The organism is Flavobacterium gelatinilyticum, from assembly GCF_027111295.1.
Classification (GTDB): Bacteria; Bacteroidota; Bacteroidia; order Flavobacteriales; family Flavobacteriaceae; genus Flavobacterium; species Flavobacterium gelatinilyticum.
On sequence record NZ_CP114287.1, the window covers coordinates 922,744 to 1,153,429 of the forward strand.

The window sequence follows — 230,686 nt, forward strand, 5'->3', positions numbered from 1 at the left end:
ATGTAAAAGGAAGTAACCTTATGGTTATTTCAAATAACGGAAGCAATAGTTTTGCCACTTTTACAGATCAAAACGGTGTCTATTTTACAGCAGCAAACGAAGGGGATTTTACCACAGCCATTACCTCAAAACTGCCGGACTATTTTGTTTCCAATCCAACATCGCATACATTTAGTTTGTCAGGAGCAAACAACAACTATTCAGCCGATTTTTGCATCGCTCCTATTGGCCAGATAAACGACCTTACTATTAGTTTGTATCCGGCCATTAATGAACCTCGTCCGGGCTTTGGCACTAAATACCGCATCGTATATCGAAATAATGGTACAACAACAACAAACGGTACTGTAAAATTTGAATACGATAAGGACAAACTAAGTTTCATAAATGCTACAGAAGATATTTCTGCACAGAATGCCGGTACATTGTCTTTTGATTTTAAAAATTTAAAACCTTTTGAAACCAAAACTATCGATGTAAACTTCACCGTTTTTGCACCGCCAGCAGTCAATATCAATGAACAGCTTGTTTCGACTGTAACTGTAATTCCTGATTCTGGAGAAGATCAGACAGAAAAAGATAATACGTTTACATTGAACCAAAAAGTAATAGGTTCGTATGATCCAAACGACATTAACTGTCTTGAAGGAAGTCAGGTATTACTGGAAAATTCCGGCGAATTTCTTCATTATATTATCCGTTTTCAAAATACAGGTACTGCAAGTGCTATAAATGTCAGAGTACAAAACATCCTGGACAATAAACTGGACTGGACTTCTATGCAGCTCGAAAGTATGAGTCACAGCGGTAAAGTTGAGATTAAAGATGGTAAAGAAATTAAATTTATTTTTGATAACATCCATCTTCCTGACAACAAAACAAATGAACCCGATTCACATGGTTTTATTACCTATAAAATTAAACCGTTAAAAAATGTCGCAGCTGGCGATATTGTAAAAAACACAGCAGATATTTATTTCGATTTCAATCCTAAAATTGTCACAAATACTGCTTCTACATTATTTACCAGCACATTATCTGTTTCTGAAAACCATGCAGATCAATATAAAGTTTACCCAAGCCCAACAGCTGGTCTGGTAAATATTCAGGCAAACACAAAAATTGAAAAAGTTTCGGTAATTGATGTTAACGGAAAATTAGTTAAAGAATTTGAAAATACTGTCCCTGCATTATCTTTTCAATTAGATTTGGCACATTTGGCAAAGGGTGTTTATTTCCTTAAAATCAAATCAGAAAAAGGAAGTATTAACAGAAAAATAATTAAAAAATAGTATCAAAAATCACACATCAAGAATGCTAAATCTTTCGGTTTAGCATTTTTTTTATTCATTTTTATTCATTCCTTTCTTCTGAAAAACAGGCGTCTTATTTGTCCGTGATTTATAAAAATGAGAGAGATGGCTTTCATCGAAAAAACCAAATTCTTCTGCTATTTCCTTTATGGTCTGACTGCCGGATTTCAGTCTTTTGTTAATCAAAGCTATTTTATATTCGCTTGTGTAATCCTGAAAACGCATTCCGAAATTACGTTTAAAGTACGTTCCAAAATAACTTTCGGCAATGTTAAACAAATCTGCGATTACTTTAATTCGCAGTTTTTCGGGAAAATAAATATTCTGGTGTATATACGAAACCAGTAATTTATCCTGCGACTGGCTGCTTTCAAACGGTATATCTTTTATAGGAAGGTTTTCTTCAATAAGTCCGAATAAGGAAAGGATCTGGTGAAAAACAAACAACGAACCCGAAGCTTTTTTTCTGGGATGAAAGCTTTGTATGTTTTTCATAGTAGTCCTGAATAACGCATTATTAGGTTCATCGATAAAAAGCCTCATTTCTTTTAAAAGTCTGTTTCTCATAATCCTTTCAGAAATCTGTTTGAAGCCCTGTATCTGGCTGCTTTCCCATTTGGCAAAATAGTCATCGGTAAATTTAATGGCCGTAAAAGACGTTTTCTCATGAATATCAAACCAGTGTTCGTCTTCGCTTGAAATCAGGAAAAAGCTCCCTGATTCGTATTCCAGACTATGCCCGTTAAGCCAGTGCAGCCCTTTTCCTGAGAAAATATACATTAACTCGTAATAATTTTGGCTGTGCATCGGAAACTCAAAAACTTCGGCCTCAAAATCCAAAATCTGCAAGTCTTCAAACTGCTTAAACTTTGCCATATTGAATTGTTTTAAAACTATAGTAATTCTACATAAAGATATAGGATTTCTACAGTAAAACTATCATTAACCGCCATTACTTTTGAAATAAAATAAAGATCGTTGATTTTAAACAATACCACAAAAAATGGCCAATATAGCCCTGATAGTATTCTGCACTCTAGCGGGTATTATCTTTAAAAAATACAAACTTGTTCCTTTTGATGCTCACAAGGGTATAAACACTTTTATTCTTTATCTTGCTCTTCCGGCAGTTTCGCTCAAATACATTCCGAAAATCGCAGTGAGCAAAGATTTAATTTTTCCTATTTTATCTTCTGTAATAATCTGCGCGGGAAGTTATATTTTAATGTATGCTTACTGCAGATATAAGAAATATTCGAAACGCTCAAGAAGCAGTCTTGAAATTTCGAGTGGTTACAGCAATACTTCTTTTATAGGTTTTCCGCTCATTATGGCGTATTATGGCGAGAAACAACTGGAAACCGCTATTATCTGCGATCAAAGCATGTTCATTATTTTATCTACAATTGGGATTATAGGTGCTATGAAAAGCGGAAAAACAACAGAAAAGTTATCGACTCTTTTAATAGTCAAACGTTTTATTACTTTTCCTCCTGTTATTGGCTGTATACTTGCTCTTGCACTCTCGCAATTTTCATGGCTACAATATGCCGATCCTTTTTTTGATAAATTAACGGCAACAATTGGTCCACTTGCATTGTTCTCACTGGGACTGCAGCTAAATATTAAAGGCTGGAAAAGAAAAGCACCGCAAATTTCTATGGCAGTATTTTATAAATTACTCATTGCTCCTTTGCTTGTTCTTGCTGCCGCATTGCTTTTGGGCATTAAAGGAGATACTGCCAAAATAAGTATATTCGAAGCTTCTATGCCAACGCTTATTACGGCTTCTATTATAGCAGAACAATTTCATTTAAACAGCAGGCTCGTTAACCTTACCATTGGCATCAGTATACTGCTGGGTTTTGCTACAACGGCAGTATGGGCAGTTGCTCTGAACTTTTTGTTTTAGAAGATTTATTATTTAGTACTATTGATCATCTCCCAAATATGATCCAGGGTCAATAAGGTTTTTAAACGAGTGCCGCAGCTTAGATAAATCCATGTGCCCAGGGATTCTTCGGCTGCAAACATACACGTAATTTGAGAAATGTTTATGGTGTACTGCGTAAGATCGTCGGTTCTAAATTGTATGGTTTTCATAATATTACAAGGTATTTCGGGCTTAAAAATGCAGATAAAAACAATAAAAACAGATTCTTTTACGGTTTATACTACAGCCAAAGTTAGGCAATGAGGCAGATTTGTCTTTTAAATCCTATTTAAAATAATATTATTATTACTATAGAAAACCATTTAGAATTATAAGAAAAAACTATACTATTTTTCAGAATCAACATCTCATTATTAAGAAGATGTAAAATTAATTCCTTTTTGAGACAAATATATTCTAAAAAAAATCTTATTTTTAGCTCCCTCTTTTTTCTCTTAATTTCATAATAATAAATCTTAAATTTTAAAGTATGAAATGGTTTGCCGAATTAGAAACAAAGTTTAAGGATGCTTTTTTTAAAACGCTTCCCCCACAGAATCTCGTTAACCTGCAAAAAGGAAAAGAGCTTTATCTTTCAAGCCGGTTTGATGAAGCTTTGCTCTATTTAGACAATGCTGTAAATTCTGAATACGATCCCGCAGCTTACGAATTAAGGGCAAAATGTTTTCAAAATTTAAATTACCATTCTAAAGCAATTGAAGATTTTGACAAAGTAATCGAAGAAAATCCGCTGGAATTCTCGTATTATTACAGCCGGGCGGTTTCAAAAAATGCCGTATCGGATCTTGACGGTCAGATTGAAGATCTTCAAAACTGTATTCATTATTACAAAAAGAGTAAAAACATAGAGAATGCCATATTAAAAAAACTGGAAACAGATTTAATTACGGCTGGAAAATATCTGGAAAATGTGAGATACAATATTAGTTTATCTCCCAAAACACCTTATTTAGAAATAAAAAAACTTATTCGCGACTGTCTCTCTCAAATACGACATATCAGAATTACCAAAAATCTTCAAAAATAAACCGGTCCGATTATTCATTCTGCCGGGCAATCCAATCATAAATTTCGGTCTGTGCACATCTTTCTTCGGTAAAACCTGATACATTTAATTGATTATTTCCTGCGCTGTTTATCACTCGCATCTTCGTGTTATCTTCCAGTTGGAGCCGGACAATTGTATTGATTTCTGCAATATGTTTTTCGTCATGTACAGGAAACGCAACTTCTATTCGTCTGTTTAAATTTCGGCTTAACATATCGGCAGAAGATAAATAGATTTTTTCTTTTCCGTTATTTCCAAACTTGTAAATTCTCGAATGTTCCAGAAACATCCCAACAAGACGGTAGATTTTGATGTTTTCTGATACATTTTTTATTCCCGGCAGCAAAGTGCAGATACCTCGTACAATTAAAGTTACGGTTACTCCTGCCTGGCTGGCTTCGATAAGTTTCCTGATAATATCCTTTTCATCTACTCCGTTTACTTTTAGCAATACCGAGGCTTCCCTGCCTTCTTTTTTATTTTGTATTTCGTTATCAATTAATCCCAGTAATTCCTCTTTCATATTAAAACCAGCGGCCAGAATTTCTTTTGGCATGCCTGTTTGTTTCTTGGTTTTTAAAAAAGTAAAGATTTTTTTAAGATCGTCTGCGTATTTTTTTTCTGAAGAGAAAAAACCAAAATCAGAGTATACACCTGCCGTATTTTCATTAAAATTTCCGGTCGATAAATAGCAGTAATTTTTCTTGTTTCCGTATTTATCTTTCATGGTAACCATTGCAGCTTTGGCATGAACTTTTAAATTCGGCATACTTTGAATGATTTTAATTCCGGCATTTTTCATTTCACGCGACCAGAATAAATTGTTGTACTCATCAAAACGTGCTTTTACCTCAACAAAAACTGTTACCTTTTTTCCGTTTTTAGCAGCGCTTATCAAAGCATTTGCAATTAAGGACTGCGACGAAATACGGTATAAAGTAATTTTTATTTCCAGAACGTTTCGGTTAATTGCTGCCTGATTAAAAAACTGAAGTACGTAATAGTACGACTGATACGGAAAATGAAGCAGCTGATTCTGTTTCTCTATAACTTCAAAAATAGATTTGCTGCATTCAAACGGCAGATGTTTGAGTCCCGGATAATGTGTTCCCTGAAGATACGGTTTCACCGGATTTGGAAACTGAAATAAATCATACAAATTATGATGACTCCCGCCTTTTATCATTTCGCTATTGCGCAGCCGGAATACATTTTTGCAAACTGAAAGGGTTTCAGAATCCATGTTGGAGTCATACAGAAACCGTGTCGATGAACCGCGTTTTCTTTCTTCTATTTTTGCTTCAATTTTAGCAATCAAATCTCCTGAGTTTTCATCATCTATTAAATAATTTTCATCGCGGTTTAATTTGATGGCGTAACATGAAACAACTTTTCCTTTTGGAAATATAAACGACAAACATTTCTTTATTATGGTATCGATCGAGATAATATAATGCATTTCGCCCTGACTTTGCAGCTGCTTGTATCTTTGTAGTTTATCTGACGGAATATTGAGATAGGCATAATTAAAATTTCCGGCTGAATCTTTTAATTTTACCAGTAAATACAAACTGCGATTGTGCAAAAAGTATGTTTTGGGCTGATTTACAGAAATGTAAATAACCTGAATATAAGACAGGATAATACTTTTAAAATAATATTCTATTTCGTGCAGATGTTCTTCGGTCAGTTCCTGATTTTCATAGTACACTATATTGTTTTCTTCCAATTCAGGCAGAATTGAACCGTTCCAGATGACTCCAAAACGATTTTGCTGGCGGTTTACTTCTTTCAAAATCTGATCCAGAAGTTCTTTATTCTTTTTCGAATTTTTAACCATCAGCTTTCTGATCTTCACTCTGAAAAATTCATCGAGATTCGAAGAATGTATCGCTAAAAATTTAATTCTTTCGTATAATGAATTACGGGCATCGTCTGCTTCATCCAAAATAGCTGCATTGAAAGAAAGCCATGAGATTTCTGAAGGGATAAGATAGTTTTGCACGTCAAATAAAAACGGTTAATAGAGAATAAATGGTTTACTGCATTTCTGATAAGCCTGTAAATGTCAACATTAATTATTTTAAAATGTAAACACAAGCAAGCAGTTAACTAAAATTTAATTTACAGGTAACATTTTTCTGACTAATACAAATGAGGCAAAATAAAAAACTCCTTAAGTTTTAAGGAGTTTTAGGATCTTGTTACGAATTAATCTTTAGAGAATTTATCAGCTTTTCATCAAATTCAAAATTATAATACAGCACCAGAGGACTTCCCGGAAAAGTTCCTGAAACTTCTGCCTGTAAAACACCTTGATTTTCATTTTCCTCATAGTGAAGCGGTTTCATTACTGCGTTATATTCCTTTCCCGCTTTTTCGATCCATGTTTTTATTTCATTTCTGCCTTTATAACTTCTGCCTTCGTCAAATACTGTTGAAGTTTCTGAAAAACAATTGGCAAATGCCGTGCTGTCGCACTGATTCTGTGCGTTTACTAAATCTTTAATTACAATTGGTAAGTCCATATTATTTGTTTTTACTGTTAGTAGTTCATCTCATTAAATCGTGGGGATTGTACCGCCGTCAATTACAAAATCTGTTCCTGTTAAATAACCGGCTCTTGGCGATACCAGAAATCCTGCAAGTTCGGCAACTTCTTCCGGCATCGCAGCTCTGCCAAAAGGTATGCCTCCCAATGCGGTCATGACACTCTCCTCTGCTTCTTTAAGAGATATTTTATTGCTGTTCGAAATGCGTTCCATCATTCTTTTAGATGCTTCGGTCATAATCCATCCCGGAGAAATGGTTAAAACACGTACGCCTTTAGACGAAACTTCTTTTGATAAACCTTTGCTGTAATTAACTAATCCTGCTTTTGCTGCCGCATACGGAAGTGTAGAATCGTACAGCGGTAATTTTGCCTGAATCGAAGCGATATGAATAATGATACCGCTTTTATTTGCAATCATTTTTGGCAGAAAAACTTTGTCTAAGCGTACAGGTGCGAGTAAATTCGTTTGTATGGTTTCTTCCCAGTGAGCATCTGTTAAAACACTAAAACCACCCGCAGGTGTTTCTGATCCTCCCATATTATTGATGAGAATATCAAGTTTTCCGTATTTTTCAAATACAATTGAAGCAATTTTCTCAGAACTGTCCTGTCTGCTTAAATCGGCCGGAATAAAATGCAAATCCGGATTGGGATTTTCCAGTTCTGTTCTTGCCGTAATAATCACTTTAGCTCCGGCATTTTGTAAACGCTCTGCAATTGCTCTTCCGGTTCCTTTTGTTCCTCCTGTTACCAGAGCAACTTTGCCTGATAATTCGTTTTGGTAATCTGTTATCTTTTCCATCTTAATTTGTTTTGTACAAATTTGGGAAGTATAGCATTTTCTTACAAGTACGGAAATACGATTCGCATAGGGATAAATTATTCCCTATTGTACAAATCAGAATATAGATTTATTTTTACAATATGTATGAAAGAAAAATAATACCAAACTTAAACTGCGGACTTGACCTGATAGGTGAAGTATTGTATGGAAAATGGAAAATACGCCTGCTTTGGTTTATCAATGAAGGCCATAAAAGACCAAGCGAATTGCAGCGTAAAATACCCGATGCTTCCAGAAGAGTTTTAAACATGCAATTAAACGAACTTGAAGAGCATGAACTTATTGTCAAGAAAATATATCCTGTTGTTCCTCCCAAGGTTGAGTACAGCCTGACCGAATTTGGCGAAAGTTTAATTCCCGTAATAGGACATTTAGGACGCTGGGGAGATGAAAATCAGGAACGGCTGAGAACTCTGATTGCCAAAAAATTTGTTCAGTTAAACAATTAATCCTTTCTAATACCATGTAAGCCTCTTTTTGTGTTCTAGTTTCTTTTCTTAATCTAGATTAATCGAAGTTCCTTTTTAGCCGTAATATATTTGCACTGTAAACATAAACAAACAGCATATTATTTATCTAATATGTTAAAAAGTAAAAAATAATTATCAAAAATTAAAGTTACTAATACAATACATTAATCTTAAAAATTAAAAGTTATGAGCACATTTACAGTAAAAGACGGAACACAAATTTATTACAAAGACTGGGGAAAAGGACAACCTGTAGTATTTCACCACGGATGGCCTTTATCCAGCGATGACTGGGATGCACAAATGATGTTTTTCCTGCAGCAAGGCTACCGCGTAATTGCTCACGACAGAAGAGGACACGGACGTTCAGGTCAGAGTTCTGAAGGAAATAACATGGAAACCTACGCTTCTGACATTGCTGAATTAACTGAATTTCTGGATTTGAAAGATGCAATTCACGTAGGGCATTCAACAGGAGGCGGCGAAGTAATACGTTACGCGGCAAAATACGGAAAAGGACGTATTGCAAAAGCAGTAATCATTAGCGCCGTAACCCCAATAATGATTCAAAGCGAATCGAATCCGGAAGGAGTTCCATTGTCAGTTTTTGACGAAATCAGAAAAGGAACCGGATTTAACCGAGCACAATATTTTCATGATTTTCCTATTGCTTTTTACGGCTGGAACCGTGAAGGACAAACGGTTCAGGAAGGTATAAAACAAAACTGGTGGCGTCAGGGAATGATGGGTTCTGTACTGGCTCATTATGAAGGTATCAAAGCGTTCTCTGAATCTGACTTTACAGAAGATCTTAAAAGTTTAGATATTCCGGTTCTGGTATTGCACGGAGAAGACGACCAGATTGTACCTTACGATCAGGCGCCGAGGGCTGCTAAACTTCTTAAAAACGGAAAATTAATCTCATACCCTGGATTTTCTCATGGTATGCCTACCACAGAAGCAGAAACTATCAACAATGATATTTTGGCTTTTATAAAGTAAATTTTAAGTAATTTAAAACTGCCTGTAAAACAAAATTTACAGGCAGTTTTTCTTTTTAATAACTTTAATAGACAATTTTGGGTTTGTTGAAACTGATGAAATTTCTTTTTATCTAATCAATAATTATCTAAGTTCTTCTTCGGTGTATTTCACATCCTTACCTGGTGCCAAAGGCAGTGGAAGCGGACTTTTAACGGTTTTGATTTTAAGTTCAAATTCATTTGAAATATAATCGTTAAAATCATAAGCAGATAATATGCTTTTAAGTCTGCTGTCTGAAAGAGCGGACTTTTTTAATCCTTCTTCAACCCTTTGACCATAGATTTTTAAACAAACTTTATAAGTTTTGGCGGGTAAAATGGTGTAAGTATTAAGATAAGTAGACTCTTTTTGTCTATATAAATTTATAATTACTGTTTTTTCTTCATGAGGCAGAAATGAAATAGTATTATTTTTTATTTCAGAAGCAAAATCTTCTTCCTTCATTTTACCTGAACTATAATTGTTTAAATTAGAAACTGGTACAATGGCTTCATCTTCATTTAAATCTAAAAAATCCACATAGATCTTAGAAGAATTACTATTTACAAAGGAAGTCTTATTGTTATATTCCACTCCAAGATTTTTTGAATCAAGGAAAAGTAATTTTTTCTCGGAGGTATTGTTGATAATTTTAACTGTCACTTCGGCTTCTGATAAAGAGGATGCAACAATTGATATGTCTCTCTTTTGAGAAAAACAATTGAAAAAAGAAATTATTAATATAAATGAAACTATTCTTTTCATCAGTTATAGGATTTTTAAAATCATAATTATACATCACCATCATAATAAAGATAAGGCTCAAACCATATTTGTTTCTTTACAACTTCTGTTAAATGTTTTAATGTACAAAAACAAAAAGCCTGAGATTTATTTCTCAGACTCTTTTTGTTACGTTAATATTGAACAAATTATATTTAGTTCTTAATCACTTTTCTAACTGAATTTCCTGTTTCATTTGAAAACTGGAACATATAAACTCCCTTAGGCAAATGTGAAATATTTAATTTGGCAGATGTTGTTTTTATTTCTTTTGAAAGTACATTGTGACTTGTTACATCATAAATATTCAGATTGATGCCGGCTGATGCATTCGTTTCGATTGTAATAAAATCATTAACCGGATTTGGGTATACTTTTAATGCATTCTGAAGATCAAAGTCTTTTGTTCCAAGCGTTGTAACTTCAAAACAAGTACTTGTTACCGTGCATCCGTTTTTGGTAACTTCAACAGCATAACTTCCCGATGTTTTTGGTGTAAAAACAGCATTAGTTTCGTTTGGAATAACGGTTGATTCTCCGTCCTTGCAGGTCAGCCATTTGTAGGTTCCTCCTGTTTCGGCAGCAGACAGTTTTCCTGCGGTGTAGGTAATTCCTGCATTCAGACCATTTACGGTTACAATCTGAGTCGCTATGGCTGTGTTATTGCTTCCGTCTTTTACTGTCCAGGTTACGGTTGTTTTTCCTATTGGAAAACTTGCCGGAGCGTCATTGGTTACTGAGGCTACTGAACAATTATCTGATGTTACAGGAATTCCCAGATCGACATTTACTGCTGTACAATCTGTATCTGTATTTACTGTAAGGGCTGTTGGAGCGGTTATTCTTGGTTTTTCAAAATCAGTATCGGCGATTATAATAAAATTCTTTGTTACGCTCGCTGCTGCAGCATCTGTAATAGTGCATGAATAATTTCCTTCGGCTAATCCTGTAATTGATGCCGTTTTTTCTCCATTTGACCAAAGATACGTATAAGGCTCCTGCCCGTTAAATACTGATACAATCGAAGCAGAACCGGATGAACTGCCTGGACAAGTTAAGTTGGTCTGGATTGTAACTGCATCTACAGAAGGTGTTACAGCAGTACCATTTAAACGAATTAAATACGATGAAGAAGCAACACCGCGATAACCCGAAAATGTTCCTCCTGCCAGTATTTTTCCATCAGGATATACAGATAGAGTCTGTACTGGCGCTCCAAATCCTGTTCCGGCATCAAAAGTACTGTCTACAGTTCCGTCAGGGTTTAAACGTGCTAAACGGTTTAATGCCGTTTCATTGAAAGTATCAAATTCACCTCCAACTATTATTTTCCCGTCTTTTTGCAGCTGAACGGCGTTAATGCTGATTCCATATCCGGTTCGGTTTTTGTCGTACCAGTTTCCGTCAGTAAAAGAAGCATCTTTAGTTCCGTCAGCATTTAATCGCATTAAGAAGCTTTCGTAATTTCCTGCTGCAGGAGAAAAAACACCTCCGACTATTATTTTTCCGTCCGGCTGTACTACAATATTCCCAACAACGATTGCCAATTCAGGTAAAGCTTCGGTACTAAACGAAGTATCTTTGCTTCCGTCTGCATTTAAACGAAGTAAATATTTTTGTGAAGCGCTGTTAAAAATCGTAAAATTACCGCCTACGAGTATTTTTCCGTCTGGCTGTACTGCTATATCTGTAACAACACCATTAAAATTCTCGTAATCTCCGGGTTTAAAAGAAGAATCCGCAAAACCATCAGAATCGAAACGCATAATTTTTCGTACATCTGCATTTGGAAAGCTTGAAAAAAAGCCTTCAACGATAATTTTGCCATCCGGCTGTATGGCTATTGCTTCTAAAGGAGATCCAAACCGTTTGCTAAAACCAGTATCAAGACTTCCGTCAGGATTCAAACGAACTAAATAACTCCTTCCCTGAGCTTCATAATCGGTAAATTTTCCTTTTACCAAAATTTTACCGTCGGGCTGAATAAGTATCGATTGCACCTCATCATTAAATTCTATATTCAGTTTAAATGAAGTGTCTCTTGTTCCATCAGCATTTAAACGAATCAATTTCTTTTGTATAACGCCCTGAAAGTTGTCAAAATAACCTCCTACAATCACTTTTCCATCCGGCTGCAAGGCCGAACAATACACCGCGGCATCAAAACCGGTGTCTTTGCTGAAAGCAGCATTTTTAGTTCCGTCTGGATTAAGACATATAATTCCCTTTTCAATTGTTCTTCGGCAGTAATTAAATGTACCTCCAATGAGCATTCTTCCGTCCTTTAATTCTACAATAGATAAAACATCTGCATTCATCTTTCCGGTAAGGAGATTGGCTCCGTCGTTAAAAAAAGTGCTTGGAAATGCAGTATCAAAACTTCCGTCAGGATTAAAACATCTTACTGAATCATCCCCGTACGAATCGCCGTTACTAATGTAGAAGCTTGCCAATAATCTCCCATCTGCAAGCAGACACATATTAGTGACTGTCTGATAAGTAAAATACTTAAAACCATCAGGAGTAATAAATGAAGTATCTTTACTTCCATCCGGATTTAAACGAATCAAATATCTCTGATCAGCATCCTGAAACTTTTTGAAGGCACCTCCTAATAGTATTTTGCCGTCATTTTGTATGACAATCGCGTCGACATCATTATTAAATCCGGTCCCGATATCAAATGAAGAATCTTTACTTCCGTCTGTATTTAAACGTACTACGTGATTTTGTTTGACACCATTAAAAGTAGTAAAATCACCTGTTACAATAATTTTCCCGTCAGCCTGTACTGCCACTTTTGTAACACCATAATCAAACCCGGTTCCTATATTAAAAGAACCATCAGAACTACCGTCAGCATTAAGACGATAGACGCTTTTATAAGGACCAAAAGATCGGAATCCTCCGTAGGAAATCATGATTTTCCCGTCAGACTGAACAGCCAGAGAATTTACAAAAATATTTGACAATCGCGAATTTCCCGAATCAAAAGCGGTGTCCCTGCTTCCGTCTTCGTTTAAACGAATTATTCGAATGGTCTCAGCAAGATTACTTCCGCCTATAAGCAGCTTTCCGTCCGGCTGTACAGCTAAACATTTTATATTGAAATCAGTTCCCGGATTGTAATTAAAAGAAGTATCTACACTGCCGTCAGGATTCAACCTGATTACCTCTTTAGTCACTGCGTTTTTATAAATTCTGGATCCCTGAACAATTATTTTGCCATCTGGCTGGACAACCATATTATAAACTTTGCCGCCAAATCCGGGTCCGGGACCAAAATTATGATCGACATCTGCTGCATTCTGAGAAAATATGAGCAAAGAGTGTAATAAACAAAAGAAGAGTAAAGTTTTTTTCATAGAGTGTTTTTTATATGTCAGCTGTTGCAAACATAGTAAAAAAACTCCTGCATTATCCTGTTATTAAATCGTTTATAAACAAAAAAATACGATCTTAAGAATCTGAAAAACTACTGCAATTCTTTAATCTTAATATTACGAAACCATACGGCACTGCCATGATCCTGTAAAGCAATTCTTCCTTTTTTAAAGGTACCGAAATCCGGCCAGGAAGCAAACTTACTTCCGGTTATGAGTTTTTTGAAATTTTCATCCCAAAGTACGGTTTCCACTACTACAACATTATTCATAATCAGCGTTAATTTCCCGTCTTTGCTGATAATTTCGGCTGTGTTCCATTCACCCACAGCTTTTACGGGTTCTGATTTACTCTGGATTAAATCGTATAAATCTCCCGCTCTGTGTTTGGTAATTCTGCCATCGTGATGACCGTCATTATCCAGAATCTGCATTTCTAATCCGGTACTGTACGTGCTTTTGTATTTCTGAGGATTTTCATTAATATAAAAAATAATCCCGCTGTTGGCATTGGGAGACACTTTCCAGTCTAGTTTTAAATGAAAATTTTCAAATTCGGCATTGGTTACCAAATCGCCTCCTTCTCCGTTTTTAGCGGTTTCCGGATCAAAATATAAGATGCCGTTTTCTGCTTTCCATGCAGTTCCTGCCGAATTTTTTCCATACGAATGCCAGCCTTTTGTTGTTTTTCCCTCAAAAAGCAGTTTAAAGCCCTTTTGCGCGTGTACCATTTGTGTGAAAGACAAAACCAAAATTGCTGCTATAATTTTTCTCATGTGTTTCTTTTAATTATGATAAAAACCAGTCTGATTCTTTGGCGTAAAGCTAAAAAAATCAGACTGGTTCTGGTAAATTTACATAAAAAAGAATCTAAATTCTAAATCTCGAATTCTAAAATCAAAAATTACAATTTAATACAGGTGATGGTAACATTTCCTATTGCACCGGAACTTTTGTTACCGCCTTCTTTGTCTGTTTTATAAGAAGTCTCAGAGGCGCTTTGTGTCCAGCTGATTTCATTTGAACTTTTCCAAAATGGACAGTCCCAATAAAACTTGCCTATTTTGGTATCGCCGTCATACAATTCAAAACTGCCTTCGGTACCGGTTGCTGCGCCGGATCTTCCGCAGGCACAAATTCTTTTGCTTGTACCCGACTCTATTTTTATACTATTGATAGCAGCAATACTTAATTCTTTATTTTTGTCTCCGTATTCATAAAACTTACCATAGTCACGTTTCGTATTTTTAACCTGTACAGTCATGTTTTCTGATACAATTTTAATTTCAATCCATTGTGCGTACCCCATGATTTCTAATATTTAGCTGCTGTTTCCCAGTAGATTTCGGACCGTTTTTTTTAGTGGGTTCTGCTCCACTTTATACAATTCTTAACCTATTAATTCTTTAACCGCAATAAAAGTAACGGGAATAAAATCTACAGGAAGAAAAATTGTAATGAATGGGATTTTTCAGGGCACGAGTTATTGATTTATTGTCATCAATGTTTCTATTTAAATTCTAAAAGAAGAAAATTACAAATTACATACTTAACGTTTAATTTTTCAAACGCAGAACACGTTTGACAAAAATCTAAAATCTAAAATCTGAAATCTGAAATCTAAAATCTAAAATCTAAAATCACTTAACAAGCCGTATTCCGGTAAACTGCCATTTGAGTGAGGCGTGGAAGAAATTACGGTAGGTGGCCCGGCTGTGTCCTTGTGGAGTTGCGACAGAAGCTCCTCTTAAAACCATTTGGTTGACCATAAACTTGCCATTGTATTCGCCAATTGCCCCTGCTTCTTTTTTAAATCCGGGATACGGAAGATAGGCACTCCCTGTCCATTCCCATCTTTCGCCCCAATGAAAATGTTCAGAAGCCGCTTCCCATTCTTCTTCTGTGGGCAGGCGCATTCCTTTCCAGGCAGCAAAGGCAGAAGCTTCATAAAAATTAATGTGGCACAAAGGCTCGGATAAATCAATTTCTTTAAGTCCGTTTAAGGTATAATGCATCCAGCGATCTTCTATAAAATGCCAGTACAACGGTGCTTTTGCGTTTTGTTGTTTTACCCAGTCCCAGCCTTCAGAATGCCAATGGGCAAAATTGACGTAACCGCCGTCTTCTATAAATTTCAGATAATCAGCATTGGTAACAAGAGAATCGGCAATTTCGTAGGCTTCTAAATATTTTTTATGGCGGTTGGATTCATTATCAAAACTAAATCCGGTCCCATTAAATCCTATTTCATAAATACCTTCAGGCATGCTTATAAATCCCGAACCTTCTTTTGATTTTTTAGAAAAGATTTCTTTATCGCTGTAAGCAGGAAAAAGCGGATTATGACCTAGAATATATTTGATATCTGTAAGTAACAATTCCTGGTGCTGCTGTTCGTGATTTAATCCCAGTTCTAAAATCGGCACAAGTTTATCTGAGAGCGCTGTGTTTTGCAAAAAAGCTTCCATTTGTTCATCAACATACGCTCTGTAGGCGTAAACATCAGAAACGGAAGGACGGCTTAGGTTTCCTCTGTCTGTACGGACAACTCTCGCTCCTATCGTTTCATAATAGCTGTTAAAAACAAAATTATACTGCGGATTGAATTCTATATATCCTTTAAAATTAGGCATCAGAATAAAAGTTTCAAAAAACCAGGTAGTGTGTCCTAAATGCCATTTGGGCGGACTGACATCAACAATGGGCTGTACTACGTAATCTTCTGTTTCGAGAGGACGGCAAATGGTTTCAGAATGACGGCGTATTTTTTTATACTGCTGCAAAAGAAGTCCGGCTGTGGTTATTTTTTCTGCTTGTTCCATAATTACTTCTTTTAATCGGCCAGCCAAAAAGCGTCAATAAACCATTCTTTACTGTCCATAATACTGCCTATAGGTTTAAATCCGGATTTACAGGCCATATTTTCGGTATCATCAATAGAAAATTTTTGAGAGACCTCCATATAAACCGCTTCGTCTTTTATAAAAAGAAAATCCTCAGAATCAATCGTTACTTTTTGATCTTCAAGACTAATGAGATAACTTTTGCAGGTTCCGGTAAGCGGATCGTAGGTTTGATAATGTTCAAATTGCTCAACAATAAAATTGGCTTTCAGTTCTTTATTAATTCGGTCCAGCAGATTCAGGTTAAACAAAGCCGTTATTCCTTTTGGATCGTTGTATGCGTTTAAGATAGTGTTAGGCTCTTTTTTCAAATCAAAACCAATTAAAACGACATCGCCTTTATTGAGTTTTTTTCTTAATTCGCGGCAGAAATCGTAAGCTTCTTCCAGTTCCATATTACCAATATTACTGCCTAGAAAAAGCACCACTTTTCGGCGCGAAGATAATTTTGCCGCTTTATCAAGCATTTCAAAATATTCGCCCTCGAGACACTTAATATCAAGATAAGGAATATTGTTTTTTAGTTTTTTTTCTAAAACAGATAATATATTTCCTGATATATCAATTGGCATATAAGTAAAATCAGTATTTTGTTTGTCCAGATATTGCAGTAAATGCAGAGATTTTGAAGCATCGCCGGCACCTAATTCGATCAGGTCAAAAGGAGTATCTTCGGACCTGATTACGGCTGCTATTTCGGCGGTCTTATTTTGAAAAATATCCATTTCGCAGCGGGTAAGGTAATATTCAGGCATGGCCATGATTTCCTGAAAAAGTTTGTCGCCCCGTTTATCATAAAAGTATTTGGACTGCAGGTGCTTTGGATTTTCATGAAGACCTTCAAGCACATCTTTTAGAAACTGCTGGTTTGTCTCTTCGTTTTTTATTTCTCTTTCGGGTATGATTATGTTGGTTTGTGATTTCATTATAAAGTGTTTTTACAGCTTAAAAAGAACAACAATTATGATGTTCGTAAATTTAATTTTCTCAAAATGAAGAGGTTTGAACCTCTCTTCTAATTTAAAGGTACGTTTTATTACTGAATTTAGAAATCGTTTTTCTTATAATATTGTATTAAAATCTCGTATCAGAAACTTCGTTTTTATACAAAAACAAGTATTTATACCCTGTTCAGTACTTCTGAAATGCATTAGATTTGACTGCTGTTTTTATATCAATAAAGCACACGTTTATGGAAGAAAAAACGAATAATCAACAGGAGAATATCACGAGCAATCATGGTAATACTATACTGTCATGGGTAAGTTTTGCAAAGGGAGAAATGACACCTGCACATAGCCTTAATGCTGCTCATCCTGTTTTGACATTTTCTGCACAAATGAAAGATGGCAAAATCGCACCCGAAGTGATTATTCGTATTCAGGGTAAAATAATTTAAATCAAAGAATGAAGAAATTAAAATTAGTACTGCTGTTCGTAATCATTATTATAACTGCACTTTTTCTAATCAGTTATCGCGGCAAAGTTTACGAAGCCGGTCAAAATGATTCTTTAAGGGTTAAAGCCGGCGAAGAATTCTCTATTAAACTCTACTATAATCCTTCAACAGGATATCGGTTATATCAGATAAATAAAAACCCTGCCGCGTGTGTAGAAAAAGTAAAAGAAGCATACGAAGCGGGATTGCAGGCCAGATTAGGTTATGTTGGTGCCGGCGGTATTCTAACACTGACTTTTAAAGCAAAAACTGCTGGAATTGATACTTTAAAACTTAAAAGCTATCCCGCTATTGAAGGGAAATTGCTTAAAAACGCTGCTATTCCTGATTCGGAAATCGATAATATTTTTTATATCACAGCAGAATAACAAAAAAATGCCAAATCCGAAAATTTGGCATTTCTTAATTTTGACCTATTTTAATTGGTCAGTTTAAATTTATTTGACAATCAGTTTTTTAGAAACCGAAAAATCATTTGTTGTAATGGTTACAATGTAAATTCCGGCTGCTAAATTATGACTGATTTTTGCTGATGAATGAATTTCTTTCACTAAAACCTTTCTTCCGTTTATATCGTTTACAGTTATTGCCGCAGTATCATCTGCTTTTAATTGCGGCAATGAAACGGTAAATTCGTTATGAAGCGCAGGATTCGGATAAATGGTTACTGCAGCATTCACATCTGCTGTTACTTCTGTCTGCAAAACATTTGTTCTTTTTGCCGTAACAGACTGAAACTGCCATTGTGCACTTTCCCAATTGTTTTGAGCCCCTATGTACTGAGCAGAACCTGTAAGGTTTTCGATATGAATCATGCTTCCGGTCTGCCATCTGTTTTTAATTCGCACCCAGGTTCCGTCTACATTTTCGCTTGACCATTGTGCACTCCACCAGTCAGATGATCCAGCCGTGCATTGTACTGCTCCGGTTAAGTTTTCGATATGCATTACATCGCCGGTTCCTGCATTTTTTATGATAAAATTGGTACCATCAACCATTACTTTTTCCCATTTATAATTGTTGTTGGCAACTGTTGGTCCGTAACCCACATTAGTACCGGCATCGTATAAGTAATTGTTGGTCCATCTATTTTTGATTGTCAAATAGTTTCCTGTAGCGGTGCTTACGGTAATAGCAGCTGTGCTTGTTTTATTACCACTCACAGTTGTAACTGTAATTGTGGCTGTTCCGTTTGAAACTGCTGTAACTAACCCCGAAGCATTTACTGTTGCTACAGCAGTATTGTTTGAAGAATAATTAACCGATTTGTTTGAGGCATTAGACGGAAGAACGGTTGGTGTTAATTGCTGCGTTCCTCCCACACTCAGCGATACTGATGATGGACTAAGGCTGACACTCGTTACCGCAATATTTGATGAACTCACTGTAACAGCAACAGAAGCCGTTTTAGCACCATCCTGCGTTGTTACCGTAATTGTGGCAGTCCCGGAAGCAACAGCAGTAACCAAGCCGGATGAATTTACAGTGGCAATACCAGCATTACTGGAACTATACGTTACATTTTTGTTTGATGCATTTGCCGGAGCAACAGCCGGTGTTAACTGCTGTGTACCGCCAACGTTTAAATTAACTGCTGCAGGGCTGATCGTTACCCCTGTTACAGAAACTGTCGTTGTTGAACAATTTGTACTTGGTGTCCACGAAAAAGTGCCAATTGCGCTTATTTCTTCGTTTGTTGCAGCATTTCCGCCTCTGTTCGAATAATTCATGCCACAATAGGTACCGTTTCCGGCCGGAGAACCTGCTATAAGAACAAAATAGCCTCTGCCCCAATTTCGGTTAAGAGCATTGTTATTTGGGAATTCTTTTCCTGTACCGTTAATCGTAACATTTTTAAAGCTGAGATTGTAAATCCCGTCTCCTGATCGTTTGCTTATTGAAATGGCATCATTTCTTGAATCTACAATATCCAGATTAGAAAGCTGTACATTTTTTACCTGAGTTCCTGCATTGCTGGCGCTGAAAATATCCACTGCCGCTACCGGATTATTGTAAGTATCATTAAAAGTACCACAGGCAGTTATGGTTATATCGTGTATTTCATGCAGTCCGTCATTATTAAATGGCGCTCCGTCAAAATTGTTACTCACACGAATTCCGGCTTCGAGATTGTCTTTGATAATTAAGTTGTACGCTTTATTGTTTTTTCCGCCATAAATAGCCAGACCACAGGCACGCCAGCAGTTTTCTGAAGTATTGTATCTAAAAGTATTATTGATGCACTCCTGTCCGTTAGCCGACCAGATAGCCTGATCGTCGTCGCCGTTATTTCTAAAATTACAATGTTCTACAATGGCATTGGCAGTTCCTTTGCAAAGGTTAATTCCATCGGCATAGTTATTTCTGAAACGACAGTGCGACAAAGTGAACCCATCAGCAATTGCCGGACCACCCACATTGTATTGTGCAATCCATGCGCCGCATTCGAAATGTTCTGCCCAGATATTCTTTATAGTTGAACCTGCTGTAAAAACGCCGTTTATGGCTTTATACGAATTACTTCTGGAAGTTGAATTGGTCGTTAAGAAAAGATCTGAAAACGAAATGTTACTCGCATTAGCACGAAGACCGCCGTTACCGCTGCTGGTATTGGTAAAATTAATCTGAGTATACCACATTCCGGCACCAATTAAAGACGTATTGGCCACGCCAAAATAAAGCTCTCTGTTTACATTAAATACGCCGCCTGGAACAAATATTTTTTTACCGCCGTTTGCATCAATAAACGTCTGAAGGTCGCTGCCGTTCCCTGTATAAGTTACGGAACCCGAAGGAGCGGTTAAAGCGGCCGGAACCGATTCCATTTCGGCAAAATCCAGATGAATATTACCTGATTCTCTTACCAGTCTTAAAGTGCCTGATACCGGAATCTTATTTGGTAATTTATAACGCACCTCGTCAAATCGCATTCTTGGGTTCTGATTTGTGATTCCGTTATTATTTGGGTTACCGTTGCTCCATAAATATTCCCACGACCAGGTTGAGGTTAAAGTCAGCGTTGTAATTTTTGTAGTGCCATTGTAGATTCCCAAAGTTCCTGACTGCCCATCCGGAACACTGTATCGAATAACAAGTCCGTCCGCTGCTTCAGTAAGCGTCCATAGAACTGTTGCATTTGCTGAAGACATATTCACACACTGCTGATCTGAAGCTTCTGACTGAAGATCAGCCTGCACATACGATTTTGGAGTAACTGAAGCACCATTCGATAACTGTCCCAGATTGGCTTCGTATCTTTTATACGGCGCATCATAATATCCTCGCTGGGCTTGCAGATTTGAGGTTAAAAGCAATAAAAAAATCCATATTACAAGACAATATTTGTCTCTTTTAAAAAAAGCATCAAGTAATTTGTTTTTCATAATTTGTGGTTTTTTAAATTAGATAGTTTCCCTCAATCAAGGGGTAAACGAAACTAGGATTTAAATAAAAATTATAAAAAAGATGACATAAAAATCAAGATTTCTACAACACTAAAACAAACATAATGTATTGATTTACAAAACAATAAAAAACAAACACAAATATAAAAATCAAGAGTTTGTATAGATTAAAACTTCTAAAAGCACAAAATCACCGGATTCATTTTTTGTAATCTAAACTCAAAATTTTACATTAAGGAAACAGGTTTTCTGCTCCGTCAACATTTGTAATTCATAAGATTAAACCTTAAATTTAATTCTACAAAAATTTTCTTCCGATAAAAAACAATAAGATGAACACCAATACTATAATTCCTGCGAAACTGCCTTTTTCTTATTACCAGAACAGCGATGTGCTTTTTCTTGCAAAAGACCTTATTGGTAAAGTTTTATGTACACAAATTGATGGCGAAATAAGCGGCGGTATTATCGTTGAAACCGAGGCGTATTATGGTACAATTGATAAAGCATCGCATGCCTACGGAGGCAGAAGAACCAACAGAACTGAAATCATGTACAGCGAAGGCGGTGTTTCGTATGTTTATTTGTGTTACGGAATCCATCATCTTTTTAATATTGTAACCTCACAGATTAATGAACCGCATGCCGTATTAATACGCGCTGTTGAGCCTTTTATTGGAACGGAAATTATCGAGAGAAGACGAAAAATGCCCATACAAAAAGCCGCTGTATCATCCGGTCCGGGTTCTGCCGCCAAAGCATTGGGAATCGACCTTACTTTTAATAAAAAAGACCTGAACTCTGAAGAAATATGGCTCGAAGATCATGGATTTAAATACAAAGACATTGTCAGTACTGCCCGTGTTGGTATTGCATATGCTCAAGAACACGCCCTGCTTCCGTGGCGTTTCTTTGTAAAAGGAAACAAATATGTCAGCAAACCCAATAAATAACCTCAAAAGTTAAATTTGTAAGACTTTCTATTAAAGTTTTGTATCTTTCAGTTACTGAGTGCTGTGAACTAAAAATCAACAGCTTAATAAATCTTAAATCGAAACAAAAATGATTATATCTTACTTTTTAACCGGATCTTACAATGATGCCGATAATGATTTTGAATTGACGATTCGTAAATCCCTTCATTCTGAAGATGTAAACGACATTCAATATTATGCAAAACTGGAAGATGTGAGCTCTTCGGATCATCTGATAAAAGAAACTGAGCAGCCTTCTTTCAATTTATGCCTGTCAGATATCGAAGATTTTATCCGTGACAACAGCATTCGCTTTTACGGCAAAAACCGTACATCATCAAATACAGATGAAAACATAGACCAGTTGCTGCAAAGTTTCATATTCAATTACAAACAAAAAGAAATGCTTTAAATGTAACTATCTAACACATAGAAACATAGTCAATGTAAATTACAGCAGGCGTTTTACTAATTTTTTAATGCAGAAAATAGTTTATTCTTCCTTTTTAAGCCTATGTTCTATGCGTTGAAATTTTAACTCTATTCTTCTTTATTCTCGGCTTTATATCGATATCAGACAAAAAACACCGAGACTGAGGTCTTACTAAATCAAAAAATTACTTTTGGATAGAGTCTGTTCTCACATTCGGATTTCCTTTTTGTGTAGAACCATCAGTCCCGGAACCCGTACTTCCCTCGCCGGTTGCGCCGGTTGTTCCGGTTTTACCATTCTGGCTGGAATCTAATACTGCCGAAGAATCGGCAGGGCGAATTGTGTCAGCAGACATATCAGTTGTATCTCTTGCAGCATCATATTCAGAATTGGCATCTGTACTCTTTTTGCAGGAAACGGTAAAGGCTGTTACTAAAAGCAGCATCGCCGTAGTTTTTAAGACTGTTTTCATGATTTGTGATTTTTCAGTTTATAAATTCAAAATTAAAACACTGAATTCCAAAGTACTTACACAATTTTCAAAGTCGTTTACAAAAATCATAGATATCACACATCCCAGGTTTTTAATCCTTACAAATACACTTATAATTGTATAATCTATCCCTGAAATCGTATAAGCCAAAATCGGGATAAAGAGCTTAATTTTAATCCTTTAGCAAACTAAACTAAAAATTAATACAGAGTTTTATTCATTTAAAATTAAAAGCTATGAACACAACAGCATTAACAAGACAAAATCAATCATCAAAGCCTTTATTGAAAACAAACGTTTCAACATTAGAAAGAATCCTGATGGTCACCAGCGGTGCTTATCTAATTTACAACGGACTTTCAAAAGAAAATAAAAGCATTGCCCAGGCGGGTGCCGGAGGCGCAATGTTATTACGAGGAATTTCAGGTTACTGTCCTGTTTATGATGCAGCAGGACATTTAATTAACGACAAGGCTTCAAATGTAAACATTAGAGTAAACAGTGTCATTAATAAACCCGTGAACGAAATATACGCTTTTTGGAGAAATCTGGAAAACCTTCCAAAATTCATGAATCACCTTGATTCTATAAGAACGATTAGTTCTACTATTTCAGAATGGACAGCAAAAGGTCCGGCAGGAATTGGAAGAATTTCCTGGAATGCAGAAATCATAAAAGATGAAAAAGACCAGCTGCTAAGCTGGAATTCTATAGAAGGCTCCAGTATTAAGAATGCCGGAAAAGTCGTTTTTAAACCAAAAGGAAATACCACAGAGCTTGATATTACCATCTCGTACCATGCCCCGCTTGGAGTGGCGGGAGAAAGTGCCGCTAAACTTTTAAATCCGTATTTTGAGAAACTGGTTAAAGACGATATTTCCAATCTAAAAGTATATCTTGAATCACATGAGGAATAAAATACTTTCCTGTTTCAGGTATTTATTTTTTGTTGAAGCGCCTCTGAATTAATTCAGGGGCGTTTTCATTTTTAAAATCAATCCAGTAACTGTAACTTATATTCCAAAAAAGAGCGGAAAAATTTTCCGCTCTTTTTTAGATTTTACTGTTTTCAGTTTCTTCATTACTGTGGTTTCCTGCATTTTCTTTACTCTGAAGTTCCTCCCATTCACTTTCGTCGCCCCAGTCGCCAGTATTCTGCTGAACAGGATTTTCTTCCGTTTCTTTTTCCCGGTCTTTGTTTTCAGAAAAATACATTTGGTATCCCAAAATTGGACTCCAAACAGGTTCCTGATTACGATCGTTACCCTGAAATAATGAATCGTTATTGGTGTTTCTTGTTTCCATTTTACTCGAACATTTTTTGCAGATCAGCTAAAAAAGCCGAAACACAAGATTAATTATTGTTTATCTAACTTCAAAATTCAGCATAATTCTCTTACTCCTGTTACAACATTCTGTTTCAGGTTTACAGTTTTCCTTTGTAAATCAAATCTATAAATCCAAGGAGTTAAACTGGCAATTAAAATTAAAAAATGCAAATTATATAACGCTCAAAGTTTTATTTGTAAGAAAGAACAGCAAAGTGCTGATAAATTTGCCTTATACATCCTAAAGTAAATTTTTTACTTGAAAATACCCCGCATACTAATCTTATTTACAACTACTTTACTTAACTCAACACTATGATCAATAATTTAAAAGAAACAAGTTTCAGCAGTACTACAGAAATACCGTTATCAGAACAGGCGCAATATTACGATATGATTGTGTTCAGTCATTTAAGATGGCAGCATGTATACCAGCGTCCGCAGCAAATCATCAGCCGAATGGCAGAAACCATGAAGGTTTTGGTTATTGAAGAACCAATTCGAAATCCTGAAAATGAAAACCCGGGCGATTTAATTATAATTAATGAAAAACTTCACATATTACAACCTAACACATTTAATATTGAATCAATTGCATCTATAATTCCATCTTTTGTAAAAAGTAAAAACATTCAGACAGGATGGTTTTGCTCGGCCGAATTTTGTTCGCTTCTGGATTATTTTCAGTTCGATACCACTGTGTACGACTGCATGGAAGAACTTTCGCCTTCAAACACAAGCGCGGCATTACTGGATCAGGAAAAATACCTTATTGCCAGTGCTGATATAATTTTTACTGAAACAAAAGCATTATTTCAGTCCAAAAAACAGCTTCACGACAATGTGCATTATTTTCCAGGCTCTGTAGATGAGGCACATTTCGCAAAAGCACTCAATAACATCTCGATTCCGGCCGATATTGGCGACTTACCATCTCCAGTAGTGGGCTACTACGGAATAATCGATCAGAGGCTTGATTTTGACCTTTTACAAAAAACAGCACAAAAACTTCCCGAAGTTTCATTTGTATTAATTGGTCCATCAGATAAAAAACTGGAGCTGCCGGAAGAATCCAACATACATTATCTGGGAATGAAATGTTACAACGAACTGCCCTATTACTTAAAATCATTTGATATAGCGATGATGCCGCTTAACAATCAAAAAAATACCGGTCCTGTAAACGTACTGGAATATATGGCTGCCAGAAAACCCATTATATCAACCAAAATTTCAGATGCGGTACATGACTGTATCACCTGCGTAAACGTAGTAGAAACTGCTGATCAATTTGCTGATACGATTTCTTTCTTAAATCAAAAAACAGACCGCCAGTCTCTTGAAATCGAATACCGCAGTGTTCTTAAAAAAACGTCTTGGGACGAAACGGTGCAGCAAATGAAATCGGTTATAAAATTTTTCGCGAAGTAATTACACACAACTAATTAACTAACAACACAATAACCAGAAAAAAAAAAAAAAAAAAAAAAAAAAAAAAAACATTTATTAAAACTGATTTATAATGGAAAAATTCAATACTTTTTTTATGGGCGGTTTCGAATGTGCCGATCACATTAACCGTTCCGGCGAAAGAATTAATCTCTTAAAAGAAACACAGCATGATGTTCGTTTTCATGACGACTATGAGGCTCTTGCAGGAATAGGCATAAAAACAGTACGTGAAGGAATCTGCTGGAGCGAAGTCGAAAAAACTCCCGGAGTTTTTGATTTTTCTGAAGTACTGAACCGTATGAAAGCAGCCGAAAAACTAGGAATCCAGCAAATCTGGGATCTGATTCATTTTGGTTATCCTGACGGGCTTTTTCCTACTCATCCTCAGTTTTGCAAACGTTTTGAACAGTTATGCGAGGCTTTTGCGCTTTTTTACAAAGCCAATTCCAAACAACCTTTATTTGTTGTTCCAATAAACGAAATCAGCTTTTTATCCTGGCATTCGGGAGATGTTCGCGGTACGGTTCCTTTTGCTGTAAACTCGGGCTGGGATATGAAATACCATTTATGCAAAGCGGCGATAATTGGCATCAAGAAACTTAAAAACATCGATCCTGACTGCACGATCATTCTCGTTGAACCTTTAGTAAAAATTCACGCCACCGAAACGCATCATCATGTATTGGACATGAACGAACATCAGTTTCAGGCCATGGATATTATTGCAGGATACATGTGTCCGGAACTGGGAGGTTCTGAGGATTTTTTAGAAATTCTGGGTTTCAATTACTACTGGGACTGTCAATGGGAAGTAAACAGCAAACCGCTGGAATGGCCGGATACCGAAGAAAAAAGAACGTCGCTTTCAGAGCTTCTTGAAACAGCTTATAAAAGATACAACAAACCTGTATTTATTTCAGAAACAGGGCATTTTGGTACAGAACGTGCAGAATGGCTTGAAGAGATTACAGCAGAATGTATAGACGCTAAAAACAACGGTGTAAACCTATTAGGTATCTGTATTTTTCCGGTAATCGACAGACCTGACTGGGATGATCTAAACAGTTATTGCGACTGCGGTATCTGGGATTTAGACGAAAATAAAAATCGTATACCCAATCAGCCTTATATTGATGCTATTGCAGAAGCACAGGAAAATGTAAAAACTTCAAAAAATGTAATGAATCATCTCGTAGATTTTTTCAAATAAAATAGAAAAAAAGCACATCAACATATAGAACCTGCGGTCAGTTAAGTCAGACTGCAGGTTTCTTTTTTTTGGGCTGAATTCGAAAAAAATCCATTTAATACAAAACTGCATCATTACTAGAACCAAACACTTATAACACATTGTTTTACAGATAGGTATTCTATAAAAACGATTTTATATTTTATAAAAATTCTTAAAAAACTGTGCTTAAATTTATATAAGGATTTAAAAATCAAAAAATTATACAGAACAAATAAAAACCATTAAAATATGAAGGCGGAAGGCAATAATAAAAAACTGATTAATGAACAAATGTCAAACGAAAGAACATTCCTGTCCTGGATTCGAACCGGAATTGGAATCATGGTTTTTGGGTTCGTTATCGTGAAATTTTCATTATTTGTCAATCAGCTTCCTTCTACGCTTTTTAAAGATTCTAATATTCCAAAAAACGGATTTACGATTATAATTGGTATTCTTCTCGTACTCTCCGGAGCCTTAATGATTGTTTGCTCGTACTGGAAATACAAACAGACTCATAAATTATTACAGCAGGGCGAATATTTATATTCCACTTTGCTTCTTACGGTACTTACGGTAATTATTTTTTTAATGAGCATTATAATCATCACCTATCTGGTAATTGCCGCCTATCCTTTTAATTTTTCGATATGAGCATCGCTGCCCGCATATTAGCTAATACTCAAAACAGACAATATCCGCTTCCTGAAAAGAACTGGAAATATTACCAGGAATGGCATAAAACCATATTTTTTCATTGGGAAGTTCCGGTTTATTTTTTAGAAGAATATATTCCCGATGGCCTTGAGCTTGATCTCTACCAAAACATGGCGTGGGTTTCGGTGGTTTCATTTGAGGTAAAAAACAGGACACTTCGCAATATGCCGGCTTTTCCGTATCTCTCAAATTTTGAAGAAATCAACGTGAGAACTTATGTTACCAAGAACGGAATTCGTGGAATTTACATGTTTTCAATCGAAACCAATAAACTGATCGAAGTATTATTATCAAAGTTATTTGCAGGACTTCCGTATCAAAAATCAGAAATTAAACGGTCCGGAGACGAACTCAGATCCTCCAATAAAAAACTCGAACATATACTGGACATTACCATTGGAGCCCATGCACCCATTCTGCATAAAACCGCGCTGGATTTGTGGCTGACCGAAAGATATGCTTTATACGAAGTCTGCGGTACTAAGTTATGCCGTTTTGATATTCATCACGCCGAATGGAACCTGAGCAATCTTGATGTCACTATACGCGACATATGCTACGATGCCGGAAAATACACCATCAACATCTATCCCGACACTATTCAGTACTCAGAAAAAATCGAAGTACTGTTTTGGGATAAAATTGAAGTTTAGCATACAAAACAGGACACAACAATAATAAGAACAAACAAACTTAAAAAAGCATCATTATGAATTTAGACGAAAAAGAAAACTACCGTCAGGACGACGTGTATTTTCACAGTGAAAATCCGGAAGACGACTTTGACAGAAAATTCAATGAAGAAGATCAGGATGAAGAAGATAATCTGGAAGATGAAGACACAGATTTCGATCAGGAAGATCTCGACGACGGAGACGGCGATCTGGATGAAGAATTAGATGAAGAATTAGATGAAGATCTCGATACCGACCCTAACCGAAACAATTTCTAAAAAACACAAAACCGTCTGGTACTTCATCAGGCGGTTTTTCTGCCTGAATTGTGAGTTGTTAATGTGAATTTATTTTCTAAAATAATTCCAGTTGATTCCCCGGAGGCAAGGGTTTCTTTTTAGGAGGTTTTGCATCGCCAAAAACTGTTTTGCCGCCGTATTTATAAGATTCGGTCCTTTCTCTTTGAATCAGGGCATCAAAATTAGAATTGGGCGTAAAACTTTCCTCTGCCCTTCTTGAAATTTCAGATAATTTCTGAATAGCACTTATTTTATCACTGTTTCCAATTTTTGCACGGTTAATCGCTCTTTGAAGCGTATCAATCGTTTCATCGTAGATATTTACCGGAACAGGAAACGGATGTCCGTCTTTACCACCGTGAGCAAATGAAAAACGTGCAGGGTCTTCAAAACGTGTCGGTGTTCCGTAAATAATTTCGCTTACCAATGCCAGCGACTGTAAGGCTCTTGGCCCCATTCCTTTTAAAAGCAATAATTCCTCGAAATCTTCCGGACGATTCTCGTGCGTTACCCAAAGCATCGCTCCCAGCCTTTTCATATTCACATCCTCCATTCTCACATCATGATGCGCAGGCATTATTAAGTGCTGCATTTCTTTGATGATCTTGGTTGGGGATTCTTTGGCGAGTTCCAAAATTCCATCTCTCGATTTTGAAGCGGCCTGAGCAGTAAGATTCAAAATACTTCCCTGGTTTTCGCCATAAATAAAAGTATGCGGTTCGTTTATAAACGACTGCAAATCCTGCGAATGCCAATGGTATCTTCTGGCCGTCTGCGAATTAGGGTTCATTCCCTGCTGAATCACCGCCCACTGCCCTTTGTTATCTACAATAAAATTATGCTGATACAGCTGAAAACCATCCTGAATAGCAGTATTATCTACTTTTGCGGCGAGTCTGCTGCAATTGGCCAGATTATGACCATCGAGTCCGGTTTTATCACCCACAAATAAAAGTTCCTGCGGGGTTAAGGTCGAATGTTTTCCTTTACCGCCGCAAATATAAATACCGAGTTCTTTTGAATGCGGATTAACGGATTTTTTTAATGCACCAAGAACAGAAGTGGTAATTCCGGATGAATGCCAGTCCATTCCCATAACCGCACCAAAACTCTGAAACCAAAACGGATTACTCAGTTTACTGATTACTTCTGAAGTCGAAAACTCCATAGCAATCGTTTCTACAATAGCCAGACCGAGTTTAGACATGCGTTCAGCAAGCCATAACGGAACATGTCCGTAATGCAAAGGAAGATCTGCTGTACCTGAACGCTTCATTTATTTAGATTTTAAATACAAAAATACTTCAAAATAACCCGGCAGCATTTTAATTAACACTAAATGCCCGGAAATGAAATTTATAGATTATTTTCGGCTTTTTTCCTTTTTCTCCAGTATAAAAGATATGCGATTCCCAATACAAGAACTACTATATCGATCTGTATAATCTGCGGTATACGCATAATCTGGTCTTTGTAATAACTGCCTCCCAAAAGCGCTCCCAGTCCTATCCCGAGTTCCATCGAAATATACATCGTCGCAACAGCTTTCCCCCTGTGTTCGGGATTACTCAAATCAATTGTCCAGGCACTCACGGCCGGCGATAATATTCCGGTTCCAACACCGTAAATTCCTGCCCCTATTAACAACATCTCAATATCCCTGCCCAGACTTATTACAAAAAGTGCAAAAGCAGTTATGATTAATCCGGCAAGAATTACACTCGTACGTCCGTGTCGGTCAGAAACTTTTCCGGCGCCAAAACGAACCAATACCGATGTAACGGTAAAAGCGGTAAAAAACAATCCTTTGTTATTTGTTCCCAAATGTTCGCTCCAATCCGGAATTAAAGTTAGTATAAGTCCGAATGCCGTATAGGAAAGAAAAGTAATTATTCCGGCAGGAAATACATTTTTGTCAATTATATCTTTTCTCCCGATTACAAACATCGATCTGCTCAGTTTTTCTTTTGCAGCCAGCGTTTCTTTCATATTCATTACGATAACAATAGATAAAAAAGCCAGAAATGACGAACAATAAAACATAACGTTTATTCCGTATAAATTCACAATCATACTTCCCAGAGCCGGTCCTAAAGCACCGCCAATGCTGAAACACAAACCATGCATGCCCAATGCCTCACCCCAGCGGTGCTGCGGAATAATATCGGCTACATAGGCTGATGTTGCCGTGGGTTTAAATCCGGTCGAAAAACCGTGAACCAGCCGAAGCAGTAAAAACCCTGAAACAGAACCCAAAACCGGGTAAAGAAACCCGCAGATTACACATACAGAAGATCCTACAGCCATAACAGGAACGCGTCCCCATTTATCGGTCAGTTTCCCGCTAAACGGACGTGATATTGCCGCTGTCAGAGTAAATAAGGAAATAATAAGGCCTTTATATTCGGCACCTCCCAGACTGCTTAGATAGTTAGGAAGTTCCGGTATCATCATATTAAAACTGGATGAAAACAGCAGCGAACTCATACACAGCAGAATAAACTGCAGGGTATAAATTGATTTTTGGTTGTGTGACATTATCGAATACTAAATAAACCGCCGCAAAAACAAACGGTAATTAAAAAGAAGAGTGCAAATTTAGTTCTTAAATTCTCTAAAATTTAAAATAATCATATAAAAAACAGCTTTAAAAAGAATTAAAATCCAAACTGCGGCTTTATTCTTTTTAAAGTGCATCAGGTTAAAATAAACGTGTTTTTAACACATAAAAAAGTATCACAATAAACACTTAAAGACGACTATAATTCGCCTGTTTTTTCATCATTTTTCTCTAACTTAGCGCACTGCATCTTAAACTATAAGAGTAAAACAAACATTGTTTTTCTGCAAAGAACTGAATGAAAACACATTACTGCATTTTTTCTTACATTCTTAAGGGAAAACTCTTTTCTAATAATTTTAGTTAATTGAAAAACTATGAACAAATTTGATTTTGGAATTGTAGGACTCGGTGTAATGGGCCGTAACTTACTTTTAAATATCGCGGACCATAACTTTTCGGCCGCAGGTTTAGACTTAGATACCGAAAAAGTCAGCTCACTTCAACAGGAAGCAGGTCCTGATCATACTATTGAAGCTACGACAGATGTAAAACATTTCGTTGAGCTTATTCAGCAGCCAAGAGCCATTATGCTTTTAGTTCCTGCCGGAAAACCAGTAGACAGTGCCATTGCCAGCTTACTTCCTCATTTAGATAAAGGAGATATTATTATCGACGGCGGAAACACCTATTTTACAGATACAGACAGAAGATTTCTTGAATTGTCTGAAAAAGGAATTCATTTCTTCGGAATGGGAATTTCAGGCGGTGAAAAAGGAGCTCGTTTTGGTCCTGCCATGATGCCGGGAGGTGATCAGAAAGCATACGAAAGACTTCGCCCTATTTTTGAGGCTATCGCAGCAAAAGTTGACGGGGAACCTTGTGTAGAATATTTAGGAAACGGTTCTGCCGGAAACTATGTAAAAATGGTGCACAACGGAATCGAATACGGAATTATGCAGCTGATTTCTGAGGTGTACGATCTTATGAAAAGAGGTTACAATCTGGACGATCAGACGATTCAGAAAACCTTTGAAGAATGGAACCAGACTCACGATCTTAAATCGTATTTAATAGAAATTACAGGAAATATCCTGAAACAAAACGACAAAGACGGATCTTTGTTAATCCATAAAATATCTGATTGGGCACGTTCTAAAGGAACAGGAAAATGGACTTCGCAAAACGCGATGGATTTACAGGTTCCGGTTCCTACTATCGATGCGGCGGTTGTAATGCGCGATATGTCGAAAACTAAACCGGAAAGAATCGAAGCAGCTAAAAAATTAGTATGGAATACTGCCGAAACAGACGTAAATACAACTGAAGCTATTGCTGCTTTAAAATCAGCTTTATACCTTTCTATCGTTGCAACTTATGCACAAGGGTTAGCGCAGCTTCATACGGCTTCTAAAGAATACAATTATGGATTAAATCTTGAAACTGTTGCCAAGATATGGCGCGGGGGCTGTATTATTCGTGCCAATATTTTAGAAGATTTCAGAAAAGCATATGTAACTAAAACTGATTTGCCAAACTTGCTTTTAGATAACGGAATTGCTTCAAAATTATCAGAAAACCAAGCCGGAATGCGATCTGTTATTCAGTTTGCGGTTCAAAAAGGAATTCCTGCTGCCGGACTTATGAATTCATTAGCGTATTTTGATGCTTACCGATCAGAGAATCTGCCAACAAATCTAATTCAGGCCCAGCGTGATTATTTTGGGGCGCATACCTACGAACGTATTGATGCCGAAGGTGTTTTTCACACACAATGGACTGAGTAAGAACTTAAAGCAACACAACTACACACAATGACTAAAAATAAACTTACCAATCCTACAATCATTGTTATTTTTGGAGGAACAGGCGATTTAGCAAAAAGAAAGCTATTTCCCGCATTTCAGAATCTGTACCTTGACGGGCGCATGTCTGAGAAGTTTCAAATTATCGCTTTGGGAAGAGCAGAAAAAACCAATGAAGATTTTCGCAGTTATGTTTTAGAAAATCTAAATACTTTTTCAAGAAAAAAAGGAATTTCTGATCCTAAAACACAAAAATTCCTTTCGCATATCACCTACCACAGTCTTGATATCGAAAATGAAGAATCATACAAAAGCCTGAATGCAAAAATCAACAAGTTTGATGAGTCCTTTGGCGAACGAGCGAATCGTCTTTTTTACCTTTCGATTACACCTTCATTTATATCGACTATTTCAAACAACATTAAAAATATCGGACTTGCCGCCAATCCAAAACAAGACCGTATTATTATTGAAAAACCGTTTGGATATGACAAAGCTTCGGCTATCGAACTGAATGCTATGCTTTCGCAGACTTTTAAAGAAGAGCAGATTTACAGAATCGATCATTATTTAGGTAAAGAAACCGTTCAGAATATTTTGGCTTTCCGTTTTGGAAATTCCATGTTCGAACCTTTATGGAGCCGTAACTTTATTGATTTTGTTCAGATTACAGTAGCAGAAGAAGTTGGAGTTGAAGAACGCGGCGGTTTCTACGAAGGTGTCGGCGCATTAAAAGATATGATCCAGAACCACCTGCTGCAGATTTTATGCATGACGGCTATGGAAGCACCTGCATCGCTTAGTGCCGATGATATTCGTAACCGTAAAGCCGATGTACTAAAATCAATCCGTCGTATCAAACCCGAAGAAGTAGACCATTATATCGTAAGAGGACAATATGATGCCGGTGCCATAAAAGGAACTCCGGTTCCGGGGTATCGCCAGGATAAAGGCATTGCACCGGATTCGAATACAGAAACTTATGTGGCAATGAAAATCTATCTGGACAACTGGAGATGGCAGGGAATTCCGTTCTACTTGCGTACCGGAAAAAGAATGGAAGAAAAACAATCTTCAATTATTATTCAGTTTAAACCGGTTCCGCATTCTACTTTCACCTATGGAAAAGAAGGCATGACACCAAACCGACTGATTATCAATATTCAGCCTGCAATGGATATCAAATTGCAGTTTATGACCAAAAAACCGGGATTGTCGCTTTCGTTACGTCCGGCAGAAATGATTTTTGATTATTTCTCCTGCTCAACCATGTCACCGGAAGCTTACGAAACGCTGATTGCCGATGCATTGGCAGGAGATCCGACCCTGTTTATGCGCTGGGATCAGGTAGAAGAAGCCTGGGATGCGATCGATACAATTCAGCAGGTTTGGAAAAGTACCGTTCCCATTAACTTCCCTAATTATAAAGCAGGAAGCTGGGGACCTGAAGAAGCCGATGAACTATTGGCACGTCAGGGACACAAATGGATTCCGAATACACAAACAAAAGAAGAACTTTTAGATGATACAGATTTACAATAATACAGACGAAATTAACAGCACTGCTGCCGATCTTTTTGTTTCTGCTGCCAAAAAGGCAATCGATGAAAAAGGAAAATTTACGGTGGTGCTGACAGGAGGTTCATCGCCTGCCGGAATTTACAAATTACTGGCTTCTGATGCTTATCAGGATAAAATAGACTGGAGCAAAGTGTATGTTTTCTGGGGAGACGAACGCTGGGTACCGCTAAATGATGATCTTAGTAATGCTAAAATGTCGTACAGCACATTGTTAAACCATGTTTCGGTTCCGCGTGAGAATATTTTTGAAATGTACAAAGATGGTGTTACACCGGAAGAATACGCTGTTACATACGAGCAGACCATTCGAAAGATTTTAGGCGAAGAAGGAAAATTTGACCTGATCCTTTTAGGAATGGGAGACGACGGACACACTGCTTCCCTATTCCCGGGTGAAGCGGTTTTGGATGAACAAAACAAATGGGTTGACGCGTACTATTTAGCGCCGCAGAAAATGTATCGTATTACACTTACTGCTCCATTAATCAATAAAGCAGAAAAAATTATCGTTGTAGCTTTTGGCGAGAAAAAAACACATGCTTTAAAAGAAGTAACAACCGGAGTTTACAATCCGGCACTTTATCCAATGCAGTTAATCAAACCAGTTTCGGGCGATTTACTGTTTTTGGTTGACAAGAGCGCTGCGGGTGTAAATTAAATTATACCCTCAAAAAGAAACTGCCTCCAGAAAGTTATATCTCTTTGGAGGCTTTTTTTTATTGCAAAATTTGTTTCAAGCAGATTTACTCTCATTTTTGTCATGTCGACGAAGGAAACATCTTCACAAGAAACCCGGCAAGATTGGCGATATAACTTTGTATTCTTATACTTTTGCAAGCAAAATACTCTTTCCTCTGCGTAAATCTTTACGAACTTTGCGGTAAAAATTCTAATAAATCTATTTGTAGAGCCACCAGAGTGAATCAGCTCAAATCATTAAAAATCTGCGTGAAACAAAATTTTGGCATAATGGCTTTGCAGCAAAAACTGACAGACGTTAATCCTCCGGAATAAGCTCGGGATTATAAACAATCTCCCAGGTATGTCCGTCAGGGTCCTGAAAATACCCTGCGTAACCTCCATAGAATGTATCAACTGCTTTTTTGATTATTTTGGCGCCTGCTTTTTCAGCAAGATCCATTATGGTATCGACTTCATCCTGGTTTTTAACATTATAGCCAATCGTAAAATTTACTTCTGAAGAACCTTCTGTCGAAATTCCGGTATCATTTGCAATACTTTTTTTTGGCCACAAAGCCAATTTCAATCCATTTTGCAAATCAAAAAAGGCAACGGCACCAAACTCAAATTCTTTCCCTACAATTCCTTCAGTTGGAAATCCAAGTCCGTTCTGATAAAATTCAACCGACTTTTCTAAGTCTGCTGTTCCAAGTGTCAATACTGAAATTCTGGCTTTCATAACTTATCTTTTTTAGTTGTAAATACCACATAAAATTAAACCGAAAACAATCATTTCGGTTTACATAATCATTTTAAGGATTTACAAAATAAGGCTCTGCTATTTCACATGCTTAAAAATAAAAAACCTCCAAAATCAAAAGACTTTGGAGGTTCTGTATTATAGTGTTATGCTAATTACATTTCGTTCAATTCGTTGAACTCGTGTAAAGATTTTAATGTGTTTTCGTAGAATAAAATCGCAGCAATAAGATTTCCTTTATCAGAGTAAGGCATCATTTTTCTTTGAAACTCTACAGTTGTGTCAAGGAAAGTAGATGTACCAACTGCTTGGTTATCTAGGATTTTCTTGTGATCAGTATCGTCCGGAATACCTAAATCTGCCATTGTAACACCTGGTTTAGTAACCAAAGCGATGTAAGGAAGAGTTTTAACCAATACTTTAATACGCTCAATGTACAATTCCAAAAGTTCTCCTTTTTGCATACCGCTTAATTCTTTTTGATCGTGGTATTTGCGGATTAGGGCTGTTGTACTAATAATACTTCTTGGGGCGTTTTTTGCCTGCGCTGAAGCAGCTGCAGTTGTCAAGAAGAAAAAGATACTTAGTAAAAATAATTTGCTATTCATTTTCTTAGTGTGATTTGTTTTTGATAAAAGCAAAAATATATAAATTAACTTAAATTACAACTTTATCGACTTATTTTTTTCTAAAATTTACAATATTTTCTATTCTTTTACGTTAGGCGCTGCAAATGAAATAGTGCAAAACTGTATTACAGAAGCTGTACAGCCGTTTTCGGGTTTTTAGAAAATTTTTTAAGTATGCGAAACTTATTACGTTCTAGGACTTTATTATTCTAAAACGACCCGGATATTTGATCCAAAGGCTCTTTTTATTGCCATAATAGTCCATAAATTCTTCGCAGACAAACACGGCATGCGCTTTTGACCATGCAACAACGCCGCAAAATTCACTTCCCGATTCTCTTTTCAGCTTTTGAACCTGTTTGTCTAATTTAAATCCTAAGTATTTGTAGATTGTTGGCGTGTAGACTTCACCGCTTTCCAGATCATCCAATGCTCTGTCAAAACTTTCTTCTTTGTCTATAATCTGTTTGTACTTTGCCATTACACCGTAAGTCAGTATGGCATATTCTGTAATCATTTCGCTGTCGCAGTTGTCTTTGATGAATACAAAACCGGCAGATATTCTGGCTCTGTTTAATTCGGCCTCACTAATTTTAAATGATGCGTTGTTTTTTAATGTTATGCTGTATGAATTATCTTCTAATTTTTCAGATACAAACAAATTATCTAATCCATATACATTTAAGGATGCCTTAATAAAAGCAATCGATGAGCAGTTTGTGCGTTCTCCTTGTTTAAAACTTTCGAATATTTTTTCTGAACTCAGCTGGGCATACGAATTAAAACAGGCAAATAATGAAAATAAAAATATTGAAGTAACAGATTTCATTGTAATATAATTTTATAATGTTTCCCGTTTTCTTTTGGGATTGAAATTGATTTTACAAATCTATAAAAATCAACTAATATTCTTTTTCACTTTTAAACAAAAATTATGAAGATTCCAGCTGTTAAAGGCCTCAAAGATGCAAACAAATGAAGCTGTAAAGTCAATAAACAAGTGCTTTCGTACTAAATAGCAAATTAAATCCCAATGTTGAAATTCCAAATTCTAAAAACTTTGATAAAATTCAATAAACAAAGCCCAAAATTCCAAATTTGAAATTTCCTTTATAATGGCAGTTTTAATTCAGAACATAAAAAAGCCTCAAATTACTTTGAGGCTTTTGTGTTTCTATTTTTTCTCTTCATTTTGCAGTTTATCATCAAAATCCGGTTCTTCACCTTTGAATTTTTTGGTATCAGCATCATAATTTTCATCGTTTGTTAAAACTTCTTCATGATCTTTGTACTGATGTTTTCTGGTATCACTGCGATGATCATCACCCTTGCTGGTGTTTTTCTGAGGTTGATTATTTACGGCCATAATTTCTAAATTTAAAATGTTTTTTAAAATTACCTGAAATAGGCTGAACCTCACTTATATAATCCTTCCTTAAAATTATAAAATCATACTGTTGGCTTTAGTTATATTTCAACTTTACAACCGTAACCGAATAAGCCGGCAGTTTTACCTGCTGTGCTCCTTTTGTTACTTTATATTCGCTTTCTTTCGGACTGATTTTCTTTGGATCCGTAAAAGTGTTTTCATCATTAAGATTCGCACTTGCCAATGTAATGATACTTCCTTTCGAAGCTGTTTTTGTTCCTTTCAAATCAAGATTTACTTCCTGCGGAGATTGTGACGTATTAACCACCTTTACTATAATTTCTTTGGTATTAATGTCTTTTACAGCCGATGCATACAAATTGTTTTCACCAATAAGCGGTTTTCCATCCTTTGTAATATTTAATAAATCAGTTCCTTTATTTGTCGAAAAGAGCTTCTGAACATAGTAATTGGCAGATCCGTACGATTCCAGATTATTAAACCAGATCATGTCCGGCGTCCACTGCCAGGCGTCCTCATGAGCCATCAATGGTGCATAAGACGTTAGCTGAACCACTTCGGCGTTTCGTTCCAGTCCGGTCATGAAAGCAGCCTCAGAAAAAGCACACTCCCAGTTGTTTCGGTTATTCGGGTTGGCACCGGAAACACTCTGTGCCGCATATTCTCCGGCAAATATTTTGGGCCCTTTTCGGTCATAATTATCATAACGTCCTGCGTTTTCCCTAAACCACTGCGGACTCTTATAATAATGTTCGTCTACCAGTTCTGCATTCAGTTTTTTAAGTTCAGCCATTGCGTAATCAAAATGTTCGCCGTCTGGAGAAGGGCCGCTTCCTGATACAATAATAATGTTAGGATATTTTGCTTTTATTGCTTTTTCAAAAACCTTAAATCTTTCGATATAATCCGGTCCCCACTGCTCGTTTCCAACGCCGATATATTTAAGGTTAAACGGTTTTGGATGTCCCATATCAGAACGGATTTTACCCCAGTTTGTAGTTACCGCTCCATTGGCAAATTCAATTAAATCCAAAGCATCCTGAATATACGGATCCAGTTCATCCATTGGTGCTAATTCGCCTGTGTTATATTGGCACGCCATACCGCAGCTAAGAATAGGCAGCGGTTCTGCCCCAATATCTTCTGAAAGCTGAAAATATTCAAAAAATCCCAACCCGAAACTCTGGAAATAATCAGGAGTTTGTTTGTGGTTGAATTCTACATTCCAGCGGTTCATCATGGTCTTTCTTTCTTCCACTTCTCCAATTGATTTTTTCCACTGATAACGGTCAGACAAGGTTCTGCCTTCTACAATACAGCCTCCCGGAAAACGTAAAAAGCCCGGTTTTACATCGTATAAAAGCTGTACAAGGTCTTTACGAAGCCCGTTTTTTCTGTTTTTCCAGGTATCTTCGGGGAAAAGCGAAATCATGTCCAGATCGATGGTTCCGTTTCCTTCAAACGTAATTTTGAATTTTGCTTTTGCTTCGGTCTGAGAAGCTTTAAACTGCGAAGTATATTGGGTCCATTGATCGGATTTTGGAATAATACTCGTTTCTCCAATCACTTTTTGATCTTTATCAATTAATTGAAAAATGATTTTTTTGACTCCACCGTTATGATTAGCCGCTTTAAGCGAAAGGTTGTATTGGGCATCTTTCTTCACTCCCATTCCCCTGAAACCTTCGTTAATCAGAGCATATCCTTTGTCATTGTTGATTTCGACCCTGCAAAAATTAGAGTTATTTTTTTCCTGCGAAAGTTTCACCGGCGATGCGCTCCCTGATTCTTTATTCATGGACGATCTTTTGGTATTGGGTTGTTCCCATCCCATTAAAGGTTTATCGAATTCGAAGGATCTGTTTTTGATCATTTCGGCATATAAACCGCCGTCTGCAGCAAAATTAATGTCTTCAAAAAACAAACCGAACATAGTGGGCTGAATTTTGGTAATCGATTTTGAAGCATCTACAACTAATGTTGTTTTTTGTGCATGGGTATACAAACCGCTGAAAAACAGCGAACAGATAATGGTTTTGGTTAGAAAGTTATTTTTCATAGTTTTTGAATAATAAGCTGATTATTTTTTTACGGCTTCCAGTTTTTCAGGAAAAGCCGATTGTCCGTCTAAATTAGTAATAATAAGATTATCTACATTTTTACTTTCGACTGCATATTTAAAATAATCCGGTTTGTTTTTCCCCCATTGCACCGTGCAATTCTGTACTTTAATGCGTTCGGCATTATCAAAATAAAATCCCGAAGTACTTCCTTTCACAAATCCTTCTAAGTTAGAAGGACGCCTGTCATATACTCCTCCGGGATAATTTGTTGTTTTATCTATAAATACACTCACATTATCAAAAACAATATTCTTGATTTTGTCTTTTGATTCGCCGCTTACATATACGCCGTTTTCTCCTGTACACTGGATATTAGAGAAATAGATATTTTTTATTTCACCAACTTTTCCTTCTGTCGCTCCTTTTGGAAAACGCCAGTTGGCATCTTTATGGTTTCCTTTTGCCCTGCTGTATGCCGTAACATAAATTGGTTCTGCTTTTCCCCACCAGGTATCAGTCGTTAAGCGGGCTTCAACAATGATATTCGAAAAAATAATATCGCTTACAGTTCCTTCATCACGATTCTGGATTCCTAGTGCTCGGTTGCTGTTTTTGATGATGCAGTTATCAAAAACCACTTGTCTGATGGCATCCATGTTTTCTGATCCAATTTTAATGGCACAGCTGCTGCTTGTCATGGTGCAGTTGGTTACGGTAATGTTCTCGCAGGCTCCGAATTCTTCAAATTCACGTCGGTTTTTCAAGCAGATACAGTCATCACCGCTTTCGATATAACAATCGCTGATTCGTACGTTTTTGCAATGGTCTAAGTCGATTCCGTCGCTGTTGCGTACTTTTAAGCTGTTCAGGAGCGTAATACCGCTTATTACAACATCGTTACAGCCCACTAAATGAACGGTCCAGTAAGCTGAGTTTCCGATATGCACATCTTTAATCCTGATATTTTTACCGCCGATAATTGTAAGCACGTGGGGTCTTGGATCAAGAACATCAAAAGGTTTTAAAACGTAGGCGTCTTCTTGTTCTTCCCCCATAAAAGAAATTCCGTTTCCGTCTATTTTTCCATTTCCGCTTATACTGAAATCTTCTACATTTTCGCCGCCAATCCATATTGTGCCTTCTCCCGGATTGGTTCTAAAAGCACTCTTGGTATAGAGTTTTTCATCCGGACTTGCCAGCAATTTTGCTCCGGCTTCGATATGAAGGTCGACTCTTGATTTTACATCAAAAGGCCCGGCCAGAAAAGTATAAGGTGCCGGAATTAAAACTCTTCCGCCTGTTTTGCTGCAGGCATCTATGGCTTTCTGAATCGCTGCGGCATCATTGGTCTTTCCGTCTCCTTTGGCTCCGTATTTCTTTATGTCATAGATTTTTTGTGCCGAAACTGTTAACGAAAGGCAGAAAAGCAACAGTGTGATGATAGATTTCTTTTTCATTTCTTATAGTTTTAATCTTTATTTTAAGTTGTTTCACGCAGATTTAAAAAGATGTAAGCAGATCTTGCAGATATTTTAGAAAAAAATCGATTGAAATCTGCTTAAATCTGAAAAATCAGCGTGAAACTAAATTCAATTGACCGGCAGTTCGAATTTATTCTGCTCGGGTTCGGTTTTTCTTTTTAAAGATTCGCTGTCCAGATTATCCGAAATAACATCTTTAAAAACAATCTGATTAATTTTATCCGATGGAACATTGATTTCCTTCATCGCAAGTTTTTTTACGTCATCAAAAACAAAGGCGGGACGAAAATCTTCTTTGTCCAGAATCAGTTTTATGTTTTTCATTTCGATTCCGTTTACATGGCGGACATAAAAGCCCCACGAAGGCAGTTCGCCAAACATGGTAAATTCAGGATAGCCTTTTATGTTTTCTTTTACATCTTTCAGCCGGCTTAAAGGATGATAGGCCATTCCTTTGGATGCTCTTCCCGGATAGATGATCTCGATGTTTTCCAGAATCACATTTTCAATCGAATGTCCCGGAATTCCTGCAATTGAAGCCGGAAAAGGATTATGGAAATAATCTACTTCGGGTCCGCGCAGATCGTAATCGATATCCGGACGGCCGAAAGGTATTTGCGCTTTTACATTTTTAATTGATACGTTTTTAATATATCCCGGTTTGTCTCCGTTGCGATGTCCTAACCTGATCAAAATTGCATTTCCGGTATTTACAGCAGTTACATTTGAAACTTTGATATTTTCTATTTCGGCACCGTCCACAGATTCAATGGCAATGGCAGATCTGAAAGTATCAAAAACGGTGATATTTTCTATGGTTACATTTTTAAAACTTCCGTAAGAACCTGTTCCAAATTTCACAGCATTGGCACTGGATCTTATGATACAATTGGCAATATAGATATTGTTATTTTCCAGTCCCGGCACTTCTGATTTTAAACAGATTCCGTCATCGGCAGTATTTACGTTACAGTTCGTTATTCGGACATTCTCACAGCCGTTAACGTCAATTCCGTCATTGTTCCAATAGGCTCTACTTTCTACTTTCATCGAGTCTACAACAATATTGCGGCAGTCTGTAAAACAGTTCACCCAGCCCGGACTGTTTTTAAGTGTAATATGGGTCATGACAATTGAATCGCATTTTACAAACGAAATCAGTTTTCCTCTTCCATCTTCCGGGCGCATTCTGCGGTAATTGTATTTGGGATCAATTCGCACTCCTGTATGGTGCAGACTGTCGATTGCCAGTGCGAGTTCCCTGCCCTGTCCGTCTATAATTCCTTTTCCGTTTACGGCAATATTTTTGGATTGATACGCTATAATCAATGCCCTGATTTCCTGATATTTTGGGTAATCATCCGGATTGATGCTTCCTAATAAAACAGCTCCTTCTTCCAGATACAATTCGACATTATCTTTCAAAATCAAACTTCCGGAAAGGTATTTTCCTTTTGAAAAGATTACTTTTCCTCCTTTATTTTTATAAGCTGCATCGATGGCTTTCTGAATCGCTTTTGTGTTTACTGTTTTACCATCGGCCACAGCGCCAAACGAAGTTACCAGGTACTCTTTCTTCTTTTGGGCATATATTTCCTGATTGATACTGAACTGAAGAAGAAAAAGCAAAATCAGACAGTTTCTAAAAATTATTTTACTGTTATTCATACTCTTAAGTATTAGATCTAAAGTTACCAAAAAACCGTGTATAAGGCCACTAATATGCCGCAGATGATGAAAGATCCGATAATAAATTCTGATGATACTTTAAACATAGAATTATCAACTTCGATACGGTGTGTTTCAGACTGCTGTTCCGGTTCCGGTTTAACAAGGCTGATGACAACCATAATTAATACGATAATGAAAAAAACAATCGTCATTCTGTCTAAGAAAGGATAATCAGGAAATGCACCGTTTGTCCACATAGGCAGAAATTTTAAAACTGCTGCAATTGGTACTGTCAGTAATGCCCCAATAAGTCCGGCTGAAGGCGTTGTTTTTTTCCAGAACATTCCCAGCAGGAAAACAGCTAAAACTCCAGGTGAAAAGAACCCTACATATTCCTGAATAAACTGGTATGCCTGATCTAATGATTTTAATGCCGGAGCTACAAATGCCGCGATAATCATGCAGACTACAACGCACCATCTTCCGGTACGAACAAGTTTTTTTTCTGATGCTCCGGAATTGAAGTATTTTTTATAAATATCTAAAGAAAATATGGTCGAAATACTATTGGCTTTTCCGGCCAGCGAAGCTACAATTGCCGCTGTTAAGGCCGCCAGAGCCACGCCTTTTAATCCGGCAGGAAGTAAATTCATCAACGTTGGGTAGGCATGATCCGGTTTTAAAACTCCCGAAGCATCTACCATTTCGTGCTGAAACATGCCGTTTTGATGCATTACAAACATGGCGATTCCGGGTAAAACGGCAATAATGGGCACTAATAATTTCAGGAAAGCAGCAAACAAAATTCCTTTACGGGCCGTTTTTAAATCGGCACCAAGGGCTCTCTGAACGATGTACTGGTTACAGCCCCAATAAGCCAGATTATTAATGAGCATACCGCCAACCAAAACCGACATTCCCGGAAGTTCATTGTAATGAGGATCTGATTTATCGAGAATCATATGCAGATGTCCCGGAGCTTCGTCTGCAATTACAGCAAGTCCTTTTAGAATATCTTTTCCAAAACCAAATTGTTCCGAGAGTAAAGTTAAGGCCAGATATGTCGTTACCAATCCGCCAAGAATTAATACAATTACCTGAAACATATCAGTATAACCTATTACTTTCATACCGCCTAAAGTAACGATAACAGAAAATAAACTAAGTCCTATGACACAAAACTGAAAGCTTACGGGTGCAATTGACGAGATTGCCAAAGCACCTAAATAAATAATCGAAGTCAGGTTAACAAATACATAAATCAAAAGCCAGATTACGGCCATAATCGTACTTACAGTCCCGCTGTATCTTTTGGCTAAAAACTGCGGCATGGTAAATATCTTATTTTTAAGATAAATAGGCAGAATAAACATGGCTACGATAATTAAGGTGGCAGCCGACATCCATTCGTAAGAAGCAATAGCCAGTCCAATAGCAAATCCCGAACCACTCATGCCGATAAAATGTTCTGCCGAAATATTAGACGCTATCAGCGAAGCTCCAATGGCCCACCAGGTTAAGGAACCTTCTGCCAGAAAATATTCGTTGGAGCTGGTCTGGGCATTTTTTCTGCTTCTGTAAATATACATTCCGTACGAGGTAACAATGACGAAATAAATAAAGAAGACAATGTAGTCTGCGGTTTGTAATACATTCATAAAGTGTGGTTATTTTGTGGTTAGTCAGTAAAATGTATTTTTATTTAACACATAGGAACATAGTTTTAATGTTTAATAAAAAGGTATTTCATTTGTTTAAATGCACATAGCTATGTGTAAAAAATTAGTTTTTTATTCAATCCTGTTTTTATTCTTTCACATAAAAAAAACTATGTTTCTATGTGTTTAAAATCTACAAGCAAAAGTTAAACACACAGCTATGTGTAAAAAAACTAATTTTCTATTTTCTCCTTCATTAACTCTCTGCATTGAAAAAAAACCTATGTTTCTATGTGTTTAAAATTATCCTTAACAGCTTTCTATATCTTTAAAAACCATTTTTTCTTATATAAAAAGTACAGTAAAATAAGCTGTACCATCGTAACAGATAATGCTGCAAAAACCGGCTGCCATATAAGAGGCAGAAACTCAATAAGACCGCCAAAAACATAATCTGCAGTATGTTTGAAATCAACAAGACCTTCGGCTGCGATGTAAATCAGAATCGAATTTGAACCAATTAAAATAAGTGGAAATGCCCATTTATGGAGACCCAAAAGGTCAATTATCACATAGAAAAAGATAAAGAACAAAATACTAAAGCCGCCTACAAAACAAACAAAAGAACTCGTCCATAAGTGTTTGTTGATTGGAAAATCAAAATCCCAAAGAATTCCAATGAGAATTAAAAGAATTGCAGACAGCGTCATCGTCAGCAGTTTTACATTTATCGAATAATAAATTCTGGCTCTCAAAAACGTTCCCGAAAAAACACCCAGCAACGCCGTAGAAACTGCCGGAATAGTCGACAAAATACCTTCCGGGTCATAAACCGTGCTGTGAAGCCTGCCGGGTAAAAGCAATCGGTCGATGTAAGCTTCCAGCGAACCTTCTTTGGTTAAAACACCGGCTCCAAAATCAGGAACCGGAACCCATTTCATCGCTGCATAATAACCTAATAAAATGCCAATACACCAGATTACCTGCTTTTTTAAATCAAAATTGAGATAAATAATTCCCGCCAGAAACCAGGCAATACCTATTCGGCCCAAAACACTGGCAAAACGGGTCTGATCGAAACCATCAAACTTTAGCAATCCGTTTACTACAAAGCCTAATACAATAAGTATACAGGTTCTCCTGAGCATGGAGAGGTATATTTTTTGTTTTTCTTCTGATGGCAGATCATTTGCCGTTTTTACTCCTGCTGACTGTATTTTTTTATCAAAAGAATATGGCATTGAAAATCCGGCTACAAATAAAAATACCGGAAATATCATGTCGTAAAAGGTTATTCCGTTCCATTCTGCGTGATGTAATTGCGACGACATCCAGACAAAAACCGGAATCGGTGCAGCTTTCGCCAAGGCATGTATGATATGTTCCCCGCTCATGATCCAGAACATAACGAAGCCTCTCAGGGCATCCAGGGAAAGTAATCTGTTGTTTGTCATTTTTTTGTGGTCGTTATTAGTAGTGGTCAGTTTTCAGTCGCAGTTTTCGGTTTTTTAATAATCAGTGTCAGTCGCAGTTTTTTGCCGCAGTGCTCACTGTAAACTGTAACTGCGACTGTAAACTAAGACTGAACACTAAAAAACAGGTTTTATAATAAATCCGTAGCTGTACTCGCTTTGTGTTAATGTATATTGTTCGTGCGGCGGAAGTCCCCAGCTGTTGTCACCTCCCAGTCCGCGCTGTGTCAGGTCTACACATACTACTACTTCGTCTCTTGGTGTGATGTCGCTGGAATGAATGTTCTTTTTAGAGATCCCTCCGTCGAAATCACTTGGATAATTGTTCAAAGTACTCATACCTAAAGGCTGCAGACCTTTTATTTCGATGCCGTTTCCTTTATTCGCTGCTAATTTAAACCAGCGAACATCTGTCTTATATCCATTTTCCTGCGGGCGTGTATAAGGCACGTATTGGTCTGCAACTTTACTGGTATAAATTCCTTTAAAAGATGATGTTTTTCTGTCCGGATAATTTTCCAAAGGTCCTCTTCCATAATAATCCAGATTTTCCAGTTTATTTTTTAAGGTGAAAATCATTCCGAAACGCGGTAATTCCGGTACCGGATTATTTCCTTTTTTATAAGAAGCCTGAATTTCCAGAGCACCATCATCTGCAAGAGAATATTTGATTGTGTAATCTGAAAAAACATCATTTAATTTTAGTTTTGCAATCACGTATTTCTTACCGTTTTCCTCTGTCTGCTGAATATTTTCGAGCGTGGTATTTTTGCCTGCTGTACGCCATACATTAGTTCTAATCTGCATTTTATTTCCTATATCATTATCCGTTGGCGCACGCCAGAAATTTGGTTCAGGATATTGTTTAAAATACTCCTCGCCTTTTAAATTGTAATACGAAATCAGCCCCGTTGTTTTGCTGATCTTCACTGTTACATTTTCGGTACTTAAAACAAACTGGTCTTTTTCATCCTGAATTTTAGAAGAAACAGATTGCTCTGTTTTTTCAAAATATTTGGAGTCTTCGATTACAAACTGTTCTTTGGCAATTTCAAAATCCTGAGGCAGTAATTCTGATCCTGTTTTGGTATTCGCAAAAATGTTCAGTAAATATTCTGTTCCCGGTTTTGATTGTAATTTTGGAAGCTCAATTTTAAATTGTTTTTTAGATTTCGGGGCTAAAGCCACATTCAGAGTTCCTTCTTTTATTACTTTTCCATTTTCTAAAACCTCGTATCTAAAATTGTATTTATTCAGGTTTGTAAATCCAAAATCGTTTATAATTTCGATTATGCCATTTTTAGTGTCAACGGCCTGAAATCGAATATCCTGATATACTTTTTTTACTTCAAAAGCGCCCGGATGCGGTGTTCTGTCGGCATAAACCAATCCGTTGTGACAGAAGTTTTCGTCATTCAGGTAATTCTGGCTTCCCATATCGCCTCCGTACGCCCAGTATTTTCGGCCTGCTTCATCGGTTCTTAAATAGCCCTGATCTACCCAGTCCCAGATAAAACCGCCCTGCATGTTTTTGCTGCCGCGAATGATATCCCAGTATTCCTGAAAATTTCCGCTGCTGTTGCCCATCGCATGCGAATACTCACACATGATGTACGGACGGCTGACTTCTTTTCTTGCAGCATATTCTTTCATGTAGTCAATCGTTGGGTACATTGGACAAACGATATCGGTATTTTCGTTTTCTTTTGCCTGCTCAAACTGAACTAATCTTGTATTGTCTCTCTTTTTAATCCATTTGTAAGCCTCATGAAAAACAGGTCCGTTGGCACTTTCATTACCTAATGACCAGATAATTACAGACGGCATATTTTTATCTCTTTCCACCAGACTATAAATTCGGTCCAGATGTGCTTCTCTCCATTCCGGAAGATGGCCCGGATTCGTTTTTGGATTCATCCAGATTAGAGGCTGTCCTTCTACTCCCATTCCATGACTTTCGATATTGGCTTCATCTACCAAAAACAAACCGTATTTGTTACATAATTTTACCCATAAAATATTGTTTGGATAATGACTGCAGCGAACAGAATTAATGTTGAGCTGTTTCATCATCTTAATATCTTTCATCATCGTTGCTTCATCCTGATAATGTCCGGTTTCCGGATTGTGTTCGTGAATGTTAACGCCGTGAACCATCAGCCTGACTCCGTTTACGAGTAACTGACCGCCTTTTAATTCTACTTTTCTAAATCCGATTTGTGTGCCAACTGTTTCTACAATTTCTCCCTTCGCATTTTTTAAAGTCAGCAGAAGCGTGTATAAATTTGGTGTTTCGCTGCTCCATAATTTAGGAGAAGATACGCTTTGCGAAAAATTCAAATTCTGAATTTTTGAGGCTTCAAAATTGACAGCAAGTTCTTTACTGAAAACATTTTTCCCTGAAGCATCAACTAGTTTTGCAGTTAATTTTTGATTGTTAACCGAAGTTGAAGTCAGGTTTTTTAAACTTACTTCTACATTTAAACTTCCGTTTTTGTAATTCGCATCCAAATCAGGCTTGGCAAAAAAATCGGCAATACGAACATCATTTGTACTGTACAAATACACATTTCTGTCAATTCCAGAAAGCCTCCACATGTCCTGATCTTCAAGATACGAACCATCGCTCCATCTGTAAACTTCAATCGCAAGGTCATTTTTTCCGGGTTTTAAATATTTCGAAATATCAAATTCTGCCGGACTTTTGGTGTTTTCGGTATAACCTACTTTTTGTCCGTTTACCCAAATGTACATGGCCGATGTTCCGGCTTCAAAATGAAGAAAAACGTGTCGGTTTTTCCAGTTTTCAGGCAGGACAAAATCTCTTTTATAAGAACCAACCGGATTGTCCGAATGGTTAATAAAAGGCGGATTTTTCTCGAACGGATATGTAATATTGGTGTAAATAGGCACACCATAACCGTTTAATTCCCAGTTTGAAGGCACTTGTAACTCCTTCCAGTGCAAAGTGCTGAAATCGGTTTTGTAAAAATCTTTCGGGCGCTGATCGGGCGTTGGCGACCAGGAAAATTTCCATTTTCCATTTAACGAAAAGTACCACGGCGAGTTTTCGTATTTATCCTGTATTGCCGAGGTTTCATCGGCATACGGAAGAAAAGCAGCCCGCGCCGGTTCTCTGTTAATCTGGAATACCTGAGGATTTTCCCAGTCTTTACGATCTTTTTCCTGAGCCGAAACTGCTGCAGCGCAAAGCTGCAATAGGCTTATAAAAAATATTTTGGTTTTGGTAGTATACATTATTTTTATTTTTAAGTCCTCATCCGAAAGAATTACAAAATCCAAAAGCTGCTAAAGTCTGGTTAGAACTTCAGTTTTTCAGGCAGGTATTTGGCTGCTAATTCTTTATAGTACGGAAGAAGTGCTTTTACATCCGGTTTTACAGGTGCTTTGGTATACAAATCATACGGATTGAACTTTCTAACCCAGTCAAACATTTCTATGTCTTTTTCGTTCATTAAATGAGCATAGGCATTTTCTTTATGCTGTGAATAAAACGAGTGGTAACGAATCATGTATAAAGCCGGATCAGGAAGATAATCTTTCATAATCTGATACAGATATTCGTCGTGGCCCCAGCTCATTTTTACATTGTCGAGTCCGCAGTTTTCTGTATACACACCAAATTTGGTATTGAATCTTTCGTCTGTATAATCCGGATTTTCTTTGAAGAATTCCGAATACACAATTTTATCTGAATACGCACAGCCAACCGGAAACGTATCGCCTACAACAGCCCATTGCGGTTCTCCAAACAAACATAAAATTTTACCCAGATCATGAATAAATCCCGTCAGTACGAACCAGTCCGGATGACCGTCTGCTCTAATGGCTTCTGATGTCTGTAAAAGATGTTGTGTCTGGTCTAAGTCAATATCCGGGTCGCTGTCGTCTACAAGTGTGTTCAAAAAATCGACAGCTTCCCAGATTGACATTTCTTTTTTATTAAACTGCAGAAATTCCTGTTCTTTACTGCATACAAAATCGTAAGTCTGGTAAGTATGATTTATTCTGTAAAACTCTTTAACGGTTTCTACTCTTTCAGAATCTACATAATTCCTGAATTCTTCTTTTTGCTTTTCGGGTGCGCTTTCAGAAGGATCAGGATATCGCAGTAACAAATCATCTTCCCATTCATCTAAATTATTCAGTGGATTGTCTGTGTCTATATGCTTTTTCATAATGCTAAAAGGTTAAAAGTTATAAGACAAAAATAGAATTACCTCCTGCTTTCAAAATGGATTAATACATCAAAAACATGGATAATTCTTATTTTTGTAGGAATTTACAATCAAAAAAAGACTTTTAAATCTGCTATATATTGTGTGGAGTGTTTTTTGCAGCAGATTACAAAAATTAAAAATGATTTTAGTTTTGCATGTAAACATTACCCAGGGCTGAAACCTTGAATTATGTTTTCCGAAAAATCTTTAAATCAACTGCCTCAGGCTAAAGCTGGAGGCAATTGATTTTTTCAGTTATTTATGAGAATAAAATTTGTGACAATCATTGTAGAGTTTCTTATGATTTCTTCCTATCGTTCGAATTGACAACATTATATGATGAAATTTATCAAAGATTCAAGACATCATCAGGGAATAAGTGCACAATACATTTGCGAAAATTCGTGAATTCGCGGCAAAAACTAATTAATCAGCTTGCTTGGCGGGAAACCGAATTGTTTTTTGAAACAGCGGCTGAAATACAAAGGATCATTAAAACCAACCAGATTCGTTACTTCTGAAACATTGTATTTCTTGGATTTCAACAATTCTGCTGATTTCTTTAAACGGATTGTTCTTATGAACTCGTTTGGCGCCAGATCTGTTAATTCTTTGATTTTTCGGTAGAGTTTAGAAGAACTTACGCCCAGTTTATCACACAGGAAATCTGTAGAAAGATCTACTTCACTTAAATTATCATTGATTAAACTGGTGATTTTTTCCATAAATTCTTCGTCTATAGGCGAATGTGTGAGCATACTGATTTTACTTTCTACCTCGCCCGAGAATTTTTGTTTCAGTTCCAGTCTCGATTTTACGATATTTTCTATAACAGTTTTAAGCAGTAAAGGTTCAAATGGTTTTACCAGATACCCATCGGCGCCCATATCGTAGCCTTTTACCTTGTCCATATTTTCTCCTAATGCGGTCAGCATGACAACCGGAATATGGCTTATGAATTCATCATTTTTTAGTTCTTTGCAAAATTCCAGCCCGTCCATAACAGGCATCATAACATCGGCAACACAAAGGATTGGTTTTACCTGTCGGCAGATTTTAAGACCTTCCTCCCCGTTTTCGGCGTCATAAACTTTGTAGTAATCGGACAAATAATCAACCAGATATTTTCTAAGTTCGTTGTTGTCTTCGATTACCAGAATTTTTTCTTTCAATTCTGTATTCTGAATAATCTTTTTGACTGCTTTTTCAGGAATCAGCATGCTCTGATTGTCATTTTTCAAAGCATATTCAAATACTTCCTTATGTTCATACAAAGTACGGTCAATTGGGATTTCAACCCTGAAAGTACTTCCTTTTCCCGGCGTGCTTTCCACCGTAATCAATCCTTTATGAATGGCAACCAGAGATTTAACCAGTGATAACCCAATTCCTGATCCGGTATTATTGTCTTTACTGTTTGAAGCCTGATAAAAACGTTTAAAGATTTTTTCCTGGCTTTTCAGCGGAATACCAATTCCGTCATCTGTAACTTCGATAATTAAAATATCTTCAACCGTATCTTTAAGCCTGATATACAAATCTACATTTCCGTGTTTATTGGTAAATTTTAAGGCATTCGACAAAAGGTTGTACAAAATTTTATCGTACTTGTCATTATCAATCCAGCCGTTGATGGCATCATCTTCTGAAATAAAACTAAGCTTAATCTTTTTGTTATAAGCCATTTCTTTAAAAGAATCGAAAATGTTTTTTGAATACGAAAGAATATCTGTTTTAGTAACCTTCAGTTTCAATTCACCCGACTGTGCTTTTCTAAAATCTAGAACCTGATTCACCAGATTGAGTAATCGGCTGGCATTTTGATAAATGAGATTATAACGGCTTCTTTCATAATCTGTCGCATTGCTGTTTTCGTCCAGTAACTGTTTGGCAGGGCCTAAAATAAGCGTTAAAGGTGTACGCAGTTCATGCGAAATATTGGTGAAGAAACGTAATTTTTCATTGTTTAATTTTACGTCATGTTCACGGTTTACTTTTTCGGTCAATAACTCCTGTTTCAGGCGGATTCGGTTTTTAATTTCTTTTCGGATGAAGTAAAAAACACCAAACAGAATAGCAAAAAATAATAAAAACGATGTCGGTGTAAGCCAGAAAGGCGGCAGGATTTTAATTTTATACGAAACCGTTTTACTCCAGTAACCATCGCTGTTGCAGGATCTTATTTTAAAAACATAATTTCCCGGATAAAGGTTGGTGTACTGCACAATTCTCGAAGTGCTGTTTACGGTAATCCAATGTTTGTCAAAACCTTCGAGCATGTACTGAAACTTATTCAGTTTTTCATTGGCAAACGATGGGGTCGAAAACTGGATCGAAAAGTTTCGGTTTTTATGATTGAGTTCGATTTCATTTCCATAATTCAAATCTTTTGAAAGCGGAATTTCTCCGTTGATTTCCATTTCCGGAAAAACCTCTTCGTTCTGAATTTTAAATTCTGATATAACCGGCAGCGGCGACCATTTATTTCTTTTCATATTGTGCGGCGAAAAAGAAATAATCCCGTTTTTTCCGCCCAGATAAATATTGGAATTATTAAAATTGAAGAAACCGCCGGAACTGAAAACATCCAGTCTGTTCCCGCTGTTTACGTGGTAAATATTAACATCGCTTAAATTCGATTTTACCCAGGCAATATTGTTATTATTAATGTTGAGCCACAAATCCCCGTTGTAATCTGAAAGTATATCTGTTACCCATTTTCCTGAAAGTTCTTTGAGATTTTTTACAGGTTCAAATTCGTTCTTTTTGGGATTGTACAGGCATAATCCAAAGCGTGTTGCGGCCCAGATTTTCCCTTTTTTATCTGCCAGAATATCGCTTACGTTATCGTCATGAGGCACGCCTTTTTCTTTGACAGAAAGTGACGAGTAGGTTTCTATTTTGGCTGAACCGATATTGTATTTTACAACTCCGGTTTCGGTGGCAAACCAGACGTTATTTTTTGCATCTCTTTCGATTGAATTGATCTGAAAACCCGGCAGCAATTTGCCTTTTGAAGTCTGGACCTGGAGCGTTTTGGTGTTCAGAATAACGGCTCCTTCCCCAAAAGATCCCACAATCATGGCATCATCACTGATTTTACTAAAAGCAAAAACAGGGGATTTTTCAAAACCGGCATTGATTTCCCTGCCTGAATTTGAGGCATAATTGTACACTAAAATATTCCCGTCCCAGAGACCGCAGTAAAACGTTTTCCCGTCATTAGAATAAATACTGGCAATGTCTTTTCCGTAATTATACAAAGGAGAAGATCCTTTTGGAGTCGAAATAAAAAGTCCGTTATGATAGGTCGCAACAATTACCTTTTCATCATACGTTTTAGCAAATCCTCTTATTCTGGGTGCCTGATTGCCTATGTATCGCGATATATCTTTATTGAGAATAAACTGGTTTTCATACGGATCGTATTTGTCCAGACCGTCTTCGGTACCAATCCATAATACGCCAGAAGTATCAAAATAAAGCGCTGATATTAAATTATCTACAAGCGAAGTATCGTCAGACAAAATAGAATAATACCATTTGTAACTTCCTTTCTGAATATCTTCTAATTCAGTACAGACCAATAAACCGCCCAGCGTTCCTACCCAGTATTTACCATCCGGAGCGCGTGCAACAGATAAAAAATACGGACCCAAAGCGCCTCTTATTTCTTTGTTTTCAATATATAAGTTTACAAACTGATTGTTTACTTTGTCGAGTTTGTACAAACCTTCGCGGGTTCCCACAAAAATATCCAATTTGGCATCTTCGTAAATAAAATTGATATACGGGTTTTTGATATTGGAATGCGGCACCGAAAGTGTGTAATTGGTCATTTGTACAATCGCACCTTTGGCATCGAGCGTTATTTTGGCAACAGATCCTTTTTCATAACTTCCTACCCAGATATTACCGCTTTTATCTTCAAAAATCTCCTTAACGTAATCGAAACCTTTAATTGGGATTTTCTCAAAGCGGTTTTCATTCTGATAGAACATATAAATTCCCTGAGTTTTGGTACCAACCCAGACTCTTTTAAATTTATCCACATATATAGATCTGATTTCTTCGTCTGGCAGACTATTGGGATCATTTTTTTGTTTTAGGAAAGTCACAAATTCATGTGTATCTACTTTAAAAAGGGTAAGTCCTTTTCGTGTTCCAATCCACAAATGATTAGAGGCTTCGTCAAGTTCCAATGCCGTAATATCGTCATTGTACAGTTTATTTTTCCCTAAAGCTGTGCTCATGTAATTTTTAAACTGATACCCATCAAAACGATTGAGTCCGGAAAAAGTACCAAACCATAAAAAGCCTTTTTTATCCTGAACAATATGGCGCACGGAATTATGAGACAATCCGTTATTATCATTATAATGCGAGAATTTTATATTCTGTGAATACGAATGATAAAAAAAAGCAGATAATAAGAATAATATAAAGGATTTTTGTCTCATTGAAATAAATTATAAATGCAATTTAATCTTTTTAATTTAATAAATATCAAAATTATTTAACAGATAAATTATCAATTTTGTTGTTTTTAAAATCAATCATAAAATGATCTGAAGGCTCGCCGTTTATGGTTTTCAGGAATATTCCGGCCCATAAAACCAATTTTGGATCCGTAGATTTTTTTAACTCGCTGCATATCAGTTTGTATTGTTTTAATCTCTCGTTTCCAATTTCCGAAACAGCCAGTTCATCGGCATTTTTTAGGCGGTAAAAATCGAAAATCATATCAAAACCCGTCCAGAATTCAAAATCGGATATGGTTAAATAATTTGATTTCAAGTCTTTATCCAGCTCTGAAATGTTTTTGTTGAGTTCTAATAATTCCCTGCCGGAACGTTTTTCGATTGATTGTAAAAAATCAGGCGGAAAATCGTCGGGCAGAAATCTCAAACGAACGAGTTCTTTTAAATGCCAAGTGGTAAAATCTTTATAATCCTGCGCTTTCAGAATTTCTTTATTCCAGATAGATGTGCTTTTTGTGTTCTGCAAATGCACATATTCCTGCTCATAAAAAGGAAATAAACTATTGAATTTCGGTACTTTATCTATCACAATAGTTTCGACTTCCATTTGATTTTTAGAATGAATCGTCAGAATTTTATAAGCGGGCATATACGCTGCCAGCGAAGGTGTCTGGATATTAAACAATGTATTTCCTTCTGCCGATTTCCGTACGCCTGTGTCGTTAATGTGCATGTGCCCGCCAAAATGAATCTGAATTCCGGCATCTGCAAAATGCGAGGCGACTTCCTCATTTGGAACTCTTTGCAGCTGCATTTTATTGGCACCAAAAAGCATTTTTAATTCTGCTGATGCATTGTTATTAAAATCAACCATTGGATAGTGACTGAAAGCTATCAGGATTTTTCCTTTTTGTCCGGCTTCCGCCGAAACTTTCTTAACCCAATCGATGAGATGATTTTTATAAATAAGAACGTTATTATATCCTGTATTGGCTCCTGAAAAATCATGCGGATTCTGGGACTGGCCTGATAATTTTTCGTTTGGAACATAAGCATTTGCATCTATCGCCAGAAGCCAGATTCCTTTTACAGGTTCAACCACATAACTGGCATCCGGCAGATACAAATTGGTATTTTTTATTAGATACGTTCTTTTCTCCAAAACAGATTGTTTCAGCGCTTCTTTATAGTTGTAATTTTCGTATTTGTAATTTGAAAAAGGGGTTTCCCAATACAAATCGTTTTTTTTAGGAAAGAAACCAAAAGTCGCCATTTCTTGTATGGTTTCCTTATAGCCCCAGTTTTTGATGCCGGTTGTAATAATGGGTTCTAATTCCGGTTTGGTTTTTCCTAAATTATTTTTTGAACTGCTGATAATCTGTTCTTTTCCGTCTTTTCCTAAAAAATCGGTTTTAAGGGCGTCTTGTGCAAAAGGACGTACCACATCGTGGTTTCCTGTGGTGACATAAAATGAAAGTCCGTACTTTTTAGAATATTCATTTAGAATTTTCTTTAAACCTTTTACATGAACGGGCTGTCCGTCATCGCTGAAATCGCCCGGAAGCACAACTTGTTTGATGCCTCTTTTTACAATATCGTTTAAGGCTTCTAAAAACGCAAAATAATTCTCATTGAAAATCCTTGTCGAATGCAATTGGGCATTCATGGTTCTGATATTGGCATATTCGCCTGTTACCGGATTTTTAATTCCCCGATAACTGTTGTCTTCAAATTTTGCAAAAATATCCTGCAGATGCGCATCGGCGATAAAAGCAATTTGTGTTTTTTTCTCAGGCAGATGCTGCTCTGTTTTGCAGGAAACCAGAACAGATAAAAGTAAAAAAGAAAGAGAAATAGTTTTGAGTAACATGAGCCTGATAATTTGCTGTTTTGCTTTTTTTGGACGGAATTGAATCTTCTAAACGGAACATTTCGCAGCTGTTATTTGTCAATTACCTGCACCATTGTAAAGTCTATTCCAAGCGGATTTTTAAGTACTTTGCAAATCAGCGGAAATTCTGGATTTTTTACAATCCACATTTCAGTTTTGTCTATCTGTGCCTTTACGTGTAAGGCTTCGACTGTTTTTCCCTGAATAATCACGCTTTCTTTGTTATTATTTTTTACAAGATCATAAATAGTATTGCTATAAATAAATTTATCAGAATGAGTCAATTCCTGATATGCCGACCTTGAAATCATAAAGAAAGTTTCATTGGGTTTCAGGTTTAGAACCGGTTCATATTCGCCCTGATTAAAACTTAAGGAATTTCCGTTTTTAACCGCCTCGGGAAGCATGACAATACTGCTTTTTACTCCTCGTGTTTCGAGTTTAAAAGTGAGTCCTTCGTTTTCGGGTTTGGCTGTCAGGGTCAGCGTTCTGGTCTGTCCATGAAGCCTGCATACATAATGAAATTCTGTATTGTTTTTAATTTCCGGGATAAAACTTTGTGATCTTGCATTTTGGAATATCACACATAAAAGAATGGCTAAAATTGTATTTTTCATCTTGATGCTGTTTTTATTTCAATGGAGGAAGCAGTGCTGTTCCCCATTTAGATGGTTTTGAATCCATTTCTAATATCAGTTCTCCTCCGTTGTTAAGATCTTCATGCGAAATCCAGGCTTTGTCGTACGGTTTTCCATTTAACAGGGCTGTTTTGATGTATTTGTTTTTATCACTCATTTTCTTTGTGGTGATTTTAAAACTTTTGCCGTTTTCCAATTGTATTGCCGTTTCTTTTATCAGCGGGGTATTGATCAGGTAATACGGCTGTCCGGCATTTGGGTACAGTCCCATCATGTGGAAAGCCAGCCACGAAGACATCGCTCCGGAATCGTCATTGCCGGGAAGTCCTTCTGATGAGCTGTTAAAACTGTTTTTTATGATGGTTCTGATCCTGTCACTGCTCAGGTACGGTTTCCCGATCCAGTGGTACAAACAAGGTGTCAGGAAAGAGGGTTCATTGGCCACATTATACAAATCTGAATTAAAAAAGGTGTTTAGTCGGTTTTCGAAGGCTTTTTCGCCTCCTGATTTTTTTATCAGTTCCGGCACATCATGCGGAATGCTCAGTGAATATTCCCATGAATTGCCTTCGTAGAAAAACACGCACCAATGGCAGACATACCAGGGAGATTCGATAATAACGGGCGTATATTTAAAAGTGGGTTTCTGGATTTTTGATTCACCGAAAACAATATCATCAAGCCAGTTTCCGTCTTTGTCTTTGGGCATAATGAATCCTTTTGATCCCTGGTTTTCATAATCATCGCGCCATAAATTCTGCCAGCTGTCGGCTTGTTTCATGTACTGGCTGTACAGGTCTGTTCTGCCCAGTCCTTTGGCTACTGTGGCAATGTTGTAATCGTTGTATGAATAATCGATGGTTCTGTTTCCTGCGCGGTCTGTGCCGTAAGGAACGTAGCCGAGTTTCAGGTAATCAATAAGTCCGCCTCGTCCTTCTTTTTCTTCGTTTCCGCCGGGAGGGACTGTGGCGTCTTTCAGCATGGCCTGAAGTGCCAGTTCGTAATCGATGCCTTTTAGGTTCTTCACAAAAGCATCGGCCAGAACAACCTCAGCGTTTGAACCTCCCTGGGTTCGTCCGTTGTCGTTGCCGCTTCTGCCTTCGGGTAGGTAGCCTTCGCGTTTGTAGATGTTAATCATGGCGTTTACAATTTCTACCTGGCGTTTGGAGTCTATTAAAGTAATTAAAGGGCTTGAGGTTCTGAATGTGTCCCAAATGGCATAAAAGTCATCGTAATAGGGTTCGTTGTCTGTCCATAACGGGTTTTCTCCTGTCCGGTCAACGGGCATAATCATGGTGTGGTATAAACCGGTGTAGAACATTTTTTTATATTCTTCGGAGGTATCTTTTGAAAGCTGGATCCGGCTTAAAAGGTTTTCCCATTTATTTTCTAATGACGCTAAAACGGTATTAAAATCCCAATGCGGGATTTCAACCTGAATATTATTTTTGGCTTTAAGTTCGCTTAAAAACGAGATTCCGATTTTAACGTTCAGTTCTTCTTTTCCAGTGTTTCCAAAGGAAAGAAGCGCCGCGGTTTTCTTCCCTGAATCAAACTGTGTTTTTTCATCGGCATAAAATTTTCCGTCTTTCCAGGTTACAGATCCGGCAATCGGCTGATCGAATACGGCCCAGAAATAGACGGTGTATGCTCTTCCGTTGTTCCATCCTCCCCTGATACGGCTGTAGCCTCTTACTTCGGTATTAGAAACAATTTCAATCTGGGAACCTACAAACTGCTGGGCTTCCCTGCCGTCGGGTTCAGGCTGTTCGCCAAGGAAAAATCCCGGATCGATTTTGAGTTCTTTTGAAGTGTTTTTTGGGTAGGTGAACCGGTAAAAAGAGACTTTTTCGCCTGTGGTGATTTCGGTTTTGATTCCGTTTTCTTTAAAAACCGACTGGTAATATCCGAGTTTTACATTTTCTTCGGATCTGTGTGCGGTCTGGTCCAGTTTATCCAACGCACCGGAAAAAGGCATGATCTGGATGTTTCCGTATTTGGGGCCGCCTCCGGTTCCGCTTACATGAACCTGGCTGAATCCTGTTACTTCTTTTGGCACAGGAAGCCACCCGCTGTTGGGACTCACCGTGCAGTCAGGACTTGGTTTTACCATTCCGTAAGGGCACGAAGGGCCTGTAAAAACACGGCCGATGCCTTCTGAGCCGATCATGGGATCTACGTAGGTGTGGACTTTTTGAGCCGTGTTTTTTGTAATAAACAGAAAGGTTATTGCTAAAAAAATGATCGATTTTGTGTTTTTCATTTCGTATTATTTCTTTAGTATTTTTTGGTTTTTATTTGGTTTGATAGTTTTTATAAAATACTACGGTTTACTGGACATTTCCAAAACTAATTCGCCTCCGTTTGTAATATTCTGATGCGAAAGTGTGAAATCTTTTACTGCGGTATTATTGTATTTTATGTCTTTTATATAGACATTTTCATCGTTGTTATTCATGGCTTTAATAGCAAAGCTTTTTCCTGAATAATATTTCGGGTTTAACTGAATTTCAATTTTACTAAATATTGGGCTTCCTATCTGATAAACGGCTTCTTTATCTGTACCGCCATTCATCTGAAACAGTCCTAACTTCAGCAGTACATTCAAACTTCCCATTAATCCCTGATCTTCATCGCCGTTGTAGCCCGTTGTCGGAGACAAGCCGCTAAAGGTTTCTTTTACGACATTTCGTGTCCAATATTGAGTCAAATCCGGTCTTTGCAGCAATGTAAATATATTCGAGGTCTGCATTGATGGCTGGTTGCCAAAGTTTACCGGAATTCTGCTGAATTCAGGATGCAATTCGGCATCATGTGAGGTACCGGATGTATATTTTAGTTTCCTGGCGGTTTCGAACTGCGAGTTTAGTTGGGTTACGGCTTTTTCTTTTCCTCCCATTAAATTGGCCAGACCATCAAGATCATGCGGTACAAACCATGTAGATTGTGCACCGTTTGATTCTATAAATCCGTTTTCATATTGATAGGGATCGTAATTTTCACGCCATTTTCCGTTCACGTTTTTCGGGCGCATCCATCCAACGGACTGATCGAATACATTTTTATAGTTTTCAGATCTCTTCATGAAATACTTGTAATCGTCTTCATGATTTAGTTTTTTAGCAAGCTGCGCCAAAGTCCAGTCCTGATAGGCATATTCGAGAGTCTGGCTCGCCCCGTCTTCATGGCTTCCGAAATTTCCCTCAGGAAGCGGATACGGTACATATCCTTTTTCGAGATAATATTTTAGTCCGCCGCCAATATCGGTTTTATGTTCGTATCCGGCTTTTCCCATAAGGCCGCCGAGCATATGGTTTTTTTTGAGTGCGATGTAAATAGATTCTAAATCATCTTTTATAATTCCTTTTTGAATAGCGCTGACAATAAACGGCGTAGTTGAAGCGCCTGTCATTACATAGGTATCATTTCCTCCTGAAGGACCGCGCGGAATAATGCCTCCGTCTTTGTAATACTGCATTAATGAGTGTACAAATTCTTCCATGATTTCAGGATAAACGAGTCCCCAGAGGTTGTTTATTGTCCATTGTGCACCCCAAAAAGCATCTGAATTATAGTGGTTGAATTTGGGCTTTCCATCTGCATTAAGAGGCAAATGTCCTATCCTGAATTTTTCTCCAGTATTATCAGGATAGGCTCCATTTGCATCACTAATCATTTTTCTCCCCTGAAGGGCGTGCCAAAGATCGGTGTAAAATCGTCTTTGATCGGTTTCTGTACCACCTTGAATTTTAATTCTTCCCAGTAAATTGTTCCATTCGTCTGCGGAATCTGAAACTGTTTTATTAAAGTTCCAGTGTGGTAATTCGGTTTCTATATTGGTATTGGCATTCTCAATTGAGGTGTAGGAAATTCCTACTTTCATCAGTATTTTTTCGGTTGTTTTTCCAAAATGAACCAGATAGTTTCCAGTTGCCGGATCCCGGTCTATCGAAGTAACAGGTTCGTTGGTTTTGATTTTAAAAAATACGGTTAAGGGTTTCGGACGTCTAAAATTGGTGCTTAAGACCAATGATCCTGACAGTTCGTAATCGTTGTGTTTTTCTAATGTGCCGTTTGTGTTTTCGCAGGGTCCCAGAATCGTGTTCAGATTAAAAAGGATTGCTTTTTGTGCCTGAACAGGAAAGGTGTATTTATGAAAACCTACTCGTTTTGTACTGGTTAATTCGGCTGTAATTTGGTATTTGTCTAGTTTTAGATAATGGTATCCGGGTTTTATTTTTTCGGTTTGATGGCTGAATTTGGAATAGAAGTTTTTAAATAGGGTCTGTTTATTTTCCTCTGAAATAGTAACGGGCATCACAGATACACCGGATAACTGCCATTCGTGAATATGACTGAATCCTTTTACGGTATCGGTAGTGTATTTATAGCCGCCTCCCCAGTCACCATTGATTTCGGTGTCGGGATTTAAATTTACCATTCCAAAAGGACGGCTTGCCGAAGAAAAGAAAAACCATCTGGAATTTTCTGTATCGAGCTGTGGATATACCAAATCTGATAGCTGCCTCTTTTTTACGGAAACATTTTTTTCGGCATTACATGACACTAAAAAAATAAGAATTAAACTTATTCCGATGTGTCCAATTTTATATTTTTTAGTTTTTTTCATCTATGTTTTTAAATTCCAAGTCTAAGAGTAAATTCCAATATTTTAAATTGCTTCGCCTGTTTGCTGCCACATGGTGTCCAAATTCCAATCTTTGCCTATATAATCGTGTGATTTCTCCCTTACGGTCGAAATGACAAAACAATGTCTGGATAAAAATGTCAAATTTTTGAAATCACAAATTCCAAAAAATCCAAAATTTAAAAAAAGGAGAAGAACTTTTACTCTCCTCTCCTTTTTACAATTAAAATCTGCGTACTAATTCTTTTAGTTAATAACCATCGGTTTGTGTTAAAGCCGGGTTTAAGACCATCGCGTTTGTTGGTATTGGGAAAACGCGGCGGTAAGTATCGGTATTGGTTTTGAATCCCCATGAACCTTCGAATTTTCCAAAACGGATCATGTCGTTTCTGTGCCATGCTTCCTGCGCGAACTCGCGGCATCTTTCGGCATAAAGGTCTTCTAAGGTTACACCACTTAATGCTGCTGATGTAGTACGGTTAGAACGAACCATATTTACTAAAGCATCCGAGCTTTGTCCAAGAGTCACACTTCCGCCTCTAAGGATAGCTTCTGCTTTCATTAAAAGGATATCGGAATAGCGCAAAAACGGAACGTCATTGTTTTGGTTACGGTTTGTTGATGTGTTGTCCGGATAGAACTTAATGTTTCTGTACCCCATGTTCCATGCAATTTCATCATTCCCGCAGTCAAATAAAGCTTCACTCTGACGCAGCACAATATCCGGTGTTAAGTTAACCTGATAGGTAAAAGCGGCGCTTCCATCAGATCCGGTATAAAACTGATCGTATCCTTTTTTGGTAGTCGTTACCATAACCGGTGTAACACCGTCATTCATAAATTGCAATCCTGTTAACCATTGTTTGTTACGAATATCATTAGGATCATTAAAATAGGCATAGAATTCAGGCAGGGTACTTCTTGGTGCACTTGGTGTGTACGGAAGTCCGAATTTTGCTCTTTCTGAACGCGGCACATCATAACGGGCATGATACATTTGTCCGTTAAAGCCCACTGTTACTGCTGCAGGATCATAAGGAACGGCGAAAATAAACTCTTTCATCTGCGGTCCGTTGTTTGGGTAGAACATCTGCAGATAAGTTGCTCTCGGTTCGATATTGTACAATCCTGAATTGATTACCTGATCGCAGGCTGCAATACATTCGTTAAAACGTGATGTTCCTGTATATACCTCTGCATTTAAATATAATTTAGCCAAAAGCGCATTGGCTGTTTGTTTATTTGGTCGTCCGTACGTTGATATTCCCGATGCCGGATTCAGGTTTGGAACAGATTTTTTTAATTCACTTTCGATGAAATTAAAAACTTCTTTTCTGCTGGTTTTGGCATGAGCGGTAAAATCTCCGTAAAGTGTATCCAATGGCACATCGCCGTAGCTGTCCATCAGCATAAAATACGAAATGGCCCTCATGGTTTTTAACTCAGCAATAAGCGTTGATTTGTCGGCTCCTTCCGGCATAGTCTGGTTTAGAATGAACATTGCCTGATTGCTGGTTCCGATAACTTTAGATGACCAGTCCCAAAGACTTCCTACGATTCCGTTGTCCGGCGTCCAGTCGTGATAATGCATCGAGATATAGTTTCGGTTATCGAACCAGTTTCCTCCTCTTGCCGGTAAAATAGCCTCGTCTGTAGATAAGGACTGCGACCACCACCAGGCAAATGAATACTCACCGCGGAATGCAGCGTAAACAGGTCCGGTTGTCTGAATATATTGTGTTGAATTTTGAGGAAATACTTCCGGGGTCAGCTGTGTTGTAATTGGCACATCAAGATCCTCGCAAGACCATAATAAACCAGCCATAAGAACTGGCAGACCTAAATATTTGAATATCTTTTTCATAATTTTTACGATTTAATTTTTAGAAGATCACATTTAAACCAAACAAAAATGTTCTGGTTTTTGGATAGAAGTTGTTCGAATCTACACCCGGAGCTGTTCCCCCTTGTTCGACTTCCGGATCAATTCCTGAGTATTTGGTAATAACGAACAGATTATTTATAGTCTCATAAATACGTATGTTTTGAATAAATCTGCCCACTTTTCCAAAATTGTACCCTAGGGTCATGTTGTCTAATCGCAGGTAACTGCCGTCTTCTATAAAACGTGACGAATATTTGTAAGCATTAAGGTCATTTGGTGATTCGTTTCCGGCATCTACCAGAATATTATTGGTCATTGCGGTACTCGGTCTGAATAAATCAGCACGTGTTGCATTGAAAATTTTGTTGCCAAATACTCCTCTGAAGAAAATATTCAAATCAAATTTTTTGTACTGAAAAGTGTTGCCCCATCCTAATAATAGTTTTGGCTGCGCACTTCCTGCATAATGGTAATCTACTCCAATTAATGGTGTAGTAGTCAGTTCGCCGTTTTTATCGTAATATTGTGAAACACCGTCGGCATTTTTTCCTGCGTATTTTAGTGTAAAGAATTGTCCAAGCGGTTTTCCTTCTTTAAAAATCTGAAGCGTGCTTCCTGTTTGTCCGCCTCCGTCAGGCTGTACTCTTCGGATAGAATCGCCGCCAATAAAGAACGGATTTGTCAATTTCACGATTTTATTTTTATTACTTGCTAAATTCAGGTTGGTAGACCAGCTGAAATCTGCTGTTTTAACCGGAGTAGCACTTAAAGTTACCTCGATACCTTTGTTCGACATGATACCGCCGTTTGCCACAATTGTACCTACCGGAACCAGTACAGGATTTACGGCATAGTTAAAAATCATATCGGTTGTTTTCTTGTCGTATACATCAACAGAACCTGAGATTCTTCCTTTTAGGAAAGCGAAATCAACACCAATGTTTGTTGTAGCAGTTTTTTCCCATTTCAAATCCGGATTTGCTGCCTGATTTGGACCGTATGCTCCCATTTGCTGTCCGTTGTAATAAAAAGTTCCCAAACTTCCAGAAATAAACTGTGCTGTGTAAGCATTAAATCCTGAAGAGTTTCCTGTTACCCCGTAACTTCCACGGAATTTTAAATCGCTGAACAAGTTTTGGTTCTGCATAAAACTTTCTTTATCAACTCTCCATGCAGCTCCTACAGATGGGAAATATCCCCAGCGGTTGTTTGCACCAAACATCGATCCTCCATCTTTTCTAATTGTTCCCTGCAACAGGTATTTGTCTTTGTAGTTGTAATTAAAACGGGCAAATTCTGCAATTAAACGCGTTTTTTGATACGCTTTACTGTCTCCAAAATTTACTACATAACCGTTAACTGATGTGTAGTTGCTTAATGCCAGGTTATTATATCCTACATTGTTTACAGGAAAGTTGGTTGTAGTTGCCTGAAAACCGTCTCCTAACGTATTTTCCTGCCATGAGTAACCCAAAACGGCTTTTATTTTATGACTGCCTAATGATTTGTCCCATGTTAAGAAACTTTCGATAATGTTGTTTGTATTTTCATACGAATTACGCAATGCTGAACCATTTACCCCAAAGTTAACCAGTGTTTTAGTCAAAGGCGGATCTGGATTGTTGTAAAAATTGGCACTGTTGTACTGAGAATAATAGCTGTCATAGAATTCTCCGTGAGAAGTGGTCAATTTTTGATGCGCAAGGTTCAAATTGTATGTGAATCCAAAAGGAAGTTTAATTTCTGTTGTAAAATTCCCTACCAGGTTATTGGTTTTGGTTTCATCTGTTCCGTGTTCGATTAATGCCACAGGGTTAAAATAACCCGGACTTACAAAGTTTTCGTAAAAACTTCCGTCAGGATTTTTAACCGGAGAAACCGGAAGATAACTTACTGCCTGTAAAAGAGCTGTGTTTCTCTGCGGTACATTTACATATTCTGTAGTAGAATTGGTAACGTTTAAACCGAATTTTACTTTATCTTCAAAAGCATATTGTTCTACAGATAAACGAGCAATAACACGAGAGAAATCACTTTTCAGCATTACCCCTTCTTTTTGCAGAGACGTTAAACTTGCTGTATAATTTCCATGCTGTCCGCCTCCGCTCATCGAGATATTGTGGCTGCTCGAAACGGCACGTTTAGGTCTTAAAATTGCCTTCTGCCAGTCAGTATTGGCTCCTTTATCATTTTCAGGCGTAAAGTTTAAATTGTTTCTTGTTGTAAAGTCTCTCAGCTGATCAGCATTCATCATATTAAGCTGATTTGAAACTTCTTCAAAACCATAATAGCCGTTGTATACAATCTGAGTTCTGTCTTTGCTTCCTTTTTTGGTTGTTACCATAATAACCCCGTTTGCAGCACGGTTACCATAAATAGCGGTTGCAGCGGCATCTTTTAATACATCGATAGTTGCAATATCATCCGGCGGAATAATCGAAATATCTACTCCCGGAACACCGTCGACTACATAAAATGGTCCTTGTGAACTATTTAAAGTTGATGCACCACGCAATACAACCGAAGCTGTTTTTGTAGGGTCGCCGCTCGATGAAATATTTAATCCCGAAACTTTACCCTGCAAAAGCTGTCCTACATCGCTGATGGCTCCTTTATTTAATTCTTCGGCTTTTACAGATGTAACAGAAGTGGTCAGGTTTTTACGAGATCCTTTTCCGTAACCTACTACAACTACCTGCTCAAGGTTCATAGTATTAGGCTGTAATTTAACTGAGTAATTCGTTTTGGTTCCGTCCAGCTTTAAATTTAAATCTTCAAATCCAATAAATGAAATTACCAATGTCGCATTTTTGTTTGAAACTGACATTCTAAATTTTCCATCAAAATCGGTTACAATAGTATTGGCTGTACCCTTTTCAAGCACATTTGCTGCTGGTAACGGGATTCCTTTCTCATCTAGAACAACACCGGACACTTCTGTTTTTTGTGCCCAGGTATTAATGGAGAAGCCAAGAAAAAAGGCTAATAATAAAAGTTTAAGTTTTTCCATCTTTTTTTTGGTTAATTGGTTAAATAGTACTGACGAAATTAGTAGTAAAGCTATGCGGCTGAATGGACATGTTATTCATAAACATGGATAAATCCTTTAAAGCCAGTAAAGACGGGGGCTCGTAAATTTGCTTTTATAAAATTATATAATCCAAAACTTATTAATTAAATCGATTTCGTAATTCGTTTGTGTGCTTCGTGATGATTTTTGAATGCTGCTGCATAAATAATCCCTGATTTTTTTATTCATATACGTAATAAAGACCTGCTTGGTATTTATTTTTTTAATTGAGACCATTTAATTTCCCAATTTTTGATTGTTTCTCTTTCTTTTGTTTCATCAAACGGCGTATTTTCAACTATCGATTTTTTATAGGCTTCAAGAAACATTTTCCATCTAGGCCAGTAAAAACCTTTGTACATGCCGCGCCACGATCTGGAAGCGTAATCATTTAAATGTCCTGCTCCGCCCCAAAGTGTAATTAAGGTTTTGGCATTTTTTACATACAATTTAGATTCGGCAGAAGAAGTTCCGTAATCTGATGCTGTTTTTACCCAATTGTCCAGACTGTTCAATGGCTGGCCGATCATGATATTGTCTATATCCAAAGCCTGTTTTTCTATTTGTTTAAACAGCTTGTCACCCTTTTCAATATCTTTCTCATTGTATGCTTTTATACATTCTATTAATTCTTCGTCGATACAAAGTGAGTAATAATGTCTTGCCGCATCAATTACATCATACTGAATGAGATTCTTTTTATCGTAATTTTTGGCTTCTTTACTTAAAATATCCAAAGCTTGTTTCAGTTTTTCCTTGTCACCGGGATTTCCTTTAAACTCGGTTATTTCGGCTGTAGGTCTTTTAAAAAACAAATAAGCTCCTGCCCTGTCTTTCCACCAGCGGGTTTCCCAGTATTTGGTACTGTAAACGGATTCCAGTAAAAGCTGCCATGCCTGAGAAACAGATTCTGAAGTTTTTCCGTATCTCGCATTCAGGTAGTTCTTCATCCAGTCTTCCAGCGGTTGTTCGCCATGACTCCACGGAAGGTCATAAATAAATTCATATACGATTGAATTGTTGTTCAATCCTTCGGGCATGGCACCATATCCCACTAAATTGCCTTTGTGCGGATGTTTCAATAAACTGGTCAATTCATTTTTATAAAAACTAAGATCTCCATAAACCGGATTTGATCCTCCATAATTATGTACATAACCGTATGTCCATTGTTTACCGTAAAAAGCTTCCTGATTTTCCCATACTTTATAACGGTCATTAGCGTAATCCTGAACCATAAGACGGTCATTTGGCACTTTACTTAAAAAAGCACTCGTTGCTTCTTTGGTCCAAAATTCTTTATCATCGCCAAAAAGCCATCCCTGCATTACCCAGACTGCATTTGGAGAAGCTTCGTGTATGGTTTCGAAAATGGCGCTTCCATAATTAGCGAGTTCTTCATATTTGTTTTCTTCCGAAACCGGAGGTCTGATTTCGTTGAAAGAATCGGCTAAGTAAAAACCGGATTCTCCGTACATCTGCGTATAAATTTCGATAAAACGACGGCCTAATTTTTTGAAAAGAGGATCTTTTGAATCCAGTAAAAATGTACTGGCAAATCCGCCGCCCGACCAGGATTTTAGTTCGCTAATTTTGGCTTCGGGATGTTTTTCTGCAAAAGCTTTCGGTACATAACCGCTGAATGCCGGAACAACAGGATGTATGCCTAATGAGTGCATTCTTTGCAATATTTTTTTCTGAAGTTCTTCTTTTTTACTAATAAATGCCTGTGGCAAAGGTCCTTCGAGTGTATTGATATTTCCCATGCGCTGCCAAGGCAAAAAAGCCGGACCTGCAAAATGTTCCTGCAGCTGTAAATCAGTTAAGCCGTATTCTTTCCATAATTGCTGCCATACGGCTTCCTGACCTTCCATTGCAGTAGGCAGGTTGATTCCGTGCAGCGCCATCCAGTCAATTTCCTGTTCCCAGCGTTTCCAGTCCCACCAGGGCGTTGTGTAGCCAAATGTGCAGGCATTGAGATATTCTCTATACTTAAAAGGTGTGGTTCCTTTTTTAGAATAGTGAGGCCATGTTTTAGGGAGATTGATCCTGTTTCCTTCCCAGCTGACTAAAACAGCGCCAATGTCTCTTAAAAAATTATAGGCTGCATAACAAATCGCTGTATTTGTTGCTCCTTTGATTTTTACTTTATCAGCAGTAGTTTCAATTTCAAACCAATCAGCATCTTTTCGGTTTTGATCTTCGATAAGACTTAACTCAAACTCACTGGCACGACTGCCAATAAGTCTTTCCAGTACTGCCTGGGCACTTTTTGTTTTTTCGCTGTTTCCGTATATATCGGGAGTAAAAAGCAAAAGGAGTACAAAAAAAAGAATGCTCTTTTTTAAAGAAGTACAGTTTTTAATTTTAGGGTAATCTCTTTTCATATAATCGCATTTATAAATTATCAATATTCATTCGACTGAGGCAGATAAAAAAGTAGGGAGATTAGCTCTTTAATCTCCCTGTCTAACAAACCAAACAAAAAATCTAACAAATATTTAAGTGAAACATTTACTGACTTAACTGAAAATAAAATTATACAGAATGCTTTTTTTTTAAATGGACACATCAGTCAAAACCATAGACATATTATACAATTCTGTGCGGAATAGTGTAAATAGTGAAAAAACAACAATTATTTAATGCAACAAAGTTTCAGTAATTAAGAAAAATGTGTTTAATTTACTGCCTATTTAAAACACATTATCAATGAACAGGCGTAGATTTTTAAAAGGCTCTTCAGTATTGGCCGGACTTTTCACTCTTAGTCCATCTGTGGTTCTTTCGAATGACTTAGAATCCATCTCAAAAAAAAGTAAAAAAGCTAAAAACATTATATTCATGGTAAGCGACGGAATGAGCACCGGAACGCTGCAAATGGCTAATTTATATTCTCAGAATATTTTAGGAAAAAATGGGAACTGGATGAATCTTTATGCCGAAAATAAGGTTGTAAGGGCTTTAATGGATACAGCTTCGGCGAGTTCTACGGTAACAGATTCAGCAGCGGCTAGTTCTTCTTTCGGAGGCGGACATCGTGTGAAAAACGGAGTTTTAAATGTGGGTCCGAATGGTGAAAAATACCTTCCGATATGGCAGAAGTTTAAAAATGCGGGTAAAAAAGCGGGCTGTGTGACTACAGTTACAATTACACATGCAACTCCGGCGGGTTTCTGCGTGAACTCTGACAGCCGAAACGCCGAAAATGAAATTGCCGAAATGTATGCTGATCTGGGTATTGATGTTTTGATGGGCGGCGGCGATGAATTTTTTAATCCTTCTAAAAGAGGAGATAAAAAAGACATTTATAAAATCTACGAACAGAAAGGGTATCAGATTTTAAATGACAAATCAGGTTTGGATAATTTGAAAAAAGGAGCCAAAACGCTGGGGGTTTTTAATACGGGTGCACTTCCGTATACTATTGACCGGACTAATATTCCGGAATTGCAAAACACACCTACTCTTGCTGATATGAGTACGGCAGCGATTAAGCAGCTGAAAGATCATGATAAAGGTTTTGTTCTTCTTATTGAGGGCGGAAAAGTAGACTGGGCTGCGCATGCAAATGATATTGCAGCATTAATTCACGATCAGCTGGCTTTTGACGAAGCGGTAAAAGCCGTAATTGATTTTGCAGAAAAGGATAAAGAAACACTGGTTATTATTACTACAGATCACGGAAATGCAAATCCGGGGCAGATTTACGGTACAAATGCTACGAAAAATTTCAACAGCATTGCAAATTATAAATACACAAACGAATATATCTTAAACTCCATTCACGCTGATTTTAATTTACAGCAGATTAAAGACTTGATTTACGAAACGAACAAAATAAGCCTGACGGATGATGAAGCGAAACATCTGCTGGATTTTTATTCGGGTCTGGAAAAACAGGAAGGCGGTTTGTACAATTATAAAAAACTGCCTTTTAAAGCGTATTCTGAAATTCAGAAGAAACACAATAACATTGGCTGGATTAGTATGGATCATTCCGGAGATTATGTAGAACTGGCCGCGTTTGGTCCGGGAAGCGAACTGCTGAAACCTTTTGTAAAAAATACTGATCTTCATTATCTAATGCTCGAAGCTGCGATTGGGGTTTCATAAAGGTCCATTATAGTTACTGTTTGAAATTTGTATACCGCTCCTACGGAGCTTTACTATCTTTGGTATTTTATTATTTTATATAAATATACAGCCCCTCTGGGGCTGTATATAATAGCACACAGCTAATTAATTTATATACCTATGAAAAAACTTCCTTCGGAGTGAAATATTATCACCATTAAAAACCTGCCGGGTTTAATACTTCTGAAACAATTTTATAACCATCTAAAAAAATCTGCTTCTCTCCCAACCTTTTTTTATAAATTGCCCTCATTATATATAAATGCAACCAATATATTTTTATGTATAAATCTGTACTCTTTTTTATAATCCTGCTTTTGATATCTCATGTAAGTTTTGCACAAAACGAAGGCTTTTATGAGATCAAAGATCCTATCGTAGATACTTCACTTACATTACAACCTTCGCTTTACAATGAGACCTTGTACATCAAAACTAAAAATTATGTGATTTTTTTACAAGGCAGGAATCAGGTAAAATTAAAAGCAGATATGAAATCATTCAGGATTCCGTATCCTAATTATGAGGGGGCTTTTGCTCTTGATAAAAAAGGGATTTACTACAAAGGACGTTTAATAAAAACGGATACAACGGGATTTAAGATTATTTCTTCATTATATACCACCAACTATGGTGAAGAAAGAGAAGTGATATGGAAAACAAAGCATAAATTATTTCGAAACAATATCGAAATTGAAGGTGATTTTGATCTTGAAACCTTTACAGCTGCAGGAGCCTCCTCGCAAAATAGTTATTTCAAAGACAAAAATTGTATTTATTACGACTTTAAAAAAATAGAAGGTCTCGATATGGCCTCTGTCTCAACTCCTATACAAATCAATGCGATTTACGATAAAAATTATGTATACATCGACGGGAAAATTGGATTGTATAAAGGAGATACGCTTCGTTCTGTAAATGCTGTTTTAATGAAAACTTCAAAAGAAGTTTTAACTTTAGAGTTCCCTAAAGTCATTCCGTTTATGGATGCAGCTTCTATAAAACCCTTGTCTCTATTTTATTCGATGGACAAAAATTTTGTTTATTATTATCAAGCCAAAACGCCTGTATTACCTGCTGATTTTAAAAATGTAAAGGTTTGGGGCAACAGCATGGGGGCTTTTCTTACTGACGGTATTCGTATTTTTTCAGGCGTTGAATTATATGGTTCAGATTATGATGCAGAAACCTTTGGCGTACTGCCTGACAAACCATTTGTTTACGATAAAAATGGTATTTATTGGTTTAAATTGAATGAGAAAGAGCATAAAAGAGTTAAAACGAAAATTCCTTTTTCGTACGATCAAAACTTTACGTTAGAAAATTTATCTTATAATTCAAAGTCACGATTTTTAATCTGCAAAAATGAGGCGTTTGATCCTTCAGCACAAAAAGTATTTAAAAATTTAACTGCGGCACAACTTGATCGTGCTGCAAAAAACAATCTCGATTTTAAACAGGTTAATGGCGAACTTACAGAAGCAGTGGTATTTGATTATATGCTATACAAAGCCAATAATAAAATATACTGTAATGACAAGGAAACCAGTGCCGATGCTGCTGCATTTGAACGTATTTCAAACTTTTATAAGGATAAGAACCATCTTTATTATTATGACCGCGATTTTTATCAGCGCGAAAAACTGCTGACTATAAAAGGCATCGATGCGCAAACCGTAACTAATTTTCACGGTTTTCTGGCAGATAAAGATTATATCTATAATAAAAAATACAGGCTGATTAAAAGTAAAGATGCTGTTCTTCTGGATTCTTTTGCAGGATACAGACCCGGCTGCGGTATGGATACCACACCAATATCTGATTATTTTCTTTTTAAAAACAGCGAAGGATATTGGCTTGTGCTGCTTTCGGATACGGCTAAAATTAAATATTTAGGAAATAATCTAAGTAAAGGCTTAGGTTTCAAACTAAATAACGAATTCATTGATACTGATTCTTATATACATAATACTTATTCATTAGAGGAAAAACCGGAATATCCGGGCGGTTCTGAAAAACTGGAAAAATTTGTACAGAAAAAATTTAAAGCTCCAAAAGACGAGGGCGAAAAGCTAAAAGGAAAAGTTTACCTAACTTTTGTAATTGAAAAAAATGGCGAATTAACCAATATCAAAATATTACGTGATTATGGTTATGGCTCCGGAAAAGAAGCCATAAGGGTAATGAAACTTATGCCAAAATGGAAACCTGCAAAAGACAAAGGAAAGCTCGTAAGATGCCTGTATACCTATACAATGAGAATTGGTTTTTGATTATCTGCTTACATAATACGGTACAGAATATAAACATCTCACCCTTTTTCCGTCCCTTACCGCCGGAATCCACGCTGGAGATGTTTTTAAAACCCTTTCTAATTCTTTGCCTGTTCCGTAACCAAAATCTCTAACAATTTTGATATCAGAAAGACTTCCGTCTTTTTCAATTATAAAACTGGCAAAAACACCTCTTAAAGATGCTTCATCATCATCGATAAGAATTTTAGGGATCACATAATTCTTTTTCAAAAATTGGTAAAACTTATTAATCCCACCGGGAAAATCAGGTCTGATATTGAGATCTTCTGTTCTATACACTTCGTTATCTGAGATCTTTTCTTGTACAGCAGCCGGTTTTTGAAGTTTTGTGGTTCTTGGGTTTCCGTATTTTTCGGGAAGGTCAATTGTTTCAAAAGACAAATCCCATGTGCGGTCGAATACTTTTCCGAGGAATCGGTATGAAATGTCTTTTGAAGTTTTTACAAGCCAGAATCCTTCTGTATTTTTAAATAGATAAAAATCTGAAACCGGATTGGAATCAATACCGCAGCCTTTTCTGTATCCTTCAAAAACAGCCAGCAGTTCGATACCGCTGCTTTTAATAATTCTTTTATTTCTGTAATACAAATAGTTTTTATCTGTTAAAAAGCCATTAAACGTCATGGCTGAATTTACATCTACATCGTACATTTTTTGTATTCCCTCATAATCATCAACATAGAATACCACATTTTTGTCTTTGTAATAGCGATATATTTCTAAAGTTGTAAAAGTTGATGCATCAAAACGGGTTCGTTTATCTGCCAAATAAATACGACCCTCTCTGTTACTAAAAGCATTATCGATGATAACGGTATTGCTTCCGTCAATAGCACCCAGACATTTTTTCTGTGTTTTTGCAATTTCTAACTGCTTTGGGCTTAAATCGTCATACATATCTTCAGTACGCGATGAATATGCTTCATTTTTATAAAAAACAAGCTCTTCATATCTGTTTGCAAATGCATTGGCTGTACTTACTTTTTCGGTATAATCAAAAGGAATTTTGTTAATAACATCTTTTTTACCTTTCACCTCTTTTTGTTCGTAAATGCCGTTTTTATCGTAAAAAAACAATGTATGGGCAAAAAATCCAAATGAAGCAAGATCGTATTTTCCTTCTAATTTAATACCATGATAGAAAATATCAGTTCCATTGGTTATGTAATCATCTTCATCGCCGTTGTGCCAGACTTTGATTTTATTTACATCTTTAACCTTGATCGATGTCTTTTGAGTTCCGTAATAAATTTGATTTTTGTACAACGCATAATTACCCGACAGCGCTGTTAAAAAATCGGGATTTAAATCGTGCACCACATTTCCTTTGCTAAACACCTGTTTTTCTGTTTTAGCAAAATGAAAATTTACATATTGAATGGGTTCTTTTCCGTATACTGCAATTTCTCCAAGTGAATAGATGTACTTTTTATCATGACAGAAATCATTCGAACTGGTGTTTGCACTAGATCCGTCAGAACCTTCAATTTTTTTATCAAAATAATAGATGAAATTTTTGTCTTTGAAATACTTAACGTCTTCACGGTAATTAAAAGGCTGATACCGATTAAGCTGGAATGTAGCGGCATCAATATCTTTTAATTCGGTTGTGTTTCTGAAAACTTTGTCTTTTGTTTTCCACAAAAGGTCCTTGTCTTTATTAGTACCTAATTCAACAAATCCTGTAGTGTCTGTTTTAATGAACTGCCCGCTCATGTAAACTCCGTTTTTATCAAATGCAAAACCGGAATACTGCTTTTTTTCTATTCTGAAAGATGCCAGATCGGGATGTATAACATTATGAGTATATTGATCCTGATAGATCACATAATCCTTATTAATGATATAAACAGGTGCCTTCAAAAAATTACCGCCATCGTATCGTGACATAGTTTTTAAAGCAGAATCGACTATAGCGGGTTCGCTTTCTGGATTTTTGCATCCTGTAATTATGATAAAACTAAAAAGAATAAAAAGTTTTTTCTTCATGGCGGTTACTGAACTGTTTCTGTTATTCGGTGCGGCACTATCACTTTTTTGAAGTCAGGAATAGATTGTACCAAAATAACAATATATATAATATAAACAGTCAGGGCGGAGTGAAATATTTATATCGCACAAAACTTATCGGGTTTAATGCTATAAATTTATATACCGTTCCTACGGAGCTTATCATTTTTGATATTCATTATTTTTATAAATATTTTCCTCTGCCGAGGCTGTTTTCTAAACGAAACTATAGCTACAAAAAAAGAGCCTTTAAAAAAAAGGCTCTTTTCGTTTTATAAGTTATATGCTATCGATTAATAATATACTGAAAGCATGATTTTTGAATCAGAACCTTCGATTATTTTTTCAAGTCTTTTAAAGAAAGTTTCATTTACCATTGGACAGCCGTGGCTGTTAGAAATGTAATAATCCTGCTCATCATAAGGAACCGCAGAATAATAGTGCAGTACAATCGCTCTTTTTAAAGCATTGTTGTTAGTGTCGTCAAGGCCAATAAGTCTGAAAGCTTTTCCGAATATTCCTTTGTATGATTTCTCAATAGAATATCTGCCTAATGAAGTGCAGTTGGAATTTGGAAGGTTACTGAATTTTAAATCTCCCCTCACTGCTGTTTCTGAACCGCTGCCATGAGCAACAAGTCCCTGATCCAGTATTTTATCATTTTGAAGGTCGTAAACAAAAAAACGGTTTTTTCCAGATTTGATTCTCATATCTACTAGAAAGGCAATTTTTTTGCTGTATTTGTTGTTTTCAGAAGTAAAAGTTTTAATTTCTTTTACATGTTCAGTAAGTCTGTTAAACTCAAGTTCAGTTAAAATCTCTTCTTCTCTGTCAGTTACATTGTAGGTGGTAAAAGAACACAAAGAAACAAAAAGCACTAAAAAAAATATTCTCATTCGCACAGTCAATTAAGTTAAATAGTAGTTTAGGGTTTTCATCTTCAATCACTTATACTCGATTTCGATGTTGCAAAATTATGGACAAATTTTATACAATTCCCATGTCGGGTATGTTAAATTTTTCATAATTAACTAAAAACGTGTCGTTTATCCCAAATATTCTATTTCCGGAATGATAAAAAATCCAGCAAATTCGGGCTTTCTTCTTTTATTTCACTTAAACAACTAATTACTAACATTTTACAACTACAACTTTAAAAGCATATTTCTTAAATAAAAAAAGAGCTGTCGGAAATTGACAGCTCTTTTCTAAATTAAATTCTAAAGAAATCTATAATTAGTTTTCAGTATAAACAAGTCCTTCGTAACATGCATTATAAATATCCTTCAATTCTTCTACAGTAGGTTTTCTAGGATTGAAACCTGTACAAGGATCAAGGAATGCATTGTTGGCAATAAAGTCAAGGTTTTTATCCCAGTCTTCGCGTGAAATTCCGAATTCTTTAATTGCGGCCTGATTGTTTACATCGGCTCTCAGGTTTTCAACTGCCTGCGCTAAATCTTCTGCTGTTTCTTTCCCGATTACTTTTGCCAAATCAGGGAAACGGCTGCTTTCTTTTGCATTATAACGGATTACGTTTGGCAAAAAAATCGCATTTGATGCACCGTGAGGAATACCGTATAATGCTCCAACCTGATGCGATAATGAGTGTACAATTCCTAACCAGGCATTATTAAACGCAAGCCCTGCCATAAACGAAGCATCGTGCATATTCTGACGCGCCTGAATGTTTGCCGGATTCTGTACCGCTTCTTTTAAATTATTAAAAACAATTTCAAGTCCGCCTTTAGAAAGAACATCAGCGTAATTGTTGTCGATATTCGAAACATACGCTTCTACACAGTGCGTTAAAGCATCTAATCCTGTATTTGATGTTACATGTGCCGGCATAGAAGCACAGATTTCACCATCGACAATTGCAATATCCGGAGTAAGTTCGTAAGAAACAATTGGGTATTTAACCCCTTTTTCGCGGTCTGTAATTACAGCAAGACCTGTAGTTTCAGTCCCTGTTCCACTGGTAGACGGAATAGCGATAAATTTAGCTTTCTGGCGTAAAACCGGAACGTTAAACGGTTTAATCATCGCTTCGAAATCTGCATCCGGGTATTCGTAGAAAACCCACATCATTTTTGCCGCATCGATTGCCGAGCATCCTCCTAAACCAATAATCCAGTCCGGCTGAAAGCTTTTCATTAATTCTGCACCTTTAAAACAAGTTTCAGATGACGGGTCTTCTTCTACTCCTTCAAAGATTTTGGTTTCGATTCCGGCTTCTTTAAGATATGCAGCTGCTTTGTCCAGCGAACCGCTTTTTTTCATTGAGCTTCCGCCCGTAACGATTACGGCTCTGCTTCCTTTTATGTTTTTTAACTCTTCAAGACTTCCCGCTCCATGGAAAACTTCTCCTGCAATAAATAACTTGCTCATTTCTACTTTATTTTTATGTTTAAATACAGTACAAAAGTAGGGCGGGCATTGCCGGTGCTGTTATACAATCAGGTCTATTTGATATAAATTTGAGCCAGTTCTTTCTGCAGTTCCGTGGGGGTTTCGTCGAGTTTGTTTTTGACAAATTTATTCAGTGCCGAAGGGGAACTGAACCCGAGTTCGAGCGAAATTTGTTTGTGCGAAAGATCAGAAAACAACAATAATCTCTTAATTTCCTGCAGCACACGATTATGGATGGCATTGATAACCGTTTCGCCGCAGTGTTTCTTCGTGATACTGTTTAGTTTTTTGGTCGTAACAGCCAGATTTGAAGCATAATACTGAACCGTTTTTTCTTCTTTGTAACGTTCGTTGAGCATTTTTTTAAATCGAATATAAAGCGTTTTATCGCTTTCATGCTGAAAAACAGGATGCTGGCCGTGAACGGATTCAATTAATCCTAAAAGCAGTATTTTAATATAAAAACGTCCCTGTTCTTTGCGGATAAGGCTTGGATCTGAGTAAATTTCTTCAATAAATCCTGCCATTGCTTTAGAACGTTCAAATTCTGACGGCGATAAAAAGATGCATTTTAAATGCGATGAAAGGTTTACGTTATACGAAAGGAGTTCGTTCTTTAAAATATCGGAACAAAATAAAATTTCTTCAAACAGAATTATTTTACCGGATATTTCAGAAGAAATTAAAGATACATACGAAATCTGCTCCGGAAATATCAGCGAAATTTTACCTGCTTTTAGATGGATTATTTCTTCTTCCAGATGAATTTCAACTTCTCCGGATTCTACCATTATAATACTGAAATGGTCTTTTTTATGCGGTTCAGAATAATTTTGTAAATGTTCTTTTGTGAGATCGTAAACCCGAAAAGAGAGACTCTGGTCTTCGCGTTTTGTAATATGTTTGTTTAATTCAAGTCTTTTCAAAATGAAGTTTTATTTTTTATAGAATCTTAGTGAAGAATTCTGATGGGGTTTAAAGCACAGTATTCCTAAAAAATGAATTGGAATTTTAATTGTGAAATAAAGCTGCTGCTAAAAATAATTGAGGATGCAAGTTTACACAAATAATCCCGCGCCAGAAAACCTTTTTTGTATTTTTAAAACTTAAAAAATAAAAAACTGTCGGTTTCGCATTGAATAACCGGCAGTTAAAATGTTTAAATTTTAATCCGTTGGGTGTAATTCAAAAATTATATATTTTGACGCGGATTAGACGGATTCGTTATCACGAAGACGCGGATTTTCACGGATTTTTTTAAAATTTAATATATAAATCAGTTATATCCGCGTTTTTGCGAAGCAAATCTGTTTTATCCGTGTTATAATTTTCAAATGTTACTTAGAAAACACAATTGCACCCAACGGGTTAAATTTTATTAAAAAATGTATCGAAATAAGCGAGCTGTACTTCGGCCGCTTCGGACCAATAAGCGGTGTCGTGTTTTCCTAAACGCTCAATATAGTCATGCGGAATTTTGTTTTCTGTCAACAACTGATGAAAAGCTCTGTTTTGAGTAATCAGAATATCCTCGGTGCCGCAGTCCAGAATTAAACGCTGGCCGCCTTTTTTGAAATAGTCAATTCGGTTAATGATCGCATATTCATCCCAAAGTTTTCCTTTTGCGCCCAATACTTTGTCAACCTGATAGTCATTGCCAAAAGTTCGAATATCAAGGGCACCGCAGATACTCCCCAGAATTCCAAAGGTCTGGCTAAACTGGCTTCCTATTAAAAGTGTACCATAACCGCCCATACTCCACCCAAATAATCCTCTGTTCTTACGGTCTTTTTTTACAGCGTAATGACTGTCGATATATTGTACTAATTCAGAACCTACGAAGGTTTCGTACTGCGAATTCGGGTTTATGGGACTATTTACGTACCAGCTGTTGAAGTTTCCGTCAGGCAGTACAAAAATCGTCTGCTGATGATCGGCATGCCGGCTTAATGTTGGAATGTCTTTGTCGATTGTTCGCTGCGGATTTCCGGTGTATCCGTGCAAAATATAAACTGTATTTGACAATTGAGCTGTATTTGATGGCAGCACCACAATTACATTAATATCTCTTTTCATTGAAGGGCTGTAAACTTTAATGTTTTCAATAGTACCGGCCTGAATTGTAACGGAGATTAGAAAGGAAAGAAAAACGAAAATAAGTTTCATAACTTTATAATTTTGAATTGTTGTTGCTGCAAATTTCTGCCCATTCCGTTTATAAAGTCTTTACATATGTTGACGTTTATAAATTTAATTCTTTCTTTATACGGCTCAATTGTGTGGGCGTAATCCCCAGAAATGAAGCAATTTGGTGCTGTTTAATTCGGTTTTGAATTGATTTATATTCTTCTAAAAACTGAAGGTAACGTTCTTTTGCTTCTTCATGTTTTAGCGAAATTTCCAGATTTTCTTTGGCAACCACCCAGTTTCGTTCCAGATATTTCAGCTGAAACATAGCCAGATCATGGTGTTTTTCGAATAATGCCCTGAATTGTTTTGCCGGCAACTGAAGGTAATCGCAATCCTCTAAAGCAATTATAGAAAATTCACTGGGTATTTCCTGAATAATCGCCGAAGTTGAGGCTACAAGGGATTGATTTGAAAAGAATTTCTTGATAACCGTATCACCTTCTTTCGAAATAAAATAATACGCCGCCAATCCTTTGTTCAGGAAATAATAATATTTAGGCACTTCGCCTGCCTGTAAAAAATAATCGTTCTTCCTGATATTTTTGTATTGCACTAATGGCTGTAACGCTTCTTTGGTCGTTTGAGACAGCGGATAATATCCGGACATTATTTCCAATAGTTCTTCCATATCATGCAAATTTAATCCTATTTTTTATTTCAGTTCATCACAATTACAACAGCTTTAAAAACAAAATATAAATTATTAATAATTAACGTCTAAGACTAAATAATCAATCATTACTAAAAAAGAATTTCTATATTTGAATTGTAAGATTATATCTAAAATCATTCATCTGTAACCTCAAAAATATATGAAGATACTTTTTACTAAAGCCCTTTTATTTTTATTGTTCTTAACCTTATTTTCCTGTGAAACCAAAAAACAAAAACCGGAGTTTACTCCAAAACCGTATAAAGCCGGTGTCATTTTGTCTTTTGATGATGCGTATGTTGATGAATGGTACGAAGCAGATCAGGTTTTAAAAAAATATGCCTGGAAAGCGACTTTTAATGTATGCCGAATTGATTCGATTGGTGCGCCTCAGATTAAAAAGCTGCTTGAAATGCAAAAGTACGGGCATGAAATTGCCGGACACGGGTATCATCATTACAATGCTGTAAAATTTGTGCAGCAAAACGGCATTCCGCAGTATCTTGATCAGGAAATTGATCCTATGATTGTATCTCTTAAAAAGAAGTCTTTTATAACCACATCATTTGCTTATCCATACGGCGAAAGATCGGATTCGCTTGATAAGGCATTATCCCCTAAATTTAAAATTATCCGAGGACGTGCTTTTGGAGGTGATGCTCCTGAAAAACAGGACAGTTATTTTAGCAATTCAAAAATTGTGTTTGCTTTTGATATTGATAACAGCCATATTCATTTCAGTATTCCGTATCTTTTAGAATTACTGGATTATGCCAAAAAGAACAATAAGATCTTAATTTTGTGCAGTCATAAACCTGTAAAGGAAATTACCGAAAATTATCAGACCAAAATAGAAACGCTCGAATTTGTCTGCAAGTACATGAAACTTAATGATCTTAAATTTTACCGCCTTTCTGATTTAGATGCCCTGCTTCCAAAATAATCCTAAATTCAGATTATTTTTCGCCGCAGACAAAAATATTTTTAAAACCTGCGTCTTTCAGGCTCTGTACCAGATTATTTACTCCATTTTGAAGATTGGATGTAATGGTTCTGAGAATCTCTTTTAAATCATTAAAATTATTGGGTTTTACAAAATAGCACAAAGCGCCCAGTTTTGAGGCGGTTTCCATATCATTTTTATGTGATGATGTCGAAATCATAATCACGGGGATTTCTTTATAACGATCGTCAGATTTTAACCTTTTCAGACAATCCCAGCCATTCATTATAGGCATATTTAAATCCAGAAAAATTACACCCGGATTTTTATCCAGACTACTGAGTATTTTTAAAGCTTCACTTCCGTTTTCTGCACAATGACAAATTGCGTTTTCATCTATTTCTGCCAATGCTTCACAAAACATTTCTGTATCGTCCATATCATCATCGGCCAGTAAAATTACCTTTCCATCCATACTTTAAATGTCTTTTTGCTGCTGTTCTAAAGGCAGTATTATTGTAAAAACAGCCCCTTTACCCGGAATACCGGCTGCGTTTATGCTTCCGCCGTGACGTTCTGCTATTTTTTTGCAGAGCGACAATCCCAAACCGGTTCCTTCATAACGGTCTTTGGAATTAAGACGGGTAAAAGTTTCAAATATCCGCCCAGCCTGATCGTGGTCAAAACCAATTCCGTTATCTTCTAAGATAATGACCGCGGTGTTTTTATCGCGTTTATTATCCTTTTCTGCCAGAATGGTTATCTGCGGCGCTGTACCTTCCTGAGCAAATTTAATAGAATTATTGATGAGATTGTAAAAAAGCTGATAAAGTAATACCGAAGCGCCTTCGAGCACCGGCAAATCCTGATATTGAATTTTTCCGTCTGTTTTCTGAAGTGAAATTTCCAGGTCAGTTTCGATATTTTTGATTACTTCATTTAAATCCACCAGCGTTGTTTTCTGCGAATCGGCATTGATTTTTGAGTACGCCAGAACGCCGTCGATCATATTAAACATACGATCTGCCGCTACATGAATCCGGTTTATAAATTTTGATGCAGATTCGTCGAGTTTCCCGTTAAGATGGTCTTCCAGACGGCTTACAAACGTTTTTATTTTTCGCACCGGTTCTTTTAAATCATGCGATGCCACATGAGCAAACTGCTGTAAATCTTCATTAGAACGCTGTAACTCTTTTGTACGGTCGGCTACGAGAATTTCGAGTTTTTCAGTAATAGATTTCTGCTCGTGAATATCGGTACAGGTTCCAAACCATTTGATTATAACACCTGTTTTATCTTTTATGGGAAGCGCTTTACTTAAAAACCATCGGTATTCTCCGGTTCGGGCATTTTTTAAACGAAATTCAAGCTGATAAGGAGTACCGTTGTGTACACTATCGTACCAATTTTGCATAACAAGCGGTGCATCATACGTATGCAGGTTTGGAAGCCAGCTTGAATCGCCGTATTCATTTTCGTCAAAACCGGTATATTCGTACCATCGCTGGTTATAATAATCTACAAATCCGTCGGGGTTTCCTGTCCAGATAATCTGCGGTACAAGATCTGCCAGCTGACGGAATTTCTCTTCGCTTTCTTTTATAATTTCCTGAATTTCTTTTTGCGATGTAATATCGCTTGCTGCGCCAAACCATTCGGCAACATTTCCTTTCTCATCCAGAATAGGAACAACTCTTGTAAAAATCCAGCCCAAAGTGCCATCCGTTTTTATAACGCGGTGTTCCAGTTCGAATATACTTTTATCTTCTATCGATTTTTTAATACGGCTTACTGCTTTTTCTCTGTCGGCCGGATGAATGTAAAGGTCTAACCAATTTGCAAAAGGCTCTTCTGAATCCAGAAGAAAACCGCCGCCATCCAGACCGCGCATCATTTTCCAGTCGGCATCAAGGCTGTATACCACATCAGACGAAGCGTTTACCAGAGCACGGAAACGGCTTTCGCTTTCTTCCATTTTCTGCCTTGCAACCACCTGCTCGGTAACTTCAACCGCTACCTGAATCATTCCTGTTATCTGTCCGTCTTCAACCAAAGGACGATACGCCAGATTATAGTAATAATCCTTTACTTCGCCAGTGCGGTTATGAGGCACCAGAACTTCGCTCTGATCAAACGGAATTCCTTCGTTGTAGACCTTTAAAACCTGTTCCCACACATATTGTCCTTTCAGTTCCGGCAGCACATCAATCAATCGCATACCAATGATTTCTTCACCTCGCCCAATCATCTGCAGCATGTGTTTGTTGATTTCTTCAATCACAAGATCATCTCCTTTCAGCACCAGAGTAGGCGCCGGAGTCTGATGAATCATTTTACGAAAACGGCTCTCGCTCTGCTGTAATTTTTCTTCGGCCTGTTTTATTTCGGTAATATCACGGGTTGTTCCTGCTACGGCTTCTACTTCGCCTTTTTCATTAAAAACAGGAGCAAAAATATAGTCATAAATTCGTCTTCCTAATTCGGCATGAGGGAAAGATACGGTTCCTCTGATCGATTTTTTTTCAGCCACTACGGTATCAATTTCTCTTTCGTGCATAAGGGCATGCCATTCTTCATAGCCGTTTTCCCTTAATCCTCGCCCTATAGCATCCTCTGCCGATTTTCCCCACATGGTCAGCAGCGCTTTATTGGCATAGGTAAAAATATAATTAAGATCAAACACATACACCAGATCAGGCGTTGTGTTTATAATAGAATCGTAAAGACGTTTTTGTTTTTCTGCAGCGGCAAGTGCCGTATTTAAGGCTGTTTCTGCCTGTTTTTTCCCCGTTATATCTTCCATCGAAACTACCAGCAGATCGTCCTGTTTTCTGGCCGTAATACGAAACCAGTATTTTTTATCTTCTCCGTATGAACGTTCAAAATTGGCCGTTATGCCTGTTTTGGCTGTTTCAATTAATATTTCCAGAATATTGGTTTCTTTAATTCGCGGAAAAATCTCGGTAAATCGCCGGCCTTTATAATTTTCATGGTCGATCCATTTCTGCATTGCAGTATTAATAAGCTGAATAGAAAAATCTTCTACAGTGTTCTGATCACTGTATAAAGATTTTAGCACGACAATACTATTAGGCGAAGAGTTAAAAACGGTTTGAAAAAGATCTTGGTTGGGTATTAACTCCATTAGTATTTTTGATGTGTTTAGGGCTACTGCGTATCAAATATAAAGAAAACAACTCTTACACACAATCGAAACTTAAATAGTTCCACAAAATTTTAACATAAAAAAAGCCAAACTTTACAGGTTTGACTTTTTTAAAAATATTATATGAATCGAATTAACATATTGCGATTACTTTTTCACAAATTCGGTATCACTAAGGGTTTTCATAAAAGCAATCAAATTTGTTTTTTCTTCCTCAGTCAAAGGTATTTTTTCTTCATTATTTTTAAAAACCGGATCGAGATTAGCAGCATCCAGAACACCGGCATCAAAATAATCCAAAACCGATTTTAAAGTCGGGAACTGACCAAAACTTCCGTATGGAGCTGTGTACTCGATATTTCGTAAAGACGGAACACGAAAGCTCATAAAATCTGCCGGAATTCCGGTAACCCTGCCTCTTCCCGCTTCGTTAGAATCGGTATTTAAAGGAAAACCGATATTTCTAAAACTCTGGTCAGTAAACAATTCACCACTGTGACAGACTGCACATTTCTGCTGAAAGGTTTTATATCCCGCCGCTTCACTTTCTGTAAATGTTTGACCTTCTTTTCGTTTTACTTTATCATATTTACTGCTGGCCGAAATCAATGTATATTCAAATTGTGCGATACTTTTATAAATTCTGTCCGGTGTAACATTTTCGTCTCCAAAAGCTTTTCTAAATAACTCTTTATACTGCGCATCATCTTTAATTTTGCCAATGACTTCCAGGATAGACGAATCCATTTCTTCGTGGGTGATAATGGGAACCAAAGGCTGATTTTCGAGCTGAAGTTTGCTTCCGTCCCAATTGTAGAATTTCATAAACGCTAAATTCTGAATCGGAGGCGTATTTCGAAGTCCAACTCTTCCTTCAATTCCAACTGCCTGCGGATGATGATCTGAAAAAGCGTTTTCCTGAATATGACAGCTTGAACACGAAATGGTATTATCGGCACTGAATCTTTTGTCTGAGAAAAGTTTTTCGCCTAATTCGACACCGTATTTCGTTGGTTTATTTAAACTCACAAAACTGTTCAGTTCCGGAAAACCGGACGGAATCGGTAAGGAAATTTCAGGATTATCGATCGCAATCATCTCTGCATCATCATTATTACTGCTGCAGGACACAACCCATAAAGCAAGAAACAGCAAACTAATTATTTTTTTCATTTTAAATGAATATTAAAAAGAGCCGTCCGTATTTTTCAGACGGCCCTGAAATAGTCTAGTTTTCTACTGCCGTAACCGAAAACATCCCGCTGATATCGCTTGAACCGTCTCCTCCCAGATTATCTACAAATTTTACCATTTGTGCTGCTGTATGGATATTTGGTGTTGCATTGTCTGCGTTTCCTGTTCCTGTTGATAAGGTAATCGTGTTCGTTTTCCCACTCAAAAGTTTATCAAAATCGGCTTTGATTTTAATTTTTGGTGCACTGCTTCCTACCACTGCATTTCCTGTCAGGTTCAGGGTAATATCTCTATATGCATTTACACCCTGAGTGTAACTCGCCGGAACTCCGTTTGTTCCTTCTACTGTACTTCCGGTATGAATAGACATTGTTTTGTTGTCGGTATCATAAAAACCTTCAATTTTTGTAAAACGGTATCCGGATCCCCATTCCCACATCATTTTTGTATCATTGGCTCCCGCCGCTGTGTAGAATTTAGGAAAACGTACCTGATCTAAAGTATTTTGTTCCGGTTTAATTCCCAGACCAAATTTGATCTGTTTGTAAGATGCCGAAGGCACATTGCTTAAAACATAGCTCAATGAAGCCGTTTTTGACTGATCGATTACTGCCGCGCCTTTGTCCAGATCGTTTACATTGTAAGGTACTTCGCTTCCGTCGTCTTTAATCAGGCGGATATTACTGATTACATATTTTACTTCCGAAAAATGATGCACCTGCCCTGCTGCCGATGTATTGGCTGTAGCCGAAGCCGCTGCTGCATCTCCCAGAACAATTGTTGTATTTTTGAAGGTATTGTTGAATTCCAGCGTTACATTGTTTGCCGCAGGATTATCATCGTCGCTTGAACAAGATGAGAAAGTTAAAACCGCAGCTGCGAATAATAGGTATTGTTTAAAATTTTGCATTTTTATTAGTTGTATCTGCCTTCTGTGTACAATTTATTTTTAACACATAGAAATATTCCCGACCGCTCGGGATTGTAAACTAAAAAAGGTATTCCGCTCATTTAAATTTACATAATGTATTTTCTGTCTGTTGTAAATAATTACAGCATCAGGCGTAATTATATTTCTTTTTATTAACTGAATTATTTAATAAAATGCAAAATGGGCGGCGGTATAAAAATGTCCAGACAAGGTTCTAAAAGACCTGATTCTTTATAAAGTTGTATTTTATTTGGAGTGATAATTTTTAAAATTTCGACTTTAAAATCTATGTTAGAAATCATAACAATGTCAATCTGTTTACTGATGCTGGCCAGTTCCTGATCGCTGTTTTTTTCTGATTTCTGCAATTCTTTCTTTAAATGACATTTACCGTGGCATTGCAGTTCCGGTTTGGTTTTATTAACACAAAACTGCTCTTCGATTTCCTGCTGATTGAGTTTAAAGTGCACAATGATAAGTGCCTGCTGGAAAGAAACCAGCAGAAACAGGATTGTCATTGTAATACTAAAAACTTTTTTCATTTTGTTTAGAAACTGAATTTTAAAGAGGTAAAAATATTGCGTCCCATTCTCGGGATATTTCCCCAGTCAGCATAAGTGCTGTAATATTCATTTAAAAGATTTTCTGCACCTGCCTGTACCGTGGTTTTTACTTTATTGATTTTAAACGAATAATTGGCTGAAAGGTTCCAGATGGTATAGGCTGATGTTAAATCTTCTCCATATTCCGGACTGTAATTAATCTGCTCGAAATCACCGTTTACCGAAGTCTGGATTCCGAAGTTTTTATGCATAAAATGAAGTGATGTCTGATAACTCAGCGGACGAATAAAAGGCAGATTTCCTCCTTTATTATCCGTTCCGCGGGCATAAGTCAGCGTTCCTTTCCAGTGTAAATGTTCCAGAATATCATAACTTACATTAGCCGACATATTAAAAAGTGTCGCATAATCTAATGAAGTGTAACCTTTTACCCCAACCGACTGGTAATTCATAGGGCTTCCCATGCTTAAAATACGGCCTATAATATAATTCTGAATATAGAAGTAGTTTACTTTTGCCTGAATGCTTAGCTTTTCATTTTTAAATCCGGCACCTGCATTGATTTCGTTTGAAATTTCGTTTTTCAAATCCGGATTTCCAATGTAATCATAACGGTCAAAACTATTATAGATGTAATAACCGTAACCTTCAGAAACAGAGGGTGCGCGATGCCCGTAACCTGTGCCGACAGAAAAATTAAAATGTTCGAGATCCAGCTGATATCCGGCGTGAATTGCAGGCAGAAATCTCGTTTTTTCCTGTGGTGTTCCCGGATGAAAAATCCAGTTGAATTCTACATATTTTGAATAGTTGTAATTTACGCCCAAAGAACCGCCTGCATTAATCTGGCTTTTCTCTGAAATTTCCCAGGAGTTGTTCATCGATAGTCCGCCGTATCGCGTTGTAACCCAAGGCCAGCTGTAGGCAAACATCGTTCTCTGACTTCGATCCTGCGGGTACATTCGCATTTCGGCAATTGACAAATTATCGTAAGCATTTAACTGAATTTCTGATGAATAGCTGTTCTTTTTTAAATTTGCTTTCGAAACCAGACCAAACGTTGTGCTCCATCCCGGCATATCCATGTGAACGAGATTTTCAGGACGTGTTGTATCATCCATATAATGCTCAATTGCATTAAAATATACTTTAGTATCGACAACCCTTACCAAACCTTCTTCAAACAACTGTTTATAAGCAGCCGATGTTATAAGAGCACGTGAAAGCGATAAATCCATTGGCAGTGCCGGAAAACCCACATCTTTTGCCATATCAAAAATAGCATCAAGCCGTACAGATGATAAATCGCTTGTTTTATAAGCCAGACCAATCGAGGTGTTGAATTTTTTATACTGCGAATGCTTTACTTCATTGTCATTTCCGTCGTAATAATTAGCAGCTTTTCGGTAGGAAATACTCCCATCAGCAACAAATTTATTACTTGAAAAAGAAACGTTTCCGAGATTGAAAAACTGTTTGTTATTAAACTCGAATCCGCTTTGGTAGGCACCATTCCATTTGTTTTGGGCGCTGAAAGGCGTACTTCTTCTTTTTAAATCGATACTTCCGGCAACCGTAGCACCGTGAAGACTTCCTTCCTGCCCTGATTTAATGTCGATAGCAGCGAGATTATTACTTTCTACATACGAGGTTATCGGATCCATTTTATCAGTACAGGCACCAAAAACATGCATCCCGTCAATCGTAACCGTAGAACGTTCCGTACTCATGTTATTTAACAAAGGCTCCCATGCATAAGCCCCTCTTTTTATGAAACTTATATTATCCGAGGAAGACAAAAATTCATCAACCGAAACCGCCATTTTCATCTCGGTTTCAATCTTCTTTTTAACCTTATTATGTACTTTTACTTCTTCCAGGTTTTTAATGCTGTCGTGGTGAGCGTGCGGGTTTTGAGCCGTAACCGACAATCCGAAAAAAAGTAACATTAGAATATATTTCATGCTTTTAAAATAATGTATCAATATAAAGTTCGCTTTTTACACCTTCAACACCCGGTGTAAAATCCGTTGGTACTACAGTTCCTTTTAGGATTAATCCGTTTTGGTTCTGCATAATCAGGTTTAAAGTCCAGTTTCCGGTCATGGTATAATTAACAACACCGTGGTACAAACCGTCATTTTGCTGTGTTAAATCCTGATTGTTAGGCGAAGAATGATTTCCCATAGAAGGTTCCGGCATTCTTGGATCGAGTTTTAACGTATATCCGTTTACTTGTGAATATGAAAACTGCGAAGGATCCGGAAAAGTTCCGGCTTCGTTTACTGGTTTGTTGTATTTGTAAATGCCTGCAGTTAACGCATTTTCGGCCACTTTTGGTTTCTGAGGGGCTATCAAGGCAATAAAATACTGTTCGCCGTCTTTTCCTGTAAAGGCAGTCATATTGAGGTTTTTATTGCTTTGCTTTTCTACCGAAATATCTTTATTGATTTCATATTTCTGATTATCAAGCGTAAAACTTACATACAATTTCCAGTTTGAAACCAAGGCGGTTTCGCTTGTAAATACAGAATATCCGTTGTAATACTTATTTGCAGCGTCATATTCCGGATTGTATTCATGCGGACAGGAAGCGGTTTTGCCTTCAGCATTTGTCATTACCGGCAGAAAAGTCACCTCAGACGGATTTACGGTCTGATTGTTTTGTGTGTTGGTAATTTTGAAATGAAGTTCGTTATACCCTTTATAGAAAGTTCCGTTCAAAGCCTCAATACTAATTTTATAAGTACCATTGTTTAGAGAAACGGCTTCTTTAAACTCGTAATGTTCAGGAATCTGAGAACTTGTCTCAGCTTCATAATCTGTTTTATCAATCGTACAGGAAGTAACCGCAAATACGAATGCGATTACCAGAAATTCAAAAATTCTCATTTTAAATGATGTTTTAAAACTGTGTAAATACAGCAGACGCTAATAGATTTAAAAATCAATAAGTCCAGCCGTAAAAATTTAATAAGGAAGTGCGTAAATGAAATATCGGGACATAAGAATCCCATCATTTACAAAAGATCAAAAAAATCAATTTTTAGAATAAATCCTAAACATAAATCAAATACCTGTTTCAAAGCAACATTACAAAATGAAGCATGAAAAGCATCAATAAATTTCAAACCCAATTACCCGCAAGTCATTGGAATTTACTTTTATTTTTTGATTTAATTTCCATTGCAATTGTCATTTTTATTGGCATTGTAATTTGAACCTTGGGATTTAACCCTAAGTTTTGGAATTTAAAAAATTGAAAATTGATCGAAGATCTAACAGAGAGGAGGGTGAAATGTAAGATTGGATGCCCCAATAGGTTTCTTTTCGAATAAAACAGAAGTATTTTCTTTTGATTCCGTTACAGGAATAGTACCGAAATTAACTTCGACAGTATTCTGAACATAGACAAGCTCTGCTTTTTCTTTCAGGCTGTCCTGCATTTTTCTTTCGTTTTCAGAATATTTTTTGATGCTTCTTTGAAGCTGGCATCGGCCGTTACAACTGTTAAATGCTGCTTTACGCTGCACACAGATGGTTTTCGCAATTTCTTTCTGATTGATTTTAAAAGAAGCATAAATGAACAAGCTGCCAAAAGATGGTGACAGGATTAAAATAGAAAGTATTATGATAAGTAACCTTTTCAACTTGCTTGTTTCAGATTTTTTGACAGCAAAAGTACATCATTTTTGTTTTTCTTCAGCTAAAACAGGTTTTTATTATGCAATATTTTTATCACAACAACACATAAGTAACTCATTATCATAGCAATCCTGTAAAACTGTTTTTTTATAATATAAAATCTTTTATGGTATGAGATCGTAATTTTGGATAATTGGATAAACATTAAAAACAAAACATTATGCCCTGGTACAACGGGGATTATCCCCCATCATACAAAAATCAGTCGCCGGAACTTCGCGAAAAAGCTGTTGCCATTGCCAATGCTCTTCTGCTTGACGGCGCCGAAGAAGGAATTGCAATTGCAACAGGCCTTAAACATGCCCGCGAACTGCTGAAAAATCATAAAGTAAAAATTAAAACAAAAAATCATGGAAAACAATAAAACAACTCAAGAACAAAACCAAAAAGATGCTTACACCAATACAGGCGCAGCCTACAGCGGTTCAGGCAGTATGTCGCCGGGCGGTGAAACCGGAACTGACAAATGTCCTTACCATCATGGCGAAGAAAACAGGTATGTTAAAGAAAGAGAAAATGAAAATCCGGAAGGAAAAAGTATAGCAGAAGCAACAGATCCTTCTAAACTTTCAGATATCTAAAACCCATTACGAACACTAAAATTAAAAATTATGTCAAGAGAAAATTATGATGATATCTATGATCAGGAAGATCGTAGATATTACGCCGCCGAAGATCCCATAAATTCTGAACTCATGGAGAAAAAAGATCCCGCTATAAACCAGCATGAAGATACTTCTGACCGAACCCGTTACCGTGATGAAGACAGTTACGAAAGTACTGATAAAAGGGATTTTGAGGATGAAAACAAACACCTCAATAAAGACAATGATACATCTGATCCTTTCTTTCAGAAAAACGCACCTATCGCACAGGATCTCGATGATGAACTGAAAGACGACGACGATGACAATGACGCTGACAGAAGAACTCTTGATGAGTCGAAAGCGGATGAGGATGAAGAGGATTATTAATCGTACAACTTGATTGACAATCAAAAATAAATCCCGAAAAGAATGTTTAATTCTTTTCGGGATTTATTTTTTCAGCTGCCTTTTTATTTAATCGGCTGCATATTTATTATTCCAGTATAACATCAGTAAAAGCGTTACGATGATACAAGATGCTGTTCCTTCAAAAAACAGAGACAGACAATAGGCGGTAACAGACGGTTCGCCTCCAAACATAAAAGCCGAGGATAATGATTTTACGTATTGGTCTCCTCCTTTTGCATAACTGTAAATAAGCAATGCAATAATACTTATGACTACTGCTGTAAATGAGGTAACCATAGCCGAAATGGCGTTAGGCACAAAACCGTTTTTTCCTTCTTCAAGGTTCATCTGTAATGTTCTGTTTACTCCGTAAAAAATGAAAAGTACGTTTAGTAATCTCAGATAAAATAAATGGGACAGATTAACAAGTTCCATCAGCAGAAAGAACAATGCGATTCCCACAAAAATTAAAGCGCCGTTTATAATTTCTTTAGGTATTTTCATAGCATTAATTTTAATAATGAATAAATAATTATTTAATACACAAAGCATTAAACAAAGTAACTAAAGAAATTTACAGCGAAATTTTACAATTTGATTTTTAGCTTATAAAATATCCATTACCCGGCATAAATGAATAAATCCATAGCAGGTGGTTTTATTTATGTTTAATAATCAAGCCCTATCCTAAATATTAACCTGAAAATGAAGAACGTTTCTTTATACACTTATCTGATTTTAAATAAGTTTGATTATTTTTGATTTCGAGTTAAGAAATTTCATATGAAAAAACGACTACTATCTTTTCTTCTTTTTACTTCTTTGATTACGGCCCAAGAAACAAGCTATGAAGTTCTGGCTGTAAAAGCGGGATTACAACATTTACAGGGCAATTTTAAAAATGCGATTGGTTATTATGAAGAGGCTTTTAAAATTAAATCGCCCAGCGCTCTGGATGCTTATAAAGCTGCCGGAATGTACGCACTTGATCATAACACTGAAAAAGCTTTTCAATATCTGCACACGGCTCTGAATCTGGAATGGACAGAAGCTGACTGGCTTGCTGATGATCCGTATTTTAATTATCTGCGTACCACGACACCGGAGAATTGGAAAAATATTAAGGAGCTGGCATTTGAAAAGGAAAAAAGTTATGCTGAAAAATTAAAACTTCCCGATTTACGAAAGGAAATTAATATAATGTCTCTCAAAGATCAGCAGCTGCGGTATTTGAGAGCCAATACGAAAGACAACGCTGAACTGACCCGAATAAACGAACAAATCAATGAGTCTAATGTTAAAAATCTTACGCGTGCAAAGGAAATTGTAAAAACCTGCGGCTGGCCGAAAATTTCAGAAATCGGCAGGGACGGAGAAAATAATCTTTGGCTGATTGTACAGCATGCTGATCAGGATGTTACGTTTCAGCAGGAAGTTCTTTTTGAAATGAAAAAGTTCCTGAAAAGCAGCGAAATCAATCTGGAAAATTATGCATTTTTATATGATCGGGTTCAGTCTAATCTCAATTACAAACAGTTATACGGCACGCAGGTTGTCTGGACCAGAAATGGCGAAGCATCGGGATTTCGTCCTATTCTGGATGAGTATGCCGTAAACAGCCGAAGAGCTGCATTTAATCTTTCTACACTTGAATTGTACGCACTTACGTATGGTTTTATGTACAAGGAAATAAACCTGAAAGAATCAGAGAAAAAGGATCAGGAATACCACTCAGAAGTTCAATCTCTTTTAAAAAATGCCAAACATTCGTATACAGTAAAAGAATTTGATAAAACTTATGATTATTACAATGCAGCTTCGACATTTGCAGGAGGCATGAGTGATACCGATAATTATAATGCAGCGGTACTTTTTGCCAAAATCGCCATAGTCTCTCCTGATGAAAAATTTAAGAGTATTGCACTGGATTTTTTAAACCTGCAGTTTCTTAGAAAAAAACTTAAAAAAAAGCAATTGCTGAAAGAACCTGCATTTGGAATTTTAGAAAAAGAACCGCGCTGGAAAAGTATAGCAGATGAACTGCTTTAAAAATGAGGAAAACTTCTTTTATTGAGGCTTCTGCATACACTAAAACCCTGCAGATTGGGCTAAAAAATGTATATTTGTGTACTAATAATTTCTTATGCTAAAAGAGGAACGTTTTGGAAAAATACTGGAAATACTTTCAAAAACCGGAAGGGTTCAGTATGATACGGCAGCAGCAAAATTACAAGTTTCTAAAGATACGATACGCAGGGATATTGAAGCTCTGCACAATAACGGACTTCTATCTAAGGTACGCGGCGGTGCAATTCCAGTGACCAAAAATCCGCTGGCATTTGTAGACCGCGCAGCGTATATGACGGATAAAAAGGAACTGATTGCACTTAAGGCGCAGCAGTTTATAGAAGCCGGACAAACGATCTTTATGGATGCAGGAACCACAAATTGCAGCATTGCCTCAAAACTTCCTGTTGATATTGAACTTACTATTATAACTAATAACACGGCACTTATTCCGGTTTTAGAGCATCATAAAAATATTCAGCTGCTTTTATTAGGAGGAAAATACAATCCGAAAACTCAGAGCACGGAAGGTGCAAAAGCCTGTGAGGAAATTGCGCGTTATGCAGCCGATTGGTATTTTTTGGGAACCTGCGGCATTGACAGCAAGATTGGCGTAACGGCGACTTTTATTGGTGATGCCGATATAAAAACGGCTATGCACAAAAATGCAAAAAAAACCATTGCATTGGCTCTTGAAGAAAAACTGGATTTAGCCGAAACATTCCGAATCTGCCCTATGAACGAAGTTGCTGTTTTGATTACAGAACTTGCCAGCACGGATTCCAGGTTAAATTTGTACAGAAATAAAGAACTCAAACTGGTATAAAAAAAAGTTACCGCAGTCTTCCAGACCACGGTAACCGTACCAACTAACTTAACCTGTTTACTACTTCAAAAAACAAATTAAACTTTTTGTACTGATGTTTTACATCAGTTCATAAAACAGTATTTACACTGTTGTAATCTCTTTATCTTTTCTTGCCGAAAAATTGAGGAAATACAATATTCCAACCATAAAAAGCAATCCAGCACAAACCAATAAGGCAATACTTAATGTTGAAGCGTGTGCGATAAACCCAACGCCCACAGGTCCTAACAATTGCCCGGAATAGCCCATAGTCGTAATAGCTGCAACGGCTGTTGCTGTTTTGATGTTTTTCAGCTTTCCGGCTTCATTAAAAAATACCGGAACAATATTCGCGGCACCACATCCTAAAAGGAAAAAACCTAACAGAGAAAGTCCGATAAAAGGCGATAAAATTCCCAATAGTAAACCGGATGCCGCCAGTACAGCGCCTGCAATTACCACTTTTAGAGAACTGTATTTTTGTACAATACCGTCTCCAAATAATCTCATAATGGCCATAGCAGTCGAAAAAACGGCATATCCCATTCCGGACCAGCTTTCGTCAAGTCCTTTGTTTTCGTACAGAAATAAAGCGCTCCAATCGAGCATGGCGCCTTCGACCATGAAAACTATAAAACATAAAAATCCTAAAAACAAAACACCGCGCTGTAACCAGGACCAGTTCCAAGACGAAGCAGTTTCTTCTTTTTCAGTTTGTGACTGAGTCGTAAATTCTTCTTCGGCGCTGAATAATTTTTTATACTGGAAACCAACAGTAAGCAGCACCAAAATTGAAAGACACAATGCAGCAAATAGAGGTTCAAGTCCGATTTTTATTAAAAGACCAAGCCCGAGAGAGCCGAACAAACCGCCCACACTGAAAAGTCCATGGAGTGAAGACATAATAGGTTTTCCGTATAAATTTTGAAGATGAACGCCAAAAGCATTCATAGCCACATCGATAGTTCCGATTCCGGCACCAAAAAGAAGCAGTGCCGCACTCATAAAAGCAATTCCCTCCAGAAAAGCCAAAAGAGGCAATGTAACTGCGATAAGTGTCGCTGCAAAGGCAATAATAATGCGATTACCGTAACGCTCGCTTAAAAAACCGCTGATGGGCATCATTATAATTGCCCCCGTTCCTAAAAGTAATAACAACATTCCTAATCCGGCATCGTCGAGTGATAAACGTGCTTTCGCAAAAGGAACCATAGGTGCCCAGCCCGACAAAGCAAGTCCGCAGACAAAAAATATACTTCTTATAGCAGTGACTGCCTTTACAATTCTGATTTCCATTTAAACAATAATTTATTTTGCAATATTAAGCAAATTTGCAAAATATTGCAAAATATTTTTAGTTTAATTTTTTAAATAAAATCAAAAGGAAACATGCAGGCATAAAAAAAGGTCTTAAAAAAGACCTCAGAAATCATCAACAAGCGAAATATTGTTCTAAAAATAGATTATAGATTCAGGATTTGGACATTCAATTTTGGAATTTGAAATTTAGACTCGAGCGAAAGCAAAGAGGCGAAGCCATAAAATCTAAAATCAACAATCTAAAATTTAAAAGAGCTGTCCGGCAAAACAGCTCTTTCCAGTCTACACAAATTCTATAACTAATTCAAATTTTTAAAAACCTAAGTTTTTCCGTAACAGACTATTAAAATTAAAGCAAGGAATTGCCGTTCCTGATTTGTATATTCAGGTTTTAAATAAAAGGGCAATTCTTAATTTGCTTTTGCAGAAGCATCGTTTTTGGCCTGCATCATCACTTCGACCTGATCTGCTTTTGGCAGGACTTCGGCAGCATATTTTTTAATATCTTTTACAGAAATACTTTTGATTAGTTTTTCATACGTATCGCTGTCTGTGTATTTATCACCTGTTTTTAACTGATCGACAATCGTGTTCATCCAGTACGTATTCGACTTGATATTCTGCTGATTGCTTTTGATTAAATCCTCTTTTATGTCTGATAAATCTTTTTCGTTTACATCATTTTTTACGATTACATCAAGTTCATCATACACGATCTGAAGCAGTTTGGTATCTTTTTCAGGATTACAGTCAAAACTTACGCGGAGAGAAAAAACAGGCGTCGGGTTTTTAGAAAGCGAACTCTGGGTCTGAACGCCGTAGCTTCCGCCCTCGTCTTCCCTGATTTTATCCAGATAACGTTTGTCTAAAAGCTGTGACAGCATATACGCCATAATTTGTTTTTTCTCAGAAAAGGCGGCGTTTCTGTTTTCAAGATGCACATAAATACTCGTCTTTGGAACATTCATTTCTCTTGCCAGTTTTACTTTTGCAATTCCTTTTGCCATACCAATTTTATGGTCAGTGAATTTTTCCTGCGTATGATTTCCCGCCACATTCCCTAAATATTTATTGATGTTTTCAATATCATTTTCAGAAACGTTACCTACAAAAACAAAGGTAAAATCTGATGCGTTTGAGATGCGTTCTTTATAGATTTTTGATGCCGCATCGAATTTTAATTCGTTCAGGTTTTCTTTACTTAAAAGAAAAGTCCGCTTGCTGTGGTTCGTGTCGAGCACAGCAATGGTATCGCCATATACTTTGCCGTTGTCATCAGCAGCGTTTTCGAGCGCGTTGCCGTAATAATCAATGATTCGTTTGTACGCCTGTGTTTCAAAACGCGGATTTTTAAAGTATAAATACGTCAGCTGTAATAAAGTTTCCAGATCTTTTTTTACGGCGCTTCCGCTGAAACCTTCGTAATGTTCGCCAATAAACGGACTGATTTTAACAGTTTTTCCGGCAAGCTGTTTTTGTAAATCGGTTACTTTAAAATCACCTAAACCTGAATTTTTAGCTAAAACCGTGGCAATTTGTGCCGAAGGTAAATCTTGTTCGCTGATTACGGATACACCACCCGGACTAAAAGCTGAAAACAGAATCTGATCCTGAGATAAAGTGGTTGGGTAAATAATTACTCTGGCACCATTTTGCAAAACATATCCTTTGGCTTCTTTTATTCCTTTTACTTCAAATTTCTTTGTTACAGGTTTAGCTGTAAGGTTTTCATTTACCAAAGCCGTATTGGCAACTGTCTCGGTATAAGGTTCTAGTTTTTGGGCTTTGATAGATGCAATTGCCGTTGTATACTCTGTTTCTGAAGGGTATTTTACATTGTCTTTTTCAGGTCCTGAAACCGTCAGAATCTGATTTTTCTCTGTTGGAAGCGCACGGAAAACCGCATTGATTTCGGCAATATCCAGCTTCGCTAAAGTTTTGTCTACAAGGGCTGCTTCGTCTTCCAGACTCATTACCGGTGACGCTTCTAAATAATAATTCTGCAATTGTGAAGCCCAGTTTTCATTGCTGATTTTATCTTTGTTTTTTAACTGGTTTTCATAACCTGAACGCATATTTTCTTTTACACGTTCGAGTTCTTCTTTTGTGAATCCGTTTTGAATGGCGCGTTCGTACTCGGTATAAGCCTGCTGGAAAGCTTCCAGCAATCGGCCGTTTTTAGGATTTACGGTTAAAGTGAAAAATGAAGTTAATCGTGTTAAACTTGAATGACTTACACCTGCAGATAACAAAGCGGTTTCGTTATTCACGGTATATTCTCTGAAACGATTGTTAAGCATTTGCAGGGCTAATTGTTCTGCAATGCTGTTTTCAAAAACTGTCATGTCCTGAACAAGCGGTTTGTTCTTTTTGAAGTTTAAAGAAATAGAGGTTTTCTGTGCTTCTTTATCAACAGCCAGTTTGTACAAAAGTTTGTCGTTGTCCGGAACTCTTTCGTAGACGCGTTCGGCAGGATTGGAAGGTTTTGGTATTGAACCCATTATTTTTTTAATCTGCTGTTCGATTTTCGCCGGATCAATATCGCCTACAATCACAACCGCCTGATGTGTCGGCAGGTACCATTTTTTATAATAATCCCTAAGCTGCTTGTATTTGAAATTCTGAATCAGGTTCATATCGCCCAAAACGTCTCTTTTGGCATATTTTGATCCGTTGTACAATACGGGTTCCAGCTGCGAACCAATTCTTAAATCGGCGTTTCTTCTGGTGCGCCATTCTTCGTTTATTACGCCTCTTTCAGCATCGATTTCAGCATCTTTTAAAGATAAAAATCCTGACCAGTCGTGCAAAACATACAAACAGGAATCCAACAAAACCGGATTTTTTACAGGAACATTGCTAATGTTGTAAACCGTTTCGTCATGCGAAGTATAGGCGTTAATATCACGCCCAAAAGTTACTCCGTGCTTTGCCAGCATATTAATGATGCCTTTTCCTTTAAAATGCTCGGTTCCGTTAAAAGCCATGTGTTCCAGAAAATGCGCCAGTCCGTTTTGGTTGTCATCCTCTAAAATAGCACCTACATTTTGTACAAAGTAAAAATCGGCTCGCTCTTTTGGCCATTCGTTGTGAAGGATAAAGTACTGCATTCCGTTGTTTAGTGTGCCGTGAACTACATCTTTCCGGAGCGGAATTGTGGTTTTAAACTGCGCTGCTGCCTGAGTTAAGCCTAGTATCAGGAAATGTACAGCTAATAATTTTATTTTCATTGTGTTGATAGTTTTTTGTTCTTTTTTGATTGGATTTTTTTAAAGTGATATAAAAAATATTATTCCAACATAATGTTTTGATAATAATTCCTATATCATATAGATAGTTATAGAGAGACAAAAGTTTTGTTTCTCTGCTCAATCTGCACGATCTGCGGGGAATAATTTTTAACACATAGTGACATAGATTTTTCTTTGTCTGCAAAAAGACATTTCATTGGTTTAAACAAACATAGTTTTGTGTTGAAAAAATCAATATGCTTAATCTGCGTGAAATAAATTCTAACACATAGGGACATAGATTTTTCTTTGTCTGTAAAAAGGCATTTCATTGGTTTAAACAAACATAGCTTTGTGTTGAAAAAATCAATATGCTTAATCTGCATGAAATAAATTCTAACACATAGGAACATAGATTTTTCTTTGTCTGCAAAAAGGCATTTCATTGGTTTAAACAAACATAGCTTTGTTGCGAAAATCTAATCTGCTCAATCTGCCGGATCTGCGGGAAATATTTTTTAACACATAGGGACATAGCTATGTATAGAAGTCTGCTCCTATTTACAACTCTGCGAGAAAGAAAAAAACTATGCCTCTATGTGTCAAAACATTTTTACCATGATCAAAAACTACATCCACTCAGGGCGAGAAGCTCCTTTTAAGTAGTAATCAAAATACTGCTGCATTTTTTGTGTCCAGTCTTTTTGGTTTACTGCTTTGTCAAGCGTGTGGTTTTCGGTTTTGTAGTTTACAAGCCACGCTTGTTTTCCCTGTCTTCTCAAAGCAAAAAACAATCCCATACCCTGATCGAACGGAACGGCTCCGTCGCGGTCGTTATGAAAAATAAGTGTTGGCGTTGTTACTTTACCCGTTTTAAAAATTGGCGAATTATCCAGGTATTCTTTTGGATATTCGAACATAGAACCTTTCATACGGTACTGATCGGCTTCGTATTTAAACATATTCGAAATTCCGTTTACACGATAATTTAAATAGTTTGAAGTAAAATTGCTTACTCCGGAACCTACAATCGCACACGTATAAATTGGAGTCTGCGTCAGGATATACGAAGTTTCGTAACCTCCAAAACTATGTCCCTGAATTCCAATTTTTCCTTTTTCTGTGATTTTCTGGTCGATTAAATATTGGGTGCCGCTTACAACAGCATTGTATGCACTGTTTCCGGGACTATTGTAGGTGTATTTTACATCCGGCATGAAAACTAAATAGCCTCTGCTTACAAAAGTTGGAATATTGATGTTTGATGTGCTTAATTCAGGCATGGCATAATGGTTCATTTCATGTGTGTGTTTTTCGTAAAAATGAACAATAACCGGATACGTTTTGGATGCATCATAGTTTTCAGGAACATATAAAATTCCTTCTGCTTCAGAGCCATCATAATTTTTCCAGCGAAGCAGTTTAGTCTTCATCCAGTTGTATTCTGCTTGCTGCGGATTTACGGTTGTAAGCCTTTTTTGAGTTTTAAAACTGTCATTTGCGTACCATAAATCAGGAAATACAGAGGCGCTTTCTTTGGTAAATAAATAACTTCCGTTTCCTGCAAATGACTGAATTTTAATATCATAATTTGGATCGCTCGCCAAAACCGTGATTTTTTTATTCTTTAAAAGATACACACCTTCGGCTTTTGTTTTGGTATTAAAACCTCTAAGAGTAAGTGTTTTATCAGTTAGATTGCCGCCAAATTCAGATCCGTATAGACGCAAAATAACATTGTTCTTTCTGCCAAATTCCTGCGTTAACGAATACGGTTTTGCAGTTCCCGTAAGGTCAACAACCCAAATATCGTATTTATCATAAAAGGCAGCGCTGTTTCCGTTGTTCAGCCAGCCTGCCAGTCCGTAAGGCACAGGCGTTTTCCCCATGTCTTTTTCTTCATCGGTTAGAGTGTAAGGAAGCTGAGCGGTGATATTTTTAAATTCGTTCGAAGTTCCGTCTGTTTTATACGTCTGCCAAACCTGCTGTTTTTCATCAAAAAATAATCCGTAAGTTCCCGCAGGATTCCAGAAAGGGGTTGAATTAATACCTTCTTTCAGCAATTGTTCTTTTCCTGTTGCTACATCAACGACGTATAAATCGCTTCTTTCGTTAAATGTCCAGTCAACATCTATCGTGTATTTATCGTTTACGTATTTGAATATTTTTGGATAATTTTCAGCATCAGGATGGCTTACATTTGTGTAATGGCTGTCTGAAATTTTAATGATTTTCTTTTCTTTTAAATCATAAACATATAACGGATCTTTTGCTGATGCTTTTTCATTACGCACCTTTGCCAGTCTGCGTTCCATTGAACCTTCGTTCCATTTCCAGATATCGATATCTGATTTTTTAATACGGTTATCCGGATATTGGTTCGAAGCTGATCTGATATTCAGATAAATAAAACGTGAATTTTCTGTAAACGGATAAGCGGATCTCGAGAACACATAGTCTTTATCCTGCCATTTTATGGCATTAAAATCTAAAACTTCTTTTTGTGTATTGGTTTTGAGGTTGAAGTAATGAAGTGCATTTACATCATTATTAGGGTCTGATTTTGTTGTAAACGAACCTTCGTATTCGTTAGTATTCATCGAAAAATCACCAAAAGCATCAGCCGGACTGCTGTAGATTTCTTTATAAGGTCCTTTTATATCGCCGTATTTTAAAACAATCGTATTGTCGTTTACCTGCGTAAATATAATTTTCTGACCGCGAAGTATTTTAGACGATTTAATGTTATTGATGACAATGCTGTCGTTTTTGCCCAGATCAAAAAATACCAGTTTATTTGCAGGATTTCCGTAATGGGTATAATACAGGTAATTAGTTCCTTCAAGCGCCTGAGTGTAATCAGATATTTTCCATGCTTTTTTTGTACCTGCTGCAAGATTGTGCAGATAAGTAATATTGTTTTCCTGATACATCAAAATGTCGCCTGTGCCCACAAAATTGGCATCGCTGATTTTATTCAGTGTCTGCTTTTTTCCGGATTTGGTGTTTACGATAAAAGTTTCAGGTTCTGATTCTTTTTCCGTATCCTGAAAAACGGTTTTGTACGTTACCCAATTACCGTTGTATGAAATTTTACTCGTACCTACTCTTTTCCATGATTGGTATGCGATACTGTCAACAACTTTTTTCTGTGCAGATATACTGTGTATACCCGCAGAGAGTATACACAGCAAAAATATTTTTTTCATATTTGACTGGATTTTCAAAAGAAATTATTCGTTTTTTAAAGTATTTATAACTTCTGATAATTCATCTACAAGCTGTCCCGGATTTCCAGAGTAGCCTTCAGATGTAAATCGGATCTGGCCGTTTTTAATCACCACTTTTCTTGGGATACCGCTTGATTTAAAGATGACCGCGTATTTTGAAAAAGATTCATTGTTAGTCCCGCCGCCTTTTTTAACTAAATCGAAATAAGTATCTAATTTTAATCCTTTTTCTTTTAAATACGCGACCGCTTCTTTTTTGTACGATTCTTTGGTTTCCTGAGTGCTGATGAAATAAAACTCAACTTGTTTGTCTGTTTTGTAATTGGTAACTAATTGCTGCATAGCCGGAAATGCTTTTTTGCAAGGTCCGCACCAGGTTGCCCAAAAGTCGATTACAATAATTTTTCCGTTGTTTAAATCCAATTGTTTTGTTTTTCCGTCGGCTGCCTGAACTTTAATTGCCGGAGCCGCAACCGGGTCCATAAGGGCAATTTTTTCTCCGTGGCTGTTTTCTTTTTTCAGCTGCTCTAAATAGGCTGGAAAATCTGCTTCTTTTTTACCTTCTTTGAGATACGCTTCTTTTAATTTCGCTGTTAAACCTTCTGATAAAGTATTGGTTTTTGCCGCATTTTTCAAAACCTCAATAATGGGTTTGTTTAGTGCTTCTAACGCTCTTACATGAATATCGTTGATGCTTGCTTTTTCATAACGTTTTTCAAACGGAAGCAATTCAAAAGTTTCGATTACTTCTTTGTACTTTTTCAGCATATCGTACATACGAATCTGAATAATCAGTTGATTGTTAAGTCCGTTAATCGCATTTTCCGCTGCCTGATTCGGCGACCAGTAAATGCCCTGCATATACGACATGTCATTTATTTTTAACTGCATTTGTTTGATAATAGGCACTGCCATTGTTTCGATCACCTGCGGTTCTACAGTTTTTAAGTACAAAGCTTTAGAAATATTCTGGTGGTAGGCATCGTTTAATGAATTGAAATTCATAGTCGGAATCATTGCCAGAATGCTTTTATAATCTTTGGTTTCGAAAAGGTACGCAAACTTCATTTTTGTGATATTATCATACAAATAATTCTGCGAAGCCGGTACTTCTTTACTGCTGTACGGGAAATCAGCCAAAAACTGGTCTACAGCTTTGTTTCTCTCTGCTGCATCTGCGATTGGAGTGATTTTCTGGAAAGCTTTAAAACGCTGATAAGATCCTTTTGGAAATTGTTTTACGATTACAGTTTCAAGAGAATCTGCTTTTGCTTTATCCTTTAATTCATACAAATAAATACTGTGCAGTTTTACGAAAACTTCTTCCGGCATTCCTTTTGTGTTTTTTGAGAATTCACCTAAAAATTTACGTCCCAGTACATCGAATTTCTCCGGTTTCTGTACTTTCAGCACTTTTAAATATGTGTCAAAAAATTCAGGAAATCTGTCCGGATGATCGGCTACTTCTTTCTTTAACCAATATTCGGTTGCATCTCCTTCGATTGAAAAATCTTTGAAGTAACCGCCAAATTCGCCGTTGAAATCTTTATTTCTAAAAGTTCCCCACGCCAGGTCAGCACCCGGAAGTTTGGCTTTTGGTTCTTTAAATGAAGTCAGAAGATACCCGCTGTCCTGACCTGTATCAGTCTCAATGCCGTTATCTGTATTGGCATAGAATTTAAATGCCATAAAAGCACAATTTGCCGGAATTTTATATTCTACGTTATAAACCGCGCCGTTTTTTTTCATTGACAGATCTTCTATTTCCCATCTGTAATCGCCAAAATAGTATACATATCCTTTAATATCCTTGTTTTTTTCAAGAGGTCCGCCTTTTGGGTCATAGGTCATTTTTATGGTTGATCCTACGAACGGAACATCCGGCATACCTGTTAATCTTGATTTTACTTCCTGAGCTTGTGCCTGAAAGATATTGACGCATAAAGCCAATACCAATAGTTTGATATTTATTATTTTTTTGAACATTGTAAAGTGTTTTTATTTGCCCAGTTCCGGGTTTAAGTCAATATAATTCTGGTTGATTGGGAAAACATATCCGTCACTGTTTGGTGCCAGAGTGTAGGTGTTTCCTTTAAAAATTCGTGTGTATGTTTTCTGAAAAGCCGGATCTAAGTTTAAACGGCGCTGATCGAACCAGCGGAAACCTCTTCCTATAAATTCTTTTTGTCTTTCAACAATAGTCAATTCCAAAGCTTCTTTAGGAGTCGAAGCGCTCAACTGGTAAGTAGTACCGGCTTTGAATCTTTTTGCTCTCAGGATGTTCAGATTGTCAATCGCTTTTTGTGTCTGGCCTTGTCTTGCATAACATTCGGCAGCAATTAAATACATTTCAGGAACCGATACTCCAACGTTAATTCCGTTTGTATAACTATAGGTTGCAATTCCAAAACCTCTTCCGGTATGAGTTGGGTAAAAATTAGTACCTGCAATTGTATAATAATTGTAACGAAGATCGTCTGAACCGTAGCTGTTTAACAAATCGTTTGACAACGGTGCTCCATTGTAAGACAGTAATATTGTTTTTGAAAATATTATTTCCGGGTTCTGAATCAAAACCGGATAACTGTATCCTGTTGCAAAAGAGCTTAAATCAATTAAGGCATTTTGCGCCGCCAAAGCTTTTTGTGCATTGTCAAGGCTTAACTGATATGATCCCATATACAAATACGTTCTGGCAAGCAAAGCATATACGGCTCTTTTTGAAGGCAGTACATTAAACTCCGGTGTGTCCTGAATATCGTTTGCCAATGCACTTGTCAGATCAGAAATAATCTGATCGTAGACCTCTCCCACTGTATTTCTTTCTAATGAAGAAAACAAATCCGGTTTCAGTAATAACGGTACTGCTTTTTCTGAATTGGCAGAAGCAGGATTAAACTGCGGTCCGTATGTATTTACCAGCTGCAAATAAGCAAATGCTCTGTGAACAAACGCCTCGGCATAGATTTCTTTCTTCTCTGCATCTGTTCCGTCCTGGCTTTTCATTACGCCGTCAAGGATAACATTACTGTAATAAATGGCAAGGTACAAGCCGTTCCAGTCAGAATCTCCCTGCGAAGGATCATAAATTCTGTCCTGCCAGGTATAACTGTTGCCCCAAATAGAAGTAACATTGTTTTGATATGCCGTTGGGAATTCTACATCGTCATTGGCAAGTAAATAAATACCTCCGGATGATCCCATACTGGTGTAATTGTTGGCCAGTCCTCTATAATCAGATGTATATTTTAGGATTCTGTTGTTTCCAACCGGTTCTACTTCAACATAATCTCGGCATGAGCTCAACAAAAGTACCGGCAGAAAAATATATAGTGTGAATTTTAGAAATTTCATAACGTCTATTTTTAGATTAAAAACTGCAATTGAATTGTAAGGTATAATTACGCTGCGGCGCAAGAGTATTGTAATTACCGTTTGATAAATACTGCGGATCAATTCCTAAATCGTTTTTAACCCATAACAATCCTAAATTTCTGGCTGCAAAATTGAAACTCAATGATTTTATAAAGGTCTTTTCCAGCCATTCTGCCGGTACATTATACCCTAATGAAATCTGCTGCAGCCTCACATTATCTGCAGGAAGCACATTAATATCAGCAAACTGGTAGCGGTTCAAACTGTTGTAGTTTATATTTGCCAGACCCGGAACATTTGTAAAAGCTTCGTCTCCGGCTTGTCTCCAACGGTCTGCTACAAGTTCATCTTTGGCAACTGCACCATACTGAACTCCTGAATAAGACGGGTAATTTTGTAATACTGTATTTCTGAAAACATGTCCGGCATAATACGTAATCTGAACGCCCAGTCTGAAGTTTTTATATGAGAAATCATTCATAAAACCTCCAAAATAAGGTGCCACATTTGTCCCCATATATTTAAGATCCTCTTTATCAATTGAAGCAATACCCTGATTTGAATTGACAATTGTACCGTCTTTTTTGTAAACCGTTCCCTGTCCGTTTGCATCCAGACCAGCCCAGTTATATGCATAAACAGCTCCTAATGATTTACCTAAAATTGGTGCTGCAGAGAAATACTGGTTCGTTGAATTTAAAACATAGCGGGAATCTGTTACTTCGTTTGTGTTATAGGCAATATTGAAACTGCTGTTCCATTTAAAAGCACGGTTTATAATAACACCAGAAATACTTAAATCAACACCATTTCCGTCAAGAGTTGCTGTATTATAATTCAGATAACTCCATCCGTAGGTTGGATTATAAGGTAAATTAGCCAAAATGTCTTTTGATTTTTTATAATACACATCGACACCTCCGCGAAGACGGTTATTAAAGAATCCGTAATCCAGTCCAACATTAAATGTAGTTGTGGTTTCCCATTTGATTTCAGGATTTTCCGGCAGTGAAATACTAGCTGTTGGAAGTTGTGTATTAAAATCAATTGATCCAACACTTATAATGGCACTCTGGCTTCCAAAACCGCCGCCAGGAGCGCTTCCTGCTTTACCATACGAAACTCTTAAAGCCAAATCGCTTAACCAGTTCGTGTTTTTAAACAAAGATTCTTTATTGATATCCCATTTACCTCCTACAGACCACAATGGCAAGGCTCTGTTTTTTCTAGAAGCCCCCAGCAGATTGTAATCGTCAAAACGCATACTTCCTGACACGTGGTATTTGTTCATAAAATCATACGAACCCAATCCGTAGTAAGATAAATAACGGTCTCTGTATTTGCTGATGCTGTTATCTGATGCTCCAATGTAAGTCTGCCATCCGTAAATAGTTGTATAATAAGTTGTAGGATTTACTGACTGCCCTGAGTTTGTATCCAGATTGTATCCGTAAAATCTCTGGCTTGAACCTTCTCTGCGTTCTTCCCTAACTTCTGAACCTGCTAAAAAGTGTACACTGTTATTGTCATTGAAGTTTTTGTTGATATTCATCTGAAAACGCATACTTTGTGACTGGTTTGCACCAAGCGTATTGTACAAATAAGATCCTACCGGAATACCATAAACTAATTTACCTGCTGTGTTTACAGAAGTCGCTTCGTTAATTAAGTTTCGTGAATAATAGCTTTCCAACTCACTAGTAGACCTCATTTTATTATCTATAGAAGTATACATCCCCGATGCTTCAAAATTCAGCCAGTTTGTAACCGTTGCTGTCAAAGATGCATTTAATCTTAAATTAGCGCCTTTTGTAATTACATTAGAATAGTTTAATTCATTTAAATAATTGTAAGACCACGGCAGATATCCTTTGGCTTCAAAACCTTGTGCTACTTCGGGTCTGAAAATAATGTAACGATTAATTCCATTTCCGTTTTCATCTGCAATCATATCATACGGACGAAGTGCTGAATTTGATACGTTTGACAATGCTTCATTTGCAGTATTATTAACCTGAAAACTTGATGAAACATAGTTAATTCCTGTATTGAGTTTCAGAAAGCTTTTGAGCTGAAATGAATTGTTTAAAGTAATACTGTATGACTGAGATTCGTTACCGCGCATGGCTGCCTGATCTTTATTATAGCCCAATGACAAATAGTAAGTGCTTTTGTCATTTCCGCCGGATACAGACAAATCATATTGTGTGGTTACAGAATTTCGAAGCAGGTATTTGTTTATCTGATTAAGATTATCGTTTTGCCCAAGCTGGGTTAACAACTGATCACGTTCTGATATTGAAATATCCCCGCGCTGTTGTCTGAAAATAATTTCCTGAGCTGCACTTGGATTTTTTGCCTGCCAGTTGCTTATGTTATCTGTTACAAATCCGCCGGTTACTAAATCTTTTTCATAGTCAATGTACTGAGCCGTATTCATAACACGCAATTTGCCTAAATCCATTTTTTCACCTATAGTTGTAGTGGTGCTGAAATTAATTGACGGTTCTGCTTTTTTTCCTTTTTTAGTTACTACAACTACTACACCGTTTGCTGCACGCGAACCCCAGATAGAACTTGCCGCGGCATCTTTTAAAACGGTGATACTTTCAACATCGTCCGGATTTAGATAACTCAATATTGAACCTCCCGAAACACCTCTTTTACTAAACGCAAAATCATTTATAGGCTGCGGAAAACCATCAATTACAATTAAAGGCGGGGTTGCACTGTAACTGTTTGTACCTCTAATAGCAATACTGCCCGTTCTTGGATCAACATTTACACCAGCCAGTTTTCCTTCAAGTCTTTGTGTAATATCTACAGTTGGAACTTCTGCCAGTTCTTTTGATCCAATTACTTCAAATGCGCCCGTTACTCTTTCTTTCGGAATATCTGTATATCCGTTTGAAGCTACAATTGCAACGCCTGATAATTCCATAACATCCGGGGTAAGAACTACATTAATTACTCTTTGTTTTCCTACCAGAACAGATTTTGTTTTATATCCTAAATATTCAAATCGAAGGGAATCTGAGGCAGTAACGGCAAGTCGGTAATCTCCTTTTTCACGTGTAATGTCCCAGCTTTGCTTTCCTGCAATTAAAACATTTACTCCAATTAAAGGATTACCGCTTTTATCAGTCACAACTCCTGTTACTTCAAACTGCTGTTGTTCCTGCTGCTGGATTTTTCTATTTTTTTTGATAACAATCTGCTTGTCAATAATAGTATAGCTCAGTCCGGTATCAGACAAAGCCGCGTTTAAAATTTCAGGAACTGTACCGTATTGCTCTAAGTTTACTTTTTTAGCAGACGATAACAAATCATCATTGTAAAAAAATACATAATCACTTTTTTGCTGAATGGTGGTAAACAGCGACTGAAGTGAAGCACCTTTAACCTTTATCGAGATTTCATTCTGTGCTTTGGCACCAATCGCGTATATACTGGTTATTCCTAAATAGAGAACTAAAATGGAGACTCTCATAAATAAAATAAAAGTAAGGTTGATGATTTTTTTAGGCAATAGAAAGCCTATATCATGATTTTTATTCATAATTTTGTTTTAGTTATTTCAATAATTGCAACAGCAATTAAAAATTCTACATAGCCAAAAGATGTTCCAGCATCTTTTGGTTTTTTTTAATGGCTAGGTTAGTTAAATATTCGAAATCTTTATTTAATCATAGGCAGGACTTGTTTTTTGGTTCATTAATACTAGTTAATAGTTATTTCTCTGTTTTCAGCATCGTACACGAATTCCAGTCCGGTAGTTGCTTCAAGTGTTTTTACGACTTTATCTAAATCATCATTCAGTTTAAATGCTCCTGAATACGTTTCTTTTGGGCTTACTTCTTTGTTTTTCAATACAAAATCAACATTGTAGTAGCGGGTTAATTTGTCTAATACCAGCGAAAGTCTTTCCTGATTGAATTCATAATAGCCTTTTCTCCACGAAAACAAAGACTCAACATTTTGAACAGACGTTTTTATTGTCTGTTGTTTTTTGTCTAAAGCCGCAATCATTCCCGGTTTCAGAACAGCCTGAATCGTATCGCTTCCAAAAAATCCTTTTTTAGCATACGCCACCTGTACTTTTCCGCGCAGCAAAGCAGTTGAAACTTTTGCATCACCAGGATAACAGCTTACATCAAATAAGGTCCCCAATACACGCACGCTGTAATTGTTGGCTGCACGCACAAAAAATGGTTTTTCGGCATTATGCGCAACATCAAAAATTCCTTCGCCTTCCAAAAATACCTCTCTATTTTCTCCTGAAAACGAAGTGGGGTAAATCAGTTTCGAACCGGAATTCAGCCATACAAGCGTACCGTCGGCCAGACTTAACTGCGCTCTTTTCCCGTAAGGAACCAAAACTTTGTTGTATTGTAATTCAGTCGATTTTTTCTGATTAATCTGTTTGTCATTTACCTGAATTTTATTTCCCGAAGCATCATACGCGATTGTAGTACTGTCTCCAATTGTAACGGCTTCCTGATTAGCTAATACCAGTTTTACCTGATCGCTTTTTTCGAAAGATTCAGGACTTTCTGCACTATTGGCAAACTGCTCAATCGGACTTAACTGTACTGACTGCGGGTCTTGTTTTACAACTGTAACAAGTCCTAATAAGATACAAAACACGGCAGCTACGCTCCAGGAAGCAATCCGCAGTCTTTTTCGTCTCACGCGTCTTTTCTCGAAAGCAATACTTTCGGCGATTCTCGCTTTTAAATCGGCTTTGGCTTCTTTAGGTAAAATTTTGAAATTTGGGTACAAAATATTTTTCTTTTAGGTTCTTCTATTACTATAAGAACCAAAAGCCAAAAACATAGACAAAAAAAATAATGTTTTTTTAAAGTTTTTTTAAAGCTTACCCCTCAACTCCTTTAAAGACCTGTAAATTAAGGTCCTGCATGATTCTAGACTTATTTCTAAAACAGCAGAAATTTCCTCATAAGACAAATCTTCGCTAAAACGAAGATGAAGTGCATAACGCTGTTTTTTGGTTAGAGAAGACAAAGCAACGGCTAAATTGGCATTTCTGTTTAAGGTAGTTTCATTGAAGATTAATTCATCTTCAGTCGAATCGGTTTTGTACATGCCCTCGCCCACAATGTCAAGGCTGACAATTTTCGTCTGGGATTTTAATTTTTTGAAAAGGTCGTTCTGAAGCGATTTAAATAAATAAGACTTTACCACAACATCAGCGGCAATGGTCTTACGATAGCGGTGAATATCTACAAAAACATCATGTATGGCATCCTGCACCAAGGATTCATCATTAGTGTACTGCATTCCAAATGTAAAAAGTATATTTATGTATCGATCATATAATTCATGATAAGCGCCAACATCTCCTTTTTTTATTTGACCCCATAAATCTATATCTTTCTTTTCATTCTTCATTGAAGATTTTCCCGCTTTTAGACTACTTTTCTATACAAAACTAAATAAATTAAAAAATTCTCAATTTATTTTTCATAATTATTTCGAAGATTGCTAATAATTATCAAAACCTCAAAAAAGACTTCTCTATTTCCTTTTTTTATAATTTTTCAGCAGATAATTTCTCTTAAATAGATTATGTAAAAATTCAGTTCAAAAATTTATTATTCCTATTCTTACGAGGATTTTTCGGCTGTAATCTTTATACTACAAAGAATTAGATACGAAAAATTTAAAAAAGCGGATTTTCGTCCCGCCAAACAAAAAATTGAAACAAATCTTTATCTTTTCGTGAAATAAAAGCTGCGTACCGTACGTTAAATTTATTTGCATAATCTTGTTTTTTTCTTTTCTCTGGTTTTGCAGACGCCAAAATGACTCACAAATTTCATTCTAAGAAAACCCGCACATGTGAATTGTGTAACAAACTAATAAAATTCTGTAAGTCAACACAATAACTCCTGACGTATTTTTGAAATCCCTAAAATTAAAACGATCATAGTCATGGAAAGTACAAGAACAAACAGCAGCGAGAATTTTGGCAGATGTATCCCTCAGACCACCCTGTATCCGGGAGATAATAACGAACTTATATTCCTGAAAACCTACAGCGGCGACTGGGGCGACTGGGACGAAAAAGCCGATACGACGATTTGCGATCCGAGTATTTAAAACTTTGACTAAAAAAACCAATTCAATAAAACGAGATTTTATTCCATCATAAAAAGTTAATGCTGTTATTCTGTAACAGCATTTTTTTTGTTTTAAACTGTATATTCTTAACCTTTGGGTGGAATTAATTTTTGTCTGGTTTTATCTTAATGGTTAGATTTAATCTGCGTACATCTGTATTATTTTTTTTAATCTGCGTGAAAAATCTATGAGCAAAAAAGTATTTCAAGCAGATTAAATTAGATTTTATTTATTTAAAAGAGTTTCAAATTTTTAACTGAATCTTTAAATATCTCCACCTTTAAAATTTAAAAATTCAGTAAATTATGTAAACGATATTACATTTTTTATACCTAATTTGGTGGTATGAGAACAAATCCTGATGTAGTGATTATTGGCGGCGGCCTTGCTGGTCTGGCAGGAGCTGTACACTTGTCTAAACAAGGATTACAGGTTATTCTTATTGAAAAAACGGCTTATCCAAGACACAAAGTCTGCGGCGAATATATCTCAAACGAAATTCTGCCTTACCTTAACTGGCTGGATATTGATGTTTCTGAACTTCATCCCACAGCTATTTCAAATTTCGAATTTACCGCCCAGAACGGCACAACTGCAAAAACGAAACTTCCTTTGGGCGGATTCGGGATCAGCCGCTATACACTGGATCATTTTTTATTTGAAAAAGCAGTGCAAAACGGCTGTCAGGTTATTACAGAAACTGTTACAGATATTTCTTTTGCCGATGATCTTTTCACTATAAAAACTTCAGAACAAATTTTATCCTCAAAAATCGTTTTGGGAGCTTACGGAAAACGCTCGAATATCGATCAGGTTCTTTCTCGCGATTTTATTTCTAAAAAATCTCCGTGGCTGGCTGTAAAAGCACATTACAAAGGCGATTTTGATACTGATCTTGTTGCTTTACACAATTTTCAGGGCGGTTACTGCGGAATTTCAAAAGTTGAAAACGGCCTGATAAATATTTGTTATCTGGCCGATTATGAAACTTTTAAGAAATACAAAAACATAGACGATTATCAGAAAGCCGTTCTGTACAAAAACAAAAAACTTAAACTGGTTTTAGAAAACAGTACGCAGGTATTCGACAAGCCGCTTACTATAAGCCAGATTTCGTTTGATAAAAAACTTCCGGTCGAGAATCATATCCTTATGATTGGCGATACGGCAGGGCTTATACACCCAATGTGCGGCAACGGAATGGCAATGGCGATTCACAGTGCGAAAATAGCAGCCGAACTTGTTATTGATTTTCATCATGGAAAAATAGAATCACGCAGCGTATTAGAAAAAAGATATGTCACGGCATGGAAGAAAAATTTCAGCAGAAGAATGTTTATCGGGAGAATTCTGGCCCGTGTCTTAACCCATAAAAAATTTACACATATTATGACTTCCGCCGCTGCATCGATGCCTTTTATATTATCGGCCATCATCAGACAAACACACGGCAGTCCTATAACTATTAATTAAATGAGCCTTAGCACCAAATACAGAACAGAAGAAACAGAAATAATGGACGATTTCTCGCTTGAAGGTGCAGAACTTACTGATGCACTGGATCAGATTGCGAATATAAACCAGTTATTGGGAGGCAATAAATTAACCCTTCACGGATTAAAACAGTTATTACAGAAAACAGATATTTCTAAAACAGTAGTCATTGCCGATATAGGCTGCGGTAACGGAGATATGCTGCGAATGCTGGCAGGATACGGCAAAAAAAGAGGACTGAATTTTAAACTGATAGGTCTTGATGCCAATCCTTTTACGATAAAATACGCCGAGAAACTCTCAGCCGGTTTTCCAAATATCGAGTATTTGTGTATGGATATTTTCAGCGATGAATTCAAAGATCTTCAATATGATATTGCTTTATGTACGCTGACTTTACATCATTTTACCACACAGCAGATTGCAGATGTAATGGATGTTCTGAACAAAAATGCATCCACTGGAATTGTAATAAACGATCTTCACCGCAGTAAACTGGCTTATCGTCTTTTTGAACTGATTGGTGTGGTTTTCAATCTGAATAATATGTCCCGAAAAGACGGACTGGTTTCTATTTTAAGGGGCTTTAAAAAAAACGAACTGGAAACGTTTTCCAAAAAACTAAATTTAAAAAACTATACCATAAGCTGGAAATGGGCTTTTCGCTACCAGTGGATAATTACTAAAATATGAGTGTAAAGATCATTACAGCTGTTAAGCAGCTCCCGCAATATTCACGTGCAACAGAAGATATTCTCCCGTTTGTCGATACCTGGCTTAACGGACAGGAAGAACGTTTTATCAAAAAAGTAAAAAAAATATTTGAAGGCGCCTCTGTCGATAAACGCTATTCGATAATGGAACCGTCGGAAGTTTTTACGGCCACTTCTTTTGAAGAAAAAAATGATATTTACAGTCGTGAAATGATTGTTCTTGGACATCAGGTTCTGGAAAAAGCACTCGAAAAAGCAAAATGGGAACCGCAGAGTCTGGACTATATTATTACGGTAAGCTGTACAGGTATTATGATACCTTCATTAGATGCCTATCTTATTAATAAAATGAAACTCAGACAGGATATTGTACGTCTTCCGGTAACCGAGATGGGCTGTGCCGCCGGAATATCCGGAATTATCTATGCCAAAAATTTCCTGAAATCAAATCCGGGAAAACGTGCGGCTGTAATTGCAGTCGAATCGCCTACCGCTACTTTTCAGCTCGATGATTTCTCGATGCCTAACATTGTAAGCGCTGCGATTTTTGGAGATGGTGCAGCCTGCTGTTTGTTATCTTCAGATGAAAACGATAAAGGACCGGAAATTCTGGACGAACAAATGTATCATTTTTATGATGCCGAACACATGATGGGGTTTAAACTCACCAACAGCGGGCTCCAGATGGTTCTCGATATTGAAGTTCCGGATACTATCGCCTCGCATTTTGGCAGCATCATTCACCCTTTTTTAAAACAAAATAATCTTGAAATAAAAGATATCGATCATATGATTTTTCATCCCGGAGGCAAAAAAATTGTCAATACTGTAGAAGAACTTTTCGCCGGACTGGATAAAAATATCGACGACACAAAAGAAATTCTAAAACAATACGGCAATATGTCGAGCGCAACCGTGCTGTATGTTCTGGAACGTATTATGAACCGTAATCCTAAAAAAGGCGAAAAAGGTTTGATGCTGAGTTTTGGTCCCGGATTTTCGGCACAAAGAGTTTTATTACAATGGTAATTTTTAGTTTATGAAATATACTGATATCATAGCACAGCTTCCGTACAGCGAACCTTTTTTATTTGTTGATGAACTTTTACAGGCCGATGAAAATGGTGTAACAGGTACCTTTACATTTAAAGAAGAAATGGATTTTTACAAAGGACATTTTAAAGGAAATCCCGTAACACCCGGCGTAATTTTAACCGAAACAATGGCACAGATCGGGATGGTATGTCTTGGAATATTGCTGCTGGATAATGACCTCAAACAAGATACCGTAATTGCTTTTACGTCTGCCGATATGGAGTTTTTAAAACCCGTTTATCCAAATGAAAAAGTAACGGTAACTTCTCAAAAAATATTCTTCCGTTTTGGAAAACTAAAATGCAGTGCTGTTATGAAAAATGAAGCCGGACAGGAAGTCTGCCGCGGTACACTTGCCGGAATGATAACTAAAAAATTATGAAAAAACGAATTGTCATAACAGGACTTGGCGTTGCAGCACCCAATGGTGTGGGTATTCCGGCATTTACACATGCACTGCAAAACGGTACATCCGGAATTCGTCATGATAAACAATTAGAGGAATTGCAGTTTTCCTGTCAGATTGCAGGGCAGCCGGAAATATCAGAAGAACTAAAATCGCAGTATTTTACAGAACTTGAACTTCGCGGTTTTAACAGCACCGGAATTTTATACGGCGTTATTGCCGGTATAGAAGCCTGGAAAAACGCAGGATTACCTCTAAATGAAAGTCCGGATTGGGACAGCGGGGCGATTTTTGGATCGGGAACTTCAGGAATAGATAAATTCCGCGAAAGCATTTATAAAATCGATGACCTGCAAACCCGCCGGCTCGGGAGTACGGTTGTGGCACAAACCATGAACAGCGGAGTGAGTGCATATCTGGGCGGTAAACTCGGATTGGGGAATCAGGTTACAACCAATTCATCGGCCTGCACAACAGGAACCGAAGCGATTTTAATGGCTTATGACAGAATTCAGTCGGGACAAGCTAAACGAATATTAGCAGGAAGTACCTCAGACAGCGGTCCTTATATCTGGGCGGGATTTGATGCGCTTCGTGTCTGCTCTTCCAAATACAACGATAACTCTGAAGAAGGTTCAAGACCGATGAGTGCATCGGCATCCGGTTTTGTACCCGGAAGCGGTGCCGGAGCTTTAGTTATCGAAGATCTTGAAAGTGCTTTAGAACGTAATGCGGTAATTTATGCCGAGATATTAGGCGGCAATGTCAATTCGGGCGGACAACGCGACGGAGGCAGTATGACAGCGCCAAATAGTACTGCAGTTCAAAAATGCATAACAAATGCTGTCAAAAATGCCGGAATCACAGCTCACGAAATTGATGCCATAAACGGTCATTTAACCGCTACCAAAAAAGACAGTCTGGAAATAGAAAACTGGACAAAGGCTTTGGAACGAAACGGTGCCAATTTTCCATACATTAACTCTTTAAAAAGTTTAACCGGACATTGTTTAAGTGCTTCGGGAAGTATCGAAAGTGTGGCTTCGGTATTGCAGCTTCACGAAGGTTTTCTCTTTGGAAATCGTAATTGTGCCGATCTTCATCCGGAAATCGCAGCGCTTATTGATCCTTCAAAAGTGCTTTTAGAAACTATTAAAACTCATCCCAAAACAATTGCCAAAGCCAGTTTTGGTTTTGGGGACGTAAATGCATGTATAGTATTTAAAAAATTCGAAAAATAAAATGGACAAAAAAGAACTTATCGAAAAACTAAAATTAGTCGTAAAGCCTTATACAACCAATACAGAGGCTTACGAAAACCTAAACGAGGAAACGGATTTTATCAAGGATCTCAATATTAATTCGGCCAATCTGGTTGATATTGTACTGGATATCGAAGAAAACTTTGATATCGTAATCGACAATCCCGACATGGAACGCATGCTGGATGTAAAAACAGCTGTTGAAATTATCGAGACCAAACTTGCCGCAAAATGATAGGCAATGATGTTATAGATCTCGCACAGTCACGCATAGAAAGCAGATGGCAGCGCAGAGGTTTTACAGAAAAACTTTTTACGGTTCCCGAGCAACAGCTTATTTCTAATTTTCACAATCCCGAAATCATGGTCTGGCTGTTGTGGAGCATGAAAGAAGCGGCCTATAAAATCTATAACAGACAAACAAAAATAAGGGAATTCAGCCCTAAAAAATTAAGCTGCAATATCCATTTTCAGAGCACAGCAGAAGCTTATGGAGAAGTAATCTGCGGTGAAAACAGCTATTTTACAAAATCAGTTCTTTCTCCCGAAAGTATCCACACCATTGCTGTAAGTTCTTTAAAAGACATTGGCCGCGTTACTGAAATTGAAAATAAAAAAGTGATAAAAGATGAAAACGGTATTCCGTATATCATGACTTCTGATGTTCTTAAACCCGTTTCTATAAGCCACCACGGACGTTTTGAAAAATGCGTTACGATTGGAGTTTAGTCACGAATTACAACTTATATCTGTGTGAAAAAGGATAACCGCGAATTCACGAATTTTACTGTTGTTTGTCTTAATTCAAACTTTCAATTGCCTCCAGCTAAAGCTGGAGGCAATTGATTTTTAGTGCAGCTGGAAATTAGTAAAATTCACGGCAGACAAAAATCATCACAATTCTCTAAATCCGCAAAAAAAAATTCGTGAATTCTCGGCAAACAAAAAACCGATTTTGACATTTGTCAATGTTTTTCTCCGCGATAACTTTTACTTTTGAAAAAGATTAACCCCGATGACCATGATAAGTGAGCTTGAAGCTTTAATTCAAAGCAAATTAGTACTAGACAAAAACGAACTTGCCGCCATACTTTCCTGTTTTAAACTCGTACAGGTAAAAAAGAATGAACAGCTTCTTAAAAGCGGCACAATTGCCGACAAAATATTTTTTATAAAAAAAGGCTGTCTCAGATTGTATTATAGTACAGATGATCATAACATTGCAACCCGATTCATGGCTTTTGAAGGCACTTTCCTTACTTCTATCGTCAGTTTTATTTCGCAGGAACCCAGCACCGAATATATTGAAGCCGTAGAAACATCCGATTTACTCGCAATTTCACGTCAAGATTTTTCACGACTTCGCAGTACGATTCCGCAATGGGATAAAATGTACATTTATATACTCGAATACGGCTTAACCGTAATTACATCAAAACTCAGTAGTTTACTGACCCAAAATGCTGCAGAACGGTACCGAAACCTGCTTAAAAACAATCCCGAACTGATTCAGCGATTATCCAATGCCAATCTCGCCGCCTATCTTAATATTTCGCCCGAAACATTAAGTCGAATAAAATCACAGATATAAACTGTCTGTCTAAATCAAAAAAAACAAAAACAACATTAAAAAGTATTTATCATGAGAAGTGATGAAGTAAAAAAAGGGATTCAGAGAACGCCCCACAGATCCTTATTGCGCGCTACAGGCTTAAAAAACGAAGATTTCAATAAACCGTTTATAGGGGTTGCCAATTCGTTTATTGAGATTATTCCGGGACACTTTTTCCTAAACAAAGTATCTGAAATTATTAAAGAAGAAATTCGCGCCAACGGCTGCGTTCCTTTTGAATTTAATACCATTGGAATCGATGACGGAATTGCAATGGGACACGACGGAATGTTATATTCACTGCCAAGCAGGGAAATTATCGCCAATTCGATCGAAAGTGTTATGAATGCTCATAAACTGGATGCTATGATCGCGATCCCGAACTGCGACAAGATTGTTCCGGGAATGATTATGGGTGCTTTACGAGTAGATGTACCCACTATTTTTGTGAGCGGCGGTCCTATGTCGAAAGGGTATACAAAAAACGGAACGGCAATTGACCTGGCATCGGCATTTGAAGCGGTGGGAAAACACGAAGCCGGAAAAATAAGCGATGAAGAATTATATGATATTGAATGCAACGCCTGTCCAAGCGGCGGAAGCTGTTCCGGAATGTTCACTGCTAATTCGATGAATACTTTAATGGAAGCAATGGGAATTGCATTACCGGGTAACGGAACCATTCTGGCGCAGACTCCGGAACGTGAACAGCTGTATCGCGAGGCCGCACGCCGAATCTGCGATATTGCTAAAGATCAGCATTCGAGAGAAAAATTCAGGCTGAAAAATATTCTGAACGAAAATGCCGTACGTAATGCTTTTGCTGTTGATATGGCTATGGGCGGAAGTACCAATACGGTTTTGCACATGCTGGCAATCGCCAATGAAGCCAATGTTGATTTTAAGCTGCAGGACATTAATACAATCTCGGGAAAAGTTTCGCATATCGCCAAAATATCACCAAGTTTAAGCACCGTTCACATGGAAGATATCAACAGAGCGGGCGGTGTAAATGCGGTTATGAAAGAAATAAACAAAAGAGGTTCCGGTGTTTTATTTGACAATCTGACGATCAGCGGTGAAACTTTACTGGAAAAAATTGCCAATGCCGAAATCAAAGACACGACTATTATTCATACCATTGATAATCCGTACAGCAATGTGGGCGGACTTGCCATTTTATATGGTAATCTTGCCGAGCAGGGTGCTGTAATTAAAACGGCAGGTCTTACAGGCGCGAGAGTTTTTACCGGTTCTGCGGTTTGTTTTGACGGTCAGGCTGAAGCCATTGCCGGAATCATGATGGGAAAAGTAAAAGCCGGAAATGTCGTGGTTATTCGGTACGAAGGTCCAAAAGGAGGTCCCGGAATGCAGGAAATGCTCTCTCCTACCAGTTTAATTATGGGAATGGGCCTTGGAAGTTCGGTTGCTTTAATTACAGATGGAAGGTTCAGCGGCGCAACAAGAGGCGCCTCAATCGGCCACGTTTCTCCCGAAGCAGCCGAAGGCGGTATGATTGGTCTGGTAAAAGACGGAGATGAAATTCATATCGATGTCGATCAGTATATTTTATCTGTTAATTTAACTGATGAAGAAATAGCGGCAAGAAGAGCCGTATTTACTCCTCTGAAAAAACCATTGTCATCAAAATGGCTTTCGCAATACAGAGCTTTAGTAACCAATTCGAGTACCGGAGGGGTATTGAGAACAGATTTGGATTAGTTTCTCTTATATATTTTGTTCAAAACCCATTTCTTTACATTTTAAGGAAATGGGTTTTGTTTTTTAAATCGGAATATGCAGTCCCATCTTCTCTACTCCCATTACGACAACGGTTCTAAATCGTTTGACATTTTTGTTGGCAAAAAACAATTCACGGGTCAGTTTTTCATAATCTGACATGGATCTGGCAACTATTATTAGAATAAAATCGGATTCTCCGGTTACATAATAACATTGCTGTACAGCCTCACAGGACACAAAGGACTTTTTTGTTTCATCGATAAGATCGATCTGTTCACTTTCCAGAAACACTTCAACCATCAGTGTTACAGGATTTCCCAGAAATTCTCTTTCCAGAACTGATATATCGGCTTTAATAATGCCTTCTTCCCGCATTCTTTTTATTCGGCGCTGCACCGCTGCAGGAGATAATCCTATCTGTTCGCCTATATCCCGTTGCGGCATTAAATTGTTTTTCTGAAGTATCTCGAGTATTGCCTTATCAAAAACATCCATAAATGAAACAAAATTGCAGATTGAACCTCAAATTTAAGTAAAAAAACCTCATATAATGATGCATTTTTGCATTCATAAAATTATTAGAAGTATAAAAGATGAATAAAGTAATATTAAAAGGGTTTGTTTTGGCTATTATGGCCGCTATATTTTGGGGAATTTCAGGAACATTCGGTCAGTTTCTTTTTCAGGAAAGAGGCGTTAATGTCGAATGGCTTATTACGGTTCGAATGCTTGTTTCGGGAATTATATTATTAATCTATGCCCGTTTTTATGAAAAAGCGGCTGTTTTCAAAATCTGGTACAGTAAAAAAGATGTTATACAACTACTGGTTTTCAGCATCGCCGGAATGCTCTCTGTTCAATATACCTATTTTGCCGCGATCAAACATTCTAATGCGGGCAACAGCAACCATACTGCAGTTCTGCGGTCCTATCATGATCGCTGTTTTCCTAGCTTTAAAATTCAGGAAAATGCCCGAAATAAAAGAAATACTAGCCATATTGCTTGCCGTAATTGGAACTTTGCTTCTCGTAACACACGGTAATTTTAGTAAACTCGCCATATCCGGTACGGCTTTATTTCTGGGACTCAGTTCTGCTGTGGCTTTGGCTGTTTATACTTTACAACCGGCTGCATTATTACATAAATACAAACCTTCTGTTGTAATTGGATGGGGAATGTTTTGCGGCGGTTTTGTGTTTAGTTTTGTAAAAGCTCCCTGGCAGGCAGATGGACATTGGGATTTGCTTACGTATTTGTACACAGGACTTATCATCGTATTTGGAACTTTGATTGCTTTTACTTTTTATCTGAATTCGGTTAAAATAATAGGCGGACAAAAAGCGAGTTTATTAGCATCTGCCGAACCTTTGGCTGCTACGATTCTGGCGGTTTACTGGCTTCAGACTCCGTTTTCCTTAATAGACTGGATAGGAAGTTTATTGATTATCTCAACTGTCTTTTTATTAAGCAAAAGTGCCGATAATAAAACGGCTTCATAACTAACAATATTAAGGTTTCATCATTTTTTCAGCTTCGGTTTTGTTTTGGTTATAGCGAAATAAGAACTCGTAAACGCGGCTAAACTTTTGTAACCAATCATAACAGCGATCTGGCTCAGCGTGTATTGTCCGCTGTCGATGAGTTCGATACTTTTTAATATTCGGATTAACTGAGCGTATTTTTGAAGTGTAAGTCCGGTTTCATTTTTAAAAATACGCTGCAGACTTCGAACTGACATAAGTGCTCTTTCGGCCAGTTCTTCGGGATTGAGGTTCTGCTGATAATGTAAACGGATAAAACTGCAAACGGGCATTAAACGAGCATCATACGGGACAGGAATCTGCAATGAACTGTTTTCGTCGCAAAAATAAGGCAGATTATTCAGCATGGCTTTCAGAAAGGACATTTGGCTGGTATTTTCTGTTACTACTTTGTTCCATCTCGAAGCATACTGCAGCATTTCTTTTAGTACTGCCGGAGCAGCAAAGACATGCACATCATTGTAAAAATCTTCATCTGGTGCCGATTTGAACAGTATCAGTCTTAAATTCACCTCACGCGCGTCTGAAGTAATCTGATGTGTTATTTTCGACGGAATCCAGATTACGTGATACTGCGGTACCAGATAGATTTTCTTCCCGATATGAAAATACTGGTATCCTTCTTCTACATACGTTAACTGATGGCGTTCATGAGAATGTTCATAGTCATCGTGTTTCCAGTTTTCTTCAGACCAGATATAGGCTTCGGCTTGTATATCGTCATGATATTCTCCTCTGCTCTTTTCCAGTAATCCGCATTTTATTTTGACGTTCTGCATACACTTTTTGGCAAATTTAATACAAACGACAAAGCTAACTTTGTTTTTTAATACCTAAAAAGAAAATTTATATGAAAAAAACGTATGCTTTTTTATTGATTTTATTGATACCATTTACAGTGCCCAAGGTTATGGCACAGACAGATAAATCAAATAATACCAAAATATTGATCCTGATTCATTCTGATACTGGAGGAACGTATGAATTAGCAAAAGAACTGGCAAAAGGAATCGAAAGTGAGTCGTATGCAAAAGCGGTTATTAAACAAGTAAAACCATCTGCCAATTCAAAACTGAAAGATATTCCTGCTGCCACTGTAGACGAGCTGCCTTCTTATGACGGGATTGTATTTGGTTCTCCGGTTTATTTTGGAAATATAAGCACGCCAATGAGTGAGTTTTTATCTAAAACTGTTGATTTATGGACCAATCATGCTCTCGAAGGAATGCCTGCTGCGGTATTTATGTCCGCCGGAAGCGGTGCCGGCAGAGAACTTGCTTTGCAGTCTTTCTGGAACAGTCTTGCTGTTCATGGTATGGTTCTGGTTTCGAATGGCATCCGCGGAAGCGAAAAAATCGACAAAAACATACCGCTTGGAAACAGCGTTTTGGGTTCCGGAAGTCTGGCTTCTTTAAAAACAGTTCAAAGACCAGCTGAAAGTGAACGTACAATCGCTCTGTTACAGGGAAAAAACTTTGCCAAAGTGGCTCAGGCATTAAAAGGTTCATTTAAAACTCAGACTGCAATGATTAAAAAAGAAGATAAAACCGATATCGATGCTGTTTTAAAACAAAAAAATATCGAACTGCCAAAGGTGCCTGCTCCTGCCGGAAATTATGTTCCGTATGTTCGTTCGGGAAATTTAGTTTTTATCAATCAGGTTAGTTTTAAAGACGGCGTTATTGTAAATCCGGGTAAACTGGGTAAGGATGTAAATGAAGATCAGGTAAAAGAAGCTTCTAAAATCACGATGCTGAATGTTATTTCTGTTTTAAAAGAGGCTGTTGACGGCGATTTGAACCGTGTAAAAAAGTGTGTACAGCTTACGGGAATTTTCAATACTCCGGAAGGTTACACTAAACATGCTGATTTAATGAATGCCGCTTCTAACTTAACGGTCGAAATATTTGGAGAAAAAGGCAAACACACCCGCGGAACTCTTGGAGCATCTTCTCTTCCTGTAAACTCTTCTGTAGAAATTCAGGCGATTTTTGAAGTTGAATAATCGCAGATTTCAAAATAGTATAAACAAAAAACTGCGTAAAATATCAGGATTTTACGCAGTTTTTTTATAATGGCTGTATTTCGCTTACAATCCTAAAAGGGTATCTTCGGGATCACACGGGAAATAAATTATGATATCTGTACCTTTATCCGGTCTTCCTTCGGCATGGATATCGCCTCCTACTGCCTGCATTATTTTTTTACACAGAGCAAGTCCAATTCCGGATCCTGTATATTCTTCCTGATTATGAAGTCGAGTAAAAACCTTAAAAATCGACTGGGCATACTGCTGTTCAAATCCAATTCCGTTATCCGAAAAACGAATCCAGTAACAGTACACTTTATACAAATGATGTATAAGAACAGGTTCCTGCGAAGCTGTGATTTTAATAACCGGCGTTCTGTCCGGCGATGCATATTTTAATGAGTTCTGCAAAATATTAAGAAACAGTTGCTGCATTAAAAAACTGATGGCATGAACTTCCGGAAGATTTTCATGTTCGATTACAGCATTCTTTTCGGTAATGATTTCATTCATTTCCTTAAGCGTGCTTTTCAGAGTTTTGTTCAGATCAATTTTCTGCAGGTTGTCTCTCGTATTTTTTATTCGGGTATATTTTAGGATATCTTCTAAAAGCCCTCTCATTCTTCCCGCTGATTTTGATACTCGTTTCAAAGAATTAGAAATACTGTCTGTAGAAACAACGTCGAGTTCAGTAAGCATTTTAGAAGTAATGAGCTGAATTTTACGCAATGGTTCCTGCAAATCATGTGTACTGATCCAGTTAATGTTTTCGAGTTCAGAGTTGGTTTCTTTCAGTAATTCACTCTGATTACGGTATTTTTCTTCTTCCTCACTCAGCATAATCATAATAAGCTGATTGTGCAGTGTATGAGCGTACTGAATCGCCGCATTGATTTCGTACCGGCGCCAGATACTGCTTTGGTTTTTAACAATCTGTTTCCAGATGTTAAATGAATTTCTGGGATGAAGTCCGTTATTGTCTTTTACGATACTTTTTTCAGGATCGCCTCCCCAGTTAATTTCCTTGATGGTTTCCGGTCTGTACCAGACAATATGGTCGTTATTGCCCAGAGAGTGGTAGATAATACCGGCAAAATTAACATTGGCTGTTATCTCAGAGAAACAATCACTGATTTTATTTGTAGTAAAAACGCCGTTGGTTTCCTGACTTTCAATACAGTTTAAAAGAAACGTTATCTGTTCGTCCGAAGGTGTCTGTCCGTTTTTATAAATTTTACCTTTTGAAATAACCGAAACACCCGCTGCATTACAAATATCGAGTAATTGGGGGGCTTTTACGATAATTTCGAGCGATTCCTGCACTAAAGGCACTTCAAGCCCTGATAATTGTTCTAAAGCAAGAGACGATTTTTGTGCGCTGGTATATTCGTCATTGGTCTCTCTTATATCAATCTGAGAGGTGATAAACTGTCCCTGAAGTTTGGCTGCCAGTCGTATTTCTGGTGAAATATTTTTTTCTGAATAATGATGACAGGCAATCAATCCCCAAAGTCTGTCGCGGTGAATAAGCGAAATAGTCAGGGTTGCGCCCACCCCCATATTTTTTAGATATTCAACATGAATAGGCGAAGTGCTTCTAAGGATCGAAAGACTTAAATCGAGGTTTTTATCTTCTTTATCGTCAATCGTAAAAATGGGAACCGGTTCGTATCCAATATCCACAATAAGCCTGAGCTGATTTTTAATATACAATTCCCTTGCCTGAGGCGGAATATCAGTATGCGGGTAATGCAGTCCTAAAAAAGGTTCGAGGTCTTCTCTTAAGCTTTCTGCAAAGACTTCTCCGTTGTACTGCTCATCAAAACGATAAATCATAACACGATCATATCCTGTTATTTCACGCGTTCCTTCTGCTACAAGTGCACACAAATCTTTAAGTGATTTGGTGTTGTTCATCTGGGTTACAAACTGAATTGTCTGGGTATATACATCAACCAGTTTTTCTTTGTCCGGAAACTGAGGTTCTGCTTCCAGAACATAGTTATCATGGCTTTTGTGTATGCTTATCTGGAATAATTTCCCCAGAAGTTCGATTTCAAGTGGAAATACATCCTGAATTTTATCTTCGTTGATGTATTCAATAATCTGCTTTTCTTCATCGGAACCAAAAACAGACGCAAAACTTTTTCCCAAAGCATCTGTATGGGTTACATTTACAAAGGAAGAAATATTTTGTGTGCAAAAATCAATTTTCCAATCGGCTGTAACACCAATTAGAAAACCGTGAGGCTGAATTTTACCGGGAATATGAATAGGCTCGTGTTCACAGTTAGTCAGGTTAACAATGTCACGATTAACAATATCTTTAATCTTCATTATCTCTGAACGCTCTCAAAATGATTATAGATGCTGTCAAAAGCATATTTTGCTCCTTCTATAATCTCATCGCCGCAATTATGTTCTTCTTCATACTGTGCCATGAAATTTAGAAAAGCTTTCCAGAAACTTCCGGTTTTATCGCCGTAGCCATTAAAATAGGAAACGCCTTTTCCGTTTGAAAGTTCCGGAAATGTTGAAACATTTTTCAGAATAAATCTGCCGCCCAGCGTAGAGCCTTCCATTACATACAAAATTCCAACAGCAAATGGTACTGTTAGTTTTGCATCCTGAAATACTTTAGCCGAACTGGTTTTAGTATAATTAAGATAGGAAAGATCGTCCTCGATAAGCTGTTTCTTTTTTCTTTGTTCCAGATCTTCTATAATGCCTGAAAGCAAAGGAAAAACGAGTTCTTCGGTATCTTTATGAACATCGTGCATAAGACTTAAATAAAAGGTATAATCCTCTAATTTCATGTCTGGGGAAATAATCGATGCCGAAACAGGAAGTCTTTCCAGTTTTGTATGTGAATCTGCTGTTTGTGTTTTTATATCGTTAAGAAAACCTGAAGATATCGTTGAAGCTGTTGTACTCATTTAGTCAGTTATAGTTTTATTGAATTTTAGGAGAGTCTGTTTTGTAACTCCTCTGTAACAAATTTAATAAAAAAAGATGAATAGCTGATTTTATTATTTTTTGGTAAAACCTTTTCGTGTCATTTCGCCCCAGCCCTTTGATCCCATCATTTTTTCTTTGTAACCTACTAAAGCAGCGTATACTGTAAGCGGGTGAAAATACAAAGGTTCTATAAAAGCAGCCATAAGCAGTTTGAAAAAATCGGCCTGTTTTGGGTATTTATGATACGTGCGTTCTTCGCTGTACAAAGCGATAACCGAAAAGAAAACTGCAAATGAATACACAAAAAGCACAAGTAAGAAGAAAAAATGCCAGTTGAGCAATCCGAATATTATAAATAAAATCGTGATTAAAAGTCCGATAAATTCAATTGCGGGAGCCAGGAATTCAAATAAAGTCCAATAAGGCACGCTTAGCATTCCCAACAATTTGTATTTTGGATTAAAGAACATTTTTTTGTGAAAACTCAGGGTTTCAATTGTGCCTCTCATCCAGCGGCTGCGCTGTTTTTTAAAAATTTTGAAATCTTCCGGCGCTTCTGTCCAGCAAAGCGGGTCCGGAATGTAACTTACAGAATACGGAAGTTTATTTTCGAGCATATAGCGACGCATTCTTACGATAAGTTCCATGTCCTCACCCACAGTTTTGGTGCTGTAACCACCTGAAAGTATGGCAATTTCTTTGTCGAAAGCACCAAATGCCCCGCTTATCAGCAACAAACCATCGAGTCTTCCCCATGCCATTCTGCCTAAAAGAAATGCTCTTAAATATTCTAAAACCTGAATTCTCGGCAGCATTACATCTGGAATATTCACCTCTACCAATCGGCCGTTTTTGATCACGCACTGGTTGGCAATTCGCACCACACCTCCGGTTGCAATAATTCGTTTTCCGTGCGATTCCAGAAAAGGTTTTGCCAGTTTTAAAAGAGAATCTTTATCGAGAATACAATCTACATCAATGCAGACTACATACGGATTTTGTGCAATGTTTAAACCTACGTTGAGCGCATCTGCTTTTCCGCCGTTTTCTTTGTCAACTACGATCAGTTTTTTAAATGCGGCATTTCTTGAAGTGTAAATTCCTCTGATTTTTTTTGTTTCGATCTGCCCGTGAATCTCCAGTTCGGTCAGGACAAGGTTGTAGGTATTGATCAGGATTTCCATCGAATTGTCTTTACTTCCGTCGTTTACCACTATAACCTGATAGTTATTGTAGTTTAAAGACAATAGGGATTTTACATTTTCTTCGATTGTAAAACCTTCATTGTAGGCAGGTGCTATTAAGGATAGTTTAGGAGCAAATTCGCTGGTTAAGAGTACTTCGTAATCAACAAAACTGTTTTTTTTAAGATAATTTCTAAGCTCTTTTGTAGAAAGATAGGCCAGCATCAAATATGAAGACATGATTAATATTGCATAAGCAAGTATAAGTATAATGTATACATCTATAAACCAAGTTATTTCACTATTAAAAAAAGTCATCATTTTAAATTTAAACTGTCAGTGTCTGCAGCACATTCTGCGCTTCATATTTTATTACCGTATTGGGAGTTCTGGCTGCAAGTTGTGCAACATACGGTACTTTCTGTGTAAGCTTAAGTTCTTTAATAAGCTTTAATCCCAGTGCTATAACAGTGGTGTTTTGTGATTCCAGTAAAAGTTCAACGCCTTTTGTATCGCCTATATCATGCTTTTTAAAAGCGCTGATAATGTTTAACTGCGTCCAGTCGTCGATAGGATCAGGATGTTCTGTAAGATGCACGATTCCTTTTGTTCCTTCGAGTTTAATACAGGCATTTATAGCGGTAATTTTTAAGGTTTTGTTTCGGGCTTTGGAAAACTGAATTATTTCATCAAAAGCGTCGTGTATATTAAACTCTGCCAGCTCTGTAATTCCTTTGCATTTTACCTCCCATTTATAGCTTTTTAGTTTCTTAAAGGAATCTTTGATTAATCCGGATTCTTTGTAAAACTGTTCCAGTTTTTGTGCATAAACGCCTTCGTAATTTTTATGGAGATTGATAACAGATTCTGTCATCACTTCTCTGAAGAAAAAGGTATCAAAAAGAACCAAAAAGTTTTTATCTTCTTTAAGCGCTGCAAAACGGAAGTCTTCAAAAACAACCGAAAACATTATTTTTTCGATCAGTACAGCGTATTCGGCACGTTTTTTTTCTCTTCTTATTTTCTTGTTTCGGCTTCCCACAATCACGAGATAGAGAATAAATGAGGCCGATACAAATGAATAGATACAAAACAGCAGAAAAGGTATAACCCAATGTCCGTTTCTATATATTTCCCAGAGTTCTTCCATCTTAAAAACGTTTTGTCACAATTACTTGTACGTTAAACTTGTTTCTGTATTGTCCGGGTGTATATTCTTCGTCTTCATAAAGAAATATTGGACGTACAAAAAACGAATCTCCAATGCGGTGCTGATACTGGATTCCTACCCTGTAGGCTTTTAAAGGCTGTGTAAAACCGTTGTAAAGATACAGGTACGGCACATTTCCGTACTGAAGTTCCAGTCGTATTATGCGTTCTTTTTCTTCATTGGTTCTCTGTATGCTTAATACGTGCGAAAACAATTCGTTTGATGTATCGTAATATGGTCTGTATGCCATTGTATAAATTCCGGCATTATAAGCCAGCTGTCCGGTAATGAGGGTAATATCGTCTGTATCAAAATGCATAAATCGGGCTCCCAGCGAGTAATCGAACTTTTTATAAGGTTTGAAATAATATTCTAAACCTGCTTTTGCCATAGGAAAAACCGTTTCTCCAGTTGAAACTCCGGCATTGGCATACAAATAACTTTTGTTGGAGAAGGTCTGGTAAAAATCGGTTTCAAAAAGCATTTGTGTATCATTACTGATGTTTCCTATATTGGCACGACCCACAATTGCTGATTTGCTGAATTTATGTGAGTATTCGACATAACCGTAATGAAACGGAGATTGTCCCGGATCTGAACTTGAAACGTTTAGATAAGAAGCTGATACGGCATTTTTGGCTTTACGCCCAATCAGAGTTCTGATTCCTCTAAAGGCCTGCGTGCTGTTTTCGGTTACAGGAAGTCCGTCGATAATTTCTAAAGCTTCCTGATCGCGGTTGAGTTTTTCCAGACAGATTACTTTTGTTTTTAAAACTTCGCTGTCATTTGGGTTCAACACTAAATATTTATCGCAATAGGTAATGCATTTATCAAATTCTTCTGACCAGAAATAAGTATTTATAACTGCCTGCAAGGCTTCCGGATTTGGATTAACTCTGTCAGCCATTGGCGACAATATTTTTGAAGCTGTTTTATAGTCTTTTTTCCAGCTGTAAATTCTTCCGGTGTAAATTTGTATATCTTCATCCTGCGGATATTTGGCGCGCAGAGGTTCTATAAGCAATAAAGCTTTATCAAAATTCCCTTTTTCGACTTCGCGTTTTACATTTGCCATTGTTTCATCGGCATTGATTTCCTGTCCCATTGCAATGCAGGAAATAAACAGCAGGAGTATTGAATAATATATAAATTTCATCAAAAACGAGTATTTAGTAATTTATTAATTCTCACTAAAAGCACGGCCGGGCTTACAGGTTTGGCTATAAATTCGTTTGCGCCAATATCAAAAGAATCCAGTTCTGTCTGTTCTACACCCGAGGAAGTCAGAATAATGACCGGAATATCAGATTTAAGCGTCTGCCTTATGTACTGGGTAATTTCCATACCGCTGATTCCGGGCATGTTTATATCGGTTAAAACAAGGTTATATTCATTTTTTTCGATGGCATCTAGTGCGTCTTTTCCATCCGAATACTGGTCTACACTAAATCCTTTTGATTCTAAGAAAAAAGATAATGATTTGCGTAGGATGTCATTATCTTCTGCTAAAATTATTCTCATTTTTAAAATTTTTATGCGGGGGTCTTTATAAATTTATAACTCCAAATGTAAAGCTATAGTATATTTTTCTTTAATCATAGTTCCTCTAAAACTTTTACGGCCTCAACGATACCGCAGTGTAAAATGTTTATTTTATCGACAATTTCGGCTGTAAATTCTCCGGTTGCCGCTTCTTCCTCAATAATCGCCGCGCAGGCACTTAAGTCATCGAGCATAAAAATATCAAGACTCGATTTCATATTATGCGCCAGTTTTTTTACTGCTTCATGCTTTTCATCTTTAAAGGCAGTGTCTAATTCTTCCATCTGCTCCGGAATTTTATCTATAAAAAGCGCAATCATATCTTTTATAAAATTTTCGTCGCCGCCGGCCATTTCGTCCAGAAAAGATAAATCTACAGTTCGTTTTTGTACAGCGTCTAAATCTTCGGTCATGGCCGTTTTGATGGCTTTTAAAAGTGCCGGCTGTTTGAATGGTTTTGGCACATACGCATTCATACCCACTTTATAGCATCGTTCCTGTTCGCCCACCAGAGAATGTGCGGTCATGGCTACGATTGGAATATTCAGATTCATTTCGTTCCGAATGTATTCTGTAGTCTGATAACCGTCTTTTATCGGCATCTGCAGGTCCATTAGTACGAGATCATATGTATTACGGGATAAAAGTTCGATTCCTTCTTCTCCATTATTGGCTATATCGAGTTCAAAACCAAAATTACTGATAACGCTTCTTACCAGTTTTTGGTTTAGGATATTGTCTTCGCAAAGCAGTATTTTTAGGTTTCCAAGATCGTTTAAAGTTACCGGTTTTACGGCATTCTCTGTACGCTCTACTTTTTTATAAGTCAGAACAAAGAAAAACTCAGAACCTCGGTTGATTTCACTCTTGACATGAATTTCTGATTTGTGGAGTTCGATTAACTGTTTTACGATATTAAGTCCTAATCCGGTGCCGCCAAAGGTTCGTGTTGTACTTTCTTCGCCTTGTGTAAAACGTTCAAAAATGGTTTTCAGTTTGTTTTTCTTGATCCCGATTCCGGTATCTTTTACGGAAAAGCGCAGTGAATATGCTGTTTCTGTTTCTTCTGTCATTTTTACAGAAACGGTTACTTCTCCTTCACTTGTAAATTTAAGAGAGTTTCCTATCAGGTTTACCATAATCTGGTTCAATCGTCCCTGATCGCCAATAACCATATCCGGCATATCGGCATCCAGAAAAAGATTAAATTCTACATCTTTCTTAACCTTGACTTTTAGCAGATTGTAAACGTGTTTTAGTGTTTTTTTGATGTTAAACGGTTCTGCTTCTATCGCTAAATTTCCCGATTCTATTTTAGAAAGATCCAGAATATCATTTACGATCAAAAGCAGGTTTTCGCCCGCGATTTGTACGCTGTCGATGTATTCGCGCTGTATTTCGTCTAATTCTGTCTGTGTAAGAAGATCTGTAAAACCAATAACGGCATTCAGGGGCGTTCTGATTTCATGGCTCATATTGGCCAAAAAACTATCTCTTGCCAAAACTGCTTTTTCGGCAATTTTTCTCTGGGCCTGCAGTTCGATATTTTTGGTTCCTAATTCTAACTGCGCCATAACGTGTTTGGCTACAAGCGAAAGTGCATTTCGCTGGTTTTGATTGAGATTTTTAGAAACGTGATCAACTGCACAAAGCGTCCCGATATTATATCCGTCAGGAGTTGTAAGCGGTACTCCGGCATAGAATCTCACGTTAAAACCTCCTGTTACATTAGGATCATCTTTAAATGTTTCGTTGACATGCGTGTCCGGTATTTCTACCATTTTTGTATCTAAAATAGTATACCGGCAAAAGGTAATTTCGCGAGGTACTTCTGATACGCCTATCCCAATTTCTGACTTAAACCATTGTCTGCTTTCATCTATAAACGAAATATGGGCAATAGGTACACCACAGATATATGAAACCAATTTTGTAGCATCATCAAAAGCAGTATCTGGCAGTGTATCAAGTATATTGTAACGTTTCAGCGCGGCCAAACGTTGTAATTCGTTATCTGGAATGGGAAAATCTTGATTCATCTTTTAAAGTGATAAAGAGCCATAAAGGTAACACAATTAAATAAAAAACTCAATACAATTGAGCCTTCATGAGATTCTTTAACCTTTGTTGAAAGATTTCAGGAAAATAATTTATATTCACTTCCAACCTTTTTAACGGGATTATCATCTATATAAAAAAGATCAAAAAACAAGGTAACTCCTGCATTTATATGAAACACTTATTTATACTTCTGTTCGCGTTTTTTTATTGTCATCTGGCTTTTGCTCAGGAACGAATTGTTTATGGTGTTGTTACAGAACCGACCGGCTATCCTATTCCGGGTGCAAACGTTTTGGTTGAAGGAACAAAAAACACAACTCAGACGGATTTTGACGGCTGCTATTCAATTAAAGTCAAACCGGAGCAGCATCTTATTTTCAGCTATTTTGGATTCAAAACCCAAAAAAAAGCAGCTGCTGCATACGAGATTAATGTGGTTTTACAAGAAGAAAAGAGTGATCTTCGGGAAGTATATCCTGTTTTTTATACTTTAAAAAAGAAAGATTTTAAAAATGCGCTAAAGGTTATACCGCCGGAGGAAATAAAAAAGGGTAAAAATTAGTTTCAGGTTTCAAGTTCCAGGTTTCAGGTTTCAAGTTTCAGGTTTCAGGTTTCAGGTTTCAGGTTGTTTGACTTGCCTAAACATGAAACCTGAAACTTGAAACAAAACTACAGATTCAAAATCTCCCTAAGTTCCAGTATAGTCGTTCCCTGCGGAAGTGTTTTGGGTGCTTTTCTTAACTTTTGTGCCAGAAATTCGGTTGTTATGGGTTTTAGGTTTTTAAAGAGGCCAACTGCATTAAAGAATTGAATTATTTTAACCGATATTTTTTCGCCCATACGATCGGTGCCTTTGCGGATAAGCGGTCCGGGTCTGAAAATTACATATTGAGGAAAGTCGAGTTTTGCAATATGATCTTCTAATTCTCCTTTCATCTTCGAATAAAAAACGCTGCTTTTTGCCGAAGCTCCATAAGAAGAAACCAATACATACGAATGTACGCCGTTCTTTTTAGCCAGGTCTGCAAATTTTACCGGAATATCATAATCGATTTTCCACTGATTTTCTTTTGAACCTGCAGCTTTTAAAGTAGTCCCCAGGCATGAAAAAAGAACTTCTCCCGTAATTAAATGAGCAAAAGAATCTGCTTTTGAAAGATCTGCAACATGTTCTGTAAGTTTGGGATGTGATTTTCCTGTGGGCCTTCTCACAAAAACAGCAATCTCTGTATAGTTATCGTCTTGCAAAAGCTGGTCTGTCAGTTCGTGTCCTGTTGATCCGGTTGCTCCAATTATCAGTGCTTTCATTTTGATTGTTTTTAGAAAGTAGAAAAATCCTCTATTTTTTACGCAGCTGAAAGGTACTGCTTTTTACAGGAACTTTCAGCTTAAAATTCGTCATTCAATCTGAATTCGGCTATGCTGCTATTTTTATTTTATGTAAATTTGGATAACAGTGTTTTGATAATGCTGTAAACTATATGCCAAACCAATTAATTACTAACCCCCACGTATTACAGTAATGAAAAAAAATCTTGCTATAACCTTCTGGGTTCTTTACATGCTCTTTTTTGCCATTCCGTTTCCCATGTTTTTGTATTATGTCATCAACTCTGAATTTGATGTCAATACATTAAAAGACAAAGACCCTTATTTTGCTCTCGGAATTGTTGTATTATCGATCATTTTATGGATGGCTCTCTTATTGGGTTATTTTCAAAAATGGGTCATACAGGTATTTATAACCAAAAATAATCTGGAAAAGATAAAGGCAAACGGAATTCATCGTGAAGCTAAAATCCTGAATGCTCACAAAATCTCAAAACTAAATTCAAAATTCCCTACGTATGAACTTGAGTTGTGTTTTAAAAATTTGTCCGATACCGAAATCCGCCACAAAACCATAGTCACAGATATCAAACCTCACGAACGTCGTTTTGAAGCCGAAAAAAAGACCGGTATTCTGCTTGACCGGGATATGAAACATGCTCCCTATTTTGTTATTGCCTCGACAACAGCATCCTTAAACGGCAGGACTTTTATTATGCGTTTATTTGGCTGGCTGTTTTTTTCAGCTTTGGTTACTGGTTATTATTTCTTTGCATACCGTACAGAAAGTTACGGAATGGGATGGCGTTTTATGTCTTTTGGACATCCGCTTATTGTAATTCCGCTGGTACTTTTGTTTTACCGGATTCTGGTACGGCTTATATTTACCAAACTGGGCGGCTTAAATAATGATTCGGTTATACTGAAGTTTAAGGGAATCAAAACGCAGGCGCGGCTGGTAAGTGTAAACCAGACGGGAACTTACATCAACGAACAGCCCATGATGCGTTTTGAACTTGAATATACGGATATCAAAAACCATCTTCATAAGAGCAGTTTAAAAAAAATAGTAGGGCTGCTGGAACTCGAAATTACGAGACAGGAAATGATTGAGATTTTTTACAATCCGGAAAATCCAAAACAAATTGCATTTGCATCTGATATAAATAATCTGGAATAAAAATTAAAAATTGAGAATTAAAAATTAAAAGTTGATTTAACATAATTGGCACGGGTTTAATTTTATTGATTTTTGTTATAAAGCACAAAAATAATTTGTGATTATTCGTGAAACTTCTGTTAGTCTAACATACAAGAAATAATTTGTATTAATTCCTGAAACCCATGTTTAATACTATGAAAAAACTTTTTATCACTGGCTTTTCGTGTTTTCTTTTTGTGAACTGTCAGCAGATCTCACAGAGTATAGAAGATACTCTAAAACCAAACGATACTGTACTTAAAAAAGATTTGGAAAAATCTGATCCTTTATCTGAAATAAAAAAAGAAACCCTGCTTTTAGAAGACGTTAATCTGCTGCGAAAAGCTGAGCAGGATCTTCGAAATCTGCCTCAATATGCAGGAAAGGAAATCTTTCTTTTTTCTACGCTTTATTTTTACAATTACGGATCTATAAATGCAATGCTTGTGCATCCTGAAAACCCAAAATATGTTGATGTATACGAATTCAAAGAAGGTAAATGGTCTGAGCCAAAACCTGTACAGCTTTCGGTTCGCGATGATATTAAATCACGTATAGTTTCGCTGCAGAAAATCAGTTTTGTGAATGCTGCAAAAATGGCGAGGGTCTATAATGAAAAATCACAGGAGATTGAAGGTGCCAAACCTGCCACAAGTGTTTATATTTCGATCTGGGATAACAAAATCAGATGGTATCCTAGTACTATAAACGGCAGCCGTGAACGTTATTCTATTGAATTTAATGATGATGGTTCTTTAAAAAATATCAAACAGGATTAGGGCAATAGTGTCCTTTTCCTGTTTTAAAACAGATTATACATCTTTAAAAGATTCCAAATTTATCGCGGTATCTTTTAAGTTCTGAATCGGTTTTGCTCAGGAGTTTTTCGAGCAGCATTATTTTGTCTTTGTAGAGTCCGGTTATTTTTTTAACGTCGGCTTCATTATCTATTTTGTTTTTTAAATCCTCGTTATTTGTTTTTTCCTGTACAAAATGATTCTCAAACTGGATTATGTTTTCCATAGGAACATCAAAAATAGAAGCAATTTTTTCTAATTTTCTAAGACTTAAATCTGTTGGTCCTTTTTCTATTTTGCTGTATGCAGCCTGACTGATTTCCAGTTTGTCTGCCATGTATTCCTGTGTGTAGTTTTTTAATTCTCTGATGCTTTTTATTTTCTGTTTTATTTGTGCAGACATATACTTGTTATTTTATTAAATCTAAATTTTCTGTTACTCAGATAAAGAAAAAAACACTGCGATCCGGTAAAGATTTAGATCTTGTTTGAAGCTTGGAATGAAAGAAATTCCTAAAGCCGACTTTTACTAATTTAATAAGCAATCACAAATTAAGTATATAAAAATTTAATAAACGATAACAAATGTTATCATTTTCTACTTTTTCTCTTTAGAATGGTATTTCAAACGGCTTAAATGGACAGAAGTAATATTGAGATAAGAGGCTATACAATGCTGCGGAACGCGCTGTAAAATATTAGGAAAACGGGTATTCATGGTATTGTAGCGTTCTAATGGTGTATTTACATACATGGACCTGATTTTTTCGTTTATGATAAAAAAATAGTCTTCGGCGATGAGTCTTCCTAATTTATCGCCATACCGCAGGAATTTATAAAAACTTTCGAGCATATCGAGCGTTATTACTATGACCACGGTATCTTCCATAGCCTGAATGGAAAAATTGGAGGGTTTGTTTTTTAAGAAGCTTTCGTAATCTGTTCCAAAAGTATTTTCGAGGCAGAAATGAAAGGTTTTCTCCTCGCCTTTGTCATCAATAAAATAAATCCGCAATAAGCCGCTGACAACAAAAAATATATGGCCGCAAATATCATTCTGCTTTAACAGAAGTTCTTTCTTTTTATAAAAAGCGGTATTAAAATAATTTTTGCAGTAGTTCCATTCGGCATCACTAATATCAATATAATGCAAAATCAGCCGGTGGATATTTTCGATTCCGTTATCCTTCAGCTGCTTGTATTTTTCATTTTTCATTTTGGAAAATCTTTCATTTTATCATCTCACATCCATCATAAAATAATGAACAAAATTTGATTAGCTAACAAAGATAAGTGCTCTCAGTTTTGAAATTTTATTACTTTCCTAAACGAAAGTTATATTTAAAAAATTTCAATCGTACAAGCGATATACGATATTTTAAGGTTAGTCTTTTTACTACTATTTATTATAATATGGGTAAATATTTTACAAATTATTTGTTATAATTCTTTGAGATCAATTTTCCCCCGAACATTCAGCAATAAAATCAATTGCCTCCGGCTTTAGATGGAAGTTTTAGAATAGGGAAATAAAAAAGGCTTCAGCCAAAATGTTAGTTTGGCTAAAGCCCTATAGAAGTTTTTCTTTATTGACCTCCAGTTGAAACAAACTAGAGGCAATTGATAAAAAATAGGATTTAAGCGGGCTGAAAATTAAGTAAAAGCATATAAGTGATATAAGTAAATCTAATAACTACTTAATAAAGAACGTGTAAAAAATCATATCACTTATATGGTTTACGAAGCATTTTTACTGCATCTGTACTATTCTGCTGTAATCCTTTAAGTATTTTTCGGGATCGGCTGCAGCGTATTCATTTTCGGGTTCCGGGATAACGTGGATCTTTGAATCGCTGATTGAAATAACAGCTGAACAAACATAAATACCTACTTTTCCTTCGCTGTATTTAAAATCCAGTAAAGTCAGTTTTACGATTTCATTGATCGAGAGTTCGTAGTAATTTCCGTAGCGGATAATCTTAAAATAGATTTGTTTGTCCTCTCCTATTTCAAACTGATTGGTTTGGATATTTTCGAATATGAAATTGTTTTTTACGTCTTTTTCATTAAATCCCCAGGCTCTGAATTGTACAAAACCATTCATGAAATCTATCGAAATATAATAGCCTGTACCTTCTTTGTCGCATTCTATTACAAATCCTGTTTTTCCCATTCCTTCTACGGCAAGTGTTCCTTCCCAGACAAAATCCATTGAGGGTTTTTCGAAACAGTAGATTTCGTAACCGCTTCGGCATCCAAAACGCCATTTGTTTTCACTTTCCTGAAGAAAATCGGCTGTTGGGTTACCCAGAATAGGCATGGGCTGCGGTAAATCTTTTTGAAGAATGGTTTTCTGATAGAGTTTTTCCCAATAATAATAGGTTTTTAAACGTAGTCTGCCGCTTTTGTCTGTGTCCAGTTCTTTTGGCGGCGGGATTACGCGGTGGGTATTCACATTTCCATCGGCAAAATAGAAATTATAGACCAGAAAATGTTTTCCGTCTTTTACAACTCTGGCGGCATAATTTCCCTGCGGCATCAGGACATTGTTATGAAAGGCACAGTATTCTCCCCTAAAATCAGGTGCTGACCAGTAACGGACTTTAATATCTTCTCGAATAGAACCCAAAAGGTAATGTGTTCCTTTAATTTCAAATACACAGGGACATTCAACATCATCATACACATACGGAATATGAAGCGGTTTTTGAAGTACGAATCCGTCTTTTTCTCTTTTTGCAACGCCAATACAGCCTCTTCTGTATGTAGGTCCTGAGGCGCTTCGGGCACAAATGAGCATATAATCGTCTCCTTTGTACTGGTATTTGTAAGGATCCCTGAAACTGATCCATTGTCTTGGATTATTGTTTGTGCCTTCGTAATGCGGCGCTTCACTTTTAAAAGGAAGCCCGTAGGCGTTTTCTTTTTTCCAATTGATTAAATCCGGAGAAACTGCGCGTCCTACTTTTTGTTCAATTCCTTTATCCTGACGTTTCAGACCGGTATAATACATTTCATAGCCATCGCCTTCTGAATTTTTGCTTACGTGCATTGTCCAGAGCATATCATCGTCCCATTCGCCGGGATCACCTACAAAAATGGCGTTTTTAACTCTTTTCCATGAAAGACCGTCTTTTGATACTGCATGTGCAATATAGTCGTGATTGGGAATAATTAGGTGAAATAAATGATGAATTCCTTTTTCATCTATAAATACATCAACATCTCCAATTTCCCAATTGCTGAATCCTGAACCTGAATACATTTTATTACTTATTTTATGATTTTATAATGTTTTAATCCTTCTAAAATTCCTGCCGAAGCCGAAGTTTTGGCAACGTAGATACTTTTAGTTGTTTCATAATCAGCGAGCTCTGCGCTGCGGTTGCCTACTATAATTCCTTTTACGGGACCTCTGAACATATCGACATCGTTTCCTGAATCGCCGGCGGCAATAACATTTCCTAACGGAACAGACCATTTACGGCAAAGGAATTTTATGGCGTTTCCTTTTGAGGCTCTTTTGGGAATAAAATCCAGATACTGCCCGTGGCTTGGTATAATATTGACTTTGTACCAGCCTGTTCCTAAAACCCGGATTAGTTCTTCGTGATCGTAATGCTCTTTGTCGTAATAATACGAGATTTTATAGGGGTTTTGGGCTTCTTCTTCCTGAAGTCTGACCCACTTAATTCCTTTTAGTTTGTTGACTATTTCTTCTCTTTTCCATCTTCCTGAGAGGAATTTTGCCCAGCCTTTGTCGAGAATGTATTCTTTACCGTTGGTATAATAAATCTCGGTTCCTACGGAGCAGATTATAAAATCCGGCAGCGGAAATTCTTCTTCGTCAATTACTTTTTTTACCAAAGCCAGATTTCGGCCGGATGCCATTGCAAAAGCCATTTTATCTGTGCGGTTAACCAAGTGTGTTTTAAGTTCGCTCAAACCCGGATTTTCTAGTAAAGGTTCTATAAGTGTTCCGTCGATATCCGAAACCAGCAGGTGATCTATTTTTCTCTTCAATCTGCTGATGTTTATGTTTGGATAATGCTGTTTTTTTATTCCGGCAGATGAGACGGCTAAATTTTCGTTTATCAATTCGACGTAATTGTTTACGTGGCTCAGCCAGCTGTAATATTTCTGAATGTTTATGGCGCCGTTATTCGAATAATATTTCCATTGATTTTCATCGGTTAAAATATTTCTTAAAGCCTTTTTAATCTGACCTTCTTCCTGCGGATTTACTAACTCTCCGTTTTGGCAGACGGGAATAATTTCTGATGGTCCTCCGTTTTTGGTTACCACTACCGGAAGTCCTGAACTGGCAGATTCTATTACTGTCAGGCCGAAATTCTCATGCAGGGCGAGATTGACAAATACGCCCCTTTTTTCGGCGGCATAACGGTAAATAATTGAAACTTCGTTTTCGACATCGTGTTTTTTGGGAATCGCCATTTTTCCGTACAAGTCATATTTGTCCATCAGCAGAAGCAGATCGGTTAAAACGTTTTTTTCTGATTCAGGCATTTTGGCAATGTCTTTACGGATTCCGGCAAAAATGACAAGATTGGCAATGCTTTGAAGTTCTTTGTCTTTACCGTACACTTCAATTAAAGTGTTCAGGTTTTTATGGCGATCGGGTCTTGAAAGGGCCAGAATTATGGGTTTGTGCGGATTGGTCAGGAATTTAGAAATGGTTTCGGCTACCCAGTATTTACGCTGGGCTTCTTCCATGTGTTTATCTGAATCGTTTTCCTGGTAGTAATAGGGAACAAATTTTCGGGTATCAATTCCGGGCGAAATGGCGTGGTATTTTCCTAATTCAAAGTTTTTATAGACTTTGTAGGTTTCTATTTCCTGTTCGGTCGAGGTAACTATAAATTCCGAAAGTTCTAAGGTTCTTTCTTCGGCGGCTATTCTGGCTTTAAATTTGAATTTCTTTTCCAGTTCTTCTTCGGTTTGTCCGGCTTCGAGTAATTTTTTCTTCTTATAATATCCCAAAGAATGTCCGGTATGTGCAAACGGAATATTTAATACCGATGATAATTCAGCAGCGGCATATCCTGCATCAGCATAATGAGAATGAATCCAGTCGGGAAAAATGTTATGCTGTTTAATGTGCTGCATTGCGCCGTTTACAAAAGTGTCGAGTCCTTCCCAAAGCTGTTCTTTGGCTCTGTATTTTTTTCCCAGAAACGGAATTCGGCGTATGTCCAGTTTGTCGTTTACAATTTCAACAGGAACAGCATATTCCGGAGAAAGTGCCGGATCATCAATCAATCTTGTAAAAATATGAACCTGCTCTACTCCTTCGTGCTGTGACAGGAATTCGGCAAGTTCAAAAATATATTTAGTCTGTCCTCCGTTATCGGCATCCCGTCCAATTTCAAGACCGGAACCTTTTAAAAGTCCGTGTATATTAATAAGTGCAATTCGTAATTTTTTCATCATTCATTATTGTTTGAATTTCAAATTACAAATTCTAAGGCAGTTTACCGGCTTTTTTAGATTAAATTAAGAACTCAATGTGTTAATTTTTAAGCAAATATGGGAATTCTGAAACTTTCAGGAAGAATTGTGTAAAATCATGATGCCTATTTTAAAATTTTTAAATCTGTATTCGGATTTTCATCTGCAATATCCTTTAAAATCAAGCAAACACCTCAACAAACTATGTATCAGTATCTTATACACAAATCAGGTAATTTTACTCTTTTGTAAGATTATACTTTGTATTAAGTTTACTTTCTAAACCATAAAACAAAAAATACCATGTCAAACAATCAAGATTCCTGCATTCCCGACGGATGGATTGGCGGATTTCCTCCGTCCGGTTCGGCAATGCTTTATCCAACGCGTGATCTTTCGTCTTTACCTATGCTGGGTAATATGGATAATATAAACTTTTTACAACGCCAGCTGGGAGTTAAATGGCCTGAATTCAGCTGGGAGACGCGAAAAGGAGAACCTAATCCGGAACGCTGTTATCAGCAGTTTGCGCCTTATATTTCAAGGATTGGTTATACAGATGAAGGAAGAGTTTATTCTGTTATTTGTCCGCAGCAGGGCACCTGGCTTAAAAATGAAATCTGCCTGAATGTCGAAATAACGGTTACCGGACAACGAGGCTGGGTCAATGAAACGACCAAAGAACTGGCTGTTGATATGACAGTTGAAGGTAAAATCTGGTTCACTCCCAATCAGCATCAGGGAGATAAATTAAAAGCCATCTGGCCTTTGATGCAGTACAGTCTACCAAGGTTTCCTTTGAATAAAGAGAATGCCATTCGTGTAGAAACGTATCTGCCAGGAAATCCGGATCAGCCTGTATTTCCGGTAAGCACAGGAACCTCAACAGAGTTTGAAAGTCCGGATTTTGCGCAGCACAGCCAGGCTTTTTCAACGGGTAATATTGCGGTGGAAATTGGAAATTATAAGCTGACGAACGATAAACTTGTCGATGATTTTAACGGAATAATCATGAAGGCTTTTAATCTGGCTTCGGGCAATATGCTGCAACAGGGGAATGTGCTGGCGTGGAATCTCTGGTTTACTGATCCTGCTTTGGTTTCGATTGCAGAATGGAAAAATCACGCTGAATTCTGGCGTAATTCTATCGATGTGCATCATTGTTCTCCAACGGGTGACGGCACAAGTCCGAGGTATTTTGACGGAACTTATTTTAATGCGGATGAGAATGCCATTGATGAAGTGGTTCAGGAAATTATTTCTTACATCAAAAGCCATCTTTTATAAAACAATGCTTTTATGGCAAAAGAAAATAGTTCGGGACAAAGCAAAATACTTTGTCCCGTTTTATCTGCCTGAAAGTCAAAAAGAAACTCTTTATCGTGTTTCTCTTATGACCTTTCGTATGTTTTTATGAATAATGCTGCGCGTCATTTTCTTTTTCTGCTCATATTCTTTGGTACATCGTTCGAGTTCAGATATTAAAACTTTAAAACTGCAGTACAGAATATCGAGTTCTGTCATGCTTTGATAAATCTTAAAATCTTCAGCTTCGTCTACCTTTACTCCTCCCGAAAGGCTTCTGTATCGCTGAAATACATCTAGTAAACTCTGATGTTCTCTATTGTCAATTCCTTGCATAATAAGCGGTCCGTATTTTATAAAAACGTTATTGTATGTTGCGATATAATAATGGATCTGCCTCTATAACGGCTGTGCGCAGAGGCATGGTTTTTATGGTTGATTTTTTTATTTTGGATGTATTTCCGGTTATGGCATTTAATGCTGTATTGAGCAGGGTTTCTGATGTGCTGCCTAACGGAAATATTTCCGGATTTTGTATTTCGGTTACAGAAACTTCCGGATTTATTCCATCTGAGTAATTACCTTCACTTTTTGCATTGAATAATTTGTAGATGGCGGGATATAAAATCCAGCCTCTTTTATCCGGAATGCGGTTGTCTTCTACAGGAAAACTGGCAACGTCTTTACCAAATGTTTTCTCACCGATGGTAATAACGGGCATATACGGACTTAAATTATTGATAATAAGTTCTGATGCCGATGCTGTTCTGCCGCCGCACAAAATATAGACTCTGTTTATATTGGGATGCACATTTTGAAGAACGTTAAAATTTACTTTGGTTTCGTTGCTTTCCAGTGCCTGTGCAAAAGACTGATCGACTTTGCCTCCGTTTGCATTTCCTTCAAATTTTATAAATAGGTTGTTCGATTTAATATTGGGTGCCAGAACAATACTCAGCGCTGCTGCCGATGAGATGTCTCCTCCTCCGTTGTATCTTAAATCTACAACCAGTTCGGTAATTGATTTGCTTTTTAATTTCTGAAAAATCTGTGCAAACAATTGTGCTTGTCCCACATCAAAATGCGGAATTTCGATATAACCTGTTTTTACATTGTTTTTTTCAATTACCTGATATTTTATGGGCTGCGAAAACGTGAATCCCTGCTGTATGGAAACTTCTTTCGGGTTAGAAAAACCATCGTTTTCTGTATACGATTTTATCTCCAGATCGATTTGAGCTGTCGCAATCATATTTTCATACAGCTGGTTGTAATTGTTCTGGCTGACTTCTGTTCCGTTTATTTTGGTAATGATATTTCCTCTTTCCAATCCGTTTCGTTTGGCCGGAGAATCTTCTAATGCATATAAAACTACGCCGTAATATTTTCCTTCGAATGAGATAAAAGAAACATCAAAGCCAAATTTGCTTCTCATGCTTTTTGGTGAAGTCTCCGGCTGTTCAGGATGCATGGCGTAGGAATAAATATCTCCGGATCGCAGTAAGCTTTTAAAATATTCTTTGGGCTGTAAGGACAAGTTTCCTTTATCAGAAATTGAGGTATTCCAGAAGTAATATCTTTTCATCTGATTGTACATCCAGTCGTTTACATACTCGTTTGAACCTTCATCATAAGTATTCTCCGTATTATCTTCTTCGCAGGAAATTAGTGCAAATAAACATAACAGCGGTATCAGAATCCGGATTCGGAAAGAATATTTCATTTTTTCTTTTCTTTATTTAAAATCAAAGTAATCCACCATGTTCAGTGTTCCTTCTACGTTGCTGAATGCGCCGTCAGCATTTTTTTTCTCATCGAGAACAATTAGTCCTGATTTGTTGGCCAGCATCAGCATGGTTACATTAACCTTTTTGTCTTTTATATAGGATTCTGTTGTACCGGACTTAACTAATTCCATACGAATAATAGGCGGTAAACTTGCCTCAACTTCGATAAAATCACTGTATCCTGAATTGCCAATATTTTTGGCAACTCCCAATACTTCTCCTGTAACCTTGCGCATAATGCCGTCCAGTTTTCCGTTATATCCAGATTTAGAATATTGGTTCATGGTTGGGAAAATAAATTTGAAACCTGTATTTCCGGTTTTTGTAACTACTCCCGGTTTTTCAGACAACACCTCATCTACATACAGATTAGGTCTTACGAAAAATGACAGGGTATCAACCGTATTTTGTTTGGTTAACTTATAGGTATGTATAATTTCTTTGGTTACTTTATTTGAGATTTCTATGTTTTTTACGCCTTCTTCATAAAACACAAAATCGTAATCGATACTTACTTTTTTGGTAAAAGCATCTTTGGTACCGAATTTTATAATTTTCCCGTCTGCTTTGATCTGAAGCGAATCGGCAAGTGCACTATATCCTCTAATTACGGCCTTTGCAGGCGTCTGCTCTTTGTAATAAGGCGTTAGTTCATCGTTTGTACAAGCACCTGAAAAAAGCAGTACCATCGAAAGAAAAAGTAGTGCTGTAATCTTATTTCCCATATTTTTTATTTTACTTTTTACTTGCTCAGCTTCGATAATTCGGACACTGAACAAGAGAATTTATCTATTATTTTTTGATGAATTTAATTTTTTTGGTGAAGGTGTCATTTGTCAGTACTAAAAAGTATACCCCCTGATTAAGGTCTGATACTGAAATACCCTCTGTTTTGTAGGGTGCATCTTTTACTAAAGTACCTGTTACGTTATAAATTTTTGCCTGCAGATTTTCTGCAGCAAACTGATCTTTAATTTCTAAAGTTAAATTATCAGATACAGGGTTTTGTTTTAAATTGATTCCGCTGCTTTTTTCAACGTCGCCAACTCCTAATAAATCTTCGGCTGTTATCCACATTTTATCAATTTCATAGCCAATGAATGCGTCTTTTTCATTTACAAATGCCAGATAAACAGTTGTACCGCCAATTAAACTGGTAATGTCAAATGTATAATCCTTAAATTCCGTATCAGTCATGGTTTCTCTGGTCATACCAATCGTCCCTAAAAGAGAAAACGATGCCGGATCCGGCGAAAGTGATCCATAAACTAACAAATTACTTGTTCCAAAATCATAAATAGAAGGCTGCCCAGTTATATTTAATTCGATTTTTCCTGAATAATAAGATAAGTCAATTGGTGCACTTATGGCCCAGTTGTCTTCGAGTCCTTCAAAGGGAGCTCCTGTAGATAGATCTATGTTGTAGGTTCCTAATATTTTTATATCGCCACCTATAAGTGCTCCGGTTTGGGGATCCATTTGAAGATTCCCTGTTGTTAACCAATTACTTTTATTGCCGTCTCTGTCAAGCAAAATCCAGTCTGAAGCATCGCCGTCTTCAAAATCGTCTTCCCAGATTGTAAATTGTGCATTTGACAAAGTTGTTGTCATTATTAAGATAAAAAAGAGTAGTTTTTTTTTCATTTTATTTTTGTAAAAAGCATGGGCAGATCAGATCTACCCATGCTGAATTAACTATTTATTAACCGAATCTATTAAAAATTTGTAAACTTAGTCCAAGTGCTTGTCCAAAGTGCCTCAGTTTTAAATGCTCCTGTTGAACCAGTTAAATCTAAAGCTCCAGCATTAAAGAATGGCTGTGTTAATGACCAATTAACTCCTGGGTTTGCAGTAGATTGTGGAATTCCAACACCTAAAGCTCCAACTGGGAATATCGGATTTACATATCCGTGGAATGATACACCTCCCCAAGTAGATGAACTTGCTACAGAAGGAGCTTCAAAATAAATACCTCTGCTGTATCCTGTTACAGTAGCATCTGTAAGAGTGATTTGCCCTGCTCTACGTATGTGAATACCGTTTTCGTAAGCAGTTGCAGCAGCTGCAGTGTTAACACCAATGATAGACAATTGAGAAATAACCGGACGAGTGATAATTGCTGTTACAGAACCTGTAGCATTGTTGTCTAATTCGATACCATTAGAATCAGGATTTCCACCGCTTAAACTGTGAGTAGAATTAACGTCAGCAATTGCAATAGCTTTTGTGATTGTTCCTGTATAACCTAAATCGAAATCAAAGTTATCATCATCAGCAGCAAAAGATACTAAATGAGAAGCGTTTACTCTTCCTCCAAAAAACTCAAATGAATCATCTCTACCGTATGATACCTGAATGTGGTGAACCACTGTATTAACACCTACACCACCTAAAGTTAAACCGTTGATTTCAACACCAGATGCAGCATCTAAGATTCTACCGGCAAACTCGATACGAACATAAGAAATTGTTCCTCCGTTGTGGGCAGCATTAGATCCACCATAGTAGAAATCTGTAACATTTGGCTGATCTCCTAATCCTTCGATAATATTGTTATCTAAGTTGTTATTTACGCGATCATCACCTAAAATTACCACTCCACCAAAATCTCCAGGAGCAGCTTTAGTTGCAGCGTTACCGTCTAATAAATTGTAACTTGTAAAAATAATTGGAGCAGTTGCTGTTCCCTGAGCATTAATTTTACCCGTTTTAGTAATAACAAGAACTCCGGTAGCAACACCTGCAGCAAGAGGTTTCGCTTTGATGTAAGTACCTGGCTGGATTGTTAATGTAGCTCCAGATTTTACACGTACAACTCCGTTGATTTCCCAAACTTTGTCGTTTGTCCATGTTGTATTAGTTGTGATATCACCACTTACAGTTTGTACTGCAGTTGGATATCCGCTGTAGTCAGCCCCAGCAGCTTTAATAGAAAAAGAAGAATCAGCAGAAGAATCATCATTTTGGCAAGAACTCACAATAAGAGCTGCGATTGCGAACATAAAAAATTTTTTCATAATAATTTAATTATTGCTATATTTGCCGCTATTAAACTAGGCCTTTGGAGAGAGCAGCAAAATTTCTTTCCTTAGGTCTTTCTCGTTTTTGGTAAATTTGTTTTTTGCAAACAGATCCGTTTTACCGTCCGGGGGGGTGCCTGATCTCCGTCTTTCACTGGCAGGCTTTTCAGTGAAAGGTTTTCACTTCAGTTCTTCAAAATTTCAGAATAAACAAAAAGATAAATGTCTTTTGGATATGATAAACCTGATGCCTTTTCTTCTTTAGATTTTTTTTGGGGCTTGTATTGAAGATTCCGTATATCTGCAGTTTTCATTTTTTTATCTATTTCAATTTTTCGAAGAACTTAAAATCTCACTTGTTTATTAGTATTAGCTTTTAGAAAAGCAAAATGTCACAGGTATTTTTTATTGTTAACTTTTTCTTAATACTAGGCATTCAAATATTAAAAATTGGTAAATTTTGTCCATGTATTTGTCCACAAAGATTCTGTTCTAAATGCACCTGTTGTACCTGTAAAGTCCAAAGCAGCATCATTAAAAAAAGGCTGTGTTAATCCCCATTTCGTTGCGGGATTTGCAGTTGATAAAGAACTTCCCAAACCTATAATTGTACCAACTGGCAGAATTGGATTAACAAAACCATGAATTGACAACAAGCTCCATGCTGATGAAGAAGGCACTGATGGAACTTCCCATCTAACCCCTGTGTTATATCCTGTAACAGTAACACTTGAAAGACTGATTTGCCCTAATCTGCGCACATGAATACCGTTTTCATACATACCAGCATCTGATGAAGAACTAACACCAATGATCGATAATTGAGAAATAACAGGACGAGTGATAAGTGTTGTTGAAATCCCTTGTGGATTATTATCCAATTCAATACCATTAGAATCCGGAACATTAAAACCAACATTACTGTGTGAAGAATTCTTGTCAGCAATACTTATCGCTTTTGTAATTGTTCCTGTATACCCCAGATTAAAATCAAAGCTGTCATCATATGTTGCAAAAGCCACCAAATGACCTGCATTTACAGTTCCTCCAAAAAAATCAAATGAATCATCTCTCGAATAAGATACCTGAACATGGTCTACAGTTGTATTTCTGCCAACTCCGGCAAGTGTAACTGCACCCAGTCCGCTATCAGAATCTATTAAAAAACCTCCAAATTCTACACGTACATAATTTAAAATACCTCCATTATGATTGTCATTCGTTCCTCCGTAATAATAATCACTTACAAGAATAGGCAGCCCTTCTGCGGTATTGGCAGTCGATTGAGTATTTACCTGAGCATCACCTAAAATAACTATACCGCCAAAATCTCCGGAAATAGCTGTAGTAGACGTATCTCTATCTAATAATCTGTAACTCGTAAATATAATAGGGGCATTTGGAGTACCTTGTGCATTTATTTTACCCGTTCTCGTAATTACAAGTACACCTGTCATAACTCCAAATGCTGCAGGTCTAGCTTTTATAAATGTACCTGCCTCAATGGTTAAAACTGCTCCTGATTTTACACGAACTATTCCGTCGATTTCCCATACTTTATCTTTCGTCCACGTTGTATTTGTTGTAATATCCCCCGTAACAGTTTGTATTGGTATAGGATACTCCGGGTAGTCTGCACTAACTGCTTTTAAAGAAAAAGAAGAATCAACAGAAGGATCATCATTTTGGCAAGAACTTATAATAAGAGTTACTACTACCAATAAAAAACATTTTTTCATACTAATTTTTTTAAATTAAACATGATATTTTGACTACTCTGAATGTTTGAAAGTCTTTTTAAATTATAAAAAGAAACCTCCTCTATACTGTTCCGGAATTTTTAATTATTCTGGTCTCAATAGTATTAGATTTCAAAGGAGCAAAATATCATGTCCGTTTTTTATTGTTAACTTTTTCTTAATATCTAAAAAGAAAATACTTATAATTATTAGTATTTAGTATACCAAATCTTTAAAAAGAATAATTAATTGATAAACTTAAAGTTCGGCCGTTTTTCGCCTTAAACACTTCCTGGTCAATATCCGGATCATACTTATCGGTTGCACCTGCTCCTAAACTATATTGTGATCTGGGGTTAGATCCAACAGGAACATCTTGTATTTTACTGTAGCTGTTTGCATTATTGTAGGTTTCGATACCTTCATCAAACATATTTTTTATACTGAATTTCAGTTCAAGATTTTTCTCTTTAAAAAATTTATAACTCACCTGAGCATCCGTTATAGAATAAGGCTTACGGATTTCTTCGGCTCTATATTCAAACCCCACTAGTATATACTGGTCTCCAAGTGCATTATGTCGAACACTAAATCCTAAACGGTCGCCTACATAATCTAAACCAAGATTATACGTATAAGGCGACTGTCCGTATAATGGTCTGTTTGCTTCATAAAGATCGCCGCTCCCGTCTATTCTTTGGTAAGAGGTTACTTTAGTATCGTTTATGGAGGCATTTCCGTATACAAATAAGTGTTTTAATATATCTCCTTCACCCAAAAAAGAAAGGCTTTTATAAAATTCCAATTCAACTCCCCAAAGTTTAGCTTTATTTGAGTTTATATTATAAATATCTCTAACACCGGAAGCATTTAAGTAACCAACAGCTTCAATTGGGTTATCGATATCTTTGTGATAGACACCAAAAGATAAAATTTCGCCGCCGGAAGGGAACCATTCTAATTTTAAATCATAATTGTCTGCAACGCTCGAAACGATTCCGTCTGTATAGTTATAAATTTTAGCAGAACGGACCGGGTCCCAATATGGAATACTTAAACGTTCTGCAAACTGAGGACGCAATACTGATTTATTGTACCCAAGTCGTACGTTCATTTTATTTGTCGGGCTGATAATTAAACTTGCCGACGGAAGAAACTGCCATAATTTATCATCCTTTTGAACTTGTGAAAATCCATCAGGAGTTTCAGACTGGCTTTGTATTTGTGTGTAAAGATAACTTTCGGCTCTTACTCCCCAAACCAGTCTTACATATTGACCAATTTTATCGTCGAGCATCACAAAAGGAGAATGAATTTTTACATCTCCAATAAATTCATTTCCATATATACCGAATTTCTGCCAGCCAAAACCACCGTAATAATAATTGGAACCATCTAAAAATTTAGACAAAGGCTCAAAAATATCAGCTGTATTAGTATTCTGTCCTACTGTAACCAATTTTACAGATTCCTGTTGATTGGTTGCTTTTTTATAAGTCCCGAAATATCCCGCTTTGAAATCGTTTGTAAATGATTCTCCAAAATTGAAAGTATATTTAAAATTAACAGCCCAGTTATAATCATCTTCATTATTAGAAAAATTGCTTCGGCTGAACGGAGTTCTGTTTCCTTCATTGTAAACGGTATATTTTGTAACAACATCATCACCTACTTTTACCCTTAAAATATCGGCAAATGTAGCGTCTTTGGTATCTTTTACTACACTTCCGTATGCACCATACCAATTTACTTCTAATTTATCAAATTTGTGATTTCCTTCAATTTTATTCTGAATAAAAGTGGTATAAACCGGATAATTAGATTCTGAAGTAATAGGAAGCACACTTCCGTCTAGAATTTCAGCAATACCAACTCCGTCACCCCAGCCCGTAATCTGAGTAAGCTGGCTATTGTAAATATGCATCGCAGTATTACGCATTGTAATTTTATGATTGTCTAACTGAATAGATGCATTAAACATACCACCCAATGTTGAGGTATAGCTGTAATTGTTACCAGAATTTTTGAAACCGTATTTTGTAAAGGTTGAGTAAAGGTTCTTATCATTCTCTGCCAGGAAATCTGTGTTACTTTTAAAATTACCTCTTTCGATATGTTCGATCTCTAATGTTTCTTGTGTGTTCTTAAAAATTAAAGATCCTGTAAATCCCCATTTATTATTGTCCTTTAACTTGTACACACGTCCCAAACCAAACTGAAGCGTAGTTCCGGGCGCACCATAGGTTTTATAGGTACTGAAATTATCCTCTGTAAATAATTTTGAATAGGCAATAAACGGTCCTGATGCTGCCTCTGTAGTCGGCGCATCCAGCGTAGTATGATTGGTAGGAAAATCTCTTCTTCCGTCATCAAATCCCCAATAATCGTAGTCGCCTTCCTGTCTTGTAAGTCTTTCTTTAAAGGCACTTTTGCTGTTGAAAGAAGTACTGATAGAGAAATTGGTAAAATTTTCTTTTGGAATATCTTTTGTTTTTACTTCTACATACCCTCCGGCAAAATTGGCATACATATCCGGAGTAGCGGATTTACTTACTACGATACTTTCGACAATTGAAGTAGGAATAATATCAAATGAAAAGTTTTGCTGCGCAGCATCTGTACTTGGCAACGCGATTCCGTCCATAACGGCCTGGTTCCATCTTTCTCCCATCGAACGTACTACAACAAATTTATCATTTACGGTTGTAACTCCTGTAATACGTTTTAAAGAACTGGCAACATCTCTGTCCGGAGTTCTGGCAATTTGTTCTGCCGAAATACCATCAGAAAACTGAGCCGCTTTTTTTTGCTGCAATAACATCCCTTCGACCGATGCTGTTGCCTGTTTGTAGTTCTGGATAATTACCACCTCGTTAAGTGATTGAGCATCTTCTTCTAAAGCGACAACCAGCGGTGTTTCTTCGCCATCGTTTACTTTAACGTGTGTAATTTTCTGGGTTCTGAAAGATATAACACTAATTTCGATTGTGTATTCTCCTGCATCCAGATCTAAAACGTAATTTCCGTCAATATCAGATTGTGCGCCCAGACCGGTTTCAACTACTTTAATATTGGCACCCGGCAGTGAAAGTCCGTTAGTATCGACTATCTTTCCGGTTATTTTCCCTTTCTTTTTTTTTTTAGCGCTGCTGTTTACGGCAATATTGTTATCAGTACGCTTAAAATTCAGATTCGTTAAGTTCTCTAAATCGGCTAGTATTTCGTCTATAGAAACATTGGTCTTTTTAAGGGTTACCAGCGGTGTGCTTAAATCCAAATCTTTCTGATAAACAAATTGGTACGGTGTCTGTGATTTTAAATTATCTATGATTTTTTGAGGAGAAGAATTTTTAAAATCAACCGAAACAGTTCCGGTCTGCGAATAAGCAATATCTGCTCCGAAAAAAAATCCGAAAAGTAAAAACCAAAATAGCAAAGCAGTACGCCTGCAAAATTCATTATTCATAAGTGACATTAATTAGTTATAGTATTAATTTTGATACGATATTAAGGACTGCAAAAAAGTAAAGACAATAGCTGTCCAGGCTGTCACAATCCGGTCTTCCTCATAAGACCAAACTGTGGCTGCAATTTTTTTAAGTTATTTTCTAAGCTGTTATCTGCTTATCAAAAAAGTATTGTTTCCTTCTGGATTTATTTTTATTTCTAATGCAAAAGCAATAGTCTGAAGCATTTCATTAAAACCCTGTCTGGTGTCCAGAGTTCCCTGAATTTTAAGATCTTTTAAATCTTCGTCCAGATAGTTAACCGAGAAATGATATTCGGGCTTGAGTTTCTCTATTACTTCTCCCAGCGTCAGACCGTCTACATAAAGAAGGACCTTTTTCCAATGCGGTTCTAAAACAGCTGTTTTTTGTTTTTGCATTTCATACGTTTCAGGACTATATACTGCTTTAAATCCTCTTTCAAGGAAAACGGTATTTTGTAAACCTTCTACTTTTACTTTTCCGGTTCTTACGCTTACTTCGGGTTGTTTGTTTTCGTAAGCTGTTACGCTGAAGGATGTTCCCAGTACTGTCGTTTTTATATCTCCTGAGCTGATAATAAAAGGTCTTTTTTCGTCACGTTTTACTTCAAAAAAAGCTTCGCCTTTCAGGGTTACGGTTCTGTCTTTTCCGCTGAATTTTTCAGGATAATAAATTTCAGAATTTTCATTAAGCCATACACGGGTTCCGTCCGGCAGGAACAAAAGGCGAATGTCTTTAGGAAATGTTTTTGTCGAAGCCATTTCGATTTTGGTCGGATTGTTTCTAGAAATAAACTGATAACCAGCAAAAAACATTACAAATACAGCACAGGCTGCGGCTATCCAGTTGTATACGAACTTATATTTGTCAGTTGTAGCTTTTTTAATGTTGTTCCACATTCGGGCCTCTGATCCTTCAGGAAGTATCCCTCTGTTTGGTATGGCATTCCACTCTTCTTTTAACCTCTTCGATTTCATTAAAACTGACATTTAGTATTTAAAAAATAATCACGACTATCCGCAATTCAAATACATTAGATTTCGAATCTTTTAAATGTCACCCCCTCCTGTTACTATTAACCTTTTCTTAATGTCGGGAAAAAATTAGTTAACATTAACCCGGATAAAGCCTTATAAATCGATCTTAAAACAGAAGTTTTTTACGAAATTAATTCGGACTGACTGATAAAAAATAAGGCGAACCAGTAGAGTTCATGATTTTTAACCGAATTTTTTTTGAGAAATTGTAATGTCTTCGAAATCTGATTGGCAACTGCACTTGGCGACATGTCCATCTCGGCTGCAATCTCTTTATAACTGCGGTCTTCAAATTTATGAAGATTGAATATTTTGCGTCTTTTTTCGGGAATCTGGCTCAGCAGGTATTGGATTTTTTCGTACTGAATGCCCAGTTCTTCTTCAGTTTCTGAGGCACTGTCGAGTTCTTTGATCATCATATCATTCTCGACCGAAAATATTCTGTTCTGCTTTTTATACCATTTTGAAATTTCCTGTTTGGAACTTTTAAACAAAACGGATTCTAAACTTACTTCGGGATCTAATTTTGAGCGGTATTTCCAGAGATGAATAAATACGTTTTGTGTCACATCTTCTGAATCTGCAAGCTGCGCCGTGTATTTTTTTACAAAACAGAATACTTTATAATGGTACAAATCATAGATTTCTTTAAAACAGGAATCATCACCGGCGCGTAACCTTACTATCAAATTAGAACTCATAATGCGAATATAAATTTATTAAAGAAGCCTCTTACAAAAGTATAATAAACCTTACTTCATTATTTTTCAGGTTTCATCATTTAATAATTTGTTAATATTGAGCTTTCACTCCTCTCATAATTTATTAAATATTTAAAAAATAAAGCCTATTAAAGGGAATACTCCTGATTCGTTTAAAAGTTAAAGTTTTAAACTAATGTATAAGATTGAAATAAAATACGCTTAATTATTTTGTAATATAAAACCTATTTTTAACCCGTTGGGTGTAATTCAAAAATTATATATTTTGACGCGGATTAGAGGGATTCGTTATCACGAAGACGCGGATTTTTACGGTAATATATAAATCAGTTATATCCGCGTTTTTGCAAAGCAAATCTGTTTTATCCGTGTTATAATTTTTTAAATATTACATAGAAAATACAATTGCACGCAACGTCTTTATTTTTAATACAAATTGAAGCGTTCAAAATTTTTCAATAAAACTAAAAGCCCTGAACTTCTAAAATTCAGGGCTTTTTTATGCTGGAGCAAACAGGAAATTATTTTCCTGAAACTGCTTCTAAAATTTTATCATAAATCGCTGTATTCTGGTATACTCCCGTAAAATACTGCGCTCCGGGACCGTAAGCAAAAACCGGAACCGGAATTGAGGTATGATCGTTTGTACTGAAACTTCCGTGAACGTAACCTTTCTCAATGCTTCCGTCGATTAATGAAAGCCCGCCTGTTTCGTGGTCTGCCGTAACAATTAACAGCGTTTCAGGGTTTTGGTCTACAAATGCCATCGCCTGCCCTATCAGTTTGTCAAAATCCAGCATTTCGCGTACTACATATTCTACGTTGGTCTGGTGTCCGCCGTAATCAATCTGCGCGGCTTCTTCCATAATAAAAAACGGACTTTTAGTTTTGGTTAAAGTACTCACGGCTTTATTAAAAGCTTTGGTTAAGAAATCACCTCTTCCGTTTTTCATAGAAACCACCGCTGCATCTTCTAAAACCACATAACGGCTGTTTTTGATGGTGTCGATACTGACAAATTTATCCGAAAACGTGTAGCCTCTTTCCTTTAAAATTTTAGACAGATCTTTACCGTCTTTTCTCGACATAAATTCTTTCTGCCCTCCTCCAATTAAAATATCAGACGGATTCGTCAGAAAATCATTTGCAATGGGTTCATTAAAACTTCTTTCGGGCTGATGTGCATAAAAAGCAGCCGGAGTAGCATCTGTAATATTTCCGGCAGAAATAATTGCCGTTTTATAGTTTTTCTTAGCCAGAAGCTGTGTAATTGATTCCAGCGGTTTTCCCTGTTCGTCAACACTTATAAAACGGTTATTAGTTTTATGTCCTGTCGCCATGGCGGTACCTCCCGCAGCCGAATCGGTAATATAACTGTCTGAAGCCTTGGTAATCGAGAATCCCTGAGTTGGGATATTAAACAAACTCAACTGTCCTTTATTTGCCGTATAACCTGTATAGATCTGCGCTAATCCCATTCCGTCTCCAATTAACAAAATAACGTTTTTAGGACGTTTGCTTTTGAATCCATTTTTAGGAACATAGGCCTGATGAAACTCTGTATTTTGATAAAAAGTTGTTTTGATACTGTTGATGAACTGCGTCAATTCGGCTACTTTATCCGTTCCAATGAAATCTACTTTTAAGTTCATCAAAGCCATGTACGTATTTACGTTGTCCTGTGTAGCCCAGAATCTGATTTTTTTATTCTGATCGTGTACTTTTTTAATGATTGCCTGAATTTTTTCTAAATCCGGCTGCGTCAGAACACCTTTTCCGTTCCAAACCGTGATTTCTTTCAAATCTTCGCTGATCATTTCAACTTTTGCCAGCTGATCCGGAGTGTAGTTTTCGTTCAGTCTTCCGTCAAAATAAATAAATTCAGGAAAGTCTTTCCACTGCGCCGGATTCGGTCTGTTTCCTGAAATAACCACTTTGATGTTTTTGTTCGAAATGATATCCGGAAACGTTTTTAACTGTTGTACAATTGCTTTTAAAGACGCATCAGCATCAGACTTAATGTCGATCATTAAAATTAAGGGTTTGCCGCTTGGGTACGCTTTTCCTTCCAACGTTTTTAATTTGGCAGAAAGCGGTTCCAGATACAAACTTTTCAGCGTATTGTGGGACGCAATTTCTTTTTGAGTATGGGCAACAAATAATTCGTTGTTTACTAAGAAAACATCGGCTTCTATAACGCCGGCTTCGTTAGAATAAGCGCCATAAAACGGAAGTCGGCTTTCGTAATCGTTATGGGAATGAATGTTTGAAGAACTGTATTCCTGTGCCTGAACGGCAAAGAAAAACTGGAGGCAGAAAAGGGTGATTATTTTTTTCATCGAAATAGTTTTAATTCTATAAAGCCGCAGGTAACTTTATAAAATAATTGAAATTATGTACTTGTATTATTAGAAATGCCTAAACCAGTCCTTACAAAAAGACTGGTTTAGGATATTATAAATTCGTTTATTACATTTTTTACGACAGCAGGCTTCGATTACCAGGTCTAGGCCTGCGAGGTAAAAAAATAAACAAACAAAATGAAATTACTTTTTACCAGCCTTCGTTTTGATCCAGCATTCCTTTGCTTACTGCAATCTCATCAGGCGGTATTGGCCAAACGTGGTGGATAGTGGGATTAAAATTACGGGCAGGATAAATAACGCTTCCGTCGTAGTGGTGCAGTGGCTTTGCATACGTTTCTCTGGCATCTCCCCAGCGAACTAAATCGAAGTGGCGGTCTGTCCACTCGCCTGCCAATTCACAGCGTCTTTCTCTTTTTAAATCGGTCATTGTAGCTCCGGCAAGATCTGTAAGTCCGGCACGGTGGCGAATCATATTGATTTCAGTATCGGCATTTTGTCCTTTCATTAATTTAGCTTCGGCCAGCATCAAAATAACATCGGCATAACGTAAAAGCGGAACATTTAAAGCTGTTGAAGGTTTATCTCCGTTGGCATTAACATAACGAATATCTACAGCTCCCGATCCTGTTTTTGGATAACTGAACGGCTCCATGTATTTTTTAAACTGGTATCCTGTCCTGTTACTTGAACTTACTATGTATTTTCCTTCGTTAAACGTTACTTCTTCGCCAAAATAAACAAATTTATCTCCTTTTTGTAAAATAGTAGCGCTGCGTCTTTTGTCGTTTGGAGCATAGGCATCAAATAACTCTTTTGTAGGATAAAAATTTCCCCATCCGTTGTAAACTCCCCATCCTTTATCTTCAAGGCATACACCCGGAAAAATAGAACCTAATGAGGTGTTTTCGGCGCTTGATGTTACAGACCAGATATATTCTGATGACCAGTTATTGCTGATTTTAAATACGTCTTCAAAATTATCGAGCAGTTTATGTTTCCCGCTGTTTACAACCAGATTAGCATATTTAATGGCATTATCCCAGTCTTTGGCATACAAATACGTACGAACTAAATAAGCCCAGGCGGCAGTTTTATGAGCACGTCCGTAATTGTCCGGTGTAAGTTCGTTGAAATACGGCAGTAAATCGGCTGCTTTGATTAAGTCGGCTGCGATATAAGCGTAATTTTCAGCCACGTTTCTGGCACGCGGTACGTAAACATTTGTAAAATCGGCACGGTCCTGAATTGGAATTCCCGCGCGTGCATCGCCATAATGATACGCCAGTTCCAAATGCATTACGGCATGATTGAAGTACGCTTCTCCTAACATTCCGTTTTTTGTTTTCTCGTCAAGCGGAATATTCGGAATATTACGGATTACGTCGTTACAGCGTTTCATGATTTCGTAGTGAATTCTCCAGATATCTTTTGTATCCGATTCGGCACCATCTACAATAAAATTCTTGATACGTTCTGCGTTTTGTCTTGGTTTTGTTCCAATGTCATCGCTGGCATTGTTAAGCCAGAAGAAACCGCGTCCGTACATATTATCATCAGAGTATAAAGCGTAAATCGCGTTTACCCCCGCTTTTGCATCGGCAGGAGTTTTCCAGAAATTCCCGCTCGAAGGTGCTCCCTGCGGTACTACATCAAGTTCGCTTTCGCAGGCCGTTGTGGCGGCAAAAAGCGCAAAACCCAATACTAAAAGACCTATTTTTTTCATTTTGATTTGTTTTTATTTTTTAAAAAGTAGCATTAACACCTGTCATGTAAATACGGGAAAGCGGGTAACGTCCTAAATCCATTCCGAAGTTTTTAAGACCCACCTCCGGATCCATTCCTGAATATTTTGTAATTGTAAACAGGTTTTGAGCAGAAATAAAGAATCTTAGTTTTGCTTTTCCGTTCAACCAGCTTTCTTTAACAGTATAACCAAGCGAAACGTTTTTCAGTCTTAAGAAAGAAGCATCTTCGATATAAAGATCTGAGATACGTCCGAAGTTATTGTTGTTATCTGTAGATGAAAGCACCGGAATATTGGTATTGGTATTGGTTGGCGACCAGGCATCTTTAGAATCAGCCAATAAGTTATATCCAGGGAAAGAAGCATTTAATCCTGTGTGTTTTACAGCATTGAAAACACTGTTTCCTGCAGCTCCGCTAAAGAAAATATTCATATCGAAACCTTTGTATCTGAAATTCGCATTTAAGCTGTACGTTGTTTTTGGAAAAGGGCTTCCCAATACAACCCTGTCATTGTTATTAATAACACCGTCTCCGTTTTCGTCTTTAAACTTAATATCACCTGCAACTGCATTTGGCTGATACTGAACGCCGTCTTTATTTACATACGCTTTTGCTTCGGCATCACTCTGAAACAATCCGTCTGAAGCATATCCGTAAAAAGCACCAACCGGACTTCCTACTTTATAGATATTTGCCAAAGGAAGGCTTCGTACTCTTGCTAAATCCAATGGTTCAAGTGCGCTTAAATCATCCTTAATCGAAACAATTTTATTACTTAGAAATCCTGCGTTTGCTGTTACGTCAAACTTAAATTCACCACGTGTTTTCTGATAGGTTAAACTCAATTCGATCCCTTTATTTTCAACATCACCTGAGTTTACGATTCGGCCCTCAGGAGTTCCTGAAACACCTGGAAGCTGGTCTTTAACCAACATGTCTTTGTTTGTTTTTACATACGCATCAACAGATCCTATTAAGCTGTTATTAAGCATAGTAAAATCTAAACCAATATTCGTCTGCTCAGAACTTTCCCATCTTAAATCAGGGTTAGATAATTCGCTTTCGGCATATCCGTAATTGATTGTTGGAACAGTTCCTATTAAAGCCTGAGTCTGAGATAACGGCACACTAAACTGGTACGGTCCAAGGTTTCCTAAGTTACCAATCTGACCCCAGCTGGCACGTAATTTTAAACTGCTGATAACAGGCTCGATTCCTTTCATGAAATTTTCTTCGGAAATTAACCATCCTGCCGAAACAGAAGGATATACTTTCCAGCGGTTTGCCGATAAAAGTTTTGACGTTCCGTCGCGGCGAACAATTCCTGATAACATGTATTTCTGACCAAAATCGTAGTTAAGTCTTCCTACATAAGAAGAAATAATTTCATCTGATGCACCTGTATCTCGCTGCTGGATTAATTTTGCATTCAGCAGATAACGCTGTGAAGGGTCTTCGTTGTCAAAACCGGTTCCTTCAATGGTATAAAATTCTTTTTTTGTTTCCTGAAAAGTATATCCGGCTAATGCTTTAAGATTGTGTTTTCCAAATGATTTTTCGTAAGAAACCGTCTGCTCGCTTAATAAATCTGTAATAGTCAGCGATTTTTGCGTTAAACGGTTAAAGTCGAATATTTTACCCGGTTCAGTAACTTTTACGGTAAAATCTTTTGCATTATCCTGAATTCTGGTATAACCCCAGTTTGATTTTATTTTTAATCCTTCAACGATTTCCCATTCAGCATACGGGTTAATCAATATTGTTGAAATAGGATTTCTGTTGTCTAATCTTTTTAAGTACGCCACCGGATTGATAACGTCTCCGTAAGATCCAATGTATTTTTCAGGAACTCCGCCAAAATGTCCTGAACCGTCTTCTCTGTAAATCGTGGCATTTGGCGGATAAAAAATCGCAGCCAAAATTGCTCCGGTATAACCATTTGCCGTATTAGCCGTCTGACCGTTTGTTAAAGAGTACGAAATGTTTTCTCCAACTGTAAAGTTTGGCGCCAGTTTAAAAGAGGAATTGGCTCTTACTGTATAGCGTTCTCCAAAAGTATTCAACAAAATACCTTCATTTTTTCTGTAACTTCCGGAAAGAAAGAAATTTGATTTTTCTGTTTTTCCGTTAACCGAAATAGATAAATCCTGAATTTCTCCTGTACGGAAAATTTCATCCATCCAGTTGGTTTTTGTTGTTCTTGCTGTTGGTTCAAATGCCGTATCAAAAGCAGGAATTCTTGGTAAACCTGCGTTGTCTCTTGCAATGTTCATAGCATCGGCATATTCTGCTGCATTTAAAACATCCAGTTTTTTAGCTACATTCTGAAAACCTCCCTGATAGTTTACATTCACGTTAATACGGTCTGAAACTCCTTTTTTAGAAGTAATTAAAATTACCCCTCCAGAAGCTCTCGCTCCATAAATCGCTGCCGAAGCCGCATCTTTCAAAACACTAATCGAAGCAATATCATTTGGGTTTATCGTATTTAATGAACCACTGTAGATAATTCCGTCTAATACGATAAGGGGTGTTTCGGCATTTAAAGATCCAATACCACGAATATTGATAGTTGGTGCAGCCGTTGGGTCTCCTCCATCGTTGATTACCGTAACACCGGCAACGGTTCCCTGTAATAATTCGGCAGCATTATTATAGGTTCTGCTTGATGTTTCTTTCATAGAAACAGATCCTACAGCCCCCAGAACTTCATTCTTTTTTACACTTCCGTATCCCATTACTACTACTTCCTGAAGCTGTTTTACATCAGCAGCCAGTTTTACAGAAATAGTTTGTGTGCTTGTTACTTTTACTTCCTGTGTTACATAGCCTACATACGAGAAAATAAGGGTTGCCTCAGGAGCATTGATTTCCATTTTAAAAGTTCCGTCGAAATCTGTTGCGGCAGTCGCGTTAGAACCTTTATCTTTAATCCCTACTCCCGGTAATGGCATATTATCATCGCCGCCGTAAACAGTACCTGAAATGATTATTTTATTCTGATCTGTATCAGCAACTTTTATATTTCTTTTGATGACAATATTATTGCTTACAATCTCATATTTAAGTACGCTGCCACAGATTTTATCCAAAGCCTGTTCAAGCGTTACGTTGCTTAGTTTTAAACTCAGTTTCTGAGCTGCGTTAATCTGGCTGCTTTCGTACATAAAATGCACGTCGACCTGATTTTCGATCTTTTGGAAAATGTTTTTTATACTTTCATTTTCAACTTTTAAAGTCACTCTTTTGTTAATGTCAACATTCCCGGCGTTTGCTGTCAGCGATGCAAAAAACAAAGCCATAAACAGGAACAATTTTGTCCCGAAAGTCTTTATGTTTTCACATTTTACGGCATACCGCATTTGTTTTTCATTCATAATTTTTAGTTTTAAGTTTTTCTTTTGATTATCTGGATTTCTACGTAGTTTTATTTTTGATTTTTTTTAAAGATTACTGAATTTTATATACGCCCGAGTCGAGTTTGTAATTGGCGTTGATGATGTTGCACACCAAAGCAATTACCTGATCTGCAGGAAGTTCTTTAAAATAGCCACTTATCTTTAAGTTGTTTAGATCTTTGTTTTTGATTTCGACAGCCACATTATAATTGCGGTTTATTGAGGCGACCACTTCCGGCAGAGGTGTTTCTTCGAAAACCATGATGTTTTTTCGCCATAACGAAATGGTATTCACCGGAATATCCTTAAAGGCCTGCAGTTTGTTGTCGTGTGATTTAAATATCACTTTCTGTCCCGGCGTTACGTAAACATTTTCTTCTGTAACCGTTGATTTTACATTTACCTTTCCGGTTAAAACCGAAACTTCCTGAGTGGTCTGATCCGGATACGCCTGAACATTAAAACTGGTTCCAAGAACTTTGGTATCCATTTTATTGGTATGAATAATAAACGGATGTTTTTTGTCTTTGGCTACATCAAAAAAAGCTTCTCCGGTTAGGTGTACTTCTCTGGTATCGCCTTTAAATTCTTTTGGATATTTTAAAACACTGCCGGCATTTAACCAGATTTGTGTTCCGTCGCTTAGTACTACTTTTTTATGTTCGCCCAGTTTTGCCGCATCTTGTATCGTCTCAACCGAATGCAATGACTGATAAAAAAATACCGATAAACCGGCCAATAAGGTTAAAGAGGCTGCAATGGCCCAGTTTTTATAATGAAGCGAAATAACGCTGTTTGTTTTCTTTATTTGTTTTAATTCCTTTTTCAGTTTTGAACGATCTGACTGAATCGTTTCCATAACATCAGAAACTTCATCGGTGCGATCGTACCATTTATTCCACATTTCTTGTCCTGTGGGCGAATATTTTCCTTCTAAAAAATGTTTAATTTCTTGCTTTAATTTTTCAGGCATTATAATTTCTTTATGTCTTTAATAGTATGTCTTGGGAATTGTCTTTTTGGGTAGGCGCGCGAGGTTACGCTTCTGTTAAGAAAAAAGTGCGCCTCTTCATTTTAATTTTACTTTAATTGAATTCGCCCAGATACGTGCGCATAAATTTGAGCGCATAGGTAATATGGTACTTTACAGTTTCGATTGAAACGTTTAGTTCCTCGGCAATTTCTTTATTGGTGTAATGTTTTACGCGGCTCAGGATAAAAACCTCTTTTGATTTTTTGGGAAGCAGCATTGCAGCCTGATCAACGGCCTTTTGCAGTTCATCATAATAAATAGATTCTTCTGTGGCATTGTGACTGGTAAAGGAAACGGTATTTTTATCTAAAACTTCCTGTATGTACTGATCTGTAACGGTGTGGGATTTTATATAATCCAGCGTCATATAACGCACGGATGTATAGATATAAGCCGCGAAGGTTTTTTGAATCGTTATGGTTTTGCGTCTCTCCCAAATACTGGCAAAAACTTCCTGAACAATTTCTTCTGAAACAGCCGTAGACTTCATCCTTAAATATACAAACCGAACAAGGGAATCTCTGTATCGGAAATATAACTCATCAAATGCTTTGTCTTTTCCTTGTTTTAATAAGTCAACAAGGGCTTCATCTGTAGAATTTTTATACATAACAATTCACTTTGTTTTTATTTGTCAGATAAAAAGTGTTTGGCCAGACACTAGGGAGAATTGTTTTTTGAGGATGTTTTTCAATTTTTAAAAATGACATATTTACGTTATTTCGTTTATAATATGTCTTCAAAATTAGAGATCAGGGTAGGTCAATTACGTTACCATTACATTAACAAAAGAACAGCAATACGAAACGTAATATTAACAATGAAAAGGTAATGTTACCGATTGGGTAAAAAGTAAGAATGTCCGGATTAAGAAGGGCTTAACCGGACATTTACTAAATTTAAAGGCGTGTAAAATTTTAAATCTGGCAGAGATTTTTATCTGTTTCGCAGGATTCTTTCCAGCGTTTTTCTTCTGCTGCCATAAGTTCTAATTTGGCTGTAATAAGTGCCAGACTGTTTTCGATTGAAACGCTTCCGTCTCGAAATTCCTTTTTATTGGAATCTTTCATGATTCTAAAAATAAACTCGCCTGTGCAGACATAATTGGAGGTTTCGTTAGATGATTTTATAACACGTTTTAGAGCTTCTCTTAACGAAATTTCAAAAGCAATGTTATCAAGATATACAATTCCGGTTTCCGAAATTCCTTTTTCAAATCTGTGGCCCCTGTATTCTAATAATTTAATAAGGGAATCCATAAACAGCAGGGCGCGGTTCATACTGGCATCAGAAACATTCAGATTCAGGATTTGATCTGAATCGATATCTGATTCTTTACCGGATATTTTTTGCTGCCAAAATTCATAAGAAGCCGCTATTACAGGATGCGGACTGGATAATTGTTGCGGTACTGTTAAAGGTGCTTTGGGATCGGCTTTTATGCTCTGTGTTAAATCTAATAAAGGAGTAGATTTTGATGAGGATCGAAGCTGCATTTCATACGTTTTTTTCAAAATTGCAATAGCATTGCTTCCGGCGTAGTCTCTGGAAAGTGCAGGTTTTTCTTTTCGCTTGTATTCAAGTGTAACCCAATGCCGGCTTCCGGGTAACGGAATCTGCATTTTTTCGCAGGCATTTTTGATTCCCATACTGGAAATTTCGTAATGCCGGGCAATTTGGATAATCGGAAATTTCCAGACTAAGTTGTAAAGTTCTGATCTGCTAAAAATAACTTTGTCCATAATAAGACAGTTATGATTTATAAATAATGAAAAATATATTTTAACACATAGGAACATTGGTTTGTGTATAGCAGCTTTGTTAAAGTTCAAAATTTTGACAAAGCTTTCGCATCAAATACGTGCAGCTATGTTTGTTTAGATAAATGAAATGCCTTTTTCTAAGATTCCAAATCTATGTTTCTATGTGTTAAAAATATTAAGCGGCGACTTTTCAAAGTTTCAAACTTTGAAAAAGCTTTCGCATCGAATGACTTGTATGCTCCTATGTGTTTAAAACAATTACGCTCAAAATCAAATTCACCATCAAAACAATCTGCTCTGATGGTGAATTATAAAATGTTACTCCGTTCCGCCCCCTAAGGCACGGTATAAGTTGATGGATGCATTTAACTTTTCGAGTTTTATAGTCACCACATCCAGTTCGTTTTGCAATGAACTGTTTTGTGCTGTAATAACTTCTAAATAATTTGCCATACCGCTTTTATATAAAAGTGAAGCATCGTTTGTGGCTTTTTCTAAAGAAGCTGCTTTTTCTTTCGCCAGAATAATGCGTTCGTCAGCATATTTGAGTCTTGACATGGCATCGTTTACTTCGCCAACTGCCGTAATAAAAGACTGTTTGAACTGCACAACTGCTTTCTCCTGTTCTAAAACGGCCACTTCATAAGATGTTCGTAATGCTTTCTTTCTGAAAATAGGCTGAGCCAGATTCGCCGCAATAGTTTTGGTTACTGATCCCGGGAAATCAAACCATTTGTCAAACTCAAATGAATTTACACCAATAGATGGATTCAAACTTAGTGTTGGGTACATGGCCGCTTTTGATAATCCTGTTTTGGCTGTTGCCGACATTACCGCATATTCGCTGGCTTTTACGTCTGGTCTTCGGCTCAAAAGTGAAACCGGAATTCCAACCGGAAGCGCAACATTTAGTTCGTCATCATTTAAATTTCCTGCACGTGCTATGCTGTCCGGATATTCGCCGCATAAAATCTGTAATGCATTTTCCTGAACTGCAATATTTGCTTTTGCTAAAGGCACTAACAATTCGGCGGTTTTCTTTTGAGCTTCGGTCTGACTTACTGCCAGTGAACTTACCGATCCTGAATTGTACTGCAGCTGCGTCATTTCTAACGTACTGTTACTTAATTCGATATTTTTCTCAGCAATTTTAAGCTGTTCATCCAATGCCAAAAGATTATAATATGCTTGTGCCACCTGAACAATAATGCGGGTTTTTAATGCCGAAAGATTTTCTTTTTGAGCAAAATAAGCAGCTTTTGCATCACGTTTCTGCATGGCAGCTTTTCCCCAGATATCCAGTTCCCAAGACAAACGAAGGTTTGCGCTGTAATCGTCCATATAATCTTTACCAATAAACTGCGCGCTTAAAGATCCGTTTAAGGAATTTTTAGACTGATACGAACGGCTTGCACCTGCATCAAAATCAAGTGTTGGCAGTAAGGATAATTTAGCTTGTTTGTAACTTAAATCCAGCTGCTCCATGCTTTTCATGGCAATAATTACCTCGTTGTTTTTAACAAGGGCTTTTTCGATTAAAGCCGCCAGCATTGGATCTTTATAATAGGTTTTCCAAGGAAGCAAAACCGTATCACCTGTTACCGAAACTTCTTCACGGAATTTTTCAGGTGATTGTAAATCTGTACGGGAATATTTTTTTCCTACCACGCACGACGTCATGATCGCTGCGGTAAGTGAAACCATTCCTATTTTATATAATGTTTTCATTATTATTCTTTAATAGTTTGAACCTGAACTCCGATTTTTTTCCTTGATACTTTTTCCTGTAAATACTGGAATACAATAAATAGTAACGGAATTACAAAAACACCCAGAACAACGCCGCTGAACATTCCCACTGCAGCGCTGACACTGATGGATCTGTTTCCGACAGCTGTTCCTCCCGAAGCAAACATTAACGGAATCATACCTACAATAAAGGCAAGTGACGTCATGATAATTGGTCGTAACCTTGATCTTGATCCTTCGATTGCGGCTTCGACAATCGTTAATCCGGCAAGACGTCGCTGCAAGGCAAATTCTACAATCAAAATCGCGTTCTTTGCCAGAAGTCCTACAAGCATGATTAATCCCACCTGAACGTAAATGTTGTTATCCAGACCCACGGCTTTAACTCCTGCAAATGCTCCTAAAATTCCGGTTGGAATAGAAAGCAGTACGGCAAGCGGCAATAAATAACTTTCGTATTGTGCGGCCAATAAGAAGAATACAAACAATAAACACAATCCGAAGATGGCAACGGTCTGGCTTCCTCCTGCTTTTTCTTCTAAACTCAAACCTGTCCATTCGTAACTATAATCAGACGGAAGTTTGTCTAACACCGTTTCTAAATTGGTCATAATTTGCCCGTTACTATAGCCCGGCAGTGCCATAGCCGTAATATTAACCGAATTGTAAAGGTTGTAACGGTTTACAGATTCGGGTCCGTACACTTTATGGAATTTCACGATCGATTTTACCGGAACCATCTGCATATCGGCATTTCTTACGAAAATTTCATTAAACGCATCTTCATCCATTCTAAAAATTCCATCGGCTTTTACATTCACTCTGTAAAATTTACCAAACCTAGAAAAGTCAGCCGACTGATCTCCCGCAAAATACGTCTGGATATTTCCTAAAAGTTCTTTTATATTCACTCCCATCTGGCGGGCCTTGTCTTCATCTACTTCTAATTCCAATTGCGGATAATCGGCTCTGAAAGTAGTATAGGCATACTGAACTCCAGGCTGCTGCATAATCTGCCCGATTACTTTATCTGACATGGCTTTTAAAGTCTCCGGACTTCTCGACATTCTGTCCTGTAATACAATTTCGGCACCACTTGTTACACCAAAACCTTCTACCGGAGGCATTCTGAAAACCATAATCTGACCTTCTTTAATACCAGCCAGTTTACCGTTTACGATATTCATGATTTCCTCAATATCTTTAACTGCTCCTCTGTCTTTCTTAGGTTTTAGTTTTATAAATCCTAATCCGTAAGCAGGGCTGGCACTATTACTCAAGATATTAAATCCTGTAATACTCGTATTCACATCGATAGCTTCTATAGGAGCCAGTTCTTTTTCTAATTTCTCAATTACAGCGGTTGTTCTGTCAAGAGCTGTTCCGGGCGGCATAGACAAACTGTACACCATGAATCCGTCATCTTCCAGAGGTACAAAACTTTTTGGTGTCGACATCATCATGTACACCGCAAAAGCTGTAATTCCGGTAACTACTCCTGCTGCAATCCATTTTCTTCCAATTAAGAAACGAACTCCTTTAATATATCTTCCCGTTAAATTTTCGAAACTTGAATTAAATCCAATAAAAAAGCGCTCTTTAAAAGTTGTTTTTTCCTGATGTTCGCCGTCTTTACTTCCGTGGTTTTTCAATAAAAGGGCACACAATGCAGGCGTAAGCGTTAAGGCATTTACGGCCGAAATGATAATCGCAATAGCCAGTGTATAAGCAAACTGCTTATAGAAAATCCCCGAAGATCCTGTCATGAAACCAATCGGGATAAATACCGCCGACATAACCAGGGTAATCGAAATTACGGCTCCTGTAATTTCTGCCATAGCGCCGTGTGTGGCATCTTTAGCCGAAATTTCATGATCTTCTTCCATTTTACTGTGAACGGCTTCGACAACGACAATTGCATCATCGACCACAATCCCAATTGCTAATACTAAGGCAAAAAGCGTCAGGATGTTAATCGTAAACCCGAAAACCAAAAGGAAGAAAAACGTTCCTACAATCGCTACTGGTACTGCAATAGCCGGAATTATCGTTGATCGAATGTCTTGAAGGAAAATAAATACCACGATAAATACCAGAATAAATGCTTCAAACAAAGTCGATTTTACCTGACCTGTTGCTTCATCAAGTCTTTCTTTGGTACTCATTACGTTTACGTATTTAATACCCGGAGGGAAAGATTTTGAAAGTCTTTCTACTTCTTTATTAATTCCGATTTCGATGTCGTTGGCGTTTGAACCCGAAGTTTGTAAAATCGCCATCGTAACTGCATTTTTACTGTTCGATTTATTATCACCGCTGTACGAAATAGAACCAAATTCGACTCTGGCTACGTCTTTAAGCCTCAAAACATTACTTCCGTTGTTTTTAACGACAATATTTTCATATTGTTCCGGTTTGTTCTTTTTTCCTTTGTATCGGATTACATATTCTAAAGCGGCCGAAGATTCTTCTCCCAGTTTCCCCGGAGCCGATTCTAAACTCTGCTCCGCAATTGCCTGCGTTACATCTGAAGGCACCAAACCTGCATTGGCCATTTTTCGCGGATCCAGCCAGACTCTCATCGAGTAATCTTTTTGTCCGAAAATCTGAACCTGTCCCACCCCTGGAACACGTTTCATTTGAGGCACTAAGTTGATATTGGCATAATTCTGCAAAAATAACTCGTCGTATTTGCTATTATCATCTGTATACAAGTTGAAAATAACAATCATACTATTTTGCTGTTTAGAAGTCGTTAATCCCATTCGGATCACTTCCTGCGGCAGTTTAGGAGTCGCCTGCTGTACCCTGTTTTGTACGTTTACGGCAGCCTGATCCGGATCTACTCCCTGCTTGAATATAACGCTGATCGAGAACGACCCGTCATTACTGGCAGTAGATTTAATGTACTGCATATTTTCAACTCCGTTGATCTGTTCTTCTAATGGTGTTACTACCGAACGAATAACGGTTTCACTGTTTCCTCCCGGATACGAACCGCTTACCATAACCGTTGGCGGCGAAATATCTGGAAATCTCGTTACAGATAATCGGGTAAGACCTATAATCCCCAAGATCACCAGTACAATGGAGATAACCGTGGCCAATACCGGCCTGTCTATTATTTTCTTTAACATGGAAATGTTATTTTATATTAAATCAAAGTTTATTTACCGCTTATTTTTTTGCAGCGATTTTTGGAACTACTTCCATACTATCGTAAAGTACATCGATAGAATTCAGGGCTACTTTGTCTCCCGGTTTTAAACCAGCTTTTACAAAATAATCTGTTCCGGCACTTCCTGCAATTTCGATAGGAACCATGGCTACTTTATTGCCTTCTTTTAAAACAAAAACAAAAAATTTATCCTGAATGTCTTTTACACTTGCCATTGGGATTGTAATTACAGATGATAAACTTTTGTTGAGAATAATTCTGGCCGAACCGCCTGAACGTAATTGTTTTTTCGGGTTCGGGAAAGTAGCTTTTAAAGCGATTGTTCCGGTTGCACGATCGATATTTCCACTGGCAACTTCCAGTTTTCCTTTATGTTCGTATACGCTGTCATCCGCCATTATTAAACTTACGGTCTGATTCGACTTTGCATCTTTTGAAAAAGCTAAATAATCGGCTTCTGTAAGTGAGAAATAAACAAATACGTTATTAATTTCAGATAAAACGGTTAATGGAACAGCATCTGTTGGTGTTACTAAATTTCCCACACGATTTGGAATACGGCTGATATACCCGCTTACCGGTGCTTTAATCAAAGAGAAATCTGAATTAATTTGTGAAGATCCTAAAGCGGCTTTTGCCTGCGCAACCTGTGCTGTAGCGGCTTCGTAATTGGCTTGTGCTGTTTTTAACTGCATGTCTGAAAAAACTTTTCCTTCTACTAGCGGTTTGATTTTTTCTACTTCCAGTTTCGCATTGGCCTGATTTGCCAAAGCGCTTTTATATGCGGCACGGCTGTTGTTTACCTGCTCGGCATACACATCGCCCTTAATTTTAAACAAAGACTGCCCTTTGTTTACATAATCTCCTTCTTTTACATAAATGGCTTCAAGGTAACCTGATACCTGCGCTTTTATGTCAACATTAACAGTTCCTTCTACTGTTCCCGGATATTTTTTTTCTACTTCTCCTGTCTCTGAATTAGTCTGTAAAAAATCTACTTCCGGTTTTGGAGGTGCCATTTGTGCATCTGCTCCGCTTTTTCCGCATGAAGAAAAAAGAATCACTATCAATAAAACTGCAATACTGCTGAATGCCCTGCAATTTTGAAAAAACTGTTTTGTCATTTTACTTTCGTTTTTAATAAGTACATCGAATTTGACGGCAAAATAACAGCTCAAAAGGGCTTTTTTAAGGTAGAATTTTACCCAAACGTAATTTTTCGACACCGAAACGGATGGGATTTGTTATGCTGCAAAGACGCTGAAGCACGAAGGTTTTTTACTGCCTCGAATTCGCGAATTTTCTCTAATTAAATTTTCTTGTTTAGAAATGCCGGAGCGACACAATTTCTTGGTTTTTTACAGCTAAAACGTAACGTTTATCATTGCGATAAAGAATAAATCGCATAAAAATCTCTAATCTTTATAGAATTACGCGTGTGATTTCTCCTTCGTCGAAATGACAAAAATGAGGAAAAGAACTCATAATGTATGAGCGAAAATTTGTGTAATTCGCAGCTAAAACTATACAGCAGAAAAAACTCAGAATCTCAGCATCTCAGAAACTTAGAATCTTTATCGATCCATCCACTGCTTAAAAAAAGGTGCTTTTTCACGGCTGATTATGACCTCTCTTTCAAGATCCAGTTTTAATTGTATTTTTAGTTTTGCGTTAAAGTAGTTCGCAATAGATTTGATGCTTTCGGCGCGGATGAAGAATTGCCTGTTAGCGCGGAAGAATACATTAGGATCAAGCTCTTGTTCAAGCTCTTCCATGGTTTGGGGAATCGAAATAATAACACCTGATTTCAGGAATAAATTACTCGTTTTAAATTCAGAATACACAAAATCAATATCGGCAACATCGACACTTTTGTAGCCGTCGCGGTATGTTACCAAAAAACGAAGACGGTAAACGGGTTTCTGAATCAGTTCTTTTAGAATTCCAGCTATATTGTTGACATTACTGTCGGTTTTATTGAGAGATTTGAACTTGGTTAAGGCATGTTCCAGTTCGTTTTTTTCGATGGGTTTCATCAGGTAATCGATGCTGTTTACCTTAAAAGCACGAATTGCATATTCGTCATACGCCGTTGTAAAGATAACCGGACATGTGATTTCGACTTCATCAAAAATAGAAAAACTCAGTCCATCGGCCAGACGAATATCCATTGTAATTAAGTCCGGACAAGGATTGGATTGCAGCCAGGAAACGGTATCGACCACTGTGTCTATAATACCCAAAATCTGGCAGTCGGGTTCTAGTTCTTCCAAAAGTCTTTTTAAACGGCTGGCGTTTATACTTTCATCTTCTACAATTAAAATTTTCATAGCTTTTTAAATTAATGGCAGACGTGCGTAATAATATCCATGCGATTCACAAAAAACTGGCATTCGGTCACATAATATCTTATATCGAAATTCTATATTTTTATTTCCAATTCCGGTCGAAACCAGACTTTTTCCTGCTGTAGGCTGCAGGTTATTTCTAACAATTATATCTCCAAGATCGCAATAAACAGAAATAGTAAGCGGATTTGACAAGGTTGCCATATTGTGTTTTATGGCATTTTCTACCAATAACTGCAAAGTTAAAGGCGGTAAATGAAGCTGCAAACAGGAATTGTCTATTTTAATTATAAGATCGACTTTTTCGCCCAGCCTTTTCTTCAGTAAATAAAAATAAGCGTTCAGGAATTCGATTTCTTCTTTTACCGTAATGGTATCTTTATTCGTATTGGAAATCATATAACGATACACTCTGGTAATATTTTCAAGAAATGAAGCTGCCTGCTGGGGATCTTCGTAAATTAATTCTGTGAGTGTGCTGAAATTATTAAAAATAAAATGAGGATCTAACTGCAGTTTCAAAGATTCCAGTTCAGATCTAGTTACGGCTTCCTGAAGTTCTGATGCTTTAATTCGGAGTTCGGCTGTTTCTTCGGAGTTTACCCGCCATCTGTTCAATAAAAATATTCCGGTATGAATGGCGCTTATCAAAAGCGAAATAATAGCGGCCATAACCTTAGACTGCCAGATCGTAACGAGATCATTTTCTTCTAAAGCTGTACAGGGATAAAAATAGTCCCATACGCTTGAAAAAATAAAGTTTAAGAGAATATTCCCGGCAATCAGACATATAAATTGTGCAATTGCCCTAAATACAGGATTGTGCTCCCATCTAATATAATAATTCAGTTTCCTGCCTACAAAAAGTGTCAGCTCCGTCAGAATTGCACAATATATCAAAATGATCAGGATATCGAAAGTCTGATCGATATCAAGCAGGCTTTCTTCTTCAAAATTTCGATAGGGATTCAGCCAGTAATATGAAGAAAGGTATACTAAAAAAACAGCCGGAATTACTATAACCCTATAGTATCTATAGAAAAAATTCTTTCCGGAACGTGCTGTTTTATTTTGAATGCCTAACCTCATTTACTGATACTTATATGGATAAAATGCTAAAATTGTATTTTAAATATGATGTGTTCTAAAATTGAAAAAAATGTATTTGCAAAAATTATTATACTGTTAAAACACTTTTTTTTCGAACATTGGCCCTAAAAGATTTTGTCGTTTTATCATCTCGCATAATTCCCCATTTTAAACAGGTCGCTCCCCACGAAAATCCGGCACCAAAAGTGGTAATAAGCAGATTCTGGCCTTCTTTGAAATCTTCTCTGAAATCCCATAAACAAAGCGGAATAGTAGCCGATGTGGTGTTGCCGTAACGTTCGATATTTACTTTTACTTTTTCAGAATCAATATTCAGGCTCTCACCTACTGCATTGATAATTCGCAGATTAGCCTGATGCGGAATTACCCAGTCGATTTCGTCTGTATCCAATTCGTTTTTAGCCAGAACGTCCTGTGAAACCTGACTCATAGAAGCCACTGCTTTTTTAAATACAAAAGATCCTTCTTGTTTTAAAAAATGACTACGGTGCAGAATGCTCTGCATACTTGCCGGTGTTTTGGAACCTCCCGCAGGCACCAGCAAAGAGGATGTACCACTTCCGTCTGTTCTCAGAATGCTTTTCATCAACCCATAATTCGATTCTGTTTTTTCTAATAAAACTGCTCCCGCCCCGTCTCCAAAAAGAATACAGGTGTTGCGGTCTTCATAATCTACAATCGAACTCATTTTATCGGCACCCACTACTATTATTTTTTCATAACGACCGCTTTCGATCATGCTTGCCGCTGTTTCGAGTGCATATAAAAACCCGCTGCAGGCTGCGTTAAGATCTACTCCAAAAGCATTTGTAAGGCCGCTTTTTTCGCATACTTTGCTGGCAGTTGGCGACAAAATATGATCCGGCGTTGCAGTTGCCAGCACAAGGGCTTCAATTTCTTTACGGTCGACATTATAGTTTTCAAGAAGATTCTCTATGGCGGCACTGGCAAGATCAGAGGTTGCAGTATCGTCATCAGCAATTCTTCGTTCTTTAATACCTGTACGTTTTTCGATCCACTCTTCGGATGTGTCTACTGTTTCAGAAATCTTTTTATTATCGAGGATAGCTGGCGGAACAAAACCGCCGATTGCTGTTATAACTGCGTTCATGTTTGTTTGTTTTTTATTTTCTTTTCCTTCTTTCAGTTCAAAACTGACTCTATAAATAAATGCTCTTTACTCTTTTTTTATTGGGTTTTCTAAACGATTCAAAATAATGCAGCGCCGTATTTAAAAAAGCGGCACCGGGGAAAACCAGCAATAATCCTGAAGCTGTAATAATAGCTCCCATTAGAAACAAATCCCACAAAGAATCTGTATGCAGACTTACCGAATACACGAAAAGCGAGAGGAAAAACGTACTAACTATAACCGAGCCCAAAATCAGGTACAATGTTTTGGCATTGGCATTTAATACCGCGTCCTGAATCTTGAAATTATTTTTATAATAGCGCCATGCTGTATTACTTTGAAGATAGCCTGCTGTAATTGCAGCTGTCATGCTGACGAAAAAACTGATGTGCATAATATCTTCAGAATCCCATTTTATGAGTTTAAAAACATCTGTAAGAACCAGGTAATTAAACACAATTGATAATACGGGCGCCAAAGCAAGAATATAACTTTGATAGCGTATGACAACAAACAAGAAATATACAATTGAGACAATTATAAAATAAAACGGTTCCGTATTTCCCACAATACTCCAAATCGTAAAAACCGCTGCAAAGATAGTGATCAAAGTGCTTATTTTTTTATTTGTTACCGCAGGACTTACAATCCAGACGGCATATGCAATGTTTTTTTCGATTATTTCGTTGAACCTAAGAAGTTTATTTTCTGTAAAAGAAAGTGTTAAATCGTCCTGAGGCCGCTCTTCCTTAAGATGTCCAAGCCAGAAAAAAGAACAAACCGGAAGCATTGTAAAAGCGGTAATAACCGAAATAGAAGCGCCTGCAAAAAACGTCCACACAAAATATTTAAACGGAACCGGTAAAAAATCAGGATCTGACTGAGACTGTGAATACGACCAGAAAAGCAAAAGAAGAACAGCAAGAAAAGAAAGCAGAATAGTCCAAAAATTCATTTTTAAAGCCATTACAACGGCCTGCCTGGCATTGGTGTCCGAAGGTTTTTTATATTGGTAAACGGAACTCAACAATATGGTATTAATAAACAATGAAAAACTTAAACTGATAATTATGGCTGCTGTACGTAACGATGAATTTTGTACTTCGAACAAATCAATAAAAAAAAGTATTCCAAACATTACATTAACTGAGCAGCCAATACTTATCAGGACGGATATGCTGTTTTTAAGAAAAACATAACTAACTGTAAATAAAACAATAAACAAAAACAGCAATTCATACATATCAAATTTATGCAAAGTCTCCTCCATTCTTACCCACGACAGACAGCCTGCAATAAAAAAAAATGCAGGAAGAATCGTAAGCATTACCGCTGTATTATAAAAATTGGTTTTCATAACCTGTTTATGTTTTTATTAATGATTATATTTTAGACTATTTGCAATCTAACTTATAACAAAATTAATAATTAGGAAATGATAATAACGGAATATCAAGACCGGCTGCCATAATTCTCGTTTTACTTTTGTGTACAAGAGAATCCCAGAAACCGTATTTTTGAGGAACCATTACCAGAATATCGGCTTCGTAATTTTTAATTTCTTTTTTGATTTCGTTAATTACAGCATTTGAACGTACGGTTTTATAAAGATATTTTACGGCTTCAAATTCTTTTTCAATCGTTGAATTCAGAAGCATTTTGCTCTGTTCTTCTTTTAGGTCATCCAGTTTGGCATCTACACTGAAAAATTCAATTTCGGCTCCAAGACTTCCAATAACGCCCTTGATCCAGTTAAATCTTTTGATAAAAGACAAACTCAGTGTATCGCAGGCATATAATATTTTAGATACGCTTGTAAAACGCGCATTTTGAGGTACTGCCAATACCGGAATATTTAGATTTTTTATGACAGATGTGGTTGAATTACCCAATAATTCCTGCTCAAAAGAACGTTCTGCCATTCCCATTACCACAAGATCTGCTCCTGTATTACTCAGTATAGATGAAAGCTCATCTTCCAGAAACGAATAGGTACAAAAAGAATCTACTTCAATTTTAAACAAATCTGCTATTTCTGTACCCAGAATACTAAGCCGTGTTGTGGCTTTTTCGATTTGTTTCTGCATCGTTTCTGCAGTAATAAGTGAGTTGGCACTGTGAACGCTTAAAGAAAAAGAATTAAATAAAACAAGTTTTGCTCCTGTTGCTTTTGCAAGTCCTGCGGCATACGTAACCGCATTGTTTGCTATAGGCGAAAAATTAGTAGCAGCAATGATAGTAAGTGGTGTTGTCATAAAAATGTTATTAGCAATTATTCCGGCAAAATTGGCTAATAAAAGTCTTACCAATATTTTTTAGTAACCGAATAATCATTTTTTGTGACCCAACCGTAAAATTTCGTTCCTGAAAAAATGAGCATCAAAACTTATAAGTTTATCTTGGGAAGACTTTATTTTGTTACGTTTCCTTAAAACCTCCAAAATTCATTTTCATCGATAAAAAACCCATTCTCATCGGCAGATTTTTTAAATGGGTTTTAAGGCAGATACTTTTGGCATATAAATTTAAAAATATGTCATTACTCACACCTTTTATCTGGATCTTATTACTTCTTCCGTTTATTAGTTTAGCTTTTATCAATACCAAAAAGGCAAACCCAAAATACCTTCTGTATTTTCTATTGTATTTTTTAGCAGATTCTTATATTCAGATAGCAAGTCACCACTATATTTCGCTGGATTTTATGGGATTAAAATTTGCCTGGGCCGGAAAATTTATAAGCCTTATTTTAGCTCTCACGATTATTTTTTCGGTTACAAAAAAAGAAAGACATCAAATTGGTTTTACTACACAAACCAATTTGCGAAAACAGCTGCAATTTGGTATTCTCGTTTTCCTTGGTTTCCTCATTTTTGATTTTGTTTTTAAGATGATTTTATTTCCAAAAGGCGCTGCTTTCGATTTAGAAACCTTTGCTTTTCAGGCGTCAATGCCGGGTTTAACAGAAGAACTCGCTTTCAGGGGAATTGGTTTCTGGCTTCTGGACAAAGCTTTTGAACCAAAATGGAACTGGAAAGGAATCCGTTTTGGCTGGGGATTTTGCATTATCACTATCTTATTTGCCGTGGCGCACGGAGCCATTTTAACTCCGGATCATCAGTTTAAATTTGATATAATAACCATTATGTATCTTACTGTAATTTCGTCTTTGAGTATGGGAATTCTTCGCAAGTTTTCCGGCTCTCTTATTTTCCCGGTTATCGGGCACAATTGTATTAATGTCATGAATGCCATAATTCGAATATTATAAAAAAATGAAGAAGCAGATTTCAAAAAAACTATCTTTGAAATCTGCTTTACAGAACCCGATATGCCCGAAAAAAAGATCTTCGCCAATAATTTAGCACAACAAATAGCTGCTTTCAATTTCGATCAGTTTTATACCAGACGAAACCGGATATTACTGCATTTAACAATGTGGTTTGGTTTTTCTTTTTTACTGTTTCAGAGTTATGTTTTGGCGTATATGCTTTCGTATCAAAACGCGCTTATTCTGACCATTCGAATGACAACTGTAAATGCGATTGTGTTCTATTTATTTTTCTATTTATTTCTACCAAAAGTATTTTCAGGAAACGGTTTCAGAATCATTCTTCTATTACTGTTTACGTTCCCAATCTGCATTTTTATCTGGGTTGCTATAACTTATTTTATATCACTACTATATCATTATCTTGGTTTCGAAATACCAAACGGAGAATTAAAAGGTGCAATAAAAATGGCTGCAGACCAGACATTTGCTCAGGCACTATCTATTAAACGTCTTATTTCACAGGCTTTTATAGTGATTTCCATCCTCTCGCCTTTCTTCTTTGTCAAGATACTTTTTGAAATTTCAAGGCTTTACAACAAGACACTAAACATTCAGAATCAAAAAGCGGCTTTGGAAATTCAGAATATCAATATCGAGAAGCAGTTTTTAACCGCACAGCTCAATCCGCATTTTCTTTTTAATACGCTCAATAATCTTTATGGACTTTCACTCAAAAAGGATGATCTGGCCCCGGAAGTTATTCTGAATCTTTCGGATATTATGAGTTATACTTTGTATGAATCCGGCAATGAAAAAGTTTCATTAGAGAAAGAACTCGATTTCATTAAAAATTATATCGAACTCGAAAAAATGCGTTATCCGGCTCAAACAAACATTCGGTACAATATCGCATCAGGAAGCAGTTTGTTCGGGCATTTTGTACCACCTTTGTTAACTTTTACTTTTATAGAAAACGCTTTTAAATACGGTTTAAAAAGTAATCACGAACATTTTATATTTTTGGAAATAAAAGTCGAAAACAATCAATTTGTTTTTCTTCTTGAAAATGATAAAGATAAAGAAGAAATTCAAAAAGAATTTGGCGGAATCGGGATTGCAAATGCAATAAAAAGACTCCAGCTTTTATATCCTGAAAAACACGAAATTCACATCGATAATCTTGAATCCAAATTTAGGGTGGCATTAAAAATAGATTTATAAATAAATGGAAAAACTAAGCTGTATTGTAATTGATGATGAACCCATTGGAAGAGAAGTTATCGAAACTTTTGTAAAAGATATTTCGTTTCTAAACCTTTCGGCTTCATTTGGAGATCCGGTCGAAGCGCTGAGTTATTTACAGGAAAATCCGGTTGATTTGGTTTTCAGCGATATCCAGATGCCTAAAATCAACGGAATGGAATTGGTACGTTCGCTTACAAAGCCGCCGTTAATCATTTTTATTACAGCGCACCGCGATTTTGCTTTGGATGGTTTTGACGAAGGCGTAACTGATTATCTAATAAAACCTGTTCGTTTTGACCGTTTCATAAAAGCCGTAAACCGAGCCAGAGAACGTATTTCAATAAAACAAACTCCGACCGAAAGTCAAGCTCCAGCTGATAAAATATTTATTAAATCAGAAGGAAAACTGGTTCGTATTTTACTTAAAGAAATTATTTACGTAGAAGCTCAGGGCGATTATCTTAAAATCGTTCTCCCTTCTGCCGAATATACAACACAGCTGACTTTAAAATCGATGGATGAAATTCTCGATCAGCAGACTTTCTTTCGCGTGCAGCGTTCTTTTATATTAAATCTTGAATCAGTAAAAAGCATCAACGGAAACAGAGTGGAACTAGTAAACGGAAAAACCATTTCGATTGCTTTAAACAAAAAAGAAGAACTTTTTAATCTGCTGGGAATTAAATAATTTTTATTTCATTTAATATCCCTATAGAAACTTTTCATCTTAAAAATGAAGGTTTTAGATTATATTCTAAATAAAAAACCGGATTTCATTTAAACTGCAAAAGCTTTTCATAATTCCCATATACGCAATAAATAGCACAATTACCTGTTATAAAAAGAAGACGTAAAATGTGTTAAAATTATTTATTACTTAGTAGACAAATATGAAAAAAATAGTATTTTCAATTCTCATAACCGCTCTTTCTGTTCAGGCATATTCACAGGGTGAAATTAACGGAAAATACAAAGAGGTAAAACCTAAAACACCTCAAAGCCAAGAAGTAACACCGCCAAAAGAAACACCGCCGCCATCAGACCCAACACTTCCAAAAGATCCGGTTGTGCTAAAAATTAATCCTGAAGAACTTTTTAAAAACAATGCTTTTTATAAAAGAGAAGCCAACGTTGAAGGGATCTTTTACAGACGAAATGAATATCTGGGTGGTTACATTACCAACTCCTCTACTTCGACAGTTCGTTATCGAGATGCCGCTTTTGTCGACGGCGATAAAATCAGAGTATGGTTAAACGAAAAAGTGATTGAACCGGAAGTAAACCTGGTTGGAGAATTTCAGGGTTTTAAAATTACTCTCGAAAAAGGTATGAACAAAATTGATTTTGAAGCATTGAACGAAGGTTCAGCTTCGCCAAATACAGCAGAATTTCAGGTATTTGATGATAACGGAAAAGTTGTTAAAGCCAGCCAGTGGAATGTAGGAACAGGATATAAAGCCACTATTATTTTATACAAAGAGTAATTTTCTGTGTAAAAAGTATATCACTCAAAAAGTTTTTCACACAGATCTAATGTGATTTTAGCAGATTAAAATAGATTCTTATTTTCCGGATTGAATAATTTAGTCTGTAGACATCTGCTTTGATCTATTTAAATCTGCGTGAAAAATTAATAACCAAAGTTTTATTACAGATCTAAAACACTCCATAATTAAATATGTAAAAATCAACTTCTAACGTTATCATATTCTTATTTTTTTGCAGTTTTTAAGAAATTTTAAGAAACGTTACTTTTCAAATTACTATATTTGGCGCATTATCAATACTTATAAGCCTGTTTTTTAAACTAAAAAAAATATAATTTCTGCTGTGCTGTAAATGAAATCTGTCAAGTTCATATATATCGTTTTGCTATCGCTGCTTTCTTTTTTCAGAGGCACCGAAACGCATAAACAGACTGCACATTTCAACAACTGCATTATTCTTGACAGTGTTGCTGCAGATGATACTTTACTTTTCTCTTCAGATTTTTCTTCATCTCAAAATCTTGAAGTCCAGTGCATCGTTAAAAAGAAAATAAAATGCCGTGCCACTACTTTAGAACAAAGTACGGTCAGGGTTCCTTATTTTAGCAACTTAGTAAACTTTAAGCTGTATAAAAAAAGCTTAATTTATGGTATAGCCTCTATATATCAGGTTCAAAGACATACCCATCTTCACTTATACCAATTATTCTAGATTTCAGAATCACGTTGTTTTTATATTTTCCGGAAGTTCTTCGGCTTAATATGTCATGTATTTATGGCATATTAAACTGTTTCTGCATATATAAAAATATCCCAAAGGATTTTTCTTAAAAAAGAAATTCCTAAAAAATTCCCATTTCATACATTAAATTTAACCCAAAACTTCCTATAATATTATACGGAAGAGCATCTATTTATAATTTTTTTTAAAACCTAATTCATGAGTATTTATAAAAATCAATTTCTCCTGTACACTGCATCACTCTTGTTTTTAGTCTCGTGCGGAGACAAATCCAAAAAAAATTCCAACAACATCAAAACGCTTCCTGTCTATAAAGTAACCCTAAAAGACACTATTGTTTCGAACAAGTTTGTTGCTGACGTACATGCTAAAAGTAATGTAGAAATTCATGTTCGCATTCCCGGTCTGCTGGATAAAGTTTATGTAAGTGAAGGGCAAAAGGTAAAAAAAGGACAAATTCTTTTTAAAATAAGCGATGTTGAACTTCAGATTCAGCTCCTAAAAGCCGAAGCCGTTTTTAAAAGCGCAAAAGCCGATTTAAGAATAGCAACTGTTGAACTGGAACAAGCCCAGACTCTTTTTAATAAAAAAGTAATTGCCGATAAAGAATTAGAATTATCCAAAGCAAAATATGAAGCCGCTTCTGCAAAAGTAGCCCACGCCTCTGCAGAAAAAAAAGCAATTGACCAGCAAATTGGTTTTACCACCCTTCGTGCACCGTTTGACGGAACAATTGACCGTATTCCGTTTAAAGAAGGAAGCTTGGTTGAAAATGGTTCATTACTAACGACGGTTTCGCAATTAGATTACATTTATGCTTATTTCTCTATTCCGGAAAACACCTATTTCCAAATGATGGAGGACAAAACCTTAAACACTCAGGGCGATATTAAACTGATATTGCCAAACGGAATGATTTACGATAAAAAAGGAGAGTTAAGAACGGCTGACGGAGAAATCGACAGACAAACCGGATCTATTCAGTACAAAGCAAAATTCGAAAATCCGCAGGGATTTATCAAACACGGAACATCAGGAAAACTGATTATTTCTGAACCAAAAACCAATGCCATATTAATTCCTCAAAAAGCAGTTTTTTCTATTCAGGACAAACAATATGTTTTTAAGGTACAAAAAGACGGTGTAGTTAAAATGACCAATGTTACAATTGGAACCACACTTGATGATGTTTACATCCTAAACGATGGTTTGAAAAGAGACGACCTGATTGTTCAGGAAGGCACTCAGTCATTGAGAGACGGAGATAAAATCAAGATTAAACAAATGTAGGTTTAAACCAATTACAAGTTATTTTATTATTTACCTAAAAAAAACAGAATGATAGAGTTATTTATCAAAAGAAAAATATTGTCATTAATCATCTCGGTAATGATCGTTCTTTTGGGATTACTGGCGTTATTCCAGCTTCCCATAACCCAATTCCCGGATATTGTACCACCATCTGTAACCGTTACAGCAAAATATACAGGAGCAAACGCAGAGGTTTCTGCCAATGCCGTTGCACTTCCGCTGGAAAGAGCCATCAACGGGGTTCCCGGCATGACGTATATGTCAACCGTAACTTCAAATGATGGTTTAACCCTAATTCAGGTTTTCTTTGAAGTAGGAACAGATCCCGATCTGGCCGCAGTAAACGTTCAGAACAGGGTAACAACGATTCTGGATGAGCTTCCGGAAGAAGTTATCCGTGCCGGGGTAACCACCGAAAAAGAGGTAAACAGTATGTTAATGTACCTCAACATTACCAGTACAGATAAAACTCAGGATGAGCAGTTTATCTTTAACTTTACCGATATCAACATTCTTCAGGAATTAAAACGTATTGATGGTGTAGGACGTGCGGAAATCATGGGACAGAAAGAATATTCGATGCGTGTCTGGCTGGACCCGCAAAAGATGCTTTCGTATAATATTTCGGCAAATGAAGTCATCAATTCACTTCAAAAACAAAACATTTCGGCAGCACCCGGTAAAGTGGGTGAAGGATCCGGACAAATGAACAACCAGCTGCAATATGTTATCAAGTACGGCGGAAAATTCTTTGAACCTTCTCAGTATGAAGAAATTCCGTTAAGAGCCAATCCAGACGGAACGATTTTGAGATTAGAAGACATTTCGAAAATCGAATTTGGCGCAATGAGTTACGGAATGGTTTCTAAAACCGATGGAAAACCATCTGCATCAATCATGCTGAAACAGCGTCCGGGCTCAAATGCTTCGGAAGTAATTGCCAGCGTAAAAGAAAAAATGACCGAACTGAAAGGCACTTCTTTCCCTCCGGGAATGGAATTTAATATTGCTTATGACGTTTCACGCTTCCTTGACGCTTCTATTCATGAGGTTTTAAGAACCCTTGTCGAAGCCTTTATTTTAGTGGCTTTTGTAGTTTTCATCTTCCTGCAGGACTGGCGTTCTACTTTGATTCCGGTACTGGCTGTTCCTGTTGCACTTATTGGTTCGTTTACTTTTATGTCGATGATGGGATTCTCTATCAACTTATTAACGCTTTTTGCATTAGTACTTTCGATTGGTATTGTGGTCGATAACGCAATTGTCGTCGTCGAGGCCGTTCACGTAAAAATCTCCGAAGAACATATGTCACCAATGGACGCGACCATTAGCGCCATGAAAGAAATTACCGGTGCCGTAATTGCAATTACGATTGTAATGGCAGCTGTATTTATTCCCGTTGCCTTTTTGAGCGGACCTGTCGGGGTTTTCTACAGGCAGTTCTCGCTGACAATGGCAATTAGTATTGTAATTTCGGGAGTAAATGCACTTACCCTTACTCCTGCCCTTTGCGCTATTATGCTGAAAGCGCATGATCCTAATAAAGAGAAAAAATCACTTTTAGATCGTTTCTTTCACAGATTCAACAATTGGTTTGATAACATCACGTCAAAATACATCAAAGTATTGGTAAAATTTGCTGACCGCAACACCGTTACTATTGGATTACTAGTATTGTTCTGCATTTTAACATGGGGAACAACCAAATTTTTAGCATCAGGATTTATTCCTACCGAAGATCAGGGAATGGTTTACGTTAGTGTTACCACTCCTCAGGGAGCAACGGTTGAACGTACCGAAAAAGCACTGGACGAAGTAACCAAAATTGCGAAAGAAATTAAAGGAGTCGACAACGTAACAACTCTTGCCGGATATAGTATTGTAACCGAAATCGCCGGAGCGTCTTACGGAATGGGAATGATCAACTTAAAAGACTGGAGCGAACGTGATATTTCGGTAAACGATTTCATGGCAGAACTTACAGAAAAAACAAAAAATATCACCGATGCCCAAATTGAGATTTTTGCACCGCCAACAGTTCCCGGTTTTGGTAACACCAGTGGTTTCGAGCTTCGATTATTAGATAAATCAGGAGGAAGTATTACAAATACAGATAAAGTAACCAAAGAATTTATTGAGGAATTAAATAATTCACCTGAAATTCAGAACTCTTTCTCGAGTTTTGATGCCACTTTCCCGCAATATTTAATTCATATTGATTACGATCTGGCTGCCAAAAAAGGAATTTCGGTTGATAATGCCATGAGTACTTTACAGACTATGCTGGGTTCTTTTTATGCGACCAATTTTATCCGTTTCTCTCAAATGTACAAAGTAATGGTTCAGGCAAGTCCGCAATTCCGTCAAAATCCGGAAAGTATTCTGGATATGTATTTGAAGAATGATGCAGGCGAAATGGTTCCTTTTTCTACTTTCATCAAATTAGAAAGAGTGTACGGTCCTGAGGTTTTAACCCGATACAATATGTATATGTCGGCGATGATTAACGGTGAACCTGCCGAAGGTTACAGCTCAGGAGATGCCATTGCTGCCGTTGAAAGAATCGCAGCAGAAAAACTTCCAAGCCGTTTTGAACTCGAATGGTCAGGTATGACGCGTGAGGAGATTTTATCAGGAAACCAGACCATTTACATTTTTGCTCTGTGTATTCTGTTCGTATACTTATTATTAGCCGCACAGTACGAAAGTTTACTGCTTCCGTTTCCGGTATTATTAAGTCTTCCGGTTGGGGTTTTCGGATCTTATCTGGCACTTCTTTTAGTTGGGCTGGACAATAACATTTACGCACAGGTAGCACTCGTCATGCTGATTGGTCTGCTCGCCAAAAATGCCATTCTGATTGTCGAATTTGCAATGGCGCAGAACAAAATCGGACGTGATATTGTCGAAGCGGCAATTGAAGGTGCCAGACTTCGTTTCAGACCTATTCTTATGACTTCTTTTGCTTTTATTTCAGGATTAATTCCGTTGTGTATCGCTTCTGGTGCGGGTGCCGTGGGTAACCGCTCGATTGGAACTGCTGCCGCGGGAGGTATGTTAATAGGAACTGTGTTTGGTCTTGTGATTATTCCCGGACTTTACATTTTGTTTGCCAAACTTGAAAAAGCAATGAATAAGTCCTAACGGGTAATTTTATAACACATAGAATCATAGCGTTAAAAAATAGAAAAAGGACGCTTTGCTTAGTTTAAACAAACATAAAAATGCTGTTCTTTTTATAAAAATGATATTATGTTTCTATGTGTTACTTGATTAAAAATTACGCGGTGGATTACACAAAAAATTTAAACAATGAAAGAGATATTAAATCGATATAAAAATTTAAAAAATGCCGATGTGCAGTTTCTAAGGCCAAATAAAAGTGCTGTTGTAATAGGCAGTATGTTACTTTTGACTGCCTGTTCTGCACCAAAAATTACAGAGAAACTGGATTCGGTAAAACTGCCGGAGAATTTTGACGCACAAAGAAAAAAAACAGCAGACAGTTTACAGCCATATATTCCGCTGAAAACCGAAACCTTTTTTAAAGATCCAAAACTGGAGGCGCTGCTAAAAAAAGCTATTGCCAAAAATCCCGATTATTTAATCATGCAGGAAAGAATCCTGATTGCCAATTCGCATTTAAAAGCGGCAAAACTGGCACTTCTTCCCTCTTTAGATCTTGCTGTTGATGCTTCGGGAACACATTACGGAAAATATACTATGGATGGAGTTGGTAACTTTGATACCAACTTTTCACAAAATATCAACGAAAAACAAAGAATCAACGAAGATGTTACGCCCAACCTATTCTTGGGAGGCAAAGTTTCCTGGGAAGCTGACATCTGGGGTAAGCTCAGCAATCGTAAAAAAGCGGCGCAGCAGCGCTATTTTGCCTCACAGGCCGGAATGCGTTTATTGCAGACGCGTCTTTTAAGCGATGTTGCCGATTTGTATTTCAAACTAATCGCCTTAGATAAACAGGCAAAGATTTACGACAGCAATTTAAAAACTCAGGAAAGAGCACTTGATATTGTTTCGGCACAGCGATCTGTGGGTAAAGCAACAGAATTGGCAGTGCAGCAGTTTAATGCCCAGAACAATAATATTCATGCCGAAGCATCAGAACTGCATTTAAGCATTGACCAGACCGAAAAAGCTCTGTTAACACTTTTGGGTGAATACGGCGGTAAAATCGACCGAAGTGCTGATTTTTTATCCGGACATTTAGAAGTGCTGAACCAAAAAATAAGCGTGGATTCGATCATTCATAAAAGACCGGACGTTTCTGAAGCTTATTTTGAATTACTGGCCAGTAATGCCGATGCAAAAGCGGCACGTGCTGCATTTTTTCCAACTTTAAATCTGGGTGGTTATGCTGGATTTAATTCGTTTTCTTTCAATACTTTCTTTGATACAGGATCTTTTGCCTGGCAGTTACTAGGCGGTTTAACTGCTCCTGTTTTCAATAAAGGGCAGATTAAACAGGAATTTTATGTTTCGAACAGAAAACAGGAAATCTCGTTTCTTCAATATCAAAATTCGGTAACAACAGCTTTTAATGAATTAAGTGCTTTACTGCATAGAAATGAAGCTTTTGAAGATGTTTTGAAATATAAACTAAAAGAAATAGATCACCTCGAAATAGCGGTAAATGTATCAAATGACCTGTATTTGAGCGGTTACGCCAACTATCTTGAGATAATCAACGCACAAAAAAACAAACTGCAGGCAGAACTTGATTTTGTCGATATTCAACTGAGGAATGCAAATTCTCAAGTCTTATTGTATAAAGCTTTAGGAGGAGGAATATAATTTTAGTTAAATGTTGGTTAGTAACACGTATTTCCTTTGAAATTAATAAATCAGGCCTTCAGTTTAGATCCCGTTTCGTTTGAAACGGGATTTTTTTATTAACAGAATCGTTCATTTTACTGTTTACTTTTTACCTTTATTCCCAATATAAAAAATCCCCTCAATGGATATCTCCATTATTCTTGACCAGATACACGAACTGCCGGAAAAATCGAAATTGGCACTTCAAAGCAATATTTCGGAAATCAATTTTCCGAAAGGCTGTATTTTACTGAAAGCCAATAAAGTCGAATCGAATATCTATTTTATAAAAAAAGGACTCGTTAGAGCGTATATCGAAAGAGATAATGAAGTAACATTTTGGTTTGGCAAAGAAGGTGAAACTGTCATCTCTATGAAAAGTTATGTAGAAGAACAGTCCGGATATGAAAACATCGAACTTCTCGAAGACTGTGAACTCTATGAATTAAAAACCGAAAATCTCAAAAAACTATTCAATGAAGATGTTCATATTGCCAACTGGGGAAGAAAATTTGCCGAAAAAGAACTGATCAAAACCGAAGAACGCCTGATTTCAAAGCAATTTAAAAATGCTTCAGAACGTTATCTTGAATTAATCAAGGATCATCCCGAACTCATTCAGAGGGTACAGCTGGGACATATTGCTTCTTATCTGGGAATTACACAGGTAAGTTTAAGCAGGATACGCTCGGAACTGAAATAATTTTATTTTTTATCATTTGTTAATTTTTTTCTGAATCCTATAAAAGAACTTTGCGCGATAAATTTTTAACTATATGAACTGGATTATTTTAATCATTGCAGGATTGTTCGAAGTAGCTTTTGCATCCTGTCTCGGAAAAGCAAAATCAACAACCGGAACCGAAATGTACTATTGGTATATTGGCTTTCTTATATCCTTAACCATAAGTATGCTTTTGCTCATGAAAGCAACCGAAACCCTTCCTTTAGGAACTGCCTACGCTGTTTGGACAGGAATTGGAGCTGTTGGAACGGTGTTGGTTGGTATTTTTGTTTTTAAAGAACCGGCCGCTTTCTGGAGATTATTTTTTCTTGCTACTTTAGTAGGTTCTATTGTAGGATTAAAAGCTGTTTCTCATTAGGATTTAAGTACAGTTTCTTACATACAACAAAGGCGGAATACCGAGTAAAATCAGGTATTCCGCTTTTTTTATTATATAAAATCTACCTGACACTTTCTCATTTTTCCGGTTTGGGCCAACAAACAGTATTATATAATTACCACAACACAAAACACTGACAACATGGGAATTATATAAAATTTAACGATCTAATGCGTAAGAAATATAAGATTGTTTTCATTATTTTTGTAAAAATGGTGATACAAGTTCACCCACCCGAAATCATCTAATCCAAAAACTAAGATTAAAGTCATTTTTTTCTAATTAGCCCCAAAATTTAAAACAAAAAAAATGAAAAAAATTATTACAAGCCTAATTCTCCTTTTTTCTCTTTCTGCATTATCGCAGGACCTCCCGCCGCCCGGCACCCCAGACCCCGATCCAGATCCGGGAGTTCCGGGATTACCTGATGTACCTATTAATCAGCACGAAGGATTGTTAATAGCCACAGGCGCAATTCTTGGAATATTTGTCATAATGAAGAGAAATAAAATTAAGCTTTTTAAAACATTTTCTAAATAATTCTATCTACCGATACATCATTCTAAAACTAAGCTTATGAAAAAAATTACCTTATTTTTTATCCTAATTTCTATCCAAAGCTTTTCACAGATCTACATTGGTTCAAGTACACCCGTTTACGTAAAAAATCAGGTTTTATACGTAGGGCAGAATATAAATATGGCAGCCAATTCGAATATTTACCTTCGAAATCTTTCTCAGCTGGTACAAGGTACAACGGGTACATCGGCAAATTCAGGTACCGGAACTATTTCGGTTTATCAGGAAGGAACTTCAGACAATTACGATTACAATTACTGGTGTTCGCCTGTTGGCCTCAGTACAGCCTCAACCGGAAACAACAACTTCGGAATAACACTTTTAAATCAGCCTGTTACCTCAACTGTTTCTAGTCCGGCAGCAATACTTCCGACAGGCAACATGGATGGAACTTCAAATCCGCTGGCTATTGCTTCGCACTGGGTATATAAATTAACCAATGCCAATAATTATTCACAATGGATTCAGGTTGCCGGAGCAAGCACCATCGCTCCCGGTGAAGGTTTTACCATGAAAGGAACCAGCGGAACAGACACTACAGATCCTGAAGGAAGCGGCATCGTAAACAATCCCGGCGGTACCGGAGCGCAGCGATATGATTTTAGAGGAAAACCAAATGACGGAAACATCGCTGTAACTGTAGGGGCTTCAAACGCTGCTACCCTTACCGGAAACCCTTATCCGTCTGCCATACATTTAAATGCTTTCTTATTAGATCCTTTAAATAGTGCCTGCACGGGAATTGCATATTTCTGGGAACAGGACAAAAATATAAACTCTCATTTTCTAAGTTCATACAGAGGAGGATACGGAAGTTATTCTCCGGGAAGTTTAGGCTCAAATGGTATCTATGTCCCTCCTACTTTTAACAGTTATAAACAGGACGGAACATTAAACACAACAGGAACTGTAACAGGAACACCCGTACAGCGAAAATACTCACCTATAGGGCAGGGATTTTTAATTCGCGGTGCTGCAAACGGAACGGTAACTTTTAGAAATTCATATCGTATTTACTACAAAGAAGGCCAGCCTCTTTCTCAGTTTGCCAAACCTTCAAAGAATAAAGATACTTCTAAAAACGAGGAAACGGATCTGGAAGAAGAAAGTTTTGAAATTCCGCAGATTCGTATTAACACTATTATCAATAATCAATTTACCAGACAACTTGCCCTTGCTTTTTTACCAGAAGCTACAGATGGAATTGATCAGGGTATTGATGCTAAAAATATGGACAGCAGTCTGCCAAACGATGTTGCTTTTTGGCTCGAAGATGGAAATTATGTTATACAAGGTCTTAATTTTGACATCAACAAAAAAATACCGCTTGTAGTAAAGGCTGAACAAAGTACCACATTTAAATTTTCTGCCCCAATTATAATCAATTTTGATCCGGCTCAGAACATTTATTTATATGATGAATCAGATTCTTCGTATCATGATATAAAAAACGGAACTTACGATCTTACGGTAGCACCAGGGACTTACACAGATCGTTTTAAAATTACATTTACAAACCAAACGCTGGGAACAAAAGATATTACCAAAGAAAATTTCTACATAAGCCACGATAATGCCAGCCAGCTTTTAAAAGCTTCTAATCCGGATTTAAAAAACTTAAAAACATTCAAACTTTTCGATATTCTGGGCAAAGTAGTTTTAATGAAAGACAATCTGGGTACAGAACAGCATTACAGTTTTTCTACTTCGGGTTTAAGCGAAGGGATTTACATTGCGGCTTTTATTACTTCTGATAATGAAAAAATAGCACAGAAAATAATTATTGCAAATTCAAAAAATTAAGAATCGCAGCAAATTTATAAACCGGACTTTAATCTTTCTTATTAACCAATAGTATAATTTATGATTAATCAGTACACCCCTAAGACTAATATTACCTGTTTAGTATTGTTTTTTTTATTTTTATCATTTAAGGGAAATGCCCAGATAGGAATTGGAACTGTAACGCCAAATGCCAGTTCGGTTTTAGATGTCAGTTCGACTACTCAGGGACTTTTGGCACCAAGAATGACCACCACACAGCGAAATGCCATTACCACGCCCGCTGACGGTCTGCTGGTTTACGACACCACCGCAAAATCTTTTTACTTCTACTCGTCAGGAACCAGTACCTGGGTAGCTATAAGTAATTCGATATCACCAAGATTAAATTTTAAAAGAATTAGAAGTACTGATAATCTAGCTGTTGTTTTAGCAGACGAATTAGCGGCAGGAGGCGGTGCAAAATACCTTTTGAACAGCAGTACGTTATATGAAATCAACGGAACGGTAAACTTTAACTTTCCAATAGATTTGAATAATGCCTACGTTTCTGGTCTTGACCCTAATGACGATGTAATTGTTCGTGCATCCGGAAATATTTTTGAAGGTGCAACGGGAGGAAGTATCCGAAGCGTAACACTCAGAGCAACAGCCGGAAGTGTTTTTAACCTGAATGCTTCGGCAGGTCAAAATTTAATATTTAGAGATTCTGTTGTATCCAATTCTAACAGCGTGGGAACAATTTCCGGCTTTGGATTGGTCTTCCTCAGCATTATTCAGTACACGGGAAATACAAATGGGGTAACTTATAATAATATTACACAGCTCTTATTAAGCAACCTTGGATGGTTTAGCAACAACAGCGGTACTTATGAAAAACTGACAGGAACTTTTACTTTGGTCGAAAAACAAGGCGGCTTTAGTCAGGTAGAAGCCGGTGCAATAGGCTTTGATGTTTCGACAGCCGGACTAGTAATTAACTGGGATGCCGTAATGGAATCTGTAGTTTTTACAGGAACAAACACCGCAGGATATATAAGACCCTATACTACAGGATCGTACACCGGTTACAACTTTAACAACAGCTGGAACGTAAGATCAGCAGGAATTCCTACTGAAAGCGATGCCAGTGCTGCAGGCGATTTTGCTATGGATTATGTAGTTGGAAGCGGTCTGGGAGTTAATTTCAATAACAACAATCCAAGTGATATTGTAAAGATAGGGTCAGGAACACCTTCTACAACTTATGGAAACTTATTCAGATTTTCTACAGATGCTCCAAACCGATTAAAATATCAGGGTAAAAAGAAGAGAATTTTCCAGATAACAGGATCAATTTCATTCCAGGTACCGGCTGCAGGAACCTATATTATCTATCTGGCAAAAAACGGAGCTGTTTTAAGTCAGTATAAAATATACGGACGTGGTCAGGCTGTTAATGATATCGTAGTATTGCCTTTAAATGGCGCTGCAGAATTAACTAATGGCGATTATATCGAAGTGTTTGCACAACGATATACAGGAAGTACCACAAGTGGAATAGTTGTACCTAATATGACTATTACAATGAAATAGAGCAATCAAAATAAAAAGAAAAAATTAAGGCTCAATTTTCAAAAGAATTGAGCTTTTTTGTGTACAAAATTCTGTAATGCATTTTTAGCATCACTTGATAAAAAAATAGCATTTTTCAGCATTATTCACTATTCTATCTTTGTCAAAAAAATTAGAGTTTTATATATGACATTCAGCCATTACATTAAATCATTTGATGAATTGACCAATCACGAATTGTACAATATGCTTCGTTTACGAAGTGAAATTTTTGTTGTAGAACAAAACTGCGCCTATCTGGATTTAGACAATAAAGACCAGAAAAGTTATCATCTTTTGTATTTTGTTGATAATGAACTTGCCGGCTGTACACGTTTGCTTCCTGCCGGTTTATCCTTTAACGAAATTTCTATTGGCAGGGTGGTTATTGCTCAGTCACACCGCGGACTTGGTTTAGGAGTAAAACTTATGGAAGCTTCGATAGCCGGTTGTGAGGAAAAATTTGGCAAAGGCCCTGTCAGGATTGGTGCACAGTATCATTTGTCGAAATTTTACCAGTCGCTGGGATTTATCGAACAAGGTGAAGTGTATGACGAAGACGGGATTCCGCATATCGAAATGCTTCGTTCTTAATTACGGAATAATCAGTTTCAGTACATTGGCTAAAACCGGGTTATGATCTTCGGCTCTCCAGTTGATGTATAAGTCGGTTTCCAATGGAAGTTTGATAAATCGGATTCCGGAAATTTCATGAAAAACATACGAATCAGGCAGAATTGCAATTCCCAGTCCTTTTCGAACCAAAGCGATAATAGCAGAACCAAATTCGGAATGCAGATACACTTCGGGGGCATTTTCCAGAGAATTGAATAAACGTTGTATCAAATCGCTGTAACTGCTGCCTTCGTCATTAGTGGGTAAAATGAACTTTTGAGAAGCCAGTGTTTCTTTGGTCAGGTCTTCGGGAGTTTTGTAAGGATGATTTTCAGGAACAACAATCGCCAGATAATCGGTATGGATTTTTTCTGAACAAATGTCTTTCGCATTATTAATATCTCTGGTAATTGCCAGATCGATTTTATAATTACGCAGAAAATTCTGCTGATTTTCATAAAGCACCTGAACTAGTTTGATTTTCAGCTTTGGATAAGCATCTGAAATACGCGACAAAATATCCGGCATAATTGAAGCTGAAATAGAATCAGGATGAGAAATGGTAATGGTACCGCTCTCCCCTAACTGAATCTGGCGCGCCGACTGATGAATAAATTCGAGTTTGTTTAGTTCGACTTCCCATTTTTCTTTTAGAAACTGACCGGCTGCCGTAAGCTTGACATTTCGTTTGGTACGTTCAAACAACTGAACACCCAGCTGATTTTCGAGAGACTGAATCTGACGGCTGAGTGCCGATTGTGTAATATTCATTTTTCCGGCAGTGTTCCAGAAATGAAGTTCGCGGGCCAAAGCCAGGAAGTATTTAATCTGCTGTAAATCCATTGATGCAATTTACACATTTATCAAGAACAAAAAACAGGTTTTAACGCATTAAATAAATAAAAATATATGAATAATTTAAAAATAAGAAAAGCCAGTGTTTCGGATGTTATAAAACTGCAGGCTATTGGAAGACAAACCTTCTCTGAAACATTTTCGGATGCAAACTCAGAAGAAAACATGAAAAAATACCTTGAGGAAAGCTTTGCTGCTGCAAAACTAACATCGGAATTAAACAATCCGTCTTCGCACTTTTATCTGGCTGAACTGGATGATCAGGTTTTGGGGTATTTAAAATTAAATACCGGCGATGCTCAGACAGAAAAAGAAGATAGTAACGCACTCGAAATAGAACGCATTTATGTAGCCAAAGAATTTCACGGCAAAAAAGTGGCGCAGGCTTTATATGCCCAGGCTTTGCAGACTGCTCAGGAAGCAAAAGCAGCTTATATGTGGCTGGGTGTCTGGGAAAAGAATTTCAGAGCAGTACGTTTTTATACCAAAAATGGTTTTGTTCAGTTTGATACCCACATCTTCCGTCTGGGAGGTGACGAACAAACCGATTTAATGATGAAGAAAGTTTTAATAGATTAAAAAAGCTTTTTGAAGCTTCAAAAAAATGAAAAACAGACAACTTTTACTGGGTTTATTAATCCTGGGTACAGCCTTTTGGGGTATCTCGTATTCGGTTACCAAAGTTGCTATCGGGAATTATTCGCCGGCGGTTTTTTTGTTCTACAGATTTTTACTGGCTGTAATCGTATTAAGTATTATTTTTTGGAAATACGTTAAAAAAACCAATCTCGAATATATTAAAACTGGTGCAATTTTAGCCGTCCCTATGTTTTTGGGCATTCATTTACAAACCGTAGGATTAAAATACACCGATGCATCGCAGTGCTCGTTTATTGCCGGACTGTGCGTAATTATTATTCCGCTCCTTAAGCTGGCAATTTATAGAACCAGTACACCTTTAAAAATCTGGGTTGCTGCTCTAACGGCCTTAACCGGGCTGTTTATAATTGCCGTAAAAGATAAATTTACCATAAATCTGGGCGATTTATACACCATTGAAGGCGCATTTGGCTTTGCCGTTTACCTGATTGCGGTCGAAAAACATTCGGCTTTAAAAAACCTTTTGTACTGTATTGTGCCTATGTTTGCCTTTTGTACGCTGTTTACTTTTGTTCTGGCCCTTATAGATAATCAGTCAGACTGGTTTCCTGAAAGAGATACGTTCTGGATGGGCGTCATTTACTGTGCTTTGTTCTCTACTGCTTTTATGTATACGGTTTCAAATATCTCGCAGCGCTATTTATCTGCAGAACGTGTGGCGGTAATTTATTTGTTTGAACCTGTTTTTGGAGCAATTGGAGCGTTTTTTATTCTGGGAGAAAATCTTTCGTGGCGATTGCTTTTCGGCGGAAGCCTCATTTTTGCAGCCACTATTATTTCCGAAGTAAATTTCAAAAACACAAAACTTAGATTGGCGTTTAAAAAAAATACGATTTAAAAAACAAAGGCTCAGTTCAAAAAGAACTGAGCCTGATAAATTTCCTAAAAACGAATCAATTCTACTATTCAGAAAATTACTTAACTAAAAAGTATTGCCTTAAAAAGTAACAAATTTCACTCCCAGACTAAACCATCTTGACGGTAATGGTATAGCTCCTACTTCATAATATGTTGCATTAAATATATTTTGAGCATCTAAAAAGATGTTGAATTTATGGATAGACTGGCTCACCCTGAAATCATTGATCCAGTAAGAAGGTCCGGTGATTCTTTCATTAAAACGCGTTGCAAACAAAATCGATAAATCTTTGTACTGATAATTTATCGTATTGGTAATCTGGTGTTTTAAAGATGAAATCAGGTATTTTGAATAAATCTCGGTACGATTGCTTTTGAAATCTGAATCCAGATACGAATAACCTAAATTGATATTCAGTCTCGAATCTGCGCTAAAATCGATTCTGTAAGTTCCTCTTAAATTAATTCCGTTTGTATTTAAATCTCCCGTGTTCTGGCTCTGCCAAGGTACTGTCGTTGCATTACGCATCCAGTCGATATAATTAGTGATTTTTCTGTAGAAATAATTCGCATTAAAAGTCAACGCTTTTTTACTGAACTTAAAACCAATTTCGCTCTGGAAAGCATTCTCTGAATCCAGATCAGTATTTCCTATATTTCCGGTTTGTTTTAAATACAAATCTGTAAATGACGGGATTCTCTGGCTGGTTCCCACATTACCAATGATTTTAAACGAATCTGTAATTTCATAACTCGCATCAATTCCGGGATAAATCTGCCATTTATAATCCGAATTGTAGTTTAAGTACGTTCCCACATTTACATTAAGTTTTTCAGAGAAACTCGTTCTGTATTCTGCATACAAACCTACGTTTTCACGGTCATGATCCCCAATATTAGATGAATGAATATTTTCGTTTCTAAACTCCCCGCCAAAACCAATTTCACCTCTCGATAATTTAACAGTCGAATTCAGTTCAGCTGCAATAGAATTGGTATAATGCTGGCTTCTTCCTACATTCAAATTTGAATTTCCCATATAGCGGTAATCATCATAATTGTATCGGTACGTTACCCTTGGCATAATATTCCAGCTGTCTGTAATTGAATGTTTTGACTGTAAATTGGCAAATGTAGTCTGAACAATTTCGGTCGCATTTCGGTCGGTTGGAGCGGCATAAAAACCGTTTGCTCCAAATCCGTTATTGATATATCCGGCTGATCCCGAAATTTCATTAGCATCATTAAGCTGCACATTTCCCTGATAGAAAATTTTATTGTTCTCAAAAGCCGTATTGTAACGATATCCGTTGCTTTTATCGTGAGAAGCAAAAATTGAATGCTGCTGCTTTTCTTTTCCTAAAACAACTCCGGCCTGAATTCCTGTTCCGTAAAACGTATCTCCGTCGCCTTCGGTATTTTTTTCAAAATTAGAACCAGCATACGTACTTATTAAAACACCTGAATCCGTCGGTTTTTTTGTGATGATGTTAATCGCTCCCGTTAAACTGTTAATCCCGAAAACTCTTGCAGCCGGACCACGTATTACCTCTATTCTCTCGATAACTTCAACCGGAAGTGGCAGGTTGAGCATATTATGAGCCGTTTGCGAATCGATTACTTTGGCTCCGTTTAAAAGAACAACCGTCTGCTCAAAACTTCCTCCGTCAACACTTACATCGGCCTGACCTCCAAAAGGACCTCTCTGGCGGATATCGACTCCGTTTGCATATTGCAAAACTTCCTGAAGCGTTCTTGCCGGCATGGCTTTAATAATTTCGCTTGTAATTACATATACGTTTCTGTTTTGTTTAGAAATTGGCGTGCTGAAACGGTTTTCATTAATTATAACTTCATCCATTTCGTTAATGGAATCTCTTTTTGTCTGTGCGTAAAAATTGGTACAAATTACTGTCAGGACAGCAAAATAGATTTTTTTCATTTGGTTGGTATTTTTTTTGGCAAAAATAGTACCTTGCCGTACTAATCAAGTATACCAGTTTAACAATAATGGATAGTCCGGTTGAAATTCCTTTTAAAAGCTTCATTCAGCTTAAACCAGAAGAAAACACTGCAATTTACCTGCAGCTGGTTTTTGAGTTTATTAAAGCCATTCAAACCGGATTTCTGCCCGAAGGAACCAAACTTCCCGGTACGAGAATTTTATGCAGAGTTTTAAATGTTAACCGAAATACTCTGATCAAGGCTTTTCAGGATCTGGAATCGCAGGGCTGGATCGAAACACTGCCTAATAAGGGAACTTTTATCTTATCGCAGCAAAAACAAAAAAACAAAACCGGTTTTATTCCTTCAAGAGAACAAAATCACGCTGAAACCAGTACAGGTTTTACTTTTCAGCGTTCAGCAATTCTTGAGAATCCAATAGAAATAAGCAGTCTTCATTATCAATTCAATGACGGAATGCCTGATTTACGACTAGTACAGACCGATGTGGTAGCCAGATTGTACGTTTCGAAACTGAAAAGACACAAAACGTCTAAAACCTACGAACAAATACAGCTTCGCTCACATTTGAATTTTAAAATGCATTTTTCAAATTATCTTAACCTTACACGAGGTATCCGGATTTCGACTTCTAATCTTCTTACGACCAGCAGTCACGAAATCGCTTTGTATATGGTGACCAAAGTGCTGATTGCCCCGGGCGATAAAGTTGTGGTGGCTTCTCCGGGTTATTATATGTCGAATATGACACTTACAAATACCGGAGCGCAGGTTATTCCGGTTCCTGTAAACGAGGACGGAATGGATACAAAACGGTTAAAAGAAATCTGCGAAACCTCCCAAATCAGGGTTTTATACCTGACGTCCAATTATCACTATCCCAAAACTATTTCGCTTAGTGCCAAAAAAAGAATAGAAGTTCTCGAATTGGCTAATCAATACGGATTTGTGATTCTGGAAGACGATTATGATTTTGATTTTCATTACGATAACAATCCGGTCCTGCCTCTGGCGGCTTTCGATTCGAATCAAAAAGTCGTGTACATAGGCTCTTTTGGAAAATCGCTTCCATCGGGATTTAGCTGCGGATTTGTCGCTGCTCCATCTGAATTTATTAAGGAACTCGAAAAACATCAAAATATTCTTGAACCCGGAATTGATGCCCTGAAAGAACAGGTTTTAACGGAATGGATTACAGAAGGTGAAGTACACCGTCTTTCTAAAAAAAACAAAAAAATCTACAAAGAACGGCGTGACCAATTTGTTTCGGCTTTAAATGAAAAATTAAACGGCCATATAGTCTTTAAAATTCCTTCGCGCGGACTAGCCGTATGGGTCGAATGGCTGGATCATTTTAATTTGATACAATTTCAGAAAGAATGCGCCAAGCAAGGATTGTTTCTGCCTAAAACCATTTTGTATCAAACCAGAAATCTTACTGCCACGCGATTAGGTTTTGGTCATTTGGAAAAAGAAGAAATGGAAAAAGCGGTTTTGATCCTGAAACAATCTCTGGAAATTATTACCACAAAAACGAATTCGCTTTAGCACATCGTCCATAGCTGTTGGAAATACCGCCACAGCATTTTAAAACAATTACAACCAAAGGGTTACATACTGATAATTATATAATTACGCGTTTTAATCGTATAAGTAAAAAAAGCCTTACTGATTTAACTTTGAATAAGAGTTATAATTAAAAAAGGCTTATGATACTTTATATCCTGATACAATTGATTCTGGTTTCGATTGCCGCTACATCAGCAATGACTTTATTTAGTTATGCCATGTCAAAAGCATTTCAGGAACTCTATAAAGAACCCGTTCTTTTAAGCTTTGTTTTAAAAAAACTAAACATAACGCTTTCTGAAAAATCTCAAAAAACCTGGGCCTGGCTGCTCCATTATTTTATTGGATTATTATTCGTTACAGGTTACCACATAATATGGGTTAAAGGAATTTTACCGATTTCGCCCTTAACGGCGCTTCTTTTTGGAGCCATAAGCGGTATTATTGGTATCATCGGCTGGGTAATTATGTTTAAAATGACCAGCCATCAACCCCCAATTGACTTTAAAGGTTATTATATCCAGCTGTTCTTTGCCCATATTATTTTTGGTATTACCGCAACGGCACTTTACTCTATTACACTAACCCTTTTAATACTTACACAAGCCTATGTCACTGTCTAAATACCAACAAAAAAGGGATTTTAAACAAACCCGTGAACCAAAAGGAAAGATCGAGAAATCGCAAAATGAATTGATTTTTGTTGTGCAGAAACATGCTGCATCGCATCTTCATTATGATTTCAGGTTAGAGATGAACGGCGTTCTGAAAAGCTGGGCGGTGCCAAAAGGTCCGTCATTAGATCCCGAAGTAAAACGTCTGGCAATGATGGTCGAAGATCATCCGTACAGCTATAAAGATTTTGAAGGCACTATTCCTGAAGGAAATTACGGCGCCGGAAATGTGATTGTGTGGGATCACGGAACGTATACTTCTGATGAGAAAACAGTTTCTGATGAAAAACAGCTTTTGGCCGATTTAAAAAAAGGACGTTTGAGTTTTATTCTGAAAGGAAAAAAACTCAAAGGAGAATTCTCTCTCGTAAAACTGAACGGAAAACAGGAAAATGCCTGGCTTTTAATTAAAAAAGAAGACAAATACGCTGATTCTGATATTGATATTTTAGAAAAAGACAAATCGGTTATTTCAAAAAGAAGCCTGGAACAGCTTGAAGAAAAAGCCAAAAAAATAGTTTCTGCCAAAGAAGAAAAACCTGCTAAAAGGACTTCTTCAAAAAAAAAGAGCAGCACAAAACCTGAAAGAGCCGATTTTTTAAAACCTATGCTGGCTTCTGTAAAAGAAAAACCGTTTGATGATGACGAATGGATTTTTGAAAACAAATACGACGGTTACAGAACAATTGCTGTTATAAATCCAAACGAAGTCGAATTGTTAAGCCGAAATGAAATATCATTCAACGCTAATTTTAAGCCGATAGCCGAAGAATTAAAACAAATTGACCATACAGTAGTTCTTGACGGTGAAATTGTTGTAGAAAATGATTCGGGAAGGGCTGATTTCCAACTGCTGCAAAACTATATGAAAACCGGAACAGGAAATCTTAAATATTATGTTTTTGATTTGCTGAATCTTGATGGAAACCGAATTACCGAATTATCGCTGCTGGAACGAAAAGAACTGCTTAAAATCCTGTTTAACAAATATCCGTTTGCGAATGTTTATTTCTCGGAACATACCATTGGTGACGGAATCAAACAATTTGAAAAAGCGGTTAAAAATAAAACGGAAGGCATTATTGCCAAAAAAGCCGACAGTACCTATACAGTCAATCGAAGAAGCACTAACTGGCTGAAAATAAAAACTGCCAACGAAGAAGAAGCCATAATTATTGGAATTACGGAACCTAAAAATTCCCGTAAATATTTTGGGGCAATTTTACTCGGGCAATACAATGGTAAAAAACTGGAATACATTGGCAAATGCGGTACTGGTTTTACAGAAACTGTACTTAAAGATTTATACACACAGCTTACACCTTATTTTACAGATAAATCGCCTCTTGACGAAAAAGTGCCGCTGCGGGATAAAATACAGTGGGTGAAACCAAAAGTGGTTTGTCAGGTAAAATTCTCAGAATGGACACAGGACCAGCATTTAAGGCATCCGGTTTACCTTGGAATCCGAATTGACAAAAAAGCAGCAGAAGTTTCTTTGTCTTTCAAAAACGATAATTTGACACCGCAAAATCCAGAAGAAATGGCAGTAAAAGAAAATAAAACGGAAATTAAAAGAGAGAACGATTACGATTTAAAAGCAGGCAAAACGGTACTGCATCTAACCAATCAGAATAAAGTTTATTTTCCTGATGATGCTATTACCAAAGGCGATATTATTCAGTATTACAATGAAGTTTCTTCGCTTATTCTGCCGTATTTAAAAGACCGTCCGGAATCTATGAACCGTTTTCCTAACGGAATTGATGCGCCTAGTTTTTATCAAAAAGATGTTGATGTCGATAAAATTCCGTCCTGGCTGAAAACAAAAAAAATCTTCTCAGAATCAAACAATGCCAATATTGATTATCTCATTTGCAATAATAAAGAAACACTGCTTTATATGGCCAATTTGGGCTGTATCGAGATGAATCCGTGGAATTCTACTATCAAACACATCCATAATCCGGACTGGCTGGTAATTGATCTTGATCCTGCAAAAGACGACTTTAAACAAGTGGTACAAACGGCCCTGGTTGTAAAAGAAGTTCTGGACGAACTTGAAACAGAATGTTTGTGCAAGACTTCGGGCGCTTCGGGACTTCATATTTATATACCGCTTGGAGCGCAGTACGACTACGATTCGATTAAAATTTTAGGAGAACTAATTGCCAATGAAGTACATTCGCGAATTCCGAATCTTACTTCGGTTGAAAGAAGCATCAAAAAGAGAAAAAATAAATTGTACATTGATTTTTTACAAAACCGACGCGGACAAACTTTAGCGGCGCCTTATTCTGTACGTCCTAAACCGGGTGCAACCGTTTCAACTCCGCTGGAATGGAACGAAGTGAATGAAAACCTGCATCCGTCGCAGTTTACCATTAAAAATGTTTTGAAACGTTTTGAGAAAAAAGGTGATTTATGGGCTCCGGTTTTATCTAAAGGTGCTAATATTAAAAAGATTATCCACAAATTAGAAGAAAGTCAAAGCGAGTTGAAAAACGATTAAGATGATTTTTTCTTTTTCGTTTCGAGGCTAGCTTTGAGCATCGACATTAAATCGTCGCTTTGTTTGTGGACAACTTTCATTTTTGGAGCTGCTTTTTGTGGTTTTCCTTTGGCTTTCTTTTTAATTATATCCAAAAGCTTGGCGGTGTATTCGTCTTTAAAACCTGAAATATCAAATTTTTCAGTCAGCTGATCGATCAGTTTTTCGGCCATGTCCATTTCTTTGGTTGATTTTTTGGACATTGGCGGCAGCTTTAATTCTTCGGTATTTCGTATTTCCTGCTCAAAACGAATTCTATTTAAAACAATCACATTTTTGTAGGGTTTTAAAATTGCCAGACTTTCTTTGTTTCGCAAAACAAAACGGGTTACGCCTACTTTACCCGAAGCCTGTAATGCATCGCGCAATAATCCATAAGCATTCATAGCACCTTTGTCGGGCTCAAGATAATACGGCTGTTCGTAATAAATGCTTTGGATTTCTTTTTCGAAAGCGAAACTTTCAATGTCGATTGTTTTGGTTTTAATGGCATCGGCAGCTTCAAAATCAGAATCTTCTAAAATAATATATTTGTCATCGAGCTTATAGCCTTTTACAATATTACCAAATTCGACTTCTTTCCCGGTGTTTTCGTTTACACGTTTAAATTTAATATTGGCGTGGTCTTTAGAATCCAGCATGTCCATATCGAGACTGCTTTCCTGCACCGCCGAAAACATTTTTATAGGAATATTAATTAATCCAAAACTTACCGAACCTGTCCAAATTGATCTCATAGTTTCATCCTTTAAATTTTCTTTTAAAAGTAAATCACAATGACCTGTTATTCTTTATATCATCATGGAATTGTTTTATAAAATACCGACTAAAAATCAAAAACTTACACAATTTATCAGCGTAATTTTTTCTTAAAATAGAGTTGCTTTTTTAAATTTTCTTCTTTTTCATCAAACTCAAATTCATCATAATTAAGAGACTTTACTACTTTAATTAAATCTGTATCTGCAGAAAAAGCTTTTACCCAAATTAAATCATGTTTTCGCTGAAATGCTATTTCTTCTGCACGCTTACAAATTACCAGTAAATCTTCTTCATTGAAATGAATAATATCTTTTAAACAAATTGCTTTTTCTGCTGCCAGCTTTTCATTTGAAAGTCTCGAAGAATCTAATTTTAGAAACGATGACGGATTTTCAGCTTCATAAACCATCAGGATTTCAATTGAAAAGTCATTCTGTATTCTGAATAGTTCTTTTTGCGAAAACTGTTCTTCGGTATATTTATCAGCATCTTTTTGTTCAAATAAACGCTTATAAAACTCTTTGGCCTTATTTTCCATCCAAATTACATTATCATTAATTATAACTACAAATCTTGCTGTTTTGTCCATATCTTTTTTAGTATTGATTATTAAAGACAAATTTGCGGGAGATGCGGTTTTAAGAAAAGAGCAATAGGTCTGTTATTTTGTGCAAAAAGGCTTTTTTTTAAGGGACTGAGGGGCTGAGGGGCTGAGGGGCTAAGTTTTTTAAATTTTATGCCTTTTCTCCCGATAGCCATTGGGATTGCGAGATTAAAAAACTTAAAATTACTTACGATATTCTAAAGGCGAAATTCCGGTATGATTTTTAAAAAACCTTCCAAAGGTAGACTGGTTTTGAAAATTTAATTCGTCGCTGATTTGATTAATGGTCAGACTTTTATTTTGCAGCAACACTTTCGCTTCCAGTATTACAACCTCATTAATCCACTCGCTTGCTGTTTTACCGCTGTTCTTTTTAATTACTTCCGAAAGATATTTACGTGTTACATTTAAAGAATCGGCGTAATATTCTACAGAACGCTGTAGTAAGAAATTTTTAAAAAGCAGTTTTTTAAAATTTTCGAATATTGGATTTTGAGTTATTACTGCAGAAGCTGTTTCCTGAACTGAATCAAGTTCGTAGATTAAAATATACAGATAGCTTATAAGTTCTGCAGGCTGATGTTTTGAGTTTCCTTCTAAAAGTTCTTTTATGAGATTAAAAATACGTTCAAACTTAATCTTTAATCGACCTTTGAGTTCCAGAACATTATTGTTTTCAAAAAATTTATATTGGGATAAAAAGAAAACATTAGTCTGACTTTCGAGAAAAAACTGCGGTTTAAAAAATATAATATCAATTAAAATTTCATCGCTGTTTTTTGCAAAACTTCTGGTAACTGTAGGACCTAAAGCAATAATTGCAGGCGCCTCAATTATTCTTTTATCGAGCTGTGTCTGCATTACGATTGAGCCTTTTCTCAAAAATTCTACTGCATAACTTTCTGCACGATATGGCTCATCTATATAAGGATGCTCTTTAGTTTGAATGTAGAAATAATCCTTTTTATCTGCATTTGAAAAAAGACTTTTGTGCTGGGTTAAGGAATAGGTCAGAATTTTATTTTTCAAAGCTATTATTGGTAAAAATCGTAATTCAAAGATAACGAGAATGAACAGCAAAAAAAAATGACGCCAAAAGCGTCATTTTTATAGTTTTTTACAATTGATAATTAATCATTAACAATTATAAAAATTATTTCTTGTCTATTCTATAAAGTCTTCCCTGATCAGTTACGGCGTAAAGAGCTCCGTCTGCACCTTGTGTAATATCTCTAAAACGCTGGTTTTCTCCGGCAAGAAGTCTTTCCTCTCCTACCACTTTATTATCTCTGATAACCAAACGTGCAATGTGAGTTGCGCTTAAAGAACCTATGAAAAGGTTGTTTTCCCATTCCGGTACGCGATTTCCGCTGTAGAATGTCATACCACTCGGAGAAATCACAGGATCCCAGTAATATACCGGCTGTTCCATTCCTTCTTTCTGCTGAATTCCATCACCAATCGTTTGGCCGCTGTATTCGATTCCGTATGTAATAGTAGGCCATCCGTAGTTGGCTCCCGCTTTAATACGGTTGATTTCGTCACCGCCTCTTGGTCCGTGTTCGCTTTCCCAGATTTCTTTAGTAACAGGATGCATAGCAAGCCCTTGCGGATTTCTGTGTCCGTATGAAAAAATTTCAGGCAGTGCTCCTGCTGTTGGAAAAGTTGGATTTCCAGGTGCAGCATTTCCTTCTTTCGTAATTCTAACCACTTTTCCTAAGCTGGCTGTAAGCGATTGCGCTAAAGGTCTTGTTTGCAGTACAGAACGTTCTCCGGTACTTACAACTAAATATCCGTTTTGATCAAAAAGAATACGTCCGCCATAATGAAGATCACTAGGATTTGCCGGGCTTGAACGATAGATAACCGTAGCATTTTCTACTGTTTTTTCGTCATTTGCCAGTCTTCCTTTTGCTACCGAAGAAATATTTCCTCCAGCAACTGCCTCAGAGAAAACCCAGTAAATCATTCTGTTTGTCGCAAAATCAGGATCAAGACACAAACCTAACAAACCGCCCTGATTAGCAGGATTCACAGCCGGAAGTCCGGTAATAGGCGCGCTGACCACACCTGCCGTTGTTACAATACGTAAAGTTCCTGTTGTTTTCTGTGTTACTAAAATACGTCCGTCAGGAAGTGTTTTAACGCCCCACGGACTTGTTAATGCAGTTGTAATTACATCAAATTTATATTCTGTATTGGTTGTCATACCACTAATTCTCGTCTGGCCGGTAAATGCCGGTTTGTACTGCGTGTTGGCCTGGCCATTCTCAACCGGATCGGTTACGGTTCCGCCGCCATTTTCGGGATCTTTATCATCACTTGAGCAGCTAAAGGCGAATAAGGCAGTTGAAAGAATGAAAATGTACTTTAAATTTTTCATAAGTAGTTATTATTAAATTAATTTGGGTTATATCACGCAAATGTCTAACAATTTAGCCCAAACAATTTTATACAATTTAAGGAAAGACTTACAGAATTTTATGAATTGGTCATGAAAAAAGCCCTAAATAAAAATTTAGGGCTCATGTAATTGGTATGTTTTAACTCAAAGTAGAATTAATCCCAGTTATTGTTTTTAGAAACAGCATATTTTCCTGCTCCGGTAAAGAACAATGCCACTGAACCTAAAAGGTACAACATTAACAACTCGTTAGCATAACCACCATGCTCGCTGATCGAGAAAAGATCCTGAGCATGAGCAACAGCAATGGCAACAACGCAGGTTACAGCCAAAAGCACTGCAGCAATTCTGGCTCTGAATCCTGCTAAAATAGCGATTGGCGCTAAGACTTCACCAATGTAAACAGCATATCCAAATGCTCCCATATTGTCTACAAGGAAAGAAATTCCGTGAAGCATTTTTGAAACACCATGAAAAAGCATTAAGCCTCCAACGCTGATACGTACTAGTAATAATCCTAAATCTAAGTTTTTTTCCATCATAATAATTTTGTTTTTGGGTTTAAAATTTATGTAAAATTGGGCTTATAACGCGACTAAAATACACAAATATTATGATGTTGCAATTTTATTATTTAAAATTATTCTAAATAACTAATTCCAGTATATCACAGAGCAGTTTTGGACATAAACTTTTTTAAAATTTAATAGCAATTTTACCTATGGTTCTGCCTGATTCCAACAATTTATGTGCATTTTTAAAATTATCCGCTGTTAGTCCGTTTAAGGTTTGGTTTAAAGTGGTTTTCAAAACCCCTTCGTCTAACAAATCAGCTGCTTTATTTAAAATATGGTGCTGTTCAATTTGGTCTTCTGTCTGATACATTGAACGTGTGTACATTAATTCCCATGAAAAAGAAACACTTTTGCTTTTTAATTTGGTCAAAGCCACCGGTTCGCTGCTTCCGGTAATCGATGCGATATGTCCCTGAGGTTTAATTAGTTCAACCATTGTATCCCAATAAGCATTGTTGTCTGCAAAATCTAAAATATAATCTACATATTCAAAACCAGCTTCACGTACAGAAGAAACCAAATCTTTATGATTTACCACAAAATCGGCTCCTTGTTTCTGGCACCAGTCAACAGTTTCAGGACGTGATGCTGTGGCAATTACTGTTAATCCGGCAATTTTCTTAGCCAGCTGAATGGCAATGGAACCTACTCCGCCTGCGCCGCCAATAATCAAAATTGATTTTCCTTTGTCTTTTTCGGCACTGATTCTAATTCGGTCAAACAAAATTTCCCAGGCTGTCAAAACGGTTAACGGAATTACAGCAGCTTCTTCGATGCTTAATGTTTTAGGCTTTCTGCCCACAATTCTTTCATCAATAATTTGATATTCGGCATTGCTTCCTTGTTTTGTAATATCTCCGGCGTAATATACAGGGTCACCTACTTCAAACAAAGTTACTTTTTCGCCCACAGCCTGAACAATGCCAACAGCATCCCAGCCAATAATTTTCGGGGTTTCGAGAACAGTATCCTTTGCACCGCTCTGACGGATTTTAAAATCAACTGGATTTACAGATACAGCGTCAATTTTTACTAATAAATCATGCGCTCCCGGAATTGGTTTTACAGCTTCAAATTCGATGAAACTTTCCGGTTCTGTTATGGGTAATGAGGTTTTAAATCCTATAGCTTTCATATGTTTATCTGTTTTTATTTTTACAATAGAACAAAGATACATGCTGATTAAATTTAAAATATGGTATAATTTGATACTATATCAGTACAAATTCGGCAGTTTTGTGTTTCACGCTCCCGATATGCTATTGGGATTAAAATGATTTCTTTTTAAACACATAGAGACAATGAAATGCCTTTCAGATTTCAGTCCCAATAGCTATCGGGAATTCAATTGCCTCCAACTTTAGCTGGAGGCAACAAGTATTCTTTTTTTTAGGGCTTTAGCCAAAATTTTAAGTTTGGCTAAAGCCTTTTACCATTTCTATTTATTACCCCCAGTTGAAACTGGGGGCTATTGAAAAATCTGCTTAATCTTCCACATCAGCGAGAAATAATTTTCTGCCAATGCAAAAAAATCTGCACCCATCAGCTTAAATCTGCCGAATCTGCGTGAAACCAATATTTCCCTAACTTTACATAAAATAAAACTTCAGAAAAATGATCATCAGAAAAGCCGAAAAATCCGACTCAGCACAAATTGCTCCTATTTTATTACTTGCTATGGAAGATATCATTTACAAGTTTATCAAAAAAGAAGATTACACTGCTGCAAAAGACTTTCTGCAGCATTTCATCGAAAAAGAAAACAACCAGTACTCCTATCAAAATTGTTTTGCTGCTGAAGATAATAATGAAATAATCGGTGCTGTAAACATTTACAATGGTTCCGATTTAGAAGCTTTACGAAATCCGATTATCGAATACGTGAGAAAGCATTTTAATCCGGATTTTGATCCTGAATTTGAAACCAGAGCCGGAGAATTTTATATTGATTCATTGGGCGTTAATCCAAAGTATCAGGGAAAAGGAATTGGTTCGAAGCTTCTTTTGTTTCTGATTGATGAATATGTGCAGAAAAACAATCAGGTTTTGGGATTGCTGGTTGAAGAAGATAATCCGCTGGCAAAAAACCTGTATTTAAAAATTGGATTTAAGGCTGTGGGAGAAAAAACGCTGGTTGGAAAAAGACTCGAACACCTGCAAATACAGCAGGAAAATGTTAATCAGTAATTTTAGGCAATTTGAAGCTTAGAATGTCGTTATTAAAAATACAATACCATTTTCCCTGGCTTTTACAGTTTCTTTTTAAGACAGGATTTATATGCACTGGATAGTAAAAATTTAATAACAGAATGAAGAACATAACCATACTCGAAGCAGGATTAATTTTAAGAATAGTTTTAGGAATCACAATGCTCTCGGCCGTAGCTGACCGATTTGGACTTTGGGGCGCGCCCGGATCAAACGGGGTTGCCTGGGGAAACTGGGAAAACTTTGTGCTTTACACACAAACTTTGAATCCTCTTTTTAATAAAGCAACAGCCGAAATTTTGGGCGGGATTGCTACTTTCTTCGAAATATTGTTTTCTATCTTGTTATTTTTCGGTTTTAAAACCCGAATTGCCGCTTTGGGAACTGCCGGTTTAATGCTTGTTTTTGCTTTGGCCATGATGGCAAATGTTTCTATAAAAGCACCTTTTGATTATTCGGTTTTTACAAGTGCGGCAGCTGCTTTACTTCTTGCCAATATTGGAAAAACTATTTATGCCGTTGACAACAGGATATAAAAAAACAGAAGCAGTTTTATAAAAAAACTGCTTCTGCTAAAAAAATAATACATTAAGACTAAAAGCTTAAGAAAGCAGTTTTAGTTCGCAATAATATTGAATCCCTGGATTCTGCCGCTTTCTTTTAAACGGAAAGTTTCTTTAACTACTCCTGTAGCCGGGTTGTACTGATTTACACCAGAGAAACCATCTGAAGTACTGTTTGATAAGAAATAGATTTCTCCATTGTGGAAAAACGGATTTTGCGTTGTAAAGAAATTATCCGGCGGCATGTTTAAACGAGTTGCTTTTTTTGTAGTCGCATCGATTTCATTCCAGAACCAAACATCGTCTCTATATTTAACACCGTGCTGACCTCCGTTGTAATACGAAACCGCTCTTGATGGAATTGTAGTGTAAATTTTGTTGTTGTGAGCAAAAAGTCTGTTGAACTCTGCAGGAAACTGATATTTTTTCATATCAAGTTCGAATGTAGTATCAAAATCAACTTCTCCTTTTTTGATTCTTAAGATTTTAGAAGAATAGTCAGATGGCTGTGTTTTCATATCACCTACTGTAGCGAAGTATAAATCGCCTGTAACTTCGTCTAAACTCCATAAAACGTGGTCAATAAATACACCTAAATTGGTTGTACCCTGCATTGTAGTAACGTTCTCGATTTTGTTTTCTGTTAAGTTGTAAACCACAATAGACGCTTCTTTTCTTGACGGAGTTGTCTGCCAGTTTCCTGACGCTTTATCACCTAACAATAAATCTAGGTATAATTTGTTGTCTCTTTTTGCAATAATCAACTGCCCTACAGACTCTAAAGGCTCTCCTTCTGAAAGTGACGTAAAATCGATTTCTCCGGTTCTTTCCATTGTAGTCGGGTTAAATTTTTGAAGTTTTAGTCCGCCTCTTGTTCTGTCCCAGTAATATCCTTCTGTAGCACTTGCCACTAAAAAGTTAGTTTCGTAAGTATTTGACTGAGATGCTAAAAAAGCCTGGTCTACTACTTTACCAGATGCATCAAGTCCCATTTTATTGATTCCTTGTTTTGCATCAGATACATCATTTACTTTAAAAAGCGAACTTCCAAATATTCTTCCTCCTAAAGAAGATTTTACCTGAAGAAACGGAAGTCCTGCAAGGTTGATTTCTCTTGATTTGTTATCTTTTAAGGCATAAATACCACCACTCCAGTTAGCTGCACCGTTGTAGATGATCCATGTTTCATTTTTTGGTAACGTCTCATCTGTATTTCCGTTGTCCGGAGTATTGTTATCATCATTGCTGCTGCAAGAAAATAAAAGCATACAAGCAGCAATTCCTGCCAGTACTGAACGAAGTGAGTTGCTTCTTTTCATAGTTGATCTGATTTATTGGTTTTATTTAAAAAAAATTATATACTACTTTGAGGTGGAAAGATCGTCCCGGTTTCTGAACATTAAAATTGTCATACAGCCTTACGTCTCCTATATTTCGGCACTCTGCTGAAAGGGTTGTTTTTTGATTTGAAAAATGATAATACACCCCGACATCATTGGTAAACTGCCCCAGCCTTCCATCCTGAGGCACAATTAAAGAAGTCTGAAAATCCTTTACAGGTTCAAATAATGAAGGTTCCTGACTTTTTGGAATTTCAACTAAGAAAAATCTGTGTGTATAATTGGCATTCCAAGTAAAATTTAAGTTATCTCCGGTTTTGAAAATATTATTGAAATAGGTGTTCACCCAAAAATTTCCAAACAAATACGGCACATTCGGCACTCTTGAATCCAGCAGGTACCTGTAAAGATTCTCAACTGCAACTCTTCGAATATCCTGATAAGTAGCATTAAATCCTAAATTCAGCCATTTAACAGGCATATAATTAGTCTCGAACTCAAAACCTTTTACTTCGGTTTCTTCATAATTAATATAACGGCTGAACGGAATATCATACTGAAGGAAAATCCCGTCTTTTACTTTTCGGTAAAACAAACTCGCTGCAAAAGTCAGGCTGCTGTTTTCTTTAATGATAGAATACTGACCGTTTAAATTGACATTATGGCTTCTTTCCGGATTAAGATCTAAGTTTTCTTTTATGATTCTGGCATCACCAAAAACCTCAAATTCATCCGGAAGACGTGTGGCATATTCGTATGATAATTTTACCAGATAATTGTTTTGAGTCCATTTTAGACCTCCCAAATACCCAAACTGACTGTCATTTTTTGATGATTTCCATGCAAATCCGTAATTATCAGTAGTAAACCCATCTGTATAATAGTGATAATATTTTCCGGCAACAATACTTTCTAACTTCTCTCCCAGCCATAACGAACGCCATGCCAGTGCCATATTATCTTTTCTATATGTGGCAGGAATAGTCAATACATCAACGCCTTCAATTATAGAGACTGCTCCAAGAGGGTCGCTTCCTTTTCTTCTCTGCCAATAGTACATTTCACTGAATTCTAAAAAGTTACGATCAGAAAGTTTGTATTCTAAATTTAATCTTGAAGAAGCTAAATCATAATTCAAACGCTGGTTATTTCCAGACCTGATTTCTCCCGGCTGTAAATTTCTGCCAATAATTTCTCCTGCCCAGTTGTAGCGTACTGTTGCTGTATCAATAAATTTGGTATTAAAATGACTGTAATTGGTCAGGAAATTTACCTTAAGTCTATCATCAAAAAACTTTTTCTTGTAATTGATCATTCCGCTGTAATTCTGCTCTTTCGAAAAAGCTTCTCCATATACAATACGCATTTGAGCATCATTTTGAATCTGCTTGTAGAAATCAGAATAAATCAACGTTAAACGAAAATCATCTGCCCACGATTTTTCTTTTAATCCAACAAAAGCTTCCGCATAATTGGATCGGGTCATATCATGAAAACGTCTTACATTCTTTAATTCTTCATTTGTCTCATTCTGAATAGGAACACGTACTTTATAATCATTATCAGAATAATTAAAAGAACCGTTAAATCCTCCATAGAAATTCTTTTTATTCTGAAGATAAAAATTCGCCGTAGCCCTGTGAGTATTAAAAGAAGAAATCTCATACGATACTTCGCCAAAATTTTTGCCCGAAGTTCTGGTAACCATATTAATTCCGCCTCCCAAAGCATCCGAAGCCAGATAAACCGGCATGACACCTTTGTAGACTTCAACGCGGTCGAGCATGTTTACCGGAATGGTTCCAAGGCTGAAACCGTGTCCGAAAAGTTCGATTGGAATACCGTCTTTAAAGAAACGAACTGCTTTTCCCTGAAGTCCGCCCAGATTAATCTGCACTGCTGAACCTAAATTTCCGTTTGTTCTTAATTTTACACCCGCAGCACGGTTTATAAAATCGCCTACATCGCCGGCTTTGTCATATTGTTTTTTAAAATCGATTACTTCAATTGAATACGGCGATTCTTCAAGCTGTTTTTTTACAGTTTTGTTTTGTATCACAACTTCTTTTAACTTTGCAGAATCAGCATCCGAAAAATTTAGTGTAAATTTGAAAGTATTGCTTTGATCGCAGTTTACGGTAATAGTTTGTTTTGCTTTTAGTCCATCATTTTTTACCACTTCGATGTTGTAAGTTCCGGCTGAAAGAGAAAGTTCTAAAATACCAGAATTATTGCTGGTTCCCATTGGTTTGTTATCGACCAGAACCGTAATATTAGATAATGAATTTCCAAGGTTGTCTTCAATATGAATATAAACCGGACAGGCGTTTGCAGAGAAAAGACCAATCAGGAACATAAACATAAGGTTTAATTTAAGTGTCAAGCTGTTTTTATTTAAACTTATTATAAATTGTGTTCACTGGTGCAAAAGTATCGGATAACTAACAGAGGTATTTATGAATCTGGAAGTTTTAATTATGAATATAGAAGTATAAGGGATGGCATTTAAAATTGATACAAATGATTTTGCTGATTTTCTGGAAAACGGTCCAAAACTGAAGACCGGACTTTCAGAAATAGAACTGGAGGGGGAAAAAGATATCAAATTTGTTACTCCAAAAGGCGACATTTTATTCCATGAACATTCGATTACCGAAGAATTGTCCATTCTTCAGGGAAATTATCAGATGCACGATGATATTGCTATTTCAGGACGCGGTGATTCTTCGCTTTTAGAAATGCATTTTAATCTTTCTGACCAAAAAATAGGATATATAAATCCCGGCTCTGTAAAAGATTTTGCAGCTCCAATGTCGGGTAATATTACTTTTCTTTCTGCCGAGGACAATCACGCCAAAATTGACTTTAAAAAAGACCTTGTTTACAACACTTTTGATATTCATTTACCTCTAAATGTATTAACTAAATACGAAGGAGAATCAAGAGTAATGGACAATTTTCTTAACAACATCCAGAAAAATACCAGCACAGCTTTATCTAAAGGCGAAATAAAAATTGGTGCCAAAATCTACGGTGTTATTCAGGACATCAAAAACTGCTTTTACAAAGGCCTGACGCGAAAAATTTACATGGAATCTAAAATTTATGAGCTTATTGCTTTAAGTCATCATGATTTAGACCAGCAGAAAGAAGCCGTAAATTTAAGCGGTAATGATGTTGAAAAGATAAAATTTGCCGCACAATTAATCCGTGAAAACATTGATAATCCGTATACTATTGTAGAACTTGCCCGTAAAATAGGTGTCAACCAGACCAAACTAAAAGAAGGTTTTAAAACAGTTTTTGGTGACACGGTTTTTGGTTATCTCCAGGAAATCCGAATGAACAATGCCAGACATTATTTAACAGATACTTCGCTTTCGATACAAGAAATCAGCCATCTTTCCGGTTATCAGAACGTTTCTAATTTTAGTATTGCCTTTAAACGAATCTTCGGTTATCCGCCTACTAAGCTGCGTCTTAAGGTTTAGTTTTTCTTAGTGATCAGATTTTTAGTATTCAGTGATCAGCTGCAGTTTGCAATCTGAACGATAGGCTTTGTCAAAATTTAAAACTTTGATAAAGTTTCCGGAGTCTAAAAGCAGCTTAGTATGACCACTAAAAACTTTTTAAGCTATATTTAAGTTCTAAAAACTCTTTTGAACAGATATGTATTCGTAAATTAGCAGATACAAAAACATATCTTAAATGACAGTACTTACATTTACCCTGATAATGATTCTCGGCGCTTTTTTAGCCGGATTTATTGGTTCATTATCAGGATTAGGAGGCGGAATCATCATTATTCCTCTCTTAACCATTATTCTTGGTGTCGATATTCATTATGCCATTGGAGCAGCTTTAGTTTCGGTAATTGCAACCTCTTCGGGTTCGGCGGCAGCTTATGTAAAAGAAGGGATTACCAATATGAGACTGGGAATTTTTCTCGAAATCGCCACAACAATCGGAGCCGTTTGCGGTGCTTTGCTTTCTACAATTGCTCCTACTTCATTCATCGCCGTATTATTTGGACTGACACTGATTTTTTCTGCTGTTAATTCGCTTCGAAAGAAGGAAGAACATATTGTACTGGAATCAAGTCCGCTGGCTAAAAAACTAAAACTTCAGGGTACTTACCCAACGCATGACGGACAGGTGGTAAGTTACGGAACCAAAAACGTAATTGGCGGTTTCAGCATGATGGGAATTGCCGGAATGATGTCGGGTTTACTCGGAATTGGTTCGGGAGCTTTTAAGGTAATTGCGATGGACAATATTATGCGGATTCCGTTTAAAGTTTCAACCACTACCAGCAATTTTATGATGGGTGTTACAGCAATGGCGAGTTCTGTAATTTACATTCAGAAAGGATATATCGAACCCGGAATTTGTATGCCGGTGGTTATTGGCGTTTTGTTTGGCGCTATGGCAGGAGCTAAAGTTTTGGTTCGAACCAATCCTAAAAAACTGCGAATCTTTTTTGCCTGCCTGATTTTTGTTTTGGCGATTAATATGATTTATAACGGAATTAATGGAAAAATCTAAAGTTATGCAGCACGAAAAATTTGGAGAAAAAGATTTTCAGACGATAATCGGAAACTTATTGCGCTACGGTGTATGGATTTCATTATCAGTAGCTTTTATTGGCGGTATTGTCTATTTAATGCACCACGGACAAGAAATCGAAGATTACTCGGTTTTTAAAGAAAATGACCGCAACATATTCGAAGTAATCTCAACAGTTATCAATGGCGCGATCGACGGAAGAGGTGAATATTTAATATTCTTCGGAATCATATTATTGTTCCTAACGCCTGTTTTAAGGGTTTTGCTTTCGTTATTTTCATTTACAATTGAGAAGGATTATCTGTATGTTGTTATTACATTAATCGTAATTCTAATCATTATCACAAGTATTTCTTTTGGATTCTCGCATTAATTGAGAATTTTAGATTGTAGATTTTAGATTGTAGATTTGAAATTGAAATTGAAATTTGATATTGGAATTTGATATTGGAATTTTAGAAAAAAATTATGGAAATAGGAATTGACAGCTTTGCTTCGGCAATGTACGGCGACAACAATACCCTGAGCAGTGTTGATGCAATGGAGCAGGTGCTGCAGCGAATTGAATTTGCAGATCAATGCGGACTCGATGTTTTTGGCATCGGCGAGCATCACAAGAAAGAATTTCTGGATTCGGCTACAGCGGTGATTTTAAGTGCGGCTGCGGCAAGAACAAAAAATATAAGGCTGGCAAGTGCGGTAACGGTTTTAAGTGCTGCAGATCCTGTGCGTGTATATCAAAGTTTTGCCACACTGGATTTAATTTCAAAAGGAAGAGCCGAAATTGTTGTTGGACGCGGTTCTGCTATTGAAGCCTATCCCCTTTTTGGATATGATCTTAGGGATTATGATGCTCTTTTTAAAGAAAAACTCGAATTGCTTTTGCAAGTAAGAGCTAATGAATTTATTACCTGGCACGGAAAATTTCGTCCGGAACTGAATAACCTTCCCGTTTATCCCAGGGCTTTACAGGAAAAAATGCCTATTTGGCTTGGCGTTGGCGGAACTCCCGAGTCTTTTATCAGAGCCGGAAGCTTAGGTCTGCCTTTGATGGTGGCGGTTATTGGCGGGCAGACGCACCGTTTTCGCCCTTTAATCGATTTATATCGTCAGGCAGGTGAAGCAGCAGGTTTTAAAGCTCATGAATTAAAAGTCGGATTACATTCTCCGGGCTATGTTTCGGCTTCAACCGAAAAAGCAATCGAAGAATATTATCCCGGTTATGCTGAACTTTGGACGAAACTGGGTTACGAGCGTGGCTGGCCTCCGGTTACAAAAGGTAAATTTGACGGTTTAATTGATGATTTGGGCGTTTTAATAGTGGGGAGTCCTGAAAGGGCCGCTGAGAAAATTCTGCGTCACAGCGAAGCGCTTGGAGGTGTAGATCGCTTTACCTTTCAAATGGATAATGCCGGACTTACACATTCGCAGTTAATGAATGCAATAGAACTCATTGGAACTAAACTGATTCCTCTGATTAAGAAGGGATAGTTTTTTACTGCAGATTTGTCTCTCGAAGATTATGCAAATTGAGCAGATTAAAATTGAAACACATAGAAACATAGATTTTTTTCTTAAATGAGTAGAGTAAAAAAACTAGTTTTCACACATAGTCAGGAATGCGCAATTTGTTTTTCACAGATTTTGGCGATTAAAATACTACGAATTATTTCACGCAGATTTTTAATAGTTTAAAACTTCATTTAGAAGTAATTAAAAACAAAAAAATCTGCGTTTATCAGCTTAAATCAATTTTATAATCTGCGTGAAACAAAACACAGCTATGTTTGTTTAAACCAATAAAATGCCTTTTTATACATACAGAATACTATATTCCTATGTGTTAAAAAAATCTGCGTGAAACAAAAACTTTGTGCCTTTGCGGCAAACAATAAAAAACAAAAAGCATCTGTCAATTAAGTCAGATGCTTTTTTTGCGATTTGTAATTTTTCAACTAAAACAAATCTGATTAGAATTTGTAAGCAATACCAACCCTAAAATTTCTTGGCTGTTCAGTCTGCCAGTAGTAAGCCTGCAAAGGAGCGTAATACGAACCGCTGTACAGATATTCATTTAAGATATTAAACACGTTTGCCGTTACTTTCATCTTACCGGTTTCGTATGACAAACCACCATCAAGTTTAAAATAAGTTGGAAGTTTTTCAAGACCAACGCTCCAGGTATCCGTTTCACGGTCTGCCAATAAAGTACCGCCAATAGAAAGGCCAAATCCTTTTAGTTTACCTGCCTGAAAATTATAATTCAGCCATGCATTGGCAGTATGTTTAGAATATCCGGGTACAATAGAACCCGTACTTATATTTGAAACCTTAGAATCTGTTACTATTGCTTCTGTAAAAGCATAATTGGCGATTACATTCAGACCATCGATAATTTTTCCTCTTACATCAAATTCAATTCCCTGAGCTCTTTTTTCATCCAAAACCACTTTAAAGACATCTCTGGGTCCATTTGAAGGATCTGAAACAAGTTCGTTTTCTTTTATAATTCTGTAAGCAGACAAACTGGTGCTCCATGAACCATCAAACCAGTCTCTTTTGATACCAAACTCAATATTATTTCCGGTTAAAGGCTTGCTTAATGTACCGCCTGCTTTCAAAACACCAAATTGCGGAATAAAAGCCTGATCATACAAACCATACACAGCTGTATTTGGATCAATAGAATAACTTATACCAACTCGCGGTGTAACATGGCTGTCTTCCTCAACATCATCGCCGCTGCTCTGACTGATCCAGGTATAACGTGCAGCAAGTGTCAGCCTTAATTTATTCTCCAGAAAACCAAGTTCATCCTGAATATAACCTGCAGCATATTCAGAATTTATAAGCGCTGCAGCCCTCACGCTAAGAGGAGTAACACGGTCAAAATTAGGAAGTCCGTTTGACGGTGTGCCGTAATTTGGATTATAAACATTAAACGGGTCTTCAAGAGTATCCAGATCATGAGACTGAAAATAATCGGCCATATAATCTTTATTCCCTAAATCAATACCACCCAATAATTTGTGGCTCACTGCTCCGGTATTGAATTTTCCGTTTACAAATATTTGTCCCAAATACATATTGCTTTCTGCATCCCAAATACCTACATTTCGTATTATTTGTCCTTCAGTAAGATCGCCTTCTTTCACTCCGTCATAATCCCTGTCAACCGGCCCAGGCCCCACCACTCCAGGCCATGAACTGTAACCTTGCTGCATGTATTTAAAATAAGACGTCTGTGCAGTCAGTTTCCAATTGTCATCAAATTTATGTTCAAACATTACATAACCGCTGTGATCCTGAATGTTAGTATCCGGTAATCCCGGCTGTGTCATGGTAAAATTACGTGGTCTTGAAGCATAACCATCCTGTTCGGGAGCAAAAACATAAAACGATCCCACCTCCGTCATATTAGCATACTGAAAATTGTATTCGGCTGTTAATTTTGTTTTATCATCTATTTGATACGAAATCACAGGAGCAAGTACATATCGGTCATTGTGTTCAAACGGACGATGAGAACCTTTCTTCTGCGCAGCGCCATTAAATCTGTACAATACTTTTCCTTTTTTATCCAGTTTTCCGTCAAGATCCAGACTTACTCTGTAAAAATCATAACTCCCAGCTGTAACACTTGCCTCACCTTTTGTAATTCCGGTTGGCTTTTTCGTAACCACATTGTATAATCCGCTTGGATCACCGCTTGAAAGCATAAAACCGGCCGGTCCTTTTACAAATTCGATGTGGTCAACAAAACTCATATCTTCAGTCAAAGGTCCCCAGAACGAAGAAACTACGTTAAATCCGTTGCGGAAAGCCTGAATCTGGGTACCGCGCATGGAAATATTTGTATACAAATCGCCCCAGTGTTCCAATCGTACAGCACCACTCACGTTGCGAATAACCCCATCGCTCATACTGATAATCTGCTGATCTTTCAGTGTCTGGGCACTTACAATTTGAATATTCTGCGGAATTTCTAATACCGGAGTCTGTAAACGTAAAGATAAAGATGGTTTGTCCTGTTTGTATTTATTTTTTGTAATAACCACTTCTTCAAGGTCTTCCTGACTTTCAGAAAGTGAGAAATTTTTAGTTGTCGTTTGTTTTGCTGTTACTACAATATTTTCTTCTACAGGACGAATGCCTACTGAATGCAGACTAATGGTATATGAACCCGGTTTTACATTCTTAATTTCGTATTGTCCGGCTGTGTTTGTAACAGCTGTATATTTTGTTCCTCGCAGCACAACCGAAATACCCTCGGCAGGTACATTACCGCTTAAAGAAACCTTTCCGCTTACTTTTCCCAACTCCTGACTTATCGCGGTAAGCGAAGTCAAAAGAAACATGAAAAAGCAGGCTTTTTTAATCCTGTTTATACTCATTTTGGTCAAATTTTAAGTTTTATTTGGTAAAAGTAATCTCTAATATTTTGTTTTCCAAATTATTTTTAACCATTCTAAATAAATATAAAGAAATAAGAGTTTTTAGTTAAATGGTAAAGATGAATGAAATAAAAAAAGTTTTTTTAGAAACAAAAACTCTAAACCTGCTTATCTTTAAACTTTCAATCAAATTTTACCACAACTAATCCTCCTAATGATGAACAATATTCAAACACCCCGAAAAGTGGCAATTGTAGGTTATAACCGAATTCCTTTTGCAAGAGCCAACACTGCTTATTCTAATGTTGGAAATACAGAAATGATGACTGCAGCCTTAAACGGACTCGTTGATAAGTACAATTTAAAAGGCCAGTTACTCGGTGAAGTGGCCGGAGGTGCAGTAATTAAACATACGTACGACAATAATCTGATAAGAGAATGCGTGATGAAAACAGCTCTTGATCCTGCTACTCCCGCCTGCGATTTACAGCAGGCCTGCGATACAGGAATCGAAAGTGCGGTTTACATTGCCAATAAAATTGCTCTGGGACAAATTGATTCGGGGATTGCAGGAGGTGTTGATTCTATAAGTGACATGCCGATTGCGGTTAGTGAAAAACTCAGAAAGATTTTACTGGAAGCCCGACAGGCAAAATCTTTAGGCGGAAAAATCAAAACATTCCTGAAACTTCGTCCAAAAGATTTATCGCCTTTGGTTCCTAAAAATGAAGAATCACAGACCGGACTTTCAATGGGCGGTCATACCGAAATCACAGCTAAGTATTATAAAATTTCAAGAGAAGATCAGGATCAGTTTGCTTTAAGAAGTCATTTAAATATGTCAAAAGCGTATGACGAAGGTTTTTTTGATGATATGATTACGCCTTTTAACGGACTTGAAAAAGACAATAACCTGAGAAGAGACAGTACTATTGAAAAACTGGCGAAACTTAATCCGGCATTTGATAAGGCAAACGGAACTTTAACAGCCGGAAATTCAACTCCTTTAACTGATGGTGCCTCTTGTGTGCTTCTGGCATCAGAAGAATGGGCAAAAGAACGTGGATTACCTATTCTGGCTTACATTACTTTTGCCGAAATTGCAGCAATTGAATATGTAAAAAAACAGCAGAATCTTCTTTTGGCACCTCTTTTTGCTACATCCAGAATGTTGGAAAAAGCAGAATTGAATTTGCAGGATTTTGATTATTATGAAATTCACGAAGCTTTTGCCGCGCAGGTTTTAGCCACTTTAAAAATCTGGGAAAGCCCGGAACTGAGTGCTGAATTGGGTTTGAAGAAAACTCTTGGCGCAATAGACCGCGAAAAACTAAATGTAAAAGGAAGCAGTCTTGCCGCTGCACATCCTTTTGCCGCAACCGGAGGCCGGTTAATTGGCGTTATGGCGAAATTATTAAACGAAAAAGGTTCCGGAAGAGGGTTTATTTCTATTTGTGCCGCAGGCGGACAAGGTGTTACTATGATAATCGAAAAATAAATGAGTTTACTACAAAAAACACTGGCAGCAATTTTCCCAAAACGTAAAACTGCCCTTATTTTAAACGAACAAAAAGAACTGTTTTATTCTGTAATTAATTCTCTTCCTGATGATTTTGCCGATTTAAAAATTCAGGCCAAGGCCAATAATTTCGAGGGATTAAAAAACTGGGAACTGCATCCTGATTTTAAATATACAGAGATAACGTATCCGGGAGAAAACTATCGCAAATACCATACAAGAGGAAAGGATATAAAGATTTCCGGACTTAGGATATTTTCTAAAGTGCATCAGCGTTTTGAAGAAGCCGAAATCGTACTGCACAACAATCTAATCTGGGCTTTCAAAATAAGTCATTCTAAATACAAACCTGAGGAATTTGATTTTTCAAACATTAAAAACAAAAACATCGATATTTCAACTTTTAAGTTTGAACCAATAAAAGTCGATATTTTCTATGATAATCTTGATGATACAATCAAAGAAAAGCTGGATTATTATACAGTATTTGATATTGATTATGACGGAAGAATCTTTTATACTTTCTATGATTTTGAAGACGGAAATTATTTAGCAGTCGATAAAGAATTAAACGTTTATTCTCTAGTATACGATGCTGAAAAAGAAATCCTTAAAATGGAAACGTCATTTTTGGACATTCTGGAAGAAATTAATACAAATCGATTTGATCAGGAATTACATCTTGAAAACAGATATAAATAATAAACAAAAATCCCAGTTCATAAACTGGGATTTTTGTTTTAAAGAATATTAAAAAGCAAATTCTTCTACAGAAGACAGCGCCTTTGGCAGGGCATTTTCGGCAAAATCTGGAATTGCGGTTCCTTCTACCCTAAAAGTCGTAACATCGGTCATTCCTAAAAACCCAAATACCGTTCTAAGGTACGATTCTGAAAAATCATAACTTTTATATGGACCTTCAGAAAATATGGCACCTGATGCGATTGACAGATATACTTTCTTATCAGTCAGTAATCCTTTTGGCGAACCATCGGCGTAACTAAACGTTTTTCCAGCTCTTGCCACCTGATCGATCCAGCCTTTTAATACGGCAGGAATCCCAAAATTGTATAAGGGAACGCCAATTACAATAAAATCAGAATTGACTAAAGTCTGAATTGCTTCATCTGAAAATTTAAGTGCTGCTTTTTGCTCTTCTGTCTGATTTTCAGCAGGAGTGTAAACGGCATTTATATGTGAATCTGTTAAATAAGGCAGCGGGGTTTTAGAAAGGTCAAGGGTTTCTACCTGACTTCCCGGATTCGTGTTTAACAGCTTTTCGATCACTGCCTTTGATAACTGGTTACTAAATGAAGTTTCGCCTTTGGTGCTTGTCACTATATTCAAAATTCTTTTGCTCATTTTATATTTTGTTTTGTTTTACTATGCAAACTTATTTACATTTACTATCTCTTTTATAGTACTATCCTTGAGGATAGCGCTATCCTCGAAGATAGTAAAGCACTAAACATGGAAATGGAAACTGAAACAAAATTTATTGATTGTATAAAAGACTGTGAGCCACAGGAATGCATTGCAGCCTTATTGCCTGTACGGGATGCACTGGAGGTTTTAAGCGGCAGATGGAAACTTCCCATTCTGATTGCCCTTGGAGAACGTCCAAAACGATTTAAGGAAATTTCGAAAGATATTAACGGAATTACAGATAAAATGCTTTCAAAGGAGCTGAAAGATCTTGAAATGAACAAGCTGGTCATAAGAAAGGTTTACGACACCTTCCCGCCTACTGTTGAGTATTCGAGAACAGAACACAGCAAATCTTTAGGAAGTGTTATTCTAGCTTTGAGAGACTGGGGTACTTTACACCGAAAAGAAATTATAGGACCAAGAAGCTAAGTTTTTTGTTGCCGCGAAGGTACAGATTCATTTAAATAGCTGATTATTAATTTTCTATCAGTACCACAAAAGCTTTTGTTTCACGCAGATTTAAATTGCCTCCGGTTTTTAGCTGTAGATATTAAAAAAGGCTTTAGCCAAATACAAGTTTGGCTAAAGCCTTTTCAAAATATGCCTTAGAAAACCTCTCTTCATCTTCATAAAAGCAATCTGCGTGGAACAAAAACTTTGCCCAATGCGAGAACAACAAAATTCTTACTATCAATATCTTTAAGATAAAAAGCAAAAGCTAAACAACAAAGTAAGGAGTAAGAATATCTTCAAAATTATAAAGACCTTTTTCTTTTTCTTTTAAATTCTCGGCAACAAAAATAACACCGTTTCCAAAAGCTTCTCTTGAAATAGATTCATGAATTAAGCGCACTGTCTGATACGGAAATCCGAAGATAACTTCGTGTTTTCCAACGATCCCTCCTGCTCTTACTGAATTTATATTTTCTTTTTCGATATCCAGCGCTTCCGCAATTTTGACTGCTGTTCCCGAAGTTCCTTCTTTGGCTTTAAAATGTTCTTCGTTTACTTCGATATCGACCCACGGAGCAATTTTCTTTAAAAACTTTGCCGCAAACAATAAATAATTCACTCCCAAAGTGATATTTGGAGACCAGAAAACCGTGGTTTTATCGGCCAGTTTCTTCAGTAGTTTCAATTCTTTATCCTTATAATGCGAGATGGCCGAGATAATTTTAATTTTCTTTTTGGCTGCCGTTTCACCATATGTATAAATTCCTTCACTGGACGAAAAATCTATGATCACATCAACCGGATGTTTTTCAAGAAGTTCTTCTACTGGAGTGTGGGAACTTGAATAGATTAAGCCGGGTTCATCTGACTGGATTCCAAAAAACTCGGGAACTGATCGGTGTTCTAAAACACTGCTTTGTCTTAAAACCCATTCAAGGCTGAATTTTTCATTTTCTAATAGTATTGAAGCTACTGATTTTCCAGTTTTTCCGAATCCGATTAATCCTATTTTCATAAGCAAATATTTTTTTTAGATGGGCAAAAATACCCGTTAGAAGAATTGACATTTCTAAGGTAAGATTCTATCAAAAATATATTTTTGAAAGTCCAATTGAATGTCCTGTTAGGGTAAAAATAGGAAAATTATAACAAGTTTACCAACAAAAATGCACTTATATAACAATAATTAAACTTGTTAACAGGATTATTTTTGCTAATTAAAATCAGGCATGCAAAATTTTAAAATATTTATCTGATCGAAAAATTTCAATTTGCGGCTAAAATTCTACAGCAGGCTTTAATGCCTTATTTTGCTCGTAATATTTAAAAAAAATAGCATTAAAAAAAGGATTTAGTCATATACAGGTAAACTAATTTTCTGTAGATTTATCACCTGATACCCCAAATTAATATCAGTACATAATGGCTTACAACAACAATGAATTACTTCGTTTTTTAGATGCCCAGAATAAATTGTATTTAACGGCTCTGGACGAAATCAAAAAAGGCAAAAAGGAATCTCCGTGGATGTGGTTTATTTTTCCGCAGATAAAAGGAATGGGTTCAAGCGATACTTCTAAATTCTACGAAATCAAAAATGCCGACGAAGCCATTGCTTTTCTGGAACATCCTATTTTAGGAAAACATCTGGTTGAAATTACTTCGGAATTAGTAAAAAAAGAAGAAGAAACCGTAAGCGATATATTTGGAACACCGGATGCCGAAAAGCTTCAATCCTGTATGACACTCTTTGCCAGTGTACAAAATACGCAGCCGGTTTTTCAGGAAGTTTTGCATAAATATTTCGACGGATCATCTGATTTTCATACACTGCAACTATTATACAGTAACCTGTAAAGTGGTTGTATCCTGTGGGATTTAGACTTTAGTTCACTTAAAAATAAAGTGCATTATAAGGCATTTCAAAAATAAGATATTTATATTTGCAACGCCGTTGCGTTTATTTATCTGCAAATTAAGGACTTAAATCCGGCACGAAATACCACTGAATGAAAAGAAAAATTGTAGTTGTTAATTTACTTGTATCGTTTGCAGTATTGTTTGCCATGCTGTTCCAGACGGTTCACTCCTACGAACATCTTTTTAAACAGCTGGCCCATAAACACTGTGAGCATAACTATACGCCGGGGCAGAAAGAAATCACACACGCTCATTCGGCAGAGAATAATTGTCCTGTTTGTCATTTTGCATTCAGTAGCTTTATTCCAAATTCTTTTCAGACTTTTTCATTTACTGAAATAAGTACAGAGACCCTTTGCCTGTTTTTATACACAAAGGTTTCAACATCATTTTTTAAAGGCAGTCTTTTTGCACTGCGCGCGCCTCCCGTTATCTCTTAATTACTGCATTTACAAAAGCTAAATTGGGCTTTTTATCAAATTTGACAGAGAGAAAATTTTATTTTTCTCTCAGCCTATATTCCAAAAAAATACGCTTTGTTTAGCAGTAATTCATTCTTTTAACCCATGAAAATCAAGCTTCTTACAGACTCGTAAAAGCCTGTCATTTTCTATTTTCATCATTTTTAAAACTCAATTAATTCAAATAAAACACTATGCTTACAGCAAAAAATTTGACCAAAAAGTATGGCGATCACATCGCTTTAAAAGCCTTAAACTTAACAATAAACGAAGGAGAGATCTTTGCGCTTTTGGGTCAGAACGGAGCCGGAAAAACCACTACAATCAATTTATTTCTGGGTTTTATTGAACCTACATCAGGCGAATTGGAAATCAACAATATATCGGTTACTGAAAACACGCAGGAAACCAAAAAACATGTCGCTTATATTCCTGAAACCGTAATGTTGTACCCTAATTTAACAGGTTTAGAGAACCTTAAATTTTTCTCTTCACTGGCCGGTTTCAAATATTCTAAAGGCGAACTGACTTATTTTTTAAACAAAGCCGGATTACAAACCACGGCACATGATCAGTATCTGGGCGGTTATTCTAAAGGAATGCGTCAAAAAGTAGGTATCGCCATTGCTATAGCCAAAAAAGCGAAAGTACTTTTACTGGACGAACCTACAAGCGGACTGGATCCAAAAGCTTCTAATGAATTTTCTCAGATTTTAAAAGAACTTTCGGCAGATGGAACGGCAATTTTAATGGCAACGCACGATATTTTCAGGGCAAGAGAAGTCGCATCGCACATCGGGATCATGAAACAGGGAAACTTAGTTACGGTTATCGAAGCCGATAAAATCTCGGCCAACGAACTGGAAAACTTGTATTTACAGACAGTTTAAGATGAAAAACATATTCTATATTCTATTCTTAACCGGTCTTGCCAATCAGATTCAGGCACAGGAAATAAAAGGAAAAGTAGTTGACAGTAATTCTAAAGAAACGATTATTGGAGCATCAGTTCAATTATTAAATTCTGATAAAGAAACAATTACAGATTCAGACGGAAATTTCACGATTGAAGGACAGGGAATATTAGAAATTTCTTTTGTAGGATATCAATCCATACGGGTAAAATCGGGTTCAGGGTTTCTTACTATTGCGCTTCAGGTTGACCGAAACGAATTGCAGACGGTCGAAATCGTAGGACGTTCGTCTAAAAAGTACAACAGTGACTATTCGTTTGCCGCGACCAAAACAGCTGCACTAAACAAAGATATTCCGCAGTCTATTTCGACAGTGACCAAAGAATTAATTGCAGACAAAGGCGCTTTTTATCTGGCCGATGCAGTAAAAATGTCCAGCGGCGTTATTCCGGCAAGTTATTACAACCAATATACAATCCGCGGGATCAGTCAGAACGAAGAAGGACAGATTATTAACGGAATGCGAACGCGCCAGTATTATTTTCTGCAGCCTTTAACGAGTAATATCGAACGTGTAGAGGTTATAAAAGGACCCTCGAGTGCTGCATTTTCATCTGTTGACCCGGGCGGCAGCATCAATATGGTGACCAAAAAACCACTGACAACAGACCGAAAAGAAATCAGCATGAGCGCCGGAAGTTTCAGCACCCTGCGCGGCACACTTGATTTTACAGGTCCGCTGAACGATTCCAAAACCCTTTTATACAGGGTAAACGGAGCATATCAACAGGCCAAATCGTTTCGGGATTTAGTTAACAATAAATCGTTCCTCATTTCGCCTTCTTTCAGTTATATTCCAAATGAAAAAACAGCAATCAATACCGAATTAATTATCAGCGATATGACCGGAATTCTGGATCGCGGTCAGCCTATTTTTGGTGCTGTGGCCGGAAAAACCAGTTTAACCAAAACACCGATCAGCCTGAATCTGGGAGCTCCGGATGATTATTTTAAATCGAAAGAAATGATCCTGACCACCAATTTTACACATAAATTCAATTCTAAAATTGGTTTCAATGCCGCTTATATGAAACAAACCTGGACAGAAGACCTTCAGGAACACCGTACAAACAATGCTTTTGCGGTTGACATGAACAATCAGCCTGTTACGAGCCTGGCAATGATGCAGTTTATAGAACGTGAACAGAATTGGGATATTGACAATTTGAGTGCCTATTTAAATTTCGATTTTAAAACCGGAAAGCTCAATCATAAATTACTGACAGGTTATGATTTAAGCAGCTGGAACAAAAACAAAGGCGGCGGACAAAACGCGGCCCGGGGTTATTTACTGAATGACGGAACTGTTGCTGCAACTTTTGTTCCTACAAATGCCGCAAATTACCAAACGGTTACGATTGACGGTATTGTACTGCCAAAACCCAACGTTGAATATTTCAATTTAAATAACCCGAAATATACAATCACGAGTCCGGAAGATTATACACTAAATGTCCGTACTGCCCTTCCATCGGCATTAACGACAACAAATGCGATTTATATTCAGAATCAGATTCAGTGGGAGAAATTCACTTTTTTACTAGGTTTACGAAATGAGTGGTTTGCTGATATTACTAATTATGAAACCAGTAACGAATTAAAGGTTAAAAAATCGGCTTTGCTGCCAAGAATCGGGATAACTTATGCGGTAAACAGCATTATAAATGTTTATACTACCTATCTTGAAGGCTATCAGCCCCAATCGAACACCGTAACTTTAATGCCACAAACGGGAAATTTAGCAGGCGGCAGTTTGTTTGATCCTTTAGAAAGTAATCTGAAAGAAGCGGGCATCAAAACTACCTTCTTAAACAACAGCATTACTTTTAACGCAGCAGTTTATGAGATCAATCAGCGCAATATTTTAATGAATGCCAATGATCCTGTAAATCCCGATCTGCTGGTTACAAGAGGTGCCGAAAGAAGCCGTGGTTTCGAATGCGATTTAGCCGGTTACATCACACCCGACTGGCAGATTAATGCATCCTACAGTTATATTGATGCCGAAATTATCCGCGACAGCAATCCGGCATTAATTGGAGCCAGAAAACAGAACACGCCAAAGAACAGCGCCAATTTGTGGACTCGTTACAACTTTGCTGCAGATTCTGCTTTAAAAGATCTCGGAATTGGTCTCGGGGTTCAGTACCAAAGCAGTAAAGTGCCCTGGTTTACCAGAGATTTTACTCTTCCTGATTTTACCATTTTCGACGCGGCATTGTTTTACAAACCAAGTCAAAGCAATGTACAAATTGCCCTTAATGCCGGCAATTTATTAAATAAAACGTATTGGTTAGGTGCACAGAATTATTTCCGTTTATTTCCCGGAAGTCCAAGAAATGCAAGCCTTACCGTAACTTATAAATTTTAATTTATATGACTTTTTTACATACAGAACTCCTTATAGCCCGACATTTTAAAAATTCAGTTTTTAAAAATCCGGCTGTTTACATCATAACATTTTTTATTGGCGTGCTGCTTTTGTACGCTGTATTTTTGGGCTGGGACAATTACAACAGCCAAAACGAAACGAGCGAAAAATACCAGCATGAATCGCGAGAAGACTGGCTGAAAAATCCGGATAAGAATCCGCACAGGATGGCGCATTACGGCAATTTTGCTTTTAGAAAAAATACTTCGCTGAGTGTTTTCGAATTTGGTATGGAACCGTTTTTCGGGAATGCTATTTTCCTTGAAGCGCACAAACAAAACACCGCCAATTTCTCCGAAGCCGGTTTCTCTAACAGTATGCTTCGCTTTGGCGAGATCAGTATTGCCATGGTTTTTCAGGTTTTACTGCCCCTGCTGATTTTTTTCTTAGGGTTTAATGCCGTGGCTTACGAAAGAGAAAATGGGACTTTAAAACTGCTTTTAAGTCAGGGAATCAACTGGAAACAACTTTTATTTGGGAAAATTCTCGGCATTGCCGGTGTTATAATGCTGCTTTTTATTCCGGCCGTAATTATATTGGTTTTCGTATGGCTTTTGCTTCAAAACTTTACAATTTCTGCAGATGATACTTTTAAAATGATCTTGTTTGTTGGGTTTCATTTTATTTATCTGATGTTTTTCTGCGTGATTGCCGTTTTGGTTTCGGCGTCAAGCAAAACATCAAAAAAAGCGTTGGTTTCGCTAATTGGAATCTGGCTGATCCTGACTATTATCCTGCCAAGAACTACGCAGGCAATTGGTGCTTATTTATATGAAGCTCCGTCAAAGGTTCAGTTTGGCAGCAATATCGAAAAAGATATTCTCAAACAAGGCGACAGCCACAACCCAAACGATGTGCATTACAAAGCAATAAAAGATTCTTTGCTGCGAACATACAAAGTCGATTCGGTACAAAAACTGCCTTTCAATTATTCCGGATTTATTATGACCGAAGGTGAAAGAATCAGCTCTAATATTTACAATCAGCACCTGGAAGATCTTCTTAAAATTTATGCGAAACAGA

General features: G+C 37.0%; 183 protein-coding genes (2 of these 183 running past the window's edge). 75 read left to right on the forward strand and 108 right to left on the reverse strand.

The genetic code is table 11. The features are described 5' to 3' along the window. Window positions 1–1,292, forward strand: the 3' end of a protein-coding gene (locus tag OZP11_RS03940; protein ID WP_281233920.1) for a T9SS type A sorting domain-containing protein. 2,296 nt of this gene lie to the left of the window's left edge; the window shows 1,292 of its 3,588 coding nt (coding positions 2,297–3,588); its start codon lies beyond the left edge, outside the window; it ends in the stop codon at window positions 1,290–1,292. A gap of 51 nt (window positions 1,293–1,343) precedes the next feature. On the opposite strand, the gene OZP11_RS03945 is transcribed toward OZP11_RS03940, so the two are convergent. Beyond that, window positions 1,344–2,189, reverse strand: coding sequence for a helix-turn-helix domain-containing protein (locus tag OZP11_RS03945; protein WP_281233921.1), 846 nt, complete (start codon window positions 2,187–2,189; stop codon window positions 1,344–1,346). 127 nt (window positions 2,190–2,316) lie between these two features. Here OZP11_RS03945 and OZP11_RS03950 point away from each other — a divergent pair, with 127 nt between their 5' ends. Next, the gene (locus OZP11_RS03950) at window positions 2,317–3,225 is read left to right on the forward strand and encodes an AEC family transporter (protein ID WP_281233922.1); all 909 of its coding nucleotides are present in this window, start codon (window positions 2,317–2,319) and stop codon (window positions 3,223–3,225) included. Between the two features lie 8 nt (window positions 3,226–3,233). Here the strand turns inward: OZP11_RS03950 and OZP11_RS03955 are convergent, their stop codons facing one another. Then, the gene (locus OZP11_RS03955; RefSeq protein WP_281233923.1) at window positions 3,234–3,416 is read right to left on the reverse strand and encodes a hypothetical protein; all 183 of its coding nucleotides are present in this window, start codon (window positions 3,414–3,416) and stop codon (window positions 3,234–3,236) included. Window positions 3,417–3,736: 320 nt separating this feature from the next. Between OZP11_RS03955 and OZP11_RS03960 the strand changes: the two genes are divergently transcribed. Beyond that, on the forward strand, window positions 3,737–4,294 hold the full coding sequence (locus OZP11_RS03960) for a tetratricopeptide repeat protein (RefSeq protein WP_281233924.1): 558 nt from the start codon (window positions 3,737–3,739) through the stop codon (window positions 4,292–4,294). A 10-nt stretch (window positions 4,295–4,304) separates the two neighbouring features. Here the strand turns inward: OZP11_RS03960 and ppk1 are convergent, their stop codons facing one another. From ppk1 to OZP11_RS03975, 3 genes are all read right to left on the reverse strand, one after another. Then, complete coding sequence (gene ppk1 / locus OZP11_RS03965) at window positions 4,305–6,320, reverse strand: polyphosphate kinase 1 (RefSeq protein WP_281233925.1); 2,016 nt, start codon at window positions 6,318–6,320, stop codon at window positions 4,305–4,307. A gap of 199 nt (window positions 6,321–6,519) precedes the next feature. Beyond that, on the reverse strand, window positions 6,520–6,843 hold the full coding sequence (locus OZP11_RS03970; RefSeq protein ID WP_281233926.1) for a nuclear transport factor 2 family protein: 324 nt from the start codon (window positions 6,841–6,843) through the stop codon (window positions 6,520–6,522). Window positions 6,844–6,876: 33 nt separating this feature from the next. Next, complete coding sequence (locus OZP11_RS03975) at window positions 6,877–7,671, reverse strand: SDR family oxidoreductase (RefSeq protein WP_281233927.1); 795 nt, start codon at window positions 7,669–7,671, stop codon at window positions 6,877–6,879. A 122-nt stretch (window positions 7,672–7,793) separates the two neighbouring features. Here OZP11_RS03975 and OZP11_RS03980 point away from each other — a divergent pair, with 122 nt between their 5' ends. Then, a complete protein-coding gene (locus OZP11_RS03980) occupies window positions 7,794–8,162 on the forward strand; it encodes a winged helix-turn-helix transcriptional regulator (protein WP_281233928.1) in 369 nt (122 codons plus the stop codon). A gap of 207 nt (window positions 8,163–8,369) precedes the next feature. Continuing rightward, window positions 8,370–9,185: an alpha/beta fold hydrolase gene (locus OZP11_RS03985; protein ID WP_281233929.1), complete on the forward strand. Its 816-nt coding sequence runs from the start codon at window positions 8,370–8,372 to the stop codon at window positions 9,183–9,185. A 123-nt stretch (window positions 9,186–9,308) separates the two neighbouring features. Here OZP11_RS03985 and OZP11_RS03990 read toward each other — a convergent pair whose 3' ends face one another. The 6 genes from OZP11_RS03990 to egtD all read right to left on the reverse strand — a co-directional run bounded on the left by OZP11_RS03990 (window position 9,309) and on the right by egtD (window position 17,201). Beyond that, the gene (locus tag OZP11_RS03990; protein ID WP_281233930.1) at window positions 9,309–9,971 is read right to left on the reverse strand and encodes a hypothetical protein; all 663 of its coding nucleotides are present in this window, start codon (window positions 9,969–9,971) and stop codon (window positions 9,309–9,311) included. 173 nt (window positions 9,972–10,144) lie between these two features. Further along, window positions 10,145–13,354 (reverse strand): T9SS type A sorting domain-containing protein, encoded by a 3,210-nt coding sequence (locus OZP11_RS03995; RefSeq protein ID WP_281233931.1) that lies wholly within the window; start codon window positions 13,352–13,354, stop codon window positions 10,145–10,147. 110 nt (window positions 13,355–13,464) lie between these two features. Next, the gene (locus tag OZP11_RS04000; RefSeq protein WP_281233932.1) at window positions 13,465–14,148 is read right to left on the reverse strand and encodes a 3-keto-disaccharide hydrolase; all 684 of its coding nucleotides are present in this window, start codon (window positions 14,146–14,148) and stop codon (window positions 13,465–13,467) included. Window positions 14,149–14,276: 128 nt separating this feature from the next. Further along, window positions 14,277–14,681, reverse strand: a complete 405-nt coding sequence (locus tag OZP11_RS04005; RefSeq protein WP_281233933.1) for an aegerolysin family protein — start codon at window positions 14,679–14,681, stop codon at window positions 14,277–14,279. 331 nt (window positions 14,682–15,012) lie between these two features. Then, entirely contained in the window at window positions 15,013–16,194 is a 1,182-nt protein-coding gene (gene egtB, locus OZP11_RS04010) for an ergothioneine biosynthesis protein EgtB (protein WP_281233934.1), read from the reverse strand. A gap of 11 nt (window positions 16,195–16,205) precedes the next feature. Next, the gene (gene egtD / locus OZP11_RS04015; RefSeq protein ID WP_281233935.1) at window positions 16,206–17,201 is read right to left on the reverse strand and encodes an L-histidine N(alpha)-methyltransferase; all 996 of its coding nucleotides are present in this window, start codon (window positions 17,199–17,201) and stop codon (window positions 16,206–16,208) included. Between the two features lie 266 nt (window positions 17,202–17,467). Here egtD and OZP11_RS04020 point away from each other — a divergent pair, with 266 nt between their 5' ends. Continuing rightward, window positions 17,468–17,674, forward strand: coding sequence for a hypothetical protein (locus OZP11_RS04020; protein ID WP_281233936.1), 207 nt, complete (start codon window positions 17,468–17,470; stop codon window positions 17,672–17,674). Window positions 17,675–17,682: 8 nt separating this feature from the next. Further along, window positions 17,683–18,102, forward strand: a complete 420-nt coding sequence (locus OZP11_RS04025; protein ID WP_281233937.1) for a protease inhibitor I42 family protein — start codon at window positions 17,683–17,685, stop codon at window positions 18,100–18,102. A gap of 69 nt (window positions 18,103–18,171) precedes the next feature. Here OZP11_RS04025 and OZP11_RS04030 read toward each other — a convergent pair whose 3' ends face one another. Then, a complete protein-coding gene (locus OZP11_RS04030) occupies window positions 18,172–21,117 on the reverse strand; it encodes an Ig-like domain-containing protein (protein ID WP_281233938.1) in 2,946 nt (981 codons plus the stop codon). A 353-nt stretch (window positions 21,118–21,470) separates the two neighbouring features. Here OZP11_RS04030 and OZP11_RS04035 point away from each other — a divergent pair, with 353 nt between their 5' ends. Both OZP11_RS04035 and OZP11_RS04040 read left to right on the forward strand, forming a co-directional pair. Next, window positions 21,471–22,091 (forward strand): DNA-3-methyladenine glycosylase, encoded by a 621-nt coding sequence (locus tag OZP11_RS04035; protein WP_281233939.1) that lies wholly within the window; start codon window positions 21,471–21,473, stop codon window positions 22,089–22,091. A 109-nt stretch (window positions 22,092–22,200) separates the two neighbouring features. Then, window positions 22,201–22,524, forward strand: coding sequence for a hypothetical protein (locus OZP11_RS04040; RefSeq protein ID WP_281233940.1), 324 nt, complete (start codon window positions 22,201–22,203; stop codon window positions 22,522–22,524). Window positions 22,525–22,729: 205 nt separating this feature from the next. Here the strand turns inward: OZP11_RS04040 and OZP11_RS04045 are convergent, their stop codons facing one another. Beyond that, on the reverse strand, window positions 22,730–23,017 hold the full coding sequence (locus OZP11_RS04045; protein ID WP_281233941.1) for a hypothetical protein: 288 nt from the start codon (window positions 23,015–23,017) through the stop codon (window positions 22,730–22,732). 257 nt (window positions 23,018–23,274) lie between these two features. Between OZP11_RS04045 and OZP11_RS04050 the strand changes: the two genes are divergently transcribed. Continuing rightward, a complete protein-coding gene (locus OZP11_RS04050; protein WP_281233942.1) occupies window positions 23,275–23,955 on the forward strand; it encodes a YgaP-like transmembrane domain in 681 nt (226 codons plus the stop codon). 136 nt (window positions 23,956–24,091) lie between these two features. Here OZP11_RS04050 and OZP11_RS04055 read toward each other — a convergent pair whose 3' ends face one another. Continuing rightward, on the reverse strand, window positions 24,092–24,343 hold the full coding sequence (locus OZP11_RS04055; protein WP_281233943.1) for a hypothetical protein: 252 nt from the start codon (window positions 24,341–24,343) through the stop codon (window positions 24,092–24,094). A 338-nt stretch (window positions 24,344–24,681) separates the two neighbouring features. Here OZP11_RS04055 and OZP11_RS04060 point away from each other — a divergent pair, with 338 nt between their 5' ends. From OZP11_RS04060 to OZP11_RS04080, 5 genes are all read left to right on the forward strand, one after another. After that, complete coding sequence (locus tag OZP11_RS04060) at window positions 24,682–25,797, forward strand: glycosyltransferase (RefSeq protein ID WP_281233944.1); 1,116 nt, start codon at window positions 24,682–24,684, stop codon at window positions 25,795–25,797. A 91-nt stretch (window positions 25,798–25,888) separates the two neighbouring features. Next, window positions 25,889–27,028 carry a hypothetical protein gene (locus OZP11_RS04065; RefSeq protein ID WP_281233945.1) on the forward strand — a complete coding sequence of 380 codons (1,140 nt, stop codon included), beginning with the start codon at window positions 25,889–25,891 and terminating at the stop codon, window positions 27,026–27,028. A gap of 270 nt (window positions 27,029–27,298) precedes the next feature. Then, window positions 27,299–27,703: a YidH family protein gene (locus tag OZP11_RS04070; protein WP_281233946.1), complete on the forward strand. Its 405-nt coding sequence runs from the start codon at window positions 27,299–27,301 to the stop codon at window positions 27,701–27,703. Next, window positions 27,700–28,419, forward strand: coding sequence for a YqjF family protein (locus OZP11_RS04075; protein WP_281233947.1), 720 nt, complete (start codon window positions 27,700–27,702; stop codon window positions 28,417–28,419). Before OZP11_RS04070 ends, OZP11_RS04075 begins: the two co-directional genes overlap by 4 nt. A gap of 56 nt (window positions 28,420–28,475) precedes the next feature. Beyond that, on the forward strand, window positions 28,476–28,718 hold the full coding sequence (locus OZP11_RS04080) for a hypothetical protein (RefSeq protein WP_281233948.1): 243 nt from the start codon (window positions 28,476–28,478) through the stop codon (window positions 28,716–28,718). Window positions 28,719–28,794: 76 nt separating this feature from the next. Here OZP11_RS04080 and OZP11_RS04085 read toward each other — a convergent pair whose 3' ends face one another. Then, window positions 28,795–30,015: a DUF763 domain-containing protein gene (locus tag OZP11_RS04085; protein ID WP_281233949.1), complete on the reverse strand. Its 1,221-nt coding sequence runs from the start codon at window positions 30,013–30,015 to the stop codon at window positions 28,795–28,797. Between the two features lie 80 nt (window positions 30,016–30,095). Next, the gene (locus OZP11_RS04090) at window positions 30,096–31,277 is read right to left on the reverse strand and encodes an MFS transporter (RefSeq protein ID WP_281233950.1); all 1,182 of its coding nucleotides are present in this window, start codon (window positions 31,275–31,277) and stop codon (window positions 30,096–30,098) included. A 399-nt stretch (window positions 31,278–31,676) separates the two neighbouring features. Between OZP11_RS04090 and gndA the strand changes: the two genes are divergently transcribed. Genes gndA through pgl form a run of 3 tightly spaced genes read left to right on the forward strand, consistent with a single transcriptional unit; the run spans window position 31,677 to window position 35,343 of the window. Then, on the forward strand, window positions 31,677–33,086 hold the full coding sequence (gene gndA, locus OZP11_RS04095; RefSeq protein WP_281233951.1) for an NADP-dependent phosphogluconate dehydrogenase: 1,410 nt from the start codon (window positions 31,677–31,679) through the stop codon (window positions 33,084–33,086). A 27-nt stretch (window positions 33,087–33,113) separates the two neighbouring features. Then, the gene (gene zwf, locus OZP11_RS04100) at window positions 33,114–34,646 is read left to right on the forward strand and encodes a glucose-6-phosphate dehydrogenase (RefSeq protein WP_281233952.1); all 1,533 of its coding nucleotides are present in this window, start codon (window positions 33,114–33,116) and stop codon (window positions 34,644–34,646) included. Continuing rightward, window positions 34,627–35,343, forward strand: coding sequence for a 6-phosphogluconolactonase (gene pgl, locus OZP11_RS04105; protein WP_281233953.1), 717 nt, complete (start codon window positions 34,627–34,629; stop codon window positions 35,341–35,343). The genes zwf and pgl overlap by 20 nt, the downstream gene beginning before the upstream one ends. Window positions 35,344–35,682: 339 nt before the next feature. Here the strand turns inward: pgl and OZP11_RS04110 are convergent, their stop codons facing one another. From OZP11_RS04110 to OZP11_RS04200, 19 genes are all read right to left on the reverse strand, one after another. Further along, complete coding sequence (locus OZP11_RS04110) at window positions 35,683–36,105, reverse strand: VOC family protein (RefSeq protein ID WP_281233954.1); 423 nt, start codon at window positions 36,103–36,105, stop codon at window positions 35,683–35,685. 176 nt (window positions 36,106–36,281) lie between these two features. Beyond that, entirely contained in the window at window positions 36,282–36,734 is a 453-nt protein-coding gene (locus tag OZP11_RS04115) for a hypothetical protein (RefSeq protein ID WP_281233955.1), read from the reverse strand. 214 nt (window positions 36,735–36,948) lie between these two features. Beyond that, window positions 36,949–37,584 carry a hypothetical protein gene (locus tag OZP11_RS04120; protein ID WP_281233956.1) on the reverse strand — a complete coding sequence of 212 codons (636 nt, stop codon included), beginning with the start codon at window positions 37,582–37,584 and terminating at the stop codon, window positions 36,949–36,951. A gap of 345 nt (window positions 37,585–37,929) precedes the next feature. Continuing rightward, on the reverse strand, window positions 37,930–38,121 hold the full coding sequence (locus OZP11_RS04125; RefSeq protein WP_281233957.1) for a hypothetical protein: 192 nt from the start codon (window positions 38,119–38,121) through the stop codon (window positions 37,930–37,932). Between the two features lie 97 nt (window positions 38,122–38,218). Further along, window positions 38,219–40,204, reverse strand: a complete 1,986-nt coding sequence (locus OZP11_RS04130; RefSeq protein ID WP_281233958.1) for an alpha-L-arabinofuranosidase C-terminal domain-containing protein — start codon at window positions 40,202–40,204, stop codon at window positions 38,219–38,221. 21 nt (window positions 40,205–40,225) lie between these two features. Further along, entirely contained in the window at window positions 40,226–41,665 is a 1,440-nt protein-coding gene (locus OZP11_RS04135) for a glycoside hydrolase family 28 protein (RefSeq protein ID WP_281233959.1), read from the reverse strand. 132 nt (window positions 41,666–41,797) lie between these two features. Next, a complete protein-coding gene (locus tag OZP11_RS04140; protein ID WP_281233960.1) occupies window positions 41,798–43,357 on the reverse strand; it encodes a glycoside hydrolase family 28 protein in 1,560 nt (519 codons plus the stop codon). 23 nt (window positions 43,358–43,380) lie between these two features. Beyond that, window positions 43,381–45,018 (reverse strand): sodium/sugar symporter, encoded by a 1,638-nt coding sequence (locus OZP11_RS04145; RefSeq protein ID WP_281233961.1) that lies wholly within the window; start codon window positions 45,016–45,018, stop codon window positions 43,381–43,383. 320 nt (window positions 45,019–45,338) lie between these two features. Continuing rightward, window positions 45,339–46,472 carry an acyltransferase family protein gene (locus OZP11_RS04150; RefSeq protein WP_281233962.1) on the reverse strand — a complete coding sequence of 378 codons (1,134 nt, stop codon included), beginning with the start codon at window positions 46,470–46,472 and terminating at the stop codon, window positions 45,339–45,341. Window positions 46,473–46,607: 135 nt separating this feature from the next. Beyond that, window positions 46,608–49,748, reverse strand: coding sequence for a beta-galactosidase, LacZ type (gene lacZ / locus OZP11_RS04155; RefSeq protein WP_281233963.1), 3,141 nt, complete (start codon window positions 49,746–49,748; stop codon window positions 46,608–46,610). Between the two features lie 62 nt (window positions 49,749–49,810). Next, on the reverse strand, window positions 49,811–50,689 hold the full coding sequence (locus OZP11_RS04160; RefSeq protein ID WP_281233964.1) for an inositol oxygenase family protein: 879 nt from the start codon (window positions 50,687–50,689) through the stop codon (window positions 49,811–49,813). Window positions 50,690–51,153: 464 nt separating this feature from the next. Further along, complete coding sequence (locus OZP11_RS04165) at window positions 51,154–55,191, reverse strand: hybrid sensor histidine kinase/response regulator transcription factor (protein ID WP_281233965.1); 4,038 nt, start codon at window positions 55,189–55,191, stop codon at window positions 51,154–51,156. A 52-nt stretch (window positions 55,192–55,243) separates the two neighbouring features. After that, window positions 55,244–57,082 carry a metallophosphoesterase family protein gene (locus OZP11_RS04170; protein WP_281233966.1) on the reverse strand — a complete coding sequence of 613 codons (1,839 nt, stop codon included), beginning with the start codon at window positions 57,080–57,082 and terminating at the stop codon, window positions 55,244–55,246. 71 nt (window positions 57,083–57,153) lie between these two features. After that, window positions 57,154–57,720, reverse strand: coding sequence for a hypothetical protein (locus tag OZP11_RS04175; protein WP_281233967.1), 567 nt, complete (start codon window positions 57,718–57,720; stop codon window positions 57,154–57,156). Between the two features lie 13 nt (window positions 57,721–57,733). Continuing rightward, window positions 57,734–60,004, reverse strand: coding sequence for a GH92 family glycosyl hydrolase (locus OZP11_RS04180; protein ID WP_281233968.1), 2,271 nt, complete (start codon window positions 60,002–60,004; stop codon window positions 57,734–57,736). A gap of 60 nt (window positions 60,005–60,064) precedes the next feature. Then, the gene (locus OZP11_RS04185; protein WP_281233969.1) at window positions 60,065–62,371 is read right to left on the reverse strand and encodes a GH92 family glycosyl hydrolase; all 2,307 of its coding nucleotides are present in this window, start codon (window positions 62,369–62,371) and stop codon (window positions 60,065–60,067) included. Between the two features lie 268 nt (window positions 62,372–62,639). Continuing rightward, complete coding sequence (locus OZP11_RS04190) at window positions 62,640–64,253, reverse strand: RagB/SusD family nutrient uptake outer membrane protein (RefSeq protein ID WP_281233970.1); 1,614 nt, start codon at window positions 64,251–64,253, stop codon at window positions 62,640–62,642. A 19-nt stretch (window positions 64,254–64,272) separates the two neighbouring features. Continuing rightward, a complete protein-coding gene (locus OZP11_RS04195; RefSeq protein ID WP_281233971.1) occupies window positions 64,273–67,284 on the reverse strand; it encodes a SusC/RagA family TonB-linked outer membrane protein in 3,012 nt (1,003 codons plus the stop codon). Window positions 67,285–67,559: 275 nt separating this feature from the next. Then, window positions 67,560–69,731 carry an alpha-N-acetylglucosaminidase gene (locus OZP11_RS04200; RefSeq protein ID WP_281233972.1) on the reverse strand — a complete coding sequence of 724 codons (2,172 nt, stop codon included), beginning with the start codon at window positions 69,729–69,731 and terminating at the stop codon, window positions 67,560–67,562. A 325-nt stretch (window positions 69,732–70,056) separates the two neighbouring features. Here OZP11_RS04200 and OZP11_RS04205 point away from each other — a divergent pair, with 325 nt between their 5' ends. Together OZP11_RS04205 and OZP11_RS04210 are read left to right on the forward strand one after the other, a co-directional pair. Then, entirely contained in the window at window positions 70,057–71,460 is a 1,404-nt protein-coding gene (locus OZP11_RS04205) for an alkaline phosphatase (protein WP_281233973.1), read from the forward strand. Window positions 71,461–71,762: 302 nt separating this feature from the next. Then, on the forward strand, window positions 71,763–73,754 hold the full coding sequence (locus OZP11_RS04210; protein ID WP_281233974.1) for a DKNYY domain-containing protein: 1,992 nt from the start codon (window positions 71,763–71,765) through the stop codon (window positions 73,752–73,754). On the opposite strand, the gene OZP11_RS04215 is transcribed toward OZP11_RS04210, so the two are convergent. The 6 genes from OZP11_RS04215 to OZP11_RS04240 all read right to left on the reverse strand — a co-directional run bounded on the left by OZP11_RS04215 (window position 73,755) and on the right by OZP11_RS04240 (window position 81,036). Further along, the gene (locus OZP11_RS04215; RefSeq protein WP_281233975.1) at window positions 73,755–75,785 is read right to left on the reverse strand and encodes a DKNYY domain-containing protein; all 2,031 of its coding nucleotides are present in this window, start codon (window positions 75,783–75,785) and stop codon (window positions 73,755–73,757) included. It abuts the gene before it with no gap. A 314-nt stretch (window positions 75,786–76,099) separates the two neighbouring features. After that, window positions 76,100–76,702, reverse strand: coding sequence for a murein L,D-transpeptidase catalytic domain-containing protein (locus OZP11_RS04220; RefSeq protein ID WP_281233976.1), 603 nt, complete (start codon window positions 76,700–76,702; stop codon window positions 76,100–76,102). Between the two features lie 340 nt (window positions 76,703–77,042). Further along, window positions 77,043–78,197: an iron-containing alcohol dehydrogenase gene (locus tag OZP11_RS04225; RefSeq protein WP_281233977.1), complete on the reverse strand. Its 1,155-nt coding sequence runs from the start codon at window positions 78,195–78,197 to the stop codon at window positions 77,043–77,045. 74 nt (window positions 78,198–78,271) lie between these two features. Then, window positions 78,272–79,144, reverse strand: a complete 873-nt coding sequence (locus OZP11_RS04230) for an AraC family transcriptional regulator (RefSeq protein ID WP_281233978.1) — start codon at window positions 79,142–79,144, stop codon at window positions 78,272–78,274. A gap of 442 nt (window positions 79,145–79,586) precedes the next feature. After that, a complete protein-coding gene (locus OZP11_RS04235) occupies window positions 79,587–80,384 on the reverse strand; it encodes an alpha/beta hydrolase (RefSeq protein ID WP_281233979.1) in 798 nt (265 codons plus the stop codon). Between the two features lie 76 nt (window positions 80,385–80,460). Continuing rightward, the gene (locus OZP11_RS04240; protein WP_281233980.1) at window positions 80,461–81,036 is read right to left on the reverse strand and encodes a Crp/Fnr family transcriptional regulator; all 576 of its coding nucleotides are present in this window, start codon (window positions 81,034–81,036) and stop codon (window positions 80,461–80,463) included. A 184-nt stretch (window positions 81,037–81,220) separates the two neighbouring features. On the opposite strand from OZP11_RS04240, the gene OZP11_RS04245 reads away from it, so the two are divergent. Further along, window positions 81,221–82,003, forward strand: a complete 783-nt coding sequence (locus OZP11_RS04245; RefSeq protein ID WP_281233981.1) for a polysaccharide deacetylase family protein — start codon at window positions 81,221–81,223, stop codon at window positions 82,001–82,003. A 13-nt stretch (window positions 82,004–82,016) separates the two neighbouring features. Here the strand turns inward: OZP11_RS04245 and OZP11_RS04250 are convergent, their stop codons facing one another. From OZP11_RS04250 to OZP11_RS04285, 8 genes are all read right to left on the reverse strand, one after another. Continuing rightward, window positions 82,017–82,478, reverse strand: coding sequence for a response regulator (locus OZP11_RS04250; RefSeq protein ID WP_281233982.1), 462 nt, complete (start codon window positions 82,476–82,478; stop codon window positions 82,017–82,019). Window positions 82,479–82,481: 3 nt separating this feature from the next. Continuing rightward, the gene (locus OZP11_RS04255; protein ID WP_281233983.1) at window positions 82,482–85,151 is read right to left on the reverse strand and encodes a PAS domain-containing sensor histidine kinase; all 2,670 of its coding nucleotides are present in this window, start codon (window positions 85,149–85,151) and stop codon (window positions 82,482–82,484) included. A gap of 168 nt (window positions 85,152–85,319) precedes the next feature. Further along, the gene (locus OZP11_RS04260) at window positions 85,320–86,345 is read right to left on the reverse strand and encodes a cytochrome-c peroxidase (RefSeq protein ID WP_281233984.1); all 1,026 of its coding nucleotides are present in this window, start codon (window positions 86,343–86,345) and stop codon (window positions 85,320–85,322) included. 55 nt (window positions 86,346–86,400) lie between these two features. Then, window positions 86,401–87,276, reverse strand: coding sequence for an MbnP family protein (locus tag OZP11_RS04265; protein WP_281233985.1), 876 nt, complete (start codon window positions 87,274–87,276; stop codon window positions 86,401–86,403). A gap of 182 nt (window positions 87,277–87,458) precedes the next feature. After that, entirely contained in the window at window positions 87,459–87,839 is a 381-nt protein-coding gene (locus OZP11_RS04270) for a hypothetical protein (RefSeq protein ID WP_281233986.1), read from the reverse strand. Window positions 87,840–87,844: 5 nt separating this feature from the next. Beyond that, the gene (locus tag OZP11_RS04275) at window positions 87,845–89,824 is read right to left on the reverse strand and encodes a TonB-dependent receptor plug domain-containing protein (RefSeq protein ID WP_281233987.1); all 1,980 of its coding nucleotides are present in this window, start codon (window positions 89,822–89,824) and stop codon (window positions 87,845–87,847) included. A 4-nt stretch (window positions 89,825–89,828) separates the two neighbouring features. Beyond that, window positions 89,829–90,752, reverse strand: coding sequence for a hypothetical protein (locus OZP11_RS04280; protein ID WP_281233988.1), 924 nt, complete (start codon window positions 90,750–90,752; stop codon window positions 89,829–89,831). Between the two features lie 386 nt (window positions 90,753–91,138). Continuing rightward, on the reverse strand, window positions 91,139–91,510 hold the full coding sequence (locus OZP11_RS04285) for a hypothetical protein (RefSeq protein WP_281233989.1): 372 nt from the start codon (window positions 91,508–91,510) through the stop codon (window positions 91,139–91,141). Window positions 91,511–91,725: 215 nt separating this feature from the next. Between OZP11_RS04285 and OZP11_RS04290 the strand changes: the two genes are divergently transcribed. The 3 genes from OZP11_RS04290 to OZP11_RS04300 are packed head-to-tail and all read left to right on the forward strand — an operon-like array spanning window position 91,726 to window position 92,539. Beyond that, entirely contained in the window at window positions 91,726–91,929 is a 204-nt protein-coding gene (locus tag OZP11_RS04290) for a DUF2188 domain-containing protein (protein ID WP_281233990.1), read from the forward strand. Further along, entirely contained in the window at window positions 91,916–92,146 is a 231-nt protein-coding gene (locus tag OZP11_RS04295; RefSeq protein ID WP_281233991.1) for a hypothetical protein, read from the forward strand. Before OZP11_RS04290 ends, OZP11_RS04295 begins: the two co-directional genes overlap by 14 nt. 30 nt (window positions 92,147–92,176) lie before the next feature. Continuing rightward, window positions 92,177–92,539, forward strand: a complete 363-nt coding sequence (locus OZP11_RS04300; RefSeq protein WP_281233992.1) for a hypothetical protein — start codon at window positions 92,177–92,179, stop codon at window positions 92,537–92,539. A gap of 87 nt (window positions 92,540–92,626) precedes the next feature. On the opposite strand, the gene OZP11_RS04305 is transcribed toward OZP11_RS04300, so the two are convergent. Then, entirely contained in the window at window positions 92,627–93,064 is a 438-nt protein-coding gene (locus OZP11_RS04305; protein WP_281233993.1) for a hypothetical protein, read from the reverse strand. Between the two features lie 279 nt (window positions 93,065–93,343). Between OZP11_RS04305 and OZP11_RS04310 the strand changes: the two genes are divergently transcribed. Then, on the forward strand, window positions 93,344–94,609 hold the full coding sequence (locus OZP11_RS04310; protein WP_281233994.1) for a DUF6624 domain-containing protein: 1,266 nt from the start codon (window positions 93,344–93,346) through the stop codon (window positions 94,607–94,609). A 94-nt stretch (window positions 94,610–94,703) separates the two neighbouring features. Next, on the forward strand, window positions 94,704–95,453 hold the full coding sequence (locus OZP11_RS04315; protein WP_281233995.1) for a DeoR/GlpR family DNA-binding transcription regulator: 750 nt from the start codon (window positions 94,704–94,706) through the stop codon (window positions 95,451–95,453). Window positions 95,454–95,576: 123 nt separating this feature from the next. On the opposite strand, the gene OZP11_RS04320 is transcribed toward OZP11_RS04315, so the two are convergent. The 8 genes from OZP11_RS04320 to OZP11_RS04355 all read right to left on the reverse strand — a co-directional run bounded on the left by OZP11_RS04320 (window position 95,577) and on the right by OZP11_RS04355 (window position 112,041). After that, window positions 95,577–96,770, reverse strand: coding sequence for an MFS transporter (locus OZP11_RS04320; protein ID WP_281233996.1), 1,194 nt, complete (start codon window positions 96,768–96,770; stop codon window positions 95,577–95,579). Between the two features lie 434 nt (window positions 96,771–97,204). Next, complete coding sequence (locus OZP11_RS04325) at window positions 97,205–100,024, reverse strand: M16 family metallopeptidase (RefSeq protein ID WP_281233997.1); 2,820 nt, start codon at window positions 100,022–100,024, stop codon at window positions 97,205–97,207. A 629-nt stretch (window positions 100,025–100,653) separates the two neighbouring features. Then, window positions 100,654–103,233: a S9 family peptidase gene (locus OZP11_RS04330; RefSeq protein WP_281233998.1), complete on the reverse strand. Its 2,580-nt coding sequence runs from the start codon at window positions 103,231–103,233 to the stop codon at window positions 100,654–100,656. Between the two features lie 24 nt (window positions 103,234–103,257). Continuing rightward, window positions 103,258–105,240, reverse strand: a complete 1,983-nt coding sequence (locus OZP11_RS04335; protein WP_281233999.1) for a TlpA family protein disulfide reductase — start codon at window positions 105,238–105,240, stop codon at window positions 103,258–103,260. A gap of 12 nt (window positions 105,241–105,252) precedes the next feature. Further along, window positions 105,253–106,608 (reverse strand): RagB/SusD family nutrient uptake outer membrane protein, encoded by a 1,356-nt coding sequence (locus tag OZP11_RS04340; protein WP_281234000.1) that lies wholly within the window; start codon window positions 106,606–106,608, stop codon window positions 105,253–105,255. A gap of 16 nt (window positions 106,609–106,624) precedes the next feature. After that, window positions 106,625–110,188 carry a SusC/RagA family TonB-linked outer membrane protein gene (locus OZP11_RS04345; protein WP_281234001.1) on the reverse strand — a complete coding sequence of 1,188 codons (3,564 nt, stop codon included), beginning with the start codon at window positions 110,186–110,188 and terminating at the stop codon, window positions 106,625–106,627. A 161-nt stretch (window positions 110,189–110,349) separates the two neighbouring features. Then, on the reverse strand, window positions 110,350–111,411 hold the full coding sequence (locus OZP11_RS04350; protein WP_281234002.1) for a FecR family protein: 1,062 nt from the start codon (window positions 111,409–111,411) through the stop codon (window positions 110,350–110,352). Between the two features lie 87 nt (window positions 111,412–111,498). Beyond that, window positions 111,499–112,041: an RNA polymerase sigma factor gene (locus OZP11_RS04355; RefSeq protein ID WP_281234003.1), complete on the reverse strand. Its 543-nt coding sequence runs from the start codon at window positions 112,039–112,041 to the stop codon at window positions 111,499–111,501. A 543-nt stretch (window positions 112,042–112,584) separates the two neighbouring features. On the opposite strand from OZP11_RS04355, the gene OZP11_RS04360 reads away from it, so the two are divergent. The 10 genes from OZP11_RS04360 to ilvD all read left to right on the forward strand — a co-directional run bounded on the left by OZP11_RS04360 (window position 112,585) and on the right by ilvD (window position 121,077). Further along, complete coding sequence (locus OZP11_RS04360) at window positions 112,585–112,752, forward strand: hypothetical protein (RefSeq protein WP_281234004.1); 168 nt, start codon at window positions 112,585–112,587, stop codon at window positions 112,750–112,752. Between the two features lie 366 nt (window positions 112,753–113,118). Then, complete coding sequence (locus OZP11_RS04365; protein WP_281234005.1) at window positions 113,119–114,246, forward strand: NAD(P)/FAD-dependent oxidoreductase; 1,128 nt, start codon at window positions 113,119–113,121, stop codon at window positions 114,244–114,246. Then, a complete protein-coding gene (locus tag OZP11_RS04370) occupies window positions 114,247–114,960 on the forward strand; it encodes a methyltransferase domain-containing protein (protein ID WP_281234006.1) in 714 nt (237 codons plus the stop codon). After that, on the forward strand, window positions 114,957–116,009 hold the full coding sequence (locus tag OZP11_RS04375) for a type III polyketide synthase (protein ID WP_281234007.1): 1,053 nt from the start codon (window positions 114,957–114,959) through the stop codon (window positions 116,007–116,009). Before OZP11_RS04370 ends, OZP11_RS04375 begins: the two co-directional genes overlap by 4 nt. Before the next feature lie 10 nt (window positions 116,010–116,019). Further along, complete coding sequence (locus OZP11_RS04380; protein ID WP_281234008.1) at window positions 116,020–116,457, forward strand: 3-hydroxyacyl-ACP dehydratase FabZ family protein; 438 nt, start codon at window positions 116,020–116,022, stop codon at window positions 116,455–116,457. Then, the gene (locus tag OZP11_RS04385) at window positions 116,454–117,722 is read left to right on the forward strand and encodes a beta-ketoacyl-[acyl-carrier-protein] synthase family protein (RefSeq protein ID WP_281234009.1); all 1,269 of its coding nucleotides are present in this window, start codon (window positions 116,454–116,456) and stop codon (window positions 117,720–117,722) included. Before OZP11_RS04380 ends, OZP11_RS04385 begins: the two co-directional genes overlap by 4 nt. A gap of 1 nt (window position 117,723) precedes the next feature. Further along, window positions 117,724–117,978: an acyl carrier protein gene (locus OZP11_RS04390; RefSeq protein ID WP_281234010.1), complete on the forward strand. Its 255-nt coding sequence runs from the start codon at window positions 117,724–117,726 to the stop codon at window positions 117,976–117,978. Further along, the gene (locus OZP11_RS04395) at window positions 117,975–118,472 is read left to right on the forward strand and encodes a 4'-phosphopantetheinyl transferase family protein (RefSeq protein ID WP_281234011.1); all 498 of its coding nucleotides are present in this window, start codon (window positions 117,975–117,977) and stop codon (window positions 118,470–118,472) included. Before OZP11_RS04390 ends, OZP11_RS04395 begins: the two co-directional genes overlap by 4 nt. A gap of 292 nt (window positions 118,473–118,764) precedes the next feature. Continuing rightward, on the forward strand, window positions 118,765–119,334 hold the full coding sequence (locus OZP11_RS04400) for a Crp/Fnr family transcriptional regulator (protein ID WP_281234012.1): 570 nt from the start codon (window positions 118,765–118,767) through the stop codon (window positions 119,332–119,334). A gap of 51 nt (window positions 119,335–119,385) precedes the next feature. Then, a complete protein-coding gene (gene ilvD / locus OZP11_RS04405; protein ID WP_281234013.1) occupies window positions 119,386–121,077 on the forward strand; it encodes a dihydroxy-acid dehydratase in 1,692 nt (563 codons plus the stop codon). A 63-nt stretch (window positions 121,078–121,140) separates the two neighbouring features. On the opposite strand, the gene OZP11_RS04410 is transcribed toward ilvD, so the two are convergent. Continuing rightward, window positions 121,141–121,593, reverse strand: coding sequence for an Lrp/AsnC family transcriptional regulator (locus OZP11_RS04410; RefSeq protein ID WP_281234014.1), 453 nt, complete (start codon window positions 121,591–121,593; stop codon window positions 121,141–121,143). A 98-nt stretch (window positions 121,594–121,691) separates the two neighbouring features. On the opposite strand from OZP11_RS04410, the gene OZP11_RS04415 reads away from it, so the two are divergent. Together OZP11_RS04415 and OZP11_RS04420 are read left to right on the forward strand one after the other, a co-directional pair. Continuing rightward, complete coding sequence (locus OZP11_RS04415; RefSeq protein WP_281234015.1) at window positions 121,692–122,141, forward strand: DMT family transporter; 450 nt, start codon at window positions 121,692–121,694, stop codon at window positions 122,139–122,141. Next, a complete protein-coding gene (locus OZP11_RS04420) occupies window positions 122,068–122,598 on the forward strand; it encodes a DMT family transporter (protein ID WP_281234016.1) in 531 nt (176 codons plus the stop codon). Before OZP11_RS04415 ends, OZP11_RS04420 begins: the two co-directional genes overlap by 74 nt. A 20-nt stretch (window positions 122,599–122,618) precedes the next feature. Here the strand turns inward: OZP11_RS04420 and OZP11_RS04425 are convergent, their stop codons facing one another. Further along, on the reverse strand, window positions 122,619–123,419 hold the full coding sequence (locus OZP11_RS04425) for an AraC family transcriptional regulator (protein WP_281234017.1): 801 nt from the start codon (window positions 123,417–123,419) through the stop codon (window positions 122,619–122,621). A gap of 71 nt (window positions 123,420–123,490) precedes the next feature. Here OZP11_RS04425 and OZP11_RS04430 point away from each other — a divergent pair, with 71 nt between their 5' ends. Further along, window positions 123,491–124,645, forward strand: coding sequence for an Atu1372/SO_1960 family protein (locus OZP11_RS04430; RefSeq protein ID WP_281234018.1), 1,155 nt, complete (start codon window positions 123,491–123,493; stop codon window positions 124,643–124,645). Window positions 124,646–124,729: 84 nt separating this feature from the next. Here OZP11_RS04430 and OZP11_RS04435 read toward each other — a convergent pair whose 3' ends face one another. From OZP11_RS04435 to OZP11_RS04465, 7 genes are all read right to left on the reverse strand, one after another. Next, on the reverse strand, window positions 124,730–127,006 hold the full coding sequence (locus OZP11_RS04435; protein WP_281234019.1) for an ATP-binding protein: 2,277 nt from the start codon (window positions 127,004–127,006) through the stop codon (window positions 124,730–124,732). After that, a complete protein-coding gene (locus OZP11_RS04440) occupies window positions 127,006–127,605 on the reverse strand; it encodes a biliverdin-producing heme oxygenase (protein ID WP_281234020.1) in 600 nt (199 codons plus the stop codon). Before OZP11_RS04440 ends, OZP11_RS04435 begins: the two co-directional genes overlap by 1 nt. A 93-nt stretch (window positions 127,606–127,698) precedes the next feature. Further along, window positions 127,699–129,129: a glycosyltransferase family 2 protein gene (locus tag OZP11_RS04445; RefSeq protein WP_281235500.1), complete on the reverse strand. Its 1,431-nt coding sequence runs from the start codon at window positions 129,127–129,129 to the stop codon at window positions 127,699–127,701. Between the two features lie 10 nt (window positions 129,130–129,139). Next, window positions 129,140–129,961 (reverse strand): hypothetical protein, encoded by an 822-nt coding sequence (locus OZP11_RS04450; RefSeq protein ID WP_281234021.1) that lies wholly within the window; start codon window positions 129,959–129,961, stop codon window positions 129,140–129,142. A gap of 1 nt (window position 129,962) precedes the next feature. Continuing rightward, window positions 129,963–131,177, reverse strand: coding sequence for a YaiO family outer membrane beta-barrel protein (locus tag OZP11_RS04455; protein ID WP_281234022.1), 1,215 nt, complete (start codon window positions 131,175–131,177; stop codon window positions 129,963–129,965). Continuing rightward, window positions 131,177–131,542 (reverse strand): response regulator transcription factor, encoded by a 366-nt coding sequence (locus OZP11_RS04460; RefSeq protein ID WP_281234023.1) that lies wholly within the window; start codon window positions 131,540–131,542, stop codon window positions 131,177–131,179. The genes OZP11_RS04455 and OZP11_RS04460 overlap by 1 nt, the downstream gene beginning before the upstream one ends. Window positions 131,543–131,616: 74 nt before the next feature. Continuing rightward, window positions 131,617–133,602 (reverse strand): GAF domain-containing hybrid sensor histidine kinase/response regulator, encoded by a 1,986-nt coding sequence (locus OZP11_RS04465; RefSeq protein WP_281234024.1) that lies wholly within the window; start codon window positions 133,600–133,602, stop codon window positions 131,617–131,619. Between the two features lie 191 nt (window positions 133,603–133,793). On the opposite strand from OZP11_RS04465, the gene OZP11_RS04470 reads away from it, so the two are divergent. Next, window positions 133,794–134,186 (forward strand): carboxypeptidase-like regulatory domain-containing protein, encoded by a 393-nt coding sequence (locus OZP11_RS04470; RefSeq protein WP_281234025.1) that lies wholly within the window; start codon window positions 133,794–133,796, stop codon window positions 134,184–134,186. Between the two features lie 107 nt (window positions 134,187–134,293). On the opposite strand, the gene OZP11_RS04475 is transcribed toward OZP11_RS04470, so the two are convergent. Next, window positions 134,294–134,932 carry an NAD(P)H-binding protein gene (locus tag OZP11_RS04475; RefSeq protein WP_281234026.1) on the reverse strand — a complete coding sequence of 213 codons (639 nt, stop codon included), beginning with the start codon at window positions 134,930–134,932 and terminating at the stop codon, window positions 134,294–134,296. A 214-nt stretch (window positions 134,933–135,146) separates the two neighbouring features. Here OZP11_RS04475 and OZP11_RS04480 point away from each other — a divergent pair, with 214 nt between their 5' ends. Both OZP11_RS04480 and OZP11_RS04485 read left to right on the forward strand, forming a co-directional pair. Continuing rightward, window positions 135,147–136,133 carry a hypothetical protein gene (locus OZP11_RS04480; RefSeq protein ID WP_281234027.1) on the forward strand — a complete coding sequence of 329 codons (987 nt, stop codon included), beginning with the start codon at window positions 135,147–135,149 and terminating at the stop codon, window positions 136,131–136,133. Window positions 136,134–136,309: 176 nt separating this feature from the next. Continuing rightward, window positions 136,310–136,933, forward strand: a complete 624-nt coding sequence (locus OZP11_RS04485) for a hypothetical protein (RefSeq protein WP_281234028.1) — start codon at window positions 136,310–136,312, stop codon at window positions 136,931–136,933. Between the two features lie 43 nt (window positions 136,934–136,976). Here the strand turns inward: OZP11_RS04485 and OZP11_RS04490 are convergent, their stop codons facing one another. The 4 genes from OZP11_RS04490 to OZP11_RS04505 form a co-directional block, all read right to left on the reverse strand. Continuing rightward, complete coding sequence (locus OZP11_RS04490) at window positions 136,977–137,354, reverse strand: helix-turn-helix transcriptional regulator (RefSeq protein ID WP_281234029.1); 378 nt, start codon at window positions 137,352–137,354, stop codon at window positions 136,977–136,979. 195 nt (window positions 137,355–137,549) lie between these two features. Further along, window positions 137,550–138,167: a Crp/Fnr family transcriptional regulator gene (locus OZP11_RS04495; protein WP_281234030.1), complete on the reverse strand. Its 618-nt coding sequence runs from the start codon at window positions 138,165–138,167 to the stop codon at window positions 137,550–137,552. Between the two features lie 534 nt (window positions 138,168–138,701). Next, a complete protein-coding gene (locus OZP11_RS04500) occupies window positions 138,702–140,216 on the reverse strand; it encodes a glycoside hydrolase family protein (RefSeq protein WP_281234031.1) in 1,515 nt (504 codons plus the stop codon). A gap of 8 nt (window positions 140,217–140,224) precedes the next feature. Then, a complete protein-coding gene (locus OZP11_RS04505) occupies window positions 140,225–142,402 on the reverse strand; it encodes an HAD-IIB family hydrolase (RefSeq protein ID WP_281234032.1) in 2,178 nt (725 codons plus the stop codon). Window positions 142,403–142,723: 321 nt separating this feature from the next. On the opposite strand from OZP11_RS04505, the gene OZP11_RS04510 reads away from it, so the two are divergent. Next, entirely contained in the window at window positions 142,724–143,707 is a 984-nt protein-coding gene (locus OZP11_RS04510; protein WP_281234033.1) for a hypothetical protein, read from the forward strand. Window positions 143,708–143,797: 90 nt separating this feature from the next. Here OZP11_RS04510 and OZP11_RS04515 read toward each other — a convergent pair whose 3' ends face one another. The 23 genes from OZP11_RS04515 to OZP11_RS04625 all read right to left on the reverse strand — a co-directional run bounded on the left by OZP11_RS04515 (window position 143,798) and on the right by OZP11_RS04625 (window position 177,596). Next, entirely contained in the window at window positions 143,798–144,061 is a 264-nt protein-coding gene (locus OZP11_RS04515; RefSeq protein ID WP_281234034.1) for a hypothetical protein, read from the reverse strand. A 28-nt stretch (window positions 144,062–144,089) separates the two neighbouring features. Continuing rightward, on the reverse strand, window positions 144,090–145,448 hold the full coding sequence (locus OZP11_RS04520; protein ID WP_281234035.1) for a S41 family peptidase: 1,359 nt from the start codon (window positions 145,446–145,448) through the stop codon (window positions 144,090–144,092). A 12-nt stretch (window positions 145,449–145,460) separates the two neighbouring features. Then, a complete protein-coding gene (locus OZP11_RS04525) occupies window positions 145,461–146,237 on the reverse strand; it encodes a hypothetical protein (RefSeq protein ID WP_281234036.1) in 777 nt (258 codons plus the stop codon). Between the two features lie 67 nt (window positions 146,238–146,304). Next, window positions 146,305–147,156: a T9SS type A sorting domain-containing protein gene (locus OZP11_RS04530; RefSeq protein ID WP_281234037.1), complete on the reverse strand. Its 852-nt coding sequence runs from the start codon at window positions 147,154–147,156 to the stop codon at window positions 146,305–146,307. Between the two features lie 71 nt (window positions 147,157–147,227). Next, entirely contained in the window at window positions 147,228–148,529 is a 1,302-nt protein-coding gene (locus OZP11_RS04535) for a hypothetical protein (RefSeq protein WP_281234038.1), read from the reverse strand. Window positions 148,530–148,975: 446 nt separating this feature from the next. Beyond that, the gene (locus OZP11_RS04540) at window positions 148,976–150,271 is read right to left on the reverse strand and encodes a hypothetical protein (protein ID WP_281234039.1); all 1,296 of its coding nucleotides are present in this window, start codon (window positions 150,269–150,271) and stop codon (window positions 148,976–148,978) included. Between the two features lie 232 nt (window positions 150,272–150,503). Next, window positions 150,504–153,737: a TonB-dependent receptor gene (locus OZP11_RS04545; RefSeq protein ID WP_281234040.1), complete on the reverse strand. Its 3,234-nt coding sequence runs from the start codon at window positions 153,735–153,737 to the stop codon at window positions 150,504–150,506. Between the two features lie 150 nt (window positions 153,738–153,887). Beyond that, complete coding sequence (locus OZP11_RS04550) at window positions 153,888–154,736, reverse strand: FecR family protein (protein ID WP_281234041.1); 849 nt, start codon at window positions 154,734–154,736, stop codon at window positions 153,888–153,890. 182 nt (window positions 154,737–154,918) lie between these two features. Beyond that, complete coding sequence (locus OZP11_RS04555) at window positions 154,919–155,497, reverse strand: RNA polymerase sigma factor (protein ID WP_281234042.1); 579 nt, start codon at window positions 155,495–155,497, stop codon at window positions 154,919–154,921. A 542-nt stretch (window positions 155,498–156,039) separates the two neighbouring features. Then, window positions 156,040–157,857, reverse strand: coding sequence for an alkaline phosphatase (locus OZP11_RS04560; RefSeq protein WP_281234043.1), 1,818 nt, complete (start codon window positions 157,855–157,857; stop codon window positions 156,040–156,042). Window positions 157,858–158,071: 214 nt separating this feature from the next. After that, a complete protein-coding gene (locus OZP11_RS04565) occupies window positions 158,072–159,607 on the reverse strand; it encodes a RagB/SusD family nutrient uptake outer membrane protein (RefSeq protein WP_281234044.1) in 1,536 nt (511 codons plus the stop codon). A 19-nt stretch (window positions 159,608–159,626) separates the two neighbouring features. Next, window positions 159,627–163,007, reverse strand: coding sequence for a TonB-dependent receptor (locus OZP11_RS04570; RefSeq protein WP_281234045.1), 3,381 nt, complete (start codon window positions 163,005–163,007; stop codon window positions 159,627–159,629). A gap of 73 nt (window positions 163,008–163,080) precedes the next feature. After that, window positions 163,081–164,001 (reverse strand): FecR family protein, encoded by a 921-nt coding sequence (locus OZP11_RS04575; RefSeq protein WP_281234046.1) that lies wholly within the window; start codon window positions 163,999–164,001, stop codon window positions 163,081–163,083. A 112-nt stretch (window positions 164,002–164,113) separates the two neighbouring features. Further along, window positions 164,114–164,671 (reverse strand): RNA polymerase sigma-70 factor, encoded by a 558-nt coding sequence (locus OZP11_RS04580; RefSeq protein ID WP_281234047.1) that lies wholly within the window; start codon window positions 164,669–164,671, stop codon window positions 164,114–164,116. 307 nt (window positions 164,672–164,978) lie between these two features. Next, on the reverse strand, window positions 164,979–165,803 hold the full coding sequence (locus OZP11_RS04585; RefSeq protein ID WP_281234048.1) for a hypothetical protein: 825 nt from the start codon (window positions 165,801–165,803) through the stop codon (window positions 164,979–164,981). A gap of 339 nt (window positions 165,804–166,142) precedes the next feature. Then, entirely contained in the window at window positions 166,143–167,552 is a 1,410-nt protein-coding gene (locus tag OZP11_RS04590; RefSeq protein ID WP_281234049.1) for an efflux transporter outer membrane subunit, read from the reverse strand. 2 nt (window positions 167,553–167,554) lie between these two features. Then, entirely contained in the window at window positions 167,555–170,710 is a 3,156-nt protein-coding gene (locus OZP11_RS04595) for an efflux RND transporter permease subunit (RefSeq protein ID WP_281234050.1), read from the reverse strand. Between the two features lie 40 nt (window positions 170,711–170,750). Next, window positions 170,751–171,875, reverse strand: coding sequence for an efflux RND transporter periplasmic adaptor subunit (locus OZP11_RS04600; protein ID WP_281234051.1), 1,125 nt, complete (start codon window positions 171,873–171,875; stop codon window positions 170,751–170,753). A 450-nt stretch (window positions 171,876–172,325) separates the two neighbouring features. After that, window positions 172,326–173,081, reverse strand: a complete 756-nt coding sequence (locus tag OZP11_RS04605) for a LytR/AlgR family response regulator transcription factor (protein WP_281234052.1) — start codon at window positions 173,079–173,081, stop codon at window positions 172,326–172,328. A gap of 6 nt (window positions 173,082–173,087) precedes the next feature. Further along, a complete protein-coding gene (locus OZP11_RS04610; protein WP_281234053.1) occupies window positions 173,088–174,188 on the reverse strand; it encodes a sensor histidine kinase in 1,101 nt (366 codons plus the stop codon). An 88-nt stretch (window positions 174,189–174,276) separates the two neighbouring features. Next, window positions 174,277–175,320, reverse strand: coding sequence for a beta-ketoacyl-ACP synthase III (locus OZP11_RS04615; RefSeq protein ID WP_281234054.1), 1,044 nt, complete (start codon window positions 175,318–175,320; stop codon window positions 174,277–174,279). Between the two features lie 49 nt (window positions 175,321–175,369). Continuing rightward, on the reverse strand, window positions 175,370–176,698 hold the full coding sequence (locus OZP11_RS04620) for a hypothetical protein (protein ID WP_281234055.1): 1,329 nt from the start codon (window positions 176,696–176,698) through the stop codon (window positions 175,370–175,372). 64 nt (window positions 176,699–176,762) lie between these two features. After that, window positions 176,763–177,596, reverse strand: coding sequence for a universal stress protein (locus OZP11_RS04625; protein ID WP_281234056.1), 834 nt, complete (start codon window positions 177,594–177,596; stop codon window positions 176,763–176,765). A gap of 278 nt (window positions 177,597–177,874) precedes the next feature. Here OZP11_RS04625 and OZP11_RS04630 point away from each other — a divergent pair, with 278 nt between their 5' ends. The 13 genes from OZP11_RS04630 (at window position 177,875) to OZP11_RS04690 (ending at window position 193,908) form a co-directional block, all read left to right on the forward strand. After that, the gene (locus tag OZP11_RS04630) at window positions 177,875–178,612 is read left to right on the forward strand and encodes a CPBP family glutamic-type intramembrane protease (protein ID WP_281234057.1); all 738 of its coding nucleotides are present in this window, start codon (window positions 177,875–177,877) and stop codon (window positions 178,610–178,612) included. 60 nt (window positions 178,613–178,672) lie between these two features. Then, window positions 178,673–179,836: a sensor histidine kinase gene (locus OZP11_RS04635; protein ID WP_281234058.1), complete on the forward strand. Its 1,164-nt coding sequence runs from the start codon at window positions 178,673–178,675 to the stop codon at window positions 179,834–179,836. A 4-nt stretch (window positions 179,837–179,840) separates the two neighbouring features. Beyond that, on the forward strand, window positions 179,841–180,548 hold the full coding sequence (locus OZP11_RS04640; RefSeq protein WP_281234059.1) for a LytR/AlgR family response regulator transcription factor: 708 nt from the start codon (window positions 179,841–179,843) through the stop codon (window positions 180,546–180,548). A gap of 202 nt (window positions 180,549–180,750) precedes the next feature. Beyond that, window positions 180,751–181,344: a hypothetical protein gene (locus OZP11_RS04645; RefSeq protein WP_281234060.1), complete on the forward strand. Its 594-nt coding sequence runs from the start codon at window positions 180,751–180,753 to the stop codon at window positions 181,342–181,344. A gap of 943 nt (window positions 181,345–182,287) precedes the next feature. Further along, a complete protein-coding gene (locus tag OZP11_RS04650; protein WP_281234061.1) occupies window positions 182,288–183,379 on the forward strand; it encodes an efflux RND transporter periplasmic adaptor subunit in 1,092 nt (363 codons plus the stop codon). A gap of 48 nt (window positions 183,380–183,427) precedes the next feature. Next, window positions 183,428–186,544 carry an efflux RND transporter permease subunit gene (locus OZP11_RS04655; protein WP_281234062.1) on the forward strand — a complete coding sequence of 1,039 codons (3,117 nt, stop codon included), beginning with the start codon at window positions 183,428–183,430 and terminating at the stop codon, window positions 186,542–186,544. Between the two features lie 168 nt (window positions 186,545–186,712). Then, window positions 186,713–188,215, forward strand: coding sequence for an efflux transporter outer membrane subunit (locus OZP11_RS04660; RefSeq protein ID WP_281234063.1), 1,503 nt, complete (start codon window positions 186,713–186,715; stop codon window positions 188,213–188,215). 163 nt (window positions 188,216–188,378) lie between these two features. Next, complete coding sequence (locus tag OZP11_RS04665) at window positions 188,379–188,939, forward strand: Crp/Fnr family transcriptional regulator (protein WP_281234064.1); 561 nt, start codon at window positions 188,379–188,381, stop codon at window positions 188,937–188,939. Between the two features lie 73 nt (window positions 188,940–189,012). Further along, window positions 189,013–189,339 carry a DMT family transporter gene (locus OZP11_RS04670; RefSeq protein ID WP_281234065.1) on the forward strand — a complete coding sequence of 109 codons (327 nt, stop codon included), beginning with the start codon at window positions 189,013–189,015 and terminating at the stop codon, window positions 189,337–189,339. Window positions 189,340–189,669: 330 nt separating this feature from the next. After that, window positions 189,670–189,900, forward strand: coding sequence for a hypothetical protein (locus OZP11_RS04675; protein ID WP_281234066.1), 231 nt, complete (start codon window positions 189,670–189,672; stop codon window positions 189,898–189,900). 36 nt (window positions 189,901–189,936) lie between these two features. Next, window positions 189,937–191,742: a DUF8693 domain-containing protein gene (locus OZP11_RS04680; protein WP_281234067.1), complete on the forward strand. Its 1,806-nt coding sequence runs from the start codon at window positions 189,937–189,939 to the stop codon at window positions 191,740–191,742. A gap of 60 nt (window positions 191,743–191,802) precedes the next feature. Further along, the gene (locus tag OZP11_RS04685; protein ID WP_281234068.1) at window positions 191,803–193,296 is read left to right on the forward strand and encodes a phage tail-like protein; all 1,494 of its coding nucleotides are present in this window, start codon (window positions 191,803–191,805) and stop codon (window positions 193,294–193,296) included. A 165-nt stretch (window positions 193,297–193,461) separates the two neighbouring features. Next, the gene (locus OZP11_RS04690; protein WP_281234069.1) at window positions 193,462–193,908 is read left to right on the forward strand and encodes a GNAT family N-acetyltransferase; all 447 of its coding nucleotides are present in this window, start codon (window positions 193,462–193,464) and stop codon (window positions 193,906–193,908) included. On the opposite strand, the gene OZP11_RS04695 is transcribed toward OZP11_RS04690, so the two are convergent. Next, entirely contained in the window at window positions 193,909–194,772 is an 864-nt protein-coding gene (locus OZP11_RS04695; protein ID WP_281234070.1) for a LysR family transcriptional regulator, read from the reverse strand. A 66-nt stretch (window positions 194,773–194,838) separates the two neighbouring features. On the opposite strand from OZP11_RS04695, the gene OZP11_RS04700 reads away from it, so the two are divergent. Both OZP11_RS04700 and OZP11_RS04705 read left to right on the forward strand, forming a co-directional pair. After that, window positions 194,839–195,363, forward strand: coding sequence for a GNAT family N-acetyltransferase (locus OZP11_RS04700; protein ID WP_281234071.1), 525 nt, complete (start codon window positions 194,839–194,841; stop codon window positions 195,361–195,363). 25 nt (window positions 195,364–195,388) lie between these two features. After that, window positions 195,389–196,282 carry a DMT family transporter gene (locus OZP11_RS04705; RefSeq protein ID WP_281234072.1) on the forward strand — a complete coding sequence of 298 codons (894 nt, stop codon included), beginning with the start codon at window positions 195,389–195,391 and terminating at the stop codon, window positions 196,280–196,282. Between the two features lie 99 nt (window positions 196,283–196,381). Here OZP11_RS04705 and OZP11_RS04710 read toward each other — a convergent pair whose 3' ends face one another. Beyond that, window positions 196,382–198,244 carry a TonB-dependent receptor plug domain-containing protein gene (locus tag OZP11_RS04710; protein ID WP_281234073.1) on the reverse strand — a complete coding sequence of 621 codons (1,863 nt, stop codon included), beginning with the start codon at window positions 198,242–198,244 and terminating at the stop codon, window positions 196,382–196,384. A 68-nt stretch (window positions 198,245–198,312) separates the two neighbouring features. Here OZP11_RS04710 and OZP11_RS04715 point away from each other — a divergent pair, with 68 nt between their 5' ends. From OZP11_RS04715 to ligD, 3 genes are all read left to right on the forward strand, one after another. Further along, window positions 198,313–199,815, forward strand: a complete 1,503-nt coding sequence (locus tag OZP11_RS04715; RefSeq protein WP_281234074.1) for an aminotransferase-like domain-containing protein — start codon at window positions 198,313–198,315, stop codon at window positions 199,813–199,815. A 161-nt stretch (window positions 199,816–199,976) separates the two neighbouring features. After that, entirely contained in the window at window positions 199,977–200,459 is a 483-nt protein-coding gene (locus tag OZP11_RS04720; RefSeq protein WP_281234075.1) for a hypothetical protein, read from the forward strand. Then, entirely contained in the window at window positions 200,446–203,022 is a 2,577-nt protein-coding gene (ligD, locus tag OZP11_RS04725; RefSeq protein ID WP_281234076.1) for a DNA ligase D, read from the forward strand. The genes OZP11_RS04720 and ligD overlap by 14 nt, the downstream gene beginning before the upstream one ends. Here ligD and ku read toward each other — a convergent pair. The 6 genes from ku to OZP11_RS04755 all read right to left on the reverse strand — a co-directional run bounded on the left by ku (window position 203,019) and on the right by OZP11_RS04755 (window position 208,541). Beyond that, window positions 203,019–203,798 (reverse strand): non-homologous end joining protein Ku, encoded by a 780-nt coding sequence (gene ku, locus OZP11_RS04730; protein ID WP_281234077.1) that lies wholly within the window; start codon window positions 203,796–203,798, stop codon window positions 203,019–203,021. The two genes, ligD and ku, sit on opposite strands and share 4 nt — an antisense overlap. 116 nt (window positions 203,799–203,914) lie before the next feature. After that, window positions 203,915–204,412: a hypothetical protein gene (locus tag OZP11_RS04735; protein ID WP_281234078.1), complete on the reverse strand. Its 498-nt coding sequence runs from the start codon at window positions 204,410–204,412 to the stop codon at window positions 203,915–203,917. A gap of 198 nt (window positions 204,413–204,610) precedes the next feature. Continuing rightward, the gene (locus tag OZP11_RS04740) at window positions 204,611–205,456 is read right to left on the reverse strand and encodes a helix-turn-helix domain-containing protein (protein ID WP_281234079.1); all 846 of its coding nucleotides are present in this window, start codon (window positions 205,454–205,456) and stop codon (window positions 204,611–204,613) included. Between the two features lie 124 nt (window positions 205,457–205,580). Next, window positions 205,581–206,810 carry a PQQ-dependent sugar dehydrogenase gene (locus OZP11_RS04745; protein ID WP_281234080.1) on the reverse strand — a complete coding sequence of 410 codons (1,230 nt, stop codon included), beginning with the start codon at window positions 206,808–206,810 and terminating at the stop codon, window positions 205,581–205,583. A gap of 176 nt (window positions 206,811–206,986) precedes the next feature. Beyond that, a complete protein-coding gene (locus OZP11_RS04750; protein ID WP_281234081.1) occupies window positions 206,987–207,373 on the reverse strand; it encodes a DoxX family protein in 387 nt (128 codons plus the stop codon). Window positions 207,374–207,527: 154 nt separating this feature from the next. After that, window positions 207,528–208,541, reverse strand: coding sequence for a zinc-binding alcohol dehydrogenase family protein (locus tag OZP11_RS04755; protein WP_281234082.1), 1,014 nt, complete (start codon window positions 208,539–208,541; stop codon window positions 207,528–207,530). Between the two features lie 479 nt (window positions 208,542–209,020). Between OZP11_RS04755 and OZP11_RS04760 the strand changes: the two genes are divergently transcribed. Next, entirely contained in the window at window positions 209,021–209,593 is a 573-nt protein-coding gene (locus tag OZP11_RS04760) for a GNAT family N-acetyltransferase (RefSeq protein WP_281234083.1), read from the forward strand. Window positions 209,594–209,715: 122 nt separating this feature from the next. Beyond that, window positions 209,716–210,150 carry a DoxX family protein gene (locus OZP11_RS04765; RefSeq protein ID WP_281234084.1) on the forward strand — a complete coding sequence of 145 codons (435 nt, stop codon included), beginning with the start codon at window positions 209,716–209,718 and terminating at the stop codon, window positions 210,148–210,150. A gap of 80 nt (window positions 210,151–210,230) precedes the next feature. On the opposite strand, the gene OZP11_RS04770 is transcribed toward OZP11_RS04765, so the two are convergent. Then, window positions 210,231–211,496, reverse strand: coding sequence for a DUF4374 domain-containing protein (locus tag OZP11_RS04770; protein WP_281234085.1), 1,266 nt, complete (start codon window positions 211,494–211,496; stop codon window positions 210,231–210,233). 25 nt (window positions 211,497–211,521) lie between these two features. After that, window positions 211,522–213,900, reverse strand: a complete 2,379-nt coding sequence (locus OZP11_RS04775; RefSeq protein ID WP_281234086.1) for a TonB-dependent receptor plug domain-containing protein — start codon at window positions 213,898–213,900, stop codon at window positions 211,522–211,524. A gap of 115 nt (window positions 213,901–214,015) precedes the next feature. Here OZP11_RS04775 and OZP11_RS04780 point away from each other — a divergent pair, with 115 nt between their 5' ends. The 4 genes from OZP11_RS04780 to OZP11_RS04795 all read left to right on the forward strand — a co-directional run bounded on the left by OZP11_RS04780 (window position 214,016) and on the right by OZP11_RS04795 (window position 217,574). Then, window positions 214,016–215,008, forward strand: a complete 993-nt coding sequence (locus OZP11_RS04780) for a helix-turn-helix domain-containing protein (protein ID WP_281234087.1) — start codon at window positions 214,016–214,018, stop codon at window positions 215,006–215,008. 217 nt (window positions 215,009–215,225) lie between these two features. Continuing rightward, complete coding sequence (locus tag OZP11_RS04785; RefSeq protein WP_281234088.1) at window positions 215,226–216,062, forward strand: sulfite exporter TauE/SafE family protein; 837 nt, start codon at window positions 215,226–215,228, stop codon at window positions 216,060–216,062. Continuing rightward, window positions 216,049–216,456 (forward strand): DUF1634 domain-containing protein, encoded by a 408-nt coding sequence (locus OZP11_RS04790; RefSeq protein WP_281234089.1) that lies wholly within the window; start codon window positions 216,049–216,051, stop codon window positions 216,454–216,456. The genes OZP11_RS04785 and OZP11_RS04790 overlap by 14 nt, the downstream gene beginning before the upstream one ends. A 95-nt stretch (window positions 216,457–216,551) precedes the next feature. Further along, the gene (locus OZP11_RS04795) at window positions 216,552–217,574 is read left to right on the forward strand and encodes an LLM class flavin-dependent oxidoreductase (RefSeq protein WP_281234090.1); all 1,023 of its coding nucleotides are present in this window, start codon (window positions 216,552–216,554) and stop codon (window positions 217,572–217,574) included. 479 nt (window positions 217,575–218,053) lie between these two features. On the opposite strand, the gene OZP11_RS04800 is transcribed toward OZP11_RS04795, so the two are convergent. After that, complete coding sequence (locus OZP11_RS04800; RefSeq protein ID WP_281234091.1) at window positions 218,054–220,477, reverse strand: TonB-dependent receptor; 2,424 nt, start codon at window positions 220,475–220,477, stop codon at window positions 218,054–218,056. A 217-nt stretch (window positions 220,478–220,694) separates the two neighbouring features. Between OZP11_RS04800 and OZP11_RS04805 the strand changes: the two genes are divergently transcribed. Together OZP11_RS04805 and OZP11_RS04810 are read left to right on the forward strand one after the other, a co-directional pair. After that, window positions 220,695–221,975, forward strand: a complete 1,281-nt coding sequence (locus tag OZP11_RS04805; RefSeq protein ID WP_281235501.1) for an acetyl-CoA C-acetyltransferase — start codon at window positions 220,695–220,697, stop codon at window positions 221,973–221,975. Then, window positions 221,976–222,698 carry a hypothetical protein gene (locus tag OZP11_RS04810; protein ID WP_281234092.1) on the forward strand — a complete coding sequence of 241 codons (723 nt, stop codon included), beginning with the start codon at window positions 221,976–221,978 and terminating at the stop codon, window positions 222,696–222,698. Window positions 222,699–222,746: 48 nt separating this feature from the next. Here OZP11_RS04810 and OZP11_RS04815 read toward each other — a convergent pair whose 3' ends face one another. Continuing rightward, window positions 222,747–223,358, reverse strand: coding sequence for an FMN-dependent NADH-azoreductase (locus tag OZP11_RS04815; protein WP_281234093.1), 612 nt, complete (start codon window positions 223,356–223,358; stop codon window positions 222,747–222,749). A 108-nt stretch (window positions 223,359–223,466) separates the two neighbouring features. Here OZP11_RS04815 and OZP11_RS04820 point away from each other — a divergent pair, with 108 nt between their 5' ends. Continuing rightward, a complete protein-coding gene (locus OZP11_RS04820; protein ID WP_349293775.1) occupies window positions 223,467–223,853 on the forward strand; it encodes a winged helix-turn-helix transcriptional regulator in 387 nt (128 codons plus the stop codon). A 289-nt stretch (window positions 223,854–224,142) separates the two neighbouring features. Here OZP11_RS04820 and OZP11_RS04825 read toward each other — a convergent pair whose 3' ends face one another. After that, the gene (locus OZP11_RS04825) at window positions 224,143–224,892 is read right to left on the reverse strand and encodes a dihydrodipicolinate reductase C-terminal domain-containing protein (RefSeq protein WP_281234094.1); all 750 of its coding nucleotides are present in this window, start codon (window positions 224,890–224,892) and stop codon (window positions 224,143–224,145) included. 407 nt (window positions 224,893–225,299) lie between these two features. On the opposite strand from OZP11_RS04825, the gene OZP11_RS04830 reads away from it, so the two are divergent. The 5 genes from OZP11_RS04830 to OZP11_RS04850 all read left to right on the forward strand — a co-directional run. After that, window positions 225,300–225,734 carry a DUF1810 domain-containing protein gene (locus OZP11_RS04830; protein WP_281234095.1) on the forward strand — a complete coding sequence of 145 codons (435 nt, stop codon included), beginning with the start codon at window positions 225,300–225,302 and terminating at the stop codon, window positions 225,732–225,734. A gap of 152 nt (window positions 225,735–225,886) precedes the next feature. Further along, window positions 225,887–226,237 carry a hypothetical protein gene (locus OZP11_RS04835; protein WP_281234096.1) on the forward strand — a complete coding sequence of 117 codons (351 nt, stop codon included), beginning with the start codon at window positions 225,887–225,889 and terminating at the stop codon, window positions 226,235–226,237. Window positions 226,238–226,452: 215 nt separating this feature from the next. After that, window positions 226,453–227,148, forward strand: a complete 696-nt coding sequence (locus OZP11_RS04840; RefSeq protein WP_281234097.1) for an ABC transporter ATP-binding protein — start codon at window positions 226,453–226,455, stop codon at window positions 227,146–227,148. Window position 227,149: 1 nt separating this feature from the next. Further along, window positions 227,150–229,603, forward strand: a complete 2,454-nt coding sequence (locus OZP11_RS04845; RefSeq protein WP_281234098.1) for a TonB-dependent siderophore receptor — start codon at window positions 227,150–227,152, stop codon at window positions 229,601–229,603. Window positions 229,604–229,608: 5 nt separating this feature from the next. Beyond that, window positions 229,609–230,686, forward strand: partial view of an ABC transporter permease gene (locus OZP11_RS04850; RefSeq protein WP_281234099.1) — the 5' portion only. The gene runs 374 nt beyond the window's last position; the window shows 1,078 of its 1,452 coding nt (coding positions 1–1,078); the start codon lies at window positions 229,609–229,611; its stop codon lies beyond the right edge, outside the window.

Excerpts from the sequence above, each read along its gene's own strand:
- OZP11_RS03945 (WP_281233921.1), bottom strand. The coding sequence starts at position 2,189 with ATGGCAAAGTTTAAGCAGTTTGAAGACTTGCAGATTTTGGATTTTGAG.
- OZP11_RS03950 (WP_281233922.1), top strand. The coding sequence starts at position 2,317 with ATGGCCAATATAGCCCTGATAGTATTCTGCACTCTAGCGGGTATTATC.
- OZP11_RS03955 (WP_281233923.1), bottom strand. The coding sequence starts at position 3,416 with ATGAAAACCATACAATTTAGAACCGACGATCTTACGCAGTACACCATA.
- OZP11_RS03960 (WP_281233924.1), top strand. The coding sequence starts at position 3,737 with ATGAAATGGTTTGCCGAATTAGAAACAAAGTTTAAGGATGCTTTTTTT.
- OZP11_RS03970 (WP_281233926.1), bottom strand. The coding sequence starts at position 6,843 with ATGGACTTACCAATTGTAATTAAAGATTTAGTAAACGCACAGAATCAG.
- OZP11_RS03975 (WP_281233927.1), bottom strand. The coding sequence starts at position 7,671 with ATGGAAAAGATAACAGATTACCAAAACGAATTATCAGGCAAAGTTGCT.
- OZP11_RS03980 (WP_281233928.1), top strand. The coding sequence starts at position 7,794 with ATGTATGAAAGAAAAATAATACCAAACTTAAACTGCGGACTTGACCTG.
- OZP11_RS03985 (WP_281233929.1), top strand. The coding sequence starts at position 8,370 with ATGAGCACATTTACAGTAAAAGACGGAACACAAATTTATTACAAAGAC.
- OZP11_RS03990 (WP_281233930.1), bottom strand. The coding sequence starts at position 9,971 with ATGAAAAGAATAGTTTCATTTATATTAATAATTTCTTTTTTCAATTGT.
- OZP11_RS03995 (WP_281233931.1), bottom strand. The coding sequence starts at position 13,354 with ATGAAAAAAACTTTACTCTTCTTTTGTTTATTACACTCTTTGCTCATA.
- OZP11_RS04000 (WP_281233932.1), bottom strand. The coding sequence starts at position 14,148 with ATGAGAAAAATTATAGCAGCAATTTTGGTTTTGTCTTTCACACAAATG.
- OZP11_RS04005 (WP_281233933.1), bottom strand. The coding sequence starts at position 14,681 with ATGGGGTACGCACAATGGATTGAAATTAAAATTGTATCAGAAAACATG.
- egtB (WP_281233934.1), bottom strand. The coding sequence starts at position 16,194 with ATGGAACAAGCAGAAAAAATAACCACAGCCGGACTTCTTTTGCAGCAG.
- egtD (WP_281233935.1), bottom strand. The coding sequence starts at position 17,201 with ATGAAATCACAAACCAACATAATCATACCCGAAAGAGAAATAAAAAAC.
- OZP11_RS04020 (WP_281233936.1), top strand. The coding sequence starts at position 17,468 with ATGGAAGAAAAAACGAATAATCAACAGGAGAATATCACGAGCAATCAT.
- OZP11_RS04025 (WP_281233937.1), top strand. The coding sequence starts at position 17,683 with ATGAAGAAATTAAAATTAGTACTGCTGTTCGTAATCATTATTATAACT.
- OZP11_RS04030 (WP_281233938.1), bottom strand. The coding sequence starts at position 21,117 with ATGAAAAACAAATTACTTGATGCTTTTTTTAAAAGAGACAAATATTGT.
- OZP11_RS04035 (WP_281233939.1), top strand. The coding sequence starts at position 21,471 with ATGAACACCAATACTATAATTCCTGCGAAACTGCCTTTTTCTTATTAC.
- OZP11_RS04040 (WP_281233940.1), top strand. The coding sequence starts at position 22,201 with ATGATTATATCTTACTTTTTAACCGGATCTTACAATGATGCCGATAAT.
- OZP11_RS04045 (WP_281233941.1), bottom strand. The coding sequence starts at position 23,017 with ATGAAAACAGTCTTAAAAACTACGGCGATGCTGCTTTTAGTAACAGCC.
- OZP11_RS04050 (WP_281233942.1), top strand. The coding sequence starts at position 23,275 with ATGAACACAACAGCATTAACAAGACAAAATCAATCATCAAAGCCTTTA.
- OZP11_RS04055 (WP_281233943.1), bottom strand. The coding sequence starts at position 24,343 with ATGGAAACAAGAAACACCAATAACGATTCATTATTTCAGGGTAACGAT.
- OZP11_RS04060 (WP_281233944.1), top strand. The coding sequence starts at position 24,682 with ATGATCAATAATTTAAAAGAAACAAGTTTCAGCAGTACTACAGAAATA.
- OZP11_RS04065 (WP_281233945.1), top strand. The coding sequence starts at position 25,889 with ATGGAAAAATTCAATACTTTTTTTATGGGCGGTTTCGAATGTGCCGAT.
- OZP11_RS04070 (WP_281233946.1), top strand. The coding sequence starts at position 27,299 with ATGAAGGCGGAAGGCAATAATAAAAAACTGATTAATGAACAAATGTCA.
- OZP11_RS04075 (WP_281233947.1), top strand. The coding sequence starts at position 27,700 with ATGAGCATCGCTGCCCGCATATTAGCTAATACTCAAAACAGACAATAT.
- OZP11_RS04080 (WP_281233948.1), top strand. The coding sequence starts at position 28,476 with ATGAATTTAGACGAAAAAGAAAACTACCGTCAGGACGACGTGTATTTT.
- OZP11_RS04085 (WP_281233949.1), bottom strand. The coding sequence starts at position 30,015 with ATGAAGCGTTCAGGTACAGCAGATCTTCCTTTGCATTACGGACATGTT.
- OZP11_RS04090 (WP_281233950.1), bottom strand. The coding sequence starts at position 31,277 with ATGTCACACAACCAAAAATCAATTTATACCCTGCAGTTTATTCTGCTG.
- gndA (WP_281233951.1), top strand. The coding sequence starts at position 31,677 with ATGAACAAATTTGATTTTGGAATTGTAGGACTCGGTGTAATGGGCCGT.
- zwf (WP_281233952.1), top strand. The coding sequence starts at position 33,114 with ATGACTAAAAATAAACTTACCAATCCTACAATCATTGTTATTTTTGGA.
- pgl (WP_281233953.1), top strand. The coding sequence starts at position 34,627 with ATGATACAGATTTACAATAATACAGACGAAATTAACAGCACTGCTGCC.
- OZP11_RS04110 (WP_281233954.1), bottom strand. The coding sequence starts at position 36,105 with ATGAAAGCCAGAATTTCAGTATTGACACTTGGAACAGCAGACTTAGAA.
- OZP11_RS04115 (WP_281233955.1), bottom strand. The coding sequence starts at position 36,734 with ATGAATAGCAAATTATTTTTACTAAGTATCTTTTTCTTCTTGACAACT.
- OZP11_RS04120 (WP_281233956.1), bottom strand. The coding sequence starts at position 37,584 with ATGAAATCTGTTACTTCAATATTTTTATTTTCATTATTTGCCTGTTTT.
- OZP11_RS04125 (WP_281233957.1), bottom strand. The coding sequence starts at position 38,121 with ATGGCCGTAAATAATCAACCTCAGAAAAACACCAGCAAGGGTGATGAT.
- OZP11_RS04130 (WP_281233958.1), bottom strand. The coding sequence starts at position 40,204 with ATGAAAAATAACTTTCTAACCAAAACCATTATCTGTTCGCTGTTTTTC.
- OZP11_RS04135 (WP_281233959.1), bottom strand. The coding sequence starts at position 41,665 with ATGAAAAAGAAATCTATCATCACACTGTTGCTTTTCTGCCTTTCGTTA.
- OZP11_RS04140 (WP_281233960.1), bottom strand. The coding sequence starts at position 43,357 with ATGAATAACAGTAAAATAATTTTTAGAAACTGTCTGATTTTGCTTTTT.
- OZP11_RS04145 (WP_281233961.1), bottom strand. The coding sequence starts at position 45,018 with ATGAATGTATTACAAACCGCAGACTACATTGTCTTCTTTATTTATTTC.
- OZP11_RS04150 (WP_281233962.1), bottom strand. The coding sequence starts at position 46,472 with ATGACAAACAACAGATTACTTTCCCTGGATGCCCTGAGAGGCTTCGTT.
- lacZ (WP_281233963.1), bottom strand. The coding sequence starts at position 49,748 with ATGTATACTACCAAAACCAAAATATTTTTTATAAGCCTATTGCAGCTT.
- OZP11_RS04160 (WP_281233964.1), bottom strand. The coding sequence starts at position 50,689 with ATGAAAAAGCATATAGACACAGACAATCCACTGAATAATTTAGATGAA.
- OZP11_RS04165 (WP_281233965.1), bottom strand. The coding sequence starts at position 55,191 with ATGAGACAAAAATCCTTTATATTATTCTTATTATCTGCTTTTTTTTAT.
- OZP11_RS04170 (WP_281233966.1), bottom strand. The coding sequence starts at position 57,082 with ATGTTACTCAAAACTATTTCTCTTTCTTTTTTACTTTTATCTGTTCTG.
- OZP11_RS04175 (WP_281233967.1), bottom strand. The coding sequence starts at position 57,720 with ATGAAAAATACAATTTTAGCCATTCTTTTATGTGTGATATTCCAAAAT.
- OZP11_RS04180 (WP_281233968.1), bottom strand. The coding sequence starts at position 60,004 with ATGAAAAACACAAAATCGATCATTTTTTTAGCAATAACCTTTCTGTTT.
- OZP11_RS04185 (WP_281233969.1), bottom strand. The coding sequence starts at position 62,371 with ATGAAAAAAACTAAAAAATATAAAATTGGACACATCGGAATAAGTTTA.
- OZP11_RS04190 (WP_281233970.1), bottom strand. The coding sequence starts at position 64,253 with ATGAAAAAGATATTCAAATATTTAGGTCTGCCAGTTCTTATGGCTGGT.
- OZP11_RS04195 (WP_281233971.1), bottom strand. The coding sequence starts at position 67,284 with ATGGAAAAACTTAAACTTTTATTATTAGCCTTTTTTCTTGGCTTCTCC.
- OZP11_RS04200 (WP_281233972.1), bottom strand. The coding sequence starts at position 69,731 with ATGAAAAGAGATTACCCTAAAATTAAAAACTGTACTTCTTTAAAAAAG.
- OZP11_RS04205 (WP_281233973.1), top strand. The coding sequence starts at position 70,057 with ATGAACAGGCGTAGATTTTTAAAAGGCTCTTCAGTATTGGCCGGACTT.
- OZP11_RS04210 (WP_281233974.1), top strand. The coding sequence starts at position 71,763 with ATGTATAAATCTGTACTCTTTTTTATAATCCTGCTTTTGATATCTCAT.
- OZP11_RS04215 (WP_281233975.1), bottom strand. The coding sequence starts at position 75,785 with ATGAAGAAAAAACTTTTTATTCTTTTTAGTTTTATCATAATTACAGGA.
- OZP11_RS04220 (WP_281233976.1), bottom strand. The coding sequence starts at position 76,702 with ATGAGAATATTTTTTTTAGTGCTTTTTGTTTCTTTGTGTTCTTTTACC.
- OZP11_RS04225 (WP_281233977.1), bottom strand. The coding sequence starts at position 78,197 with ATGAGCAAGTTATTTATTGCAGGAGAAGTTTTCCATGGAGCGGGAAGT.
- OZP11_RS04235 (WP_281233979.1), bottom strand. The coding sequence starts at position 80,384 with ATGAAACTTATTTTCGTTTTTCTTTCCTTTCTAATCTCCGTTACAATT.
- OZP11_RS04240 (WP_281233980.1), bottom strand. The coding sequence starts at position 81,036 with ATGGAAGAACTATTGGAAATAATGTCCGGATATTATCCGCTGTCTCAA.
- OZP11_RS04245 (WP_281233981.1), top strand. The coding sequence starts at position 81,221 with ATGAAGATACTTTTTACTAAAGCCCTTTTATTTTTATTGTTCTTAACC.
- OZP11_RS04250 (WP_281233982.1), bottom strand. The coding sequence starts at position 82,478 with ATGGATGGAAAGGTAATTTTACTGGCCGATGATGATATGGACGATACA.
- OZP11_RS04255 (WP_281233983.1), bottom strand. The coding sequence starts at position 85,151 with ATGGAGTTAATACCCAACCAAGATCTTTTTCAAACCGTTTTTAACTCT.
- OZP11_RS04260 (WP_281233984.1), bottom strand. The coding sequence starts at position 86,345 with ATGAAAAAAATAATTAGTTTGCTGTTTCTTGCTTTATGGGTTGTGTCC.
- OZP11_RS04265 (WP_281233985.1), bottom strand. The coding sequence starts at position 87,276 with ATGCAAAATTTTAAACAATACCTATTATTCGCAGCTGCGGTTTTAACT.
- OZP11_RS04270 (WP_281233986.1), bottom strand. The coding sequence starts at position 87,839 with ATGAAAAAAGTTTTTAGTATTACAATGACAATCCTGTTTCTGCTGGTT.
- OZP11_RS04275 (WP_281233987.1), bottom strand. The coding sequence starts at position 89,824 with ATGAAATATATTCTAATGTTACTTTTTTTCGGATTGTCGGTTACGGCT.
- OZP11_RS04280 (WP_281233988.1), bottom strand. The coding sequence starts at position 90,752 with ATGAGAATTTTTGAATTTCTGGTAATCGCATTCGTATTTGCGGTTACT.
- OZP11_RS04290 (WP_281233990.1), top strand. The coding sequence starts at position 91,726 with ATGCCCTGGTACAACGGGGATTATCCCCCATCATACAAAAATCAGTCG.
- OZP11_RS04295 (WP_281233991.1), top strand. The coding sequence starts at position 91,916 with ATGGAAAACAATAAAACAACTCAAGAACAAAACCAAAAAGATGCTTAC.
- OZP11_RS04300 (WP_281233992.1), top strand. The coding sequence starts at position 92,177 with ATGTCAAGAGAAAATTATGATGATATCTATGATCAGGAAGATCGTAGA.
- OZP11_RS04305 (WP_281233993.1), bottom strand. The coding sequence starts at position 93,064 with ATGAAAATACCTAAAGAAATTATAAACGGCGCTTTAATTTTTGTGGGA.
- OZP11_RS04310 (WP_281233994.1), top strand. The coding sequence starts at position 93,344 with ATGAAAAAACGACTACTATCTTTTCTTCTTTTTACTTCTTTGATTACG.
- OZP11_RS04315 (WP_281233995.1), top strand. The coding sequence starts at position 94,704 with ATGCTAAAAGAGGAACGTTTTGGAAAAATACTGGAAATACTTTCAAAA.
- OZP11_RS04320 (WP_281233996.1), bottom strand. The coding sequence starts at position 96,770 with ATGGAAATCAGAATTGTAAAGGCAGTCACTGCTATAAGAAGTATATTT.
- OZP11_RS04325 (WP_281233997.1), bottom strand. The coding sequence starts at position 100,024 with ATGAAAATAAAATTATTAGCTGTACATTTCCTGATACTAGGCTTAACT.
- OZP11_RS04330 (WP_281233998.1), bottom strand. The coding sequence starts at position 103,233 with ATGAAAAAAATATTTTTGCTGTGTATACTCTCTGCGGGTATACACAGT.
- OZP11_RS04335 (WP_281233999.1), bottom strand. The coding sequence starts at position 105,240 with ATGTTCAAAAAAATAATAAATATCAAACTATTGGTATTGGCTTTATGC.
- OZP11_RS04340 (WP_281234000.1), bottom strand. The coding sequence starts at position 106,608 with ATGAAATTTCTAAAATTCACACTATATATTTTTCTGCCGGTACTTTTG.
- OZP11_RS04345 (WP_281234001.1), bottom strand. The coding sequence starts at position 110,188 with ATGAATAAAAATCATGATATAGGCTTTCTATTGCCTAAAAAAATCATC.
- OZP11_RS04355 (WP_281234003.1), bottom strand. The coding sequence starts at position 112,041 with ATGAAGAATGAAAAGAAAGATATAGATTTATGGGGTCAAATAAAAAAA.
- OZP11_RS04360 (WP_281234004.1), top strand. The coding sequence starts at position 112,585 with ATGGAAAGTACAAGAACAAACAGCAGCGAGAATTTTGGCAGATGTATC.
- OZP11_RS04365 (WP_281234005.1), top strand. The coding sequence starts at position 113,119 with ATGAGAACAAATCCTGATGTAGTGATTATTGGCGGCGGCCTTGCTGGT.
- OZP11_RS04370 (WP_281234006.1), top strand. The coding sequence starts at position 114,247 with ATGAGCCTTAGCACCAAATACAGAACAGAAGAAACAGAAATAATGGAC.
- OZP11_RS04375 (WP_281234007.1), top strand. The coding sequence starts at position 114,957 with ATGAGTGTAAAGATCATTACAGCTGTTAAGCAGCTCCCGCAATATTCA.
- OZP11_RS04380 (WP_281234008.1), top strand. The coding sequence starts at position 116,020 with ATGAAATATACTGATATCATAGCACAGCTTCCGTACAGCGAACCTTTT.
- OZP11_RS04385 (WP_281234009.1), top strand. The coding sequence starts at position 116,454 with ATGAAAAAACGAATTGTCATAACAGGACTTGGCGTTGCAGCACCCAAT.
- OZP11_RS04390 (WP_281234010.1), top strand. The coding sequence starts at position 117,724 with ATGGACAAAAAAGAACTTATCGAAAAACTAAAATTAGTCGTAAAGCCT.
- OZP11_RS04395 (WP_281234011.1), top strand. The coding sequence starts at position 117,975 with ATGATAGGCAATGATGTTATAGATCTCGCACAGTCACGCATAGAAAGC.
- OZP11_RS04400 (WP_281234012.1), top strand. The coding sequence starts at position 118,765 with ATGATAAGTGAGCTTGAAGCTTTAATTCAAAGCAAATTAGTACTAGAC.
- ilvD (WP_281234013.1), top strand. The coding sequence starts at position 119,386 with ATGAGAAGTGATGAAGTAAAAAAAGGGATTCAGAGAACGCCCCACAGA.
- OZP11_RS04410 (WP_281234014.1), bottom strand. The coding sequence starts at position 121,593 with ATGGATGTTTTTGATAAGGCAATACTCGAGATACTTCAGAAAAACAAT.
- OZP11_RS04415 (WP_281234015.1), top strand. The coding sequence starts at position 121,692 with ATGAATAAAGTAATATTAAAAGGGTTTGTTTTGGCTATTATGGCCGCT.
- OZP11_RS04420 (WP_281234016.1), top strand. The coding sequence starts at position 122,068 with ATGCCCGAAATAAAAGAAATACTAGCCATATTGCTTGCCGTAATTGGA.
- OZP11_RS04425 (WP_281234017.1), bottom strand. The coding sequence starts at position 123,419 with ATGCAGAACGTCAAAATAAAATGCGGATTACTGGAAAAGAGCAGAGGA.
- OZP11_RS04430 (WP_281234018.1), top strand. The coding sequence starts at position 123,491 with ATGAAAAAAACGTATGCTTTTTTATTGATTTTATTGATACCATTTACA.
- OZP11_RS04435 (WP_281234019.1), bottom strand. The coding sequence starts at position 127,006 with ATGAAGATTAAAGATATTGTTAATCGTGACATTGTTAACCTGACTAAC.
- OZP11_RS04440 (WP_281234020.1), bottom strand. The coding sequence starts at position 127,605 with ATGAGTACAACAGCTTCAACGATATCTTCAGGTTTTCTTAACGATATA.
- OZP11_RS04445 (WP_281235500.1), bottom strand. The coding sequence starts at position 129,129 with ATGACTTTTTTTAATAGTGAAATAACTTGGTTTATAGATGTATACATT.
- OZP11_RS04450 (WP_281234021.1), bottom strand. The coding sequence starts at position 129,961 with ATGGAAGAACTCTGGGAAATATATAGAAACGGACATTGGGTTATACCT.
- OZP11_RS04455 (WP_281234022.1), bottom strand. The coding sequence starts at position 131,177 with ATGAAATTTATATATTATTCAATACTCCTGCTGTTTATTTCCTGCATT.
- OZP11_RS04460 (WP_281234023.1), bottom strand. The coding sequence starts at position 131,542 with ATGAGAATAATTTTAGCAGAAGATAATGACATCCTACGCAAATCATTA.
- OZP11_RS04465 (WP_281234024.1), bottom strand. The coding sequence starts at position 133,602 with ATGAATCAAGATTTTCCCATTCCAGATAACGAATTACAACGTTTGGCC.
- OZP11_RS04470 (WP_281234025.1), top strand. The coding sequence starts at position 133,794 with ATGAAACACTTATTTATACTTCTGTTCGCGTTTTTTTATTGTCATCTG.
- OZP11_RS04475 (WP_281234026.1), bottom strand. The coding sequence starts at position 134,932 with ATGAAAGCACTGATAATTGGAGCAACCGGATCAACAGGACACGAACTG.
- OZP11_RS04480 (WP_281234027.1), top strand. The coding sequence starts at position 135,147 with ATGAAAAAAAATCTTGCTATAACCTTCTGGGTTCTTTACATGCTCTTT.
- OZP11_RS04485 (WP_281234028.1), top strand. The coding sequence starts at position 136,310 with ATGAAAAAACTTTTTATCACTGGCTTTTCGTGTTTTCTTTTTGTGAAC.
- OZP11_RS04490 (WP_281234029.1), bottom strand. The coding sequence starts at position 137,354 with ATGTCTGCACAAATAAAACAGAAAATAAAAAGCATCAGAGAATTAAAA.
- OZP11_RS04495 (WP_281234030.1), bottom strand. The coding sequence starts at position 138,167 with ATGAAAAATGAAAAATACAAGCAGCTGAAGGATAACGGAATCGAAAAT.
- OZP11_RS04500 (WP_281234031.1), bottom strand. The coding sequence starts at position 140,216 with ATGTATTCAGGTTCAGGATTCAGCAATTGGGAAATTGGAGATGTTGAT.
- OZP11_RS04505 (WP_281234032.1), bottom strand. The coding sequence starts at position 142,402 with ATGATGAAAAAATTACGAATTGCACTTATTAATATACACGGACTTTTA.
- OZP11_RS04510 (WP_281234033.1), top strand. The coding sequence starts at position 142,724 with ATGTCAAACAATCAAGATTCCTGCATTCCCGACGGATGGATTGGCGGA.
- OZP11_RS04515 (WP_281234034.1), bottom strand. The coding sequence starts at position 144,061 with ATGCAAGGAATTGACAATAGAGAACATCAGAGTTTACTAGATGTATTT.
- OZP11_RS04520 (WP_281234035.1), bottom strand. The coding sequence starts at position 145,448 with ATGAAATATTCTTTCCGAATCCGGATTCTGATACCGCTGTTATGTTTA.
- OZP11_RS04525 (WP_281234036.1), bottom strand. The coding sequence starts at position 146,237 with ATGGGAAATAAGATTACAGCACTACTTTTTCTTTCGATGGTACTGCTT.
- OZP11_RS04530 (WP_281234037.1), bottom strand. The coding sequence starts at position 147,156 with ATGAAAAAAAAACTACTCTTTTTTATCTTAATAATGACAACAACTTTG.
- OZP11_RS04535 (WP_281234038.1), bottom strand. The coding sequence starts at position 148,529 with ATGAAAAAATTTTTTATGTTCGCAATCGCAGCTCTTATTGTGAGTTCT.
- OZP11_RS04540 (WP_281234039.1), bottom strand. The coding sequence starts at position 150,271 with ATGAAAAAATGTTTTTTATTGGTAGTAGTAACTCTTATTATAAGTTCT.
- OZP11_RS04545 (WP_281234040.1), bottom strand. The coding sequence starts at position 153,737 with ATGAATAATGAATTTTGCAGGCGTACTGCTTTGCTATTTTGGTTTTTA.
- OZP11_RS04550 (WP_281234041.1), bottom strand. The coding sequence starts at position 154,736 with ATGAAATCGAAGAGGTTAAAAGAAGAGTGGAATGCCATACCAAACAGA.
- OZP11_RS04555 (WP_281234042.1), bottom strand. The coding sequence starts at position 155,497 with ATGAGTTCTAATTTGATAGTAAGGTTACGCGCCGGTGATGATTCCTGT.
- OZP11_RS04560 (WP_281234043.1), bottom strand. The coding sequence starts at position 157,857 with ATGAAAAAAATAATCACCCTTTTCTGCCTCCAGTTTTTCTTTGCCGTT.
- OZP11_RS04565 (WP_281234044.1), bottom strand. The coding sequence starts at position 159,607 with ATGAAAAAAATAGGTCTTTTAGTATTGGGTTTTGCGCTTTTTGCCGCC.
- OZP11_RS04570 (WP_281234045.1), bottom strand. The coding sequence starts at position 163,007 with ATGAATGAAAAACAAATGCGGTATGCCGTAAAATGTGAAAACATAAAG.
- OZP11_RS04575 (WP_281234046.1), bottom strand. The coding sequence starts at position 164,001 with ATGCCTGAAAAATTAAAGCAAGAAATTAAACATTTTTTAGAAGGAAAA.
- OZP11_RS04580 (WP_281234047.1), bottom strand. The coding sequence starts at position 164,671 with ATGTATAAAAATTCTACAGATGAAGCCCTTGTTGACTTATTAAAACAA.
- OZP11_RS04585 (WP_281234048.1), bottom strand. The coding sequence starts at position 165,803 with ATGGACAAAGTTATTTTTAGCAGATCAGAACTTTACAACTTAGTCTGG.
- OZP11_RS04590 (WP_281234049.1), bottom strand. The coding sequence starts at position 167,552 with ATGAAAACATTATATAAAATAGGAATGGTTTCACTTACCGCAGCGATC.
- OZP11_RS04595 (WP_281234050.1), bottom strand. The coding sequence starts at position 170,710 with ATGTTAAAGAAAATAATAGACAGGCCGGTATTGGCCACGGTTATCTCC.
- OZP11_RS04600 (WP_281234051.1), bottom strand. The coding sequence starts at position 171,875 with ATGACAAAACAGTTTTTTCAAAATTGCAGGGCATTCAGCAGTATTGCA.
- OZP11_RS04605 (WP_281234052.1), bottom strand. The coding sequence starts at position 173,081 with ATGAAAATTTTAATTGTAGAAGATGAAAGTATAAACGCCAGCCGTTTA.
- OZP11_RS04610 (WP_281234053.1), bottom strand. The coding sequence starts at position 174,188 with ATGAGGTTAGGCATTCAAAATAAAACAGCACGTTCCGGAAAGAATTTT.
- OZP11_RS04615 (WP_281234054.1), bottom strand. The coding sequence starts at position 175,320 with ATGAACGCAGTTATAACAGCAATCGGCGGTTTTGTTCCGCCAGCTATC.
- OZP11_RS04620 (WP_281234055.1), bottom strand. The coding sequence starts at position 176,698 with ATGAAAACCAATTTTTATAATACAGCGGTAATGCTTACGATTCTTCCT.
- OZP11_RS04625 (WP_281234056.1), bottom strand. The coding sequence starts at position 177,596 with ATGACAACACCACTTACTATCATTGCTGCTACTAATTTTTCGCCTATA.
- OZP11_RS04630 (WP_281234057.1), top strand. The coding sequence starts at position 177,875 with ATGTCATTACTCACACCTTTTATCTGGATCTTATTACTTCTTCCGTTT.
- OZP11_RS04635 (WP_281234058.1), top strand. The coding sequence starts at position 178,673 with ATGCCCGAAAAAAAGATCTTCGCCAATAATTTAGCACAACAAATAGCT.
- OZP11_RS04640 (WP_281234059.1), top strand. The coding sequence starts at position 179,841 with ATGGAAAAACTAAGCTGTATTGTAATTGATGATGAACCCATTGGAAGA.
- OZP11_RS04645 (WP_281234060.1), top strand. The coding sequence starts at position 180,751 with ATGAAAAAAATAGTATTTTCAATTCTCATAACCGCTCTTTCTGTTCAG.
- OZP11_RS04650 (WP_281234061.1), top strand. The coding sequence starts at position 182,288 with ATGAGTATTTATAAAAATCAATTTCTCCTGTACACTGCATCACTCTTG.
- OZP11_RS04655 (WP_281234062.1), top strand. The coding sequence starts at position 183,428 with ATGATAGAGTTATTTATCAAAAGAAAAATATTGTCATTAATCATCTCG.
- OZP11_RS04660 (WP_281234063.1), top strand. The coding sequence starts at position 186,713 with ATGAAAGAGATATTAAATCGATATAAAAATTTAAAAAATGCCGATGTG.
- OZP11_RS04665 (WP_281234064.1), top strand. The coding sequence starts at position 188,379 with ATGGATATCTCCATTATTCTTGACCAGATACACGAACTGCCGGAAAAA.
- OZP11_RS04670 (WP_281234065.1), top strand. The coding sequence starts at position 189,013 with ATGAACTGGATTATTTTAATCATTGCAGGATTGTTCGAAGTAGCTTTT.
- OZP11_RS04675 (WP_281234066.1), top strand. The coding sequence starts at position 189,670 with ATGAAAAAAATTATTACAAGCCTAATTCTCCTTTTTTCTCTTTCTGCA.
- OZP11_RS04680 (WP_281234067.1), top strand. The coding sequence starts at position 189,937 with ATGAAAAAAATTACCTTATTTTTTATCCTAATTTCTATCCAAAGCTTT.
- OZP11_RS04685 (WP_281234068.1), top strand. The coding sequence starts at position 191,803 with ATGATTAATCAGTACACCCCTAAGACTAATATTACCTGTTTAGTATTG.
- OZP11_RS04690 (WP_281234069.1), top strand. The coding sequence starts at position 193,462 with ATGACATTCAGCCATTACATTAAATCATTTGATGAATTGACCAATCAC.
- OZP11_RS04695 (WP_281234070.1), bottom strand. The coding sequence starts at position 194,772 with ATGGATTTACAGCAGATTAAATACTTCCTGGCTTTGGCCCGCGAACTT.
- OZP11_RS04700 (WP_281234071.1), top strand. The coding sequence starts at position 194,839 with ATGAATAATTTAAAAATAAGAAAAGCCAGTGTTTCGGATGTTATAAAA.
- OZP11_RS04705 (WP_281234072.1), top strand. The coding sequence starts at position 195,389 with ATGAAAAACAGACAACTTTTACTGGGTTTATTAATCCTGGGTACAGCC.
- OZP11_RS04710 (WP_281234073.1), bottom strand. The coding sequence starts at position 198,244 with ATGAAAAAAATCTATTTTGCTGTCCTGACAGTAATTTGTACCAATTTT.
- OZP11_RS04715 (WP_281234074.1), top strand. The coding sequence starts at position 198,313 with ATGGATAGTCCGGTTGAAATTCCTTTTAAAAGCTTCATTCAGCTTAAA.
- OZP11_RS04720 (WP_281234075.1), top strand. The coding sequence starts at position 199,977 with ATGATACTTTATATCCTGATACAATTGATTCTGGTTTCGATTGCCGCT.
- ligD (WP_281234076.1), top strand. The coding sequence starts at position 200,446 with ATGTCACTGTCTAAATACCAACAAAAAAGGGATTTTAAACAAACCCGT.
- ku (WP_281234077.1), bottom strand. The coding sequence starts at position 203,798 with ATGAGATCAATTTGGACAGGTTCGGTAAGTTTTGGATTAATTAATATT.
- OZP11_RS04735 (WP_281234078.1), bottom strand. The coding sequence starts at position 204,412 with ATGGACAAAACAGCAAGATTTGTAGTTATAATTAATGATAATGTAATT.
- OZP11_RS04745 (WP_281234080.1), bottom strand. The coding sequence starts at position 206,810 with ATGAAAAATTTAAAGTACATTTTCATTCTTTCAACTGCCTTATTCGCC.
- OZP11_RS04750 (WP_281234081.1), bottom strand. The coding sequence starts at position 207,373 with ATGATGGAAAAAAACTTAGATTTAGGATTATTACTAGTACGTATCAGC.
- OZP11_RS04755 (WP_281234082.1), bottom strand. The coding sequence starts at position 208,541 with ATGAAAGCTATAGGATTTAAAACCTCATTACCCATAACAGAACCGGAA.
- OZP11_RS04760 (WP_281234083.1), top strand. The coding sequence starts at position 209,021 with ATGATCATCAGAAAAGCCGAAAAATCCGACTCAGCACAAATTGCTCCT.
- OZP11_RS04765 (WP_281234084.1), top strand. The coding sequence starts at position 209,716 with ATGAAGAACATAACCATACTCGAAGCAGGATTAATTTTAAGAATAGTT.
- OZP11_RS04770 (WP_281234085.1), bottom strand. The coding sequence starts at position 211,496 with ATGAAAAGAAGCAACTCACTTCGTTCAGTACTGGCAGGAATTGCTGCT.
- OZP11_RS04780 (WP_281234087.1), top strand. The coding sequence starts at position 214,016 with ATGGCATTTAAAATTGATACAAATGATTTTGCTGATTTTCTGGAAAAC.
- OZP11_RS04785 (WP_281234088.1), top strand. The coding sequence starts at position 215,226 with ATGACAGTACTTACATTTACCCTGATAATGATTCTCGGCGCTTTTTTA.
- OZP11_RS04790 (WP_281234089.1), top strand. The coding sequence starts at position 216,049 with ATGGAAAAATCTAAAGTTATGCAGCACGAAAAATTTGGAGAAAAAGAT.
- OZP11_RS04795 (WP_281234090.1), top strand. The coding sequence starts at position 216,552 with ATGGAAATAGGAATTGACAGCTTTGCTTCGGCAATGTACGGCGACAAC.
- OZP11_RS04800 (WP_281234091.1), bottom strand. The coding sequence starts at position 220,477 with ATGAGTATAAACAGGATTAAAAAAGCCTGCTTTTTCATGTTTCTTTTG.
- OZP11_RS04805 (WP_281235501.1), top strand. The coding sequence starts at position 220,695 with ATGAACAATATTCAAACACCCCGAAAAGTGGCAATTGTAGGTTATAAC.
- OZP11_RS04810 (WP_281234092.1), top strand. The coding sequence starts at position 221,976 with ATGAGTTTACTACAAAAAACACTGGCAGCAATTTTCCCAAAACGTAAA.
- OZP11_RS04815 (WP_281234093.1), bottom strand. The coding sequence starts at position 223,358 with ATGAGCAAAAGAATTTTGAATATAGTGACAAGCACCAAAGGCGAAACT.
- OZP11_RS04820 (WP_349293775.1), top strand. The coding sequence starts at position 223,467 with ATGGAAATGGAAACTGAAACAAAATTTATTGATTGTATAAAAGACTGT.
- OZP11_RS04825 (WP_281234094.1), bottom strand. The coding sequence starts at position 224,892 with ATGAAAATAGGATTAATCGGATTCGGAAAAACTGGAAAATCAGTAGCT.
- OZP11_RS04830 (WP_281234095.1), top strand. The coding sequence starts at position 225,300 with ATGGCTTACAACAACAATGAATTACTTCGTTTTTTAGATGCCCAGAAT.
- OZP11_RS04835 (WP_281234096.1), top strand. The coding sequence starts at position 225,887 with ATGAAAAGAAAAATTGTAGTTGTTAATTTACTTGTATCGTTTGCAGTA.
- OZP11_RS04840 (WP_281234097.1), top strand. The coding sequence starts at position 226,453 with ATGCTTACAGCAAAAAATTTGACCAAAAAGTATGGCGATCACATCGCT.
- OZP11_RS04845 (WP_281234098.1), top strand. The coding sequence starts at position 227,150 with ATGAAAAACATATTCTATATTCTATTCTTAACCGGTCTTGCCAATCAG.